Below are 230,686 nucleotides of genomic sequence, written 5' to 3' on the forward strand. Positions count from 1 at the left end.
CGATCGAAAGCAAATAGTAGTTTTTTATCCGTACGTTATTCTTAACAAATTCGTCGACAATGCGGTTGCCAAATAATGTCATGCCCAGATTTAATGCGTCTTGGTGTTCGTAATTGAGCTCTTTCTCTACTAAAGTTTTTACTTTTTCTTTTACGGCTATGTAAAACACCTCTTCCTTGGGATTCGTCAGAATCGCAGCAAGCATGATAGCGATAATAGCTAATGCAAATATTCTTGTTTTAGACATGGTACAAACTTAGATAAAATGCTTAGCATTCACGAACGTCTATTAGGAAAATACTATTCGTAATTTGCTCAGATGCAATTATAATCGCGTTGAATAAAAACGAAAATTTATTCATTCGAGCCACAAATTTTTTTCATTAACCAATTTTATTTCAACTCAAATACCACGTCTATATAACAGGTCAGTTTGATGGGGCGGATGTCGATATTAAGACCATTCCCACTGGATTCAAATGCCGAGTCATTAGCCGCTTTTGCATAAGACATCATGCGGGGCTGTGGAATTAAGTCATTGAAATTCATGCTGCTATTGTCGTTGATGACTAGGGCCTTTCCTACGCCTTGTTGATCCGCTTCTGCCAATATCTCAGCATTGCGACGTGCATCTTTTACTGCTTCCGTTTTTAATTCCTTTTCAATTTCTTTTTTCTGGGAGTGATCGTATCCACTAATTGATGTGCTTTCGATCCCAAAAGGATCTACTTTATCTAATATGACGTCTAAGTTATTGAGGTTAGATATTTTGAGACGATATTGGCGAGCCTGCAATAATTCGTTTCCTTTTTTCTTTGTATTGTAGTTGTAGCTATATACGTTTTGAATAGTAAAGTCCTCTTTTTTTACCCCATTTGCCATAGCAGCATCGTATAGTTGCTTTTCCAACGTTTCAATAGAAGCCTTTTTCTTGGTGTTTCCATCCATATAAAATTCTTTCAAATTAATGGATAGATAGATAATATCCGGAGTTACTTCGCGTTCGGCGAAACCTTTGGTTGCTACTTTACGACTGTTTTCTACATTTCCGGTTTGTGCTTGAGCCATTGTCATTGCGCCGATCAAAATAAGGACACTTAATAATTTTTTCATCTGTATGTAATCTATGTATATAAAAGTACTTCAAAAACTCTACCGTTTTTATGTATTGGATAGACACAAAACAACTATCAGCGTTTAAAGTTGTTTTCAAAAAAATTATATCTTTTCAAAAAAATTAATACCTTTAGAAAAAATAATACCTTAATACAATGCAAGAAGGAGTAGTAAAATTCTTTAATGAAACCAAAGGTTTCGGTTTCATCATTCCAAATTCTGGCGAGAGTGAGATTTTCGTTCACGTGTCAGGATTAATCGACAAAATTCGTGAGAACGACAACGTGTCTTATGATGTAGAGCAAGGCCGCAAAGGTCTTAACGCGGTAAATGTAAAAGTTATCTAATAGATTCTATATATATTTATTGTGAAAAGCCCGTATTCAAATTTTGAATACGGGCTTTTTTATGTTTGTGTCCCGTGTTTTAGACAGGTCTATTGCTGTCGAAAGGGTTATTGGGTGTATGCGGATTGGTATAGGTGATTATCAACACCAACAACGATGTTTAGTGAAATATTTCCTCTAGGATGTAAAGTGAATTAACCTCTCCAAAGTTTTCCGTATGGAGACGGTAAAAATCTATTATTTTTTGCAGGAGGTAAATCCTATCCACATGTTTCATGTGAAAGTGATGAGATGCTTCATAGCTGGCTGTGAGTATATTGTGGAAGATTGTCGTATGTGGCTCCTGCAATACATGTTGATGTGGCGGGAGGGAATCAGTAAACACGCCGTCCATTAGATCAAAGAACGGTTTCTGATCTTGGTTTACGGTAGGTAAGAAACCTAGAAACTTGCTGAGTTTCATCAGAAAACTAAGATGGAAATTAGCTAAAGGGCTTTCCGTTTCGTCCAGCCATAGTATAGATTGCTGGATGAACTGAAATAGTTGTGGATCAGGTTGCTGATGCTTCAATACCTTATATAGTACCTCATTAAGAAAAATAGCCAATGAACTTTTTACGATATCTAGCGGTATTTGGTGCAATGTAGGGTATTGTTGCGCCTCTTTGATTCGCTGTAGTGTATTATTATCTTTATGATATACCACCAGCTCTAGTAAGTGCAGTGGCTGGAGTATGTTGATGTGGATTTTAGCTTTGGGTTTTCGGGCACCGTTAATCAAATAGGATTGTAATCCCAGATCTTCTGTAAAGATTTGGGCTACTACACTGTTTTCCGAATAGTTGGTGACTTTGAGGGAAATTCCCTTGGTCTTCTGAAGCATATTTTTCTTACTACTTTTCTCTTCTTTTTTCCAAAATGGTGTTGCGGTCTATTTTGCGAAAAAAACTGTAGATGATATGGAGAAATCCCATTCCGAATAGAATCACACCAAGCGCCATAATAATTTTGTAGAGATTATTCTCGTTTTCCATAAGGATATCGCTGCTATATATAGCAGCAGCACCTGTTAGTAAGAGGAGAATTCCACGTAGTAGATATTTGTTCATTGTGAATTGTTGAAAACTATTTTGCCTTCTGTAGACAAATATAATATTATAAAAGATATACATTTGCGAGAAGGGCCCATTATTGAATTATTTTTTCAAATAATTCTCATATTACTGTTGTATATCACAAAAAAAATTTAGATATTTGCAAACTCTTTGCAGAGAGTGTAAAGGGACAATTATTGTAAATAGACAACATTAAAAATAAATATCATGTCAAGAATTTGTGATTTAACAGGCAAAACGGCATTAACAGGAAATAACGTATCTCACTCGAACGTTAAGACTAAACGTAAATTCTATCCGAATTTGCAAACTAAGCGTTTTTATATTCCTGAAGAAGATCGTTGGATAACTTTAAAAGTGTCTACATCTGCTATTAGAACAATTAACAAGAACGGAATTACTTCGGTTATCAATAAATTTATCAAAAAAGGATACGTTTAGTAGATAATCGCCTGTTAATTAAAAATATTCATGAACATTAGTCCTCCGGGATTTTAATAAAGTAAAACAATGGCTAAAAAAGGAAATAGAGTACAAGTAATCTTAGAATGTACTGAGCACAAAGAAAGTGGTCTTCCAGGGATGTCACGTTACATCACAACAAAAAACAAAAAGAATACTACAGAACGTTTAGAGTTGAAAAAATTCAACCCTGTTTTGAGAAAAGTTACTGTTCACAAAGAAATTAAGTAATCACGTTATTGGTGGTCTAGTACCATTATTTAAAAATATTATACCATGGCAAAGAAAGCAGTTGCATCGTTACAAAAAGGTGGCGGTAAAGAATTTACAAAAGTTATCATCACTACTAAATCTGCGAAAACGGGAGCTTATACTTTCAAAGAAAGTATGATCCACAACGACAACGTAAAAGAAGTTGTTGCTGCAGCGTCTAAATAAGCAGAAGATATTCCTTTTTTAAAGTTTTTCTTTAAAAATACGAAAAGCCGTTTTGGTATTGCACCAGAAGGGCTTTTTTAGTATGTTTGATTCCCCTAACCCCGAAGGGGAATATCGGATTTTGTGTTTCGCCATTGCGGCAAGGGGGATGACTTTACTTTTTTACGAATGGGATTATTTGATTTTTTTAAGAAAAAACAGGAAACTCCTGAAGCACAAGAGGCCTTAGATCGCGGATTGGAAAAGACCAAAGAAGGCTTTTTGTCCAAAATTACAAAAGCTGTTGTCGGTAAATCGACAGTGGATGATGATGTATTGGATAATCTGGAGGAGGTATTGGTCACTTCGGATGTGGGGGTGACGACTACGTTGAAAATAGTAGATCGTATTCAACAACGTGTCGCCCGCGACAAATATATAAGTACCGATGAGCTGAACGGACTTCTTAAAGAGGAAATACAAGATCTGTTGGCAGAAAATAACAGTGCGGATTTTGAAAACTTTGAATATGGAAATCATAAGCCCTATGTTATTATGGTGGTGGGTGTCAATGGAGTAGGCAAGACGACGACTATAGGTAAATTAGCACATCAGCTTAAATTAGCGGGAAATAAAGTAGTATTGGGAGCCGCGGATACGTTTAGAGCTGCTGCGGTAGATCAAATTCAACTTTGGGGTGAACGGGTAGGTGTACGTGTAGTGGCGCAAGCTATGGGTTCAGATCCGGCTTCGGTGGCATTCGATACGGTACAATCTGCCGTAGCTAATGGTGATGATGTCGCTATTATTGATACAGCAGGTCGTTTGCATAATAAAGTGGGGCTAATGAATGAGCTCGGTAAAATTAAAACGGTCATGCAGAAGGTTGTGCCGGGTGCCCCACATGAGATCTTATTGGTACTGGATGCTTCTACCGGACAGAATGCGATAGAACAATGTACGCAATTTACGCAAGCTACTGATGTTAATGCTTTGGCGTTGACAAAATTAGACGGTACAGCCAAGGGTGGTGTAGTAATTGGAATTTCCGATCAATTCAAGATTCCGGTAAAGTATATTGGAGTGGGAGAGAAAATCGGCGATCTGCAATTATTTAACAAGAAAGATTTCGTGGATTCACTATTTAAATAATTACACGAATTTATGGATTATACGGATTAAATTGATGGCGGATGCGATCTTATCGTTGAAAACGAAGTGATCGCCGCGCTTAAATCCATGTAATCATATACAAAAGAAGAATGAGAACAAAATATGCAAAGGTTGCTCCACCGGTGAGTAAACCTCGTGTGAATGTCGTAACACTAGGATGTTCAAAAAATATACACGATAGCGAGGTGTTGATGGGACAATTGAAGGGCAATCAAATCGAGGTCGTTCACGAGTCGGCGAATATTCAGGCCAACGATATCGTTGTAATCAACACATGTGGATTTATCGACAACGCAAAACAGGAATCGATAGATACCATTCTGCAGTATTCAGAGCTTAAAGATCAAGGTAAAATAAATAAAGTAATTGTAACGGGGTGTTTGTCTGAGCGATATAAACCCGAATTGCAGTCCGAAATTCCAAATGTAGACGCATATTTCGGAACCAATGATCTTCCAGACCTGCTATCCACTATAGGAGCAGACTATCGACATGAATTATTGGGCGAACGCCTATTGACTACACCATCTCACTTTTCGTATTTCAAAATTGCAGAAGGCTGTAATCGTCCATGCTCTTTTTGTGCTATCCCGCTTATGCGTGGAAAACATGTTTCTAAATCAATCGATGACCTGGTGAAAGAAGCTAAGTTTTTGGCTTCAAATGGCACCAAGGAGCTCATTCTAATTGCACAGGATCTAACGTATTATGGACTGGATATTTACGGTAAGCGTAATCTTTCCGATTTAATGCGGCACCTTTCTGATGTAGATGGAATAGAATGGATTCGCCTGCAGTATGCTTATCCTTCCGGATTTCCGATGGACATCCTGGATGCTATGAACGAAAGAAGTAATATTTGTAACTACTTAGACATGCCATTGCAGCACATTAGCGATAGTATGTTAACGTCGATGCGTCGTGGTACAAGTAAGCAAAAGCAAATTGACCTTGTCCACAAAATACGGGATAAAGTTCCGGATATCGCTTTGCGTACAACGCTGATCTGTGGATATCCGGGAGAGACGGAACAAGATTTTCAAGAGATGTTAGAATGGGTCGAGGAAACGCGTTTCGACCGTTTGGGTTGTTTTACGTATTCGCACGAAGAAAAAACACACGCACATACCTTAACGGATGATGTTCCGGAAGAGGTGAAACAAGAACGTGTAGAAGCTATCATGGAAGTACAGCAAGGCATTTCTTATGAGATCAACCAAGAGAAAATAGGGAAAACGTTCAAAGTTTTGATTGACAAAGTGGATGGGGATTATTTTGTGGGCCGTACCGAATATGACTCGCCGGAAGTAGACAATGAAGTACTTATTGACGCGAAGGACAATTATGTCCGTACCGGCGATTTCGTACCGGTAAATATTCATCGGGCCGAAGACTTCGATTTGTATGGTACTGTTGTGAAGTAACAAACTTAAAATGTGTCGTTAAATACAATAAAACAGTTGTAAAAAGACAGGAAGTTCGCTAAGTTTGTTATAGATTATTTTAACTATTTCACTACGGTCAATATGACAAAGAATTTATCCTTCCTGAGCCTCGTGTTGGGTTCGCTGCTTGTGGCCTGTAATCCCAATGATGTTGAACCTGAAGTAATTATTGATCCGGTTGAGGATATTGCGTCTATTTCGGTTATTAATGTCTCTAAACAAGCTTCTCTGCCCAATCAACTGCATATCGATGGACTACTCGGAGCGAGCACAGGAATCACGATTGCTGAATCATCAGGGCAGCCCGCTAAATATGAAGACATTCAGGCGGGTCTGCGTAAGTTTTCTATCGGAGACTACGAAGATACTGTCCGCATCAAACAACATCACTATTATACCTTGATGGTGTTTGATAAGGATAGTGTACAGCTTACGGTTGATGCACCTTATGATTCACAAAACAAATTTGATATCCTGCAATTAATACGCTGGAATCTTATCGGTGCCGATCCATCCGGGTATAAAGTCGATATGGAGGGAGATTCGGTGATCCGTAATATTGAACTAAATGCTTTCACCTATGTTCCTTCTGAATCGAAAAAGGTGGAGGTACAATTATATCGCAAGAGTAATCTGAAGACAGCGGTCGCTACACAGGAGATTGAAATCGATATGAATAAGAAGTTTACGGTGAATATCTCGTATGATGCCGTTAAGGAAGAATATGAGTTTAATACGATTGTTCAAGCTTCAAAGTAAGCGAGGTGTGCTATCCACAATTGTCAAATAAATGATATAATTTGTTGTGTGAACCTTCCTTTTTAGAAAAATATCTAAGTTTGTGCAAGATTTAAAAAGGTAGATGAAAGCAACCTATATCGACTATAAAGACACCAATAGTTTTTCCAAAACATTGCTCGCGTATTTGGCAGCAGATGAGGAGTTAGTAAATTTTTACGGCAATTCTCCTAATATCGCGGGTTTTGAGAAACAAATCGAACTAAAGTCTTCTTTTACTTTTGAAAGTCGAACAATTCTAGTCGATCAGCTAAAACGACAATACGGCTCCCTGTTAGCAGATTCCCCTCAAGTTGCTGCTAATATTGAGTTATTAACGGATCAAAATACCTTTACCGTTACCACAGGCCATCAACTAAATATTTTCACGGGGCCCTTGTATTTTATCTTCAAAATTGTCACCGCGATACGTCTAGCTTCTGATTTAAAGAAAAATTTTCCGGACAAGGAATTCGTGCCTGTTTACTGGATGGCGACAGAGGACCACGATTTTGAAGAAATCAACAATACGCGGGTATATGGTAAAAAGATAGTTTGGGATGTTCCGCGTGTTTCGGGTACCGGAAGGATGGATACAGGCAGTATGGAACAGGTGGTCCGTCAATACTGTTCGATGTTGGGTCTATCCGAAAATTCTACCAAACTTACAGCGATGGTGGAAGATGCCTATCGCAAAGACCGGTCATTGGCAGATGCAACCCGTGTTTTTGCCAATGCACTATTCAAGGAATATGGTCTGGTCATTGTGGATGCCGATAAGCCGGAGCTAAAAAGACTCTTCGCGCATATTATTGAAGACGATATCCTGCATGAGAAGAGCTTTTATGCCATTACGGAGACTTCCCAGCTGCTAGAAGAAAAAAGTTTCCAAGCGCAGGTACATGCTCGAGAATGTAACTTTTTTTATCTGACGGACGATTTCCGGGAGCGGATTGTCAGAAATTCCGATGGTAGATTTGAGATTTTACATCAGGAGATATATTTCACCGAAGCGGAAATACGAGCTGAAATTCAGTCTCATCCCGAGCGCTTTAGCCCAAATGTAGTTATGCGGCCATTATACGAAGAAGTGATTCTTCCTAATTTAGCCTATATCGGGGGTGGTGCTGAAATTGTTTATTGGCTTCAATTGAAAGCTAATTTCGACCAGTTTGGAGTGCCTTTTCCGATTCTGATACCTCGTAACTCGGCCATGATTACGGACGATAAAGTAGCCGGTAAAATCTTTCGATTAGATCTCACGTTTAAGAGCATTTTCAAACCCACACTCATCTTGCAGAATGATTATGTCAAACGGCATACTACCCATCGTCTTAATTTAAGGGATGAATGGATGGAAATCAATGCCATATTTGGGAAAATCAAGCTCCGTACACACAAAATTGATCCTAGTCTCACTCCGAGTGCCGAAGCCGTAAAGGCTCGTTTGAAAAAAGCCATGAACAATCTGGAAAAGAAACTTCTGAAAGCCGACAAAAGGAACCATGAAGAAGCCCTAATCCACATTGAACGAGTGAAAGAGCAGTTATTTCCTGGTGGTGGACTGCAGGAGCGTACAGAGAATTTCGCAACATTGTACATTAAATATGGCGACGATTTGGTCAACGAGCTGGTGAAACATTTTAATCCGTTAGATTTTAAGTTTACCATCCTGTATTAATAGAAGACTTCGGCCATCATACATCTCACACTTCCTCCTCCATATTGTTCGATGGTGGATATAGGGGCATGAATTATTTTTCCGAATTGTTCCAACAACCCTATTTGTTCCTCTGTATAGTTTTCGAATGCCTGTGTGCTCATGCAAATAAGAGGCTGACCGTCTCTGGAATGTACCTCTAAGATATTACCTGCGAAGTGATCTAGTTGATCTTTAGAGATGGCAATAATGGTCTTATTGGTTTCTTCAAAATACTTTTGAAGCATTTTCCGATACTCTGTACTAGGAATACTATCCCAACAAATGACACAAAAATTGGTTCCTACAGAGAGCATGACATTAGTATGATAGATGGGAAGCATTTTGCCATCCACATTATGCAGCGCTTCAAAAATTACGGGACGATATCCGATCTCTTCACAAAATAGCTCTACCAATTGAGAATGAGCTCTTTCTGATAAGGAGCAATAAGCGATTTTATGGACTCTATCTAATACCAGTACACCGGTGCCTTCCATATACCGTCCAATTTCTTCATAGATTGAATAGTCCTTTATTTTTTCGAAGCCGATACCCGCCTCGCGGAGTGCACCCAAATAATTTAGATTTCGTTCTTCCCTTCGATTTGGAGCAAACATAGGATATAGAATAGCAGTCTCTCCCTGATGAAATGAAATTACGTTATTAGGAAAAATACAATCAGGGGTATCCAGATTTGTATCATTTTCTACGACGATTGTACGAATTCCGTGTGTTTTTAATAAGTTGATAAAGTTGTTAAACTCTGCTAATGCGAGTTCTTGCACGTTCATCTGTTTTCCTTCTTGCTGAAAATGATTATTCACAGCCGTTTCTTCATTGCGCCTGAAGGCAGAGGGTCTTACCAGTAAAATGGTGTCAGTGGTTTGCATATCAATCTCGTGTTAAAGGTAGTGTGGAGCAACGGAGTAATCCTTCTTGTTTGCCAATTTCGTGGTATGGGATTTCCTCTACAATAAATGACTGTTGTCGAAGCCAAGAGTTAAGGCGTGTAAATCTCTTTTCAGAAACAATAATCTCCGGACTAATAGAGAACACATTTGAATACATTTGATACATTTCATCAGCTGTAATTTGGAATAAATTTTCGATCCCGAATAGATCTACAATCTTATTGTATTCGGTTTCTTCCCGGAACCCATCTTTGAAGATAATTGCATGATGTGTCCCGACTGGTTGAAAACAACAGTCCAAATGTAAAGCATTGGCTCTGGCATCGGTCATAGATTTGATCAGATTAAATTCGAGCACCTTTTTGTTAGGGAATAAATTTCTGATAAAATCTACACCATGTATATTCGTTCGTGCAGTATTGTATTGGGTGTAGTCTTTTCCTCTGTAGGTACCGATAAAAATGTAATCATTCCATAAGATTACATCCCCACCTTCAATATGGACTTCTTCCGGTGGAACAATGAATTTTTCCGAATCCATTTGACGGACAATATATTGAATCGCATTCCATTCTTCCGCCCGATCGGGAAGAATATTAGCTTTAATAAAGTAGTCATCTATTACAAAGCCGATATCACGTGTAAAGATTTGGTTCAGGTTTGGGATTAGCTCAGGGTGATAGACTTGGACTCCGTATCGTTGTAGTACTTCGGCGAAAGTTTCAAGCTCATATATCATATCGCTTTCGGTAGGGTAGGTGCCTGCACGGATGTGTTCTAATGATTTTGGATCATACGCCTCTTCCTCTTTAGGAACATGGCCATTACTTTTTGCTATTCCCAATACTACGGCTCTCAATCTACCGGTCTCGTTTTTCACATTTAGTTTTAGCATAAAAATACTATAAAAGGTCTTTTTGCGAAGTTAGGAAACATAATCTGAATCAAATAGGTCTCCGAAATTATTACGAATCTTTACGAAATAAATGATAAATATTGCAAGAATGTTTTCTTCAGCAGGCCTTATTTTATAAAAAAGCTAAGAATTCAGGGTAGATTTAGAAATTGTTTTAATTCGTGAAGCCGTAAAGTGTACGAATCTTCGACTTTACAGTTATTTTCTACAAGAATTTTTTGAAAATGGAATACAATATCTTCAGATCTTCCTCGTTTAGGTTGGCTGTTGTCGTATCTTTTTGAATATAGTGTGTTTTGAATGCTTTAATCGCGGCATCCAGGTTTTTGACATCGTAACCAATAATACGTAGTGCCAACCGGGGGTCGAAGCCGATAGGAGGAACTTCCAAATAGTCATCGTACCAAAAACCAAACCCCTTTTCGGCCAACGTTTTCCAGGGGAAACGTGAGGGGTCATTTTTGCGCGTAGGGGCATAATCCATGTGGCCTATAAAATTAGCTTGGGGGATCTTGTAAGCATCTTTTAAATAGGTTAATAATTGAACCAAAGCGTTGATCTGTATCTCTGGCCAGGGATCGGTGGTTCCGTTGTTGTCCAATTCTATACCGATTGATGAGGAATTCAAATCGGTATCGTTGCCCCATTTTCCCAATCCGGCATGGTGTCCACGGTAATAATCGTTAACCATTTGTACAATTTTTCCATCCCTTCCAATGACATAGTGCGAACTTACACCCGCTCTTTCACTGTGGAAGGTTTTTACCGTCTGTTCCAATGAATTTTGGGCAGTGTGGTGTATCATGACATAATTGGGTTTACGTACACCAAAATTAATAGATGCAATCCATTCTTTATCTGCGGCATTAATTTTTTCCAGTTGTCCTGTTACCGGACTTTCTTTATACGCTTCAGCAAATTGTTTTGCTTTCTTTTTATATACTTTCTCGGTAGCGGCATATTTTCCTCCTCCACATGAAGAAAAGATAAGTAATGCTGTGATGGCAGATAGAATGGAATGTGCTTTCATATCGCAAATATATTGAGTGTCAGGGATATTCTTGTTTGTTAATATAATATTTGTGTAAATCTATAGTGCGATAGGGAGATAATAGGACTGCTAATAAAATTTGCTGTATCTTTGTCACGTGGCAGAGAAAACTAAGTTAGTGGATATCAGAAGTCTTTCATTGGATCAATTGAAAGAAAAACTTACCGAAATGGGTGAGCAGGCATTTCGTGCAAAGCAAATTTATGAATGGATCTGGCAGAAATCAGCAACTGATTTTGATCAAATGAGTAATTTGAGTAAGTCGCTTCGCGAAAAGTTGAAAGCTGGTTTTACGATTAATTTTGTTGCTGTTAAAGCATCGCAGATTAGTGCAGACCGAACGATAAAAAGTAGCTTTTCACTTTATGATGGCAACATTATTGAGGGCGTGTTGATTCCGACTCCGGAGCGTATGACGGCATGTGTGAGTTCACAAGTGGGCTGTAGCCTTACCTGCAAATTTTGTGCTACAGGGTATATGGATCGTAAGCGTAACCTCAATGCCGACGAAATTTATGATCAGGTTGTCCTGATCAGTAAACAAGCCGAAGAAAAATACGGACTCCCGCTTACAAATATTGTATATATGGGAATGGGAGAGCCTCTCTTGAATTATTCAAACATGATGAAGTCCGTTGAGCGTATAACAGCGGAAGACGGTTTGAATATGGCAGCTAAACGTATAACGGTTTCTACTGCCGGTATTGCCAAGATGATTAAAAAGCTAGGTGATGATGAAGTGAGATTTAATCTAGCGCTTTCTTTACATGCTGCAAATGATGAAAAGCGCAATGAAATCATGCCCATCAACGAGCAAAATACGCTTCAATCACTTGCCGAAGCCCTTAAATATTACTACGCTAAAACTAAAAATCCGGTTACTTTCGAATATATCGTATTTCACAATTTTAACGACGAACTGCAAGATGCTAAAGAATTAGCTCGTTTTTGTAGACATGTACCTTGCAAAGTCAATATTATAGAATACAATCCAATCGCGCTTGCGGATTTTATCAACGCGGAAGCCGACAAAATCGAGCAGTTTGCAACTTATTTGCGTAGTCAGGGCATTATTACCAATGTACGTCGTAGTCGGGGTAAAGATATCGATGCCGCATGTGGTCAATTGGCGATAAAAGAAAAGCTTTCATGATTCCATTGAATCATCAACAGTTATGAAAGTTCTTGGTGGCGATTGGAGACAGATACTTTTAGAAAAAAGCAGCAACAGCATAATAATTTATTATTATCTTTAACCAACTAATCAGTTAAAGAGGTGATAATTCGTCAATATTTTCAGGATTTGGTACACTTGCTTTTCCCGAGTATATGTGTAGGATGTGAGGTTTCCCTTTTCTCACACGAAGAGTTGCTGTGTACAGAATGTTTATATCATCTTCCTTTTACTGATTTTCATCTGGACATTGACAATGCGACGGCCCGTCAGTTGTGGGGCAAACTAGACGTTCAATTTGCTATATCTATGTTATATCTATCTAAGTCTTCTCGTGTAGAAAAAATCTTGTATAATTTAAAATACGGAAGCCAACCGGAAGTAGGCTATTATTTAGGTAAAATGTATGCGCGGAAATTGTCGCAGGTTCCCGATATGGAACAGGTCGATTTAATTTTACCGGTTCCATTGCATCGCTCAAAATTGCGGAAAAGGGGGTATAATCAATCCAGCTATTTAGCAAAAGGTCTAGCCGAAGGACTGGAAAAAGAATGGTCAGATACATTGTTGTTACGATCAAAGGCAACAGTAAGTCAAACGAAAAAGAATCGATCGGATCGATACGATAATGTGGAGAATATATTTTACATCCGAGATCAGGGAATGGTTAAAGACAAACATATTTTGATTGTCGATGATGTATTGACTACAGGGGCCACCATTTCATCTCTAGGAAATGTGTTGATAGATGCAGGAGCGAAAGTAAGTGTGGCGACTATAGCCCGAGCTTAGCCCTATCTCCTTTTTCCGGTTGGGGACGGGCAATCACAGTCTTTTTTTAAAATGCCACAGGACTGCATGCTTGTTGTTATCAGCAAGGATGCGATCAGCCAGATAATGTATTTTTTTTGCATTATAATTCTCTTTTTTGATAGCACAAAATATACGCAAACGTCCCCATTCCTATACCTACCACATCCGCAAATATGTCCCACCAATCGGAAGTACGGCTTGGAGAAAAGTACAATTGAGCACCTTCGGTTATGAACGCAAATATAACTGTACTTATCAAGACTTTAAAAATAGTTATCCATTTGTAGGCTCTCCTTTTGGATTTAATGATAGACCCCCGGTATAACAGGACAGCCAAGACAAAGAATGTACCACAGTGTGCCAATTTGTCGAAACCTTCAAAAAGGGGTATTCCTACTTCATTGGAAGGCATTATCATAAGCACAAGCATAATAAGCGCCCAAAGTATAGCCCAAAAGTAATTTATAATATATCTCATGATGCTCTAAATGTCGTGTTAATCTTTGAATTACAGAAAGTAAATTTGAAAAATTATTTATCTAATTATCAGATGTTTGTGTTGTTTTATGTCAAAAATATAGTACTATGTATTGCAAAGTACTTGTTAAAGGATATATCTTTGTATTATTATGATAGCAGAAAATACACAAACCCAAATGCGAAAGGGGATACTGGAATACTGTATTCTTTCCATTATCTCTAGGGGTGAAATATACGCTTCGGATATTATTGGCGAGCTTAAAAAGGCGGAGCTTTTAGTAGTTGAAGGAACACTATATCCATTATTGACTCGCCTTAAGAACAATGGTCTGTTGAGTTACAGTTGGAAGGAGTCTACATCCGGCCCTCCCCGCAAGTACTATCAGATCACTGTTGAAGGTACCGACGTATTGAGAAAACTAGATATCACCTGGAAAGAATTAGTTTACGCAGTAGAGACAGCATTATCCGGACAAAAATAATACACATAAACAACCCAGCTATAACAATAAAAATCATGAATAAGACCATCATCATAAATATCAACAGCATTGTTTTTCACATCGAAGAAGATGCTTATGAGACCTTACGCGGCTATATGATCGATATTAAGAGGCATTTTAGCCAATCTGCAGATAGTGGAGAAATATTGCTTGACATTGAGAATCGGATTGCTGAAATGTTCAGTGAGCGTATTCAGTCGGGAAGAAAAGAAGTGATCAATAAAGACGATGTTTCCGAAGTTATTGCGCAGATGGGACGGGTGAGTGACTTTGAAGAAGCATCTGAAGAAGAAGAAATCGGGCAACAATCTTTTCATCAACAACAGGCTTCAAGCGGAGAAGAACATAAACCTTTCCAAGCGGGAAAGAAACTAATGCGTGATCCGGAAGATACGACAATCGGCGGTGTTTGTAGCGGTTTAGGGCATTATTTTGGTGTTCAGCCGAAGTGGATGCGCGCATTCTTTATTCTATTCGTTTTGATTGGCGGATCTGGAGTACTACTTTATATCGTATTGTGGGCAGTGATGCCGGTAGCTTCTACGCGTGCAGATAGAATGGCAATGCGGGGGGAAGCACCCAATTTGCAAAATTTCAAAAAGAATTTTGAAGAAGAGATGGATGGTATCCGGGAAAATTTTTCGGGTGCAAACGCGCATTTTAGTAGGGGGTTGCGCACAATCGGAACAGGTTTCGGAGAGATTTTCAAATTCATCGGAAAGGCACTTGCAGCGTGTATGCTTGTGTTCACCGGAGCTAGTATTTTTGGCTTATTTTTCTTTTTTGTCGCTTGTACATTAGCCATCATGGGCTATCAGGAAGCAATCTATTTTCCGCCATTGGAGATATTAGAACCGGGACAGGCGTTTTTTGCATTGTTAGCAGGTTCCCTCGCCATAGCACTACCTTTTATAGCGTTATTTTACATTTTAGTACGGATCTTATTTAAGATCAGACCCATGAATAATTACCTTTCTTTGGGTATGTGGGCGACTTGGATAGTATCTATTATCGTGGTGATATTCTATTGTGTCATAGGTGCGCGAGATTTTAGGGAAGATAGTATCATCAAAGTGGATAGGCCACTTAAGGCACAGCCTGTTTATTCGTTTTTGGAAAAAGATGTGCGGGTGATCGAAGCCTCTTCATCTGCAGATGGTAAAACCAAATACAATATTCAGGTAGATGGAGAAAGTTTGCACAATCTGTTGCGTTCGGATATTGAAATTCGTTTTGAGTCATTGGATTCTTTGGAAAAGCCCTTTATACAATATCATTATAAAGCGAAGGGGAAATCGTATCAATTGGCGGCCGAACGTGCCTCAAAAATAAATTATCAAGCCGAACAGGTAGATAATAAAGTAATCTTTAACAGTCATTTTGCACTGGGTGCCGATGATTTGTACAGGGGTCAGAGTGTGAGCGTGGTTGTATATCTACCTGTGGGATCTAAAGTAGATATTGACAGATCTTTGAAGGGTAAAATTAGAGAAATTGCTTATTACAATTGCTACGATAATTACGACGAAGAATTAAAAATAAAACAAACAGAATGGATAATGACAAAATCTGGTTTGATCTGTGCTATACCTGAAAAAGTAGAAGTAGAAAAAAAAGAAGAAGAGGATGCAATGGCATCGGAATAATTTGCGTCTAAGAGATAACATTCATATACATAATGAAACAAACGTTACTATTATTGCTGTTAAATATGCTTACTACTGTTCATTTTGCTTGGGCTTCCCGACAGGAAACCGATGTAAAAGGTAAGGTAGTAGATGAACAGCAAGAACCAATTGTCGGGGCTTCTGTTTATCTTTTGTCTTCCAGTACACAGGCTATTATCAAAACAAGTGTCACCAATGAATCGGGATACTATGAAATAAAAAATGCGCCCCAGGGTTCATTTGTAATAGAAGTTTTAGTAGTAGGATTGTCTAAATTCAAAAGTGAACCGTTTACTGTTGTTGATACGGGAATAGAAATGGCTGTCATAACGATGTTACCATTATCTACCGAAATAGAGGCAGTAGAAGTAAAAGGCGAATTACCGCTTATTCAAAGCTCAAATGGAAAACTGATCCTGAATGTCGAAAACTCTTCTATTTCAGCAGGGAATAATGCTTTGGAAGTTCTAAAAAGAGCGCCTGGTGTAAGTGTCGACAAGGATGATAATGTATTGTTGATGGGACAACAGGGTGTTAATGTTACTATCGATGGCCGTCAAACCTATATGACCGGAGATCAATTGGCAACATTTTTGAAGAGTACAGATGGCGCCCAGATAAAAAGTATTGAAGTTTCTACGACGCGTTCTGCTAAAGATGATGCAGAGGGTGCCGCAGGAGTCATTAATATTGTGATGAAAAAAAATAGAGCAGAAGGTTTTAATGGATCTTTTGTAGCCAGTGGCGGTATGGGAAAGCACTTCAGAGGGAATTCATCTATTAATCTGAATTACAAGAAGAACAATACAACATTGTTTGGTAACTATTCTTATACAGATAATACAAGAGAGAATGATTTGGATATTGAGCGGACGATTTCAAACAATAATGTGAATACCGTTTCGAATCAAAAATCTATTTTAATAGACAATGATCACACTCATAATTATAAAGTTGGCATAGAGCAGAAGACATCTGATAGGAATATTCTGACTCTTCAATTTAATGGAAACAATAACCTTGAAGAGCAGGATAACCATAGTATAACCAATTTTGGCCGTAATCTGGTAAGTATAGATTCCATTTTGAATTCTGTAACCATTAGCAACCAAACCTTTAATCGGTATTCATTCAATGCTAATAACGAGTTTAAAATAGATACAATTGGCACGAAGCTGACAGCTGATGTTGATTACAGTATGTTTCGTACCACAAACAATGTGGATTATGATTACCGTATGTTGAATCCGGATCGATCTCCGCTGTATGAACCCGAGGTCGAACGTAATATAATGCCTGTTGAGATCGATATTTTTGCTGCAAAATTGGATTTTTTAAAACCCTTAGGAAAAGGTCAATTGGAGGCTGGCGTTAAATATAGTAATGTAAAATCAGATAATAATACGCAGTACAATTTATTCCTTGGCAATAGCTGGCAAAATGATGCGAATCGTTCCAATTATTTCATTTACAAGGAGCAGATCGCCGCGGGATACATCGATTACAATACAACATTTGGGAAGTGGAACGCAAAAGTTGGATTGAGAGGTGAGTATACCATATCTGATGGACATTCTGTTACAAAAGATGAGCAGGTTAAACGGGATTATCTGGATTTATTTCCTTCTGGATCGTTGAGTTATAATGCACACGAGAATCATGTATTGGCACTAGGCTATGCACGTAAGATTTCACGTCCAAACTACCGATTCCTCAATCCTTTTGAGTTTTATATTGACAAGTTTACTTTCATGAAAGGCAATCCCTATTTGAATCCGCAGTATACCCATAATATTACGTTGAATTATAGTCTGTATAAAATGTTTAATATTGCATTAGGTACTGATTTAACAAGAGATGCGATAGTAGAGAGTATAGGTCAGGATTCTACCAAAAATACGACATGGGTTATCCGGGAGAATCTAGGTAGATCTTCTACCAGCTACGTAAATATCAGTGCACCATTTCGGATTGGTAAATTTTGGACAATGTATAATAACCTGACAGGCATTCATATGTTTTTCAAAGGTCCGATTGCTGGTTCATACGTAAGTCAAGGGTCGGTTTTCTTCCAAGGGTCGTCCATGAATACCTTTAAACTTTCAAAAGCATTCTCAGCCGAAATGTCTGTTAACTATGCGTCTCCATTCCTCTACAATGTATATCGTATTGAAACCAAGTGGAACATGGATTTGGGTGTTAGTTATAATTTTAAAGACGAGCGAAGCTCGCTCAAATTGGCAGCGACAGACGTGTTTAAAACCAATAGACAAGACCTTTCGACTAATTTTGCAGAGTTTAACTCTAAAATACGGCAGTATCATGATGCACAGTCAGTCCGACTGACATACACCTATAAATTTGGGAATCTAAAACAATCTATCCGCAAAAAAGACAGCGATAGCGAGGAGAAAAATAGGGCATTATAATGAAGTTATTTTGTTTTCATGTTTAGTTTAATCAAACCGTAAGCTTTTTGCTTGCGGTTTTTTAGTTATAATTGTAGTATGAAGGTAAATAGCATATCTATTTTTTGTGCATCAAGTCCTGGTTTTGACGAATCCTGGATGCAAGAAGCACGTCATGTGGGTGAATATTTAGCAGCGGAAAAGATTACATTGGTTTATGGAGGTGGACGGGTTGGACTTATGGGGGCCGTAGCTGATGGATCCTTAGCAAAACATGGAAAGGTAATCGGCGTAATTCCTAAGTTTTTAAACAGTAAAGAAATTGCGCATAGTGGGGTCACGGAACTAATATGTGTAGATACTATGCACGAACGTAAAACGCTCATGGACGAGATGTCTGAAGGTATTATTGCGTTGCCCGGCGGATTCGGAACATTGGAAGAGCTATTTGAGATGATAACTTGGGCCCAGCTTGGTCTGCATCAAAAACCCGTTGGGATATTAAATACAAACGGAATTTACGATCATCTCATAGCCTTTATTGGTCATCTTGTGCAGGTAGGTTTTTTAAAGAAGGAGAATCAGGAGATGCTATTAGTGGATGATACCATAGAAGGACTTATCCGTAAAATGGAATCGTATGTAGCACCCAATGTACCCAAATGGCTGAACCAAGATCGAATATAAAAGTTTTCGGCAGATTGATCGATGACTTTTTGTAAAGCAGGTCCCAGGGGGGATCGAATGGTTGACAACCGATTTATCGGCTAAGTGCATCTGCTCGCCTCCGTTTTTGAGTCGGTAGCTGGTCATTCGGTTTGTGACAGGGGGCCGGCAACTCCTGTGCATTTGAAATATTGAATGGTGCCTAAAGCAATATTGTTAAATACATCTTGATAACCGGGGATTATTGAAATTGAGACAATAGTCTTCGGACGATCGAATTTGCAAAAGGTTTATAACGTTACAAGTCAAGCAGGGGGGCCTGACTTGTAACTGTTGTTTTAAAATATAAACTTAGTGCTGACGAAATTGGAATTATTGCTTTCAATAATATCATTGAGCAGCTTCTTATTGTCATCTGTATATTTAGCCGCTACCAGTGATCGTATAGAAAACGACCGTATGGCATCGAATACCGAAAGTGTACCTTCCGCACTATCTTTTCGTCCGGTGAAAGGGAAGCTATCGGGGCCACGCTGACACTGGCAATTAATGTTCACCCGGCTTACCTGATTCACTAACGGATCGATCAATGATGAAATGATCGCTGCATTGCGACTGAATATACTTACCTGCTGACCATGTGGTGAGCTAATTAGATATTCGATGGGTTCCTCCAGATCATCAAAAGGCACGACAGGGATCAATGGTCCGAACTGCTCTTCCCGATACAGTTTCATCTTATCGTTTACAGGATATAAAATAGCAGGGTACACAAAGGACTCAAGTGTCTGCCCTCCGTTCTCGTTGATGACTTTTGCGCCATTTGCAACCGCATCGTTGATGCATTCCTGTAAATATGCAGGCTTATTAGGTTCTGGAAGAGGGGTAAGCGACACACCATTTTCCCACGGCATTCCGAATTTTAACTTGGAGACTTCTTCAGAGAGCTTTTTCAGGAATTCCTGTGCCAAGCTGCGGTGTACATATACAATTTTAATAGCCGTGCAACGTTGCCCATTGAACGACAAAGAACCAAGCACCGTTTCCTTTACCGCGAGGTCGAGGTCGACATCTTTTGTAATAATAGCAGCATTTTTGGCATCTAAACCTAATATAGCACGTAGTCTATTTACTTTTGGGTGGAGTTTTTTAAGCTCATTTGCAACCTTACTGCTCCCTATCAAAGTTAGTACGTTGATTTTGCCGGATTCCATTAGTGCCGGAATAATCTTATTACCTCTTCCGTAGATCGTGTTGATTACACCCTTTGGAAAACTAGATTGAAATGCCTCCAGTAATGGGTAATGTAATAATGTACCGTGCTTTGGTGGTTTGAATAACAGCGTGTTACCCATTATCAGGGCCGGAATCAACGTCGTGAATGTTTCATTCAATGGATAATTGAATGGTCCCATACACAATACAACCCCGAGCGGTGAACGGCGGATCTGAGCAATAATGCCCTGTTCTATTTCGAATCGGGAAGATTGTCTATCCAGATCTTTCAACGAATCGATCGTAGCATAAATATATTCTACCGTTCTATCAAATTCTTTAATCGAATCCGCATAAGATTTTCCGATTTCCCACATGATCAATTTGACAACAATGTTTTTTTTGTCGATCATTTTATTGGTGAAATCTTCCACACATTTAATGCGCTCAGCTACCGACATCGTAGGCCATTTCCCACGACCATTGTCGTAAGCTGCTACAGCAGCATTTAGTGCTTCCTCAGATTCTTTTTCAGTACATACCGGATAGCTGCCGATACGTTTACGAGCCAGTCCACTTTTTGTTTTTACACATACCGGCGAGAAAACTTCACTGACAGGGCCATTCCACGTTTTCATTTCTCCGTTTGACAGAAATGTACGCTGATCGATCTGTTCTTCCAAGAGATACTCCTTGGGGATGTCTTCTTCTTCCCTAAAGAGGTTTTCCAAATTTAAGCTCATATTAAGTTTCGTTGTTTAAGGATTATGTACTAAAGTGAACCAGAAGCTTGACCCTTGATAAGTCAAGCGCCCTGTTGTATTATTATTTGTAAAAATTAAAGTAGTTTCTCGCATTTTTATAGCAGATATCTTCCACTAGCTTTCCGATCCATTCCATATCGTTTGGCAATTCGCCATTCACGACATCTTCGGCAAAAAGATTACAAACTAATCGTCTAAAATATTCATGCCGAGGAAAGGAAAGAAAGCTTCTAGAGTCAGTGAGCATACCCACAAGCCGGCTTAATAAACCCATATTTGATAAGGTATTCATTTGTTTGATCATTCCGTCTTTTTGATCTAGAAACCACCAGGCCGATCCAAATTGAACTTTACCAGCGACAGATCCATCGTTAAAGTTTCCGATCATTGTAGCGATCAATTCATTGTCTGCCGGATTGAGATTATAAATAATAGTTTTCGTAAGTTTATCCTGTGTATCCAATCTGTTTAAGAATTTGGATAATGCTCTTGCCTGGCTAAAATCTCCAATCGAATCAAAACCAGTATCCGGACCTAATTTGGTCAACAGTCTGGTATTGTTATTGCGAAGTGCACCCAGATGATATTGTTGCACCCATCCTTTTTCGTGATCCCATTCTGCGAAATAGATTAACATAGCAGACTTGAACTTCAGGTTTTCCGAATAACTGATTTCCTGATTAGCACGGATTTTGTTGAAGATAGAAGCGATTTCGTCTTTCGTATAATCTTCGGCATAGATTTGTTCTAATCCATGATCAGATACCGAACAACCATTGGCAGCAAAGAAATCATGACGTTGCTTGAGGGCGGCCAAATATTCATCTAGTGAGCTTATTGAGGAGTTGGTAACTTGTTCCAATTTGGAGATATAGGTATTAAAATCTGCTATATTATCCGAGTTCATCGCTTTATCCGGTCGAAATGCAGGCAACATTTTTAGCATAGAATTTTCCTTAGCAAATTGCTGGTGATATTCGAGTGAGTCAATCGGATCATCTGTTGTACAGACTACTTCTACGTTCATCTTTTGCAATAGTCCACGTACGGCATATTCGGGTGTACGAAGTTTAGCCGAAGTTTCATCGTAGATTTCTTTAGCCGTATCTCCGTTTAAGAGGGTGTTAATCCCAAAATAACGTTGCAATTCCAAATGTGTCCAGTGATATAGGGGGTTGCGCATAGTATACGGTACGGTTTCAGCCCATTTTCGGAACTTTTCAAAATCAGAGGCATCGCCGGTGATGTATCGTTCATCTACCCCATTTGCCCGCATTGCCCGCCATTTATAATGATCACCATATAACCACACCTGTGTCAGATTTTCAAAATTGATATTATTCGCAATCTGATCAGGGATCAAATGGTTGTGGTAATCTATAATAGGTTGATTTTTGGCATAGTTGTGATATAATTCTTCCGCTACTTTGCTTTGTAATAAGAAGTTATCATCTAAAAAATTTTTCATGTCAAATAGGTTTTATAATTATAAACTCACCCCTCTTTTCCAAGGAATGTAATAATACTGCTTTTGGAGTGATCTCACCATTCGCTGTTTTTTGCAATACGCTAAGATACCCTCTCTCCTTGCTTCAAATCCCGAAGAACAGCCAATACGTTATCCTTAGGATGTACGCGTAATACTCGTGATTTCATCTTAAAGTATGGTTTTATTTTCTTTTTTAATGGCATTAACTCAACGAAATAGTCGGGCAACCCGCGCAGCAGTGCACCTGTTCCGAATGGTACTATTTTTTCCGGAAGATGAAGAACCTGTTCAGGTGGTTTTTCGACTGTAGCGTTTGTTATTGAAACTAGATGTTTATGATTTAAATACATAGAGACTTTTATATTGGATAGACAAGTCTAACCAATTTTATTAGAAAAGCGAAGGGATTTTTACGCAAACGATGTCGAAGAAAGTGTGTTATGTATAGAGAAGGTAAATTTGATGTTATGGTTTGATTTAGCTATTTTTATCCAAATAGCTTCATCACCGTTAAAAGAAAAATTAAATAGATGAAAAAATTAATCAATATAATATGTGCCGTGCTGTTCGTTCAAGGAGTTAATGCCCAGCAGAAGTCTCTGGATAAAATATGGGAATCAAAGGATCAATTGCCCGTTCCGGAATCTGTGCTGTTTGTTTCCGAAAGCAAAGAGTTATATGTATCTCTAATTGATGGTGAAGGAGCAGGAAAGGATGGCAAAGGGGGTATTGCTATCTTAAACCTTGACGGCTCGCTGAAGCAAGCCGATTGGATTACCGGACTGAATGCCCCCAAAGGTCTGGCCTTAAATCGTGATCTTTTGTATATCGCAGATATTAGTACCGTTGTGGTAGTGGATGTTATCAGCGGAAATATAGTAAACGAAATCGAGATAGCGGAGTCGACATTCTTAAATGATATAACTGTTGATGATAACGGTGTTGTATATGTTTCGGATACGAGGCAAAATAAGATATTTCAGATAAAGGGATCTAGATATACATTATATATGGAGAATGTCCCATCTGTAAATGGGTTGAAGTTTGTAAATAGTAATTTATATGCCTTGGCGGGGCCGGAGCTGTGGAAGATCGATGCCAATAAAAATAAGACCATAATTGCAACAGGATTTGAAAAAGGGGGCGATGGGTTGGAACCTGTAGGAAACGGCGACTTTCTAGTTACATGTTGGCCGGGAATTATTTATTATGTGCGGGCAGACGGATCTTTTGAGAAAGTACTCGATGTACAAGGCAGTATGAATACAGCAGATCTGGGATACAATCCAAAAGAGCAAACCCTGTATATTCCCACCTTCAATAGCAATAGCGTAATCGCATATAAACTCAAATAGCGATTCTAACATAAAAAGGAGCACTATTAAAAAATAATGCTCCTTTTTATGTTTACTTTTGTTTCATCAATTAACAGTCTATGCAGATCGATCAACTTTATGATATTTATAAAGCGTTTCCCAAAGTCACTACAGATACGCGTAATATAGCGGCAGATAGTATTTTCTTTGCTTTAAAAGGGGCTAACTTTAATGGTAATGAATTTGCCGATCAGGCATTAGCTGCGGGGGCAAAATATGTCGTGATAGATGAGCCTCAATATGGTAAAGGCGATCATTATATCGTCGTGGAGGATGTGCTCACTACATTGCAAAATCTCGCAAAATATCACCGATCACACTTAAACATTCCCATTATAGGTGTCACCGGAACAAATGGTAAGACGACAACGAAGGAGCTATTATATGCAGTGCTTTCCCAGAAGTATAAAACCTACTCTACTCAGGGCAATCTAAATAATCATATCGGGGTACCTTTGACCCTTCTTTCCATAGACAATAGTTACGAAGTCGCTATTGTGGAGATGGGGGCAAATCATATAGGAGAGATTGCGTTGTTAAGTAATATAGCAAGGCCTACACATGGTCTTATTACCAATGTAGGAAAGGCTCATTTGGAGGGGTTTGGCTCATTTGAAGGTGTTAAACAGGCGAAAGGAGAGTTATATGATTTTCTTCAGGAAAATGACGGTGTTCTTTTTTTGCAAAGCGACAATATCGAACTGCTAGAAATGGCAAACGCGAGAACCTTTAATAGACTTGTGCGATATGGTTTTTCCGATCAAAATGATGTAATCGGGAAGTTGTTACATGCTAATCCGTATCTTTCCTTTAGCTGGAAGATGAAGGATACTACCCCCATTTATGAGGTGTCTACCAGCCTCACAGGGGCGTATAATATCGAAAACTTCTTGGCCGCTATTGCAGTCGGATTACATTTTAAAGTGGCTCCTATTCCAATCAATAGGGGAATTGAAGAATATGTTCCCCAGAATAATCGTTCGCAGATTACAAAAACAGCAAAAAATACCATTATTGCGGATTTTTATAATGCGAATGCAAGCAGTATGTTAGCGGCTTTGGATAACATGAGGGTGTTGGATGCAGATCGGAAAGTGGTGATTTTGGGCGATATGTTTGAAATGGGTGAGGATGCCTATTCCGAACATAAAAAAATTATCGCGATGGCAAAGTCCTTACATTTAGATCGGTTAATCTTTGTAGGAGAAGAATTTTATGCACAGAAAGAATCCGGAGGCGAATACTATCGAACCACGGAGGAGGCTAAATCAGCAATTTCAACGATTTCGTATAGTTTTATCTTACTAAAGGCATCCCGGGGGATGGCATTTGAAAAGCTATTGGAACGACTTTAAGTATTTTTTTTTTCTGTAGGGTTGACTGTCGGCAATGATAAATTGAACTTAACAGACAGTATGCGAATCAGAAATACCAGTGCTGCACTTAAGAAGGCATTCGTGCCATTATCCACATGAAAGTTGTTTAAGACAACGAATAACATGGCCCCCGATAAACATGCTGTGGCATAAATCTCTTTCCGTAATATCAATGGGGTTACATTCATTAATACGTCACGTATTACCCCGCCCATGGCTGCAGAAAACATACCCAGCATGATTGCAGCAATATCGCTGCTACCATAAGATAATGATTTTTGAACACCTACCACGGTAAAGAATCCGATGCCGATCGCATCGAATAGGGATAGGGTACGCGCCCATTTGTCCAATTGCTTATTGGCGATAATTGAAATAAATACGCCTATGAATATAGCGATTAAGTAATTCCCATCTTCCACCCAAACCGGTCTAATATTTAGAAAGATATCACGCAACGATCCGCCGCCGATAGCTGTTACGAATCCGGTAAAAGTAGCTCCGAAAATATCAATGTTATTACGATTGGCTGCCATAGCTCCTGAGATGGCAAAAACCATTGTACCTAAAAGATCGCTATAATATATAAAATCCATTTGTTAACGACGTATGCTTAAACACAATAATACGTAAAAAACCTTCAATTAGATTTACTACAGAGGGACAGTTTTATTTTTTCTTCGTCTCCTCTAGTAATTTTTTCAGCTTTTCCACTATTTCAGGTTTTTTTTCTGCAAGGTTGTGCTGCTCCCCGATATCTTCTTTAAGATTATACAGTTGCGGCTCTGTGTCATTCCCCAACTCTATACTCACTAATTTGGCATATTTGACACCATTGTTTGGAGCTATGTATTTCCATTCACCTTCTGTTATCGTTAGTGCGATGTTATTTGAGTTCTTAATCAATGACGTTCTACCTGTGGATGATTTGCCGATTAGCGCGTTCCAGATATTTTTGCTATCAAGTTTATTTTCAACAGGAATTTCCTGTCGAAGCATGTCGGCAAATGAGGCAAGAAGATCAACCTGGCAAACCATAGCATTTGATGTTCCTGGCTTGATGGACATTGGCCAGCTGACAATAAATGGCACACGTGTTCCTCCCTCAAAAAGACTGTATTTACCGCCACGAAGAGTTCCGGCTGGCGTATGTCCGTTATTAAGCACCACGGCGCCATCTTGATAGCCATCATCCAGTACGGGGCCATTGTCGCTCGAAAATACAATCAGCGTTTTTTCGGCTAGGTTTAGTGATTCCAATTGATCCAATATTTGACCTACAGTCCAGTCCAATTGCATAATAGCATCTCCACGATATCCTAGATCACTTTTACCCTTAAAGATGGTGGCGGGCATTCTTGGCACATGAGGTTCGGTAAGTGCGAAGTAGAGAAAAAAAGGATTGTCTCTGTTTTGATGGATGAAGTTTTGAGATACACTTAGAAATGAGCTTGTAATTTCTTCGTCTACCCAGCGTGCTTTGGTTCCACCGCTCATGTAGCCGATGCGGCCTATGCCGTTTACAATGGTTTGATTGTGCCCATGATTGGGTGAAGCTTTCATTTTTAATAACTCCGGATTGGACAGGCCTGTGGGGTCATTACCAACGGGTTCTTTGTAGTTGACTGTGATGGGATCTTCTTTTTCCAGCCCAATGACACGATGGTTTTCCAGAAATACCGTAGGAACCCGATCGGCCGTGGCCGGAAAAATAAACGAATAATCAAACCCAACTTCATTAGGCCCGGGTTTAATCTCATTATTCCAATCCTTCTCAACTTGATCACCTAAGCCCAGGTGCCATTTACCAACTATTGCGGTTTGATAACCAGCTTGTTTAAATATTTTAGGCAATGTAATCTTATCCGTTGGCACGATCAGGGCGGCATCTCCAGGTAGTACACCTGTACCTGTTTTGCGCCAAGGATACAATCCCGTCATTAGCGCATAGCGGGAAGGTGTACAAGTCGACGAAGTTGCATGGGCGTTATTAAAGACGATGCCTTGTCGTGCCAATCGATCCAGATTTGGTGTTTGAATTTTAGTAGCACCATAGATGCCTAAATCGCCATATCCGAGATCATCGGCATATATAACAATGACATTTGGTCTTTCTTGCGCGCGTAGGCCTATCGATATCAAAACAAGACAGATTATTAAATAATATTGCTTCTTCATAATAACTTTTTAATCAACTTTTAATTCTAAATAGGGGGTGTTCTGATGTAGTATGCTGTTTGTCCATCAGATCTTCCATTTTTTTAACCTGATCCGGAAAATCATTGGCAAGATCTTTCGTTTCACCAATGTCTTTGTTCAAATCGTAAAGTTCGGTGCGTAGAATCTCTTTATCTTTGTAAAACCGTATCGCCTTCCAGTTACCCATACGTAAAGCTTGTTTAAACCCTCCTTCATTGAATTCCCAATAAAGTGTTTCATGCTCCTGTTGTTTCTTTTCACCAGTCAGATCGGCAGCAAATGATATTCCGTCGATATCAGCAGGAGCATTGCCCCCGGCGAGTGCTGTAAATGTGGGTACGATATCCCAGAACGCGCCAATATGATTGCTCGTTGTTCCGGCAGTTATTTCCTTCGGCCAACGGGCGATGAAAGGAATCCTGATTCCACCTTCGTATAGGTCACGTTTGATACCCCGTAACGGTCCACTACTGCGAAAGATATCTGTTGCATCCGCTAATGTACGTCCACCTTCCTGATGGGTACCATTATCGCTGGTAAAGATCACAAGTGTATTCTCAGCGATGCCTAATTCATCTAATTTGTTCAGAATCCAGCCCGTATAGTCGTCGAGGCTAGTTACCATCGCCGCGTAGGCTGCTTTTGGAAAAGACTGCGGACCATAATGTAATCCACTTGGTTGCGCTTTTTCCGGCAGGAAGATACTGTTTCCATTCACATCCAGATACTGATCCAGATAACGTTGTTGTACCGTTAGTTCAGCATGTGGCAGTGTAAAAGAAACATATAGAAAAAAAGGATTATCGCGGTTGGCATCCATAAAATTTAACGCCTGCCGGGCAAACCACTCATTGACATAGCCCTCTTTTTCCAGGGGTACTTTTGTGCTGCTCCCATTCAAGTATGTCCACACGGAATCCTTGCGTTGAAAATGTCCTTCAACATGGTGCAGAAAACCACTAAAAAAATCCCAACCTTTTTTTTCAGGAGCGCCGTCGGTACCCGCTAGTCCTAAGCCCCACTTGCCTACCATGCCAGTAGTATAGCCCGATTGTTTTAACAGTTCCGGTAGGATGACATCCTCTTTTCTCAACGCAACTTCACCGTTGCCTCTGATGTAGTTGTTGCCGGTATGTTTTCCGGTCATCAAGCTGGCTCTGGAGGGAGCACAGACGGTGCTGCCGGCATAAAATTGGGTGTATCGCCTTCCCTGGATTGCCAGTTCATCCAATACAGGAGTTTTTATTTTGATTTGACCAAATGATCCAATATCGCCATATCCGAGATCATCTGCCAGAATAAAGATAATATTGGGAGGCTGCTGCTGTGCTACGGAAATGAAGAAAGGAGTCAATAGGAATAAAGTCAGCAGCGATCGTCTCATAATCTTAGTGTATGTATTTGAACCTAAAGATATAAAACAAAAGAAAATCTTCACCAGCGGATTTGTAAACAAACGTTTGTTTAATTTCCACTTCATTCATTTATCTCAGTTATAAGCTGATTTTTGGGACAAATAAATACGTAATCGGTTTATACTGATTTATAACCGAGCCCCATTTTTTAAGGATAAAGTTGTCAGGTTATGATGTAGCAATGGCGGCAAATAAAAAAGGCGTTATCAAATTTGACAACACCTTTTTTCTGAATTCGGTCTCTTATTATTAATAATTTACATGATAGTCCTTCTTGAAAGGTTTACCGGACCAGGCCTTTTTTGAGGTCCATTCTGCAGGCGGGTTTGTCCAGAAGGGATCGTCTGCAGGTAAACCAAGAGGTAAAAAACCCAATGTCGCCATATACAAGCTACCCGTAGATGTATAACCATCAGCAATATGAGGTTGAGCACCACAGAATCCTAAGACCAACCAACCATTACTGTCGAAATTGTCTTGCTGGTCATACATACGGTGCATTACGGCAGAGAGTGCACACCGTACTTGAGCGGGGTCTATATATTCAGGCAGCTTATGCATAAGAGCTACCTGTCCCAAAGCCTGGAAGGCTGCGGTACGGTAGGTAATAGAACGGCCGAATGGGGGGTATGTCCCATCAGGAGCTATAAATCGTTCCAAAAATTCGGAATACCGTACCATACGTTTTACCGCAAGATCATAGTCTTCTTGTTTTACTTTTTTAGATTTTACCAGTACATCGAAAAAATCGACCAACATCGGGTGTATCACGTATGAGTTATAGTAATCAATGCTCATGCTCGGGCCATCACTATACCAGCCATCGCCCTGATACCATTCCAATATCTTTCTTTTTGCAAACTCAATACGTGCCGGATCGGGGCGTTCGCCTATGATTGATAGAAAAGCCTCGTTGATACCGGCAAAGAGGAGCCAGTTGTTATATGCACCGGTACGTGTCCGAAGGGCTTTAAATTCTTCCCGGATACGTTGTTTCGTAATATCATCCAAGGGATCCCAAAGCGCTTTTGGTGCGCGCAAAAATGCCTGTGCCATGTAAGCGGCATCAACTATGGGCTGACTTTCGGTTCTAAAATTGAGATAGTCGGGATGATTAGGATCTACAGCATTGCGAATGCCTATGAGTAGCGCTTCACGGAGTTTTTGACGTAGCGTAGACTCTTCGCTTCCATCATCCGGTAAAGCCAACCAAGGTGCTACACCTGCCATAGTGCGTCCTACAGCTTCCAGATAGGTTACTTTTTTGAAAAAATCAGGTTTACTACCTGGAGGTACCTCTACAGGCATATTTTGTTTTAAGGTGCCGTTTGCTAAGTTCAAAATAACAGGTGATGCTATCTTGTACAATAGGTTAGACCAATAATTACGATCCTGGGCGCCTGTTGGCACTACTTCTTTAGTAGCCACCGAAGCGTTCTTTTTTTGCGCTTGCGTGTTGCCTATATACATAAGTAGCAATAGACAGATGACAGTTAGCCTTTTTAGATTCATCATGGGTTATTTCTTTTTTATTTCAAAATATCTTTTTGTTCCGGGAGCTATATTTGCCTTGAAAGTATATTGCAAATTTCGTTCGCTTTCTTTTACAGTACAAGGAATAGTTTCGCCGGTTAATAAATCACGGATTACAACGTTTGAAGATAGACCTTTGTTTTTACGTTGTTCTATTACGACTTCCTTGTTTACGGTTTCAGAAGCAGGGTTATAAACTATACTGATGCTGTTGTTAGTTTCATGTTTAGCAACCATTTCCAGTACCTCAGCTCCAAAAAGTAAAAAAGCACCCACGCCAAAGACATCTGTACCATCGTATGTTACCTTGTCTGGAGCAGCTCCCTGAGGTTGTACATAGCCTAGTTTGCCATCGGCATGTACCGATGTGCGCATGGCCTCCCATGCTTTGGCTATCACCTTATGATAAGACTGATACGGAAGAATTCCCTCATTGATACCCCAGGCAAGGGCATAGCCGATAAAGCCTGTTCCGCTTGTTTCTTTAATGGGATAGCTTTCAGGGTCGAGTAGACTAGCATGCCAGCTACCATCCTTTTGTTGTATCGAGGCTATTTTTGCAGACATGTCGATAAATAGACTTTTGAGTTTAGCGTATTCGGGATGATTCTCCGGTGTAGTGGATAACAGTCTTGCCAGACCCGCCAATACCCAGCCATTACCCCGGCTCCAAAATACCTTAGTTCCGTTTAGCTCTCGTTTATCAAAGTAACGACTGTCCCGGTAGTAGAGTTGTTCCTCTTTATCATAAAGGTAGGCCGTAGACTTCCACCAAAGCTGTATAGATTTGTTTAGGTATTTAGGATCATTTAATGCTTCTGAAAGATAACCTAGTCCCGGAGGGCCCATAAACAGGGCATCACACCAAGCCCACTCCCGCAAATAAATTCTATTCTGCCATTCCAACGATTCAGTATGCGGGATATCCACCAGGGTATCCGCAAGGGATTTGAAATCCTGAATATATTTTGGGTCTTTGAAAATTTCATATAGTTGGGTGTATAGTTGTCCAACACAATAATCATCGGCAAAATGTCTATATTTTCCGATCTGCCACTTGTTGGTTTCTCCAACTTGTTTTAGCTTATCGTAATAAACGGGGGTATTAGCGTGTTGTGCCCAAGCAAACATTCCGGTGTACATGGCGGCACTTGTCCAATCCTTAGGATGGTTTTTCCAACCCTCGGTTTCTAGACTGTTCCATTGCCAATCTGCCACTTTTTTCATAATGGAGTAGGTAGAATCCATACGGATTTGCTGAGCCCATCCAGAAGAGATAGCTACGCATAATAATAGAGTCGCAAATAAAAGAGATTTCTTATACATAATTGATAAATTTATACCTTTGAACTAGTTTAAATCTTTTGATTGCCGTAAAATTGAGAATAAAGATTGAATTTTTAGGGCGACAATTTTATCAATAAAGGAGGAAATTCATTTTTTGAACCTTCTTTTATTAGGTTTGGACGCTATTTTTATATCCAATTTCAATTATATGGATAACATGAAAAGGGCGAAAGCAGCGCTGTTGTTAGTTATGATGATTGTTGTCCCGTTGTTTTGTTGTATCGGGCAACTCAGGCATTTTCATTCCATGAATGTGAAGGATGGTCTATCGCAAAGTGGTGTATTGGATATTGTACAGGATGACTATGGGTTTATGTGGTTCGCAACCCGTCACGGTTTGAATCGCTACGATGGACTTCGGTTCAAAATTTATAATCACGATAAAAAAAATCAGGGTAGCCTTGTAGACGATTACGTCAATGCGGTCTGCAAAGATAGTAGGGGGCGGCTCTGGGTAGCAACGTCCAAAGGGTTGGATTTGTACGACACGAAGCAAGATTGCTTTGTACATTTAGTATTTGAAGATTCATTACATGCAGGCGTCAAGCGAAATGTGCTACGCTTGTTAGAAGATCATAAAGGCAATCTTTGGATAGGTACTGATCAGGGGCTTTATATGCTGAAAAATGCAGATCCAGTTCAGCAAGCTGCCCATGTGCAGTCTATCGTAGACTCGGCTGAAGGTATCGGAAATGACATCTGGGTGCTTTATGAGGATACAAAACAACATCTTTGGGTCAGCTCGGATAAAGGTCTTACAAAAATGATTTCCACCGGACAGCAACTCAAACCGGTGCGCATTACAGCACTTGAGGGACATAAGCATAGTACCATACGTTCTATCGTTGAGGATGATTTTGGTAATATCTGGTTTGGTACAGAATCAGATGGTTTATATCGGCTTAATGTCATGAGCAATAGCGTAGCTAATTTTCGAAATAATACAGGGCAAGCGAATACATTAGTGCATAATTCCGTCCGCAAGATCTTGAAATGTAATAATGGGCAGTTGGCTATCGGTACCCAAGGAGGACTCAGTATACTAGATGTGAGCACCCTGTCTTTTTCTAATTCCGTCCACCTTCCTCAAGTAAAATACAGTCTAAGTCAGAATTCTATTTATTCCCTATATGAAGATGAGCAAGGCTCATTATGGGTGGGGACTTACTTTGGCGGGATCAACGTTTCTTATGCCGGATTTACTCCTTTTCATGACCTGTTTACAGAGAATCCGGCCGTAACCGAAAGACATCAAGTGATGCGGGCTATAACCAGCGATAGGAAAGGCAATATATGGATCGGTTCTGAGGGAGGGGGCGTAAGCAAATGGAATCCGAAGGACAATAGAATATCCCACTATAATATCAGCGCAAAGAAGCAAGAGTTAACCGGTAATCTAGTGAAGACAATATATATTGACAGGACGGGAAATATATGGATTGGAACAAGTGGAGGGGGATTAAAACTGTTGGAGGGAGAGACATCCGAACCACGGTTTTACAATCTCGGGTTGGATAGCTATAAGATAAAACGATCGGCTATATTATCTATCTACGAAGACAGAAGTGGACTTTTTTGGATCGGTGGACTAGGATACAACCGTATTTATAAAAAGCAAGGCGTGGATCTTATTGATGTGACCCCAAAGCATATCAGAGAAGCGTTTGATACAGAAACCATTCTGTCGATCTACGAAGGCAAAGAGGGCAATTTATGGCTGTTAACTGAACATAAGGTGTATCTATTTGATTTTCGGAATAATAGTCTTGAAAAAGTATTGGAGGATCAGTCGGACTTCACGAGTATAGTACAGGATCATGTAGGTGTGTTGTGGATAGGTAAGTACTATGGAGGTTTGATAGGATATGACCCGGTACAAAAGAAAGTGCGTTATCGGTTTGATCAAGAAACCGGGTTGACCAATAACAATGTGGTTGGACTTATTGAGGATAGCAGCGGAAAGCTTTGGATCGCGACACAGTCTGGATTGAACCAGTTGAATAGCGATCGGGAGAGGCTCCGTAGTTTTACGGGATTGGACGGTGTACAGAGCGAAGAGTTCAACTATAATGCTATCCATATAGTCGATGATCGCCTATATCTGGGTAGCCTGAATGGGTTGGCTTACTTTAATCTGGATGAGCTAGCCGAAAATTCAAGCCCTGCAAAGATTGTGTTTTCGGGACTACGCTTGTTCAACGGTGTACTTGAGCAACCCGACATCAAGAGCAAATTGCTGAAGCGAAATATAGTAGATAGACCAACGTTAACCTTCACGGCTCAACAGAATATTTTTACGATTGAATTTTCCCTTTTGAGTTATATCAAATCCGTTAAGAATCGTTATGCCTACAAGTTAGATGGTGTTGGTGATCAATGGACCTTTGTCGAAAATGGTGAAGCCACATTTACCAATCTGCCTGCGGGCGAATATACACTCCTGGTAAGGGGACAAAATAATGACGGAATATGGAGTTCAGTAAACTCGATCGATTTTAAAGTCCTTCCCCCTTTATGGAAAACCTGGTGGGCCTATTTATTTTATATAGTTGCAATAGGTACATTAGTTTTTATGGCAGTTCGCTATATGTATCTACAGGCATTACAGCAGAAAGAACAGCAGCTACATCAGTTCAAGATGAACTTTTTTTCAAATATCTCGCACGAGATACGTTCGCATCTTACCTTGATTATGGCACCTATCGAAAATGCGCTCTTCCTTTCAAGCGGTACCAAAGTTGTGGAGTCCAATCTTCAACAGGCCAAAGATAGTGTTACAAGATTGCTACGATTGGTCAATGAACTGATGGATTTTAGAAAAGCAGAATCGCAAAGTTTAGCATTGAAGAAGATAAATGTAGATATAGAAATATTTTTGGAAGAAATTGTTCGTCCATTTGAACAACTTGCCAAAGACCGCAATATTGTTTTTAATTATACCCATAGCATAAGCAGCATCGTAGTCGGATTAGATCCATTTCAATTTGAAAAGGTTCTGTTCAACTTATTGAGTAATGCATTGAAGTATACTTCTGAAAAAGGAATTATCGATTTTACCGCTGCAATAAAGGATAATCTGTTGACGTTAACGGTTCAAAACACCGGAAAAGGAATTCGTCCGGAGCATTTTGACAAGATCTTTGAAAATTACTTTCAGATTGAAAAGAAAGACCAGGAAACAGGATATGGGATTGGACTGGCGCTAAGTCGGCATATTGTACTGTTGCATGGTGGCAAGATATGGGTAGAGAGTCAAGCCGGCATAACAAGGTTTATCATCACCCTACCCTACTCGAAGGTAAGTAAAGAAGATGACACCCTTAAGGTTCCAACGCACCTATCCGACGGTATAGCGGTTGTTGATAAAAAGATAGAATACGCGGTAGATTTAGAGCATGCTACGCCCAAAGTGTTGCTTATTGAGGATAATCCCGAATTGCTGCATTTGGTGGTTGATCTACTAAGAGATAGGTATGAAGTGATAACGGCTGCAGATGGCGAAGAGGGGCTTGAACAGGCGCGAACAGTATTGCCTGAGCTCGTCATCAGTGATGTCATGATGCCTCGAAGAAATGGAATTGAGCTGTGTGAAGCATTAAAAAATGATCCATTAACCAGTCACATACCAGTGATACTACTCACGGCAATGACGGGCGAGAACGATCAGATAACAGGCTTGAATAGTCGGGCGGATGCTTATCTGACTAAACCCTATAATCGGGAGATCCTCTTATTGCATATACGTAACCTGTTGGAATCACGTTATCAGATACAACAGAAGTATCGGCAGGAATTTGTGATCGGTCCCCGCAATATTGTGATCAACACGATCGATGAAGAATTCCTTTCCAGATTTATTAGCGTAATAGAGACGGGGTTAGATGTGGGACAATTTGATGTCGAACATCTTGTTGACAAGATGGCTATGAGTCAGTCGGTACTTTATAAAAAGGTCAGGGCGTTGACGGGGATGACCATTAATGATTTTTCAAAGAGTATCCGATTGAAGAGGGCGGCAGCCTTATTGGAACAACGGGTTTATGCCGTGTCAGAGGTATCCATTATGGTTGGTTTTATGGATAGCAAGTACTTTGCCAAGGAGTTTAAGAAGTATTTTGGCATGTCACCATCGCAGTATATGTTGCGAGAGCAGGATGATAAATAGCGGAGACAGAGGATTTTCACCCTATATTCACAGATATTTCGCCCCTATATTTCGTACGGAATCACCAAATTTGAAACAGCAGTCTATAAGCAAGATATAACCGTTTTTTGCGAGTTGCTGTTTTAAACCTAGAAGTGTAAATACGAATGAAAATGCGAAAAATTTATTTTTGGATGATTTCTGTCTTCATTATTATAGGTTTGTGCACTATGTTTACAATAGAGTCGATAGCGCACTTGGCTAAAAGTGTATCCAATGAACAGATTGTAAAACAGTGGCCTTCACATCCTCGTTTGCTGTTTGCGAAAGAGGATGAAAAAGCAGTAAAAAAGCAAGTTGCTGACAATGCTTTAGCCAAGAAGTTGTATCAAAGATTATTGGAGGAGGCCGACTCTCTACTTGCGATGCCAGTACAGGAGTACGTGTTGCATCAAGGGTATATACAAGATATGCTAACTGTTAGTAGGGAGCAGGTGTATCGCACAATTACGTTATCGATGGCCTATCGTATGACCAATGATAAGCGTTATCTGAAAAAATGTGAAGTAGAACTGATCAATGTATGCAGATTTCCGAATTGGAATCCAGTACACTATCTAGATGTCGCCGAAATGACGACAGCCGTAGCCATAGGTTATGATTGGTTGTATGCAGATCTTGCCAAAGAAACACGTCAACTACTTGTTACTGCTATTAAAGAGAAAGCACTGAATTTAGCAGTTCAGGAGTATGAGAACGGAACATCGGGTTCATGGTCCAGGAGGGAGACCAACTGGAATGTCGTCTGTAATACGGGCATGGTGATGGGAGCCTTAGCCATAGCCGAATCTGAACCACAACTGGCACATCATATAGTGGAGAAGGCTGTAACATTTATTCCGAACTATTTAAAGCATTTTGCGCCAGATGGGGTGTGTTTTGAAGGCCCCGCTTATTGGGGATATTCCAATTCTTATTTATCAGTTTTACTTTCTGTCTTGCGATCCAATTTTGGGCAATATTTTGGATTGTCAGATTTGCCCGGAGTAAGACAAACGGTTACCTACTATTTGGATACCACTAGCCCTGCAGGTAAGATTTTTAATTTTGCTAATTCCAGTAGCACCTATCCTGAGATTAATCCAGTATATTTTTTCTTTAGTAAACAATTTAATCAGCCTGAAGCTGCGGTGGCTTATAGAAACATTTTGGATAATGTACTTAAAGAATCCGTTCTTCCGAGAAGACACTCCGTATTTTTCTTTTTAGCCTTAGCGTGGTTTGACAGTAGCATTCCGACATCATTACGGCCGGACAAAACTCTTAGGGTCTACAAAGGAATTAATGATATAGCTGTTTTTAAGACCGATTCTACTAAGCCTAATTCCATTTATTTAATCGCTAAAGGCGGAGATCCGGATGCAGCGCATCAGCAGATGGATGTAGGTACATTTATTGTCGAGTCAGACGGTGTGCGTTGGTCTGATGATCTTGGGTCAGATAGCTATGACTTGCCTGGTTTCTGGGACGGAAAACCGAATGGTAGAAGATGGAACTACTTTAAGAATTCGAATCTAAGTCACAATACATTGAGTATAGATGGTAAGATTCAATATGCAAAAGGTAACGGCAAGATTGTGGACTATAATGATCGATCCGATCAGCCTTACTTTGTTATCGATATGACTTCAGCCTACGAAGGGCAGGCCAGATCGGTGTTACGTACCTTCAAGCATTTGAATAATCAAAAAATAAGTATAAAGGATGAAATAGAGCTGGAAGAATCTTCTAGGCAAGTCATCTGGAATATGATCAGCAGCGCAGCTATAGCATGTAAAGGCGATGTAGCTATCTTGACCAAAAATGGAAAGCAATTACGTATTACCGCCAAAGGGCCTCAAGGTATAACATTCCAGATAAAGGAAATTCCGGCAGCAATTGATCTCAAGGAATATGCTATACAAGGGTATCAGTTGCTACAGGTTGTGGCAAGCGGGACGCAGAACATTGTTTTGGAAGTCGAATTAGAAAGTTTGCCCGTCACATCGTTTCGTTGACGAATCATAGTCTTGGAGATTGGGAACCATACGAATAAATTATAAACGATAAATTAGAATCAAAATGAACAAAACATTCCTATTATTATGCCTGCTGCCATTTTTTGCAGCATGTAACAAAAAAGAGATTCCGGTAGAAGAAGTTATCGAAACACCTACCCCTCCCCCTACGGAAGTTGAGGATACCGGCTATACAAGTGATCACGAGTATAATTTAAATGTTGTGTACTTTGTGCCCACGGATAATCCTGCCAAGTTAGACTATGAACGTAGACTAAGTGATATTATGTTATCAGCACAAACCTATTACGGCAATCAAATGAAGTTGAATGGATATGGCTTTAAAACCTTTGGATTGTTAACAAATAAGAGCAAAAAAAGGATAAAAATAATTACTATACAGGCGAAGTACACGCACGACAAATATACTACTGCTAACTTGAGTAATATACTTGCTGAAGTGGATGCATATTTTGTGAGCCACCCTGACGAAAAATCAGGAGTGCACAATCTTATCATCCTGCCTTCGCAGCCAAGCGGTGTCGGTAATCCCTATGTAGGTGTAGGAAGAAGCTGTTTTTGGCCTGACAGAGGGGAGGAAGTTAACAGTCCTACAGGGCTTGGTGGATTAATGCACGAATTGGGGCACGCCTTGAATTTGCCTCATAACAAAGAGCGAGAGTCAAGAGCAAAGTCTCCGAACTATGGAACTGCGCTAATGGGGAGTGGTAATGGTACGTACGGAAAATCCCCTACCTTTCTTACCGAAGCCGATTGCGCGATATTGAATACCAACCAGATTTTTCAAAAGACAACTTCTATCGAGTATTACGGTGTAGTAACGGCAAGTGTCAAATCTATTTACGCATCTTACTCAGCGGATAAACAAGCTATTATTGCGTCAGGAAAATTTACCAGCAGTGTTCCGGTTACCGCTGTTAATTATTACTTAGATCCTAATTATAATAATGAGGGAGTAGGCGTAGGTCACGACTATAATGCCGTCACCTGGAGTACGAAAGTAATAGGGACTGATAGTTTTTACGTGGAATTGCCGATGATTGAAATGAATGATATGTTTAAAGAGAATAATCCTGCAGAATTAAAAGTGAAGCTCATTCATGAAAACGGAAATATAACAAATGCTACTTATAATTTTAATTTTTTGAATAATATTCCAATGATTAATCTTCCATTAGCCGGATTTGATAAAAGCGAATGGAGCATAATTGATATTAGTTCGGAAGAAACCACAGCAGAGTTAAAACCAGCTAGTAATATGATAGATAATGACAATAGTACCTTTTGGTTTGCTAAGCATTCTGCGCCGGCCGCAGTCTTACCTCATCATGTTGCGATCGACCTGTCTCGTAATAATACTGCTGATGGTGTTACGATTCGCCAGCGGAATGATGTGTACCGAACAGTAAAAGATGTAGAGGTCCTGATCAGTTCGGATAATGTGAACTGGAGTTCTATTGGTAACTTTGTTGTACCACATGCTGCCGGTGACTTTAAAATTCCTTTTGGTTCTTCCAGAATATTCAGATATCTTAAGATAATTGTTAAGTCTAATCATGCTACTGCTACTGCGGACATAAACAAATCATGTATTGCCGAAATAGGATTGTATAGAGGCCAGTAGTTTATTATATCTATGTATTTTGCAATACCCCCATAAAGTTAAACACTTTATGGGGGTATTGCAGGTCTTATTTTTTCAAATAAGATACTTCTTTAACCGCTTTTACGACTTTAGTGATACTTGGTAATGAAGCTTCCACTAAGTTTGGCGCATACGCCAAAGGAACATCTGCAGATGTAACACGTGTTACAGGAGCATCTAAATAATCAAACGCATCTTTTTGTACACGGAAAGCAATCTCTGAAGAAATAGATGCCAAAGGCCATGCCTCTTCTACGACTACGAGTCGATTTGTTTTCTTAACAGAAGTGATGATTGCATCAAAATCAATTGGACGAACGGAACGTAAGTCGATTAATTCTACACTGATTCCTTCTTTGGCCAATTCTTCTACCGCAGGAATTGCTACACGAGGAACCATTTTGCCGAAAGAAACAACCGTAACATCGGTACCTTCTTTCACTACATTTGCTTTACCAATAGGTAGGTAGTATTCTTCTTCAGGCACTTCTCCTTTATCACCGTACATGACTTCGGATTCCATGAAGATTACAGGATCAGGATCAATGATAGAAGATTTTAATAAACCTTTTGCATCATAAGGATTGGAAGGGATAACTACTTTTAGACCAGGTGTATTTGCATACCAGTTTTCAAAGTTTTGTGAGTGTTGCGCGCCTAATTGTCCGGCATTACCTGTTGGTCCACGAAATACAATCGGACATGAAAATTGTCCGCCTGACATTTGGCGCAACTTCGCAGCAGCATTGATTACTTGGTCGATTGCTACTAGAGAGAAGTTGAATGTCATAAACTCAACGATTGGTTTCAAACCATTCATGGCAGCACCCACAGCGATACCTGCAAAACCTAATTCTGCAATTGGTGTATCAATTACACGTTTTGCTCCGAATTCATCCAGCATACCTTGGCTTACTTTATAAGCACCGTTATACTCTGCAACTTCTTCACCTAATAAAAATATAGTTTCATCTTTACGCATTTCTTCGTTCATAGCTTCACGAAGTGCTTCTCTGAATTGTATTTCTCTCATCAGTTTGTAAAATAGTGTCTTTTTTGTCGAATACGCAAAACTACTATTTAAAATTGATATTTCGTAATGAATACAGTGTTAAAAAGCATGATGTGTGTCATTTTTTGATGAGCGTTTGTGACTATCTAATAAATAGTTGTGTACTGGTTTTCGATAAACTTCTGTAGCCAAAGATTGAGGTTTTTGAGGGCTAATGGAATATCCCAAGTCTCCTTATTTCTTTTTTCTACGTAATTAGAAATGGCTCTGACTTGTATTGCGGCTATGTTTTCCTGCGAAGCGACATAATATACTGCAGCTCCTTCCATGCTTTCGATTTCTATTTGAGGCAGTCGGCTTCTAATTTTCAGGATACTTTTTTCGTTGCCGTGTGCGGTGTTGACACTTATCGCCTCCACCTGTGGTATATCCAGAATAATATTGGACGGAATAACACCTGTCCAGGAAGAAATTCCAAACCCCAATTCTTCCAAGGATAAAAACTGCTGATCGTCTTCGGCACCCAGTTCGGCAATGCTATCTTTACCGATATAAACCACATCTCCGATATTTTTACTGTTGCCGAAAGCTCCGGCTATACCAACGTTGAGAATAAGATCGTATTTATTTTTAATGAGCTCTTGTCCAAGATGGTAAGCTGTAGCCACCATTCCAACTCCTGTTATCAAATAGGGTATATTCCGGTTTTCCAATAGAGGAATACAAGGAAGAATTTCGTCTTTTGTAGCAGCTACTATTAATAGGGTCATATTATAGCGTAATGGATTTGAAGTGCTAAAATATAGTTTTTTAGGATTATCTTTGCATTATGGTATACATTACAAGACGAGAACGATTCAGTGCGGCGCATAAATTGCATCGTCAAGAATGGTCTTTGGAAAAGAATGAGGCAACATTTGGCAACTGTTCGAATCCCAATTGGCATGGACATAATTATGAATTATTTGTTACGGTAAAAGGCGAAATAAATCCCATTACCGGATTTTTGATCGACCTCAAGGTAATGAAAAAGATAATCAATTTGTATGTTATTGAGAAATTAGACCATAAAAATGTCAATTTGGATGTAGATTTCATGCAAGGGAAGATGGCCTCTACCGAAGTAATTGCCATGGAGATATTCCATGTTCTCAAACCATTATTTGAAGCAGAAAACGTCCAGTTACACTGTGTTAGATTACACGAAACAGAGAATAACGCTGTTGAATATTACGGCGAATAATCATAAAAATCAATTAGAAATGAGTAATCCTACGGATTTCAATGAAGAATTAGATGGCTATGTTAAGATAGACCAGTACAATACGCAGCACGTGGAACGTGTAGCAAATCATTATAAAGATATTTTAGAAGCACTAGGCGAAAACCCGAACCGGGAAGGCCTTCTAAAAACGCCGGAACGTGTAGCCAAAGCATTGCAGTTTTTGACACACGGTTATGACATTGATGCGGCAGAAGTCTTGAGAGGTGCGATGTTTGAAGAAGAATACAGCCAAATGGTAGTGGTTAAAGATATTGAGGTGTACTCGATGTGTGAACATCACATGTTGCCATTTTTTGGTAAAGCCCATATTGCATATATCCCCAACGGTCATATTGTTGGTTTAAGCAAGATTCCACGGGTGGTGGATATCTATGCACGTCGTTTACAGGTACAAGAGCGCCTGACGAATGAAATCCGCGATTGTATCCAACAGACATTGAATCCGGCGGGAGTAGCGGTAGTGATAGAATGTAAACACATGTGTATGGCCATGCGTGGTGTGCAGAAGCAAAATTCGGTGACGACAACTTCGGCTTTTACCGGTGCTTTTCAAAGTGATGTTACACGGTCGGAGTTTCTGAGACTGATTACTGCCTCGTTAGATTAGTTGGCTTACAAAATTAAACCCAACGCCTGTTGAATTGTCATCCCGAAATCATCAGAATATACACGATATAAAATAAGTTCAGTACATTTGCAGGTATGTTTCAAAATGAAGAGCAAATAAATTCTTATTTAGAGCAGACCTGCGATGATGAAAATGCGTTGTTGAGAAGGATAAATAGGGAGACTTATTTGAAAGAAACCATGCCCCACATGCTATCAGGGCATTATCAAGGACGGGTGCTTGCGATGCTGAGTAAACTGGTGTCGCCTAACCAAATTTTGGAAATAGGTACTTTTACCGGATATGCAACGTTATGTTTAGCGGAAGGGTTGCAGCAGGGAGGAGTATTACACACGATTGATATCAATGAAGAGCAGGAGGAACGTGTTTCCGGCTACTTTTTGGAATCGGAATATGCCATGAATATCAAATACCACATAGGAGACGCAGTGACGGTACTCCCTATGATTGAAGGCGATTTCGACTTGGTATTTATAGATGCGGATAAAAAGAGGAATTTAATTTATTTCAATATGCTGATTGACCGTGTACCCTCGGGTGGGTTAATCTTAATTGACAATGTGTTGTGGAAAGGCAAGGTTTTTGATGAAAAGCCGGATGTACAAACCCAACGGATTGTTGATTTAAATAGTACATTGGCAAAGGATCTACGGGTAGAAAAACTGATTTTGCCAATTAGAGATGGGCTTTTTGTGTTACGCAAAAAGTAATTGTTGAACTAAGAAAAGGATATGCAAAAATCGTTATGCAGCTGGATATTGCTGTTAATTGTATTGTGCTTGTCGTCTGTTACAATGACTTTTGGTCAGAAGAAATTTTCACCATCGAGTTATATTGATGAACACAAGGACGTTGCACAACAACTTATGCGTGAAACAGGTGTGCCAGCATCTGTGATTTTAGCGGTAGCTATTCATGAAAGTGCTTACGGGAATAGTAAAATCGCAAAACACTTAAACAATCACTTCGGAATCAAAGGAAAAAATAACAGTTCGGTGATTCGCTCGGCTTATAAAGGGTATGAATCTGCGTTATCTTCTTACCGTGATTTTGTAGCGTTATTACAAAGGAAAAAAGCTACTCAACCTTTATTCGAAAGTCGTTCTTCCACGGATTACCAATCTTGGATAGCGGGTATTGCCCGTTCCGGATATTCGGTAAGTGGAGATTGGAAAAGCAGGGTGTTGTCTATGGTCAATCGATATGATCTTGACCAGTATGACCTAAAAGTCGAGTAGAATCACATATCCCCGTATTGGATGAAATCATATCTATCTATATTAGTCTTTGCTCTTCTGTTGACTTCTTGTGCAAGTAAGCGAGGAGCTGTCTTGAGAAATCCGAATGACAGAGCCGACGGATATAAGGGAACAGTTAATACGAATAGAACTATAAAATCGACTTCTGTTTCCGGTTTAGCCTATATTGATCAGTACAAGGGTATCGCGATACGCGAAATGAATCAATACGGTATTCCTGCCAGTATCAAATTAGCCCAAGCCTTGTTGGAATCCGGCAATGGCAATAGTTACCTTGCCCGGGAGGCGAATAACCATTTCGGTATTAAATGTGGTGGAGTCTGGAATGGGAAAAGTATCACTAGAGATGATGACAATCCCAATGATTGTTTTAGGGTATATGGTAATCCTGAAGAATCTTTTAAAGATCATTCACAATTTCTACTTCGGAAACGATATGAAAAGCTCTTTACCCTAGATAAAGATGACTATAAAGGTTGGGCACGGGGATTGAAAGAGGCGGGGTACGCTACGAATCCACGTTACCCTGAGCTGTTGATTGATCTGATAGAACGCTATCAGTTACAACAATATGATCGTACCGAAACGTTTGTAGAAAAAGAAAAAAGAGAAGAGAAAGTGGTTGAAATGATTGAGGTTAAGACGGAAAGCGAACCGCCGATACAAACCGAAAAAATGAAATCGCCCGTTGCGATGGTTATTCACGAAGTAAGATCTTCTGAAACACTGTATTCTTTGAGTAAGCGCTATAATGTCTCCGTAGAACAAATTAAGCAGCTGAATGCAATGGGATCCGACAACCTTTCTGTGGGACAATTGTTGGTCATTTCCAAATAGCTTTAAAAGTTGTTAAATTGTTGACAAATAATTAATCAAAAATGTAGTTTTACATTTGTGATGTTAGGAGCGAAAATCAAACTTTTACTCGTGTTAATTCTTCTACCTTTTTGCGCGAGTTCGCAGGAAAGGGTGGAGGGGATCACTTTTGATGCAGATACCAAACAACGTATCGGTAAGGTTTTGATTATCAATGCTCGTACAGGAGAGAACGTGTTCAATAATTTGCGAGGCGAATTTGGTATTCATGTGAAAATGGGGGACCATTTAATTGCGAGCAAAGAAAATTATTATGGAGATACCTTAGTTTATGAAGGACATAAAGTGCTTTTGTTTTATCTGAAACGTGCGACTATTTACATTGACCCGGTAACGGTGACAGGTAAAAAGTCTCCGGAAGAGATCCTCGCTCAACGACGTAAAGACTATGATAAAGCTTATAAATTGGCCGATCCGGGTGATATTTTTTCCGTGGGCCAGAACGGAGCTGGCCTTAGTATAAATGCGGTATACAATTTGCTGAGTAAGGAAGGTAAAAGCGCGCGCAGATTGACAAATTTTTTTCAAAGGGAATATGAAGAAAATGTGATCGATCAGCGTTTTACCAAGGAAATTGTTACAAGCGTTACGGGGTTGGAAGGGACTTTATTAGATAATTTTATGCTGCGGTTTAGACCGTCCTACTTTTTTTCGAAAACAGCAGGGTACTACCAAATGACAGAATATATTAAAAGTAAGTATGAAATGTTTAAATTGAATCCAAATTACAGACCTTTACCAAAATTACCCATACATTTAATCGATGAAACGGAGATGTAAATATTATTTGACATACAGTTCAAATAGCATTACAACGAGCTCTCATCAGCATAAAGAAAGCCGAGCGTAAGCGAGCTTATTGAAACTTAAAAGCATAGAATTGTCAATAATTAAATCGATGAAAAATTAATATACTATTTATGAAGCATACATCTTTACTCCTGTTTTTTTTACTAAGCCTTTTTAGCTTCGAGTCGGTCGCTCAAGTGAATCTGAAAGACCTTCGGGAAAAACCGGATACCAATATTGCAGACCATGATACGACTAAGGGCTTAAAGATCAACCCGATTAATGTGCCTATTCCAAAGCTGAATTTGGAAGTAAACTATTGGAAGCATTGGAGCAAATTTGGTATAAATGTTAATCAGGCTTATTTCAATGAAGAGTGGAATGCGGGGGGAGTCAATTCCATTTCCTTAGGGGGCAATATATGGCATAAGTCGGATTATACTAGGGATAATTTTAATTTTGTTACAGAAGTCGACTTAAGATATGGAAAGATCAAGAACAAAGATCAATTGGCAAAAAAGAATAATGACCGGATTTTTTGGGATAATAAATTAGCCTATAAGTTGTCACAGAGTTGGGGGCTTTATTTTTCTTTCACCTTTGAATCACAGCTTGATGCAGGTTATAGATATACAAAGAGAAATGAGGGTGAAGAGGTTATTGAAGTTATCGATACGATTACCAGTAACTTCATGGCTCCGGGTTATTTTACGGAATCTTTTGGTTTGGAGTATAAGCCGGATAAGACTTTTTCGTTGCGTTTAGGTACGGGGACAGCCAGACAGACGTTAATTTTAGATAATCGATTAAAGCCTCTTGAAGGGCAAACGAGATTTGGTATTGAGGGTGGAAAACATTTTAAAAATGATCTGGCCTTCCAGCTTACAGCTAATTTGGATAGAAATTTAGCGAAAAACTTAAACTTGAAGTCGCGCTATAACATGTTTGCCGACTACAAGGATCTGAAGGATCCGGATCATCGGTTGGATGCAACACTAACGGCAAAAATAACGAGTTTAGTGAACGTATCGATTACCGGAATAATGGTGTATAATTCGGATGAAAAGCCCGGTGTGCAATTGAGTCAGGCATTAGCTATGGGCATTGTCTATTCATTACCGAGATAAAGGGATTAGATAAGAATGAAATTAAATTTACTTTGTTTATTGGTATTTGTTCTCTGTTTAGTGGGATGCGGGACAAAAAATAAGGTTTTACAGTCTGCATCGATTGTAAAGCCTGTGGATATATCTGGAACACCGGATACCATTGTTCCCGAGGTAAATTTAATAGTAGACTCACCAATCGTGGTCTTGAAATCTGCTGTAGATACGTTGTCATCAGATCAACGGTTTTCGGAACGAGTGTTAACTCCGGAAGAAAAGATACAAGAACAAAAAAGAACAGGAATCCACAAAGGGGCAGATTGGGCTAGCGCCATTCATTATGATTTGCGTAAGCCTAATTTTGTTATTATTCATCATACTGCTCAGAATAGTGTAGCACAAACTATTCGTACGTTTCAGGTGGAGCATTCGAAAGTCAGTGCGCATTATGTTATCGGTCGTGATGGACGAGTTATACAGATGCTCAACGACTATGATCGGGCATGGCATGCGGGGCGGTCTAAGTGGGGGCAAATCACGGACATGAATTCCATGTCTATAGGGATAGAACTGGATAATAATGGAAAAGAGCCCTTTCCTGATCCTCAGATCAATTCATTACTACTGCTACTTGATACCTTAAAGACAAAATATACCATTCCGCACACTAATTTCATCGGCCATGCAGATATTGCTCCCACTAGAAAGGACGATCCGAATGTGTTTTTTCCATGGAAATTATTGGCAGAAAGAGGATTTGGTGTTTGGTATGATGAAAGCTTTTTGATTCAACCTCCTTTTAACTTTAGCCCTATTGATGCGCTTAAGATAATAGGATACGATGTCAGTAATGAGGCGGCGGCTATCAAGGCTTTTAAACGCAAATTTATTATTAAAGAAGTGAACGAAATTCTGACGGCCTATGACCGAACCGTTTTATACAATATCTATAAGAGATATTATTGATCTGTTGCTGCTTTCTTGAAATTCCGGTCTTTCCAAATAGATTGCAGTATTAAGCCTATAACGATGACTGCAATACAACCGATTAAGTTGAGCCATAAAAAAGCGATCACATCTAATTTCCATATCGTGACAACCACCACCTCGGATAGCAGGGCTGCCCAAAAGACTGCCTGTCCTTTTATACGCTTGAAATAGAAAGCGACGAGAAATATGCCAAGAATAGTACCGTAGAAAAGAGAGCCCAGGATATTCACTGCTTCGAGAAGATTGCCTAGTTTGCTGGCATATAATGCGATGATTACGGTAAATATACCCCACAAAAGTGTAAATAGTCGTGACGCTCTTAAATAGTTTGTTTCAGACCCACTCTTACTAACGAAGCGTTTATATATATCTATTGTCGTGGTCGAAGCTAAGGAGTTGATGGCACTTGCAGTGGCTCCCATAGATGCCAGAAAAATAATAGCCATGAGAAGACCGATAAATCCTTTGGGAAATGTGGAGGTAATAAAAGATAAAAAGATATAATTGTTATCATTCGTATCAGCATTGGCATCGTTTTTCTTTATTAAAGTGATGACCTGCTCCCTTAATTGTGTTCCCGCTTCATTGAGCTGAGCGAGTTTTTTTCTGCTCGCATTTACTTGCTCGTCATCACCTTGATTGACGCTTTCGGTTAGCTTGTGAATAATCACTGTTTTTTCAGCGCTTAATTTCTGATGATCCTCCAATATCGTATTATACTCGTCTTTGTATTCGCTTTTGAGCAATTTATCAGTTTCCAGTCCATTGAAAAAAATAGGTGGGGTATGGTATTGATAATAGGCAAATACGAGAATTCCGATCAGTAGAATACAGAATTGCATAGGCACTTTTAGAAGCCCATTCATCAATAAACCTATCCTACTGTCGCGAATAGAAGAGCCTGTAAGGTATCGTCCTACTTGACTCTGATCGGTTCCAAAATAAGACAGTTGCAAGAAAAAACCGCCAATTAATCCGGTCCATACCGTATATTGATTGCTAAGGTCGAATGTAAAATCAATGGCATTCGTTTTACCCGATTTTCCGGCAATATGAAGAGCTTCTCTTAACCCAATATCAGTGGGTAATAAGTGTATAACCATAAATCCTGCCGCAAGCAAGCTACTAAATATGATAGCCATTTGCAGTAGCTGCGTATATGAGACCGCTTTTGTTCCCCCATAGACTGTATATAGCACCACCATGCTTCCAATAACCAAGGTGGTATAAGTTACATCAATATGTAAGATGGTGGACAATATAATGGAAGGTGCGAAGATGGTAATACCGGTAGATATGCCGCGTTGGATTAAGAACAATGTTGCTGTAAGGGATCTGGTTTTGATATCAAATCTTTTTTCTAGAAACTCGTATGCGGTATATACTTTAAGCCGATGAAATATGGGGACAAATGTGATACAGAGTACAATCATCGCCAGCGGTAAACCGAAATAGAATTGTACGAAACTCATCCCCGAAGAATAGGCTAAACCTGGTGCAGACAAAAATGTAATGGCACTGGCTTGAGTGGCCATCACGGAAAATCCGACATTATACCAAGGTAAAGAACGGTTACCAAGCAGGTAACCATCAATGTTTTTGATATTTCTGCTTTTGAATATCCCGAAAAGAATAATCAAAAGTAACGTAATAAAAAGTACTATCCAGTCAATAGTACTCATGAATAGTATAGGGTAAACAGATACATGAATAAGATACACACCACGAGCCAAGCCACAACTAGAAGGTAGAATTGTCGCCAGCTACGTATGAATGGTGGTAATCTCTTATCTGTCATGCGGTTTTTGTGGTAATATATACGAGTTGAATAAAATGGCAATAATCAATCCGACCACAGCGCCACCTATAATGCTTAAGAAAGTTTCATTTGCAGCGAAAGAGATTAAAGCACCAAATATTACCCCTATTAATAAGATTACACTTTTTACGTTTAATGATTTAGTTTCAGTTGCTTGATTTTCCATATTATAAACTTAGATATATTTTCATTTTTATTAAGTGCAAATATATCGATTTCTCCCCTGTCTTTGAGAATTTATTTATAGTGGAATATGACATATTACTCTTTAGTCAATAAATTTATAAATAATCTATAAGCTCCGGGGACTCCAGCCGGTAATTGTCTGAAAAAGGATAGCGAGGTATATACAAATTTACCTTTACCATAAGGGGCTATCAATAGTGCACCATTGTTCTGTTTTTCGTCTTTGTCATGCATCAGGAGTGGGGTCCGGTAATTCTTGTCTATTTTGTCGGCAAAATAGAGCCCTCTCTCCTGTACCCAGCCTGAGAAATCCGAATCTGATATCTCGTTTGGATAATTTAATGCAGGGTCTTTTGTGTCGAACTTTACTATGGCATCTTCTTCTGTGACCCGATCTCGTGATAAAGAAAATGGGAATGGTCCGATCTGGTCAATATAGAGCTTAGAATTGACATTATACTGTAGCAATACCACGCCTCCTTGATGGACATAATCCATTAGTACTTTTTTTACCGCTGGAGCTTGTGTATTGGTATTGAAATAACGGACGCCGACCACTATGGCATCATACTGATTCAATACCTGAATAGATAGGGGGCGACCGTTTAAGTTGGTTACCTCTATGTCGATTTCGTTTAGTGCCTGGGGGATCATGTCTCCGGCACCGGGGATATAGCCTATCGTCTTTACTGTATTAGTTAAAGTAATACGCTGCAAATCTACTGTTGCTTTCGGAAACCAGGTGACAAGAGGAATATGTTCATGGTTTATGGTCTTGATTGATTTAAGGATCTCCCCATTCCAGCTCAATTGTAGGATCGAACGCTGACTATCTGCCCCTGTCGGTTTGATGCGTACAGTACGCGTCACTACACGCTCATTCCCAAAATTGAGAGAGAGCTGTTGCGGCAAGATTTCCCAACCTTGTAGTCTTGATAAGTCGATTTGAAAATTGTCTTTGCTGTCGTCTTGACGTTCAAAGGTGATTTTCACCGTTTTTTCCTCTCCATTAATGGATAACATGATCGGTGAAGCAATATCTGCTGTTAATGTAGGCGTAATCGCAATTGGACTGTATATCTCTCCGCGAACCGGATCCACAGTCCGGTATTGGATATTTTGTGTCCTGCTTATTTCTTTCCCGTTTATCATGAAAGTAAACGTAACTGTAGGCCGTATTGGATTTGTCGGGTATCCTACATCCTCTGGTCTCACATCAAACTTGCCTAAAGAATGTTCCCTTTCTAACCAATACGGTTGAGTTATGTTGGGCGAAATATAACTGTGCTGTGCTTTCCAGGATACATTTGTTGTTAGTGTTTTGTCAACTTTTCCTAAAGTTGTTTTAATAAGCTGTACCTGTAGGTTTGGTCTTCTCGCTATTGCTTCTAGGGAGATCTCAAAGTTTTTATTTACCGCGTATTGCGGGGATGAGGTGAAGGCATCTGTCCATATACCTGCACAAGCTACAATGATCTCTTCTATTTCTTTTGTTTTCTGCTCTTTCCAATAGCTGTCTGCAATTTGTTGTACCCGTTCACGTAACTCAAAAAGGGCGGATATACTTTTCTCAGGTTGTGAGGGAATAAATTCGGTGATTATCTTGTTTACCAAAGACTGTATAGGTTGAGAATCAGGGATTCTGGCCCATGTGGTCTCTATATCATCCATAAGATCCTTTTCTGCGCTATCACCCGCCACATGCTCAAAATATTCTATACTACTGCCTCGGGTGCTGGCTGCTCCAAAGCCTTGACTCTTATGTTGTGACCTGCTACGTGCCGCGATCTCGCCATAAGACTCTCCAAGTAGTGGACTATATGCGCCGATATCTGCCTTTAGTTGATTTTCAGCGGTATTGTTCATCCCTCCGAAATTAGCGGTATTCCACAGTAATCTCTTGGCTTTCCACGGTACTACCTGTGTAAGTTGTTCGGTGAACCGAGCCGGATCAGCTGCGGCAATGAAGGCTTCGTGTGCTAACATGGCAGACGCTTGATGGTGTCCGTGTCCTCCACGTTTATCCGGAGGGAATCTGTTGATAATGATATCAGGCCGAAATTTACGGATAATCCATACGGCTTCGCGCAAAGCAGTCTCCTTGTCCCAAAAATCAAAGGTCTCGGTATGTGTTTTGGAAAAGCCAAAGTCATAAGCAGAACTGAAAAATTGTTCTCCTTTATCGGTAGCACGGGCAGCCAATAGTTCTTGTGTACGGATAAGTCCTAAATCAATGCCCTGTTCAGTCCCAATAAGGTTTTGACCACCGTCGCCTCGGGTTAAAGACAGGTAGCCTGTTCTATATTTCCGCTCTTGGGCAAGCCAAGCTATAAGACGTGTGTTTTCATCGTCTGGGTGGGCGGCAAAGTAGAGAACAGAACCCAGGGTATTAAGCTTTTGAAGCCTAATCATAATTTCGTTAACAGGAATATTGCCGTGTTGAGATTTCACCACAACATTAAACGAACCTATAAATAGGAATAAAAAGAGAATTTTTCTAAGCATTCATAAATATACAGGTTTAGCTTAAAGATTCTATTTTTGACAGAATTTAACAGTGTAATATTATTATTGTACTTGCAGTCTTTGAATAAAGGACACACGATATATTTCTGACATTTATTTCATAAGCTATGGCCAATGGATGCAGAGCATTAATTATTTTTTTTGCGTGAATTGCCATTAAACGGACAGGGCGGCAACTTATACGGATCGGGATTTGGTCGAACTCTTAAAAACGGATAGTCATCTGGCTTTCAAAGAGATTTATAGCCGATATTGGGTTATCCTGTATTTCCGGGCTATCTTTTGCCTCTAAGAGTTTGTTTATGGAGTAAAAATAATAAAAGGAACCAAAATTTATTTGATTCCTTTTACCAACAATTAAAAATCTTTTTGTCTTAAAACAGTGATGCGTCTAATGTAGTGGTATTAAATGCGTGTTCAGTTCAAACTCACCAGCTTTAAGGGAGTAACCTTTCAACTATAGTAAAAGTACTATAAAAAGAATAATATAACGGTATTTTTTGTTAAATAAATTTTCCACATAAACTGAGTTATGAACAAAATCTTACTTATCTATTGATCCTAATACCCGTTTCATGAAAGAATTCAATGCTTCTTTTTTAGGTGTACCTTCTTTGATCAGTTTATTTACCTCTACGGCTCCATACATATTCGATATCAATTCGCCAATAACGTTGAGCTCTTCGTCTTTTAAAGATGATACTTCTGTCAGAGTTTCTAAGGTCTCGATAGTTTCTAAAACGAAGTCTACATCGTTTTGCTCTATGAAATCAGTTAGGTGCTTAATTACTGGTAACTTCATTTAATAAATCAATTAATCCTTCAATTTTGTTTGTTTGTACTTGATTTACCAATTTACCATTTTTGAAGGCAGCGAAAGTAGGCAGATTATTTACGTTAGCTAATTTTCTTGACTCAGGAAACTTTTCAGCATCGACGATGATAAAAGAGATTTGCTCATTCTCCGTTGCTAGTTTCTTGAATTTTGGTTTCATAATGCGGCAATTACCACACCATGATGCAGAATATTGTACCATTACCGTATCGCTACTACTTACAGCCTCTTGTAATGAGTCGTTTTCTAATTCCTTTAACATGATAATATCTTTGATAAAGGGGAGATAGGATGACCCCCCCTCGATAGTGTGTTTAAATTAATTCATTGACAAGTATGAAGCTACTCCTTCACGGGTTGCATTCATCGCTTCTTTTCCTTCTTCCCAGTTTGCAGGACATACCTCACCATGTTGTTGTACATGCGTATACGCATCGATAAGACGGATATATTCTTTTACGTTACGTCCAAGAGGCATATCATTTACAGATTCGTGGAATACTTTGCCGGTTTCATCGATTAAGTACGTTGCACGGTAAGACACTGCATCGCCTTCAGCAATAGTGCCAAATTCCGGATGTTCTATTTCTTTCACATCTAAAATCCCTAAGATACTTGATAAGTTGCGGTTAGTGTCTGCAATGATAGGGTATTCAACACCTTCAATTCCACCATTGTCTTTGGCTGTGTTTAACCACGCAAAGTGTACCTCATTAGAGTCACAAGAAGCACCTATAACGATTGTATTACGTTTTTCAAATTCAGATGTAGCTTCTTGGAACGCGTGTAATTCTGTAGGGCATACAAACGTAAAATCTTTTGGATACCAGAATAATACTACTTTTTTGTTTTCTTGTTGAGCTTTCTCAAAAATGTTGATTGAAAGGTTGTCGCCTAGATAATCGATTGCACTTACTGTAATGTTTGGGAAATTTTTACCTGTAAAACTCATAGTTATTTTCTTTTTCTTAATTGTGTTACAAAGGTAATCATAAATATGTCAATTAGATATCAAAAATCTCGATATGATATTGTTGATATCTATATTTGTCAAGAGGTTGTAATAGATATAATTTATTAGTGTTATTTTTATTATATTTAAAAATAATTGTTGCTATTGGTCAGAATTTTTGAAATCTTTGTATGCAGAAAATGGCTCCGTAGTTCAACGGATACCTGCCTGCCGGCAGGCAGGGAATAGATGTTTATATCATAGTAAAATGAATTATTTTGTTTATGCTATAAAAAGTGAGAAAGATGGTCGAATTTATGTGGGACTTTCAGCGAATCCGTATAAGCGCTTGGACGAGCATAATTCTGGCAAAACAAAGTCTACTAAGGGTTTCATTCCGTGGACTTTGATCTATATAGAAGAGGTAGATAGCCGAATTGAGGCCAGAGAAAAAGAAAAATATTATAAATCTGGATTTGGTAAAGAATATTTAAAAGCATTAGATTTGACCCACGGCCCCGTAGTTCAACGGATACCTGCCTGCCGGCAGGCAGGGAATAGATGTTTATATCATTAAAATGAGTTATTTTGTTTATGCTATAAAAAGTGAGAAAGATGGTCGAATTTATGTGGGACTTTCAGCTAATCCGTATAAGCGCTTGGACGAGCATAATTCTGGCAAAACAAAGTCTACTAAGGGTTTCATTCCGTGGACTTTGATATACATAGAAGAGGTAGATAGTCGAATTGCGGCGAGAGTTAAAGAAAAATATTATAAATCAGGATTTGGTAAAGAATATTTAAAAGCATTAGATTTGACCCACGGCCCCGTAGTTCAACGGATAGAATAGATGTTTCCTAAACATTTGATAGCAGTTCGATTCTGCTCGGGGCTACAATTTTTAACGAAAATCGCCGAAATCTTTAAGATAACGGCGATTTTGATTTTTTTCCATACAAGATCCCATACAATTCTTTAAATATGATTCAAATAAATATTTGAATTAGAGATTTTTAGAACTTTTTTCAATGAGAAAGATTGTCAAGATTCTCTTCAACGCTCTCAGTGGATGAAACTCAAACAATGTAATGAGCCGCCAAACTGTGACAAAGCATCACAGTTAACCGTTTCAACCTTAAAGCCATTTTGTTCATAAATCTCTTTATTGACTTGGTTGTAGAAATCTGTTTCTCTTCTTGTTGGAAACGTATATTGGGGCAATATGACTGTATTATTTAGAATAATGTTATTGATATAAATCCCCTTTGATACAGTATAACAAATACTTCTATTCTTCTTTTTACATTGGCATTTAATGCTCTGATCTATAGGTCTGTCGTGTATCCTCACTGTTTTCAAATCAATATTATCAGCAATGCTGAGTATCTCATCCAAATAGATATTGTCTTCTTTTAAAAAAGGCAAATTGGGATAGAGACTAACAGCCAGTTTGCTGTCGTCAACAAATGAAGCAAATCCATCTATATGACCTATTACATCCTCCTTTTGACGAGGTATCACTATAGGTTTTATCCCTAAATATTCCTCTACCATGCGCTCTATATAGAATTTGGAGAATGAGGGATTGTCTTCTATTATCTTTGAAGTCATAAGCCCATACTGATGGTTGTTGATCAGATTGCCACCGTCCCATATCAATGGAATGTCGATCATTTCTTTACCGATAAAAGAAGCTATGACTTCTTTTGAAAGCTGATTGATTTTCTTAAAGTACTTCCATCTAAATCGGTAATCACAATACATTGGAAAATAAATAGGCTTTACCAATTTGCTGTCATTGATAAAACCGATACAGTCCCTAAGCCAAATTCCGTCCCAATCCTCTATGATAATTGGTTGAATTGCTCTTTCATTTCCTACTTTGTCAAACAACTCATCTAAATCTCTTGGAGAGGACAAGGTCATTTGGATATTGATGTCATTAGGTATCTTACCTACAAGTTCCTCAATTACATTTGAGGCCTTGTTGAAATTATTCTTGAAAGATTTAGGGTAAGCTAAGATGATGCTTCCCACCTTTTTATATTCGCAATTCATACAGTACAGTTTTTTCCTACGTTTGCAAACGTAAAAAGGGTCTTTTCGAAGCCAAAAAAGATTTTTAATCCTTTGAGAGCATCTTTTTAGCTATGTAACCAGTATAATTATCCTTTTCTATCTCAAACCAATCATCCACAATGCCAACGACTTTTATACGTATTCCTTTTGATAGGGATTCTATCTTTGAATATTTTGTACTGGGTCCAAACCTAACATTTACAGTTTTGACTGTTCTGTAATAATCAATTGCAGGTTTGTTTTTTGCCATTAGAGCTTCAGTTCTTTTAAACGTTTCAGCAATCCAACCTTTTCCCTCCAAAGTGTATTTGTCTATTATACTTAGAGATAATACTCCCAATTCACTTCCTGTATCTATATAAATATTGTCTTTTTCTATTTCAGCCTTTCCGCTCATCTGAATATCAAAGTATGTAAAATCACAATGCTTATCGTTTATCTCAAATTCACTGATAAGCCCCCCTAAATTCAAGCCTTTCTGTTCACTGCTCTTTATTTTAAAATATTTGTCCTCGATCATATTGGAAACAATACGCTGCTCGACATAATCACAGCTGGTCAACAAAAGAATTATTTGGTATATTACTAGTTTCTCATACTTACATCTTTTTTATTTTGGTAGAATTTGAAGCAGCTATCGCAGCCCATATAATACATATAAACCAATAAAATATAAAAAATATGACAGTACTAGACGTTAAGAGGATTCGTAATAATGCATCATCAGAATCAAGTGTTGATATAGTCCCCATAATCAGTAATACAGGTAGTATTATCATTATCAAGGCCCCATTGATAGTTGAATAGAACATCCCGAGCGGTCCAAAAAGAGCAGCCAATATTATTGCTCCTCCAACGCTTTTCGATCTATAGACAAAAGTTGTGTTCTGTGGCAAAGGATTTTGAGAATATTGTGGTATTTCGGTCTTTTTGTCTCTTCCATATATTGCATTTAAGATTAGCCCAAAAATTATCATGCCCACTATCAGGCCGATAATTCCGGCATAGCTTTCTTTACCATGAGGATTTTCTGTCTTGACCTTTGTTATCCCATCATTCCTTATGTATCCTTGGATTTTGCCCTCATCTATATAGGACCAATTTTCATCGTACTTTTCCAGACTTTTTATTCCATAACCTTTCGTCAGATATCCTATTTCGTCTTTTGTAATAGGTTTTAAATATATCTTTACTTGATCCTTGATTACCCTGTATTCTTCTGCAAAAAGCATATTTGAAATAAAGGCAACACATAATAGTGACAGTATTATTCTTTTCATTTGCTAAAATTAGTTTATGACAAATATAGGCACAAATGCCTATTTTGAATAATAAAAAATACCACAAAATTGTATGTGGCTAAAAACAGAACTAACATATCTATAGCTTTCGGAAATCGCTTAAGAGAACTACGACAACAACGAAATATGTCGCAAGAGGAACTAGCTAATAAAATCGATACTCCTATCTCTCAAATAAGTCGAATGGAAAGAGGAGAAGGCAATCCTACCCTTCATACCTTATTTGAAATATCCACAGCTCTAAAAGTAGACCTAAAAGAACTTATCGACTTTAATCACTCCATATAAAAATTGCACACACTTTTATGCGTACTGCGTACGGCAGAATTTTCTTCAAACGCAAAATATACGGAGTCGGAGAGAATTCTGCCGTATGTAGTCCTTATGAAATTGTCACTTGTGCTTTATTCATTTTTCTGTTCTCGCACCGTTCTCGCAATAGAAATAGACTATATTGTATAAACTAACAATAATTATCACTTATTGTTAGTTTATAGGAGATATCAGGACATCTTTTGATGTGCCGAGTGAAAGGGGATTGTAACCGAGATTATTGTAAAAGTCTTTTGATTTTGCGATAATCTATCGTACCTTTGAGCCTCCAAAAAGACTCCGTAGCTCAGTTGGTAGAGCAACTGACTCTTAATCAGTGGGTCGAGAGTTCGAGCCTCTCCGGGGTCACAGTCTAAAGCTTCACTGTAAAGTGGAGCTTTTTTGTTTTATGTGACTTTAAGAGCCTTTAAAGCTATTTTTTTCAATTTACGCTATACGAGAAGTTATTAAATCTGTTAGTTACTTCTAGATGTATATTAAGAGACTTTTTTTACCGTATGTGAGTGGAAATTGGCTGTGCTAACAAAGGTGAAGCTATAAATAGAATCCTAAAAAAGCCTTCGAAATTTTTCGAAGGCTTTTTTGTGAGCGAAAGACGAGATTCGAACTCGCGACCCCAACCTTGGCAAGGTTGTGCTCTACCAACTGAGCTACTTTCGCTGATTGTGCTGCAAAGTTACAATATCGTTTGCTATCTGTCAATAGGTATTTTAAAAATTAGATGGTCTTTACGCTTTCTCTTGACCAATACCCACCTAATTTATCTATTAATTGGTCTTATATATAGTAGTAGTAAGGGGTTTACACGGTTTTATAGGAATTTACTCCTGTTATCTCCCTTGTAAACACCCTATAAAATATAACTTACTCCAATCTTAGCTGGGGGCTGAATATACGCAATACTAGAAGGCTAAAGCTGTATCGCGTCCACGCAATTGATCCCATCAATAGCGGCAGATACAATGCCTCCGGCGTACCCTGCGCCTTCTGCACAGGGATATAAGCCGCGTACCTGTGGATGTTGTAGTGTGCCTTTATCCCGGGGAATACGAATAGGTGAAGATGTACGGGACTCTACACCGACTAAGATAGCTTCATTGGTGTAATATCCCCGCATTTTTTTGCCAAAAATTGGTAAAGCGCCTTTTAAGGCATTATGTACGAAGCTTGGGAGGACTTCTTTTAAGTCTGTGGATTGGGTGCCGGGCTTATATGAATTGGATGGCAAATCATTGGAGATTCTATTTTCTACAAAATCTACCATCCGCTGTCCCGGAGCGACTAACTTACCTCCTCCGAGTTGAAAAGCTTTTTGTTCTATCTGTCGTTGAAACTCCAATAAAGCAAACGGATTGTGGGCAGCATCAGGAATGTCTTCAATATTGATTTGGATAACCGTTCCGGAGTTAGCATGTGGATTGTTACGTTTGGAAGGAGACCATCCGTTTACAACGATCTCGCCATCGTTTGTTGCACAGGGGGCTATGATTCCACCGGGACACATACAAAACGAGAATACCCCTCTGTCGTTTACTTGTTCAACCAGGCTGTAGTAAGCAGGAGGGAGATTTTCATGGCGTGTATCGCAATGGTATTGTACATTGTCAATGATTTCCTGAGGGTGTTCAATGCGTACACCTAAGGCAAAAGACTTTGCTTCCAATATCCAATTTTTTTGACGAAATAGTTCGAATATGTCTCTCGCAGAATGTCCGGTTGCCACGACTACATGTTCGGCATTGATGGTTTGTCCCCTGTTTGTTTTTACACCCTGAACCCTACCAAAGGCTTCGTTTATATCAATTACCTTCGTATCAAAGTGTACTTCACCTCCCATTTCGATGATAAGTAAGCGCATATTTTCAATGATGTGAGGTAATTTATTTGTGCCGATGTGAGGACGTGCATCGACTAATATATCTGGTGTAGCCCCATGTTCGACAAAGATGGATAGTACCTTATGCACATCGCCACGTTTATTTGAACGTGTATATAGCTTGCCATCGGAATATGTCCCAGCTCCACCTTCACCAAAACAATAATTGGATTCTGGATTTACGAGCCCTTCTCGGTTTATTTTTGCCAAATCTCTCCGACGCTCTTGTACCGGTTTCCCCCGCTCTATTACAATAGGTTTTAATCCACGTTCTATACAACGATATGCAGCAAAAAGTCCCGCCGGACCCGCACCAATGATAATAACAGGTTTGGCATCTTTAACATTTTTCACGTTACTTTTGAATACATCTACTGTCACGTCTTCGTCAATAAAAAAAATGACACGTATACGGTAGACGACTTGGTGACTCCGTGCATCTATGGATCTTTTGCGGATATGAAGGCCGTGAATTCGCTTTTTGTCAACCTCTAATTTTCGGGCTCCTTGTTCTATAATATAAGTTTCATCGTTGATGAAATCAGGCACGATTGCTAATTCTATTTCTTTTTGCATGAGTAGCTATTGGGTATTTATCCCAAAACATACAAAGGTAGTAATTAAGTTAAAATTTAGAATAAACAGTGTTTGGCATTTGCATTGTCTTAACTTTTATTTGTATTTTTAGGGAAAAATAGTTTGAAAAATTAGACATGAAAAGATTATTAGTCGCATTAGCTGGGTTATTTACAGCCCTTTCTTTTAGTTCTTGTGGTTACAACACGATGGTTTCAAAAGATGAAAATGTAAAAGGAAAATGGGCTCAGGTCGAAAATGCATACCAACGTCGTGCAGATTTGATTCCTAATTTGGTAGCTACGGTAAAAGGGGCAGCTGAACACGAAGAAAATACGCTAACGGCGGTCGTAGAGGCACGTGCTAAAGCTACTTCGGTGACCGTCGACCCTTCTAATTTATCGGAAGAAGCGATTGCGAATTATCAACAAACTCAAGACGCATTATCTCAATCTATCGGTCGATTATTGGTGAGTGTGGAAGCTTATCCTGATTTGAAAGCAAATTCGAATTTCCAGGAACTGCAAGCACAGTTGGAGGGTACTGAAAACCGTATCTCTGTAGAACGCAGAGCTTATAATGAAGCGGTACAAGATTACAATACGACAGTTAGAAGCTTTCCGAACAACATCATGGCCGGTATTTTTGGCTTTAAGGCTAAAGGTACGTTTGCTGCTGCTGAAGGAGCTGATAAGGTACCGACAGTTTCATTCTAGGATAGCAAGATATATAGTTTGGAGAAGATAAAGCCGGGAAGAATCAAAATCAAAAAATGGCAGTATTAAGCGCAGAGGAACAAGAAAAGGTAGTTCATGCCATCAGTTTGGCTGAAAACAAAACATCTGGCGAAATCCGGATAGTGGTAGAGAATACAGTAGGTGATGTTGAGCCTATTACTAAGGCTCAACAGTATTTTGAGGAATTGGAAATGCATAAGACGATACTTCGGAATGGTGTACTTATCTATCTTGCTGTAGCAGATCATCAATTTGCGATCATAGGAGATGCGGGCATCGATCAAAATGTACAAGATGAGTTTTGGGAAAGTACCAAAGATAAAATGGTTTCTTTTTTTCGAAAAGGAGATTATGTAAATGGTCTCATTGAAGGTATTCACGAAGTGGGGGAGCAGCTAAAGCAGTTTTTCCCTCGAAAAGAAGATGATATTAACGAACTCCCTAACGATATATATTTTGGAAAGCACTAATTGTATAATGAGGATAACTTCTATAGCCGTTGCTTTTAGGTCTTTATTTACTATACTACTTATTATCGGAATAAATCTTACCTGTTTATTCGGTCAGGATTTACTGCCCGCACCAAATAGATTGGTAAGCGATTTTACCAATACATTGAGTAGTAGTGAGGTAAATGATTTAGAACGCCAGCTATTGGCTTTTGAAGATAGTACGTCTATTCAGATTGCGGTAGTTTTAATAAATTCTACCAATGGATACGATATCGCCGACTATGCGGTGCGGTTAGCTCAAAAATGGGGTGTAGGGCAATCAAAATATGATAACGGGGTGATGGTTCTGGCTGCGCTCGGGGATCGTACTGTTACTATTCAGACAGGATATGGTATTGAGGGCGCTCTGCCCGACGCAATTGCTTTCCGAATCATTGAAAATGATATTAAACCGAATTTTCGTCGCAATGCGTATTACGATGGTTTAAATTCAGCAACGAATTCGATAATAGCGTATACGAAAGGGGAGTACAAGGCTGATCCCAAAGCAAAAGGAGATTCAGGAAGAAAGGGTAGTGGTTTGCTGTTTGTTATTATTATCTTTGTTGTTATCGCATTTATCTCTAAAGGTGGTGGCGGTAAGAATAAAGGTGGTCGCATGATGAATGGGAAAGGATCTTCCGATCTATTCTGGTGGGCCTTATTAAGTGGATTATCTGGCGGCGGTGGTCGATCTAGTGGGTCAGGTGGTTTTGGTGGTGGTGGTTTCGGCAGTGGAAGCGGTGGTTTTGGAGGTTTCGGAGGAGGTGGCTTCGGTGGTGGCGGAGCGAGTGGTAGATGGTAACATAATAAATAGTGAAAATTACAGTTAAATAATATGAAGAATTTAATTTTATTAGGAGCGGCTTTAGTCCCGTCTCTGTTATTTGCTCAAGAAGACTATACGATAAAAGGTAAGATAGGATCTCTTAATTCTCCTGCTAAGGTATATATGCAATATGCTGATAAGGGACAACGGTTAATAGATTCGGCTAATGTTGTGGATGGTGAGTTTAAATTTACCGGAACAGTACAAGAACCTACGCAGGCTTATTTGATCCTTTCTCCAGAAGGACTTCCGCTTCGCGCGTTAAAAAATCCAGATGTTAATTCGTTGTATCTTTCTAAAGGCGTTATTAGCGTGGTCGGAGAAGACCTCAGAAATGCTGCGATTTCAGGTAATGCTCTTAATGAAGAATTGATGGTTTATAAAGGACAGCAGAAGCAGGCAGAAGAGAGTTTCGTAGCAATTAATGCCGAATATGAGGCCGCTTCACCAGAAAAAAAGAAAGATGAGGCATTCCTCACAGAATTGCGAGGTCGCATGCAAGAAGTTTATAAAAAGAAAAATTCAATAAACGAACAATTTATAAAGGATAATCCGAAAAGTTATATTGCGTTAAACCTAGTCGACGAAATGCTTACTCCTGCTACCATCACAAGCTTTGAACCCGCATTTCAAAATTTATCTTCGGAACTTAAAAATTCTGCTAAAGGAAAGTCGATCGCAGAAAAAATTGAAGGTATGCGTAAGTTAGCAGTAGGAGCTACAGCTCCTGATTTTACATTGCCTGATACAAGTGGGAATGATTTGTCCCTTTCATCCTTACGCGGAAAATATGTATTAGTTGATTTTTGGGCCAGTTGGTGTGGACCTTGTAGACATGAGAATCCGGTTGTAGTAGCAGCTTATAATAAATACAAAGATAAAGGTTTTACAATTTTAGGCGTATCGTTAGATAATCCGGGTAAAAAAGATACTTGGATGAAAGCCATTGCAGATGATGAATTAGCACAATGGCCACACGTTTCTGATCTTAAAGGCTGGCAATCCGATGTTGTAAAGTTGTATTCTATTCGTGGAATCCCGCAAAATTATCTGTTGGATCAAGATGGGAAAATTGTTGCTTCCAATTTAAGGGGGGCAGCTTTGGAAGAAAAATTAGCTGAATTACTAAATTAACTCATTGATATAAAAAACCGAAATGCCCTTAAAAATTTTAAGGGCATTTCGGTTTTATAGAGATAGGATATCCACTATCCGTGTGAGGTTCGTGTTTATTTTGTTGATGTGTTTTATAGCCTTATTAAAAGGGGTGAACTGTACATTGCCACATATTAACCCTGCCATCTCACCACGTCTACCTTCTAATAAACCTTCTACTGCCGCAACACCTAGACGACTTGCCAGCACACGGTCCATACATGTGGGTTTGCCTCCACGCTGAATATGTCCTAATATTGATACTCTCACATCGTAGTGCGGAAAGTTTGATTTGATTTTTTCTGCCACGACTAATCCTCCTTCTTTATCCCCTTCGGCAACGATGATGATGCGTGAAGATTTGTTTTTGCGTGATTTATCAAGACGTTTCATAGTAGCATCGTAATCTACTTCCAATTCCGGAATAAGAACAGCTTCCGCTCCTGTGCTAATGCCTGATCGTAAAGCAATTAAGCCAGAGTCACGCCCCATTACTTCCACAACAAACAGACGATCATGAGATTCTGCGGTATCTCTAATTTTGTCTACGGCATCTACTACTGTATTGATCGCTGTGTCGTAACCAATAGTGAAATCTGTACCTGCTAGATCATTATCGATCGTACCCGGCATGCCCATTATCGGAATATCAAATTCTTCTATGAATTTAGAAGCTCCTGTAAAAGTACCATCCCCGCCAATTACAACAAGGGCATCGATATCCAGTTTTTTAATATTTTCGTATGCTTGCTTGCGGCCTTCGTAAGTTCTGAATTCTTCACTTCTAGCTGTTTTCAATACAGTGCCACCACGTTGGATGATATTGGCAACAGATTTGGCGTCCATGGGAATTATTTCGCCGTTTACCAATCCATCGTACCCTCTCCTTATTCCAAAAATATTTAATCCGTGATATATTCCTGTTCTTACCACAGCACGGATGCCCGCATTCATACCCGGTGCATCTCCTCCTGATGTTAAAACTGCTATATTTTTTATGTTACTCATATCTTCAAACTTAGATAAAATGCTTTGCATTCACGAATCCCGAACGTAGTGAGTTCATTTATGCCATTAAAAACAAATATAAATGAATAATACCTAATAGAAAAAATACAACTCGTAATTTGCTTTTATCTGCGATATAATTGCAACAGGTTTATACAATTATTTCGTTGCTTTATAAGCATCAATTCCAGACTGTAGGTATTCTGCGTATTTCTCGATATCATAATTTGCTCCGCTGGAGGGAACAAGAAGCTCTCCTTCATTATTTACTATAGCATATAAAGGCTGTGAATTACTGTGAAATTGACTGATTTGAAAATCCGTATTCTTTTTTCCAACCGTATTTATTTTTTTTCCGGTTTGAGTCGACACATATTGTTCCGATTCCGGAAGTTTCAAGTCATGTTCATCTACATATAATTCCACCAAAATAAACTCTTTATTGATGAGGTCTTTTACTTTCTGATTTGACCATACGCCTGCTTCCATTTTACGACAATTAACACAGGTCCACCCTGTAAAATCGATCAACAAAGGTTTTTGCTGTTCTTGTGCCGCCGCTAAAGCTTCATCGTAGTCGTAATAGGGATCAAACCCTTTTATAGTAGCCCGACTGTGAAAATGAGTATAATGTTTTCTATTGGCAGCATCTGTATTGTGACTGGTGCCTGTTCCAACTCCTGCAGATACATCGAAATCCTGTGTGCCGATCGGAGGAAGGAAGGCGGCTATTGATTTCAAGGGTGCTCCCCATAGCCCGGGTACCATGTACACAACGAATGAGAATACAATAATAGTTAGCATAGTGCGCGGAACTGATAAATATTGCAAGGGACTATCATGTGCAAATTTGATTTTACCGATTAAATACAAGCCCAGTAAACCAAATATTACAATCCAAAGGGAGAGGAAAACTTCGCGGTCAAGCAGCTGCCAGTTGTAGGCTAGATCCACATTTGATAAGAATTTCAATGCCAATGCCAGCTCCAGGAATCCTAAAACAACTTTTACACTATTCAACCAGCCCCCTGATTTGGGCAACGATTTAAGCATGGAAGGAAACATTGCAAATAATACAAACGGAATAGCTAATGCTAATGAAAAGCCAAACATGCCAATTGCAGGGCCTAAACGCTCACCTTTTGTAGCAGCTTCAACCAACAGAGTACCTATGATAGGTCCTGTACAGGAGAATGATACGACGGCAAGACTGGCTGACATAAAGAATAGGCCTAATAGCCCTCCTTTGTCTGAATTGGAATCTATTTTATTAACAAATGCACTTGGTAACGTAATTTCGAAAGCACCAAAAAATGATGCTGCGAAAATGACAAGAAGTAGAAAGAACAGGAAATTGAATACACCATTCGTAGAAATCTGATTCATGGCCTCTGCACCAAAAGTTATGGTAATAAGCATGCCTAGGGCTACATAGATAACTATGATAAAGACGCCGTATAATAAGGCTTGTGTTACTGCCTGCGCTTTGCTGCCGGATTTTTTCGTAAAAAAACTTACGGTCAAAGGTACCATTGGAAAAATACAGGGCATTAAAAATGCTGCAAAACCTCCGATCAAGCCGGCTATAAAGATACCCCAAAGAGATTCGCCTTTTTCGTTTGTGTTTTGTTGTGAAACTGTTTCTGTCTCGTTAGGTGTAACATTTTGACTACCGGTATCTGTACCATCCGAAAAAACGATATCTTCCAGTGTATCAGCTAGGGAGATGTCCTCGGAAACGGTACCATCGGTAAATTCAATATCACCAAAAGACAGAAGCGTGTCCTCCTGGGCGAATGAAAGTGAAAATGAAGTAGCGAATACAGTAAACGCAAGTAATATAAGATGCTTGTAAATTTTCATGAGTGAAAAATAAAATTAGGTAAAATTAAAAAAAGGCAGTATTAAACTGCCTTTTTTTTAATCTATTAGAGTCATAATTATTTTATTGTGACTGTAAAATTATATTCATCAGGAGGAAGACATTGTGTTTTATCACAAGCCATAAACTCTACTGTTCCACTCACCGAAGTTGGTTTCGAAGTATTTAATTTTACTTTTTGCTGAAATACGACTTCTGTACTAAAATAAGGTACATTCATTTTGAATACGTCTTCGAATTTTGTTTTTGGCTGTGGTTCTATTGTCTTACCATTCAATGTAAAATCTTTAGAAGCTTTATACGTAAAGGAAGTAGGAAGAGGCCCACCTTCTTCTACAGTTTGAGAGTATATGTTCCAACCGTCTTGAATAGTTGCTTTAATAAATACCACGGCTTCTTTACTGTTCAGTTTTTTTGAAGCTACAGACCATTTTACCGGATTGTGGATTTGAGCGAATGCTCCAGTTATTGTTAACAAAACAGCAACGATAAGTAAGCTAAATTTTTTCATAATCATTTTTTTATTTTTTATTTAAATCTTAATTCTAAGACACTGTATAAACGTAAAAGTTTAATGCTAAATTACATTTAAGCATATTTATCAGCAAGTAATTTTTTTGTTATAGCTGATATGTTATATCTTTTAGGTCGTATTTTATTTTTTTCTGTTTGCATTCCACTTCCAATAATCCATCTTTCCCTACTTGTACTATCCGGGCTTTTATCGTATTTCCCTTTACCGTAAATAAAGCATCTAGGTCTCTTCGAAATAAAAGCTGATTGTAATGTGCTAATAATTCGTCGTATTGCTCTTTTAATAGCATCTCATTGTAATATTTTAGTTTAGTTTGAATCTCGGTCACTAGAGACAATATTGTCGTTTGCAATGATGGATTTTCTTTTAGGAGCGATGTCGTTTTAAATGAGATTTCTGAAGGAAATTGGGATTGAAATACATTCAATCCTATTCCTATGATGGCATGTTTGATCCGTGAATGTGAAATTTTATTTTCTATCAATATTCCTCCAACTTTTTTGTTGCCGATCATGATGTCATTTGGCCATTTGATGTTAGTTTGCCCAGAGGTGTGTGTAGCCACTATGTCATAAACAGCTAAACTTGATATGATTGTCAAATAGAATTGTTTTTGAGGGGTTAACTTCTGAGGGAATAAAATAAAGCTCGCTGTTAGACTTTCTCCCGGTTGATCAAGCCAAGTTGTACCACGTTGTCCTTTACCTGCCGTTTGTTTCATTGTCATAATGGCAGTGTATTCTTCTAGTGGCGTGAAATTTGACAATAATTGTTTCAAATAATCATTTGTAGAAGCGGTTTCAGCTAGAACAATTATGTTCTGAGCGTTAGAATGTCCGAAAAATGTGTTATTTTGCAAAAGAATAATGTTTAAATGAATTAATAAAGCTATAATAATTCTTAATGAGTAAAAAGAAAAATTCAGAATTGTCTGCAAAACTGGCGGAAATTGTAGTTCACGGGATGCAAGAAAAGAAGGGTAATGAGATTGTGAGATTGGATATGAGAGAAGTAAATGCAACAATTTCGGATTATTTTGTCATTTGTCACGCAGACTCTAATATACAAGTTAATGCAATTGCCAAAAGTGTGGAAGATGAGGTTTTTAAAACCTTAGGTCAGGATCCTTGGCATAAAGAAGGGCACGGAAATGGAGAATGGGTTTTATTGGACTTTGTGGATGTCGTAGTGCATATTTTCAAAACAGATAAACGGTCTCATTATCGCATTGAGGATTTGTGGGGAGACGCAGAAGCACAATCTTATCAGAGTGCTTAGTTAATTAATAAAATAAGAGACGGATAGATACATAATGAAGAAAATTCCAAATAAAAAAGTAACGCCTATTCCACCGAAGTTTAACATGATGTGGCTTTATATCGCAATGATATTAGGCTTTTTCGCACTTCAGTACGTATTCAGTGGTAGCAGTGCACAAGAAACCACGTACGAAAATTTTGAAAAAAACATGCTTTTGACAGGCGATGTTGAAAAGTTAGTCGCACTTAAAGGTAACGATCTATTAGAAGTGCAGGTTTACATCAAAAAAGACAGGTTAAAAGAAGATAAATATAAAGATGTCGCTCCATCGGAGAATAATTTAATGGTTTCTCAGTCTTCAGGACCTCAGTATATTTTTACACTGGGATCGGATCAGATCTTTGAATCAAAGCTAAATGTCTCTCAAGAAAACTTACCGGAAGGTGTAAATAAAGTGACGGTAGAATATGGAAGTAAGAATAGTCCTTGGAGTGGATTCTTCGTCTCTTTCATATTACCTTTGCTCATTATTGTAGCGCTTTGGATGTTCCTGATGCGTCGAATGAATGGAGGTGGAGGTGGTGCAGGTGGCCAAATTTTTAATATTGGTAAATCAAAAGCACAACTATTCGACAAAGAATCGCAAATAAATAGCACATTCAACGATGTCGCCGGACTGGAGGAAGCAAAACAGGAGGTAATGGAAATTGTCGATTTCCTGAAGAATCCAAAAAAATATACCGATTTAGGAGGTAAGATTCCCAAAGGAGCCTTACTGGTAGGCCCTCCGGGAACAGGTAAAACTTTATTAGCAAAAGCTGTAGCGGGCGAAGCTCAGGTACCCTTTTTCTCCTTATCCGGATCGGATTTTGTAGAAATGTTTGTGGGTGTAGGTGCTTCGCGTGTACGTGACTTATTCAAACAGGCTAAGGAGAAAGCTCCATGTATTATTTTTATCGATGAGATCGATGCAATTGGTCGAGCACGTGGTAAGAATTCAGTAATGGGGGGTAACGATGAGCGTGAAAATACATTAAACCAATTGTTGGTGGAGATGGATGGATTTGGAACAAATGTCGGTGTCATCATATTAGCAGCTACCAACCGTTTAGATGTGTTGGACTCCGCATTATTGCGTCCAGGTCGTTTTGATAGACAAATTTCGATAGATAAGCCTGATTTAATTGGGCGTGAGCAAATATTCAATGTTCACCTTAAACCATTAAAGTTAGCGGAAGAAGTAGATGCTAAAAAGCTTTCGGCACAAACTCCGGGTTTTGCGGGGGCGGAAATTGCCAATGTTTGTAATGAAGCTGCTTTGATCGCTGCCCGTAAGGGGAAATCGGCAATTGATATGCAGGATTTTCAAGATGCGGTGGATAGAGTAATTGGTGGTTTAGAAAAGAAGAATAAAATTATATCGCCAGAAGAGAAGAAAATTGTGGCTTATCACGAAGCGGGGCATGCTATTGCCGGGTGGTTCTTAGAGCATGCAGATCCTTTGGTGAAAGTTTCAATCGTTCCACGTGGTGTGGCTGCGTTGGGTTACGCACAATATTTGCCAAAAGAACAATTCCTCTATACTACGGAGCAGCTTTTGGATAGTATGAGTATGACGATGGGTGGTCGTGTGGCAGAAGACATCACCTTTGGCCGAATTAGTACCGGTGCTCAAAATGATTTAGAACGAATCACGAAGTTGGCTTATGCAATGACTGCCGTATATGGTATGAATTCAAAGGTCGGGAATGTTTCCTTTAGAGATAGCGGAGGTGAATCGCAATTCCAGAAGCCTTATTCGGATCAAACGGCTGAACTGATTGATGAAGAGGTACGCGTTTTAATTTCAAGTGTTTACGATCGTACCAAAGCGCTGTTGTTAGACAAGCAGGATGGTTTGATTAAAATCGCGGAAAAATTATTGGAAAAGGAAATTTTGTTCCAAGCAGATTTGGAAGAAATATTAGGAAAGCGTCCTTTTTCTAACCGTACTACGTATGATGAATTTGTAAATGGCGGTGCGGATGGAGGAGGTGTTCCTCCTACTGAGTTACCTCTGCCTCCAATACCTGAAGATGCCGTAAGTCCGGAGGTGCCAAAAATAAACGAAGAAAATAGTTAAATCAGGTGCGCCGAGGTAACGGTGCACCTATTCTTTAGTCATGAATATCAGAAATACGACCGCCAAAGAACGAATGCTGAAGCAGATAAGGCAAGCTTTGTTGCAGAAGCGAGACAATCCCTATCCTGACTTTGAAGATGCGCCGCTTTACAAAGACGAAGATGAACCCTTGGATGTCACTTTTGCGAAAGAGTTTACAGCAGTAGCCGGTAAATTTGTGTATTGTGACGGCGAGATTTCCATCATTGAAAATTTGATTGCTTTAGTGGAGCAGCTGAATATTACTAAAATTCATGTGTGGGAGCCTGAGATCCAAAAGTTGTTGGGACATTATGGCTTTCCAATGATAACCTCAGACAGCAATTTTGAAGAGGCCGAAGCAAGTGTCACGACTTGTGAATCTTTAATCGCACGAAATGGAAGTATTATGATCTCAAATGCCAACGCTGGAGGCCGCCGTTTGAGTATTTATCCGCCGGTCCATATTGTATTTGCTAATGCTTCTCAGTTGGTAATGGATCTTAAACATGCTTTTTTGCAGGTTAAAGAAAAATATGGCAACGAATTGCCGTCAATGATTACTACTATTACCGGGCCCAGTCGAACAGCAGATATTGAGAAAATGCTCGTACTTGGTGCACACGGCCCCAAAGAACTATATGTATTCCTAGTTGAAGACCGATTTTAATATATGATTTTAGAATATTTGTACGCTACACCTGTAGCCAGTATTATATTTGCTATTACTATAGCGACCAGTATTTATGTTTTTTCAAATCCGCAGATGTATGGAACGATGATGTTACATCCCTATAGCATACATCGTGATAAAACGAAGCTATATACCATATTTACCAGTGGGATAATTCACGCCGATTGGGGGCATTTATTGTTCAACATGTTTACGTTTTACTTTTTTGGATTTGCGTTAGAGCATTTCTTTGTATTAGCGAGCGGTTCTATTGGTCACCTCTATTTTGCTCTTTTGTATATTGTAAGTTTGGTATTAAGTGATATACCAACAATTGTTCAGCAAAAAAATAATGTAGGATATCATAGTTTAGGGGCTTCCGGTGCTATTTCGGCAATATTGTTCAGTTATATCTTATTTCAACCGAAAGCGATGCTGGGTATTTTCATGGTGATACCTATGCCTGCCTATGTATTTGCGGTTTTATATATAGTATATTGTATTTGGGCTTCCAAAAATTCGAACGATCGCATCAACCACGATGCACATTTATTTGGAGCCTTAGCAGGAGTTTTAATGACGATATTATTGTATCCATGGATAATACGGCATTTTGTCGAACAGTTTTAACCCATCCAATTTTCTCGGTCTAAACTTCTAAATTGGATAGCTTCGGCAATATGTGCAGGTTGGATTTTTTCTGAGCTTTCCATATCTGCTATCGTACGCGCGACTTTTAAAATACGGTCGTATGCCCTGGCCGAAAGATTAAGACGTTCCATTGCTGCTTGCAATAATTTTTTCCCCGTATCATCCAAAAGACAGATGTCACGTACAGCTTTGGAACTCATCTGCGCGTTACTGTGTACGTCTTTGTTGTTTTCAAAGCGTTTTTTCTGAATCTTTCTTGCTTCGATGACGCGTTGACGTATAACGTTACTATCCTCTGCCGATTGTCCATTTGATAGTTCTTTAAATTCGACGGGAGTAACCTCTACATGTAAATCAATACGATCAAGAAGGGGGCCGGAAATTTTACTGAGGTAACGTTGTACCACAGCACTGCCACAAATACATTCTCGCTCCGGATGATTGAAATATCCGCATGGACACGGATTCATCGCAGCAATTAACATAAAGCTCGCGGGATATTCCACCGTAAATTTAGCTCTGGAAATGCTAATGTTCCGGGATTCTAATGGTTGTCGCATGACTTCAAGAACTGTCCTTTTGAATTCAGGTAATTCATCTAAAAATAAAACTCCGTTATGAGCTAGAGAAATCTCGCCCGGTTGTGGATTTGTACCTCCTCCCACTAACGCGACATCTGAAATAGTATGATGCGGATAACGAAACGGGCGTATAGTCATCAATGCCTCTGAAGTAGAAAATTTTCCGGCTACAGAATGAATCTTAGTAGTATCGAGTGACTCTTCTATGGTGAGGGGCGGCAAAATGGTGGGCAATCGTTTAGCCAGCATCGTCTTTCCTGCCCCCGGAGGGCCTATCAAAATAACGTTATGTCCTCCGGATGCGGCAATTTCTAAAGCTCTCTTAATATTTTCCTGTCCTTTTACATCTGCGAAATCTACTTCGTAATTATTTATTTTATTGACAAATTCATCATCAATGTCAACGATTGTAGAGGGTATACTCACTTTTCCTTCAAAAAAGCCGACCACCTGATCCAGACGTTCAACACCTAGAACATCTAATTCTGAAACGATTGCCGCTTCTCTTGCGTTGGCAGTAGGTAAAATAATACCTTTAAAACCATCTGCCTTTGCTTGAATAGCAATAGGTAAAGCTCCTTTTATGGGTTGAATAGATCCATCGAGCGAAAGTTCTCCTAAGATAATGTAATTCGTTATTTCTGCGTTCAGAATTTGTCCGGATGCTGCTAGTATGCCGATCGCAATACTAAGATCATACGCGGAGCCTTCCTTGCGAATATCAGCCGGAGCTAAGTTGACTACTATTTTCTGCCGAGGCATTCGAAAGCCTATTGCCATAATAGCACTTTCTATACGTTGCCAACTTTCTTTGACAGCATTATCGGGCAAGCCTACTATATAATACTTCGTACCTGTAGAAATATTTACTTCTACATTGATCGTTGTCGCTTCAATTCCATAAACAGCGCTTCCAAAAGTTTTTACCAACATGCAACTAATAAATAAATAGGTTTCTTAAATGTAGTGAAAATATTTTACTCTAAATAATTTGTTAAAATAGTTTTTTTGGACTTATTTTTCGTGAAATTCAATAAAAGTCGTAACTTAAAGGAGTGATCCATGAAAATGGAAATAAATTAAACGATTTTGTATTTTAGTTGTTTAACTAATATTAGGAATAGATTAACAGAAATAAATTAAATAGTAATGAACGATAGCGGAAAAATTGTAACAGCTTTGCTAGCAGGACTTGCTGTAGGAGCTGTATTGGGTGTATTGTTTGCGCCTGAGAAGGGTACTGAGACAAGAGACAAAATCAACGAGTCCTTAGCCGACTTGGGCGAAGCTTTGAAGGAACGAGCGGAAGAGCAACTTGATCAATTGAATGATTTCAGAGAAAAAATTGTTTCTGCAGTGAAGACGAAGCTTTCGAAAGCCGATGTGATCTTAGAAGACGAAATAGAAGAACATGCTTAAATAAAACGACGAAAATCGTCGGGCGTGAATTTTAATCTAAAGAGCTGTGTAATAACATGGCTCTTTATAAAAAAACAAGTGCATGGAAGAGCAAAAGTTTTCTTTTTCCGGGAGTTTCCAAAAGATCAGAGAATATGTAGAGACTCGGATAGATCTGGTCAAACTAAAAGTCATCGCGAAGTCTTCGCGAATAATAGGCGCATTGGTAGTAGATCTAAGTAAATTAGTTTTATTATTGATGATCGTTTTTTTCTTTTCGTTGGCTTTAGGGTTTTATCTAGGCGAACGCTTGGGAACACATTCTTTGGGCTTTTTGGCGACCGGTGGCATCTTTTTAGTATTGTTACTGCTGATTAAGCTTTTCGAACCTAAACTGGAGGCAAAAATCATGGATATTACTATTCGAAAAGTTATGGGAAAGTGGAACGAGGATGATGAAGGTGTGGAGAGCGGGGACACAGACCAAGAATTGGCTGACCTGGCGGAAAAGATCGAAGAGGATGTTAAAGAAATTATCAAAAAGGATTTGAACCATGAACACGAAAATAAATAATGTTGATGAGTTGAAGATTGAGATTGCTCGTCTAAAAAGATTACAAAGTGAACAAGAGTTTTATTTAGGCGCTCAATATACGTTATTGCGTAAAAAGATAGAGATGCCTTCTCGTGTAATTGGTGCTATAACCAGTAGTATTCCGGGTTTTAATATGATGAGATGGTTAGTTTCTTCTGTATCCAGTACTAAAGGAGGACACGAAAAAAAAGAAAGTGGTTCTGATTGGTTAACCCGGACTCTTCAATTCGGATTACCTCTTGTCCTGAATACAACATTTCTTAAAAAGTCAGGTTGGTTGAAAAAATATTTAGTCTTATTGGCTTCAGAAACAGCCGCCGGACAGATCAATCAGAATAGTATCGCATCGGCTATATCTAAAGTAACCGAGTTTATAAAACCTAAAAAGAAGAGAAAAAAATATAAAGGTGTTCCTCCTTTAGAAGAAGAACAGGATACTGTTAATTTTGGTATTCCGCCAGATAGTGAGACCTATTAAAGTTCTTTTTCTTTAAAATCAATATATGCACGTTTAATCCCGTCTTCCAAAGAGGTTTTGTGCTTCCAGCCCAAGCTATGCAGTTTGGATACGTCCATTAGTTTGCGGGGTGTGCCATCCGGCTTGGAGGAATCGAAGATGATCTTACCGTTATATCCGATGATATCTTTTATAAGTAAAGCAAGATCTTTGATGCTAATATCGTTGCCAATACCAATATTTACGAATTGTTCATCGTCATAATTCTCCATCAAAAAGATACAGGCATCAGCCAGATCTTCAGAAAACATAAACTCACGAAGGGGGGAGCCTGTTCCCCAAATGGTAACCTGAGGAAGATTATTTTCTTTTGCTTCGTGAAAGCGGCGAATTAAAGCAGGTAAAACATGAGAATTTTGTGGATGGTAATTGTCATTTATGCCATATAAATTAGTTGGCATAACAGAAATAAAATTGCAGTTATATTGGGCACGGTAGGATTCACACATTTTTATGCCTGCTATTTTTGCGATTGCATAGGGTTCATTAGTAGACTCTAAAGTGCCTGTTAATAAATAGTCTTCTTTAAGAGGTTGGGGTGCTAATTTTGGATAGATACACGAAGAGCCTAAGAATAATAACTTTTGAACGTTGTTTAGGTATGATTGATGGATAACGTTATTCTGAATAGCTAGATTTTCGTAGATGAAATCAGCACGGTAAATGTTATTAGCCATAATACCACCTACTTTTGCAGCTGCTAAAAAAACGTATTGGGGTTTTTCCTGACTAAAAAAATAGGCAACTTTAGCTTGATTTCTAAGATCTAACTCCTTAGAAGTTCGGGTTAGGATGTTGGTATATCCTAACTCTATTAATCTGCGGTGAATAGCTGAACCTACCATTCCTCTATGCCCTGCAACAAATATTTTAGCTTCTTTTTCCACGATAAATTATTGATTCCTGCAAATATAAGGTTATTTTTGCGACTTAATATTTGGTATGGGTAAGGATAAATTAAGAAAATTTGCAGAAGTTGCGACCTTCAAGAATGTTGTTCAATTGGAAGAGGGGTTGGAATATAAAGGAAAATGGTCTTCGGAGTTCTTCGGAAATGACAAGCCCTTAGTTTTGGAATTGGCATGTGGCAAAGGGGAATATACCGTGAATTTGGCGAAACTGTTCCCGGACAGAAACTTTATCGGAATAGATTACAAAGGAAACCGTATTTGGAGAGGTGCAAAAACGGCTTTGGAGGAGGAAATTACTAACGTAGGGTTTTTGCGTATTCAAATTGAGAAAATCTTAGAATTCTTTACAGAAAATGAAATATCGGAAATATGGATTACATTCCCTGATCCGCAGCCGCAAGATAGTAGAGAAAAGAAAAGATTAACAAATCCTAAGTTTTTAGAGCGTTACAAGTTTGTTCTTAAAGAAGACGGAATTATGCATCTAAAGACGGACAACGATGGATTTTATGCCTATACATTGGAACAATTAGCGCTTTTGGAGGCCTCAAAAAATAAGGAGACAGCAGATTTGTACAAGTCGGATTTAGTAGATGAGGTATTGTCTATTAAAACATATTATGAACGAAAATATCTTGCTGTAGATAAGAATATAAATTACGTTCAGTGGACATTTAAGACATAATAAAAAAGCACCTGTGATTATCATAAGTGCTTTTCTAGTTGTTTTACGCTTGTTCTTTAGACGGGAATTTTTTATGCTTGCGTTTGCTTATTTTTTCAATATTTACCGGTTGAGGTACTTTTACATAATATCCTGTTCCGTCATATTCTCGTTTGTGGGGGATTGATTTACACTCGTCTGAGCAACATCCTTCCATTTCCCATCCACATTCATCACATTGTGTAAAGTGCTCATTGCATTCTGCGTTTGCACAGTTTATCATTTTGGGGGTTGTTGTGCCACAGTTTCTACAGGTAGAAACGACTACAGGATTTACGTTATTAACATCAACGGTCACTCGGTTATCAAAAACATAGCACTTTCCTTCAAAATCTTTGCCACCTGCCTCTTTGCCATATTTGATAATGCCACCATGCAACTGATATACTTCTTCAAATCCTTCTTGTAATAGGAGAGCGGAAGCTTTTTCACATTTGATCCCTCCCGTACAGTAGGTCAAAATCTTTTTGCCCTTATATTGTTCCAGTTCTTTAACTTTCTCTGGAAATTCCCTGAAATTTTCGATGTCTAGTGTTACTGCATTTTTAAAATGGCCTACGTTGTGCTCATAATTAGACCTCACATCCAACACGACTACATCATCACGGTCTTTCATCTCCATAAATTCGGTGGGTTCCAAATGTATGCCGGTCTGTTTGTTCGGGTCAATGATTTCGGGATTTCTAAGTCCGGAGTGTACGATCTCGGATTTGTAGCGGCAATGCATTTTAATGAAGGAGGGTTCCTCTACATCGTCAATTTTAAAATCTGTTTTTGAAAAGCGGGTATCCGCATGTATAGCATCCATGTAAGCTTGACAAGCTGTTGGCGTGCCGGACACTGTGCCATTTAATCCCTCATCGGCAACGATAATTCGACCGACTAAGCCCAGTGATTTACAAAACTCTAAATGATCTGCAGCAAACTGTTCTGCATGTTCGATAGGGCTGTAACAGTAGTACAGCAATGTTTGATATTGTGCCATATATTCATTGATACCGCTGCAAACGGCGTTTAATGTTAAAAATTTCTGCCAACAAAGGTAAGAAAAATAAAAAGTAAAAAATAGTCAAAGGTATGTAAATGCTTAAATTCCTGTTGCAATCTTATGATCTGTGGTTTTGATCTCTTAATCGGTAAATTTTCTCAATAATATCTACTACTTTTAAGCCTTCCAATGCATTGGTTGTTATAGCGGATCTACCTTTTAATACCTCAACTACATTTTCAATGATATAATGGTGGTTTGCCGCAGAACCTTTGTAGGCACCATAATCATTCCCCGGATTGGTGGGGGCTAACTTTGGCATTTCATAATCTTTAATATGGCAAATCTCTACGTTATCCATATATTGACCACCAATCTTCACAGAACCATTCTCCGCAATAATGGTCATAGAACTTTCTAAATTTTGATTCCAAACCGATGTAGAATAATTTAAAGATCCCATTCCTCCATTCACAAAATCAAAAGAGACAAAACCTGAGTCCTCAAAGTCAGTTAGGTTTTGGTGGTTATGATCTGCAAATTTTCCTTGAATATTGGTAATGTCTCCAAATAGCCAATACATAATGTCTATAAAATGAGAAAATTGAGTAAATAAAGTACCTCCATCTAAATCCTTCTTGCCGTGCCAACTGTCTGGCTTGTAATAGCGGTTATCTCGATTCCAATAGCAATTAAGTTGTACCATGTAAATATTTCCTAATTTGCCTGATTCGATAAGTTCTTTGATCCAAACTGAGGGTGGCGAATAACGATTCTGCATGACCGCAAAGACCTGCCTGTGTACGTGTAATGCCTTAAAAATAATCTTTTCTGCATCATGCATATTTAGGGCCATAGGTTTCTCCACAACGATGTGTTTTTTGGCTTCTAAGGCTTGTAAGGCCTGTTCGGCATGAAAGCCGTTCGGGGTGGCAATATTAATGACGTCAACGTCGATACCTGAATTTAAAAATGTTTTCAGATCATAAAAGAAGGGAACATTAAAATGGTCTAATCCTAATTCGTTTTGACTCTTTACATCGATAAGAGCGACCAGTTGAGCTTCTTCGTTCCTGCTCACCATTTCTGCATGGCGTTTGCCGATATGACCGCAGCCGATCACAGCAAATTTTATTTTGTTTTCTGACATAGTTAACTAACTCTTTTTACTGTATTGTTCTCTAGCTTATATTTCTGAGCAGTCTCGGGACACGTGGCAAAGCCGTTTTCATTAAAATTTAAACGGTGACCATATTCACTGACCCATCCAATCTGTTTTGCGGGATTTCCTACAACAAGAGAATATGCGGGAAGAGTTTTCGTAACGACTGCACCTGCTCCTACAAATGCATACGGACCTATATCATGCCCACAGACTATAGTTGCATTCGCACCTATCGATGCTCCTTTGCCCACATGTGTCCTTGCGTACTGTCCACGTCTATTTACCGCGCTTCTAGGATTGGTCACATTGGTAAAAACCATTGACGGGCCTAAAAATACATCATCATCACAGGTGACACCTTCATAGATAGACACGTTATTCTGGATCTTTACATTTTTGCCCAGTACTACACCTGGAGAAACGACCACATTTTGGCCGATATTACATTTTTCACCAATCGTACAGTTAGACATGATGTGCGAAAAGTGCCAGATTTTGACACCTTCTGCTATCTGCGCTCCCTCATCAACTACGGCTGTCTCGTGAACGAAATAATTATTTTCCATTTTCGAAAAAGTTATGGATGCACTGAATAATATAATCTTGAACCTCGTCTTTCATTTCGGTATGGATTGGAAAAGAGATGACGTCTTTGCACAATTGTTCAGCCACCGGAAAATCTCCTTCATTATATCCATAGACCTGATACGCCTTCTGTAGATGAACGGGGATTGGATAGTAAACCATCGTCGGCACCCCTTTCTCTTGTAAGTAAGCCTTCAACTCGTCCCTACGACTGTTTTTAACTTGGCAGGTGTATTGATTAAAGACATGTGTGGAATACGAAGCACGTTCAGGGAGAACTAGCCCCTCAATGTTTGCTAAGTTCTCATCGTATTTTGTAGCAACTTTTTGGCGGGCAGCACTGTACTCATTTAGATACTGTATTTTCACATTTAATATCGCTGCTTGTACTGTATCCAGACGAGAGTTAACGCCTATTGAATCGTGGTGATATTTTTTCTTTTGTCCATGGTTGGCAATCACATGTAATTTCTCACCCAATTCTTCATTTTGTGTCAATAATGCACCTCCGTCACCGAAACATCCTAGATTCTTCGAAGGAAAAAATGATGTTGTTCCTATATCACCTATTGTTCCTGCGAAAGCTTTAGAGCCATCTGCAAATATATATTCCGCACCCATTGCCTGAGCGGTATCTTCGATAACGGCGATGTTGTGCTTTTTAGCGATTTCAAGTATTGCTTCCATATTGGAGCATTGACCAAAAAGATGCACTGGAATAACGCCTACTGTTTTCTCCGAAATTAAGGATTCTAACTGCGTATGATCCAGTTCAAAGGTATTCGTTTTGACATCAATAAATTTAGGTATCAGTCCCAACAAAGCAATTACCTCTACCGTAGCGATATATGTAAATGCAGGAACAATTACTTCATCACCGGGTTTGAAATCAAGTCCCATCATTGCAATCTGAAGCGCATCGGTACCATTCGCACAGGTTACAGCCCTATTCACCTGATTAAATTCTTCTAATTTCTTTGCAAAAGTTTTTACATCAGGACCATTAATATAAGCCCCGGCATCAACTGCGGCTAATAATGCAGTATCCACTTCTTCTTTGATCTTCTTGTATTGACTTTTTAGGTCAACCATCTGTATTACTTCGTTCATATTAATTATACATAGGGTTATATTTTCTCGCTGATTAGTTTACCGATTGATAAGCAGGATGTTGCTGCGGGTGACGGCGCGTTTCTAACGTGTATAATATTGTTCCCTTCGGTCATGTTGAAATCATCTATGAGGTTCCCGTTTCGGTCACAAGCCTGTGCCCTTACTCCGGCTCCGCCATCTATCAAATCTTTCTCCTGAACTTCAGGAATTAATTTTTGAAGGGATTTTGTAAACGAGGATTTAGATAACGAGCGGTACATCTCCATCATTCCTGTCTTGCCATATTTCATTACAATTTTCCAAAATCCCGGCCAGGTCAGCGTTTGGGACAAATCGGTCAGGTTGATATCAGAGAACTTATATCCTTCTCTTTTAAAAGCTAATACGGCATTTGGTCCGGCCTCTACTCCCCCGTTTATCATCCTTGTGAAGTGTACACCTAAAAAAGGAAACTCAGGATTGGGTACCGGATAAATAAGGTTATTCACAAGGTATTCCTTTTCAGGTCTGAGCTTGTAATATTCTCCACGAAATGGAATAATCTGTAGATCATTATTATCACCGGTAAGGTTAGCAACCCGATCAGATTGTAATCCGGCGCAGGTAACAATCTTTTCCGTTAGATAGGCTTCTTTAGAAGTCGTAACCGCATATTGCTTCTGCGTGGTTTTAATCGATCTAACCTCTTCGCTAAATCTAATATCACCTCCAAGTTCTTCCGTAATTAGGATTTGAAGTTGTTTAGCCATCGCCGGATAATCAATTATTCCCGTTTGAGGAGCATGTAGCCCCGCTACACCTGCTACATGTGGTTCATATTCGCCTAATTGTTCTTGATTTAATTTACGGATTGTAGTCAGCCCATTTTGAACACCACGCGAATAAATGTTTTCCAAAGCAGTTAATTCACTACTGTCAGATGCGACAATTATTTTACCGCAGATATCATAGGGTATATCATATTGGTCAGCAAAAGCAATAAGTGAATGATATCCGTTTATACAGTTTTGAGCCTTTAAACTTCCAGGTCTATAGTAAATCCCGCTATGGATCACACCGCTATTATTCCCAGACTGATGCTTTGAAACCTGATTTTCCTTTTCGAGAACGAGTAACGATTTGTCAGGATATTTCAGTTTAAGATGATAGGCTGTAGAAAGACCTACTAATCCAGCTCCAACAACGATAATATCATAGAACTTAGTCATCATTACAATCTTCGATCTAGCGTCTTTTTGTAGACATTTTCAGTTGTTAAAGATAGTAAGAAAAGCATATAAACCCGATAAAACGTTAAAGGAATAAAACAATAAATTTTTCAGTGTAAGTTGCTTTTTAGTACCGTGGTAAGAGCGATTATTTCTTAATTAACGGTATTAACAGGTATTCGAGGCCATTTAGTTTGATTTCATACAGCGTAGCGAGTTGAATTCCTAGTTTTCCAGATGGAAATCCTTTTTTATGAAACCAAACTAGATAAGGCTCCGGTAAACGACAGAGTAACCATCCCTGATATTTGCCAAATGGCATTTTCGAATTGGCTAACTCTGTCAATAATTCAGGATTAAAAAAATCATTCTCTTGTTTTGCCATGTATGATGCGGTGTTTGAGTAGACGAAATGCAATGATCCCGTGATTTATGATGTTCGGAATTGTTCCGTAGTGTTTTTTAAGAATTTCGTAACGTTCTTTGAGACTTTGTTGATGTCTCTTTTGAGACATACCACCTACCAAATACTTCGCTACGTATTGATGAATATTTACTGTAGTTCTAGCCTTTTTCGCAGCGCGTATTACCCAATCGATATCTGCACTCAATTGGTATTGCTGGTCATAGGGTTCGGCAATCGTCCGTTTTACATAGATCGCTTGGTGGCACACATTCATGCCATAACGAAATGATTTCCAATCAAACGTTTTGGGAGCTGCATGTCTGCGATTACCAACAATATGACGTTGTTCATCGATGAGTTTAGTCTCGCCATAAATGATATCCGCGTTATCCCCTTTTTCTACAATTTGTTCGATCGTATTTAAATCAAATAGCTCGTCTCCTGAATTCAAAAACATAACATAGTCGCCCGTGGCAATTTGTAATCCCTTGTTCATGGCATCATAAATGCCCGTATCCTTTTCAGAAATGATTTTAGATACCTGATCTTCGTATTGTTTGATGATCTCTATTGTGCCATCTGTAGATTCACCATCTACAATAATATATTCAATATTTTTATAAGTCTGCCCGAGTACAGATCGTATTGTATATTCAATATCTCGAACATTGTTATAAACAATGGTAATAATTGATATTTTTGTATTTTCCATCACGGCGTAAAAATAGAGAGTAAAAAAGAGATTTAAGACGTGTAAGAGAAAATAATTTTAATAAGGAGTTATGAAAATATTAATGATATGTGATTTCTATGGTATCGGACAGCAATATCAAGATAATATGATGGCAAAATATTATCATTTGTCAGGTCATGAAGTTCATATTGTTTCCAGTACATTTGGTAATATTTTTGATTATATAAATGATAACTACGATGGGGCAGTGAAGTCGTATATAGAAACCGATTTATATGCCACAATTTATCGGACGCGATACGTCGTAAAGTACAAAGATATATTGAAAGTATTTGAAAATATAAAGGGAAGAATAGAAAATATACTGCCTGATTTAATTTATTTTCATGGCGTTTCTTTTAATATGCATCAGGCTATTCCTTATTTGAAACGTAACTCTTCGGCTCGTATGATTATGGACTATCATGCAGATTACTCCAATATTGGGCAATCATGGAAATCTGTCCATTTACTTCACGGTGTTTTTCGTAAATACTATTTAAAAAAATATCTATCTTATTTATCAAAGATATATCCGATTGTGCCGAATAGTGCAAAATTTTTGAATGAAATTTATGGCATACCTATGGAGCGGATGAAGGTGTTGCCTTTAGGGTACGATGAGGTGGAAGCAGAGCGTATTAAAGAGGCAGTAAGCCGGTCGGAAATTCGTGAAAAATTGGGCGTTCGGAGCAATGATTTTCTTATTGTGAGCGGAGGAAAATTTACGCGAGAAAAGAGGACAGAGCTTTTGTTGAAGGCTGTAAACTCGTTGAATGATCCACGTATTCATTTGGTATTATTCGGCAAATCTTCTTCAGAAGATGATCAATATGAGAAGGAATTGCAGGCTATCGCTAATGACAACACTCATTTTTTAGGATGGCTAAATAGTGAAAAGACATTGACTTACATGTATGCGGCTGATATGGCTGTGTTTCCAGCCAGCCAGTCTGTCATGTGGCAACAGTGTATAGGAATGGATTTGCCGCTCATTGTTGGTAACAGTGGTGAACAAGATCCCAGCTATTTGAATCAGTATGATAATATGGTGATCCTGGATAAAGACGACATTGATGCCGATGAAATAGCGAGACAATTAAAAAAGATCTTAGATGAACCTGCAGTATATGCCAAGATGAAACTAGGGGCAACGAAAATGGCTCAGGAGTACTTGAAATACAGTGCGATATGTATGACGACGATTAAGGATGTTTTTGGTTAATCTTTTTTGTTTTTAATAGTTCCAACCCCTCTTTTAGCGCATCGGCTTTTAATAGATACATTATTCCGACGTACATACTACCTGCGATGAGAATTTTGGCGGTAAAACGAAGATATAGCAGGTCGATATTTAAGGTGATAAAGTGAGTCGCTAATATAGTGCCGGCCATTATTAAGCTGTACTTTCCGACAATGTTGAATAGAAGGAAATATGGAATTGAAGTGATTTTGCAAACATAGTATTGCCAAATCAATAACCAAATTATATTGAGGACAGCGTAGCCCGTGATCATTGTCAATATGCCATAAGGGTAAATTACCAATTGGAGAGCGATCTGTAATAAACAAAGAGAAATGGTTATTGTTCGGTAAATGGCCGAGTTTCCGCTGCTTAATATTAGCTGTGTGTATAAGATCGATACGATTAGAAAAGGAGATACCAAGGTAAGGAATTGTAAAAATGCGGCACTTTCAATCCATTTCTCGGTAATCAAAATTACAATAAAATCCTGGGCACAGAGTGATAATATAAACATGCAGGGAAAGGCGATGAAACAGGTGAAATCCACTAACTTGATAAATATCCGATTATGCCGCTCTTTGGATTCTTTGACCTCGGATAATAGAACCTGCGTTATGTTTTGGAGCATTCCCGAGATCACGGACTGGCTTGTTGTCGACCATTTATTTCCCTGTGTGTAGTTCCCTACATCGATGGTGTTATAAAACTTTCCCAATAAGGGGGCAAAAATATTATTGCTGATCTGGCTTACGATGTTAGTGGCTAATATATTCAAGCTGAACGGTGCCATTTCTTTGATGGGTGCTAAACTGAATGTGAAGGTGGGCCTAAAGGGGGAATAGTACCAAAATAACAGCATGACGATAAATTGGTACACGACGTTGATACTTGCGAACGCCCAATAACTGTAGCCGAGCAGCGCCAGTGTAATCCCGGCAGCATTGGATATAACGGATCCGACTACTGCAGCGATCGCACGATGCTTTATTTGTTGATTTTTGAGTAAATATGCATTTTGAGCAACCGAGAAGCTGGAAAATAGGATGGTAGTAAAACAGTATCGCGCTAAGGAGACGAGTCTCGGCTCATCAAAAAAAACGGCGATAGTAGGCGCAAGGAAATAAAGCGAAAGATAAAGGAATGTGCCAAAAGAAATATTGAACCAAAATATGGAATTGTAATCTTTTTCGTCAATTGCTTTCCGATTGATTAATGCGGTCAAAAATCCGGATTCTTGAATTGAGGTGGCAACTAATGTGAAAATAGTCAACATCCCTACAATTCCGTACTCTGTTGGAGAAAGAATCCGAGATAAGAAGACCCCGAAAGCTAAAGTTAGAATCTGAAGGACTAAATTGCTTGAGCCACTCCAAAAAAAATTTTTTAGCGTCTTTTTCTTTAGCGAATATTCTTTTTCCTTCACGGTCTAAATAATAAACTCTCCATTAGAAAATTCTGTTGCTATATAACGGACAAGTACTTTTCAAATTCTTTCAATGACTTATCAGAAGATGGTAAATCAGTAACTAAATAGCTTATATCTTTAAGAGATGCTACGCGCATCTTTTGATTGGAATTCAATTTTTCTGCAATACTTAAAATTGCAACATATTTAGAACATTTGATCATCGCACGTTTGATTTGTGCAACTTCCCAATCTGAATCTGTAATGCCTTCTTCTACAGAAAGACTGTTCGTTCCTAATAAACAGAGATCAACACGTATGTCTGCCAGTTCGTTTATCACTTGCGAACCGGTGACGATATTCGTATTTCTAGACAACTTACCACCAATTAGAATGACTTCAATGTTCTCTTTTTCCGCCAATTCTAGTGCTACTAGCGGACTGATTGTAAAGAACGTGCATTGGATGTCATTCGGGATAAGACGGGCTAATTCTATCATTGTTGTACCACCTCCAACTAAAACAGTCATGCCATTTGTTATCAGCGACAGTGCTTTGCTTGCAATTTCTTTCCTTCCTTCTTTTGCATACACATTTCCCTCCTGGAACGGGAATTGAAAAGATTTTGACAGCGCTCCTCCATATACTTTGATGACTTGTCCGTTTTCTGCCAATTCATTCAGATCTCTTCGAATAGTATCTTCAGAGACATTTAGTTGGACACTTAGATCTGATGAGAGCACTTTATTGTGCAGATTTATCTGATGAAGGATATAAGCTTGTCTTTCTTCTTTAAGCATGAGAATGTGTTTATTATCGATTGTTTTTTTTTGTATCGGTGGTATCCGATTTAGTTATGGCTGCTTTGAACCGGGGCTTGAAACCTGCAGGTTTACTTGCGGCAGGAGTTTCTTCGGTAGCCTTATCTTCAGGTTTTTGTTCCCTATTCTCCTCGGTGGTATCCGATTTAGTTGTGCCTGCTTTGAACCGGGGCTTGAAACCCGTCGGCTTTTTAACTTTTTGTTCCTCGTTAATCGGCTCCGTTGCAGAAGCTAATGTTTTAGATGCAGGGGTGGTAGTTTTAGGCACTAATACAGGGCTTTCACCTCCCTTTTTCATATCAGGTTGCATTGCAGATGTAGGAGGGGTGTTTATTAGCTTAGCACTTTCTACTTCTTGTAATCTATAGCTTTTTCTGAGTTTGTTGAACCAAAATTTCTTGCTATGATCAAAACTTTTTTCGCCCATAGCATTATAATGGCTTTTGAATTCTTCATAAAGCGGTAAATTAGATTGCTTTAAAGCATTCAAATCAATTTTTTTCTTAACAAAAAAATCTTCAAAGGTCAGCATTCACAAATGTAACGAATTGAAAAGACAATTAAAACTCACATGATTAATGTTCGGCAGCAACGATTAAAATTGATTGAGGGGTCTTTTGGGCTATTGAGGAATATGTAAAAAAGAAAAAGAGGGTCTAAAAATCCCTCTTTTTCTTTTTTACGCTGACTAGGATCAAATTTTTAATCCATATTATGATATACCGCCTGCACATCATCATCATCTTCAATCTTATCGATCAGTTTTAGTACATCTGCGGCTTGTTCTTCTGTCAGGGAGGAATGAGTTAGGGAAACTCGCTCCAATTTTGCAGAACTTACTTCTATTCCTTTTTCTTCCAGCAATTTTTGCATATTGCCGAAGTCTTCGAAAGAAGTTTGTACAACGACTACATCGTTTCCTTCTTCATCAGATTCCACATATAGTTCTTCTAATCCGGCATCAATCAACTCCAATTCTAATTCTTCTACATCTAATTCATCAGCTGCAGGAAAGCGAAACATGGATTTGCGTTGAAAGATGAAATCCAAAGATCCTGTTTTGCCTAGGGATCCTCCCGCCTTGGTGAAATAGCTTCGGATATTAGCAACCGTACGATTGGTGTTATCGGTTGCAGTTTCGATTAATACGGGTACTCCATGAGGGCCGTATCCTTCATAAACAAATTCTTCGTAGCCTTTTGAATCCTTTTCAGAAGCTCTTTTTATCGCGGCTTCAACGCGATCTTTAGGCATGTTTACTGCTTTGGCATTTTGAATAGCGGTACGTAGACGGGAATTATTTTCTGCATGTGGCCCACCTTCTTTCACCGCAATTGCAATCTCTTTACCTAGACGTGTGAACTGAACTGCCATTTTAGCCCAGCGTTTAAATTTTCTTTCTTTTCTAAATTCAAAGGCTCTACCCATTTTGTTATCCGTTTGTTTTAAGATTATCGATCATGTCTTTTGCCATAGATGCCAAATCAAATTCTAGTTCCCAATTCCAATCTTTACGTGCATAATCGTCTTCGATACTTTGGGGCCATGAATTGGCAATTGCTTGGCGAGGGTCTCCCTCTTTATAAGACATTTCAAAATTAGGAAGAATTTTTTTAATTTCTTCCGCAATCTCACGAGGGGTGAAACTTACACCGGCCAGATTATAACTGGAGCGGATTGTTAAATTCTCTGCCGGAGCATCCATGAGCTGTATAGTGGCACGTACTGCATCTTCCATATACATCATCGGTAATGCGGTGTCTTCTGACAAGAAGCATTCATATTTTCCAGTTCGTAGCGCTTCAAAGAATATATGAACCGCATAATCGGTGGTTCCGCCTCCAGGTTGAGTTTTCCATGAAATAATACCTGGATAGCGAATGCTGCGTATATCTAAGCCATGTTTGTTGTGGTAATATTCGCTAAGTCGTTCACCAGCCAATTTAGAAATACCATAAATACTGTTGGGATCCATGACACAATACTGGGGTGTATCTTTTTTAGGAGAGTGAGGCCCAAAAACCGCTATTGAACTCGGCCAAAAAATCTTTTTTATACCCAATTCAACTGCCAGATCTAATATGTTCAGCAATCCATTCATATTAAGGTCCCAGGCTTTTTGAGGGTATTGTTCGCCTGTCGCCGACAGCATCGCGGCTAGTAAATAGATTTGAGTAGGCTTATATTTCAGAAAAAGTGACTGGAGTCCTTCTTTGTCGAGAACGTTAGCAGACTCGAAGATTTCATTTTCGCCTAAAGTTTGCGGCTCACGTATATCTGAAGTAATAACCTGTTGGCTCCCAAATTTTTTTCTTAAAGCTACTGCTAATTCCGTCCCAATTTGGCCGTTAGCACCAAGAATAATAATTGTTTCTTTCATCTAAATAAATACTTTTTAAAAATGATGAAGCTTGCATGCGCTGTTTTATTTATTCACTGCTTGTTTGCTCCCAATGGCGTTCAAGAGTTTGTTTCGTTCAGTTTCTTTTTTGAGCAGCAGCTGTATGCAGGTTTCATTGCAGCAAAGATATGTCTTTTATTGCGTTTTTGTTAATAGCTGAGTGATTTGTGAGTTAGCACAAAACCTCCACGGTACACTTCGTAGTTCCCTTTTGTGTCGTATGTTTCTACGTGGTAAATATAGAATCCCGAAGGAGCAACCTGTCCGTTTTCGGATGTTCCGTCCCATTGTATTTTTCCGGAATTACTTGTACTTTGGTGACGAATCAATCGGTTGATTTGCCGTCCTTGATCGTCAAATATGGTGACATTAAGCATCATGTTTGAAGTTAATAATTCATATCTTATTTCCAGATAATCTTCAAAATTGTCGTTATCAGGAGATATGGTTTTCGTGGTTAAATACACATGGTTTTTTTGGAAAAAGTTATCCACATTTGTTGAATTAGCGTAGCCAGGCGTTGCTCCACCGACCAGTGTCGATGCGGATACAAAGTTTTGAGGACTATTTGTAGGTACATAAAAGGATTGTCTTTCAAGCGATATACCTTTTACGTTCGTTAAGAATGATTGATGCATATTAGAGGAATAGTATAGTGAATCTACTAAAATACGGTCAGAAAAAAGTGTGACGTTTCCCTGCTCATTGGGATAAGGGGGGAGGCTTGTTGTCTCTACAATATTTTCAGATAGAGCGGATGGATAATTTTTGAGAATGTTGTTTTTATCGGTTGTAAGGACCAGATACTGCTGTGGATTGAACAATAGACGGTTTGTCGTTATGGTACGGTTTCCCAGTTTCCAGTTTTGAAGATTTATAATATTATTGGATTGATTATATATCTCTACGAAATCTACTCCGTTGTTTTTGGGGTTAAAAAGGATTTCATTAATAATAACATCATTAAAAGCAATATCTCCTTGTATAAATAAATATTGTTTTTTTTCAGAGGAATAATTATTTCCACACCAACTAAAAGGGGATAAGGTAAGTGTATAATCAAAAGATTCGGCAAAAGCAGACTGGAAAATTAGTAATAGACTGTCTGTGTCGTTTTTCCATTCTATTTTTGTGGGTGTTCCGATGTTATTATCCACCATAAATAGATCTTTTTCTAAATTTTCCAGATAATTTTTTGGAATATTGAAGGTTAATGTGATCGTATTGCTTTCTATTTTTGATGATATAATTTCAATCTCGGGAACATAAGATCGGTCGGCTACGGAGTTAGGTTTACATGGGGTGCCACCAGCAGGAGCTTCAGATGCTTTCCAGCTTAAGGCAAAGTTGCAGGGGAAATTGGTATTAATGCGTTCGAGACTCCATCCGCCATTTTTTTTGGTAGTATTTTTATACCAACTGTCTGTATAATTCACTTGATCTATATTGTTTTCTCCTGCTAAGGTAACGCTGGTTCCGCTATTGGCGAGGGCCGGCCATTTGCTTATAGCCAAACTATTCCCAAACTTTTCATAAAATGGTTGGGCGGCTTGGTTGCACAATAGTACGTATTGATTAGGGGATAAAAGATATTCCGGTAGTGCTATTGTTGTATTTGATATTGATAATGTGTAATGGAGAAGATTTATGGTCTTGTTCCCGATGTTAAGCAGCTCGATATATTCGTAATTAGGAAGTTCGCTAGTTGAGGGGTTGGCCATTATTTCGTTTATAATTAGCGTGTTGGATTGAGATTTTATGTCAGTCCTGTAAAACAGTGCAAGCAGTATTAACATCCATTTTAAACGAAGAAAAAAAATATTCTCTAAAAATATCATTTATGATTCAATCTTATAATTGGTTAGCCATAGAGATAATGTAAATATACCTAATCGTTCTTGGTTTGCCAAATGATGGATGAAATTGGTGTTTCTCAAATTAGTAGTCGGGTTGTGATTTTTCGTAAATTAAGTTGTGTTTTTTTGTGATTTTTTTAAAATAATGAGGATTTAGTGTAAAAATTTTAAGGATTGTATAAAATGCTCGTCATTATTTACTATGTTTGACAACTAAAGTTTAGAGGGGCGGTTAATCAAGCAAAATTTTAATATATTATAAGTAAATTAAGTACTATGAAAGTAGCTGTAGTGGGCGCGACAGGGCTTGTCGGGTCAGAAATGTTAGCAGTATTAGCGGAACGTAATTTCCCGGTAACAGAATTAATTCCAGTAGCATCAGAGCGGAGTAAGGGAAAGGAAATTGAATTTAAGGGGAAGAAGTATAAGGTAGTAACACCAGCAGAAGCTATTGCATTAAAACCGGACGTTGCATTATTCTCTGCGGGCGGTGGTACTTCTACAGAATATGCTCCATTATTTGCAGCAGCAGGAATTACGGTAATTGATAATTCTTCAGCTTGGCGTATGGATCCTTCCAAAAAATTAATTGTTCCGGAAGTGAATGGAGATATATTGACTGCTACAGACAAAATTATTGCCAATCCAAATTGTTCAACAATACAGATGGTGGTTGTACTTAAGCCTTTGCACGATAGATATAAAATTAAGCGTGTAGTAGTGTCTACTTATCAATCTGTAACAGGTACGGGTGTAAAAGCGGTACAACAATTGAATGATGAACGTGCAGGGATCGAAGGAGAAAAAGCATACCCGTATCAAATCGACATGAACGTCATTCCTCAGATTGATGTATTCCAAGAGAATGGGTATACAAAAGAGGAAATGAAGATGATCAAAGAGACAAACAAGATTATGCAAGACGACTCCATTAAGGTAACGGCTACCACAGTGCGGATACCTGTAGTAGGAGGTCATTCGGAATCTGTAAATATTGAATTTGACAACGAATTTGATTTAGATGAATTGCGCAGCGTTATTGCCGCACAAGACGGTGTTCTTATTGTAGATAATCCAGCAAATTTGGAGTATCCTATGCCGAGAGACGCACATGGCAGGGACGAAGTTTTTGTGGGACGTATTCGTCGCGATGAATCACAACCTAAAACGGTTAATCTTTGGATCGTAGCAGATAACCTTAGAAAAGGAGCTGCAACGAATGCTGTTCAAGTGGCGGAGTTATTGGTGAAGAAAAGTTTAATCGGATAAAGATTTAAATTACTTGAATAAAAAAAAGCTAGTGCAAATTATTTGCACTAGCTTTTTTTATAAGTATTAGGTTTACTTCTTTTACCTTGCTGAAATAAATTCCCAAGTGTCATCAAACCTGGAGCTATTGCTGCTACTTGTGCCACCTGTGGTGATATAACCTTTACCGTTAATAGAGAAACCAACCGCTGATTCTCTAGCTGAGGCGCCGGCAGAGGTAAGTGCTTGATGCTTGTCTGTCCATGAATCTGACGAAGGATCGTATTTCCATACATTGCCCAATACCGAACCTTTTTGACCACCTACAACATAACCGTAGTTTCCGATAACAAATGTAGCCGCATTCTGACGTGTCAGGTCATACGTATGCTGACTATCATCTCTTCGGATAGGGTTAAGTGTAGCCCAATCTGATCCGTCATAGGAATGGAATTCTTCAGGATACTGGTTGTTGCTGATACCACCCCCAACGTAAGCTTTATTTCCAATAACAAATGCAAAAGCATGGGATTTTTTATACGTAAAAGGAACTTTTATCGATGTCCAAGAATCGTTACTTGGGTCATATCTGTAAAAATCACTGAACGTTTTATCTGTAGGAGTCATCCCTAAGCCAACATACGCGTAATTACCCAATGCGAAAGCTACTGCACCGAAACGAGCTTCTCCCGGGAAGTCGGCTACCTGTTCCCAAGTTTTAGTCACTGGATCATATCTGTGAAAGTCTTTTAATGCCGCCGTACCATTATATCCTAGTCCTACATATCCTTTTCCATCTACAGCAAAACCCACTGCGCTACGACGAGCGTCTCCAGAGAAGTTAGTTGCTATTTCTTCCCATTCTGATCCGTTAAACGACCAGGTGTCACTTAATATGGTGTTGGTTCTTAAAAGACCGCCTACTACGAATGCCTGATCATTGATTGTAAATGTTGCGGCTTGATTTCTTGGATCACCTCCAAAAACAGCTGATCTTTTCCATTCAGTAGGGCCATTATCCGTAGAATCTGTGTCGTCACTTTTCTTGCAAGAATTCAAAGATGTGAAAGCAATAGTACAGGCTAAAAATAAGAATAGCCAATTTTTCTTGTTCATAAATTATTTAAATTTAGTATATACAATGTTTAATTTAATTTTTGGTGAATTATTTTCTGTGGCTATCAATGCCATATTTGTTGTGCTAAACAGATTTGGCGTAGATGAAGTCAGAAATAAAGAGGTATTGGAGCTCTCCACGCTATTAACCGTGTTGATGTATTCAATTAAATCAAATACATACCTTGCATTTCTCCCTATAGAATTTCCATTCAGGTAGGGAACTTGTTGAATGGTGGGGGAGAAAGGAGTACGTACAAAAGCGAAAGGAATACCATTGTCATTCGCGATTAAAAGCATCACTGATGACGGGTTTGGAAAGGGATTAAAAATAATCTCTCCAGTCGTTTCTACAATGAGTTGAGCTTTATTAATTGAAATATTGGGTTCGTTCATGAATTCTTTTAACGCAGGAATGTCTAGTTTTGCTACAACACCTGTGCCCGCTTGAAGAAATACCTGTCCGTTAGTTTGGCTACTTTTTATTTCTTTGTTGGAGGCATTTAGGGCCGCAAACGGTGTATTCGTACGATCGTATTCAATATTGTTGAACTGGAATGTTCTGTCTCCTGTAGTGATCCTTTTTATACCATGTTTGTTAAATCCGTCATTCCCGATATATGAATAGTTAATATTAACAGCTACTGTATCACTAAATCCCAAAATAACAGTGTTCTGGTCATCTGGTACAAGCACAAGCCCTTTAAGATATTGCTGAAAAGCTTCGTTTGAAGCTACATTCAGATCATTGGATACGATCATATTGAAGATTTCACTTCCCAAGGCATTATTTAGTTTAATGCTTAAGGTATCCATAGATCTTATAGAAGGAGTGAAAGTTAATGATCCAAGTGGTGAAGGGGCATAATCGAATTTTTGATCCGAGAAGATTGTCGCTCCGGTTACAAAAATTGGAGTGATATTTCCGTTAACAGTTGAATTGATATTTTTTGTTTCTAATGCTTCTGTAAGCCGGTGTACTGTTATTTTTTGTGCAACGGTAGTGTCGCCATAAAAGTATCTATTTGTTTTCGGCTTAATTACAAGATTAATAGAATCAAACACCGCATTGGTAGGGATATCGTTTGTGAAATTTGTAAAAGCAAGTTTAAAGTACGATGTTGATTTTGTTGATCCCGTTTCTTCTTGTGAAGCTTTTCCTACCAGTATAGTACCTGTTGTAGCTGAAGGCAGATTACTCATCTGAAAAGTTGAAGCATTTACGGTGATAGAATCTACAACTGTAATTCCGAAATCTTCATTCGTATTACCCAGAGAAACACTCATGTCTTTGTCACAACTCCCCAGTGTAATAATTATAAGCGATGAAAAAGTGAAATATATATATTTAAAAAGTAATAATTGCCTCATATTTATTTATTGACATGCAAATGTAAAGATTACCAACTGTTAATATGTGTTATAATATGTTAAATGTGGTAATTATCATGCGTGATGCAAATCTAACAATTTAAATTTGTTTTAATAATGTTAAATAAGTATAAAATACTAATGCTGATGATAGTCCTCACATTGGTAGGAATTATCGTGGTATTGTCGATCTGGTTATTCGGGAGCTACAAAAGCAGGCAAGAGCTTGTCGTGTCTGATATTGAGAGGAGTTTGTTTAATGTTATTCAGACGTATTATGATGACCATGAAGAAGGTTTTCGCGAAATGCGCGTACGCAATAATAAACAGCATGAAAATCGCTTCATCACTCGCATTGTTGAATTATACCCTGAACTGAATAAAGAGAAGCTATCTGCCGTTTTGGATTCTTTGGGAAGGGAGAGACGCAAAACTTTTGAGCGTAAGCGCGTCCGTACCGCTGATCGGGAAGAGCCGTCCCAAATTTTCCCTTCTTTTATGTTGCAGAATATCGAGTTTAATGATACCACATTGCGACAAATGAATGTATTGATGGACGAGGTTCTAAAATCGAAGAATATATCCGTTCCGGTAAACATCGAGCTGGAAATATTGGACTCCTTACCTCGGCATTCTGTACATGCGCAGATCCGTACAGATGAATCCGGGAATTTAACTACTCGGCCTATATTGATTAATTCTCATAATAATGAGTTTTTAATTGCTAAAATTGACGATCCAAATGCCTATATTCTTGTAAAGATGGGCTGGCAGTTAATGCTCTCTATGGTATTGGTATTAGCATTGTTCGGAAGTTTTATCTATTTGCTGTGGACGATTAATAGACAGAATAAGTTAGCACTTATGCATAAGACATTTGTCAATAATATGACACATGAACTAAAGACACCTGTTGCCACTGTGATGGCAGCAATAGAGGCGGTACAGCGTTACGGTGCTAAAGATGATAGTGTACGAATGGAGAAATACCTTGATCTCTCACGAAGAGAATTGGATCACCTTTCACAAATGATAGAACGTGTATTGCATTTTGATATGAACGGTGACAATGGGGTTAAGCTGGAATTTGCCAATTTTGATGTCATTAAATTGATAAATTCTTGTATAGAAACTGCGAAGATCGGTTTGCAGAAGGATGTACAATTTAGCCTAACGTCAACATCTCCGCTGGTATTGATTGATGCCGATGAAGCTCATATTAAAAATGTAATCACGAATTTAATTGACAATGCGGTTAAATATTCGGCTGAGCATGTGGATATAACTATTTCAATCGTTGAGCAGTCCAAGAATATTGAAATTAGAATTAAAGATAATGGGTTGGGAATTGCACCAATTTACCATAAGAATATATTCGATCGGTTTTTTAGAGTTCCTGTCGGGAATCTGTATTCTGTTAAGGGATTTGGATTAGGGTTGGCCTATGTGAAACAAGTGATTGATCAGCATCACGGTTTTATAGAAGTAGAAAGTGCTTTAGAAAAAGGTACAACGTTTATAATCATTTTAACTAAATCAAACGCATGATAGATGTTTTGTATGTAGAGGACGAACAAAGTTTAGCTATGATCGTTACGGATAGTTTAGAAGATCAGGGATTCTCTGTTCGTCATCGTGAGAATGGTCAAGAAGCACTGTCGGCTTTTAAGAAAGTAAAGCCGGATATTGTGGTGTTGGATATCATGATGCCGCTGATGGATGGTTTTACCGTTGCCACGGAGATCAGAAAGCTTGATCCTCAAATTCCTATCCTTTTTTTATCTGCGATGACCCAGGTAGAGGATGTTGTACAGGGCTTTAAGCATGGTGCAAATGATTATGTCCGAAAGCCCTTTAAGATAGAAGAGCTGATTGTACGTATAGAATCTTTGGTGAGAAGACGGAAAATCGGTGTTCATCAAGTATATATAATTGGCGATTATGTGCTAGATACAACCAAGAATTTGCTATCCTACGGTCAAGAAAAGGAAAAGTTGTCTTTTCGGGAGTGCGAATTGTTAAGACGACTTTTCGAACATAAAGATACGGTGGTGCCCCGTGATGAAATTATTAAAGCGTACTGGAATGATGATACGTACTTTACAGGTAGAAGTCTGGATGTTTTTATTAGCCGCATACGAAAATATTTGTCCAAAGATGAACGAATTAAAATATCGAATGTGAGAGGAATAGGATATATGTTAAATATTGGGTAGTTTATCTTCTGCCCCCAAAGTGTCTCAGGTTATACGTAAAAGACAATAAGAAATACCTGTTTAGGGTATTCGACGTTACGTTGGAGATAGAAGTCGTGCTTACGTTACGATTTATGTTTTGCGCATTATTCAGTAAATCAAAACCCTTGATCGCTAGTTCACCATTCTGTTTTTTAAATAATTTGTAACCCAATGAAGCATTCCATATACTGGTAACTATCCCCTCGGAGCCTAAAATACCACTGTTGTACAGGTACATTAGGTTTGATGCTACAACCCATTTTTTGAATAACTCGACAGTAGTGCTTCCATTCACCCGATGTACATATACATTATATGTGCCTCTTTCCGTCATCGGATTGTTGTTATACGTGGCATTGATGTTGTAATTTAAACGAAAGATATACAATTTACTGAAGTTTGTATTAAACCCGACCTCCTGACTAAACCCATATCTGGTGCTGTTAAGGAGCTCATCATTTATAATGGCGTAGTCATTGTTGTAGAATAAATTGGTATTGAGGTTAAGGTTAAGCTTGAGTTTCTTTATCGGCAGGCCATAACTGTTGCGTAGGCGGAATGTGTATGCACCGTCTATATTTTCGGGAGCGGTATACTGTCCGCCAGCCTCTAATATAATATCATCCTCCAGCCCTCCTCCCGGGAAAAGAACGATCATACTATCTGTCATTAACCTGGATTCTATGATTTTATTGTTGGTGTAATTCAATTCAACATTAGTCGTCAGGCTCCGCCCCGATTCTCTGTTTACATCCTTGTACTGTAAACGTAATCTATGGTTGTATTCCTGCTCCAAATTTGGATTACCATTTGTAATCCGCAGCTCGTTTTGATTGTTCACAAAATCCTGCAGCTGGTTGATGGATGGTGTATTGGTAGCGGTGTTATAGTTGAATTCCAGACTTTTGGCCTTTGTGAAATTGTAAACCGCTGTGAATTCCGGTAAGAAGCTGCCAAAGTTTGCCTCTGTCTGCAAATTAATGGGAACAGTTCGTTCATTTATCCGTATTCCGTGTTGATAATTAAGACCCGCCTGGATGCGTAGAGAATCCCTCCTATTATAAGAGTAGGATAATCCTGCGCTATGGTATTGGAAGTCGTTTCTGAATTCGTTCGACAGTCTGTCGCGTAATTCACCTAATTGGGCAGTTTCGGTTAAGAATTCGAATGTTTCCCTATCCGAGTAATTCGAGGTGTTTCTAAAATTGTAGTTTATCTGCAGACGGCTCCGCATAGAAATATTCTCGGTGTAAGATATCCTGTTATTGAATCCGGAACCGTATCCATTGGTGATGCTTTTATTGTTATTCGTGTCGATGCGACTTAATAGTGCATCCCGATAATATTCGGTGGTTGCAAGGTTCAATCCTGCTGCATCATTCGTATTGGCGTTTCCGTTTAGGTTCAACGAAATGGATCTTCCGTTTTTTTTGAACCGATGCATAAGGGTAAGATTAGCGCCTATCGAAAAATTGCTGTTTTCATTGTCACCCAAACGGTCAGACTGATTGATTAAGTCATCTTTATTCCGTGTCGTAAGACTATAAGAGTCGTTGATACGATTTGATTTCGTGAAGGAGAGGGTAGGTGAAAAGTCAATTCTGTTTGTGGAATCAATTTCCCAGCGGATTCTGGAATTCGCTTTGTGTTCTGTATTTCTTTGATCTGAATATTGATTTTGCTCCCTGAATTGATTGGCCCTTGAGTCAGATAGGTATTCGGTGTTTGAGAATGTATTGGTTTCGGTTGCTATTGATTCGATTTTATAATCAGCACTGATCTCCAATTTCTTTTCCAGGTAGATATTGTTGAAGTTAATCGCTGCAGCATAGGTATCTGATAGCCCTCTTTCGGTGTTGTTATTCCCTCGGCGTCCGCCTCCGCGGCCTTGTTCGGAAAAGTTGGTCTCATTGATGTTGTTAGCCATCACATTTATGGCAATTTTATTATCACCATTAAAGCTGTTCAGGTTCGTTGAAATGCCAAATTTATTACCATCGCCTTTCCCTCCATTTGCTTTTCCAAAGTATCCGTGACGTCGATCGGGTTTAGTGACAATGTTGATGACTTTATTTCTGCTTCCATCGTCAAAACCGGAAAATCGTGCCTGTTCTGATTTTTCGTCTATTATTTGAATCTTTGAAATGATTTCTGCAGGAAGGGTTTTTAACGCTATCCGGGGATCCGTAGAAAAGAATTCTTTTCCGTCTACTATTATTTTTGTCACTTGTTCTCCATGTGCGGTGACATTACCCTCTTCATCCATCTGTACCCCCGGGATTTGGGCTACCAGTTCATCTGCATCTGCAAATTCGCGTGTGGCATAGTTTCTCGCATCGAATTCCATGGTGTCTCCCTTGAGTACTACAGCCTGTGGAACAGTTATCTCTACTTCTTCTATTTCAATCTCTGCCGGTTCTAATCGAAACCATAAATATTGAGGTTTTGCTTCGACTATCGCTGTTCTTCTCTCGGTTTTAAAGCCTATAAAATTGGTCTCTACAAGATAATTTCCCTTTTTTACATTTGCAATCGTAAAAATACCACTTTTATTTGTGGTAGCAAAAATCGTAGACGAATCCTGTGTATTGATGACTCGGATCGTTACGCCTTCAAGTGGTACAGATGTTGTTTTGTCGATAATATTGCCAGAAATATTTTGCTGTGCCGAAGCAGTTACATTGCAAAATAACAACAGCACAAAAATCAACCTTTTTACATTTAGTTTAACTGTATTCACAGGTTAGTAATTTGTGAATGTAATTATAGCTAAATCTTTGTTAGTTAGTCTCATTATCATGAAAATGATACAATTCTCCACTTTAATACCTATCGATAATACCTCATCGTTGGATTGGATCGATAGTTTTTGTTGTGAAAAAACGGTAAGTTATCTAAGTTTGTAAGAATAAGCGTATTTTGTAAAATGAAGGAATCGATGTTGAGTCGTAAAGAAAAGATTATGGTGAAGGCGTTAGGTCTATTTGCAGAGAAGGGTTATGTAGACACGTCGACAAAAGAGATTTCTGCGGCGGCCGGTGTTTCTGAAGCACTAATCTTTAAGCATTTCGGTAATAAAGATGCGCTTTTGGCTCACTTAATAAAATCGGGGTATCGACGCGTATTGCAATACCACAAAGGTATGATGACGTATAAAAGTGCAAAAGATTTTCTGAAAAATATGATTTTTTTGCCGAGTAAATTGGTTGCCGAAGAACCACTATTTTGGAAACTGCAGGAACGATTATCGCACATTCCATTCTCTAAGCAGCAGCACGATCAGTTTATGAAGCCTGTCCAACCGATTATTCACCGTGCTTTTGTGGAATTGGGGTACGAAAATCCAGCATTGGAAACCCAATATTTATTGTTGATTATTGATATGCTTTGGAAGAAAGAAGCCTGTGGAGAAATCGATAATTCTTTAGTTATTGCCAAATTATTGGAAAAAAAATATAATCTCCTTTAATGGTTTTACGTTTTTGTGCGTTGTGTATAAAAAATGGCGCACAAAAATTTATAAAATGCAATTATAATGTGTTTCTTCGTCTCATAAACTATTGACTATATGTTTAAAATAATTTTAACACACGTATTTACGTTGCTGTTTCTCATGAACGTCAATGCGCAGAAGAAGCCTGATTTTGTTCCGTTTATTAATCAACACCACCAATGGGTAGATTCCGTTTTTAATACATTGTCTCCGAAAGAACGGATTGCGCAACTGTTTTTAGTGAGGGCACATACTAATCTGGGACAGAAATATATTGATTCTGTGGCACAGGTAATCCAAAAAGAGCAGCTGGGAGGGCTAGTTGTGTTCCAAGGTGGACCGGTACGTCACGCTAACATGTATAACACCTATCAAAAGCTTGCGAAGGTTCCTTTGTTGATTACATTTGATGGTGAATGGGGGGTAGGAATGCGTTTACCGGATTCCACACTTTCGTTTCCGTATCAGATGACATTGGGCGCTATGCAGCATGATAATCTTTTATATGAAATGGGACGTGAGGTGGCCAAAGACTTTTTACGAATCGGAATGCATTTTAATTTTGCGCCTGTAGTGGATATCAATAATAATCCCAACAATCCGGTCATTGGTTTCCGTTCCTTCGGTGACAACAAGCACAACGTAGCGCGTAAAGCGAAAGCATATATGGACGGTATGGTCGATGGGGGTATTATTGCGTCGATTAAACACTTTCCGGGGCATGGCGATACCGATGTCGATTCGCACTATGACCTTCCCCAATTGAATTTTTCGAAAACACGTTTGGATACCTTAGAAATGTTCCCGTTCCGCGAATTGATACAGAGTGGAGCTCCGGCTGTTATGGTTGCGCACATGCATATTCCTGCTATGGATGCGACACCCAATATCCCTTCCTCCATTTCTAAAAAAGTTGTTACCGGTGTTCTTCGTAACGAACTGGGCTTTAACGGCCTTACGGTTACAGATGCTATGGATATGAAAGGAGTCAAGAAATTCTTTCCGAATGGTGAAGCGGATGTAATGGCGATCGAAGCAGGGCATGATCTGTTGGAAATATCTGAAAATAGCGCACGGGCTATCGACTTAGTAGAACAAGCAATCAAAAGCGGACGCATCAGACAGTCTGATATTGATGCGAGAGTCAAAAAAGTCTTGGCTTCAAAATATTGGCTGGGATTGAATAATTACCGGCCTGTAAATACAAACGGTCTGGTAAGTGATTTGAACAGAGCTTCTACCCAATCGCTTATTCAGCGTATGGCCGATGCTTCCGTTACGTTATTGAAGTCTAATAAACGCATTCAGTCGTTTGATACTAAAAAAAGTACTGCGGTAGTGAGTGTTGGAATTAAGTCTGCGCAAGAATTTGAGAAGGGACTGGGCTTTCAACTTTCCGATGTGACCAATTACTATATTACAGGGGAAGAATCTGATGAGCAACTCAAGCGATTGATTAAAGATATAAGGCGGCATACACAAATTGTAGTAGCGATTCATGATGATCGTTTACGGCCTAGAAATGAACTGCCTATCACCGAACCGATAAAGAAATTTGTCGATAGAATAGCAGGTAGACGTACGATTACCGTTATGTTTACCAATCCTTATGCGCTAAACGCTGTAAAGATAGATAGAAGCAGTGCAATTTTGCTTGCCTACCAAAATGAAGGTTTTATGCAGCGAGCAGCATTGAAAGTCATTTTGCAACAGTTAAAACCTAGCGGTAAGTTGCCTGTGACTGTCAATAAAGCATTTTCGTACGGAAAGGGCTTATAAAAGAATGTGTGTGTATATTGGATCAAAGGGTTGGCTCGTGGAGCTGACTTTTTTTGTGTGATGTTTCCCGATGGGGTCATCGAGAACCTCCGCATCAGTTTTCTATGATAGCAGATACCACTGCTAAATTATAAAGGTTTTTTCAAGAACAATTATTTGTTTGGTTTATTCTCATTAGTTTTGTGAAACTTAAAAACGAGAATGGCTAAAGAACAAATTTCCATATTTGACATGTTCAAAATCGGTATCGGACCTTCCAGTTCACACACGTTAGGACCTTGGCGGGCGGCACAGCGATTTATAAAGGTTTTGAAAGACAAAAACATGTTAGAGAATGTAGAGCAAGTGAATGTCTTGCTTTACGGATCCTTGGCGAAAACAGGTGTGGGTCACGGAACAGATATTGCGGTGCTACTTGGTCTTAGTGGAGATGATCCGGTTACATTTGAGGTGTCTCAGGTGATGCCTAAAATCGAGCAGATCAGGTCCAGCAAGACACTGTTATTAGCAGGGGAGCACCAAATTGACTTTTCCTATGTCGATCATCTCTTGTTTCTATATCATGAAAGTCTGCCATTTCATCCTAATGCACTGACCTTTCAGGCATTTTTGAAAGATGGTAAAGCGATTTCCGAAACCTATTATTCCATAGGCGGGGGCTTCGTTATCCAAGAAAATGACTCTCAGAGCGTGTTATCGGAGATAGATTTACCTTTTCCGGTAGATACGGCACAAGAGCTCATGGTGTGGTGCATGAAGACCGGATTGAAAATATCGGAGCTCGTTCTCGAAAACGAATTAGCATGGAGACCCGAGGAAGATACACGGGCAGGTGTTTTGCAGATTTTTAATACGATAAAAGAGTGTATTTATAAAGGATGTCATAGTTCGGGGATCCTCCCGGGCGGCTTGAACGTGGAACGTCGGGCGGCTAAACTGAGTAAGCGGATTACAAAAGACAGACCTTACGACAGCTATGATACCTGGATGAAAGCCATCCGTGAAGGAGGCAAGGATTTTGGTTATATATTGGATTGCGTTAGTTGTTTTGCTCTGGCGGTGAATGAAGAGAATGCGTCTTTTGGAAGGGTAGTTACTGCGCCTACTAATGGGGCTGCCGGTGTAATCCCTGCTGTCTTACAATATTATATTACATTTTATGATGCGTATGACGAGAATAAAATTATACAATTCATTGCAACAGCTTCAGAGATAGGCTCTATTTTCAAGAAGGGCGCTACGATTTCTGCAGCGATGGGAGGCTGTCAAGCCGAGATCGGAGTTTCTTCGGCCATGGCAGCAGGTGCGCTGACAGAATGTTTGGGTGGTTCACAACGGCAAGTGCTGATGGCGGCGGAGATCGCAATGGAACACCACCTGGGTTTAACCTGTGACCCTATTGGTGGTTTAGTACAGATACCTTGCATTGAGCGTAACACGATGGGGGCCATAAAAGCGATTACAGCGGCTCAGTTGGCGTTGCAGTCCAATCCTGATAAGGCAAAGGTAAGTTTAGATGCAGTCGTAAGCACCATGTGGGATACGGCGCAAGATATGAATGTAAAGTACAAAGAAACGGCTGATGGTGGATTGGCTATTAAGGTTCCGTTGAGTTTGCCGGAATGTTAGTGGGGTAAATAATATACATATATGAAATATTGTGCAATCGCTTCCGGAAGTAATGGAAATTGTTATTATGTGGCAAAGGGAGAAGATGCGGTATTGATTGATGTAGGGATTAATACCAAACATATCGAATTGCGAATGGGTAATTTGGGAATAGATCCCTCACGGATCAAAGCTATTTTTATTACACATGAGCATTCCGATCACATACGGGGGCTGTCCGTTTTTTGCAAGCGCTATCAGATTCCGGTATACTGGACTGCGGGTACTTGTGATGGTTCCCGGCTTCATCTGCCGGCTCATCTCGTGCGTATTATCGCTGCTAATGCACGAATTAACATTGGTGAAATCTCCGTGCTGGGAATCCCAAAGTTTCACGATGCAAAAGAACCCTGTAGCTTCGTCGTAACGGATGGATCGACGAATGTAAGTATTATGACGGATTTAGGTCGAGGCTGTGATAATGTAAAGCACGTTATTCAACATTCCGATGTGTTATTATTAGAGAGTAACTACGACGAAGATATGCTGGAGGGAGGACGTTATTCTTATTATCTTAAAAATCGCATCCGTAGCGGATGGGGCCATATTTCAAATAAAGCTTCGTTGGAACTGTTTTTACAGCATCGATCGTCTCGGTTAAAACATCTTATTTTAGGACACCTTTCAGAACAGAATAACACCGTAGAACTTGTGGAGCAAACTTTTCTGCCACATTGTGAAGGCATCAGGCTCTCCGTTGCCACGCGCTATCAGGAAACGGATATGTTTTATTTGGAAGACATCTTACAACTTCGGCAGATTGGTGCGTAGGGGAGCAAAAAGTACAACATCCTCGTCATTTCCTGCCTGCGGTAGGCAGGCGATGAGGAATGAGGAATGAGGAAAAGCCCGAAGGCTGCCTCTGCTTCAACCCTTGCCTGCACACAGTTCGATTAATTTGTAAAAAAACTTTTACGCAGATACGAATAGATATTACCTAATTATCCCTTTTCAAATCTTCTAGCGTGAGATCGCCGATTAGTTTGCCCGGATTGAAAAAGGAAACATAGTTATCAAAAAGTTTTATCTGAAGGTCTATTGGACTTAGCAAACCATGTAAAATTGCCATTTCCCCGTACAGGTTTGTCAACCCGTTGTACAAAAAGTTGACAGATCTGTACAGGTTTGTGATAAATCTGTACAGAACTTTTAAAACTTTGTACAGGAAGTTTGAGAGTTTGTACAAGATGTTCAACTCTTCGTACAGAAGTTTCTACTTTTTGTACAAAGACAGTGATATTTTGTACAGCATGTTCAACATGCTGTACAAGTTGCTAAACATACTGTACAGGTTGCTGAATATTTTGTACACAATGTTGTTAGAGTTGTACGAGTTTCTGAACATTCTGTACGGCGAACTCAACAACTTGTACAGGGAAATGGCGATTTGTTGAGGGTGTAAAAAAGATTGTGGGAGGGCTGAAAAAACAGAATCCCTATCATTTAGTCGCAACATCCGCTATATTATTAATTAACGTGAGTTCGATATAAAACCTACTCATCATGCTATAAACATTAAAATCCTACGGATTTTTTTATACTATCATAAGGATCAGATATATTTGAGGGAAAACTAAGGTTCTCCGAATGGGCAAAAATAGCTAAATGTATCATCCGATACGGCGTTAAGAGATATAAAAGACTTGATGGAAAAAGGTATATCGAGACAAGGGGAACAAGGAGGTTGTAGTACAAATTATGAGTTGGCAGAACTATCAATCTAAGGAAAATAGAGGAGGTAAAAAAGTAATCTAAAGAACAAGCAGCCATTCGAAGGAATGGCTGCTTGTTCTTTAGATTTTTTAATTTAATGCGTTAATCAATGCGACTAGCTGAGACTGCGATGCGGTGTTGAGCTCGCTTTCGTTGATATGGATTATCGAGTTGTTCGCGATTGTTACTTCTTTGATCGCATAGGCGATAGAGCCATTGCTTTCTGATGTGAAAATAACATGTAGTTTGATGCCAACAGGGACAAAACCGTAGTGTTCAGAAAAGAATTTCTCCGCCTGACTGTATGTATCCAACTGAGCAAGTAGATTGGGTTGGTCTTCGTACGCCAGGTATACGGCAGAATTTTCATTATTATAAGCATTTGGCACAACGACTTTAATCTGTGTTTTTGGCCCGGTATGACTGTAAAAGCGATCTACGTTAGTCCAGCCAAATTGTCCGTTCCAAATGTTGTACGAGTTTGTTTTTTCATCTGCTCTTAGCCCTTGTTCCTGACCTCCGGCCTTATCTTTGTTGTCCCATTCCAGGTTGCCATCTGCATTAATATTACCTTCCCATAAAATCATACCGTAATCTAAGTCTCCGGTCAGATTAGCAGGAACTGTTACGTCGTAGTTGCATCTCGGCTTTAAGACTTTGTTGCCTTGCGTAATTCGAATATCAAATTCTCCACCTGTTACCAAGGGTAATAAATCGCCATCTTGATTCCGTCCCATTACCGGCTTATTGGTGATAACCATATTTCCTTTATCGTAGATTTCGACGAAAGAAAGTTGTACTTCTCCGGTGATTGGGTTGCCGTCCGAATCTTCCAGACAACTCGCGTGGATGGTTACAGTTGTTCCTTTGGTAGATGTAAAGACTATTCCATCCTCGGCATTAAACGTTTTGTTTTGTGTGAGATCATGTAATGCTTTATTACGCAGACTTTTAAAATTGGCTGCATTGGGTGCGGCAAATCGTCTGGTTTCGTGTTCTTTTTTACAAGAAATATTAATGAATAGCAAACTTGCTACTGCTAATAATTTGATTGTAGATAATGTTTTCATGATAATCAATTTTAATGTTTACAAATTGTTTATTATGTATCATCACAATCTAATGTTTGTTACCCCCTCGCTTTCAAAAAAAGAAAATTAAGCTAATTCCATCTTAAACAGGGTGGCTATATGGTCTTTTAATATTTCTTTCACTTTTTCCATATCCGGTTTATATCCCAGTTCTCTTTCCATGGAGGTCACATCTTTATCGTCTATTCCACAAGGCACAATATTTCTGAAGTAACCCAGGTCAGTGTTCACGTTAAAGGCAAAACCATGCATGGTGACCCATCTGGACGCACGGACACCCATTGCACAAATTTTGCGGGCCTTATCGTTATCGGGGTCAAGCCATACACCTGTATATCCGGGATAGCGGCCTGCTGCTATGCCATAATCTGCCAACGTCAAAATAATGGCTTCTTCAAGGGTCCGCAGGTATAAATGTATATCCGTAAAAAAATTATCCAAATCCAATATAGGATACCCTACAATTTGTCCGGGACCATGATAGGTAATGTCACCGCCGCGATTTATTTTATAATATGTAGCCTGTTTCTCCGCTAAGCCTATCTCATCCAGCAGTAAATTTTCGGGCTTCCCTGATTTGCCTAATGTGTATACATGCGGATGTTCTGTAAAAATCAAATAATTAGGTGTAGGAGTCTGTGTATCGTTTACCCTATTATCATGTTTTATAGCAAGCGACTTTGCAAATATATCCTCTTGCATAGTCCATCCTTGTTGGTAATCTACCAATCCCCAATCAATAAACTGTACTTTTTTATTCATTTTAAAGTTGTAGGTCTTAAACTGTAAGCTATACGTCTTTTGTTTTTTGACTCCATAGTAAACATGGTTCTTCTGGATACGATCTACCTCACTTGTTAATGCCATCTATCCACCGACAACATTAATACAATAAATTGTTATATGGATAACGCTCATTATGCATTTTCACAATGATATCGTATAACTTTGTTTTGAATTCTTCAATATTTGTTTTGTCTGTGGCCGAAATAAATATAGCAGGGTCTGAATTCTTAGCCATCCAGGAGTTTTTGAAATCTTCTAAGGTAACCTTAATTTCTTCTCCGTCTTCATCGATTTCAACAGGAGGTTTGTATGCGTCAATTTTATTAAATACGGTAATCATTGGTTTATCTAACGCATTGAGATCTTTCAAGGTTTCATTCACTGCGTGGATATGATCTTCAAAATGCGAATGCGATATATCTGCTACATGTATTAAGATATCTGCTTCACGCACTTCGTCCAAGGTGGATTTGAAACATTCGACGAGGTGATGGGGCAATTTGCGGATAAAACCGACGGTATCAGACAGTAAAAAAGGTAGATTGTCAATCACGACTTTACGGACGGTCGTATCAAGTGTTGCAAACAGCTTGTTCTCAATCAAGACTTCCGATTTTGAAATCATGTTCATAATGGTTGATTTACCCACATTTGTATATCCTACCAATGCTACACGAATCATTTCTCCGCGATTTTTACGCTGCGTCTCGTTTTGTTTGTCGATTTGTTTGAGCCGTTCTTTAAATAAGGAAATCTTATTCAGGATCATCCGCCTGTCACTTTCAATCTGACTTTCTCCGGGGCCGCGCATACCAATACCGCCTCGTTGGCGTTCCAAGTGGGTCCAGAGTCTCGTCAAGCGAGGTAATAAGTATTGTAGTTGCGCCAGTTCTACCTGTGTTTTCGCTTGTGCAGTTTGGGCATGTTTTGCGAAAATATCCAGAATCAGGTTTGAGCGATCGAGCACTTTTATGTTGAAAGATTTCTCAATATTACGTAACTGAGATGGAGACAATTCATCATCAAATACGACGATATCTATTTCTTCAGCATCTATAAAATTTTTAATCTCTTCTAGTTTTCCGCTTCCCACAAAAGTGGCGCGATCCGGATAAGCTAGTTTTTGGGTGAAAATACCTTTCGTTTCGCCTCCGGCGGTCTCCACTAAAAAAGCGAGTTCTTCTAAGTATTCTTTTGCTGTATCTTCGGATACATGTGGTGTTATTACAGAGACCAAAACTGCCGTTTCAGGCTTTATTGCGGTGTCGTATATTTTCGGTTTTGCCATTTAATGCTATTCTCTCTCTAAATTAACAATACTGCAAAGGTAATTGTTTTTTAAGAGATTTTATCCCAATTGAAAAGAGGAGAGCGTTGGTTGAGGTAATTAACCAGCAGCCTGTTTTTTTCGGAAGAAAGAGACGGATCTTCTTTGAATATCGCTATTGCCGTTGCGCGGGCTTCTGCCAGAATGGCTTGGTCGCTGGCTAGGTTTGCGATTTTCATATCCAGTACGCCGGATTGTTGTGTCCCGGAAATATCACCGGGCCCGCGCAATTGAAGATCGACTTCTGCGATCTCAAATCCATCATTGGTACGCACCATTGTTTCTAAGCGTTGACGGCCATCTTTACTTAATTTATTTCCCGACATGAGGATGCAATACGATTGCTCCGCACCACGGCCTACGCGACCTCGCAGCTGATGCAATTGCGAAAGACCAAACCGTTCGGAATTTTCAATGACCATGACCGAAGCATTCGGAACATTAACACCTACCTCTATAACCGTAGTCGCCACCATAATTTGGGTTTCGCCTTTGACAAATCGTTGCATTTCGAAGTCTTTGTCTTTTACGGGCATCTTTCCGTGTACGATGCTGATTTTGTATTGAGGCAATGGAAACTCACGCTGTAGATTTTCTAATCCGGCTTCCAGATACAGCAGGTCTAATTTTTCGCTCTCCTTGATCAATGGAAATACGACATAAACTTGCCTTCCTTTAGCGATTTCATCACGCATAAAGCCGAACATACGCAAACGTGAACTTTCAAAGAAATGAACCGTTTTTATGGGCTTCCGTCCCGCAGGCAGTTCATCGATAATCGAAATATCCAGGTCGCCGTATAATGTCATTGCCAATGTACGGGGGATAGGTGTTGCGGTCATCACGAGCATATGTGGTGGAATGGCGTTTTTGCGCCAAAGCTTGGCACGCTGCTCTACTCCAAATCGGTGCTGCTCATCGATTACTACGAAACCTATATTTTTGAATTTTACTTTGTCTTCTATTAATGCGTGTGTCCCGATTAGTATGTCTAGCGTACCTTCTTCCAGTTCTTGATGTAGTATGCGGCGTTCTTTTGCTGACGTGGATCCCGTTAATAATTTGATCGTACAAATGCCCTCACCGAGCAGTTCTTTCAGTCCCGTGTAATGCTGGGTCGCTAATATTTCGGTAGGTGCCATCATACAGGCCTGGTAACTGTTGTCTACGGCAAGCAGCATCGACATCAAAGCAACAACTGTTTTACCGGATCCTACATCCCCCTGTACCAGCCGATTCATCTGTGCTCCGGTGTTGGTATCCAACCGGATCTCTTTTACAACGCGCTTTTGTGCATTCGTGAGTGGGAAAGGTAATCGTTTGGTAAAAAAGGTATTGAACTTATCTCCCACTTGATCGAACCGATGGCCCTTATATTTCTGTGTATTGAGTTGTTTGTTGCGCAACAAACGCAGTTGAATGAAAAATAGTTCTTCGAACTTAAGTCGTTGGGTAGCTGCATTCAAGTCATTCACATGCTGTGGAAAATGGATAGCGACCAATGCCTGTGGATAGGGAATAAGCTGATGGCGCTCTAAGATATAGCTTGGCAGACTTTCCTGAAGTGTGTGAAAAACGGTTTCTAAAGCAGTTTGTTGCAGGCGCTGAAGGCCTTTCGTATCAAGGCTGAATTTTTTAAGCTTTTCAGTAGAAGAATACACAGGTTGCATGCTCATATTGCCTACTTTCTTCTCCTGGGAATTGTACAGATCCATCTCAGGATGTGTAATGGATAGCTGTCCGTTAAATTCTGTTGGTTTGCCGTAGATAATGTACGCAGAACCAATTTTTAGATTTTTCTTTAGCCAGGTGATGCTTTGAAACCACACCAATTCTATCATACCGGTATCATCCCTAAGCTGGCCGACTAATCTGCGTGATCGTTTCTCACCCAGCTCCTGAAGACTGATTAATCTCCCTAATACCTGTGCCCCCACTAAATCGGGATGAAGCTGTTTTATTTTATAAAATTTTGTCCGGTCAATATAGCGGAAAGGATAATATTGCAATAAATCGCCAATAGTGAATACCTGCAGCTCTTTTTTGAGTACATCTGCCTTTTGGGGGCCTACACCTTTGAGATATTCTACAGGGGTAATTAAACTTAAATTAGCCATTCTATTGAATGGCTAATTTACATATTTTATACTTATTTTCGTATAATCTTCTATATTGCTAGCCTGTATTTTGCACCGATTGCAAACCATCTTCTGGGCATAGGTACCGCAGCTGTTTCGATGTACGATTGATTGAAAAGATTGGTAATGTCGGTATAGAACGCGAGTTTAGACACGTCATAGCCAATGCGTAAATCTGTTATCAAATAAGCAGCCCGCTGTTCTCTCTTCAACAGCCTGTTATTGAAACTTACACTCAGTTGATTTTGTGTATATGTGGTTCTGAGCAGCAATTGATGCTTTAGGCTTTCGAGGCTGTATTTAGAATCCATCCCCTCAGATTTCATTGTATTTACCGGAGTCAGATAATTATAGCTTAAGGCGTATTGGAAACGCGATTTTGAATGAATCGGTACCACTTGACTGACCCTGAAATTAAATCCCTGCATCTTATTATTCCCGAAGTTGAATGGTTGGTAAGGCTCGTCTGTAGATTCTCTTATTCGATCTATAAACCCGGAAATATCCCTGTAAAAATATCCCGTTTGCAAGTCAAGATTAGATTTCTTGTAATGCAGGGCAAATTCATATTGCCAGGCATTTTCAGATTCCAGATCAGGGTTTCCGATATTGCCAGGCCGTTGATTGAGATATAGATCGGTAAAGGATGGGATGCGTTGACTTGATCCGATATTGAAAGCTAGTTTCCATCCCGGATGGAATAGATATCCGACATCTACGCCCGGGAAAACCTGCCACCCGTATTGGGTATTGTAATTCAGGTAACTTCCAATATTCCAGATCATGTTTTTAATGTGTTCGGTTTTAAACTCTGCATATACGCCATGATTGTACCGGTGATGATCGCCGATGTTGGTACTGCTGATCTCTTCTGAACGGCTCTCGACACCAAATCCAATATCGCCAATAGTCGTATTCCAAGCCGAATTTATCTCTGCTGACAGCACATCCGTATGGTGTAGAGACCGTGCTATGTTTAAATCGTGTCTAAAATAGCGGTAGTCATCCGCATTATAGCGATAGCTCACGCGGGGGCGCAGACTAAACCTGTCACTGATTTGATGATTCGATGAGACACCAACTAATTTTGTTTCTACGATTTCATAGGATTCCCTGTCGCCCGGAGCGGCGTAAAAGCCGTTGGCACCAAACTCATTGTATAGGTACCCCGCGGTTAGGTCTAATGTATTTCGCTCATCAAGCTGCATCCTACCTTGATAGAATACCTTAGTGTTTTCTGTGCTGCTGTTGTAACGTTGTCCGTTATATTTATCTTTGCTAATAGAGACTACGTGCTGATGCGTATTGAAGGCAAGATTTCCGCCTACCTGTAAGCCGCCTCCCCAATATAATCCTTCGCCATCGTTTTCTTCCTTCTTCTCAAAAGATGAACCTGCATAAGTATGGGCCGAAATAGTGGATTGTTCGGGTTTTGACGTTACTATATTTATAGCCCCTGTGAGTGCATTGATGCCGTATATCCGTGCAGCGGGTCCTTTTAGAATTTCGATTCGTTCGATGTTTTCTATGGATACGGGTATATTCATAGAATGGTGTGCTGTTTGCGGATCGGAAACTTTTATTCCATTAACCAGTACCAAGACCTGTTCGAACGAACCTCCATCTATACTGATGTCAGCCTGTGCTCCAAATGGACCGCGTTGTCGTATATCTACCCCGCCAATAAAACTAAGTACTTCATTAATGGATTTTACGGGCAGCTGTTCAATCTCCTGTTTCGTAATGATTTGTATGTTCCGGACATTTTTGTTGAACGGTGTTTGTAACCTGTTCTCAGATATGATGACTTCATGTAAAATCGTGGAATCACTCGTAGCTTCCTGTCCCATAGAAATCAAAGGGCTGATAAGGGAACAAAATAGTATTGACTTTTTTAACATTGTAGGGATTGTATTTTAAGTTGTTTATATAGAACTTTATCGTGTTCTTATTTTAGTTTTGGCAAAAGTCGTATCTTTCCGGCTAATTCAAGTGTGCCAGTTTTTATAATATGAGTAGTCCGGTTGATTTACCTTTTTTGAGTTTTATTCAGTTAGACAGGAATGTATCGAGCCCGGTTTATATACAGGCGGCCCAGCAGATCATCAATGCTATTCAACGAGGTCATTTGTTGATCGGTTCTAAGCTTCCGGGTACGCGGAGCCTGAGCGATGTCCTGCAGGTTCACCGCAAGACGGTGACAGCAATATATGCAGAATTAGAAGCGCAGGGTTGGGTCGAAGTTCGTCCCAATAAAGGTACTTTTGTGATTAATCCCGAAGAGGGTGGATTAGCCGCGAAAACCTCAGATATGCCTGTATCGTTGGCAAAATATCCCGAAAAAACGGGGTATTTTTTCATTAAATCAAATATACTGGACAGTCCTTTTGAGTATTCGCACTGTAGCTACGGATTTAACGATGGTGTTCCGGATATCCGACTGATGCAGATGCATAATCTATCCCGTATTTATAGTGCAACGATGAAACGCAAAAGTAATCGTAAAAAATTAGGAATGTACAATCAAGAGGGAAGCGAGTATTTCAAAGCACAGTTGAGCACTTATCTGAATCTTTCAAGGGGATTGCACATCACACAGGAAAATGTGTTAATTACCCGAAGTACAGAAATGAGTTTATATATTATCTCCCAACTGTTGATTACTACCGGTGATTTGGTACTTGTAGGCGAGTTGAGTTTCTTTTCTGCCAATATGGTGTTTCAGAAATCTGGAGCCCGTATACAGACTATACCCATAGATGATCAGGGGATCCAGGTAGACTATATCAGGGAGAATTTTGAACCGGGTGCCATTCGGTTGATTTACATTACCCCGCATCATCATTACCCCACTACGGTTACATTAAGTGCGCAGCGTAGAATAGCTTTATTACAATTGGCGAGTGAATATGGGTTTGTGATTATAGAAGACGATCATGACTACGATTTTCAATATGAACAATCTGTTGTAATGCCCCTGGCGAGTGCAGATACACAGGGGATGGTTATCTATATCGGGACCTTTGGCAAATCATTGGCTCCCGGTTTTAGAACAGGTTTTGTGGTGGCTCCGTATAATTTAATGTGTGAGATGAGGAAATATCTCGGGATTATAGACCGGCAAGGAGATATTATTATGGAGCAGGCTTTAGGTGAAATGATTGAAGAAGGAGATATCAATCGTCACTTGAAGAAATCACTTAAAGTCTATCGTGAAAGGCGTGATCTATTCTGTGCATTATTAGGCGATTTCCTTCCTGACGTTGTTTCCTTTAAGAAACCCACAGGTGGGTTGGCCCTGTGGACAGAATGGAACGTTCCGTTCTCGTTGTTAAAGTTTGCCAATAGCTGTATCCGGGATGATCTTTTTATTCCTAAAACCTTACTGTATCAAAACGCTAAAGTGACGGCTATGCGTTTGGGATTCGGACATTTAAATGATTCCGAAATGGAACAGTCGGTCGCTATTCTTAAATCAAGGCATGACAAAATGAGGTGCTAACTTTTTTGCAAATCTCGAAAGTCAAACTATTTTTTAGATAACCGCTTTATGGTTTTCCAATTGAAAAGTATGATAGCAAGCGCAATAATGATATAGGCGATATATTTATGAGGGTCTACGGTTTCTTTAAAATAAACCACGGCTAAGGTAAATGCGATCAATGGATTAATATAAAGAAGTACGCCTGTAGTGGTCGAAGAAATCTTTGTTAACGCATACATGCTCAAATAAAGTGGGATGATCGTAAATAGCACGGCAATGACGAGGATGGTAGTCCAGAAAGTAGCGGAATCGGGAATGCTGTGCTGATTGAAGATCAACTTTGGAATGACGAATACAGCACAGACGAATAGCTGAACGGCGAGTACATTGAGCTTGTCAAACCCTTGTGCTACGCGTTGAATAATCAAATATAGTGCATACAGCAAACCTACTGAAATAGACCATATTACTTCGGTTATCGAACCAGAGGCAAGCATTCCTACACTGATCATAGCTAATAATAAGGCTGCTTTTTTGACGGTTGATAGTTGTTCTTTAAGAATTATATAGGCCAAAACGGCTGTTAGCAAGGGACAAATCAAATAGGCAAAAGCCGCGGATTGTATGCTGACATGATTAATGGCGTAGATATATGCAAACCAGTTTCCAAATATCAGGACAGACGCAAGTAAGGTCAGTGAGATGATTTTTTTCTTTTCCGCGGGGCGTAACGATCGATAGTGGACGATATCCGTATGCAATACGGATCTACGGAAAATCAAGATAAAACTCCAAAGGATAACCAATGCCGTGAGGATCCGGTAGTAAAGTATGTCTTCAGCGGGATAATCTTTTACCCATCGAATGGCGATAGACATAAACCCCCAAATTAGGGGTGCTAAAAAAGCCGCTAAGAAGTACTTTCCGCGGCTTTCCGATTGTTGTATTTCTTTTCTCACTACGCTTTCCAGGCAATCACCGATATTTCTACGTTTACGTTTTTGGGGAGTGTTTTTACTGCTACACATTCGCGTGCCGGCTGTGCGGTATTAAAGTATTGGGCATACACCTCGTTAACCGTAGTGAAATCACCCATGTCGCTCAGAAAAATTGAAGCTTTCACCACATCTTCAAAGCCATATCCTGCGTTTTTCAGGATCGCTTCTACATTCTTCAATACCTGATGTGTTTCGTCTGCCACACCTGATGTTACCAATGCCATCGTTTCCGGAATCAACGGAATCTGACCGGAGACATATAAAGTTTTGTCGGCTTTGATCGCCTGATTGTAAGGGCCGATAGCAGCAGGAGCTTTTTCGGTATTTAAAATCTCTTTTTGTGACATGATCTATTTTATTTTGAAAAGAATATTTTATAAACAATAGCCAAGATGAATACCAAAATAGCAATCATGTTCATTATTCGCATGGCACGAATATTAAATTTCGATGATCCCGATACTTCTGCCTTTTGACCTTGGTTCATAGTGCTAAGGTACGATGGTAGCGCGTAAAGCCCAAATAATTGCTGCATATTTTATTATATTGCTGCTTAACTTTACATCAATGGGATCATTTATAATAGAAGCTGTCGAAAACGGTGTGAATTATACCGGTATTTCGCTGGATGAAGCTGACCTACAGAGGGAGTGAACATTGAAAATTAAATGGTTAAATATTGTAAAAAAATCATGGTAATGGCATGGTTTTAATTATGAAGCAAATCTTATTGTGTTTTTTAACGTAGCTTTGTAGACTATGAAGATTCAAGTTATCAAGTTTTTGACCCTATTGGGGATTGTTGCAGGTCTATTTTTTGGATGCTCATCTAAGCGCAATAAGACTCCGATAGGTAATCCTGTCGAAAGTGCGGTTACATCTGTAAAATTGGATACATTAAAGAAAGAGCAAGCTCCTGAGAAGGCCAAAGATACGTTGCGCGCGCCAAGTTATACGCAAGCGGTAAGTCCGAAAGAGGAAGAGACTTCTATCAAAGTAACGTTGCCTAGAGTTCAACGCGAATTTCGTGCGGCTTGGGTAGCTACGGTTGCTAATATCAATTGGCCGTCCAGAAATAATCTATCTACAGATCAGCAAAAAGCAGAAGCCGTTCATCTACTGGATATGTTAAAAGAAAATAACTTCAATGCTGTTATTTTTCAAGTCAGACCATCTGCTGATGCGTTGTACCAGAGTCAATATGAGCCTTGGTCATATTTTCTGACTGGCGAAATTGGCAAAAAGCCTTACCCTTTTTATGATCCACTGGAATTCTGGATTGAAGAGGCACATAAAAGAGGTTTAGAGTTACATGTTTGGCTTAATCCCTATCGTGCCCATCACACCAATGGCGGATCAGTAACTGGGCAATCAATGGTAAATCGCGCATCCGACCATATCGTGCGGTTAAAAAACGGAATGTATTGGTTTGATCCTGCGGATCAACGTACGCAAGATCACGCTGCTGCGGTTGTAAAGGATATTGTGAAACGCTATGATATTGATGGCGTTCATTTCGATGATTATTTCTACCCTTACGCATCTTATAATGGGGGAGCAGACTTTCCGGATAACAAAACATGGAATGCCTACCGCAGTGCAGGTGGACACTTATCGCGTGCAGACTGGCGTCGATATAATGTAAATAAATTTATTGAACGCGTATATGCAGATATTAAAGCCGAAAAGAACTATGTCAAATTCGGACTTAGTCCATTTGGTATTTGGAAACCGGGCTATCCAGCCGGAGTGACAGGCTCTTCGCAATACGATGAATTGTATGCAGATGCCAAGTTGTGGTTGAATAAAGGGTGGATTGATTATTTTACCCCCCAGTTGTACTGGCCTATTAACCCTTCGAAACAAAGCTTTACCGCACTCTTGAAATGGTGGCAATCTGAAAATACGCATAATCGTCATCTATGGCCAGGACTGAATACGGTGGGTGTGAGTGTGTCTGACAAACCTACAGAAATTGTGAACCAAATTGAAGCGACACGAGAAATCATACCAAATAGCGTAGGTGCGGTTCATTGGAGTATAGCTGGGCTGACAAAGAGTCCAACAATGTTAAACAAGATTAGTAATGGGCCATACAGGCAAAAATCACTTATTCCTAAAAGTCCTTGGTTATCTGCGAATCCTCTTTTACAACCCACTTTATTGCTGACGATTGAAAAAGGAAATATTTTTGCTAAATGGTTACATAAGCAACCTGATCAAGTTTTTCACTGGGTACTTTATAGTCGCTATGGCGATACATGGGAGACAGAGATTTTGGATGCTAATATCACAGCGATGGAATTTGGAAAGTCCAAAAACGGTAAGAATTTGAATGCTGTTGCTGTTCAAGCAATAGACCGCTTAGGCAATGAGAGCGAGTATATAGCGAAAAGTGTTAAATTAGATATATAATATACTTGTTGGTGATCTCTGTTTTTGGTTTTTTATCCCAAAAACAGAGGAGAGACTGCTTATCTATAAATGTCTTATGTACTGAAGCGTCACGGAGTGCACACCGATACCGCATTGGTCATCCCATAGTTCCGGACGAAATAGTCCTGTTTGTGAATTCAAAGCATTTTATCTAAGTTTATTGGAGAATTTTAGAGGAGCATGTTAGATAAGTATCTGCCGAAAATAAGTGCCAATCAAAAACAATGGATTGGGGTAAGTATAGTTGCCTTACTCGTGGTAGTAGGTGTGGGAATAGTTGTAGGTTTATCCAAAAGAGATGCTTCTCTCCGGGAAGCGGTTGATAAGGCTCAGCGTAAACTTAAGGGCGTACACAAAGTAGACCTTCAAATCCAGAAATATCAGTTTGAAGGACTTAATACGGTTGTGCTGGAAGATGTTGTTGTTATTCCCGAAGATAGGGATACTTTGTCGATGATCCAAAAATTGAAGGTCTCTATCCGGCTTTTACCATTGCTGTTTGGTCATGTTAAAATTGCGGATCTCCATTTGTACAATGGAAAGGTTGCCTTTGTCAAGAAAGATTCGGTGAGTAACTATGACTTTTTATTTCGGAAAAAAGAAAAGGATACAACTGTCATTGAAGAGCCGACAGAACGTAATTTTGCGGAGTTCGTTGAAAAAATTGCAAAGCAGGTGTTTTCAAAAGTCCCCAATGATATGCAAATGGTGCACTTTGAAGTCTCTTATAAGGATGAGAATATATCGCAAAAGATTCGTATTCCAGAAGCAATCATTGATGACGGAGATTTTGAAACCAGTATGTTCTTAAACGAGCATGATGCCGAATGGATACTGAAAGGACACGTTGACGGAGATGCACAGCAGCTCAAGGTGGCGATTTCTGCAAAAGATAAAAATACCGAAGTTCCTTTCTTGAAGAGCAAATATGGGTTGAAAGTAAGTTTCGATAAGCTGGTTTTCGATCTCAACCGGATTAAGAAAGAAAGTAAGAACCTGTTGTTTATCGAAGGAGGGTGGGAGTACGAAAATCTTGTGGTTAATCATGATAGATTGTCCGATCAGGACATTGTTCTTCCTCATGGTATAGCCGAGGGGGGAATTCAGGTTGCATTTGATTATATTGCATTAAGTGAGGATACACGTGTTACCGTGGAAGATTTTACCGTAAGTCCGATATTGAAATATACATTAAAGCCTCAGCGGAAACTTGAACTGGCAATACATACCGGAAGGTTCAACGTCCAGCGTTTTTTTGACGCCATCCCGCAGGGTCTGTTTGAGAGTTTGGAAGGTGTAAAAGTAGAAGGTGATGTGAAATATGATTTGGATTTTTCGGTCGTATTGGATGACCCCGATAATCTGATGTTTAAGTCGCGCATCGATGATGCAGATTTAAAAATTGTGAAATGGGGGAAGGCAGATATCAATAGATTGAATTCCAGCTTTGTGTATGAAGCATACGATGATACTACGATGTTGCGGACCTTCGTTGTCGGTCCGGAAAATCCGAAATACGTTTCTTTAAATAACATATCTGAAGTTCTAAAAACAACAGTCCGGAACACGGAAGACCCCTTTTTTTTTAAGCACAAAGGGTTTGAAGAAGAAGCGTTCAAACTGTCCATAGCGACAAATATTAAAGAGAAGAAATTTAAAAGGGGGGCCAGTACGATCTCCATGCAGCTGGTGAAGAATGTATTTCTGAACAGGAAAAAAACGATGAACAGGAAACTGGAAGAAATCCTGCTGGTATGGCTCATGGAATCTTCCGGACAGGTGAGCAAGAATCGGTTATTTGAGGTCTATTTGAATGTGATCGAATGGGGAAAGAATATATATGGAATTTCAGAAGCCGCTAACTATTATTTTTTAAAGCAGCCGGCCGACCTGAATATCGGCGAAAGCCTCTTTCTGTCCAGTATTATTCCTCGCCCAAAAACGGGATTGAACTCATTCGATTATACCGGTCAGCTCAAATCATGGGTACAACGGCATTTTAATACTTATGGCGATATCATGCACAAAACGGGTGAACTGAAAAATGTTTCTATCCCTGATAATTATGGGTTCTATGAAGTCGTTTTACAGCCCCAGTTAAGACCTGCGGCACCGGTAATGAGGGATACGGCTACTTTTGATTCGGATGTAATTGATGCGCATGAGCAAATCATGCGTGATATAGAGATGGAAGAAAAAACAAAAAAATCTATTTTGGATAAACTATTTCCGTTATAAATAAATGCAAAACATTTTATCTAAGTTTGATTAAGAAAGAAATTAAGCATGAAGGCTATAGAAATAGATGATCTTTATTTTGAACCGTTTATTGAATACGATCAGATCAAGAAACGTATTCGCTTAATAGGTATTGATCTCAACGTAAAGTATGAAGATAAGCACCCCGTATTTGTAGGCGTGCTCAATGGGTGTTTTATGTTTATGGCCGACTTGATGAAGCAGGTGCATGTGCCTTGTGAAATGTCTTTTGTTAAACTTGCGTCCTATAATGGAATCAATCAAGGAGAAATAAGTGAATTGATCGGTGTGGGCATGGATTTACGTGGAAGAGATGTTATCCTTGTCGAGGATATAGTGGATACCGGTAAATCCTTAAAGCATACAATGGATGCTTTGGAAGGGTTGGGGGTGAATAGTGTTGCGGTATGCACGTTACTTTTAAAACCTTCCTGCTTAGCCTATCAATTTGATAATATCATGTATGTGGGGTTTGAGATTGATAAAGAATTTGTCGTCGGTTATGGTCTTGATTACAATGGTCAATGTCGTAATCTTCCGGATATTTACCGTCAGGTGATTAAATAATGCAGACGATAAGAAGAAGATGTACATGAGCACGCTTCGGTGGGTTTGTGAATACAAAGCATTTTATCTAAGTTTGGATGCAATGAATACGCTAGGCAGGAAACGGCAACGTATAAAAAAATGGTATTATGTGGTGACTATATTTTTATGGTTCATCGCTATCCCCTTTGGTTACTCTCAACATCAAGATACCCTATTTCAAGATGAGGGTACAGCAGTTCGGTTGGATGCCGGATTTAAGCAAGGCGTAGATTCTTCCTATGTAGACCTGCTTTTTATTAATCCCGATCGAGCACATTATTTTGTGGATAAATATCGAGATGATCTTATTGTAAAAGGTAATGATTTTATAGGATGGATTACATTTTCGAACCGGTTAATCAAAGAAAAGCAGATTGATATTATTCCAGCATTCCATAAAGTCCAACGGCCCGATTGGATAATTGGCGTATTGATATTGTTGTTTCTTGGTATTGGGTTGATTCGGTTTTTCTTTCCTGTAGACTTTCAGCGTATCATTGAATCATATTATAACGAGCGGGAGCTTCAACAAATTAGTAAAGAAGATAATATAATGACCTCTTGGCCTTATATTTTTTTGTATCTGATTTTTAGTTTGTCTTTAGGACTGTTTTTATTGATTTATCAATCGCGATTTGATGATATAAATGCTCTTAATCCGGTGAATTTTCTTAAAATTTCGGGCATCGTTGCCTTACTTTTTGGACTTAAAATATTAATTATTCGTATCATCGCTTTCATCTTTGAAATTGAACGAATGGTGCGGGAATACATTACTATACTTTATTTAGTGTATTTTAATAGTATGCTTTTTTTGATGCCCGTATTGCTGTTTGTTACGTTTTTACCGAAGTCCTACTTTAATTTTTTGTTAATTTTGTTTTCGATAATTGTATCTATTCTGTTTCTATATAGGTTTTTACGAACGGCCTGGGGATTATTAGGTAATCATAAGTTTTCAATCTTTTATTTAATTCTTTATCTTTGCAGTCTCGAAATCACGCCGATTTTAATATTAGTGAAAGCACTAAGTAATTAAAGAAAAGAATTTTATGCAGATTGATGTAGCAAGAGCCAAAAAAGTAAAGAGCATTTTAGTAACTTTATCCAAACCCGAAAATGACAAATCTCCATACTTTACTTTAGCAGAAAAGTATAATTTGAAATTAGATTTCCGTGGATTTATACATGTTGAAGGTGTATCAGCAAAGGATGTTCGTAAAGATCGGATCAATTTTGCAGATTATACCGCTGTAATATTTACAAGTAAAAATGCGGTAGATCATTTCTTTCGTGTATGTGAAGAAATGCGTTTTGAAGTTTCTGCAGAGATGAAATATTTCTGTATATCCGAAGCTATCGCGCTATACTTGCAAAAGTATATTCAGTATAGAAAGCGCAAGATTTTCTTCGGTAAGCAAACTGCACAGGATCTGGAAGAAGTGTTGAAAAAACATAGTAAGGAAAAGTTTTTGTTCCCGTGTTCTGACGTTGCGAATGAAGAAACGCAAAAGTGGTTGCAGGAAAACGGTTACAATTTTACGCCGGCGGTATTATTCCGTACAGTGATAACGGATATTACAGATCTGAAGGATGTTTTCTATGATGTGATCGTCTTTTTTAGTCCTTCGAGTGTACAATCCTTATATGAAAACTTCCCCGACTTTGTTCAGAATAATACTCGTATAGCTGCTTTTGGAGCGAGCACACAACAGGCTCTTTTGGAGCGTGGTTTGATCCTTGATATTCCAGCGCCGACACCAGCGGCACCGAGTATGACCATGGCAGTCGAACAATATATCAAGCAGGTAAATAAATAAAACTTGCATGATTAGGAGCAATATAAGTAAAGAAAAAAGTTCCTTGAAAGTTCTTGAAGACGTTTTAAAGTATATTCTTTTAGAAAAAAAGTAGTGAAGTCACTACTTTTTTTTATATTCAAGAGTTTTTAAGTTAAAAGATGTTAAATGTAGTGTTAGATTCACATTTTTTTGTTTTTTTTTGTGAGTGCTTTGTTGTAAGCAATTAACCTGTAGTTGTACATGCTTTTTGAGAACGGATTATGGTACATTAAGCTTAGAATTGAATTTTTATGAATTACAAACAGTATAAAATTATATTTGGTCTTTTATTCGTATTTACCTCTATGGTTAATATCAGTTGTAAAGGGCCAGGTAATTCTGGCGAACTAGTGGGGGTTAAGCTTGAAAAATTAAAGGCTAACAGGACTCCTTATGGAATGGTGTTGGTTCCGGGTGGTACATTTATCATGGGGCAGTCTGATGAAGATATTACGTTCTCCCAAACCGCTCAAAATCGTCAGGTTACGATCGCACCTTTTTATATGGACGATACGGAGATTTCCAATAGCGAATACCGACAGTTTGTGTATTGGGTTCGTGATTCAATTCTTATCCACAATTTTTTGGGTGATGATACATACTTTATACAGGGGGCCAATGGCGAACGTTATATCGATTGGGGTAAAGTGTATAAAAAATCACCTTGGAATACCAAAGATCAGAGCCAGAAAGAAAGATTTTCGAGTATGTACTATCAGGGTGAAGACCGTATCTTTGGAAAGAATGAATTGGATGTACGCCTATTGAAATATCATTATGAATGGTACGATTTGCGTGCGGCAGTAGACGGTAAAAGAGACCCTAATAAAACGCGGTCCGATTTTATCATGCGGGATACGATGTTAGTGTATCCGGATACTACGGTTTGGCTGGCGGATTTTAGTTACGCGGCTAATGAACCGATGGTAAATGGTTATTTCTCTCATCCTTCATTTGACGATTATCCGGTTGTCGGTGTAACTTGGAGGCAGGCACAAGCTTTTAACTCTTGGAGAACCCAGCTGTTTAACAATGTCGCAGCCAAGTATAAAGAAAATCCGAGATTTGATTATCAACTACCATCAGAGGCTGAATGGGAATATGCTGCCAGAGGTGGCAAGATTGGAATGCAATATCCTTGGGGTGGTCCGACGGCACGTAATGCAAGGGGGTGTTTGATGGCCAATTTCAAACCCGGAAGAGGAAATTATATTGATGATGGTATGGCTTATACCGCTCCGGTTTACGCATATTTTCCAAATGATTTTGGATTATACAATATGGCTGGTAATGTGGCAGAATGGACGCAATCAAGTTATAATGAGTCTGCATACTCTTTTGTGCACGATATGAACCCAACTTATACCTATCATGCGAAACCAACAGACCATGAGACCATGAAGCGTAAAGTAGTACGAGGGGGGTCCTGGAAAGATGTAGGATATTTCTTGCAGAATTCGGCGCGGCAATACGAGTATCAAGATACTGCAAAATCATATATTGGTTTTAGATCTGTAACAAAATATGCGGGAGTAGCTTACTAACATTATTTAGAATTATAAACTTTATTAACGAAGAAAATGGCAAAGAAAAAGAAATTCGGTTTTAGTATCAATACATTGATCAATTGGGGTGCGACAGTAGTTATTATCGGTTTAATGTTTAAAATATTGAATTTCAAAGGTGGGGAGTGGATGATCGGTGTCGGTTTAGCGGTAGAAGCCCTTTTATTCTTTATTATGGGATTCATGTCTGCCGAGAAAGATGTGGATTGGACGCGCGTTTATCCGGAGTTGGATGAGGATTTTGGCGGTGAGCTGCCAGCTAGAAGCACGTCTTCAAATACAGCGCAGCCTGTCGCGATGGGTAATACTATTGCGTTGGATAGACTGTTGCAGGATGCTAAGATCGATGAGAACTTGATCGGTAATCTAGGAGATGGCCTGCGTACATTTGGGGATAAAGTAGCTTCTATTTCTAAAGTAGCTGATACAGCTGTGGCTACCAATCAATTTACGGATAAATTAAATGCCGCTTCAATAGGAGCTTCGCAATTGAGTCACGCTTTTGAGCGTGCGGCTGCGGATTTACAGACCTTTAATGAGTCTTCTGCGGATATGTTACAATTCAAGGAACAAGTGGGAACCTTCAATAAAAATTTAGCCTCATTAAATGCGATATATGGCAATATGTTGTCTGCCATGAATGTTAATCGTTCATAAAGTAGTAGTTTAATTTAGAAAGCGAATAAGGGAAATTACACATTATGGCAGGACAAAAAGAGACACCAAGGCAACGGATGATCAGTATCCTATATTTAGTGTTGCTAGGCTTAGTGGCATTAAATGTAAGTGATTCGATATTGGATGCGTTTAGAAATCTTGGTAATAGTTTAAATACCTCTACACAAAATACGCAATCAGGTATTGATAATATGTTTCTCGCTTTTCGGGAAACCAAAATGAAAGAGAATCCTGAGCGTGCGCAACCTCTTTTGACGAAAGCCGAACAAGCACAGGCTTTGGTTGGTAAATTGACCAACAAACTTAAAGAGTATAGCCAGTTATTAACCACTGAAGGGGGAGATATAAATGAGGAAACAGGCGATGTGAAGTTCAGAAGCAGTACTTCTATTTCACCAAGATTAATGATTAATCAAGGGCGTGGAAAAGAGCTTAAAAATATGATCAATTCTACTGCTGCAGAATTGAAAAAATTGACAAATGATGAGGTAAGCTTTACTTTATCTGCGGAAAATCCTGCACCTCGTGGAGGCGTTAAAAAATCGTGGGAACAAGCTAATTTCGGAGATGGTATTCCATTGACAGCAGCTATCACAGCCTTAGAGAAAATAAATGCAGATGCAAAGAACGCAGAATCTGCAGTCGTAAAGCATATTTTTGGGAAGATGGATCAGGCGGTCGTAAACTTGGATAAATTTGCTGCGGTAGCTGTTGCGCCTACATCGTATTTAATACAGGGGCAGCCTTATACTGCGAAAGTCTTTCTGACAGCTTATGATTCCAAGTCTTCGCCTCAGATTTCTGTGGGTGGAAGCACTTTACCTGTTACAGAAGGACAAGGAATATACAGCGTTAATACCTCTACTGAGGGTGTGTTTAACTGGAAAGGTACTATTCGTGTTCAGCAAACGGATGGAACGGTAAAGACGTACGAAACGGAACCGATGAGTTATCAGGTTGCGCGTCCTTCGGCTGTCGTCTCTCCGGATGCGATGAACGTATTGTATATTGGTGTAAATAACCCGATTTCGGTATCGGCACCAGGTATTCCAAAAGAGAATTTGCTGGTTTCAGGTTCTTCGAATGTTTCGATCTCTGGGTCGGGGGGTAAATATACTGCGCGTGTATCTTCTACAGGTGAGGCTACTATTGATGTTTCTGCGAAAATAGGCGATAAGACACAACAATTAGGTAGCACAAAGTTTCGTGTGAAACGTATTCCTAAACCGACAGCACGTCTAGCGGGCAAAACAGGTGGACGTATATCTGCCGCGCAATTGAGGGGACAAAATGTGGTTTCAGCTTCGTTAGATAATTTTGAGTTTGATGCTAAATTTAGTATCACGAAGTTTAATATGTATATTGCTAAACCTCGGGTAGACCCAATAGGGCCTTATCAGTCTTCCGGATCTTCATTCTCCGAAGCAATGAAAACTGCGTTAGGTGGGGTTACATCGGGTTCTGTTGTGATGATTTACGATATTGTAGGTGTTGGCCCCGATGGGGTAGCACAAAACCTGGATGCGATTACATTTCAGGTAACGAATTAATACGAAACAAAAGAGCTATTATGAAGAAGATATTATTATCAGTAGCTGTCTTAGGATTTTCGTTGAGTATATATGCTCAACAAGGGAATTTATCGAATAGCACGAAACCGGTTCAAGTATCAGACGATCCTCCTGTGGATGGATATGTCGTGAAAACTGATATCGAAAATCGTAAGGTTGTTCCTTATGCTGCCATCAGACAGACGGATGTAGCTTTTAGTAAGCGGGTCTGGCGGGAAATTGATCTGAGAGAGAAGTTGAATCAGGCTTTTGCTTCACCAAAATCTAGACTCATGGATATTATTGTGAAAGCGATACAAGCTGGTGAATTAACAGCTTATGATCCGACACCCACTGAAAATGACCCCAATGGAGATAGTTTTAGGAACATATTACCTGCAGATCAGGTAATGGCTAGGTTGGGTGGAGATAGTGTACTGGTAGAAGAGTATAATGAAAATAATGAAGTGATTAGTTCACACTACGAAAGCAGGGCATTTAGCGGCGAGAACGTGATAAAGTTTCGTATTAAAGAGGATTGGATTTTTGATAAGCAACGGTCTGTTTTTGAACCGAGAATTATCGGTATCGCTCCGCTAATCACACCAAATATCCCGGGTATGGACTCGAATGTAGGCTTGCCGGTAAATAGTGATGGAGCTGTAGGGGCAGGGTATGATCCATTTGATCCTTTTGCTGTTCCGCCAGCAAATGAAGGAGCTCAAACAGCAGAAGTTCTGTCTAGTGAAGTCCCTTTTCCTGTCGATAACGGTTCATTAGCGATGACCGTTGATCCAACACCTGCATTTTGGATTTATTTTCCAGATGCCCGCCATGTATTCGTGAATAAGGAAGTGATGAATAGACGTAACGATGCAACGGGATTAAGCTATGATGATGTGTTTGTTAAAAGGTTATTCTCTAGTTATATCGTGAAGCAATCAAATACAGAAGACCTACGGATTAAAGATTATATCCGTGATGATATCGACAGATTGTTTGAATCCGAACGTATCAAAAAGACGCTGATGGATTACGAACAAGATTTATGGTCTTATTAATTATAATGGTGATTAAGTGATATCAGTCACTTAAAGTTTTAAAATATTTCTACATATTGTCAGCCGAAAATATGTACGGCGAATCTTAAAGAGATTTCTTTAAGGACAATAAGATGCAGAAATATTTTTTTATGTTTGTATAAGTACTAAAAGGGAATATTTTGAAATTAAAACCAGTTAATAGTATCTCAGGAATGGCTCCAAAGGACTTTGTGAGAGATTATCTTAATAAAGGCCAACCGGTTATCATCAAGGATTTCATTAGCAAAGATAGTCCTTGTTGGGCAAAGTGGAGTTATGACTATTTCAAGGAAATAGCGGGCAATGAACAAATAGATGTATATGGACGAGAGGAAGAATCTCAGAATCATGCCGCGAGTCCACCGATAGGCCGAATGAGTTTTGGGGAATATTTGGATACGATAGGTAGGGAACCAACCGAATTACGTCTTTTCTTGTTCAATCTGATGAAAATCAGACCTGAACTCAAAAAGGATATTATATATAATGATGTTACAGGAGGTAAAGTGTTGCAATGGCTTCCTTATATGTTTTTTGGAGGAGAAGGATCCGCTACGCGTAATCATTTTGATATTGATATGTCGCATGTATTTATCTCACAATTTCAGGGAGCAAAACGTATCTGGTTATTTCCAAATGAGCAGTCTGATCTGATGTATAAATTGCCGTACAATTTTCACAGTATTGCTAATCCAAAGAAGAGCAGTGAGCAAGATTATCCAGGGTTACGGTATTTGGATGGTTATGAGGCTGTCATTTACCCGGGAGATACACTTTATATGCCGGCTGGATGGTGGCATTATATTCAGTACGAAACAGAAGGGTATTCTATTTCTGTGAGGGCATTAGCGAATTCGGTGAGTGAGAAATTGAAAGGTGCACGTAACTTGTTCATCACACGTCATTTTGATGATACTATGCGTAAGATATTTAAAAATAAATGGCTTGATTATAAGATTGAGATGGCTAAAAAAAGAGCCAGTCGTGCTATTTCCAAGCACACAAAAGGATAATGGGGTAGCTTAGCTACCCTATTTCATTACCTTCTGCTTGTGGTGTCACGGCATTGCGATAAAATAGTGTATAAGGATCGCTGTCGTAGATATGCACATCAGGATTATGTCGAAAAGGAATTTCAGCATTGAAGATCTCTTCCAGGGTTGCTTTTAGAAAATCCACGAAATTTTTCTTTTGCTCTATTAAATACTCGCCTTCCATTACGCCGAATTTCCCACTAAATAGTGTTCCGTCTTCCCGCATTTTCCGTGCAACGTACAGATGTGGTTCTAAATTTGTCCGGCCTGTTACTTGTTCAAATATGTAGGAATAAAATAGGGTCTGTACGAGGGCTTTATTTTCCGTGTTTGCAGCGAATACCTTGTCTATTTCTTTGAAAATAATGCTATCTCCTCCTGTTTTATAATCAACAATTCGGGTTTTGATTTGGTCATCGTGTGTTATTACTTCATCCACACGGTCGATGATGCCGTATAGATTTACCGTTTCTACTTTCCCCTGTATGTTTATCGGGAAATCTAAGGTATAATCTTTGTCGTTTTCTAATTCAATAATCCGAAAAGCTTTATAGTTTTCAATATCATATTGCAGATACATTTTCACGTATTCGCTCGCTATTTTGTGCATGATGCGTTGCAAGCTATTTAAATCGTCCAAATCTTTGAATTCGGATAAATATTGATTTCCGATTTCGCGCACAATTAATGCATCCACATCCGCTAGATTGTCTTTCAATCTCTGGGTAGGGATAAATTCGTTTAAGTCTTTAAAAGGTAAGAATATTTTTTCCATCACCTCGTGAATAACCGTCCCCAGTTTGTTCATTTCAAATTCTTGGCTAATGGAGGGAGGCTCTTTAATTTCGGCGACATGTTTTAAGAAAAATTGTAACGGAGATTGCAGATACGTTGTTAATGCCGTTGCAGATATTCTGCGACCTCTTTCAATAAAGGTATGATACATTTTATCCCATACCTTCCCCTTTTTTTCTATTGTTACTTCTGTCGGAGGTGACGGAAAGAAAATAGATTGCTGTTGTGTTTTCTTGATAAAATTGAACTTACTTTCAAACTCCAATTGTTTAATAAACCGGCTTTCTTCTCCGGTACTGTTCTCATCGACTATACTGTTATAAAAAACATGGATATGATCGCTGTATTGAAAATGGCGGTAAAACAAGTAGGCGGATAACGCATCCTGGTTTTCTAAAATCGGTAAACCATAAGCTCTCCGCAGCGCATTAGGGAGAAAAGTAGGCGAATTAGACGTTTTCGGCAATATTCCTTCATTTGCCCCAAGAATATAGACATTGTCAAAATTCAGACAGCGGCTTTCCAATAATCCCATAATCTGTAGTCCTTGAAGAGGATTACCTTCTATCGCCGAATTAACCGGTGCTATCGCTTTCTTAATCAATCCGATTTGAAAGGAAATGCTGAGCGGTTCAATTTTATCAAATCCCAATTTGAGTTGATATAAGGTTTTTTTAGTTTCCACCAAAAGGTTGCTTTCAATTTGACGGATGCGATCCTGCTCTGCAATGGAGGCAAGCAGACGATCTACCAAATCAATCAAGGTGGGTATTACCTCATCACTTTTTGTAATCGGTTTAAAGAAATTAGGGAGTACGGATGATTTGATCGTCAAATCATCTACCCCAACCTCATAAAGCTGTTTGTCGGCAATGTATTGCTGCAGCTGTAGTTTTTCCTTCCTGGACACCTTGGTAAGAGGATGATTGATAAACGTTTCGACTGCCTGAAAAGGAATTTTGTCCTTTTTGAGGTGAGAAATGTCTTTATGTACATCCATCCAAAGATCCAATATGCCGAATAGGGGAGATTGTACTAACGGGTAACCTGTCGTGATGTTGGGTGTGGCATCGGGCAAACTTTGCAATAGTGGAACCAGAAGACTTTCGTCGGCTAATAATATAGCCGAGGTTTTGTCGGTACTTTCCGTTTGTTTCAAAATCTCGTGTAAGAGTTTGGTTTGGCTTACTTTTCCGGTGGAAGCATATAAGTGTACGTCGGAAGTTCTGCTGCCAAGAATGTGAGGACTCTCTCCTAACGCATTAATCAGACCGGTTTGATAGATATTCCTGCGGATGAATAGCCCCGCTTCCTGTTGTTTGTCTTCCAGGTAATAAGCATCTGCATCAAAGTAAAATAAGGCCTTTCCTGCTTCTTGCCACTGCTTGAACAAGAGGGCTTCGGCGTTATTAAGCGCATTGAACCCCACAAATAGCACCTGTTTAAAACCTTGGATAACGTGTGGATTTTCGGCTCTTCCTTCTGCGAGATCGCGATAGATCGTCGGGTAATTGGATTGCTTTTCTTGCTGTAATTTCTCTTTGAAGGCTTTGTACAGAAGAGGTAACCTTTTCCACAGTTTTAAAAAGCGCTGTTGGATGCCGGTATGCCCGGCAATGGAAAACGACTGCCAAAACTGACGGATAAAATGCTGCTGTTCGACCGTGAAATGCTGGAACTCCAGATCGATTTTGGTCGTATCATAGAGCTCCATATAAATGTGGTCGATATTAACCAGATCATAATCTAGTTGGCTGAAATCACTGAGGATAATCTCTGCAATAGGATAAAATTCTTCCAATGTTTCCATTTCATGCCCTTCACGCTGCAATAGCTCGTTATGCAGCTGGTACAGATAAAAAAACTGACTCAATGACGATGCTTCAGTCGTCGAAGTCGAAAGGCTGAAAAATTCTTGTATGGTAAAGAACTGCGGAGACCAAATGGCTTGTCCGTAGACATCCGCAAGATGCTTTTTGAGATACGTGATCGGTCTTTTATTATTGAAGACGATGGCGATCTCCGGTAAATCATTTCCAAAACGATTCTTGATATCCTCGGCTACTAGTCGTAAAAATGGTTTGTTCATAATTAGATTACTTCAACTAATTGATTGGACTTGGCATAATACAAATATCCTTTTACATTTTTATAACCGAGGTCATGTAATGTCTTGGTGTATTTGTCGACTTGGGATTTATGTCCGATATAATCGCCCTGTGTAAATTTAAAATCGAGTACAATCGTTTCTTCGGTACTCGTAAATACCTTGTCAGGGCGTATTGTCTCCCCGTCTGCCGTGATGATACTTGCTTCATTCCATATTTTATAATTGCCCACTAACCATTTGTTGATTTCGGGATGATGCCATATCTGCTGTATCTCGTTCAGAAGAAATGGGCGCTCTTCTATGGATAAGACTCCTTCTTCAATATACTTATCGACCAATGTATCTACATCATTTTCGGTTGCCACTTCAGACATAATCTCATGCGCCAAGATACCATATTGAGACGCTTTTTCAAGCATTAGGATATTGTTAATGGTGCGCTTCGATGATTTCTCCAAGGCTTTTTCCAGCTCCTTTGAAACAGGGTAGTGATCTAAGGCAATGAAATCAGAAGAGATAGTTTCCTCCCTCTCCTGTGGAATAGGGTGTTGCACGTGGATTTCTCCGTTTTCCACTCGGAAAGGTGCTTCGATATGATCCAATACTTGATATACTAAGTCGCTGATGTACTCATTTTTGATTTCGAAACCCATAATTTCTCCTGTTTTCTTGTCTACCGTCTCTTTGAATAAGGGAGCGGAGATATAGAGATGCTCGACAGCCCGCGTAGTTGCCACATACAAGGTGTTCAATGCGTCCATATAATTGAAGAGCATCTCTTCAAAGTACTGTTTGTAAAAGATGGAACCTCCGACTTGTCCATTGTACTTAATGGGTACCTTCCCTAGTTGCGCAAAAGGTGTGTCGTGGGTCTGTATCCAGAAGTCACCATTTGTCATTCCGTCCAGATCCCATGAACAAAAAGGGAGCATGACCACATCGTAAGCTAGTCCTTTAGATTTATGTATGGTAGTAACCTCGATCGCATTTACTTTTCCATTGGAAGGAAGAACGGCACGGTTGCCATCTTCTTCCCAAAAGTCTAAAAATTGGATAATACCACGCTCCCCGTTGATGGAAAAGGAGGTGACAATGTCTTTAAAGGCCAAGATATAAGGGAGGTGGATGTTTCCGCTGCCCGTTAAATCGTAAATCTCAATGAGTTTCTCGACTAAGTGTACCAGCGGTAGCTTTTGCCAGTTTTCCCAGTTGTTAATCAGTTCGTCTGGTAAAACCGTGTTCAGGTCCCGGATATCATTGGATTTAAAATCGAGCCAGATCGCATCGTTAAAGCTTTCGTTGTGTTGCATGACGTGATACAGGTAGGCTATTTTTGCACGATGTATAATATGCTTGTCTGAATTGTACACTAAGGCTTTGAGCGTTTCAATCAACAATAATATGGCGTCATTGGAGATCAGTGCAAGTGCATCTCCGGAGATGACCTCGAAGTCTATCGCATGTGTGTTCTTGAAATCCATCAAATGCTGAATCACTAGCCGGGCCTGTGCATTGCTACGTACCAGTATGCCGATTTGATTGGCTTTATATCGCTTATTTCCGATCCATTCGCCTACTTGCTTACACAATGTTTCGATTGAAGTCTCTTCCACCTGGTTTCTTCTCCATGCACCAGAAGTCACCGGAAAATAGACAATGTCTATAGATCCCGGTTTTGAGGTGTCGGCTAGTTTGCTTTCAGGAATGCGCTGCTGACTGTTTTCATAGGCATTGATAAGCATATTGTCATTGCCCGATTCCCGCCACCATTCTTTGCCTTCTGCAGTTAGGTTATCGAGTACCTTTTCGTTCAGTATAGCTTGTAGTTTATGCGGAATCGTTTTGAAAAGGTAGTTATTTAGCCGGATGATATTGGGCAGACTTCTAAAATTCGTTTCTAAAGCTCCATTTTCAATAAAGCTGTTTCGATGATCGGGCATGAGGTGGAACGTATCCGCTACCTGTTGTTCGGCTTGATGGAGCAGGATCCGCCAATCACCATTTCTCCATCGGTAAATGCTTTGTTTCACATCGCCTACAATGAGGTGTTCGCTTAGTTCTCCAGTTGCATTTCCGAGTGCATTGATCAGGAGCGGACTATAATTTTTCCATTGGATACGTGAGGTGTCCTGAAATTCGTCAAAAAGGAAATAATTGTACCGATTTCCTATTTTTTCCCAGATGAAAGTCGGATCGTTATGCTCATCTAGTCCCAGCTTACTCAATAATATTTGTGAGTCGGAAATTAATTGTGACCCGTTTTCCTTTCTCCATTGACCCAATAGGTCACTCATTTCTTTGAGTAGTCTTAAATAGTACAGATTATTCTGTACGGCTTGATAAGCGAGGTAATTGGGAAAATAGCGATACAGATCTGCGATGCTATTTAGTACGGGGGTAAGCTGTTGGATGATATCATACCGCACATCCTTGTTTTGGTCTGTAAAGGCATCTTCATTGTCTATCAGCCCCAAGAATTTATCAAATATTTTTTGTAATTCTGTAGGTGATAATTTCGAAATATTGGGATTCGTCTTACTTGCAGAGAAGAGTTTATTTCGGGATTTTCCTTTCAGCTCATCCGCTCCGAGACCGGAATTTTTAAATATCGTATTAAAAGTTGTTATTGCTTGGCTGAATGCTTCGAGGAAGGTCTTCGTTGTTGCATCTACTTCTTTGTTGAGCAAATTAAAAACTTCTTTGGCATCAGCAATATTCAAATAACCATCGAATTCCTGAAAATTCTCCGAGAAAATCAAACCGGCAAGTTTCATGAGCTGTTGGCGGTAGTTCCAATTCTCATTATTGGCGATTTTCTTTTCGGCGTATGCGATAATCCAGTCCAACAAGTCTGGTCGCTCATCCAATAATTGATTGAGCATGACGGTCAGGTCTTGTTTTACCTTGTTTGTATTCATTTCGATTTTGTAACCCGCATCTAGATTGAGTTCATAGGTGAAACTGCGGATTACTTTTTGGGAGAAGCCATCAATCGTACTAATGGTGAAATGACTGTAGTCGTGTAATATCTTTCTGTAGACCTGATATGCTTTTCCCTGTAAAGTTTCCTGATCACATGCTGGGAATTGCGCTAGCAATAGCTTGCGGTAATCGTTGATTTTTTTGCTGTCATCTCCCATAGCCAACGCTTGAAGCACACCCAAGATGCGCTCTTTCATTTCAGCGGTAGCCTTGTTGGTGAAGGTGACGGCTAATATTTCACGATAGCTGTTTTCTTTGGATAGCAACAAGGTCAGGTAATGAACCGTAAGGCTGAACGTTTTACCTGAGCCTGCAGAAGCTTTTAATATTTTTAGAGGAGCTATTTTAGCCATTATTCACTATTGTTTAGAGTGTTGAAAATACATCTATTAAAGGACTAAGACAAGAAATGCCGAAACTCTTTTTAACAGGTTAATTTAGATCGTTTGATTTAGGCCTAAATTTGTTGGATGAATAAATTTAAGACTAATGAATAATCTGAAGTCAAAGTATATTTCCGTTATTGATAAACGCTCAAAAGTAAGGGAAAAGTTCGAAGAACGACCTAAATACACAAATCGGCTATATTGGCTAATGTTTATATTAAATTAGGCGTATTTTTAAGATATGCGAGGCAAACTGTAGATTATCAGTATAATAATACTCAGAGCCATTTGTACCCTCTTTTTAAAAAATTGGGTTTTCTGCCCAAGGGTTTGGGATATATTGTGTCAAAGAATAATCCGACTAGTTCTGTAACGATGTCTTTTGCGGTTGAGAATTTGCCACCTACTCCACCAAATATCAAAACGATCCACGTGCTCAGGTCTAAATTTAGCTATTCGTATACCTCCGCCGGCTTTCCAAGTTTCATAAGAACGGAACGTGAGATTGATACTGGAAATGGATTTGCCCAAACAGGGCCTTATTTCTTAAATGTATATTATTAAAAAATAATTACTATCTTTGCGTCCCCTCTTATATACTGTACGGGGGATATGTTGAATACATAAATTAAAATTAAAACATGGCAACTAAAATCAGATTGCAAAGACATGGTAAAAAAGGACGTCCTTTTTACCACGTAGTAGTAGCAGATGCACGTGCTCCACGTGATGGTAAATTCATTGATCGTTTAGGATCTTACAATCCAAACACAAATCCAGCGACTATCGTTTTGGATTTCGAAAAAGCGTTGGATTGGTTGAATAAAGGTGCACAGCCTACTGACACAGCTCGTACTATCCTTTCGGATAAAGGCGTTCTTTACAAAAAACACTTACAAGGCGGTGTGAAAAAAGGTGCTTTCGACGAAGCTGCTGCTGAAGCAAAATTTACTGCTTGGACAGAAGCTAACGAAGCTAAAATCGCCGGTAAAAAATCAGGCTTAGCGCAAACTAAAGAGGAAGCTAAAAAAGCTGCTCTAGCTGCTGAAGCTAAGAAAAAAGAAGAAAAAGCAGCTGCTATCGCAGCTAAAAATGCTCCTGTAGCGGAAGAAGTTCCTGCTGAAGAAGAAGTAGCTCCAGAAGCAACTGAAGGTGCAGAGAACACAGAAGAAACTGAAGGTTAATCTTTCACAAAGTATTCAGGAAAGCCGGATCTTAGGAACCGGCTTTTTTTATATGACAATATGACACTAGATCAAAGTTTTTATATCGGTTATATCTCTAAGACCAGAGGTCTAAAGGGTGAAGTTCAGATCTTTTTTGAGTTTGAAGACTATATGGATTTGGAATTTGATGTGCTCTTTGTGGAGGAGAACAAGAAACTTATCCCGTACTTCGTGGATGAATTGAAATTACAAAAAAATAGTACCGCCTACGCTACGTTTGAAGATATCGATCATATCGACAAGGCCCAACCGCTATTGCGTAAGAAAGTCTACCTGCCAAATGAAAAGATGCCGGTACGTGATCCGGATGATTTTCGGTACACCGATCTGATAGGCTATTTAGTCATAGATGAGCATCATGGTGAATTGGGCGAGATTACCGCTGTACAGGAAATGCCGCAACAGTTTATCGCTACCGTAAATATGGATGGCAAAGAATTGATGTTTCCGCTTTCCGATGATCTGATCCTGGGAATAGATGCAGAAGAGGAAGTCATCGAGGTAGAATTACCGGAAGGACTGGTGGATTTGTATAGGGAGTAAAATAATTTTGACTTTTTACTTCTTATTGTCGATATTAGCAACGCTTATAGAGAAAGGCAGAGGGAATAGACCCACTGAAGCCTTAGCAACCTGACACTTGGTCAAGGTGCTGCATTCTACTCGTCTTCGGTCGGGAAAGATAAGCTGAAGAAACATGTATCCGTGCGTTTTCTCTGAGCCTAAAACAATAGAAATCAAATGAAGATAGTAGACCATATAAAAAATGCGAAAGGAAAAACATTGTTTTCTTTTGAATTGTTGCCTCCTGCAAAGGGGCAGGGTATTCAAAGTATCTTCAAGACAATGGATGAACTTATGGAGTTCAACCCCCCTTTTATTGATGTTACCTATCACCGCGAGGATTACCTGTATAAACAACATGATAATGGGTTGCTCGAGCGAGTTGCGTACCGCAAGCGTCCGGGTACTGTAGCTATCTGTGCAGCGATCATGAGTAAATATAAGGTTGACGCTGTTCCGCATCTGATATGTGGAGGATTTACGAAAGAGGAAACGGAAAATGCACTTATTGATCTTAATTTCTTAGGAATAGACAATGTATTGGTGCTTCGTGGTGATGCACGTAAAGGGGATTCGGATTTTATTCCTACGCCAGGTGGACACGCGTATGCTACCGACTTATTAGAGCAGGTGGCGGATATGAACCGTGGTCAATACCTGCACGAAGATATTGAGCTTTCTGAAAAGACAAACTTTTGTATCGGCGTTGCAGGCTACCCTGAAAAACATTTTGAAGCACCCAATTTCAATACGGATTTCAAATGGTTGAAGAAGAAAGTAGACATGGGTGCGGAATTTATTGTTACCCAAATGTTTTATAATGTCGAGAAGTACATAGAGTTTGTAACTAAATGTCGTGAGAATGGTATTCATGTTCCTATTATACCGGGACTTAAACCATTGACGACCAAAAAGCAGTTGATTACGCTACCAAAGGTATTTCATTTGGATATTCCGGAAGAGCTAAGTGACGCGGTGTCCGAATGTAAGACTAATGCGGATGTAAGGCAAGTAGGTGAGGAGTGGATGGTGGAACAATGTAAAGAGCTGATTAAATTTGGTGCGCCTGTATTACATTTCTATACCATGAGTAATCCTGGACCAACAAAAAAAATAGTAGAGAAATTATTCTAACCAAAACAGTAGGGAACGCAACGAATGCCGTTATCTTGAACGAAGGATTTTTTGGTAGGTTAAAGGTGTCTATTTTATCATCCTTTCTACTGTCAGGATGATAAAATAGACATTAGTTTTTTAACTATTAGCCTTTTTTGATTTCTTTCGCCCAGGAATCTTTTAGTGTTACCGTACGGTTAAAAACTAAATGATCTGCAGAAGATTTAGTGTCTAGTGTAAAGTATCCTAAACGGATAAATTGATATCCTTTACCTGCCTGTGCTATAGCTAAATCAGGTTCAATATAAGCTTTGCTAATGATTTGTAAGCTGTCTGGATTAATAGAAGATTTGAAATCTTCCGCGGCAGCCGGGTTCTCATCATGGAATAAGCGATCATAAAGACGTACCTCAGCCTCCCTTGCATGGGGTACCGATATCCAATGAATGGTTCCTTTTACTTTTAGTCCTGAGGTATCCTCCCCCGATTTGGAATTGGGGATGTAGTTACAATGTACTTCGGTAACTTTTCCATTAGCATCTTTCACAAAATCATGACACGCTACGATATAGGCATGTTTTAACCTGACGGATAAACCTACTCCCAGACGGAAGAATTTCTTTGGCGGTTCTTCCATGAAATCATCACGCTCAATCCATAATTCTTTCGTGAAAGGAATACAACGAGATCCTTCGCCTCCTTCAACTTCTGGATTGTTTTCACCGGTTAATTCTTCTACCTGACCTTCCGGATAATTTGTAATCACCAATTTGATGGGATCCAGTACAGCCATGCGACGCCATGCCGTTTTGTTTAGATCTTCGCGAATGCAAAATTCCAGCAGACTGACATCGATCATGTTTTCACGTTTCTGAACACCGATTTTATCACAGAAATTACGAATACTTGCTGCAGTGTACCCTCTTCGGCGTAACCCTGAGATTGTAGGCATGCGAGGGTCATCCCAGCTTTCAACAAATTTTTCGTTTACCAATTGCAGCAATTTACGCTTGCTCATAACCGTGTATGTCATGTTTAAACGGGCAAACTCATATTGTTTAGATGGGAAAATTTCTAACTTCTCAATACACCAATCATATAAGGGGCGATGTGGAATAAATTCCAGCGTACATATAGAATGTGTAATTTTTTCTATCGAATCCGATTGTCCGTGTGCAAAGTCATACATTGGATAAATACACCATTTATCTCCGGTACGGTGATGACGCACGTGTCTGATACGGTATAATAAAGGGTCGCGAAGGTGCATGTTGGGGTTGGCCAGATCTATTTTTGCACGTAATACTTTTTCTCCATCCTTATATTTACCTTCTCGCATCTGTTGAAAGAGCATTAAGTTTTCTTCAACGGAACGACTACGGTATGGGGTTGGGATACCCGGTTCCGTAGGAGTGCCTTTGGAAGCTGCGATTTCCTCCGCCGTACTGTCATCCACATAGGCTAATCCTTTTTTGATTAAGTCTACGGCATATTGGTACAATGTTTCGAAATAATCGGACGTATATAGTTCTTGTGCCCATTGGAATCCAAGCCATTGGATATCACGTTTAATACTTTCGACATATTCGGCATCCTCTGTAACAGGATTAGTGTCGTCAAAACGTAAGTTAGTCAATCCATTATATTTTTGCCCTAAACCAAAATTTAAGCAAATTGATTTGGCATGTCCAATATGAAGATAACCATTAGGTTCGGGAGGGAAACGTGTCAGAACTCGTCCATCGTAGGTTCCCTTACGAAGATCCTCTTCAATAATTTCTTCGATAAAATTTAATGATTTTTCTTCTTCTATCATGTAGCAAACTTAGATAACTTTCCTTTTTTTCACAAGTAATAGTTTTCATCTCTTTGTTTTTCTCAGATTCGACCTGATGAGTATGCTCTTATTTATGGTTGTATCAATTAATTTTATGTATTTTCGGAATAAATACTGTGCAAATGAAATTTCGTCTTTATATTTTTATATGCCTTATTAGTCCTGTACTATTAATGGCGCAAAAAAATGATAAACCAATCTTACTGGTGTATGGCTCGGATATTGAGGCCTTTACGGCTGCTGTGCAAAGTGCACAATCCAGCGTTCCCACACTTTGGGTATTGGAGCAGGAACAAATGGTGCCGTCACTTACTACAGCAGCTACTAGCATTTTATCTAATGCTAATTTAGACGGGGGTGTTTGGATGGATGTGTTAATGAAAATAGCGATGAGTAAAGAGGTTAACGATTCTATAGCACAAATGGTAAAACGTGATATCAATCCACGACTAGCAATGAATGCGTTGGAAAAGATTGTTTCTACGCAGCCTAATCTCACCGTAGTGAAAGCGTTGTCGGTACAATCCGTGTTACGGAACAAAAAAGATTGGGAAGTCATCTTATCAAACAAGCAGAAATATACTATACGTGCTATCATTGATGCCACGGAAGAAGGAAAATTAAAGTCGTTGGTGAAAGGTGTGGAGGACTATTATAAGCCGGGAAGAATATCCCATGCAGATGCTCATTCGCGGGATCTATCACGTACTACTGTTGCCGTAGGTGAGGTGGATAGTGTTGTATATTCCTATACTTTGAATAATATACTGAGCCAGGCAAATCAAAATCTGTTTTCGACACAATATCTGATTCCGGTTACCCGGAATGCGGAAAGTATTCCCCTGCGTGCGCAACTTGGTCAGGCTGTGGGTGCAATAGCGGCATATTGTGCATTTTTTAAAACTACAGCAGATAAGATCGATACACGCAAGTTGCAAACCGAGTTGATTACTTATGATGCTAGACTGTTGCCTCTTCAGGACGTTCCGACTTCCCATGTCCATTATCGCGCTATTGAAAAAATGTATCTCGCAGGACTATTGACAGGAAAGAAAAAAGAAAATAATTACGTGTTTGACTCCAAAGATAGTGTGAAGTTTGAAGAAATTAAACCCATATTCAATCAATTGCATTCCAGAAGTCAGTTGTGGTTCATGGATAATGAAGGTGTGTATCTGACTTGGAAAGATCTTTTAAGTTTGGTCAGATTCGTGAGTTTCAGAGGAATGGAGATGGATGCACAAATTCAAAAAGACTGGTCTAGCAAGTTAAAGTTTGAGGGTGAATTTGATGAAAATAGGACCGTAAGCCGGGAGGAATTTGCTGTGATCGTTGGTAAATATGCCGATCCTTATGTCAAGGGTGTTACTGTGCAGGGAACTATTTTAAGATAGCATCAAAGCAAAAAAACTCCGACAAACTTTTGTCGGAGTTTTTTTTGTCCTATTTGTAAGCGAAGACATCACCTAAATCGTCATTACTTGTAAATGTATAATCCAAATTAATTAGCTCACCAGTACCGATATTGACGACCATACCATGTACAGCCAGATCTTCCCGATCTTTCCATGCGTTCTGTACGATCGAAGTGGTACATAGGTTGAACACTTGTTCCTTTACATTTAACTCCACCAACCTATCGGTTTTCTTATCCGGATCTTCGATGGCATCGATCTCCGCGGCGTGCAGTCTATATACATCTTTGATGTGGCATAACCAGTTATCGATGATACCATATTGTTTGCGGCTTAAAGACGCTGCAACTCCACCACAGCCATAATGACCAGCGACGATTACATGTTTTACTTTCAATACATTAACGGCGTAATCCAAAACGGATAACATACTCATATCCGAGTGTACGCACATATTTGCGATATTACGGTGTACGAATACTTCCCCTGGTTTATTTCCTGTTAATTCGTTGGCAGGTACGCGGCTGTCCGCACATCCAATCCATAGGATTTCTGGGCTTTGACCTTTTGCTAGTTGTTGAAAACGGCCGGACTGATCTTTTGAAACAAAGTTCACCCAGTTTTTATTCCCATCTAATATTTTTTTAAAACCTAATTCTAATTCGTTATTTCCCATATTTTTAAATTTAGAATAGCATAAGGTAAATGCTATCCAAGATACAGCATTTATTTTTTTAAATTACCTTTTGAAGGTTTTGTTTCTTTCGGTATGCTTTTTTTTTATAATTTACGTCATTTAGTTCGATTTCGAGCCCTTTACTCAAGGCATTTTGTTCAAAATCTTTGATTACTTCAATAACATCTTTGTCTATAAATTTACTGTTTTGTCCATCAATTACCACGCGGTCTATAGATTTTGGAAGACTGTATAACTTTTGTTGGATAGGCACTTTGTTAAGGAATGATACTTCCTCTGCTAATGTCAATGTCGCCTGGTTTTTGTGGTCACTTTCTTCAATGTTGAATTTGTATGCGTTTTGCATATTGGCACGTAGGATATAGAATGTTGCAACGATAATTCCTATTCCCACTCCCATTAGCAAATCTGTAGCAACAATTGCAAGTACGGTAACCGCAAACGGGATAAACTGGTCTAAACCTTTGCTAAACATTTGTTTGAAAAGAGCAGGCTTAGCTAACTTATATCCGGTGTGCAATAGAATTGCTGCTAAACAAGATAATGGGATTAAATTGATAAGGGAGGGAATAGCAACTAATGCCGCCAGTAGCCATATACCATGAAAAATAGCAGATTGACGGGTTCTGCCTCCGGCGTTAGCGTTAGCCGATGAACGTACGATTACGGAAGTCATCGGTAAGCCTCCCAATAGACCGCTTGTCATGTTTCCGATACCTTGTGCTAACAATTCCCTATTAGTTGGAGAATTGCGTTTGAAAGGGTCAATTTTATCTACCGCTTCTATACTTAGGAGTGTTTCTAAGCTTGCGATAATAGCAATTGTGAAGGCTATTACCCAAACATCTTTATTTAAAATCTGTGTAAAATCAGGAAAAATAAACAATCCTGTAAATTCTGTAAATGAAGAGACTACCGGGATAGATACGAAATGATTTGGATTCAATCCCCAAGAGCTTCCTTGAAATGCTACACTCAGACCTATACCTAAGAGTACAACAATCAAAGGTGCCGGAACCTTGTTTAACGTTTTTATCGTTGGCCAATATATCAGAATAGCTAATGACAATAAACAGATCGTAGCAGCACCCCAATTGACTACTGAAAAAATGGTGTCAGAGAAAGCGGCTATTCCACCTCCGTTTTCTACTTCAAAAGCATGAGATTCGGACAAACCTACTGCTAAGGGTAATTGTTTTAGTATAATGGTGATACCAATTGCCGCTAGCATCCCTAATATTACAGCTGAGGGAAAATAATTTCCTATCATTCCGGCTTTAACAATACCTAATACCAGCTGAATAGCTCCGGCAATCATTACGGCCAATAGGAAAGTTTCATAAGCGCCTAGATCCTGGATAGCACCTAATACGATAACAGTTAATCCAGCGGCAGGTCCGCTGACACTAAGCGGGGAACCTGAGATAGATGCTACTACAATTCCCCCAATAACTCCTGTTAATACTCCGGCAAATAATGGCGCGCCGGATGCCATTGCAATACCCAAACAAAGAGGTAGGGCTACCAAAAATACTACAATACTCGCTGGCAAGTCATATTTTAAGTCTCTTTTCGATAATTTTAGAAAAGCAGACATACGAGTTCCTAACATAATTTTTATAAAATTATTTTTTAAAATTTACTAAATAAATTACAACAGACTACAGTTCACTACATGAATTAGTAAACGAATCTTAAATACGAAGCATGAATTTAGCAGTCAGGAGGCGGTGTGGGGACAGCAGGATGATAAGAGATAATACTCCTTTCGTTACGGAGATATGTCTTACTCTTGCTATGGCTTTCGATGGTAGGATTGAAAGCCAAGAAATCTATTGCATCTGGTTTGAATACTTTCAGGCCATTTTCATGAAGGTCTTCATTATTAGAATTGCTGTTGCTCTTTGCATTTTCAATTTCTAATTGCATGACTACCTGAAGAATAGTGCCTTTGTCAACATTGTCAATAAAAATAGGTGTGGCAGAAATCAGCATCTTCGTAAAGAAGATAAAGAAGCAAATCTTTGCTGATATTATTCTATATGCCTTATTATACATCTAATTTAAGCGTTTGACCTTTGGCAAAAATAAAATTATTTCGCAGAAAGACAAGCTTTTTTTTAATTATATGGTATAAATATTACAAAACTTCTTATAAAATCTATATAAATTAATAATTTGTTAATGCAGAAAACCTTGCTTTGTTAAATATTGCAATAATCTCTTTAAATATTTATAAATTCGATAGCTGAAACTTTTGTTTATTGCGAAATTATATGTTGAAGTTTATATAGCTGTTTTTTTTGAAAAAGACTTGAAATTTTATTAATTGCATTATGAGTCAGATATTTATCGATAGAATTAATGCCTCTTATAGTCCTAGGGGATCTTTTATACAACTTGGGTCAGGGGTGCTAAATAGAGAAGTCATTACTGAGGCCAAAGTGAATTTAGCGTTAAAGATGATGAACCGTCATGGACTTATTGCCGGAGCTACAGGTACAGGCAAGCCGGACACTTGCCCGAGAAGGTGCCAAGTTGCTGGGGAAAATTGCTAATGGGATATTAAATTCAATATTTAAAAAGAAATAGCCTCAAAATCTTATCTTTGTAGGATAAATAAAAAGAATTAACACGATAAATTTAAAATGAGTAAACCCACTTTATTGGTACTTGCTGCAGGAATGGCAAGCAGATACGGTTCTTTAAAACAAGTTGATAGTTTTGGCCCTCATGGTGAGACTATTATTGATTATTCTATCTATGATGCTATAAATGCAGGGTTTGGCAAAGTAGTCTTTATCATCCGTAAGGAATTCGAAGCAATAATGCGCGAAAAATTTGACGAAAAGCTAAAGGGGAAAATAGAGGTGGATTATGCATTTCAAGATTTTGATCTGCGTAAATTCGGTGTAGACCGAGATATTGTGCGTGAAAAACCTTGGGGTACTGCTCATGCGGTGATGAGCGCGAAAGATATTATTCATGAGCCTTTTTGTGTGATTAATGCCGATGACTTTTATGGTACGGATGCATTTCAAAAAATGGGTCAGTTCCTCACTACCGAAGTTTCCGATACACACATGTCACTAATGGGCTTTAAAGTGGGTAATACGATGTCAGATTACGGTTACGTATCGCGCGGTGTATGCGAAGTAACTTCTGACGGTAATATGGCCTCTGTGACAGAAAGAACAAATATTTATTATGTAGATGATGAAACAGCAGGTCATAAAAAAATTGTCTACGAAGAGGATGGTGTACAGTATGACCTGGATGCAGATGCACGTGTGTCTATGAATTTCTGGGGATTTACGCCTAAGGTATTTGACGTGGCACTGGATATGTTTCCGAAGTTTGTGGAAGAAAATAGTGAAAATTTGAAAGCCGAATTCTTTATCCCTTCTGTTCCGGATTATATGGTAAGACAGGGCTTAGCAGACTTCAAAGTGATACCTACATCTGCCAAATGGTTTGGTGTGACATATAAGGAAGATAAGCCTATTGTACAGGAGTCGATTTCAACATTAATAGAAAACGGAACTTATCCGGAGAAATTATTTTAGGATACAGTTTGTTATAAAAAGGAAAGAAGCACGGGTTTTTAACGAGGTCACTGAAAAAGTGTCCTTTTAGAAAAAGTGAAGAAAAGGAGTAGAGAGCAATAGTTTTCTGCTCCTTTTTTCGTATCTTAAAGTCGGCTTTAACGGACTTCAGGATGCTTTCTACTCAACAAAAAATACAATTCAGTTCCTATTTAGGATTGTACGATATCATTGTTCCAAAAGACAACCTGCTTCGAAAAATCAACGATCTTATCGATTTCAGTTTTATCTATGACGAGCTTTTGGAGAAGTATTGCAGCACTAATGGTCGTACTGCGGAGAGCCCCATCAAGATGTTCAAGTACCTTCTGTTAAAGACCATCTATACCGTTTCGGATGTAGATGTTGTTGAGCGTTCCAGATATGATATGTCGTTTAAATACTTTCTTGAAATGCCCCCCGAGGAGGATGTGATCAATTCCAGTTCCCTCACCAAGTTCCGCAAGCTAAGGTTAAAGGACATGGATCTTTTGAACCTGTTGATCAACAAGACCGTATCAATTGCTTTGGAGAAAGGAATTATTAAATCAAAGTCCATCATCGTAGATGCCACCCATACCCATTCCAGATCGAACCCCTATACAGCATTGGAAGTTCTTAAGGAACGTTCCAAGCTATTAAGAAAAGTGATCTATCAGATTGATGGGGAATACAGGGAGAATCTGCCCCAAAAGAACGAATCCCACGATCTCGATCAAGAGCTTACCTATTGCAAGGAATTACAGAGGGTCCTTGAGCAGGATCAGGCTATCAGTGAAATACCGGCTGTAAAAGAAAAGCTGAACCTTTTAAAGGAAACCCTTGAGGACACGAAAGAATACTACCTGGTTTCCAAAGATGATGAGGCCAGGCTTGGCTATAAATCCGTAGACAGTAGTTTCTTTGGCTACAAAACACATCTGGCGATGACCGAGGAGCGCATTATCACGGCAGCGGTCGTTACGACGGGCGAAAAAGGCGACGGTCCGGAGCTGCCGCGTTTATTGGAGATCAGCCAACAGAATGGAATGGAAGTGGACACGATCATAGGCGATGCTGCATATTCTGGAAAAGACAACCTTCAGTTGGCAAAAGAGCAGAATATTGATATCGTAGCTAAATTGAATCCGGCAGTCAGCCAAGGATGCAGGAAAGAAGGAAATCGGTTTCACTATAATAAAGACGCAGGGATGTTTGTCTGTCCAGCAGGACATTTGGCAATCAGGAAAGCTCGTCAAGGGAAAAAGGGCCAAGCTACAAATCAAACTGAGACGTATTACTTTGATGTTGAGAAATGTAAGGGATGCCCACTAAGAGAAGGCTGTTACAAGCCAGGTTCTAAAACCAAGAGCTATTCGGTCTCCATAAAATCTGAACTTCACAAAGAACAGATGGCTTTCCAAGAATCAGAATATTATCGAAACAAATCTAAGGAAAGATATAAAATTGAAGCAAAGAATAGTGAGCTCAAAAATGTTCATGGTTATGGAAGAGCAGACTCATACGGCATCCAGAATATGGAAATGCAAGGTGCAATGGCAATCTTTACTGTAAACTTAAAAAGAATCCTGAAATTGATCTAAAAAGGAGGACTATTACCTCGAAAATAACCACGATTGGACACTAAAAACCCAAATAGTCGCTATTGGTCACTTAAAATTCTATCAGGGACATTAAAAAAACGAACTTCTGAAAATACTTAAAATAAAAATGACCGAGATAGGTTAGACCCATACTCAGTCATTTCTTTAAGACTCATTAAAATGTTAAGGCTTTTTCAGTGACCTCGTTTTTAACTCGTGCTTTTTTGTTGGGGTGTCATTTTTTTTGACAAGTATATTTTATATTTAGTAAAATATACTTGTCAATATGTAATGTTTGTTTTACATTTATGCTATCGTAAACAAAATGAAATTTAACGTTATGAAAAAGATTCTGCTATTACCCCGCTATTTCCGTTGGATAGGTTTCGGATTAGTGCTATTGTCTATTTTGGTGAATATCCATACTCGATTTTCCGCAGAAGGGTTTGATTTTTATTTTATAAAAACTTTTGCTTTTATAATGGACTACCCTATGAGTGGAAGAGTTGATTACTTCTCGATTACGGAACCGTATGATATGGGACTGACTATACAGTTGTTTTTATCATTGCTTGGATTGGCATGCATTGCCTTTACTAAGTATAAGGTAGAGGATGAGATGATAAATTCCATTCGCTTGTATGCCTGGTCCTGGTCTATTATTTTAATGATCGCATATACTCTAGCAATAACCTTGTTCGTGTATGGTTTGGTATTTATCTCCTTTTATTATTTTCTTCCTCATTTATTGATCATAGCCTATTTAACTATTTTCTATGTAAACCTTTTAAAATTAAACAGACGGAGACGCTATGAAGAATAATATTAAGATTAATCGTGTCATTAAAGGGTATTCCCAAGAGGAGTTGGCCAATCTAGTCAATGTAAGCCGGCAAACCATCAATGCATTGGAGGCAGGTAAATATGTTCCTTCTACCGTATTATCCCTTAAAATATCTAGAATTTTGGAAAAATCTATAGAGGAATTATTTGAACTGGAAGATAGCGACTTATAAATCTGTATCTGTTTCCGCTTTGTAACAAATATTTTAAAAACTATATGGTTGATAATTAATGATTTTGATTTAATTTTATATACTATAAACTTCTAAAATCTACAACCATGTGCTATATCAATTTTTTGCTTAGAACCTTTCGGCGAATAGGAACTGTTGTTTTCCTCGCTTGGGTGATAGTCGTACTAGATCAGGAGTTTTTTGGTAACGAATTATTGAATTTTTACAATGATTTTAGTTCCATTGTTTTTATAGACAATCATGGCGAGGAACTAAGTTTCAAAGCTATTGTAATGTATGCGCAAAGTGACTCTACAGCTATATCTTTAAACTTCTTGTTTACGATTTAGTAGGTAATAGTTATACAAAAAGAAAGCCCGAAGATTTTCTCTTCGGGCTTTCTTTTTGTATGGAGAAGAAGTGAATTACTTCACTTCTTCGAAATCTACATCTTGCACATCATCTGTTCCAGCTTGATTGACTTCATCACCAGTGTTAGCTTCATCACCTTGCGGTTGTGATCCTCCTTGAGAAGCAGCATACATTTCTTCTGAAGCTGCATTCCATGCATTTTGCAATTCAGCCGAAGCTGTATCAATGTCAGCGAAGTTTCTAGCGGCATAAGCTGTTTTTAATTTCTCTAAACCTGCATCGATAGGCGCTTTTTTATCAGCAGAAATTTTGTCGCCGTACTCTTTCAACTGTTTCTCTGTCGAGAAGATTAAAGCATCGGCAGCATTGATTTTATCTGCTTCTTCTTTGATTTTTTTATCTGCCTCTGCGTTAGCTTCCGCCTCTTGTTTCATTTTTTGGATATCTTCTTCGGATAAGCCAGAAGATGCTTCAATACGGATATTCTGTTCTTTTCCTGTTGCTTTATCTTTAGCAGATACTTTGATAATACCGTTGGCGTCAATATCGAAAATAACTTCAATTTGTGGGATACCACGAGGAGCCGGAGGGATATCTGTTAATTGAAAACGTCCCAATGTACGGTTCTGAGAAGCCATAGGGCGTTCACCTTGCAATACGTGAATTTCTACTGATGGTTGATTGTCAGATGCCGTAGAGAATGTTTCCGATTTTTTAGTTGGAATAGTGGTATTCGCTTCGATCAATTTTGTCATTACACCACCCATAGTCTCAATACCCAATGAAAGAGGAGTGACATCTAATAGCAATACGTCTTTTACTTCACCTGTCAATACACCACCTTGGATGGCTGCACCCAAAGCAACGACTTCATCAGGGTTAACGCCTTTTGAAGGCTCTTTTCCGAAGAAAGCCTTAACCGCATCTACGATTGCAGGAATACGGGTAGATCCACCTACCAAAATGATTTCGTCGATATCTGAAGTGCTGTAGCCTGCATTTTTCAATGCTGTACGGCAAGGGTCGATCGTGCGTTTGATTAAATCTGCTGCTAAGTTTTCAAATTTAGCACGTGATAATGTACGTACTAAATGTTTAGGACCAGTAGCATCAGCGGTAATATATGGCAGATTTATTTCCGTAGAAGATGTGCTTGATAACTCAATTTTTGCTTTCTCAGCAGCTTCTTTCAAACGTTGTAAAGCCATTGCATCTTTTTTCAAATCGAAACCATTGTTTTCGTTTGAAAATTCTTCAGCTAACCAGTTGATGATTACATTGTCAAAATCATCACCACCTAAGTGCGTATCACCATCAGTTGACTTTACTTCGAACACACCGTCGCCCAATTCTAGTACGGATACATCGTGTGTACCACCACCACAGTCAAATACGACAATTTTCATGTCTTTGTTTGCCTTATCAAGACCATAAGCTAAGGCCGCTGCCGTAGGCTCATTGATAATACGTTCTACTTTAAGACCAGCAATTTCGCCTGCTTCTTTAGTCGCTTGACGTTGTGCATCATTGAAGTATGCCGGTACTGTGATTACCGCACGGCTTACCTCCTGACCTAAATAATCCTCCGCAGTTTTTTTCATTTTCTGAAGTATCATTGCAGATATTTCTTGCGGTGTATATTTCCGGTCATCGATTTCTACGCGGGGAGTATTGTTGTCACCTTTAACAACATTATATGGAATATGAGAAATTTCTTTTTGTGCTTCGTTAAAAGAAGTTCCCATGAAACGTTTGATGGAATATATAGTCTTGTGTGGGTTTGTAATAGCTTGACGCTTAGCTGGATCGCCAACTTTTCGCTCGCCACCATCTACAAACGCAACAATAGAAGGTGTAGTGCGTTTACCTTCGTTGTTGGCAATAACTACCGGTTCGTTACCTTCCATTACAGCAACACATGAATTGGTAGTACCTAAGTCGATTCCTATAATTTTTGACATATCTTGTATTTTGTTTTTTACTTAATTTAAATAGTTGTTTCGTATATAACAACCCTTATGCCAAGAAGTAAAAAACGCTTTATACACGAAAATAGGATCCATATTGTCGGAAGTGTGACATGTTTTTGTGACAAACTGTCATTTCTTTAGCCTGGAATCCGGTTAATATATGAGCTGTTCTAATATCAATCTTTTGTTGGATGTATTGTTATCTTCTCTTCCACGTGAAAAAAAACGCCCGAAGCTATCTGAAAACTCGGGTAAAGTCATACTTTTTATTTTCTTCTCCTTCCAGTTTGTCGGCACGGGGTCGTTAGAATAGGTTATTTTCGTTGCCCAATAATGAATGTGCATTTCAGGGATTACTAATCCCATAATCATCCCCGGAAGACCATGACTTAGAGCCGGGCCGGCGGATACCGGAATTTGATCTGTATAATAAGCGATGAGATACAAGGAATCTGGAGTCGCACCATTCACCCGTCGACATTCGTAGCCCGCAATGGTACGGTATTCATCCGTAAAGCGCCAGGTAATGGGCGACAGCGAATCGCTAAGGATATACTTTTCATCAATTTCAACCTGTATCTCAGCTGTCTGATCTTTCAAGTTTTGATAGAGGACTTTATTATTTCCTCCTGCCCGTCGCATGGTCATGGTCATCCTGTTGTTCCCTTGTCCGCGATTGCCTCCTGGTGATCTCCCACCAGAAAAGCCCGTCGTCACTCTTCCTGACGGTCCGCCTCCGGTTTGGGTACTGTTATCTTCGACTGGCATCATCAAGCTTTGCTTTTCATCAAAGGTAAGTTCAAAGTATTGTGTAGAAGACTCTGGTATATTATCAAGATTTCCGCCCATGCGCATGCCTCCTACGCCTTGCCTTCTTCCTGTATTGTCGGTATCCATGTTTGCCATTAGATCCCGCATCCGTGCTCTGGTATACGTAATCTTTTCAAACGATATTTTGCCTTGCGTAGCGAAGTATGCGTACTGTGCCTGTGTATCATCATGGATAATGAATAAGGCCAATAGTATGAATAATATCCTAGTCATTTTTTTTACCTAAATTTTTGTTAAAATCCCATTTCAATCCAAACAGCACATATTGTGTCAATACAAGTTGAGAAGATTCAGAGTAGGAGTTCTCTGATACTGATCTGTTTACATTGTTGAATGTGTTAAACACGTCAAATACCTTTACACTAGCTACAAGACTTTCGTTCTTTAATAATGTCTTGCCCAATTCAATATTCGTATAGAATTGATGAATATCTCTAGTATATAATTTGGTTGGGCCGGTATACGAATAGGTTGCATTTACCAAGATGTTGAATTTTTTCGGAAGGAAATATTTGATATGACCACTACTTCCTCCTGTAAAATTGGTATAGTTGTATTCGCGGCGGATAGAATTGTTTTGATTATTTAAACCTACGCGGAAGTCGATATTGAAATCAAACCCTTTTGAATTTTGTTCGTTTAACCCCAGTCCAATATTACCATTTGTGCTTTGTGAATTATTCAACTCGTTATTAATGTAGCTGTAGCCATTACTGTAACTAATCCCTGCAAATTGGTTAAACTGTAGCTGTTTTTGGAAGAGAGGACTGTTGTAGTTTGCATTTAAGTTTGCATTCCAATTTGATTTATTGTCAATATTGACAAAGGTGTTTGTTGATTTTGTTGTTTCTTCGTTTACAATACGTTGATTAACAATGGGGTTTGTTATGAAAGATACATTTCCATTAAGATTCATACTTGTGCCTTTCATTAGGCTTATTTGATTGTAGTTTGCCCGGATTGAATTATTAATGGATTTTTTTAGATCAGGATTTCCCAGTTGTACATCATATTGATTGTCTTGTGGCTGCAAAGGTTGTAGTTGTCCGAAGCTTGGTATAATATTTGAATTTTGGTAGGATAACCTTATGTTTTTGGCGTTAGAGATCTTATAATTCAAATCCATATTCAAATTGTTATCCCAAAAATTTCTATTCAGATCGATATTGCGGTAGCTGTCTTCTAATTTTTGATCTTTATAGAATGTTTTATTCGTCACGTTGATATGTAGGTTATTAAAATTGTAATTAAGGTTGAGATTTAAACCTTGGTTTGTATAGGCATCGGTCTGATTTTGAGAATAGGTGGAGTCCAATTGTTCGAATGTGTTTAAATCATCACTGTTGTATGCGTTTAATAAATTCTTGCCGTACGAATTCGCGAAATTGTATCCTATTGAATAATTGAGTTGATCAGATAATCTATTGTTGAAATTCAATTCAGCCGAGAAGTTATTGGAGGTATTATCTCCAAAGCGATTTTGATTGAGGATAGCCGTGCTATCTTTAGCGTAAAAGTGAGAGTGATTAGCTACTTTATTTTCTGTGTCGGATTGATTGTGGCTGTTATTCAGGTGTAAATTAAGGGATTGCCCTTTCTTGTTCAATCTTTTGCGGTAGTTGATCCGAATGTCGTTTGAACTGGAAGTACTATTTGATTCGTTTCTGTTGTCATCATATCTGGCAAGGGAGAGATCTTCATTGGATACTTCATTTGTTTGCGAATTCTGACTCTCTCGTTTTGATAGGTTGGCGTTAAGATATACGTCAAGGCTTTGAGAAGAATCAATTCGGAATTTAAACTGTGAACGCAGGCCATTGGACTGATTGTCGGATTTGGAAGCGGATCTACTTACTGTTTCAAGAACATTGCCCGTGACCAGCTCTTTGCGGTAATTTTCGGATTCATTTCTATTACCGTTGTTATTCAAGTTGTAATTGGCATTTACGTGTAATCTTTTTTTGAATAACCTGTTTTCGTAATTCGTGCCGAATGAGGTAGAATATGGGGCGCCTGTAATTTGACTATTCATCCGAATAGAGCCCTCGCGTCCTGAAGATCCCATGTTATTGATGTTGCCTGTTATTCCTATTCGCTCTGTTTGATTGAATTTTGCTGCAAATAGGTTTGCTGTATAGAGGTCACGCGTGCCATATAGTCCCTCTATATTTCCAAATATCCCGTTTCTGGCTTCTTCTTTCAGTACTACATTTACCGTTTGCAATCGTACACCATCGTCAACACCTGTAAGTTCGGCCTGTTCTGATTTGCGCTCATAGACCTGTACTTTGTCCACGGCATCTGCTCTGATGTTTCTAATAGCGATCTTAGGGTCATATCCAAAGAATTCTTCTCCATCAATCAAGACTTTAGAAACAGACTTACCTTGTGCTGTAATGGCACCATCTCCAGATACGGTGAGCCCAGGTAACCTTCGTAGTAAATCTTCTAGCTTGGCGTTTTTTTCTGTCTCAAAACTCCCAGCATCGTATTCAATAGTATCGCCTTTGATGGTGATAGGTAATTTCTGTTTAATGATTACCTCTTCAATAAGGTTGATTTGAGAGTTTATCTTGATGCTCTCCAGATTAAGATCTTTATTTTCTACCTCTATTTTTTGAGAATAGACTTCAAATTTAGGATAAGAGACCAGGAGCAAATACGATCCGGGTGCTACGGTCTTTATTTGGAACTTTCCGTTTTCATCTGCCCGTACGAAGTACTTCATGATTGAGTCCTGATCTAACAGCACGACTGAAGCATTGGTTAAAGGACCATTGTCAGCTTGATCGGCGATCATTCCTGACATAGACACTTGACTTATGGCAAAGTGCCCTAAGAACAGAAATATGGAAAATACTAAAATTCTTTTCATTAAATTGATTGAATATCTTTCCAAAGATAGAAGGAGAAGTATTAAATAGTGTTAAATGAATTGCAACATTTTCATGATTTTTACTTCGGGGGGATTCTCTATTTTTCATCTCAATAAATTGTCCTTTAAAGGTGATGAAGCTTTAGGTTTTTCACCAGTGTTTGTTTTATATGTGTTCAAGAGTTCGCAAGCTCGGTTTATTTATTCTCTTGTGTGATTTGAATAAAACCATGATGGTTTCCTCTATAAATAAGTTTTCAACGGATGAGGAGACCTGCCTGCCGGTAGGCAGGGATCGAAAATTTGCCTTTATAGCGAAACGCGATTAATTGTACCGAACGGCAAATTACGAATTATGTGTTTTCTATTGGGTATTATTCATTTATATTTATTTTTAATGGCATGAATGAACTCACTATGTTCGGTTCGTGAATGCTAAGCATTTTATCTAAGTTTGTGTCAAAATTGAGATAATGACATTTGAAGAATACCTTACTTACTTTGAGGCTATATTGACAAAATCGACGGATCATCCTATCTATGCAGATTCTGAATACTTAAGCTATACGAAGTTGAACTGGTCAAGAATGAACCGTTGGTTGAAAAAATTTGAGGCAAATGCACATACGCAATCTATTATTCATGCTATTCAACGGCCACAGCACTGGATTTTGATTACAGAGCCCTGGTGCGGTGATGCCGCGCATTCTGTTCCTCAGATTTATAACATGGTAAAGGATAATCCACATATACAGTTGAATCTCCAACTGCGGGATTCTCCACCATTATTGATTGATGATTATTTGACAAATGGAGGTAAGTCTATTCCAAAGCTTGTGATCCGAAATGCGGCAAACGAAGATTTAGCCATTTGGGGCCCGAGACCCCAAAAAGCGAATGTGCTTTTTCAGTCGATGAAATCTGAAGGGAAATCTTTCGATGAAAAAAAAGAAGCCTTACAGCGATGGTATAACGAAGATAAAGGACTGGAGATCCAGAATGAACTTGCCGCTTTATTGGTAACGAGTAACTAGTGATTGGTGATTTGTTTTTTGTCGCATTTTATTGCTAAATTGGTGGTATATTAGATCAAGTACTATGCACATAGAAGAGCTTTATCAATATTGTCTAGAAAAAAAAGGAGTGACCGAAGAGTTGCCCTTTGGACCAGATACGCTAGTATTCAAAGTTGTAGGAAAAGTGTTTTTATTGGTAGGGCTTGATCAAACCGATCACTTGTCTTTTAATGTCAAATGTGATCCCGGATATGCTATTGAACTGCGGCAGCAATATGGGCAGACTGTTGTGCCGGGGTTTCATATGAATAAAAAGCATTGGAATACAGTATATGCGAACCGCGAACTAGAGGATAAATTCTTGAAAAAATTGATTGATCACAGTTACGATTTGGTTGTAAAAGCACTGTCTAAAAAATTAAAAGCAGAAGTTGAAAACTTTAATTAAGTTTAAGGATGAAACGAGAAGTAACTAACGTCCAAGGTAAAAGAACATTATATCGCGATGTGCTGATAAATTGGACGGTAGTGCATGTCTTTAGCATGCGCTAGGGGTGTTATTCTATCCGGTCGATTAATCCTGTAATCGTGTTAAGAACACGTGTTCTGTCGGCTTCGTTGTTTATATCAATTCCACAGAATGTGCTTCCATTTATAGATGAATGTATAGTGAGGTAATAAATCCCACTTACAATCAATGCTAATAGTGGAGGGATATCTGTTTTGAAATTCTGTTGGTTGATAAAATCATCGATCATTTTGTTTTCGATGTCTTCCCGGTTCCGCGCATTTTTTTCCAACGTTTCATTACCTTTACTTAATTCCCAGATTAATAGCTGTTTTAATAGATCGCTGTCATAAATAGATGAGAATTGTTGAGTCAAGATATCTTTGACCGTTTCCTTGTTCATCTCTTTCTGAACTTCTGTTTTTGATAACCAAAAATCGTTGCTTCGGAGGAATTCGGTGAGCAATCCTTCTAGATCTCCAAAATGGAAGTAGATTAATTTTTTATCTACATTTGAAGCTTCACATATCGGAAGTACCTTTAACTCTGTAAAGCCTTTTTCTGTAAGTACTTTTTCTACTGCGTTTAGTAGCTTTGATTTAGTGATTAAAGATTTTTTCGTTTTTTTGTTCTCAATCATGTAATAAAGATATATTAAATTTCTGTTTTAGTATATCAAAACTGTTAAGAGTTTTGTTCAATTGTTTTTTGATAAGGGGAGCCAATACGCTCATCCGGATATGTCAATCTTTCATGAAGCTCCTAATAATTTAAGAATTGTTGGTGGCAAGTGCACTCTTCCGTGAAAACTCGCATCTTGCATGTTTTCAGAGGTCTTGAAGGCGTGTTCTTTAAGGGGCATGTTCATAATGTATGTGGTTATTGAGATTAAGCTCTAAAATAAGATATTTTATTTAAATTTCAAATAGGGTTGAAGATAAAATATAAATAGCAGCGCGAAAGTTCGTAACCCCAGACTTAGATGTGTATTACTTGTTCGTGATTAGCTGTATTAATTATTCCAATGGAAAAAAAGTAGAACGGTAGCTATATAATCGAATTCGGTTCCAGTCATATTCATCTAATTCATCGCGGTGTGCTAGTATAATCTCCTCTGGTATCTCATAATCCATGCCTTCTGTGTAAGCGATGTATCGGAAAGCGTGGTGTTTCCAGGCTTGAAAAAGTATTCCGGCGGTTAGGTTTGCATAGAAATGGCAATAGAGTGTTTGCTCCAGCATTTCGCGGTCGTCTGTTTTTATTAAAGGAATCGCTATTTGTTCAAGATATGTGCAAAATTGTATAAATTTTGCTTCTTCCAACTGTTTGTCAAAATAATGAATTACGGTATCTATAAAACTTCTCTCGGGTCTGTCGTTGAAAAGTTGCAGGGTTCCGTGTTTGAGAAGACAATAATATTCTTCATCGTGTTGAGAAACGTTAGTCCCTTTTACTGCTTTAATATCGACCATCGTGTTTTGGTCTAATAAGGTCATTAAAATCCCAAAGTCTGCCGATGCTTCTAAAAGTTTGCATCCTGCTGCCCGTGATTCCCCCTGGTCTGTTGTAGTCTTTTTTTTAAAGGCAACGATTTGCTTTCTTTTGAGTTCGCCTACGGGTCTTCGGTAGAAACTATTGATATGTAAAAAAACCGTTCCAGAGCAGGCTGTTTGTATCGTGCCGAAGCCTTTTTCATTATTAAACCAATTTATAGCTCCGAGTATCATCTTTTGTTTTCTGTTTTAATTAAGTGTTTTCGTTGAGAGTGTCTTGAAAGTAATCCAACATAACACTGTTTTGTGGGGCTTTCTGTCGGATGCAGGCGCAACCCATTTACTTGTCAAGGTTCTAAATAGTTCAATAATCAGATCAGCAGTTGTTTTTTGATCTTGATCCATTTCGAAATCTGAAAACCTCAGTTTTGTGATAAAAGCACGATACCTAGGGTTTGTTGTCCCTACCAAGGTAGTTTGCATTAGTGTTGTCCGAGGGTTCATTTCTAATAATTGCGGATTATCCGTCTGTTAATAATTGCAGGCTAATTTATCTGCTAGCCTTTGATTTTAAGGAAATTTTGAGTCAAGGTACTGAAAATTTCCGTTTTCACCAATTATTTTCTATGTAGGAGATTATTTAGGAATAATTACTCTAGTTTTGAACTGGCCTGCTAAACAAAAGTCCCTTATTTTTTTGGGGACTTTTGTTCTGTTCAGAGTATATTTATTTTTTCAGTGCTTCTTCATATCTTTTGCTTACTTCCTTCCAGTTAATTACTGTCCATATTGTACTTAAGTAATCCGGTCTTTTGTTTTGGTATTTTAGGTAATAAGCATGTTCCCATACATCTATACCTAGGATTGGTGTTCCCTTATTTTCGACTATATCCATTAGTGGATTGTCTTGGTTTGGCGTAGATGAAACGAACAGCTTGCCGTCGTTGCTTACAGATAACCAAGCCCACCCCGAACCAAATCTGTCTGCTCCAGCTTTACTTATTTGTTCCTTCAAGGCATCCAACGAACCGAATGTTTCAGTAATCGCTTTAGCTAAATGTTTGGATGGCTGTGTGTTCTTTTCTGGAGTTAGTATTGTCCAAAAAAGCTCGTGGTTATAATGACCGCCGGCATTATTTCTTACTGCTGGACTGCTCGTAGAAATCTTGGATAAAATAGCCGTTAGGCTTTCTTTTTCCAAAGGTGTGCCCGTTATTGCTTTATTGAGATTAGCGGTATAAGCTGCACCGTGTTTTGAATAGTGGATTTCCATGGTCTGTGCGTCTATGGCGCCCTCTAATGCGTTGTATGAATAAGCTAATGGCGCTTGCTTAAATTGTGCCATAGCTACTTGCCCAGAAATTAGGGCAGCAAAGAAAATTGTGGTTTTAAATAATTTCATGATTTCGACATATTTTTATAATAAGTTATAAAGATAGCAATCCTTAAGCCAAAAATTCAAGTACATTGTGCCTAACTTCTAATACAGCAGGATTCTTCAACGGCAAAGTCAACTCATCGTCTATTATACATATATTTACTCCAACAATCGTTGATTATTTGTTTTATTTTAGATTATTCTTAACCAGGTATTTAAAGGCGTTCCCCTTTATTTATTTAATAGAATAAGCTTAATATATATCAGAAATTATGAATACAAGTATTTCTATATTATTACTGTTAGGTTTTGTGATCTTTGTTTCCTGTGAGGGTAGACGACAGTCTAAAGGTGCTTTCGGTACGGTTTCCCAAAAAGATACGAGTGCGGTTCAGAAAAGTATTGTTCCAGCGGCGGATCAACTTTCTATTTATTTACCGTTGCTAACGGGGAAGAAAGTTGGGCTTATGGGCAATCAGACATCTATTGTAGGGACAGAAAAGCAGCACTTGGTTGATGTGTTATTGAGCGAAAAGGTGGATTTGAGATTTGGTTTTGCTCCTGAACATGGCTTTAGAGGTGATGTAGAGCGGGGGGAAAAAGTCAGTAACGACGTGGACTCGAAAACCGGACTTCCATTGTATACCTTATATGGAGGAAATGAAAAGCAGGACTCTATTGTCCAGTCAATCGATGTGATGATATTTGATCTGCAGGATGTAGGCGCTCGCTTTTATACCTATATCACTTCCATGCACCGTGTAATGGAGCTATGTGTAAGGCACAATAAAGAGTTGATCGTATTGGATAGGCCTAATCCCTGTGGCGATCAGGTAGAAGGACCGGTGCGTAAAGATGATAAATTTAAATCCAATGTTTCCTTTCATAAAATTGCTATGGTACATGGTCTGACAGTAGGCGAACTGGCGAAGATGATTAATGGTGAAAAATGGCTAGAGGACGGGCAACAATGCAAATTGACAGTCATTCCGATCGAAAACTATACACATGCTTCCCTATATGAACTGCCTGTTATCCCGTCGCCAAGTCTGCCTAACCATTTGTCTGTGCGGTTGTATGCGTCACTTTGCTTGTTTGAAGGAACTGATATATCTATAGGAAGAGGAACGGACTGGCCTTTTCAGGTGGTAGGGCATACTGATCCGGTTTATGGTGACTTCGCCTATACGCCCGGAGAAAAGGTTGGAATGGCAAAGCATGTGGAAGGGAAAGGGAAAAAATTATATGGCTTGGATCTAAGAGGTTTGGATGCAGATAGTCAGCAATTCACGTTAAAGTACGTGCTTGATTTCTATAATAAGATGCCTGATAAGTCGAAATTCTTCACACGAGCAGAATTCTTTGATAAATTGGCTGGTACAGATGAATTGCGTAAGCAGATTCTGGCAGGAAAATCCGAAGCGGAAATTAAGGCCTCGTGGAAACCGGAATTAGATATCTATAAGCAAATGCGTAAAAAATACCTCCTATATCCAGATTTTGAATAGGCAACAAAGGTAGAGTGGTCTAAGTGATGCAATCCCGTTATGTAGCGACGGAGGTGATTATTAATCGAATATATGCCTTAGAGGCTCAAAAAGGATTAAACGGAAGCATTATTCTTATTCACTTCGGTGCCGCTCGGAGAAGAAAAGATAAGCTATATAAGCATCTTGACGAATTAATATGTGAATTAAGGTAAAAAATTATAATTTCGTACTATTGGAAAAGTTGTAGAATGGTTTCGCGTGTTTTTACGTGTTTTATAATTATTTTGCATATTTACGAAATGTTACCTACTACGGTAATCAGAATCTCTAATAACATGATAGATACGACAGAGAAAGATTCGAACTACCAAGATTTGGACAAGATGTCTGTTCTTGAGTTATTGACGAATATAAATCAGGAGGACAAAACGGTTCCGTTGGTGGTTGAAAAGTCGATTCCTCAGATAGAGCCTTTGGTAAACCTTGTGGTTGAGAAAATGAAATCGGGAGGAAGGTTGTTTTATATAGGTGCAGGTACGAGCGGCCGATTAGGGATATTGGATGCATCGGAGTGTCCTCCGACATACGGAGTGCCATTTGATTGGGTGATCGGACTGATAGCAGGTGGAGATGTTGCAATCCGTAAAGCAGTTGAATTTGCTGAAGATGATATGGAACGTGCATGGAAAGATCTGGAAGAGTTTGCGATTAATTCAAATGATGTAGTGATTGGTATTGCAGCGTCGGGTACGACGCCTTATGTACTAGGAGGACTTCGGAAAGCGAATGAAAGTGGAGTGGCAACGGGTTGTATTGTTTGTAATAGTAATTCTTCTATAGCCAAAGAGGCACAATTTCCTGTGGAAGTAATTGTAGGACCTGAATTTGTAACGGGATCTACACGAATGAAAGCTGGTACAGCGCAAAAATTGGTTTTAAATATGATCAGCACATCTGTAATGATACAATTAGGTCGTGTAAAAGGTAATAAAATGGTGGATATGCAACTGTCTAATCATAAATTGGTAGGCCGTGGTGTACGGATGGTGATGGATGAAACAGGAGTGGATGAAGAAACTGCAACGGCTTTGATTGAGGAATTTGGAAATGTACGTAAGGCAATAGAAAACCATCAACATCTCACGAAGCATTAATTTAACATGCTAACAATCTAACTTTAATTATAACAACATGTCTCCTATAACTCTTCTCGTATTCCTGGTGGTTTACTTTGGCGTACTATTAAGCGTATCTCATTTTACAGCTAAGAAATCATCTGATAACTCGACTTTTTTCGTTGCAAACAAGAATTCCAAATGGTACATGGTTGCATTTGGAATGATAGGAACAGCATTATCAGGGGTAACCTTTATCTCTGTACCGGGAGCGGTTGGTCTCTCCAATTTTAGTTACTTTCAATTTGTCTTGGGAAATGTACTGGGCTTTTTGGTCATTGCATATCTCCTGCTTCCACTGTATTACCGTATGAACCTGACTTCTATATATACCTACCTAGAGGAAAGACTTGGGCACAGGAGCTATAAAACAGGTGCAATGATTTTTTTGATTTCTCGTACGATCGGATCCGCATTTCGTTTATACCTGGTTGCGATCATCCTTCAAAGGTTTATTTTTGATGCGTGGAATGTTCCTTTCGCTATGACCGTAGCGGTTTGCCTTTTATTAATATGGCTTTATACGAATAAGGGTGGGTTAAAGACGATTATTATTACCGATATGTTGCAGACATTCTGCTTATTGCTCGCTGTGCTGCTTTCGATCTTTTTCATGGCAGATGGTTTAGGGATTTCGGTATTCGAAGCTTTTGAAAAAGTAAAAGATAGTACCTACTCACAAATTTTCATTTGGGAAAACCTTTTGGGTGATAAAAACCACTTTTGGAAACATATCATCGGCGGAGCCTTTGTTACCATTGCGATGACAGGACTGGATCAGGATTTGATGCAGAAAAATTTGAGTATGAAAACGATTGGTGAAGCACAAAAAAACATGTTGACATTTACCAGTATTTTTGTAGTCATTAACTTGTTTTTCTTGGCGGTGGGTGCATTGCTGTACATCTATGTCGGCGAGAAAGGAATTGATATCAGTGCTTTGCGTACACCTGACTATTTATATCCGGAGATAGCGCTGAATAATTTGACGGTGGTAGCTGGTATTGTATTTATGATGGGCTTGACGGCAGCAACTTTTGCGACAACAGATTCTGCGCTTACTGCTTTGACAACCTCGTTCTGCATAGATTTCCTCAATTTCAATAAAAAAGAGAATCCTGACGATCCAGCACTGGTGCGTTCAAGAAATATGGTGCATTTTGTGTTTTCAATTATCATGCTGTTTGTCATACTTGTGTTTAGGTTAATAAACAATGATTCGGTAGTTACGGCCATATTTACAGCTGCAAGTTATACCTATGGTCCGCTTCTTGGATTGTTTGCTTTTGGTATTTTGACCAAAATGCAGGTGAACGATAAGTTGGTGCCTTATTTTTGTGTGCTCTCTCCTGTTTTATTGTTTGTGCTGAATACCTATTATATTGTGCCTTATACAGCGTATCGTATCGGATTCGAATTGATCGTGTATAATGGTTTAATAACATTTTTTTTACTGTTGGTGACGTCTCCGGGACAGATGTCTCAAGAAAAACAAGCTTCTCTTCGATAGCGAAGCTTAACGTTTCTTCTAAAAGAGAGATATTATTAGGTGAGAAACGAAGATTTATTTTAATCAAAATTTCTTTCGTCGCTTGGACCGCGACAGGTTCATACTTTTGTCTTGCCAAAAGTGTACAAACCTGCCTGCCGACAGGCAGGAGCGTGTCGCTGTACCCATTTGCCACATTGGTTAGTGCCTCCTCCTGCAATTGGCAAATGGCTAAGGCGACATTTTTCGAATTTGTAAGGATAGTGCTTTATTCTTAAATATTATTTTATACCTCAGCAGAATTTAAAAGGACGGCCTTAGCGGATTTGGACGAGCAGGCCGTAGATGATGTGTTGCAGAAACGTATACTTAGCACTTAACCAAGCAGATATCAGCCTTTGCTTTGGGACGGAGCAGTGGAGGCCTAAGAGCTGCGCACTGCATCATCGCGTAGCCGAAACGACAAATACGGTACAGCCTTGATTATCTTCGATGAACTCGCAAGCTCGGTTTGTTTGCTTCTTTATTCATCAAAGGAATAAAGAAGGCCTTGTCGTGGCAACGACGGACAGGTGGAGCGAGGGACAAAAAAAATGTCTAAAATAAATCTTCCTTTTTATTATTCACTTTTTTACTCAAAAATGAAAGTTGAGCTCAAAGATGAAAAAGGTTAACGCAAATATAGTTGTATACGTACGTAACTTTATCTAAGTTTGAATCTAAGTTTTTTTTATACATGTATCATTTAATAAACGAAACAATATCTGCTATCCGTCGTAAAATCGACGATTTTATACCCGAATTTGGAATTATATTAGGCACCGGCTTGGGTAAGCTAGTCAATGAAATTGAAATAGAGCATCAACTCATGTATGCTAATATTCCTAATTTCCCGATTTCTACGGTTGAATTTCATTCCGGTAAACTTATTTTCGGCAAGTTGAATGGTCGGAATGTGGTGGCTATGCAAGGCCGTCTTCATTATTATGAAGGATACGACATGCAGGAAATTACTTTCCCGGTACGGATTATGAAAGCTCTTGGTGTGCAGAAGCTGTTTGTGTCGAATGCGTCGGGATCTTTAAATCCGGCCATCCAAAAGGGACATGTCGGGATTATTGACGATCATATTAATCTTTTGCCGGATAATCCGCTCCGTGGGTCTAACGATGACGATTTTGGACCTCGGTTTCCGGATATGAGTACACCATATGATAAGAGGATGCTGCAGCAGGGCTTAGAGATAGCTAAAAAACTGAACGTCACGGCGCATAAAGTGGTGTATGTCGCTGCTCCGGGACCTAATTTAGAAACAAGAGCTGAATATCGGTACATGCGGATTATAGGTGGTGATATTGTCGGCATGAGTACGGTGCCTGAGGTAATTGTAGCGAATCACATGGGACTTCCCGTTTTTGCTATATCCGTGGTTACGGATGAAGGATATCATACCGATTTAAAACCTGTGTCATTGACAGAAATTGTTGCGGTAGCGGCCGAGGCTGAGCCAAAGCTTACAGCGATATTGAAGGAATTAATCGCATTGCAATAGTGTTTAATATCACTCTTCTAACTTGCATATAAACGGCAAGTTATCTAAGTTTGCTGGATAATAAATAGATTACATGAAGTATTTGATACGCATTCTTTTTAGTGTTGTGGTGTTGGCGGGCGTAACTTCGAAAGGTTATGCTCAGGTAGATGAGGAATTTAGTAGTGCGTTGGACTCGGCTCGTGCGTTGGAAGATAACAAAAAGGATTCAGTGGTCTTTAGTGCAAAATATGTGCGGTACGCTACGCTAAATATGTTGAAAAACGCATCGTATACTAAGCAGATAGATACCACACACTACAATTTTCAATATTACAATCCCCAGAATCATCCATGGAATCCTAGTATACATTTAGGATCTTATGGACTAGCAACGAGGGATCTGCTTTTTAATCCGAATAAATCTATTGGATTTCAGCCTGGTTTTCACGCATTGGAAAGGTATTTGCTGACATCTGATTCGGTAATCTATTATAGGGCCAGAGCGAGGTATTCTGAACTTTACGTAGTAGGATTTCTTTTTGATGATCAGGTGTTTAAAGCGAAATTGGCGCAAAATATAAATCCAAACTGGAATGTTGGGGTTCGGTATGACGCTACAAATACAGATGGGTATTTTTCAAACCAGACTTATGCCGATCGTAAAGGGGCTGTGTTCTCTTGGTACGAATCGCCCAATCGACGTTATAATATGCTGGTTAATGCGGCATTTAATAAAATCGATGCAACGGAGAATGGTTCGGTCATTAACGATAGTGTTTTTAGGGATAAGAATCTTTCATCGTTGCACGGTGTTCCTACTCGTTTAAGTGGGCAACAGGCTGGCCGGCCATATAATAAATGGCTGGATAACGGACTGTTTCTGCGTCAGTCATTTTATATCGGAAGGTTGGATACCTTAAATGCGGGTTTGCCTGAAATGGAAATTCACCCCACCAATGCGTTTGCACATAATTCATCTATCAGGCAGCGAAAGTATATTTTCTTTAAAAATGAAGAAGACCTGTATGGAGCTTTCCCCTTTGGGAATGCGGGCTTGGTGCAAGATACAACCAAGATTACTACGATATCTAATGAGTTTACCTATTCTTTTTATTTACGGAATAAATCGTTGTTAAAAAATGAGGCGAAACTGAATCTTGGTTTTCAAAATGACTTAATCTGGTATGAAGATAGTCTGTTAAATGATTTTTTTCAAAATAGTGCCGTTAAAGGAGATCTTAGTTACCAATTCAGTAATAAAGTAAATTTGAAATTGGCTGTAAACCAAGTTGTACTGGGAAGAAATGTGGGCGATTTTTTATATGAAGCAAATGCTGATGTATTTGTAGGGGATAAAATAGGTCGAGTTTCTATTGGGGCCTATTCGCAAAATAAATCGCCCGAAATGACGTTTTCCCGAATGAACTACACATACCACACCTGGTCGAGTAGTCTGGACAAGGAAAAGACGCAAAATCTATCGTTCAAGTACCAGAATGATAAAATCGGATTCTCCGGGAAAGCGGAATATTTTTTAATTAGTAATTACCTCTATTTTAAAGAAATGGCAAATCCGAATGACGATGAACGTTTGGAGAAGTTAATTGAACCGGCTCAATATGATAACCTTAATTTGTTGAAATTAAGTGTAGGGCAAAACTTTAGATTTGGCAATTTCCATTTGGATAATTTGGTGGTGTATCAGAAATCGGACGCGATGGATGTATTAGCAACTCCTGAACTATATACCTGGCATAGTCTTTATTACGGTGATGTCGCCTACAAAGTTCTGGATTTTAGAATAGGAGTGGATGGAAAATTTAATACACCATTTAAAACACCTTCCTATGCGATCAATGCGGGACAGTTTTATAATGATAATGTGGGGTTGGAATTTTCTACTTATCCTATTGTGGATGTATGGGCTACGGCAAATCTTAAGCGTGTAAATTTGTTTATCAGTTATAATTTTGTCAACCAACATATCTATCCCAAAGGGTATTATTCTGTGCGAAGATATCCAATGAATCCTGCAAACCTGCGTTTCGGCGTTTCTTGGAAGTTTTATGACTAAAATTTATGTAATTGTTTTTTAGTTGATTGCGTAAGGGCTGTTAAAAAATGTTTGTAAAATATTTTGAAACTAAAAATTAAGACCTATATTTGCACACGCAATTAGCAAAAGGAGAATTAGCTCAGCTGGTTCAGAGCACCTGCCTTACAAGCAGGGGGTCACTGGTTCGAACCCAGTATTCTCCACAAACAGCATCGGGAGATTAGCTCAGCTGGTTCAGAGCACCTGCCTTACAAGCAGGGGGTCACTGGTTCGAACCCAGTATCTCCCACACTAAGCATCCATTTGGATGCTTTTGTTATATATAAAATGGGGGTTTAGCTCAGCTGGTTTAGAGCACTACCTCGACAAGGTAGGGGTCACTGGTTCGAACCCAGTAATCCCCACATAAAAAGAGTTTCCGTAAGGAAGCTCTTTTTCTTTTATGGAGCTATTCAAAAACTTGATAATTTTTTAACTATCTGAAAATGATGAGTTAACAGTTGTTTTGTTTTTTTGTATACATGAAGAGAGAAGTCGATTTAGTAATACTTTCTGATGTACATCTCGGAACCTATGGATGTCGGGCACAAGAATTACTCCACTATTTGTATTCCATCAAACCTGCAAAACTGGTATTGAATGGCGATATCATGGATATCTGGCAGTTTAAAAAAAGCTATTTTCCTGATCAGCATCTGAAAGTGATTAAGTATCTGTTTGATATGGCATATCAAGGTTGTGAAGTAATCTATATTACAGGTAATCACGATGAGATGTTGCGCAAATTCACTAACATACATTTTGGTAATATCCAATTGGTGGATAAGCTGGTGCTGCATTTGGGTAATAAACGAGCGTGGATATTTCACGGGGATGTATTCGATGCTTCTATTCAACATTCCAAGTGGTTGGCAAAGTTAGGTGGGTGGGGGTACGATCGGCTTATTGGATTGAATAATTTGATGAACTGGATTCTTGTCCGATTAGGGAAGGAGAAGTACTCGCTCTCTAAAAGGATCAAAAACTCGGTAAAAAAGGCCGTTAAATTTATTTCAGATTTCGAACAGACCGCTTCGGAGCTAGCTATTGAAAGTGAATACGACTATGTGATATGCGGACATATCCATCAGCCACAAATCAGAACAGTGGTCACGAAAAAAGGTTCGTGTATATATATGAATTCGGGCGACTGGATTGAAAATCTTTCTGCATTAGAGTATCATAATGGTGAATGGGATATGTTTGGTTATGAAGAAAAAAAGGGTACACTCGGAAGATATCCGATACATGATATGCTGCTTAATTATTCATTGGAGAATATATTGGAGCGTGTGCGTGTACAAAGTCTTTAAAACCGAATGATTTCCTCAATCTGTTCGTCAATGAATTCGATTGTAATGTTGTCAGTGAATTCATTGTTATTGTTGAGTTCGTTCTGGATATGCGGAATATGAATTTTAAGAGGAAGAACATGCATCCGCATATAGTTGCAGACACCTGTAAAATGGTCAACACCTCGAATGTTGCCGTATTTTCCAGTTGCTACTCCTACTAGGATTGCTTTTTTGTGATAAAATGAAGCGGGGAATGTGCAGGCATCAATGAATACCTTCAGTACGCCCGGATAGCTGCCATTGTATTCCGGAATGATGAAAATAAATTTACGGGCGACAGAAATCTTCTCCTGTATGTGCGCAAAATCTTTACTTCTTTTGCCGTACAGGTCTGAGAAAATGATGTCGTGGGGAAGGTTACTTAACGAAAATATTTCCCATTCTTCACCGCGCCGTTGCAGTTGTTCTTGATAATATCTGGCGACCTTTAAGGAGTTGCTTCCCAATCTATTTGTTCCCGAAATAATTAAATTCATTGTGCTTTTGTAATTTATGTCTCTCAATGAATGACGATGTAAATGGTAAATCTATTTTTCGTATCTTAGCACGCTGAGTTATAAGCTCAGAAATGTTCTCAAAAATAGCAATTTTAACATCATTTAAGCATTTGGTAAGTTATTGAAATGTAAATTTGGTGCGAGAACAGCAAGTGCACATTTAATAGGTAAAGGTTCAGTATCTTATGGGAAAAATAATATCCATTGCAAATCAAAAAGGTGGTGTAGGTAAAACAACGACTTCTATTAATTTAGCGGCTAGTTTAGCGGTTTTGGAGTATAAGACATTGTTGGTAGATGCAGATCCTCAGGCAAACTCGACTTCAGGTATTGGGTTTGATCCAAGAGCTATTAAAGCGAGTGTATATGAATGTTTGGTGAATGATTTAGATCCGAAAGAAGCTATTCAAAATACAGATACTCCTAATTTAGATTTATTGCCTGCAGATATTGACTTGGTAGGTGCCGAGATTGAAATGATTAATCTGAATGAACGTGAGTATAAAATGAAAAAAATGCTCCTACAGATTAAAGACGATTATGATTTTATCATTATCGACTGTTCACCTTCATTGGGATTGATCACGATTAATGCCTTGACTGCATCGGACTCTGTCATTATTCCGGTTCAATGTGAATATTTTGCATTAGAGGGATTGGGTAAATTATTAAATACGATAAAAATTGTCCAAAACCGTCTAAATACAGATTTAGCAATAGAAGGTATTCTACTAACCATGTACGATGTTCGTCTTCGTTTGTCTAATCAGGTGGTAGAGGAGGTGCGTACACATTTCCACGACTTGGTATTTGAAACAATTATACAGCGTAATACCAGATTAAGTGAAGCTCCTAGTTTTGGGATTTCCGTAATCATGCACGATGCATCCTGTAAAGGCGCCATCAATTACCTGAATCTCGCGCGTGAGATTTTGCAAAAGAATGGTTTAGTAGAAGAAAATAAAGAACAAGCGATAGTATAGTATGGCTGCATTACAACGAAAAACAGGTTTAGGAAAAGGATTAGGAGCATTATTGCAGGATGATGTCGTGATAAATCCGAAATCTGATCAAAAGGAAGCAACAGATACAAAAACTGGGGTTCCAGCAGCAGGCAGTATCAATTTTATTAAGGTTGAACAAATCGCTGTAAACCCTTTTCAGCCGAGAACCGATTTTGATCAGGAGGCGTTACAGGAATTAGCAGACTCTATTAAGTTACAGGGGCTTATTCAGCCTATCACAGTACGGCAGGTCAGCAAAAACCAATATCAACTTATCAGTGGTGAGCGGAGACTGCGTGCTTCTAAACTTGCGGATATCACCGAAGTGCCTGCTTACGTTCGCACGGCCAACGACCAACAGATGTTGGAGATGGCACTCATCGAAAATATCCAGCGTGAAAACCTGAATGCCATCGAAGTGGCGTTGAGCTTTCAGCGTATGATTGAGGAGTGTAACCTGAAGCAGGAGGAGCTAGGTGACCGTGTAAGTAAAAATAGGTCAACAGTGACAAACTATTTACGCCTGTTGAAATTACCCCCTGCTATACAAGCTGGTATACGTGACGGTCAGATTTCCATGGGACACGCACGTGCTTTAATCAACGTAGGGGAAGTGGATAAGCAATTATTCGTTTTCCAACAGATCATTGATAAGGGGCTATCTGTTCGGATGACCGAAATATTGGTGCGTAATATTCAGCAACAGACAAAACCCAAAAAGAATCAAAATGTTGGGAAGCAATTGGACTTTCAATATCAAAAGATTGAAGACGACTTAGCTTCCAAATTTTCAACACGTGTACGTTTGAATTTGAAAAATACCAGAGGAAAAGGTGCGATAGAAATTCCATTTGATTCGGAGGATGATTTAAGCCGCATCTTAGAATTGTTAGATTGGTAATGTATAGAATCTGTCTCTTCTTTTTTGTATTCGGTTGTGCCTGTTTTTCAGCAATGGCACAAAGTGTGGATTCAACAGCACTAAAAGTGGATTCAGTGATAGTGGCTGTGGATTCTGTTATGCAGGATATAAAAAAAGAGACTAGACAGGAGCGAAGGACGAGAGAAAAGGAAGAAAAGGAGCGCGCTAAATTTTATTATAAAGATATTCTTAAAGATTCTACCCGATTAGCGATCGAACATGTGTCACGGGTAGCTTGGAAACGTTCATTGATATTACCCGGTTGGGGGCAATACACCAATGGTGGTCTCTGGTGGATCAAGGTTCCTATTATCTATGGAGGCTTTGCTGGCGCATATTTTACATTCGATTATTGGCAATGGTATTATCGAAAATTTTTGGATGAGGCGCAGTATCGGATAGACAATAATAACGCAGTCAATGACCCGGATCTAATTGGATTGTCGTTAGATGGTATTATTCGGATTAAAGACAATACACGCCGTAACCGAGATCTGACTATTCTCGCTACAGCAGGGCTTTGGGGGTTAAATGTAGTGGAAGCCTATGTGACATCTATGTTAAAAAATAGATATGATATGGGAGACGATTTAAGTTTAAAGGTGTCGCCAACCTTTATGCCTTCAGGTTATTTAGGGTATCAATCTCCACTTAAAAGCCAGTTTGTGCCAGGTATAAAATTAACCTTTAACATTCGATAGTTAGTTGGTAGAATATATTAAGGATTAGTATATTAGCGGTATAAAAATAAAGGGGTACAAAAATAAATGAACCAACACACACACTCTACCATAAAAAACACACAAGAAAGATGAAGATAGTCTTATTAGGATATGGCAAAATGGGGCAACTGATTGAAAAGTTTGCCGTGAAGAGAGGACACGAAGTTGTGCTTATTGTGGATGAAAATAATCGATCATCTATTGGTATTGAAGATTTGGAAGGGGCGGATGTAGCGATTGATTTCAGCACACCTCACGCAGCTTTGGAGAATATAGGTCTATGTTTTGAGGCTGATTTGCCACTTGTTGTAGGTACAACAGGATGGTACGATCATTTGCAAGAGGTAAAGGAAGCTTGTCTCGAATCTAAACAGTCATTGCTATACGGGTCTAATTTTAGTATAGGTGTAAATATCTTTTTCCATATCAATAAACTATTGGCCCGAGCCATTGACCCTTATAAGCAATACGATGTGCAGGTAGAAGAAATACACCATATTCACAAATTGGATGCTCCTAGTGGTACAGCGATTACGATAGCGGAGGGGATATTAGAAAATAGTTCTGTTAAGAATACGTGGGTGAATGATGTGGTTGGTGAAGGTGAAGAGGTTATTGCGAAGTCGGATGAACTGTTGATTGAAAGTCTTAGAATAGAAGAGGTTCCGGGTACACATACGGTTTTATATAGCTCGGAAGTTGATCAGATCGAATTTAAACATACGGCACATAATCGAGATGGCTTTGCATTGGGAGCAGTTATTGCTGCTGAATGGCTGCAAGGAAAGACGGGATTCTATCAGGTAACTGAAATTTTTGACTTTAATCAGGTGTTAGGAGATAGGAGTTAGTGACTGGTAATTGGTGACTGGGGTTAGTGATTAGGGGTTGGTAGTAATAATATTTTAATAAGCTCGCCTACGCTGCGGGAGGCAGGCAAGCTTAGTTTTGACTTTTGAATTTTTAATTATATGTGGTATATTATTTTTGGGGTATTAACAATAGTTGCTTTTTACGGGTTATGGTTGCTTTTCAAGAAGGCAGGTAAACAAGGGTGGGAGGCTATTGTGCCTTTATATAGAGAATATATCATGGCTCAGTTGGTTGCGAGACCAACTTGGTGGGTGATATTATTACTCATTCCGATTGTTAATATCTTCATTTTTTATGGATTATATTTAGATTTTATCAAAGCTTTTGGTAAAAGACGTTTTTGGGAAAATGCAGCCGCTGTATTAATTCCTTTTATTGTCTTACCAATGTGGGGAAGGGATCCAAATGTCAAATATTTGGGACAATCCAATACGGAAGAATTTAAGAAAAAATACCCATATAAGAAATCTGTTACGCGCGAATGGGCAGATGCGATTATTTTTGCTACAGTAGCGGCTTCTTTGATAAGAGGATTTTTGATCGAAGCCTATATGATTCCTACAGGATCTATGGAGCGATCGTTGTTAGTAGGAGATTTCCTTTTCGTGAGTAAGCTGAACTATGGACCACGTGTCCCTAATACTCCACTTGCTTTTCCTTTTGCTCATCATACTATGCCCATTATCGGAGGTAAGGCTTATTCGGAATTAGTTCATGTCCCGTACAAACGTCTGCCGGGTTTTGAGGTAATTGAGCGTAATGATGTTGTTGTTTTCAATTATCCAATGGAAGCTGATGCGCCATTTAACCGACCTGTAGATAAACGAGAGAATTATATTAAACGCGCTGTAGCTGTTTCAGGAGATGTTATAGAAATGAAGAAAGGGAAATTGATTGTAAATGGTACACCCGGATTCGGGTCTTCTGATATACAATCGGCTTATTTGATCTATACAGATGGGACGGGTCTTAACCCTCAGCGTCTTATTGATAAAAGATACGAGTTTGAGCATAGTATGGCTGAGCCCTATGTTTTATATGTGACGGATGAGGAAATAAAAGATGTAAAATCGTGGACGAATGTAGAACAGGTTATCCCGTTTGAAAATACGGCATCATCTTTCCCTCATGTAGAAGATTATGGTTGGAATTTTCACAATTTTGGACCGTTAACGATTCCTAAAAAAGGAGATGTAATTCAACTAAATACACATACCTTGCCTTTGTATAATCGGCTGATTACGGTATATGAAGGGAATACTTTAGAGCAAAGAGCAGACGGTACTTACCTTAATGGAACCAAAGCAGATAGCTATACGGTACAAATGGATTATTATTGGATGATGGGCGATAATAGGGATAATTCATCGGATTCAAGAGAATTTGGGTTTGTTCCAGAAGATCACGTTGTAGGTAAAGCCTTGTTTACTTGGTTAAGCTGGGACAAAGACGGAACTTTCTTGTCTAAAATCCGTTGGAATAGAATTTTTAGAGGTATTAAATAGGGATGTGAGTGGTGCGTATTGAGATGCGAGATTTGGCATTCAAATGCTTTATAAAACTTGCAAAGTATTCTACGCACTACCCAATACTAAGCTTTTAGCGCTGCTAAATATCGTTTGATGGTCTCCTCCAGGCCGAGGTATAACGCATCCGATATGAGAGCATGTCCTATACTTACCTCTAATAAATCGGGTATGTGTTGATTAAAATACGCCAGATTATTTAAATCCAGGTCGTGCCCCGCATTTAATCCCAAACCTACTTCACGCGCCTTTAACGCGGCTTTAAAATATGGGCTAATTGCTTTTTCCTTGTCAAATCCGTATTCCGCAGCATATGCTTCGGTATACAATTCAATACGATCAGTTCCGGTTTCGGCTGCTGACTCTACCATTTTTTCATCGGGATCTACAAAGATCGACACCCGAATGCCTTGATCTTGAAAGCGTTTTACCATATCGGTAAGGTACGCTTGATTTCTGATAGTATCCCAGCCATGGTTTGACGTAAGCTGACCTAATGCATCGGGTACCAACGTAACCTGTGTCGGTTTATTAGCGAGTACAAGGTCTACAAATTTCTGTTCTTGACAGTTACCTTCAATATTAAATTCTGTAGTGATATTAGCTTTGAGATCGTATACATCCTGATATCGTATATGCCTTTCGTCAGGTCTAGGATGTATAGTGATGCCTTCTGCTCCGAATCGTTCGCATGCTAAAGCCGTAGTCAATACGTTTGGCGTGTTTCCACCCCGAGAATTGCGAAGAGTGGCTATTTTATTGATGTTAACAGATAATTTCGTCATGATTCCTATTTCTAACTACAAACTTAGATATTTTTGTAGTTATTGTGGTAGCTCGATAACGAGAATCTTGTAAGAATTTTATAAATTGCATAGGAATATGGATGGATTAGACTTTAATTTATTAGAGGGTTTTCGGCTGTTGGATATTATAGACATCCTTTTGGTTGCTGTGATTATTTATTATATCTACAGCTTGATCAAAGGCACTATTGCTGTTAATATCCTATTGGGAGTAGGTCTTTTTTATGGTATTTATCTCGTTGTGAAACAATTGGAAATGCGGTTGTTGACCGAGATTTTCGGAGGTTTTATCTCTGTTGGTTCTATTGCACTAATTGTGGTTTTCCAACAGGAAATCCGAAGATTTTTGCTGCATATTGGTAAGAATATATCCTTAAGAAGAAAGAAATTCTTTTGGAGCTTCTTGGGGAGTAGAAGGACAACCCAGCAAGACCGTTCGGAAGAAATCAAACCCATTATAGAAGCGTGTAAAAGTATGTCAAAGTCACGGACGGGAGCTTTACTCGTGTTTTCTAAATATTTTGACGAAGAGTATTACCAAACAAGTGGCGAATATGTCGATGCTCCTGTGTCTAAAAGATTGTTAGAAAGTATATTCTTTAAGAACAGCCCCTTACATGATGGTGCTGTTGTCATAGTAGATTTTAGAGTGATGACTGCAAGTTCAGTGTTGCCCCTGTCGGACAGCGAGGATCTTCCTCCTCAATTTGGATTAAGACACCGTGCTGCGATTGGTGTTACGGAAGTCTCGGAAGCTGTCGCGGTGATTGTTTCCGAAGAAACCGGAGAAATTTCGGTCGCAAAAGACGGAAATATCAATATGAATCTTACTCCCGAAGAACTGGAAAAAATTCTACGGGAAGAGTTGTAATGTTTTACTGTTGGTTGATTATTTAGAATAAATTTTGGTGGTCACTTGTTTTTTTGAATAGAATTCATTTTTTCTTGTTTTGTAATGTGAATAAGAAAGCTATTTCTTAGATTTACATTAGATATGAACTTAATTTTGTCCTATGCATTTCGATGAAAATAATCCCTTAGATATTGTCTTGAATGACCTGTTTGAGCATTATCGCCAGAATGTCGCTGATGTCGACAACATAACCAAAGGCTTATTAGATAAGGGTGTTATTACATCTCAAGACGATATTGTTAATGATCATATTGCTTTTAGAACATTAGGTATTCCTCATTTGGGTATTCAGTCTTTTGAAAAGCTATTCTTAAAATACGGATATACTAAAAGAGACTATTACTATTTCGAGGGTAAGAAGTTGGACGCATATTGGTACTCGCCCCCAGCAGCATATTATCCGCGTATTTTCGTGTCCGAATTGAGGGTAGCGGATTTATCAGGAACTGCACAGGCTATCATTTCCCGATATACAAAAGGCATTACATCTGATCCCGTAGATGGGTTGGACTTGAAAAAGGGGAACGCAGTGGCTGATTTTTTGCAGACACCGTTGTGGGATTTGCCTACTTCGGAAGATTATCAGGCTTTACTTGCGGAAAGCGAATATGCCGCATGGGTAATATATAACCGTTATTACCTTAATCATTATACGATTAGTATTCATGAATTGAAAGATGGGTACAATACGCTGGAAGAATTCAATAGTTTTTTGACTGGTATCGGAGTGAAGCTCAATACTTCAGGGGGAGTTATTAAAACAAGTGATGATGGGTTATTACGTCAAAGTAGCACTGTCTCGGCACTCTATAAAGCGGAATTTGCGGATGGCAGGTCGTTGGAAATTGCGGGCAGCTACGTTGAATTTGCCGAACGCAGTGTCTTACCTGAGTATAAAGATATACCGAAAGAACAGATTCAACCGCATCATCGCAGGGATGGTTTTGAAACAAATAATGCGGATAAAATTTTTGAAAGTACGTATACCACGCAGATCAAAGGTTCCTAAATTGACGAATTTTGGAAGAGCTTTTATTACATCTTAAGGAATCACTTCAGGGAGATCTCTTTACGGATCAGACTATGCGTATTCTGTATGCGACGGATGCCTCTGCGTATCGGGAAATGCCTTTGGCCGTGGCTATCCCACAGACAGCCGAAGATATACAAAAGCTTATATTTTTTGCGCGAGAAAATAAAATTTCACTCATACCGCGTACCGCCGGGACTTCTCTTGCCGGACAGGTGGTGGGCTCAGGCATCATAGTGGATGTGTCTAGGCACTTTACGAAAATATTGGAAATCAATGAAGCTGAAAAATGGGTAAGGGTACAGCCGGGAGTCATTCGGGATGAACTGAATTTGTTTTTGAAACCGTATGGTCTTTTTTTTGGACCGGAAACCTCTACGGCTAACCGGGCCATGATCGGGGGAATGGTAGGAAACAATTCCTGTGGTTCAAATTCACTGATCTATAAAAGTACCCGGGAGCATGTATTGGAAATCGAAGCTTTTTTGAGCGACGGCTCTAAAGTACTGTTTAAAGATTTAAGCTTCGAAGAATTTACTGAAAAATGTAAGCATACGACACTTGAAGGAAGTTTATATGCTCAGATTCGGAGTATGCTAAGTGATTATCAAAATCAGGAACGGATTAAATCCGAATTTCCAAAGCCGTCCATTGATCGAAGAAATACAGGATATGCGATTGATATTTTAGTCGATACCGATCCTTTCACAGCAGGAGGAGATCGGTTTAATTTTTCGAAATTGATCTGCGGATCGGAAGGCACGTTAGCATTTATTACCTCGGTTAAATTGCACCTAAATGAGATTTCGCGGTACCCTTCTGGATTATTATGTGTGCATTTCTATAGTATTGAAGAAGCGTTACGCGCAAACTTGGTTGCTCTTCAGCATGGGCCACTTGTTAGCGAGCTTATGGATAATTATATTTTGTCGTGTACCAAGAGTAATATCGAGCAAGCTCAAAACCGATTTTTCGTACAGGGAGATCCTGCGGCAATCCTTATTGTGGAATATGACGGGAGGGATGAGCAAGAGATTCGACACAAAGCCGCTGAAGTGGAAACGTATATGAGGCGGGAAGGGCTAGGGTATTATTTTCCTTTGATCCTCGGTGCGGACAAGAAGAAGGTGTGGGATTTACGAAAGGCCGGACTTGGACTTTTGAGCAATACACCCGGAGACGAAAAACCAGTAGCTGTGATTGAAGATACCGCTGTTGATGTACAGGATTTGCCCGATTATATCGCTGAATTTAATCAGATTTTATCGCGATATAATTTGTATTCAGTTCACTATGCGCATGCTGCGACCGGAGAGCTACATTTAAGACCGTTGTTGAATCTGAAAACTAAAAAGGGCAATCAATTATTTAAGGAGATCGCTTTCGAGATTGCAAAACTTGTAAAAAAATACAGAGGCTCATTGAGTGGAGAGCATGGTGACGGCAGACTTAGAGGCGAATTTATTGCTTATATGGTTGGAGAGCAGAACTATCAATTACTGAAACAAATTAAACATACCTGGGATCCCTACGGCGTGTTTAATCCGGGGAAGATAGTGGATACTCCGGCAATGAACTCTTTTCTACGCTATGCTCCTGATCAACCGAACAGAACGATAAAAACTGTTTTTCGTTATGGGAGACAACATGTTCTTCAGCATGCGGAGCAATGTAATGGATCGGGGGATTGTCGCAAGTCTCATTTGTCTGGAGGAACCATGTGTCCGTCGTATATGGCTACGCGAGATGAAAAAGATACAACCCGTGCGCGGGCTAATATTTTACGGGAGTTTCTAACGCATTCGCCGAAAGAGAATCCCTTTGACCATCCTGAAATCAAAGAGGTGATGGATCTATGTCTAAGTTGTAAAGGCTGTAAGACGGAATGTCCGTCGAGTGTGGATATGGCTAAACTTAAAGCAGAATTCTTACAGGCTTATCACGATGCTAATGGTCTTCCGATACGTACACGCTTAGTGGGGTGGGTAGATAGGATAACACAGATGGCTTCTTATATGCCTGCGGTGTACAACTGGTCTGTTCAAAACCGACTGGTCGGAAAGTTTATTAAGCGTATAGTTGGTTTTTCGGAAAAGCGGAATCTTCCTTTGGTAGGCGTTATATCTTTGCGAAAATGGTTCGAGCGCCATGATAAACCTGTATATGATGGTTCACAGATAAAAAGAACTGTTTATTTCTTTTGTGATGAATTCACAAATTATAACGATGTAGAAATTGGTAAAAAAGCCATCTTGTTGTTAGAGGAATTGGGGTATGAAGTTTTAATAATAGATCACGCATTTAGTGGACGTGCGCTGATTTCAAAAGGTATGCTCCGTGCGGCAAAAAAACTAGCCAATACGAACGTGAAGGTCTTTGCTTCCCGGATTAATAGTGAAACACCGCTTGTTGGTGTCGAACCGTCTACTATTTTGTCATTTCGCGACGAATATGTTGATCTGGTGGATGAACACCTCTTGGAAGAAGCGGGAAAAATCGCACCACATGCGATGATGATAGAAGAGTTTCTTTGGAAGGAATTCGAGAAAGGGAATATATCATCTGCAGACTTCAATAAATCTCAAAAGGTCATGCTTGTACACGCGCATTGTCAGCAGAAGGCCTGGAAGCTGCAAGACTTTACGGAAAAAGTACTTTCTATACCTGAGCACTATCATGCGACATCAATCGCTTCGGGTTGTTGTGGAATGGCGGGTTCTTTTGGATACGAGAAGGAACATTTTGATGTTTCCATGCAAATAGGCGGATTGGTGCTCTTTCCTGCAATCGAAAAAAAGGAAAATGGGCAGGTGATTGTAGCGCCCGGAGCAAGTTGTAGGCATCAGATTAAGGATGGTACTTCGGAGAGGGCATACCACCCTGTGGAGATTTTATATGATGCATTAAAAAAAGAAGAAGGGACTAAAAGTATTAAGTAGGCTTCTTTTCTGTCATCCTGACTTTGGAGGGATCTAAATACTATAGATAATCAAAGCTTTAGATCCTTCACTACGTTCAGGATGACAACAAAAAAGACAAATACATTTAGCCCCCCTTTTGGAGGTATAAGGCAACCAATTACTTAGTCGCCTCGCTCAACACGCGATTATTCAATTTGATATATTCGCCATTATTGGCTTTTTCGGCAATTGTAATTCCTTCTTTCGCAGCTTGTGTTGCGCCTGCTTTATCGCCCGATTTTAAAAGAATTCTAGCTTTCCAGTATTTAATGTGTGGCGCTTTATCGTTCCCTTTATCGGCTTCATTGATCCAGTCTGCGGCTTTTTTGATGTCAAGTCCGTTATTGTAATAATATTGCGCTGCCTGGAAATATGGTTTTTTCTCCCCTTGCATAGCTTGCTCCAATGAAGCGATAATTTCAGTAGATTGATCTACTTTAATGTTAAATGCAGCTTGCGTGTTTTCCCAATTTAATGTTACGGTCGTGGAATTAGGAGTCACATCGCCGAAATTGATCGTAAATGTTTCCACTTTTTGAGATGTAACTTGTGGTTTTACATTAAAACGTACGAAATCTTCCTCTTGTTTATATTGATATGCTCCCCATTGTTGGGCATTTTTACTCAAAATGATCGTCCAATTGCTTTGATTCGGGATAGTAAATAAACCGTACGTGCCAGCAGGGACTTTATGACCTTCAATGCTTACTTCCTCTTCAAAGGTAATGACCGGAATATTATTCGCTCCTGTGCGCCATACTTCTCCATAAGGTACTAACTCTCCAAATACAACACGATTGTTGATATTTGGACGTTGATAAGTTAATGAAATCTTCTTGATCCCTACTCCTTGTGTAATAGTCTGTGTACTACTTGCTGGAGGTAGTTTTACTTGTGCATCCGCAGTTTGTAGCATGAAAAATAGTGCTGAAGCGGCGAATATGTTTAATAATGTTCTGCTCATTGTGTGTAGTTTTACAGTGAATTTAATATTTCATATAATTATTATTTTATACTATGCTTTTTTGCCGACTTTATGGCCTATAATGGCATAATACAAAATAAATAAATAGCAAGGTAGCGCAATCCAATAAGCGTGGTGCGATCCTACATAATGTGCTATTTGGCCGTACAATAAAGGGATTACAGCTCCGCCGGCAATTCCCATTACCAATAGACCCGAGGCTGCACTTGTAAATTTACCCACACCTTTCAATGCTAATGGCCATACCGCGGGCCAGATTAATGAATTAGCAAGGCCTAATAACGCAACGAAATAAAGAGAGGTCATTCCATGAGTGAAAACGATACCTATTGTGAAGGCAATCCCCAGTATTCCACATAACTTTAACGCAGTTTCTTGTTTAATATATTTTGGAATAGTAATGATACCCACAATATATCCAACAACCATTGCGACCATTGTAAATCCGGTGAAGAATTTTGCATCATCTAATGCAATACCTTGTGATACGCCATATGCAATAATGGTGTCTCCGGCTAAAACCTCAACACCAACATATAGGAATAAGGTAATCATGCCCAATACGACATGTGGAAATTGCCAAATACTAGTTTTACCGTCTGAGGCATGGTGATGGTCTACCGTTTCTTCCTCATTGCCTTCCACTTCGGGAAGATTTGCTCTGGATATCCAAATGGATAGTATAATTAAGACAGCCACAATCCCGATATAGGGGTTTACCACCGCTAAGGCAACTTTGTCCAATGCTGTGGAATATTCTTCAGCTGAAAGGGAATTTACTTGTTGTGTAAGCTTATCTGCTTCGCCTAAATTTAGAAATAAGCCTAAGATTATGGGAGCAACAGCTCCGGCAAACTTATTACAAATACCCATTATACTTATTCGCCGTGCTGCGGTTTCAACTGGGCCAAGAATCGTAATGTATGGATTGGAAGCTGTTTGCAATATCGCTAAACCTCCACCCATTATAAATAAGCCGATCAAAAAGATAAGATACGTTCTGGAATATGCGGCAGGAATAAATAACAATGCACCTACAGCCATAATAGCTAAAGAAATAGACATCCCTTTTTTGAAACCATATTTATTCAATACCCATGTAGAAACGGGAGCCATGACTAAATAGGCGATGTAAAAAGCAAACGTTACAAGATACGATTGTACTTCGGTAAGTTCACATGCAATTCTTAAGTAGGGAATTAGCAAGGAATTCAACCATGTGACAAAGCCAAAAATAAAGAAGAGTGATCCGATAATAATCATAGGACCGACTGTTGACTGTCCCGGTTTTTGATAAGATTTTCTAGAATCCATAGGGAGTTTTAAGATTTAATATAATTATCATAATTTTATAACACAAGACTAACAAAATAAATTGAGAATAGAAATAAAATAAAGTAATCAATCGTTTGCATACGTTTATAGAAATAGGGAGACATCGATGGGCGAAGTCTCCCTAAACCTAAACCGTATCATAAAACCAATGAATGGTTTCTATATTAGTAGTACAATGTTGCTTTAAAAATGTTTTCAAAAAATATTATTTTTTTTCTACTATCGCTACCGTAAGTCTTGAGATACATAGTAAAGCATGTTGATCATTATGGATTTTAATATCCCAAACATGTGTAGATTTTCCGATATGCACTGCCGTACAGGTTGCTGTAACAAACCCCGCTATTCCCGATTTTATATGATTGGCGTTTACCTCCAATCCTACACCCACATATTTTGTGGTGTCGATGATAAGATTCGATGCTACACTTCCGATCGATTCGGCTAATACCACAGAAGCTCCGCCATGAAGGATGCCGAAAGGCTGTTTTACCTTATCTGTAATAGGCATTGTGGCAATAATAGTATTATCTAAAATAGCCGTTGCTTTAATTTCAAGCAGTTGGGTCATGTATTTATCAAAAATACGGTTGACTTCTTCCAGGGAATAATTTTTAAGCCAGATCATTTGATTTTTTTAGATAGCGTTCTTGAAGAATGATGCGATGATGATTCAAATGGCCGGCGATAACATGAATAAATGCGCGCACGCTGATTAAGCGGTCTGACGCCATTCCTTTACGGTTGAGTTCGGTTTCGTTCAACGTGTTAAAGAAAATCAAATTCGCTTTTCTCAAATGGATGAATTCTTCGATGATACTATCAAAAGAACGTTCGTTATGACGTCCGTTTGCTACAAATTCGTCTTGTTCGAAAGCTGCCAAAGCAGTCATATCGTTTCGTGCAAACCGCAATGCTCTATAGGCCATCACACGCTCGGTATCCAATATATGACATAATACTTCTTTCACAGTCCATTTGTCTTCTGCATAGGTATATTCTCCCAATTCTTTGGGGATGCTGCGGATAAATTCGGGAAAAGATTCAACTTGAAGGACAAGCTCTTCCTTTATATCGTAGACTATGGTTTCAATATAATCACTGTATATAGCTGGATATTCATCAGACTTGAGTTGGTTCATAGCGTAAGTTGCTTTTTAATATTATCCTAAATGTAGTTCCTCTACCGATTTCAGATTCCTTTACAAAGATTTGTCCTTTGTGGTAGCTCACCATTCGTTTGGTAAGACTTAAGCCAAGGCCCCATCCTCGTTTGCGTGTGGTAAATCCTGGTTGAAAGATGTTTTCGAAATTTGTACGAGCAATTCCCTTACCATTATCGCTAATGTCTATAAAAATTTCCTCTTTTGCAATGTTTTCAGAAATGGTTACGATAATTTTTCCCTCAGTTTCGATTGCGTTGACGGCGTTCTTCAGTAAATTTTCAATAATCCAGTCAAATAATTGGATATTTAACATCGCTTCTACATGCTTATCGCCTTCCATAGCAAATGTAATCTTATCACTGGTACGCACACGAAAATAATTGATATAATCGTTGATAACGCGATACACATTATGATTGGTGAGAGAGGGGATAGAGCCAATTTTGGAAAATCGATCGGCCACTACTTCCAGTCGTTGTACATCGCGTTCCATCTCATTTAGGACACTGTCGTCTTCGGTTTCGTATTTTATGCGGATCAGTTCCAACCATCCCATCAGTGAAGAAATAGGCGTGCCCAATTGATGAGCCGCTTCTTTCGCCATACCCACCCATACGAGGTTTTGTTCGGATCTTTTAATGGAGTTGAAGACAGTATAGCCAATAATAAGAAATACTGCGATAAGTGATATTTGCACGTAAGGATATATACGCAGTTGCCGTAGTGCATCCGAATCGTGATAATAGACATACCACTTTTCTCCAGTGTCTAAATCAATGACAATGGGAGAATGCATACTTTTCATGCCATTCAGCTGTTTTTCAAAATAGGTTGGATCGTATTCTAAATGTGCTTGGGCAATGTCTTCTGTGCGAATATTTGTCTTGGTTGCATCTAGATCCCGCCAGAAGATAATGTTTCCCTTTTGATCGGTAATGATGGCAGGCAGGGTAAGACTATCTCTTACGGCATAGATAAAGCTGATAAATTGATCATCTACATCGGGCATGGTGACGATGCTTCTTGTACTCATGGCCCATACCTCAGCTTTTGTGCGCTCTGATTTGGATAAACTTTTCACGAGATAGTTTGTGTACACGAGCGATGCCACTCCTATTATTACTGCGAATAACAATAGTAGGAATTTCCAAAGTTGTTTATTGTACCTGTATGGATTCATGATATATATCGTACCGCAAAATAAAAATTTTATCGCATAGAAACTATTCTATTGTAGCGATTATTAAAGTAAATCCACGATAAATATGTAATTTTGCTGTATGAGTTCACAAAAGAAAGTTAGGGTGCGTTTCGCACCTAGCCCTACAGGGGGATTGCACTTAGGGGGAGTACGCACGGCTTTGTTCAATTATCTATTTGCTCGTCACCACCAAGGTGAATTTATTTTACGTATTGAGGATACAGATCAGACACGTTTTGTGGCTGGTGCAGAAGAATATATTACAGAGTGCCTCGCTTGGTGTGGCATCGAGCCGGACGAGAGTCCGAATAAACCCGGATCCTTTGGCCCCTATAGACAAAGTGAACGGAAACCTTCTTACCGTCAATACGCGGAACAGCTAATAAAGGATGGGTACGCATACTATGCGTTCGATACAGCAGAAGAATTGGAAGAACAGCGTAAAATTCATCCGAATTTCAGATACAGCCACGAAAATAGAGCTGAACTACGAAATTCATTAAGTCTTTCGGATGAAGAAGTTCAAAAGTTGCTTGGAGCGGGAGTTCCTTATACGGTACGTATCAAAATGCCTGAAAATGAAGTGCTATCTTTTGAAGATATGATTCGCGGGCGGGTTTCTTTCGAAACAAAACTAATCGATGATAAAGTCCTGCTAAAGGCGGACGGGATGCCTACGTATCACTTAGCGGTCGTAGTGGACGATAAGGCAATGGAGATATCACATATCTTTCGAGGCGAAGAATGGTTGCCATCTGCTCCTGTACATATTTTGCTATGGGAATACCTGGGATGGAAACAGGAAATGCCAGAGTGGGCACATTTACCCCTGATCTTAAAGCCTGATGGCAACGGAAAATTGAGCAAACGCGATGGCGATCGATTAGGCTTTCCGGTATATGCAATGAATTGGGCTGATCCTAAATCAGGTGACTTGACAAAAGGATTCCGGGAACTGGGTTTTCTGCCTGAGGCGTTTCTCAATATGCTTGCATTGCTGGGGTGGAACGATGGAACAGAGCAGGAAATCTTTACCAAAGAAGAATTGATTGAAAAATTTGCGGTGGAGCGTATCAGTAAGAGTGGTGCCAAATTTGATTTCGAAAAAGCAAAATGGTTCAACCACGAATGGATTAAACAAACCGATAATATTGCGTTAATTGTGCAAATGAGAAATGTATTGGTTGAACATGGAATAGAAGAGGTAGATCCTGCTTTTTTGGATAAGGTGTTGTCTGCTGTAAAAGAGCGTATGACGTATATTTCAGATTTTTGGGGGCAAACTTCATTTTTCTTTCAACAACCTGATTCCTACGATGCGGACGCAATCAAACCGAAATGGAATGCGCAGAAGACTGCTTTTTTTGAAGAGCTTATAAGCGAATTAAAGAGTCAAACGATTTGGGAAGCACCTGTGCTGGAATCTTTTTTCAAAGAAAAGGTAGCCTCATCCGGATTGAAAGTTGGTGAATTGATGATGCCTTTCCGTATTATGTTGGTGGGAGGGAAATTTGGCCCCGATGTTTTTAAAATAGCAGAGTTGTTAGGACAACAGGAAGTTGTTGAGCGTATCGAAAAAGCACTACCCCATTTTTCATAAATAACGACGAATAAAAAAACGTTAAGAAATTCCTGTTTCTTAACGTTTTTTTTTACTTTAGAAGTTTTAAAAAACTTAAATCCTAATCATGATAAAATCAACCTTTCTAAACCTGTTGATTGTATGGTGTCTTGCCATCTCGGCATCGTGCTCTTCTACTAAAAATCTTTCCTATGTAAATCCAGAGGAAAAACTAGGATGGAAATTAGGTTCGCAGGCTTATACATTCAGGCTTTTTACGTTTGCAGAAGCTTTGGACAAAATTGATAGTTGCGACTTACGCCATGTAGAAGCTTTTCCGGGTCAAATAATTGGTGCAGGAAGTACCGAACAAATGGGATATGGACTTTCGGAATCAGGAAGAAAATTGGTAAAGGATTTATTAAAGAAAAAGAATATTACCTTACACGCTTTCGGGGTAGTAGGTGCTAACAATGAGGAAGAGTGGGAGAAGGTTTTTCAGTTTGCTAAAGACATGGATATAAAAGTGTTAAATGTTGAGCCTTCAGACGAGCATTTGGATGTTATTTCCAGGTTGTGTGATAAATACGATATTAAAGCCGCGCTTCATAACCACCCTGAACCTTCAAAATATTGGACACCGGATGTTGTACTTGCTTCACTGAACGGTAGAAGTAGTCGTATGGGAGCGGCTGCTGATGTTGGTCATTGGATGCGTTCGGGGTTAGACCCGGTAGCATGTTTAAAACAACTGGAAGGTCGTGTTTTTCATTTACATTTTAAGGATTTGAATACTTTTGGAGATAAAAAAGCACACGATGTGCATTGGGGGACAGGAAAACTTCCGCTTCAGGAGGTAGTTAACGAATTAAAACGTCAAAAGTTTTCGGGAATGCTCTCCGCAGAGTACGAATATAACTGGGAGAATAATAAAGGCGATGTAAAACAAAGCGCAGCAAATTTACGAGCGATATTGTAAATAGTATAATACATAAAAAAAGCAGATATTTATTATCTGCTTTTTTATGTATTACTTATTCACCGATTACCTCTTTGAAGGCAGCAGGGTTGTTTTTTAGAAGATAAGCCATACTTCGGATCACCCTATCATGTTTTTTGACGAACGGATTTTCTTCGTTCCAGACATATCCAGCAAGTACAGCACATATTTTCTCCTTCACGTCTTGATTTTCAGGTCGATGAAAAAACAAGGTTTGTAGGTTTCCGGTATACCATTCCTTTACGTAGGTTGTGAATACATCTATCCCCCGTTGCATATAGGCTGCAAAGTCTTGCTCCCAATTAACGTTCTCCCCATTGATTTGCTTCCAAGCTAATTTGGCCGATAAAATCCCTGACTCCGTAGCGAAACAAACTCCTGAAGAAAATACCGGATCCAAAAATTCTGAACTGTTACCGGTTAGTGCAAATCCTTCACCGTACATCTTAGTTACCGCAGCCGAATAATTTTTCAGATGAACAGGATCGAGTAAAAATGTGGTATTTGCAAAACGTTGCACGTAAAAATCGGATAGTTGGATCGCCTTGCGCAATGCTTCGGCCGTATCACCATTAGTAGATAGTTTATCAATGAAATCTGTGTTTGCTACAATCCCCAGGCTTGTGTTGCCATTAGAAAAGGGAATAACCCATAACCACACTTCGGTGTCTAGAACATCGAATGAGATCTGTGTGCCTTCTGTACCTTCTGGTCTGTTGATATCCTTAACATGCGAGAAAATAGCGGAATGTGGGTTGAGTTGAGAAGGTTTGTCTAAGTGTAGTAGCCGCGGCAATACGCGACCGTATCCACTGGAGTCAATGACAAATTTGGCTTTGATTTGAGACGAATTTCCTTCTTTATCAACGATGGTTGTTATGGAATCCGTTCCCCGAAACGTGATATCGGTGACCGTAGTTTCAAATGCGATGTCTACTCCCTTTTTTATAAGTGAATTTGCCATTACCTGGTCAAAGTCTGCTCGTGGAATTTGCCATGTCCAGTCCCAACCGTCACCAAATTTCTTGCTGAAATCAAAAATACTGATCACATCCCCCTTAATAAAACGTGCTCCGGGTTTTGGTTGAAAGTTTTGCATATTCAGATCGTCAAACAATCCTGCTTCATCAAAATGATCCATCACACGGGGAATTAGGCTTTCGCCGACAACCAAGCGGGGAAATTTTGTTTTTTCAACTACTTTTATTTTTGCTCCCTGCTTTTGTAGATACCCTGCGGCAACACATCCGGAGGGGCCGGCGCCAATGATTAAAATATCAACATCACTTATACTCATTCCTAAAGAATTAAATTTAAATATGTTACTTTTGCGATGCAAAGCGAGAGCAAAAGTAACATATTATCTTAACCGAAAAGAAGATAATCTTAAGTTTGAAAAGTTATAATAATCACTATTAATGATTGCCATCAATAAAGAATTGACTCTGGAAGGGTTCTCAAATATTTTACTGGGTCAACAAGAAGTTACTATTTCTGAAGAAACACGCGAAGTCGTGAAAAAAAGTCACGATTTTTTAAAATCATTCATCGAAAATAAAATAATCTATGGTATAAATACCGGATTTGGCCCCATGGCTCAATACCGGATCCAAGATGCTGACCGCATTCAATTACAATATAATTTGATCCGCAGCCATTCTGCGGGTACCGGGGAATTGTTGCCGCCGGATGTGGTGAAAGCCGCAATGTTAACTCGTCTAAGCAATATTTCAAAAGGTAAATCGGGTATTCATATCAGTGTTGTTGAACGGCTACAGGATTTTATTAACCTAGACATCACACCGGTGATCTTTGCACATGGAGGCGTAGGAGCAAGCGGCGATTTAGTTCAACTTGCTCATTTGGCACTTACCCTGATTGGTGAAGGAGAAGTGATCTACAAAGATCAAAGAAGACCTACGGCAGAAGTGTTTGCTGAATTGGGCTTAGCGCCAATTCAGGTTGTCATCCGTGAAGGTATTTCGTTGATTAACGGAACTTCCGTGATGACCGGTGCAGGATTGGTCAACTATTTTCATGCAAAGAAGTTGTTAAAATGGTCAGTGGAGATGTCGTCTATTATGAATGAATTGGCAAAGGCACATGATGATCATTATTCAACTACGCTCAATGAAGTTAAAAAACATCAAGGCCAACAAGACATTGCGCGGATGATGCGCGAACATCTCAGTGACAGTCAGCTGATCCGAAAGCGTGAAGATGATTTATACTCAGGCAATAATCTTGAAGAGATTTTTAAAGATAAGGTACAGGAATATTATTCACTTCGCTGTGTGCCGCAGATTTTGGGGCCTATTTTGGAAACAATCAGTGGTGTAGGCAGTGTGTTGGAAAATGAAGTTAATTCAGTAAGTGATAACCCCATAATTTCAGTAGAAGATAAAAATGTATATCATGGAGGTAATTTTCATGGAGACTATATTTCCCTTGAAATGGATAAATTAAAGCTGGCCATTACACGTCTCACCATGCTGTCCGAACGTCAACTTAATTACTTGATGAATTCGAAAATAAACGAGATCCTTCCTCCGTTCGTGAATATGGGGAAACTGGGTTTTAATTTCGGAATGCAAGGGGCACAATTTACAGCTACATCGACAACAGCCGAAAACCAAACCTTATCCAATTCGATGTATGTGCACAGTATTCCGAATAACAACGATAATCAGGATATTGTAAGTATGGGTACAAATGCCGCCATGATCACCCATAAAGTCATTATCAATGCATATGAGGTTTTGGCGATTCAAATGATATCTTTGGCACAAGCTGTTGACATTTTATCTTATCAAAATTTAGTATCTTCAAGAACGAAAAAGATATATGAGGATATTCGTCAGATTATTCCGGTTTTTTCAGATGACAAACCGCTTTACCCGGCTATTAAAGCGGTAAAGGAATATTTAATGAAGTAAATTTATCAGTATGATCTGTGCATTAGTAACGGGAGGTTCTAGGGGAATCGGACGTGCAATTTGTGAAAAATTAGCCTCAGATTCTGACTATTATATCTTGATTAATTATCAAGGTAACGAAGAAGCAGCAAAGCAATGCCTATCGCTAGTTGAAGGAGCTGGTGGCAAAGGAGAGATACTAAAATTTGACGTTTCGGATTCCGAAGCGGTAGAGGAGGCGTTACAATCTTGGCTTGATAGAAACCCGGAAGCTGTTGTTGAGGTCATCGTTAACAATGCAGGTATAGCACGAGATGGTTTATTCATGTGGATGAAAAAGGCCGACTGGCAATCGGTACTCGATATTTCGCTCAATGGATTTTTTCATGTTACAAATTTCTTTATCCAAAAAATGCTGCGTAACCGTTATGGACGCATCATTAATATCGTGTCGGTGTCTGGGGTGAAGGGTACGGCCGGACAAACGAACTATTCGGCAGCGAAAGCCGGAATTATTGGGGCTACGAAGGCACTTGCGCAAGAAGTTGCTAAGCGAAATATCACAGTCAATGCGGTGGCCCCCGGATTTATACGTACTGACATGACCGCCGATATGGACGAAAAGGAACTCGTGAAGATGATTCCGGCGAATCGTTTTGGAGAAGCTGAAGAGGTAGCAGACCTAGTTTCTTTTTTGGCTTCAAAAAAATCTAGCTATATTACAGGTGAAGTTATTAATATTAACGGAGGTATTTATTCTTAAGTAATTATGGATAAACGGGTCGTGATTACAGGAATGGGCATCTATTCATGTATTGGAACTAATTTAGCAGAGGTAACAAAATCACTTTTTGAAGGTAAATCCGGTATCGTGGTAGACCCGGAGCGGATTTCTTTTGGATATAAATCACCGCTTACAGGGATGGTTCCAGCTCCCGACCTGAAAAAGCTATTAAGTCGTCGTCAGCGCATCAGCATGGGTGAGGAGTCCGAATATGCGTACATGGCTACGACGGAGGCCTTACAAAATTCCGGTATTGATATGGCTTATTTTGAGCATAACGAAGTCGGAATTCTATTTGGGAATGATAGTGTTTCGAAGGCTGTCATAGAAGCAACGGACATTGCCCGCGAAAAGAAGGATACCCAACTGATTGGTTCGGGTGCTATCTTCAAATCCATGAACTCCACTGTAACCATGAATTTAGCGACCATTCTAGGTTTAAAAGGTATTAATATGAGTATCAGTGCCGCTTGTGCAAGTGGTTCTCACGCTATAGGACTAGGATATATGTTTATTAAGCAGGGGCTTCAGGATATGATTATCTGCGGTGGTGCACAAGAAATAAACCCCTATGCGATGGCGAGCTTCGACGGGTTAGGTGTGTTTGCAACGGATATTGCGCATCCTCAAAAAGCCTCCCGTCCCTTTGATGCGAACCGCACAGGATTAGTTCCGAGCGGGGGGGCGGCAACAATCATTTTAGAAAGTTATGAATCTGCGGTAAGGCGCGGAGCTCCTATTATTGCGGAAGTACTAGGTTACGGTTTTTCATCCAATGGGGGGCATATTTCCACGCCGAATGTTGAAGGTCCGTCTATTGCTATGCGCCGAGCCCTTGAACAGGCAGGCATACAACCCGAACAAGTGGAGTATATCAACGCACATGCTACCTCCACGCCACTTGGGGATGCCAATGAAGCAAAAGCCATTTTGGAGGTTTTTGGCAAAAAACCTTATGTGAGTTCTACCAAATCAATGACGGGACATGAATGCTGGATGGCAGGGGCGAGTGAGATCGTATATTCTACATTGATGCTTCAAAATGGTTTCATAGCGCCCAATATTAATCTGGAATCGCCAGATGATGATGTTAAAGAATTAAATTTAGTTTCTACAACAATTAAAAAAGAATTTGACATATATTTGTCTAATTCTTTTGGATTCGGTGGTACCAATTCAGCGATAGTAGTTAAGAGATTCAAGTAAATGAGTAACACAGATATTAAGCAGAAAATAAACGACATATTGATTGAAGAATTTGAGGTGGATGAAGAGGTGATTCAGCCGGGTGCCCCATTAAAGGAATCATTGGATTTGGATAGTTTAGACTATGTGGATTTAGTCGTTTTGATCGAATCAAATTTTGGCGTTAAATTGGGAGAGGCTGACTTTTCGGGAATGACTACCTTCCAGGATTTTTATAATGTGATTGAACACAAGATCGCAGCGAAATAATTGAATATATGAGCCAATGGGACGGAAAGTCTAAAGGAACACTCCTTGGCTATAAAATATTTGTTTTCTTGATCAGAAAACTTGGCGTCCGTACTGCTTACGGACTTCTTGTTTTTGTAGCATTTTATTATTTCATTTTCTATCCGGCTAACTTTAAAGAAATATTCTACTATCTCCATGAACGTCAAGGGTTTTCAAAATGGACGTCTTTTTGGAAAGTTTACCAGACTTACTTCGTATTCGGACAGACTATTATAGACAAAGTAGCTATCTCTTCAGGATTGAGGAACCGTTTTACATACGAATTTGACGGTATTGAGCACTTACAACGTGCTTTAGAAGAGAAAAGGGGAGGTATTTTAATTAGTGCGCATGTAGGTAATTTTGAAATATCCGAACGTTTTTTTTCTGAACTTAATGTAGATTTTCAAATCAATCAGGTTACGGTAGACCAGGAAGTGTCGATTATCAAAGAATATCTGCAAAGCATTGCCGATAAATCCACGATTAAATATATCTTTATTAAAGACGACATGTCGCATGTATTTGATATAAATGATGCGCTATCGAATAATGAATTGATATGTTTTACGGGCGACCGCTATTTCGAAGGATCTAAAGTGCTGGAAGGAGAGCTTTTAGGTAAGAGTGCTATTTTTCCGGCAGGACCATTTCATTTGGCGTCTCGACTTGGGGTGCCTGTGATCTTTGTATATGTGATGAGGGAATCTAATCTCCATTATCATCTGTATGCGCGTGTAGCGGAAGGTGTCAAACGTAGAGATGCACAATCGGTATTGAAAGCATATACCGCGAGTGTAGAAAAAATCGTAAGGGAGTATCCCTTACAATGGTTTAATTTCTTTGATTTTTGGAAGAGAAAACAGTAACAGCGGATGAAGAACGTTTTAGTAATCTATTTTAGTCAATCTGGACAACTGCAGGAAATTGCACAATCGATCTGTGGCCCAATGCTAGCCGATCCGGAGATCAACGTAGATTTTTATGAGATAAAAATGGTGCATTCCTTTCCTTTTCCATGGACAGGAAGTGCATTTTTCGATACTTTTCCAGAGACATTTCAGCAGATTCCCGAAGAAATTCACCCCCCTTCTCCAATCATACTGGAAAAAGAATACGATTTGGTGTTGTTTCACTATCAGGTATGGTATCTGAGTCCTTCCATTCCCATCAATTCTTTTTTGAAAAGTAGATATGCTACGCCTTTGCTTAAGGGAAGACCGATCATTACTGTAAGTGGAACCCGTAATATGTGGGCAAAAGCGCAGGATAAGGTGAAAAAGCTAATTATATCTAATGGAGGTATGTTGGTCGGGAATATTGCGCTAACGGATCGGCATCCCAATTTAATCTCTGTCATTACTATTGTAGACTGGTTATTTTCAGGAGTGAAAAAGAATGCTTTTGGGATTTTTCCGATGCCTGGAGTTTCCGAGGAAGAAATTAAAAATTCAGCAAAATTTGGTGGAATAATTATTCCCTATTTAAAAAATGGTAATTTTGAACAGCTGCAACATGAATTGGTAGAGAATGGGGCGGTAAAATTTAGGTTCTTCTTGGTTTCAATGGATCAAAAAGGCAACCGCATGTTTGATATCTGGTCCAAATTGATTTTAAGGAATCCTAAAAGGAGAAAAACATTGGTAACGATGTTTAAATATTATGTGATATTGGCATTGTATGTGTTGTCACCGATTGTATTTGTTGTCGAATTAATATTATATCCGCTGCTATATTTTATAAAAATTAGAAAAGACCGAGCACATTATCTAGGAGTTTAAATGAACGAAGTATATATTAATAGAATCAGTAAATTTTTGCCTAATGATCCTATTTCTAATGACGAAATGGAGGATTATTTAGGAAAGATTAACGACCGTGAATCGAAAGCAAGACGGATTGTATTGCGAAATAATGGTATAGAGACCCGATATTACGCACTCACTAAAGAGGGGAAACCTACTCATACCAATGTAGAGCTTACTGCTAATGCAATTCGTAATCTATTGGATGATGAATTTTCCGGCGATCAAATCGAGTTGATTTCCTGTGGCACATCTTCTCCGGATTATTTGATGCCTTCTCATGCGGTAATGGTTCATGGTGAATTGAAAAATGGTCAGTCTGAAGTCAATTCAGCCTCCGGAAATTGCTGCGCAGGTATGAATGCATTGAAATTTGGCTATCTTTCTGTGAAGTCCGGGAATACGACCAATGCGGTGTGTACGGGGTCGGAGCGGATGTCTTCCTGGATGTTGGCCGATCATTTTAATAAGGAGGTTGAAAATCTTAAGGAATTGGAGGAGCAACCTATTATCGCATTCAACAAAGACTTTTTGCGTTGGATGCTTTCCGATGGTGCTGGTGCGTTCTTATTACAAAACAAACCAAAGGGTGAATTGCCGTTAAAAATTGAATGGATAGAAGGATATTCGTATGCACATGAACTGGAAGTATGTATGTATGCAGGGTCGGAAAAACAAGAAGATGGTTCCTTAAAATCGTTCAGTGATTATCCTGCTGAAGAGTGGTTAAATCAATCTATTTTTGCGGTGAAGCAGGACACCAAGTTATTGGACAAATATATCCTGGATAAAGGGGTAGAAAGCACCAAGCATGCGTTGGCAAAACATCATATTACGCCAGATGATATAGATTATATTTTGCCGCACGTCTCCTCGCACTATTTTGTAGATGGACTTTACGAACGATTAGTGAAAGCGGGTCTCGAGTTTACTCGGGAAAAATGGTTTTTGAATTTGAAGACCATAGGAAATGTAGGTGCAGGATCGGTGTATCTTATGTTAGAAGAACTCGTAAATTCGGGCAAACTAAAAAAAGGGCAGCACATCTATCTGTGTGTTCCTGAAAGTGCACGATTTACGTATTCATATGCTTATTTAACCGTTTGTTAATCCAGATATGAACTTGCCCATCCATGACGATCAAATTTTGAAGTTAATCCCGCAGAGGCATCCTATCGTTATGGTAGATACGCTATATACCTATGCGGAAGACTACCTTTTGTCTGGTCTTCATGTTCGTGCCGATACGTTGTTTGTTGATACAGAAATGCTTCAAGAATGTGGATTGTTAGAGCACATGGCGCAATCGGTAGCTTTGCACACCGGTTTTGATTATTTCCGGAGAAATGAAGAAGCTCCTACAGGCTATATCGGATCTATGCAAGCTGTAGAATTGATGGCCTTGCCTAAAGTAGGTGATGAAGTGCAGACCGAAGTACAGATTATTCAGGAATTTATGGGTGTCACCTTAGTGAATATCACCTCCAAAGTAAGGGGTGAGGTGATTGGAAAGGCACAAATGAAAACGGTTATAGCTTCGAGTTAATATGTCGTCGACAGATAATATCATCGAGATACAGGCATTTTTGCCACATCGTAAGCCCATGCTTATGGTAGATCATATCGCGGAAATATCTCCCGACCATGTAATATGCCATTTTTTGATTCGGGGAGACAATGTTTTATTAGCTGATGATCTTTTCCAAGAAAGTGGGTTAGTAGAGAATATGGCTCAGGTATGTTCTTCGATCGTCGGACAAACCTATTATGAGAAGGACTATAACGCGGAAGTCGACGAGCGGGCAATTGGATTTATTTCGGGCATAAAAAGTTTGCGTATTTTAGCACTTCCACAGGTAGGGGATCTCTTGATCACAGATGCAACATTGACATCGCAGTTTGATGGGCATGATTACAGTATCTGTACGATGCAGGTATCCAGCAGGGTCGGAGAAAAACGTTGTGCAGAGGCGGAGATCAATTTATTTTTAAAAAAGAGGAATAAATGAAGAAATCTGAAGTTCCACAGGATGATGGAAGAGTAGTCCAAAAAGGATCGCGGGAGTTGTATTATGCGCTGGATGAAAATGGCGAATATACAACGGCATTGAGTACGGGTTGGGAAGCCAAAAATATTGTACAAGACCATACGATGGAAGTTTTGCAGCAAGAAATAAATCAGGTCGGGGCAGATGTTAAATCAGGACTGAGTAGTCCGATTCAATACTTTATGTTACTCAACCGAATGGATTGGGGTTTACTTGCTGAATATACGGGATATTGGAAATGGCGCGTGAAGCGACATAATAAACCCGAGGTGTTCAGAAAATTATCAGATAAACAATTGCAGAAATATGCGGACGTGTTCGAAATTACTGTGGAGGAGTTAAAAAATTACAAAGGAGATTAATGCAATTAGATTTTACACATCACCAAACGGCACATTGTGAAAATGGTGTTGCGTCAAATTTATTGCGCAACAAGGGCTTAAATATTAGCGAGCCGATGGTTTTTGGTTTAGGATCAGGATTGTTTTATGTATATCTTCCCTTTTTAAGGGTCAGCAATGCACCCGGATTAAGCTACAGGCCTATGCCGGGATGGATATTCGGACGAATGGCTCGTCGGTTAGGTATTAAAATAAAACGTCAGAAGTTTTCGAGTAAAGAGCGGGCACAACAGCAACTCGATGATAACTTAAAAAATAATATTCCTTCGGGATTACAGGTAGGCGTATATCATCTGCCTTATTTTCCGGACGATTACCGTTTCCATTTCAATGCACACAATATTGTCGTATATGGAAAAGAGCAGCATGAATATCTGATCAGTGATCCAACCATGGAGGGTGTAAATCGCTTGACAGATAAGGAATTGGAAAAAGTTCGCTTCTCGAAGGGTGTACTAGCACCAAAGGGACATATCTATTATCCAACATATATCCCACAGGAAGAAACGATAGATTGGGAGAGAGCAATCCTCAAATCCATTAAAAAAACCTGTAATGATATGTTGGCACCTGTGCCTATCATTGGGGTTAGGGGAATGCGGATGGTAGCCCGTGCGATATTAAAATGGCCAAAGAAACATGGCGTTGCCAAAGCAAATTATTACTTAGCCCAAATGGTACGTATGCAAGAGGAAATTGGTACGGGCGGAGGAGGTTTTCGCTATATTTATTCAGCTTTTTTGCAGGAAGCGAGTAAAAAGATCGATAACCCCCATTTGCTTCAGCTTTCGGTAGAAATGACTGAAATTGGTGACTTATGGCGTGATTTTGCTGTTGCGGCCTCCCGTGTTTATAAAAAACGCAGTAACCAAGAAAATGTGTATGCGGCCTTATCTGCCGATTTAATGAAATTAGCTGATTTAGAAGAAGCATTTTTTAAGAAACTTAAAAAAGCAGTTTGATGGACTTACAGGCTATTATCCATGTCGAAAACCTTTCTAAACAATATAAGAATAGTGATTTCTTGGCTGTAGATAATCTATCCTTGGATATCCAAAAAGGCGAAATTTTCGGTCTCTTAGGGCCAAATGGAGCTGGTAAAACGACATTGATTTCCATGCTCTGCGGTTTGATAAAGCCGACTTCAGGACATTTTTTCATCGATCAGAAGACCTATAAGGAAAATGGTTTAGCGATTCGTGAATCTATTGGTGTAGTCCCACAGGAGTATGCGCTTTACCCTACCTTGACTGCTGATGAAAATCTAAGTTATTTTGGTGCTATGCATGGGCTGAAAGGAAAACGTCTGAAGGAGTTGATCAATGGTTCGCTAGAGAAGATGGGACTGATGCGTTTTGCGAATAAACAGGTAGGGACATTCTCGGGCGGTATGAAAAGGAGGGTAAATTTACTGGCGGGTGTGCTGCACCGTCCTAAAGTACTTTTTCTGGATGAACCTACGGTTGGGGTCGATGTACAGTCTAAAAACGCAATTATTGATTTTTTAAAAGAACTTAACGAGCACGGTACGACCATTGTTTATACATCTCATCACTTAATCGAAGCACAAGAACTATGTAATCGGATTGCTATTATCGAGGGGGGCAAAATCATCGCTCAAGGTACACCAAAGGCATTGATTAAGTCGGTTGTAGATGCACGAAATTTAGAAGATGTTTTCATTGCAATGACAGGAAGGGGGCTTAGAGATGGTATATAAACTGGGAATGGCGGTCAAAAAAGAATTGCTATTGCAAATACGGGATATCGGCGGGCTCATCATCCTCTTTGTGATGCCGTTGCTGCTTCTTATCACGATTACCGTCGTGCAAAAGGGATCCTTCGATTCGTTGCTCGGGACCAAAATACCCGTGTTGCTGGTAGACAACGATCAGGACTCTATCTCGCATGCTATCCAAAGGGAGTTAGGATCAATCGGAAACTTTACATTAGTCAATCAAATAGATGGTATACCGCTTATAGAAGAGGAAGCGAAGCAGGCCGTATTTAAGGGTGATTTCCAACTCGCGATTGTATTACCTGCCAACATGACGTCGGATTTGAACAGGCAGGTGCAACAGAATGTGGATCGTATTATGAGCGAATTCAGTTATGCCGAGGAAGATACCATAGCCGTTGAAAATCTACCGGTAGCCGGCAAAGAGATTAGATTATATTTTGACCCCGCGACTCAACCTTCGTTCAAAACCGCAGTAAAAAGCTCTATTGATAAACTAGTTGCCACGATCGAAACGGAACGCATTTATACTAAATTTCAGGAGCAGCTCAGCGACGAGGTAGACGATACGTTCGAACAGAAAGCATTCATCTCTTTTAAAGAAATCGGTCCTGAGAGAGAAGGCGAAGAAATAAAACCCGATGCCGGACAGCATAACGTGCCAGCATGGACACTATTTGCGATATTCTTTATCATCGTTCCGTTATCTATTAATATTGTAAAGGAAAAATCGCAGGGTACGATGATCCGCTTAATTACAAATCCTGTTCCCTATTATGTGTTTATTTTGGGTAAAACGATTAGCTATCTTTTTATTAGTCTGATACAGTTTTATCTGATGTTAGCCGTTGGTGTCTACTTATTTCCACTAATGGGGATTCCGGCTTTTGAAATAGACAATAACTTCTTGAAACTTTCGGTTTTAGCGATATTTTCTGGGTTGGCTGCGATTGGAACAGGTATAGCGGTAGGGACGATTGCGACTACACAAGAGCAGTCGGCACCCTTTGGTGCGACTTTCGTAGTGATATTGGCGGCAATTGGAGGGGTGTGGGTTCCCGTATTTATTATGCCCAAGGTCATGCAAGTTATTTCTAAGATTTCACCGATGAATTGGGCGTTGAACGGATTTTATGATGTATTGCTTCGGAATGGATCATGGATAGACATCATGCCTGAGATTATTTTGTTATTTTTGTTTTTCGGGCTTACTATAGCCATAGCCCTTATATATGATAAAAAGAAAAGAACTATATAACGAAATTCTTCACCTCAGCGTTTCGAAAGAATTGAACATCCGCTTTAATGAGGTAGATTCGTTGGGTATAGTATGGCATGGTCACTACATTTCTTATTTCGAAGATGGAAGAGAAGCTTTTGGCCTGTTGCATGGAATAGATTATCTAACGGTACAACGGGAAGGTTATACTACACCGATTGTAAAATCAATCTGTGAGCACAAATTGCCACTTCGGTACGGTGATGTATGCCGTATTGAGACCACCTTTGTGGATACACCTACGGCCAAATTGATCTTTCGGTATCGTATTTTTAATGCGCATGATCAGTTGGCCTGCACGGGAGAAACTGTTCAGGTTTTTTTAGATGCAGCGAACAATCTGGTGTTAAATACACCGGCTTTTATCATTGATTGGAAGAAAAAAATGGGTTTATTATAACGTGTTTTCTCCTGTATACATATCGAACATGAATTGTGTAACTCCTTTGGGTTTGGATTTACAGTGCAATTGGACGGCCTTATTGAAAGAGCATACCGGTATTGATGTGCATACGGTCGGAAGCTTTAAAAATATCTATACCGCGAAAATAAAAAACCTTCCTACTGTCCACGAGGATTTGACGTATTTGGAAACCATGCTCTATTTGGCAATAGAACCGCTGATAAGATCAAAAACTATACACGCGAAAACAGGATTTATTCTGTCAACAACGAAAGGAAATATAGATTTTTTATCGGAAGGAAAATCAGAAGAGGCACAGTTGAATAAGCTGGCTGTTAAAATAGCGGGTCTTTTTGGATTTATTACAGCGCCTATCGTCGTCTCACACGCATGTGTGTCAGGACTTTTAGCCGTTTCGGTTGCCAAAAGGCTAATCCAAATGGGACAATTTGATGAAGTTTTCGTACTGGCGGGGGATAAGGTAAGCGAGTTCGTCCTGTCTGGATTTAATGCTTTTCAGGCGATGAGCGCTAGCCCCTGCAAACCATTTGATGCAGAACGGGATGGTGTAACACTAGGCGAAGCTGCAGGCGCTATTTTGGTGACCAAATCTAGGGAAGGCGCATTAGTAGAAATTGTAGGTGAAGGCGCGATTAACGATGCCAATCATATTTCGGGCCCGTCGAGAACGGGAGAAGGATTATATCGAAGTATTTCTTCGGCGCTGAACGAAGCAGGTATCGACGCTACTGCGATTGATTTTATATCAGCCCATGGAACAGCTACATCCTATAATGATGAAATGGAAGCGATCGCTTTTGACCGTTTGGGCATGCACGAAATTCCGGTCAATAGTTTGAAAGGATATTATGGTCATACATTAGGTGCGTCTGGGCTGTTGGAATTAATTATTTCTATTTTATCTCTGCAGCATAACAAATTGATTCCCACCAAAGGATTTGTCAATAGGGGTACATCGAAGGATATCAATATCATTACCCAAAAGATGGATATTCCGTTAACTTATATTTTGAAAACGGCTTCGGGCTTTGGCGGAAGTAATGCCGCAGTAATTTTAAAAAGAGTTAATGGATAGCCCATTATACATATCGCATTATTGTAAAATAGAAAAAGGGCTTATTTCTGTTGATGGAAATGTTGTTTTTCATGCAGACGAAGCTCCATTTTCTGATTTTATCAAGCAGGCCTTTAAGCATCAACAGCTAGATTATCCCAAATTTTACAAAATGGATAATCTAAGCAAACTGGCTTTTTTAGCTGCCGAAGTGTTGTTAAGAGATGAGGAGGATAAAGAAGATATTGCGTTGGTTTTAGTCAATAAATCGGGAAGTTTGGACACCGATGTAAAGCATCAGGAGAGTATTCAAGATGCAGCTAATTTTTATCCGAGTCCGGCTGTTTTTGTATATACATTGGCCAATATATGCGGAGGCGAAATTAGTATCCGCCATGGGATGAAATCCGAGCAGGTCTTTTTCGTGAGTGATGCATTCGATGCCACCACGATTTTCAACTATGCGACGTATCTACTAGCAAGCCAGAAGGCAAAAAAAGTATTATGTGGCTGGGTTGAACTTTTCGAAGAAAATTATAAAGCAGTTTTGTGTCTTGTTGAACGTGCGGGAACTAAGCTACATACAATAAATAATATTAATCAATTAGTTAAAAATTAAAAATGGAAGAGTTAAAAGAGGAACTAAAGGGTAAAATCATTGAAGTATTAAACTTGGAGGATGTTGCGGTAGCTGATATCGATGATTCTGACGCTTTATTTGGTGATGGATTAGGTCTGGATTCTATTGATGCATTGGAGCTTATTGTACTTTTAGATAAAGAATATGGTATTAAATTGAGTGATCCTAAACAAGGTAAATCCATCTTCGAATCTGTAAATACCATGGCAGATTATATCGCTAAAAACCGAACGAAATAAGGATGCAGAACCGTGTTGCTATTACAGGTATGGGAATCGTATCGGCTATCGGATTATCGGTAGCTGAGAATCTCAATTCCTTGCGCAATGCACAGGAAGGGATTACGCAGGTAGACAATTTCGAGACTTCTTTGCGGAATAGGGTACGGGTAGGGGAGATAAAACTATCCAATGAGCAGTTGAGCGAAAAATTGCAGCTTCCGATTGATAATAGTATGACACGTACGGGTATGTTGGGGGCTTTGGCCGCTCAACAGGCTGTAGCGAGTGCTCAAATCGATGTGACATCGCCAAATTATCGGACGGGGTTGGTTTCTTCAACCAGCGTCGGAGGTATGGATATTACCGAGAAGCATTTTTATGCATATGAAAACAATCCCGAGCTTCATCGTTACATTGCCAGTCATGATGCCGGTGTATCTTCTCAACATATAGCCGACTACTTAGGCCTGAAGGGTTTCGTGACGACAATAAGTACGGCCTGTTCATCTGCTGCGAATGCTATTATGTTGGGTGCTCAACTGATTAAATCCGGTAGACTGGACCGCGTGATTGTGGGAGGTACGGATGCACTGAGCAAGTTTACGCTGAATGGATTTAATACGCTCATGATTCTGTCGGATACCTATTGTAAACCCTTTGATCAAAATCGGAAAGGTTTGAATCTGGGTGAAGCTGCGGCGTATTTGATCTTGGAATCGGATGAAATCGTCCAAAAGGAAAATAAAAAAGTGCTTGCTTATCTTTCGGGATATGGCAATGCCAACGATGCTTTTCACCAAACAGCCTCGTCCGAAAATGGTGAAGGAGCGTATCTTGCCATGCAAAAAGCATTTAGAATAGCCGGGTTAAGTCCGCAGGATATTGATTACATCAATGCACATGGTACGGCTACACCAAATAATGATTTGTCGGAAGGCCGTGCGCTGATTCGGGTATTTGGCGAGCAGGTGCCGGCATTTAGTTCGACCAAGGCCTATACGGGGCATACATTGGCTGCTGCGGCAGGAATAGAAGCCGTATATAGTATATTGGCCTTGCAAAATGACCTCATATTTCCGAATCTCAACTTCGAAACACCCATGGAAGAATTTCAATTGTTGCCACAAACGGGATTACTTCACCAACCCGTACATCATGTGTTGTCCAATTCCTTCGGGTTTGGAGGAAATTGTTCCACTTTAATATTCTCAAAAGCCTAATGAAGAATCCGTGTTATATTAATGGAGTAGGAGCGGTCAATGCACAAGGTACTTGGAGCGATGATCCTTTTACGCATATAACGGAGATCAGCAATCCGTTGACGATGGCGATCCAGCCTTCTTATAAAGAACTGATACCGCCTGCAATGATTCGGCGGATGTCAAAAGGCATTAAAATGGGAATATTTGCTTCGCAACAGGCTTTAGATGATGCGGCGATGGATCAGGTGGATGCGATTATTACGGGTACGGGTTTGGGATGTTTGGAGGATTCTGAAAAATTTCTGAGGAATGTATTGGATAATGATGAACAGTTTTTGACGCCTACTTCATTTATTCAGTCTACACACAATACCGTAGGTGCACAGATTGCGCTAAGATTGGGATGTAAATCGTACAATTTTACCTATGTAAACGGAGCGACATCGTTTGAATCTGCTTTATTGGATGCACTTATACAAATGGAATCGGAAGAGGCAAATCAGGTTTTGGTGGGCGGGATAGACGAAATCGCAGGGCAGACTTTTGTTCTTAAACAGTTAGTCCAAGAGGTGAAGGCGAATGGAACAGCAGAAAAACTTAGGGAATCAGAATCTCCAGGAGTCAATTTCGGAGAGAGTGGAACCTTCTTTGCGTTGAGTACCGCAAGAAAAGAAAATACGTACGCTCACATTGTAGACGTATCTATCCATAATAAGTTAGCAACAGAGGAGCTCACAGACTTCGTCACGTCTTTTTTAACCCGAAATCAGATTCGGTTGGCAGATATATCCGCTGTTGTCATAGGTAATAATGGCGATTTGGTGTACGACGGATATTATACCTCCTTTTGCGCTTTATTTGCGGATAAACCACAAGTTTTCTACAAGCATCTTGTTGGGCAATCGGATGTAGCATCTGCATTTGGACTAGCTACGGCTGCCTTTGTAGTAAAGAATCAGGTCATTCCAAAAACTATTCAATGGAATGCCGTCAAACATTCTAAGTTGAAGTATGTTTTACTATATAACCAATACTTAGGGAAAGATCATAGTCTCACTTTATTGCACCATGTGGAAACATAAAAACATAATCCCCATTTTACTTGTGTTCGGAATTATAAGCGCGTTGCTCGCTTTATTTGCCGTTAGCTCATGGTGGTGGGTGTTGTTAGTTGTGTTCGTATGGTTGGGCATTACGACTTGGGGTTCTTTTGATATCCGACAAGGCTATTTTACAGATGTATTTTATAAAAAGCAACGTGAAAGCCGTCGAAGAATTGCGCTTACTTTTGACGATGGACCTACCCCGATTACACTTGAAATTTTAGCATTACTAAAACAGCATCAAGCTAAAGCCACTTTTTTCTGTATTGGAAAACAGATCAACAAACATCCGGATATCTTCAGAAAAATTATAGAAGAAGGGCATACGATCGGCAACCATACGATGAATCACAATAAAGGATTTGGTTTTTTGAATGCACATCAAGTGGAACAGGAAATTGACAGTTGTGATGCATCTATTAATGATATTGTACCGCATAAGCCGCGTTTTTTTAGACCACCGTTTGGTGTAACTAATCCTTCTGTCGCTAAAGCAGTCCAAGAGACTAAACATCATGTGATCGGTTGGAGTAATCGTTCGTTGGATACCCTAATTGCGGATGAAAATAAAATATTTGATCGTGTATCCAGACGTTTGGTGCCGGGAGATATTGTTTTGTTTCACGACACATCGAATAAGACGCTTCGTGTTGTAGCCCGTCTCTTGGAATACATGCAGCGTGAAAACTTCGAATCGGTAACGGTCGATGAATTGTTAAATTTGCAAGCGTATGAACATTAAGATAGTTGTATTTACTTTTTGTTGTTGTTGGATGTCGATAGGTTTTGCCCAAGAGCAAACAATGTCGGCTTCGGATATCGCAAATTTCCAAAGTGCTATGCGTAAGTCCGTTGAGTTGAAAACGTTGACGGCCGACTTTACACAGTATAAGAAAGTAAGTTATGTCAAGAATGAGCTGGTTTCCTCAGGCAAGTTTTACGTGAAGAATCCAGATAGATTAGCGTGGATTTACCGTAATCCCGTATCTTCTGCCTTAATTTTTAAAGATAAAAAAATCACGATAGAAGAAAAGGGTGTTAAAAAAACGATGGATATCTCGCGCAGCAAGCAGTTTGAGAAGATTAGTCAGGCTATCCAATCCAATATGAATGGTGAAATTTATCAGGGAACGGAGTTTTTACTCTCCTATTTCCATACCAATAAGCAGTATATTCTGAAGTTAGACCCCCTGGCAAAAGATGTGAAAAAGGCGATGAAACAGCTCGTCCTTTATTTTGATAAGTCCAGCTACCAGGTTTCTGAAGTAAAGGTATTGGATAACTCCAATGGATTTACCCGATTTGTCTTTAGTAATCATAAGGTGAATGAGGCTATTGCTGATGTCGTTTTTGAGCTGTAAAATTTATCTTATACGCTCAATCTATGTGATATAATTGAATCTCAAAGCAAATTACAAATTGTGTTTTTTTTATTTGGTATCGTGAATGCAAAGCATTTTATATAAGTTTGAAAGCTAAAGAGGATATATGCTTTTACAAGACTTTTATACGTTGCGAGCGTTGGAGCAGATCGATAATCAAAAATATATCGCGTGCATTACGCTGAATAAAGACCATGATATTTTCAAAGGACACTTTCCAAATCATCCAGTTACTCCGGGTGTATGCATGATTCAGATTATTAAAGAGCTCACCGAAAGTATAGTCGAAAAACCGCTCTTTATGCACAAAGCATCTAACGTTAAATTCATGGCGTTGATTAATCCAGAAATTAACCCTGATCTAAAATTAGAACTTGACATTTCGGGATCCGGAGAGTCAGAATATAAAGTGAAAAATATCAGCTACTTTGACGACACCGTAGCGTTGAAGTTGGTAAGTACGTATAGATTGAAGTAATATGAAGATTTTAGTAGCTCTAGTTGTTTCCTTTTTCTGGATGTCCTCAATCGATCTGGGCAGTATTCGTGCCGATTTTGAGAAAGCAGAAAATTCGAAAGCAAATACCGAACACTTGTATAATCTACTGAAAGATTATGATAAAGGTGACCCTGTTATCCAGGCGTATAAAGGAGCAGCATATAGTTTACAGGCGCGATATACTACGGATAAAAAAGATAAGAAAGAATTATTTGTAGCTGGTGTCAAAGATATAGAAGCGGCCATAAAGAGTGCCCCGAATAATGTGGAAATTAGATTAATACGTCTGATTATTCAAGAGAATACGCCTAAGATGCTAAAATATAAGATGGAGATTGACACCGATAAGCAAATGATCTTGACGAATTTCTCTGCTCAACATACTGCTGTAAAAGGTCTTATAAGACGATATGCGACAAAACGTTCTACAGTTTTCACCGCTTCAGAAATGGACAAGTTATCAAAATAAATGCGCTAGAGATGCATGAGCCGATCCATATACAAATGAGCCGATTAGGTATAGCGGTTATTGTACCGACCTATAATAACCACAAAACCCTACAACGTGTTTTGGATGGGATGTTAGCATATACCGATCAGATCATTGTTGTGAATGATGGTTCTACAGATGGCACCTCACAAATTCTAACGGCATATCCGCAATTGCATCACATCACTTTCCCGGAGAATAAAGGTAAAGGGATGGCTTTGCGCTCGGGGCTAAAAAAAGCAAAAGACTTGGGTTTCAAATACGCCATAACAATCGATTCTGACGGACAGCATTATGCCAGCGATTTGCCCATTTTTGTGGAGGAAATAAGTGATGCGACACAGCCCCTGCTGTTGATAGGTAGTCGGAATATGGCGCATGAGTCCGTTCCCAAAAAAAGTAGTTTTGGAAATAAATTTTCCAACTTTTGGTTTTGGTTTGAGACTGGAATCAAGTTGAGCGACACCCAATCCGGATATCGCGCCTATCCCTTGGAAGTAATTCCAGCTCGTTTTTACACGCGCAAATTTGAATTTGAGATAGAGATCATCGTAAGATCAGCCTGGAATGGTGTCGCGGTAAAAAATGTGCCTATCCGGGTATTATATGATCCGGAGGAACGGATATCACACTTTAGACCATTCAGGGATTTTACGCGAATCAGTATGTTGAATACGGTATTGGTGTTTTTAACCTTTTTCTATATTATTCCGCGTAATTTTATCCGTTCTTTCAAAAAAAAAAGTCTAACTGATTTTGTGAAAGAAAATATTTTTGGAAGTGAAGATTCTCCTGAAAAAATGGCTGCTTCCATTGGTTTAGGAGTATTCATGGGTATAGCACCTGTGTGGGGTTTTCAGACAGCTATAGTGATTATTTTATCTGTGTTTCTGCGTTTAAATAAAATTTTGGCTTTTACCTTTTCAAATATTAGCCTCCCCCCTTTTATCCCCATAATTATATACGGCTCCTTAGCGGTCGGGAGTCTGTTGATACCTTCTGTAAACCAGCAAAGTTTATTTCTTCCCGATGAGATTAGTTTTGCAACTATTCAATCCCATTTAACTCAATATTTAGTAGGGAGTCTTATCTTAGCTACAGCAATGGCATTACTTATCGGTTTTGGTAGTTATGTATTGATCAAATTAAGAAATAAAAAGACTGTATCTGCTGATTAATGCACAACGTATTTTACCATATCTATTGTTGGGTACAACGGAATCGCTTTTTTTCGTGTTGTGTTGCAGCGTTATTTCTTGTCATCTTTGGATATTTGGCCTCCAAGATCCGTTTTGAAGAGGATATCACACAGATTATTCCTAAAAGTGAGAGATCTAACTTAACGACCAAAGCAATCCAACAAATTAACTTTTCGGATAAAATCACTGTTCTTTTGGAGAAGGGAGATGAAGGCAATGTCGACGATGTCATTTCCTTAGCCCAGGAAATTGCAGATACGCTATCACAGGATACGTTGTATATTTCTGAAATCATAGGACAAATAAACGATGAAGATCTCGCGGAAACGTATGATTTCGTTTTCCAAAATCTGCCGATTTTTTTAACATCAACAGATTATGACAGCATTGCAAAAAAAATTGCCCCCGCAGCAATAAAGGCAAAAGCTGCCGCCAATTATCACGCGTTGATCTCGCCTACGGGATTTGTGGCCGCCGATTTCATTCAAAAGGATCCGTTAGGATTGGCTTTTCTGGGATTGGCGAAATTGCAGGAGATAAATATAGGCGAGCATTTTATGCTGTACAATGGATTTGTTACTTCCAGGGATTCCAGTGCGGTGCTTCTGTTTCTAACACCTAAATATGCCGGTGTTGAAACGGAACATAATAAAGCCTTTGCCGATGAATTACATGCTATACAGCAGAGGTTGAATGTAAAATATCAAAATAAAGCTAATGTTTCTTATTTCGGTTCAGCTTTAGTTGCAGTAGCTAATGCTGATCAAATCAAATCAGACATTGCAAAGACGGTGCTGATTTCAATGAGTATTTTGATGATTCTTCTGGTTGTTTTTTACCGTAGGATCTATATTCCGTTACTCGTGTTTGTCCCCACGATTTTCGCAGGCGTGTTCGCTTTAGGTTGTATATATGTATATAAGCCTGTGATATCAGCCATTTCGATCAGTATAGGAGCGGTTTTAATCGGAATTACGATAGATTATGCACTGCATGTGCTGACACATTATAAAAAGAATACGGACGTTAAAATATTGTATAAGGAATTGACGAAACCTCTTATCATGAGTGGAGCGACTACTTCAGTAGCCTTTTTATGTTTGTTGTTTGTGCATTCTGAAGCACTGATAGATCTCGGTATTTTCGCAGCTATCACTGTCTTCTCTTCCGCGGTATTCACGTTATTGATCATCCCTCATCTTTATCGTGCAAAGAGGGAACTGATACATAATAGTTTTATAGATAAAATTGCGGCATTTCCGTTTGAACGCAGTAAACCCCTGATCGGAGTCTGTCTGCTATTGATTTTTGTTAGCTTTTTTACGAGCCGCAATGTCACTTTTAATGATGATTTGTCGGCTTTGAATTATGTTCCAGCAGATTTGAAAGAGGTGGAGCAAAAGCTTGATAAGTTAACGAACTCATCTGCTAAGTCTTTGTATGCTGTGGCTACCGGAAATACGCTAGACACAGCATTAGACCGCAATGCAGAAGTTGCCAATGTACTGTTGGCCGCGAAAGCGCGCGGGGAGATCATAAGTTTCTCCAATAGCAATACGCTGCTGCGGTCTGCACGGGATCAGCGCCAACAGATCGCGGAGTGGAATTCTTTTTGGCAGTATCACAACAAAAAAACGTTGGAAAGACAGCTACAACGAGAAGGAGCAGCTTACGGTTTTACGGCTGATGCGCATCAGGAATTTTATAACCTTTTGGCGAAGGATTTTACACCATTGACCTATAGCGATTTTCAGGATGTTCCGAATATGGGGTTAAAAGACTTCGTTGCAAGTAAAGGACATTTTTTTACCGTATCGAGTTTGGTAAAATTGGAGGAAGTGCACCGAAAGGAAGTTATCAGGTCCTTGGAATTGTTGGAAGGTGTGGTCGTGGTTGATAGGAAGCAATTAAATGAAACATATTTAGGAAAACTTCGGGACGATTTTAATTCGCTTGTCGGTTATTCATTTGTGGCAGTTTTGCTGATACTTTGGTTCTTTTTTAAACGGATAGAATTGGTTTTACTGGCTTCTATCCCGATCGGACTGACGGGGCTAGTTACTGCCGGCTTAATGGGGGTTTTCGGGCTTGAATTCAATATTTTCAGTGCCATTGTTTGTACGTTAATATTTGGACATGGAGTTGATTTTAGTATCTTCATGACAACGGCGCTTCAAAAACAATACGCCACAGGAAAGGACGAATTACAAATCTACCGTACATCAATCTTATTGGCCGTTTTGACGACTGTTTTGGCGATCGGTGCACTCATATTCGCCAAACATCCGGCATTGATTTCTATTTCTTCTGTGTCATTGATCGGCGTGTTTGCTGCGGTTATCATCACCTTCGTTTTCTATCCGATATTATTCCGATTTTTTATTTCTGATCGCGCAAAAAAAGGAAAATCTCCTTTTACGTTAACCATCTTAATCTTTTCTATTTTGCTTTTTGCCTACTATGGTCTGGGATGTTTGATCATGTCGGGTGTAGGGAGATTTATTTTTCCACTTCTTCCGATAGGCAGAGAGCGGCAGAAAAGCTTGTTCCGCAGCATGACAGGGACGTTCATGAAGTCGGTGTTGTATTTCCATCCGTTAACACGCAAGAAGACCCTTAACCTGTATCAGGAAAATTTTAAAAAACCAGCTGTTATTATTGCTAATCATAGCTCTTTTTTAGATACACTTACAATGGGCATGCTGATCCCGAAAATGATAGTGTTGGTAAACGACTGGGTTTGGAGATCCCCGATTTTTGGAAAAGCTGTTCAAGCTTTGGGATTTTATCCGATAAGTAAGGGAGTAGAAGAAAGTTTGGATTTTATTCGGCAAAAAGTTGAAAGTGGTTTTTCGATTGTTGTTTTTCCAGAAGGAACACGCTCTTATGATAATAGGATCGGACGTTTTCACAAAGGCGCATTTTATTTGGCGGAACAACTTAAAATGGATATCCTTCCTGTTTACATACACGGAAATGGAGATGTATTGCCAAAAGGTGATTTCATGATATTTGATGGGAAACTGACTTACGTTATCGGTAAGCGAATAGCAATTGACGATTTTACTTTTGGAGTCTCCTATTCGGATCGAACGAAAATCATATCAGCCTATTTCCGGCAGGAATACACGATATGGAGGGGAAAATTGGAAGATGAGCATTATTTTATATCCAAAATAAATATTGCCTACCTATATAAAGATCAGGAGATAATGCAGTCTGTGCGGGTAAGTTTGGAAACGAATAAAATGCTTTTTTATAATCTGAATGCACATATATCTGGACAATATAATATCGTAGTGCATATTTCTGATACCTATGGCGAATTGGATTATTTACTGTCCTTGCAGGATGGGGCTAGAAAATTAGTGGGCGTCATAGCTGATCAAGAAAAACGGGAAGTGGCTGACAGTATTTATTGGAAGCAGCACCGACGCATTCGATTCGAAGGGAAAATGGAAAAGGGCGATATGTTGTTGATATCATGTCGTTTAGGGATTAATGAAATAACAACGATTGATTTTGCTGGTTTTTCAAAAATAATCAATGTGAACACGTTGAATGATTTGGATTTCCTGATCCAACAAGGATTCGAAAAAATCTGTGTTGGACACAAAATTGAACTTTACAAGAAAGTAATATGAACCGTGAAGAGTTTGATGTCATAATAGTGGGTAGTGGGTTAGGGGGGCTGGTGTCTGCTGTTGTGATGGCCAAGCACGGTTATCGCGTTTGTGTTCTTGAAAAAAACAATCAGTTTGGAGGTAATTTGCAAACTTTCTCGCGAAATAAGAAGATATTCGACACGGGAGTGCACTATCTGGGCGGGTTGGATGAAGGACAAAATTTATTTCAATATTTCGCTTATCTTGGCATAATGTCGTCGTTGAAGTTGGAGCGTATGCCAACAGTTTTTGATGAAATTTTATTTAGCGGCGATGAAAATAGATATCCCATTGCGCAGGGATATGACAGGTTTGTAAATGAACTGCTGACTTATTTTCCAGACGAAGAGGATGCTTTGCGAAGGTATGTAACGGATTTACAGGATACGTGTAAGGCATTCCCGTTATATAACCTGGAAGATAAGGGGGGCTATTCGCAGAAGGTGTTAGATTTAAGCGTGAAGAAGTATTTTGACGATCTCACGGCTAATAAAAAGCTGAAAGCGGTATTGGTGGGTGCTAATTTTTTGTATGCGGGAGAGGAGTCGAAAACACCATTCTATGTGCACGCGCTTTCTGTCAATTCATATATATTAAGTGCTTTTCGCTGTGTAGATGGAGGAAGTCAGATTAGCAAGCTCTTGATTCGGGAACTCAGGAAACTTGGGGGTAAAGCTTACAAACGCCAAAAAGTCACAACGTATCATTTAAAGGAAGGGAAAATTTCCGCTGTCGAAACAACGGAGGGTAACCGGTATGCAGCTGATTTATTTATTTCAAATACAGATCCGAAATTAACACTGTATCAAATAGGACAGAATCATTTCCGTAAGGCTTATTTTGAGCGTATTACGGCGCTGCCTGCTACAGTGTCTTCTTTTAGTGTGCATTTGGTACTTATGGAAAAAAAAGTACCGTATAGCGCATCTAACCTTTTTTATCATCAGAATTCGGACTCGGTGTGGTCAGCTTCTGGATATGCAGCAACAGCCTGGCCTGCCATGTATATGCTTTCGATGACGGAAGACAAACAAAATGCAGGTTATGCGGATACGATGACCATTCTCACCTATATGCGGTTTGATGAAGTCGCGGAGTGGACGGATACGTCCAATACCGTGGTAGAAATCGGGGTTCGGGGAGCGTCGTATGAAAGATTTAAGCAACAGAAAATAGATCAAATGGTGGCCGAGGTAGAAAAGGAAATTCCTCATCTTCGTGAAGTTATTAAAGCAAGGTATGCCTCTACACCGTTATCTTATCGTGATTATATCGGCAATTTTGAGGGTAGTTTATACGGGCCTTTAAAGGATTATAATGATCCGCTGAGAACAATTATTTCTCCGAAATCAAAAATTCCAAATCTTTATTTTACAGGGCAAGGGGTAAATATGCACGGAATTTTGGGGGTCACTATAGGTGGGATAGCTACTTGTGCCGAAATTTTAGGACATGCTTATTTAATTCGTCATATCCGGGAATCATTATCTTCTTGATATCCGGTTTAATAATTGGCTTTAGTTTGTTTGTAGTTTATTATCTTCGGATAATTTTAACAATAAATATAGGAGATGGGTAAAAGTACGATAGCCTACCGTTCGTTGGAGGAGATTAAATACTTTCAAGAGCAGTTACTAAAACTTCAATTGCAATATCTGGATGATCATTCTCCATTCTATAAACAGTTGTTTTCTACCCACGGGATCGAGGTGAACTCTATTGAAACGATAGAAGACCTGAAAAGATTACCCCTCACCTCCAAGAATGATTTACAATTGTACAATGATGATTTTTTTTGTGTTCCTCAACATAAAATTGTCGATTACTGTACGACCTCCGGTACCTTAGGATCACCGGTGACTTTTGGTTTAACGGATGAGGATCTGGATCGATTGGCAAAAAATGAAATGCAATCTTTTCAAATTGCAGGTGTTCGGAAAGGTGATGTGGTACAGCTGATGACTACGATCGACCGTAGATTTATGGCTGGATTAGCCTATTTTTTGGGTCTCCGAAAATTAGGCGCGGGGATCATTCGCGTTGGATCAGGCATTCCTCAGATGCAATGGGATTCTATTCTTAAATACAACCCGCGTTATTTAGTTTCTGTTCCTTCTTTTCTTTTAAAATTGATAGAATTTGCGGAGCAGCATGGTATTGACTATAAAAAATCAAGTGTGAAGGGCGTGATTTGTATCGGTGAAGCGCTTCGTGATAAGGAATTGAACAACACCGTGCTAACGCAGCGGATCTTGGACAAATGGGATATAAAATTGTATTCCACTTATGCTTCAACTGAGATGGGTGCCGCTTTTACGGAATGTGAATATTTTCAGGGAGGCCATGTTCAGCCAGAGTTGATTATTACAGAAATATTGGATGATGAAGATAAGCCTGTTACAGATGGCGAGAGCGGAGAATTAGTTGTCACCACATTGGGTGTACAGGGTCTACCCCTGTTGCGGTTCAAAACTGGCGATATTGTACGTAAGTATACGGCGCCCTGCAAATGTGGACGTAATACGTATCGAATAGGAGCTGTGGAAGGTCGAAAACAACATATGGTGAAGTATAAGGGAACAACTTTATATCCACCGGCAATGCATGATCTATTAGCTGGTTTTCCCCAGATTTTGCTTCATCAAATTGAAATTTCACATAATGAAATTGGTACCGATGAGATCATTATTCGTGTATCCTCTTCCGATATATCAGAAGAATTTTTGAATGAAGTGAAGGATCATTTCCGTGCTAAGTTGCGCGTTGCGCCAAAGATCGAGTTTGTCGCTTTTGAAGAACTGCAACGATCGGTTTTCAATCCGTTAAGCCGGAAACCAATTACTTTTGTCGATAACAGAGAAGCATAAAATACGTATTTTCTGTTATCTTAATAATTCCTTTAAATCATCGGGAGATAATGATTTGACAAAACTTTCTTCTGTTGTAATCAACGCCGTAGCAATTGACTTTTTGCGGTTTTGTAAAGCCACTATCTTTTCTTCAACGGTATCTTTACTGATGAATTTGTAGATAAAAACATTCTGTGTTTGTCCGATGCGATGTGTTCGGTCAATAGCCTGCTGTTCCACGGCCGGATTCCACCACGGATCGAGTATAAAGACATAATCGGCTTCTGTTAAATTTAAACCGACGCCTCCGGCTTTGATGGATATCAGGAATACTTTGGTGTCTTTGTTTTCCTTGAAGTTTTGTACGGCATCCGCCCGGTCTTTTGTTGCACCGTCCAAATAAGCATATTTGATTTTATGTTTGTCAAAATGTGCCTTGAAAAGCTGGAGGTGTTTTACAAATTGAGAGAAAATTAAGACTTTGTTCTGTTCCGAAGAAATAGACTCTAGCATTTCTAAAACTGCTTGGAATTTACCTGAATTTTCGTCAAAATTTTCATCAACCATTTTTGGATGATTAGCCAGTTGCCGCAATCTCGTTAATCCCTGTAATAGCGTGATCTGCGACGTTTTTCCATTTTGTTGTACGATTCCATCTAATAAGGCATTGCGGTACTCTGACTTCGTGGTTTCGTACATGTCGCCTTGTTTTTCGGTCATTTCACAATAAATGATCTGCTCTGTTTTCGGAGGTAGTTCCGTGGCGACTTGGTTCTTCGTACGGCGGAGAACAAAAGGTTTTATAATGGCTTGAAGCCTTTGCGCTTTTTCCTCATCTTTTTTCTTTTCAATGGGTACAACAAATTCCTTTTGAAAGAATGCGTAGCTTCCCAAAAGACCTGGATTCGTAAAGTGCATTTGCGACCAGATATCGGAAACGGAATTTTCAACCGGTGTTCCGCTCAATGCTAATTTGTTTTTGCTTTTGAGTGTTTTTATTGACTTGAACGATTTTGAAGTTGGGTTTTTAATATTTTGACTTTCGTCTAAAATAATGTAATTAAAAAAAAACTTTCCTAAAATAGCTTCGTCGGATCGTACGATGCCGTAAGTGGTGATGACCAGATCGAAATGTGAGAATGCGAAGGGGTCTTTGAATCGATTGGATCCGGTATGTAATAAAATACGCAATTTAGGAGCGAATCTATCTGCTTCCTTCTGCCAGTTGTATACCAGGGAAGTGGGTAGAATGAGTAAAGAGGTTTTGGCATGATCGGTGCTTTTTAGATCTTCTTTCTGCTTCTGTAAGAATGCTAATGTTTGTACGGTTTTTCCAAGTCCCATGTCGTCGGCTAATACACCTCCGAACTTGAATTCCTGCAGAAAATGAAACCAGTTGTAACCCGCTTGTTGGTAAGGTCTTAGCTGTCCATTGAAATGAAGAGGGGGATCAATAGGTGAGATTTTTTCAAAATTAGAAAGATGTTGAAGTTTGCGGCTCATAGTAAGTGCCGTATGTTCGCTAATTTCATGCAGCAGACCAATATGTGCCTTATTAAATTGCAGCATGTCTTTCTTTACGGAAAAATGGAAAAGGTGTTCATATTGTGCAAACCATTCTTCCGGAAGAATGGCAATCTCTCCGTTTGGTAATTCAAATTCTTGAATGCGATTTAGAATATGATCCCTAAGCTGGATAAAAGGTATTTTATAGGGACCAAAATTGGCAAAGGCGCGTACATCAAACCAATCGTTATCTTCGTTAACTTCTATATCCAATGAAGTTTTTCCGATAAAAAAGTTTTTGTCACCCGTTTCCTGTTGAATTGCAAAACCTTTCTCAAGAAGATCGCTCTGGTTTTCATTTAGCCAGCTAAAAATCGATTTTCCTTGATCGGTGACGTAGCTTCCAAATAAAGCGTCTAATTTTTTTAAACCGAGTTCATGGAGGATTTCTCGTTGTTTTTCTTCCCAAATAATTGATCTTTTGATGCGGATGAAGGTATACAGGTCTTTTTCCGGCTCGTATCGCATACGGACAGAGATCTTATGCTCTCCTCCGGCGGAAAAGGAGTAATCTCCATAGGTAAAAGAAAGTTTGAGATGCGACTCCCCATCTTCTACATAATTTAACGTTAAAACCGGGATAGCATCTTCTTTAATGGTTTTAATGTCGAATCCTTCGGCATATACATTGTGCTTTTCAATTAATCCGGTTACAAAAGTTTCGAAATATTTTCGTTCCGTGGTACGGCCCACAGTAATATATCTTTTGTTTAGGAAGGGGCTGAGCTTTTTACCTTCCAAAGGTTGGTCAAAATGATATAATGTGTTTTCCAATAACAGCCAGGCTTGTTGATTGATAATCACTTCCGCATTCTTGAACATAAATTCCATGCGGTGTCCGTTATATTTTAGTGTAGGAAAGTAACGGGTTTCTTCTTCACTGCGTCTAAAGTGGAAGAGAATGGAAGTGGGTTGATCGGCAATTTTAAGTACTTGATCCGCGGGGTATCCATCTTTTTTACTCATCAGAAATAAAGGCTTGTAGCCAATGAGTTCCAAGACCTTCAACATTTTTTGGTCAAGTTTAGGGCGAATATAACCGTACAGCTTTTGGTCAAAAACGTTAGAAAAGTAGTCCATTGGACGGATTGCTTTCTTATGAAATCGCTTGATCACATGTGTTTGCTCAATTTCATCCAAAAGCTTGATTATTTTATAATCATCTTCGTCCAAAGCCGATTTAAATTCATCTACCGTATTGGTAAAAACCCGCTTGTATGATAAGGAGTCTGAGCCATTGGAGTTCAGCTGAACGATATGAGGCTCAATTAAATAGCCTAAATAAGGATGTTCTCCTAATGAATATATTAAACGGTACGGTACGGAATTATCTATCTTTTGCATCAAAACCAATTTCCCCTTAAAAAAGGCTTCTAATATACAGATAAATTCACGTTTAAGGGCGGAAGTCTCAAATAAAACAGACTAAATTTCGCCGTCGAAAACAAAAGTAGCGGGTCCCTTAAGGAATACATTCGTGAATGTGTTGCCTTCTCTGTGAAAAGAAATGTACAACTGTCCTCCTATTACACGTATAGGAAATTCTATATCACCTTCTCTATTTTCGTGGATTGCCATAGCCATGGCCGCAGCCGTAGCGCCAGTGCCGCAGGCATAGGTTTCGTCTTCCACGCCTCTTTCGAAGGTTCGTAGAAAGTAGCCTTCTCCTTCTTTTTCAACAAAATTTACATTGATACCGTCTGCGCTATAGGTGTCATTATTTCGAATTGCATATCCTGCATCATAAACAGGGAAGTTTTTTAAATCTTCGACTATTTTGACATAATGTGGAGAACCGGTATCGAGCACATATGCGTCTGAATCGCGAGTAACTTGAGCAACATCGATCATCCCCAAATTTACCTGTGTGCCGTAAATATCTGCTATATGTTCACCGTCTACTGCCAAAAAGGCAGTTTTGTTCTGAATAAGACCGAGATCTCTGGCAAAAGCGACGATACATCGACCGCCATTACCACACATGGTACCCTCACGCCCGTCTGCGTTGTAATAGACCATTTCAAAATCATAATTTTTCGTATCTTGAAGTAGCATCAACCCGTCTGCACCGATTCCAAATCTTCTTTCGCATAAATCACTGACTAATGTTTCGTTTTCACGGTCAAAAAAGCCTTTTCTATTGTCAATCAAGATGAAGTCATTTCCTGCTCCCTGGTATTTAAAAAATTTTATTTTTTTGTGCATAATTTGAAAAGTCACTATAAAATTAATATTCTTGTTACAATTCTTTCGAAGTATGTTAAATCTTGTTAAATTGAAGCGTGAAGCCGGTTTGTTAACAATTTTTAACTGACAAAACTTGCATGAAGACTGCCAATGGTATTACATTTGAACATACACAAATGAATAATAAGTAACAGACTAAATTTTAACAAAGTTAAGATTATTACAGCAAATAAAATATGAAGAAAATAGGAATCACTTTATTAACAGCTGTCTTAGGGGGAGCTGTAGCAGTAGGAGGTTACAAACTGTTTGAAAATAAGCAAATGGATAACATGTCTTTTGAAGAAAGACAAAAGGTCTACTACGCAAATAATCCGATGGAAGATATGGTCTCTTCAACAGGGAATTTAGATTTTACACAAGCAGCAGCAGCGGTATCTCCGGGAGTCGTGCATATTAAAGTTACGATGGCAAGTCGTGGATCCCAGCGTGGTGGTGGTGGTTCTCCTTTTGATATGTTTGAAGAGTTTTTCGGTATGCCACAGCAAAGACGTGGGCAACCACGCCAACCACAGCAAGCTTCCGGATCGGGTGTGATTATTTCGCCTGATGGCTATATCGTAACGAATAATCACGTGGTGGATGATGCTGATAAAATTGAGGTGCAACTTACTGACAAACGTACATTTGAAGCGAAAGTAATTGGTAAAGATCCTAATACCGACTTAGCGCTTCTCAAAGTGAACAGTACGGGTCTGCCAATAGTAAAATTGGGCAACTCGGATAACGTGCAGATTGGTGAATGGGTGTTAGCAGTGGGGTATCCGTTGAGTTTGCAGTCTACGGTAACAGCAGGTATTGTGAGTGCGAAGGGTCGTCAGATAGGAATATTAGGCGAGGCACAGCAGCCTAGAGGCTATGGTCAGAGACAAGAAGAACCTAGTGCAAATGCAGCTATAGAATCGTTTATTCAAACGGATGCGGTAATTAATAAAGGAAATAGTGGTGGAGCGTTAGTAAATGCAAAGGGAGAGTTGATCGGTATTAACTCGGCTATCGCTTCTCCGACTGGAGTATATGCAGGCTATGGGTTTGCTATTCCCGTCAATCTGGCGAAAAAGATCTTAGACGATTTTAAAGAATTCGGGGGTGTGAAACGTGGGTATGTAGGTATCAATTTTAGGGATGTATCGGATCTTAGCACAGAACAGAAAAAGGAGTTTGGTGTAACAGATATCTTGGGTCTTTATGTTTTTGATGCTGTAAAAGGTGGTGGAGCAGAAGCTGCTGGGATAAAAAAAGGTGATATTATTACTAAAATTGATGGTAATACCATTTATTCTTCATCTGATCTGCAGGAACGTGTAGCTAGATTACGTCCCGGCGATAAAGTGAAAATTTCATACAAACGTGAGGGTAAGGAAAATGAAGTTACTATCACGTTGAAAGGTGAAGAAGCGAAGGCTAAAACAGAGGAAGAAGGCAGCAGTGCTAGCGCGACAGAAATTTACAATAAGTTAGGTGCTAGTTTTATTCCGGCTACAGATGCTCGCAAGAAGGAACTAGGAATTAGTTCGGGTGTAGTGGTAACACAGGTACATCGCGGAGGTGTCTTCGAATATTTTGGAGTAGAAAAAGGATTGGTCATTACAGAAATTAATGGCAAACCTGTAAATAATGTAGACGATGTAGAGACTGCATTAGGAAATACGAAGCGTAACATTGTACGTGTAACGGGTGTTCCAGAAAGAGGCAGTCGAGTAGAATTTAATGTGCCGATTGAATATTAATTTTCATAGATAGTTTATATTGTTAGTATGTGGCTTTCTTCGGGAAGCCACATTTTTTATTTACAGCTTTGTATATACCGTTATGTTATTACATTCGGTTCGTGAATTCAAAGCATTTTTTCTAAGTTTAGGACATGAAAATTTTAATGGTTTGTTTGGGTAATATCTGTCGCTCACCCCTAGCGCACGGAATAATGGCACACTTAGTTAGATCGGAGAATTTGGAATGGGAAATTGATTCAGCAGGTACGGGTGATTGGCACGTCGGGCATGCCCCCGACCATCGTTCGGTAGCTATTGCAAAAAAATATGGAGTAGATATCTCGCAGCAACGGGCACAACATTTTACGGCGCAGTTATTTGATAAGTATGATCTGATCTTTGTCATGGACAGACAGAACTTACAAGATGTGTTAGCGCAAGCAAAAAATGATCAGGACAAAGCAAAAGTCAAATTGTTTGTAGATAATGATATTGTACCGGATCCTTATTTTGACGATGCATTATTTCTACCCGTATATGAAATGATTGAAAAAAGATGTGTAGAATTGATTAAGTCTATTGCAAAATCTTAATTTTTATTCGGTCAATTCGGTATTTTGTTTAAGTGTTGTTAATTAGTTTTATGGTTTCGATTTTTTAACCCTGTATTTTGCCATGTTCATCAAAGATAATTTTTACTTTTGGCTTATCATATGAAGATTGCAGAAGTAAATAGAAAGTGGGAAGAGTTGCGCGGTGTTATCGCCGAAAACTTTGATATGGAACTGCCCGACATGAAAGTGATGCTTTTTCTGATTGGCGTGCAAGAATTGGGACAAGGCCCTAAAAAGTTTTCAAAGCGCGAGAAAGAAGAGCTTATGCATATCGCGACATGTCGATTATTTAGTGCTATGGGGTTTTATGACCTTAAAGGACTGGACGAGGATGGCTGGCCGCATTGGGAATTGGTAAAACCTGTTCCAAATTATACTTTATTAGAACAGGAAATGATTATGAAGTCGTTGATTATAGATTATTTTCAGGAATTAGAAATTATTTAATAGATGAAGAGATTACTCACTTTCCTTTTGTTATTGGTTTGCATCGTAGCGCATGCGCAGCAGCCTACGCATTATTATGTTAACATTTCGACGAGTCAAGGGAATGCTGTTTTGAAGTTATATAATGAAACGCCCAAGCATCGTGACAACTTCGTAAAGTTGGCGAAGGAAGGGTTTTATGACTCTTTGTTGTTTCATCGTGTTATCCGTAATTTTATGATACAAGGTGGAGATCCAGACTCTAGGTATGCTGCAGATCGCGTACAATTAGGTAATGGCGGACTCGATTATAAAATCCCAGCTGAAATTCAATCGGATTTAATCCATAAAAAAGGAACCATTGGTGCTGCACGGGATAATAATCCTGCTAAGCAATCTTCTGCTTCACAGTTCTATTTCGTTCAAGGGCGTAAATATTCGCAGGCAGGATTAGATTCTTTGGAACAATTTCGAATGCAGGGTAATAAGCTGTCGGCTATGCAGCGGAAAGCGTATTCAACAGTAGGAGGAACCCCTCATCTGGATGGAAATTATACCGTTTTTGGAGAGCTTTTGACCGGACTTGAAATTGTGGATAAGATTGCTGCAGTCGCAACAGATCCTTTTGATCGCCCATTAAAAAATGAACGAATGGCAATGCGGATATTGACGCGAAGAGAGGCTATTAATTTGGAGCGTGAAAATAGCGGATTGCCGCCCCAGAATGGGTTTTTTACGAAATTGTTCGACTCTTTGAAATCAAAATATTATACTGTTCAGTAACGGAACCAAGCTCATTGATACATTAAAGAAGCTTAAACAATAATTTAGATGAAAATCGTAACCTATAATGTCAATGGAATCCGGGCTGCCCTTAAAAAGGATTGGTTAGGCTGGCTGAAAGCAGTAAATCCGGATGTCGTATGTTTGCAAGAGATAAAAGCAACTGCAGATCAGGTTCCTGAAATACTTTACCTCGAACAAATGGGCTATGAGCATTATTGGTATCCTGCTCAAAAAAAGGGATATAGCGGAACAGCGATATTCACAAAAATAACGCCTAACCATATTGAGTATGGTTGCGGTCACGAAGATTATGATTTTGAAGGAAGAATAATCCGGGCTGACTTTGACGATATTTCTGTGATGAGCACGTATTTTCCTTCTGGTACTACGGGAGATGTTCGTCAGGAATTCAAATACCGTTTTTTGGATGATTTTAAAGCATATACAGATAAACTAATTGTCGAAAAGCCTAAATTGGTTATTTCAGGTGATTTCAATATCTGTCATCGTGCCATCGACATCCATAATCCTAAATCTAATGCAAACACGTCTGGATTTTTGCCTGCAGAGCGTGAGTGGATGGAGAACTTTATTCAATCGGGATTCATCGACACTTTCAGACATGTTAATCCTGACCCACATCATTATACTTGGTGGAGCTATCGTGCAGGTTCTAGAGCTAAGAATTTAGGCTGGCGCATAGATTATAATATGGCTTCTCCGGCTTTGTTGAATCATATTTCATACGCAGGTATTTTACCTGATGCGGTACATTCGGATCATTGTCCTGTTATTTTGGAGGTAACATAACGAGTTTATGTATTCTTAACGGTTCGTGGCTTGGCGTAGTGGGGGCTTTTCAGCACTACACTTTAAACGAAGCCGAAAAGTTCAAATTTAGCACAAATGTTCATACGAAGCACGTCCGCCCCCAATGCGCCAAACCGCTGTTACCAGCTGGGCTTTTGTCGGGTCAATGTTCGTATTTCTTAATCAGTTCTCTGATTGTTCGTTTGATTTCGTCGATAGGCATGTCGTCCAACGGATTTACTTCCAAAGTTGTTACGCTGTCTTTTGTTCGCTGAAAACTCTTTTTGTCTTCAATGAAACCGACAATAATTTTCTTTCTGTGTACTCACAAAAAACCAAGATTAAAACCGTTGTAAGTGAAAAAAGGTATTCGGTATTTCCGCAAATGAACAATATCGCTGTTAATGGATAAAACATAGATTTTAAAGCCAACAAACATTCTCTTGTTGCTATGTCCTGCTTTTCATAGTAATGTTCTAATGCAGTTAAATTGTCGCTTATCGTTTTTATTTCTTTTGCCACATTGGTTTTTGTTTCAGGATTTGTTTGTGAACAGGACAATTTTCATCGTGTGCCCCACGCAAATAACCAATGCTCATTAAAAACTCGTTCACGATTTCACCACCTGTAAAACGGAATGTTTTCTTAAACAACTTAACCCATTCTTCTTTTGTTTTCGGGTGATGATGTTCCAACCATTTTTCAAAAGAGCCAAATTCTTTTTGCAACGCAAGAATTGTTTTTGCGTTTTCTATTGCTGCATTTACTTTTAGTTTGTTGCGGATAATTCCTGCGTCTGCTAAAAGTCGTTCTCTGTCTGCTTCCGTATAAGTTGCAACTTTTTTGATGTTGAAATTGCTGTATGCTTTGCGAAACGAAGTTTCTTTTTTCAAAATCGTTTCCCAACTCAAACCTGCTTGGTTAATTTCTAAAATCAAACGTCCAAACAATTCGTTGTCATCGTGAATTGGAAAGCCGTAATGATAATCGTGATAATTTTTGTGCAATGCCTTTTTCTCTTCGGATTGCATTGTTTCTATGGCTGTGCAATAGGACATACTTTTCTTTTAATCTGTTATGTTCAATGACTGTATTAGTCCGCCTTTTAATTCAAAATGATAATTCAAAACAACGGGACTGCCGTCAAATGTTCCTGAAATTTCCGCCGATAAAATACTTGTCTTTTCTTCTGTGATAAAGTTAATAGGTTTCATTATGGTTTTGAATTGTTTGTTTGCATTTTCAATCCAATTTTCAATTTCTTTTCGTCCGTTGTGTGTTTTGCCTTCGTCAAAAACTCCGGCTGTTTCTGAAAAACAGTTTGCATAAGCAACACTATCAAAGTTGTCTTGTGCTTTAACTAAATCTGCTATTACTTTCGGTAAGTTCATTATTCTTGTTTTTAGATTATTTAAATGGTTGGAATTGTGCCACCGTCAATTACAAACTCTGTTCCTGTCAAATAGTTAGCTCTTGGCGAAGCCAAGAAACCAACTAATTCAGCAACTTCTTCGGGTTGTGCAGGTCTGCCGTAAGGAATACCTCCCAAACTTTTCATTACTTGTTGTATGGCTTCTTCAACTGTAATGCCCGTTCTTTCGGCAATTTCATTCATCATTCCTGTTGCACCGTCCGTTTTAATCCAGCCCGGTGAAACAGTTAAAACACGAACACCTTTTGGCGAAACTTCGTTTGATAAACTTTTGCTGTAATTGATAAGTCCCGCTTTGGCTGCTGCATACGGTAATGTGCTGTCATACAAAGGTAACTTGCCTTGAATAGAAGCAATATGAATGATAACGCCATTTTTACGTTCTATCATTTGCGGTAAAAATTCTTTGTCTAAACGAACAGGGGCAAGTAAATTGGTTTGAATGGAGTGTTCCCAATCTTCATCACTCAAAACAGCAAAGCCACCGCCTTTGGTTTCTGAACCGCCTAAGTTGTTTACTAAAATGTCTAATCTGCCAAACTTTTGTAATACTTCATTCGCTACTTTTTGCGTTCCTGCGGATTTGCTCAAATCTGCCGAAATAAAATGCAGTTGTTCATTTGGTTGTTCGGGTTTATTTCTTGCCGTGATGATTACGGTTGCACCTGCGTTTAATAATCTTTCGGCAATGGCTTTTCCTGTGCCTTTTGTTCCGCCTGTTACCAAAGCAATTTTGCCTGATAATTCATTGTTGAAATTAAATTCCTGTTCCACTTATTAAATTTTGATGCAAAGTTGAGAAGTATAACCGTTTCTGACAATTAGGGAAAACCGAATTGCATAGTGATAAATTATTCCCCTATTGTGCAGTTTGGAACATTGGGCTAACTTTGTCTTATGTATGAGAGAAAGATACCGTTGAACCTGAATTGCGGTTTGGATTTGATTGGCGAAGTGCTTTATGGCAAATGGAAAATCCGTCTGCTTTGGTTTATCAATGAGGGACACAAACGCCCAAGCGAACTACAACGCAAAATTCCCGATGCTTCACGCAGGGTTTTGAATATTCAGTTAAAAGAGTTGGAAGAACACGAACTAATTACAAAAATCATTTATCCTGTCGTTCCGCCAAAAGTTGAATACAGTCTTACCGATTTCGGAAAGTCGTTAATTCCTGTCATTTCTGCGTTGGGAAATTGGGGCGATGAAAACGAAGAACGCTTACGAAATGTGATTTTGAAACGGTCGGAAAACTAAAACGGTTGTCAGAAAGTCTGAACGGTTGTCTGTCGGGATAATTTTTTCTAAAAGTCAGCGAAGGACTGTCCAACTGCAAAAGTTGATAGAAGAACTACCGTTGAAGTGTCGCACAAAGTCCGATTTAAGTTCGTCAGCGGACAGTCCACCGATGAGTTTTTCAAACGTCGGGCTGTGCGGTCGTTTAGCCTTGCTGGTAACTGATACTATAACTCGCTGAGCATTTGCTGGTCTCTTCTACTTTACAGGAAACTAATTTTGCAGGCGTATCGGCTAATTGTTTGGGACCTATCACTTCTACCAAATATTTAGCGATATTCTCTGCTGTGGGATTAAACGGTACGATTACCAGACTTTCTTCTTGGACTTCAAGAAGCTGCTGCAATAATTCGTCCTTTTCCCATATTAAAAATTTATGATCGAAATGATGTTCTAGCCACTCACATAGATGGCTCTTTATTACGGAAAAATCCAGTACACGTCCAACGGTGTCTAATTCAGACGCGGTAATCGTAAAATGAATACGGTAGTTATGGCCGTGTAAAAATCGACATTTCCCTTCATGGCCGACCACACGATGGCCACAGGAGATATCGTGATATCTGTCTGCTGTTATCATAGAAGCAAAGATAAGAACCTAATGATGCATTTGCGTGTATTACTTTATTAATCTTGTTGGTAACTGTTCTATATTTTCCAGGGATAATTGCTGCATAACCTGATAAAGCTGTGCTTTGAAAAGGTTGATGGTGTTTTCCCCGCCTTCATCACCCAAAGCTCCCACACCGTACATGAATGGCCGGCCCATAAAATTAAAATCTGATCCAACGGCATGTGCTCTGGCTAAATCTACACCCGAACGGATTCCGCCATCAAGCATAATTTTTATCTTTTCTTTATACATTGGGTTACTTGCCAATTTAATCAGTGAATGAATAGAAGATTCTCCGGCATCAATCTGGCGACCACCATGATTAGAAACAATTACACCGTCTGCTCCAACCGCAATTGCGGCTTGCATATCTTCGTCGGTGGTGATGCCTTTAAGTACGAGAGGCCCTGTCCAGATATCGCGAATAGCCTTTACTTTTTCGACATTTACCTTTCCTGTAAAAGTCCTATTCATGAATTGCCCCAATTGGGCTAAGTCCAATCCTTTTTCCATGTATGGTTTTAGTGTGGCAAAAGAGGGAATGCCGTGTTGCAAGGTCTTAATTCCCCAAGTCGGGCAAACCATCGCCTGTAAAATATTAGAGATATTCATTTTTGGAGGCATGGACAGACCGCTTTTTATTTCACGGTACCGTAAACCGAAAGAAGGCACGTCAACTAATACCACTAAAACAGGGCATTCGACATCCTTTAACCTTTTTAATATATCATCCCGCAGTCTATTTTCCGTTGGGTGATACAGTTGGAACCACGCTTTACCGTCTGATACTTCAGCAATACGCTCTATACTACTCGTTGATACGGTGCTTAATATATAAGGGATGTCGTGTTTTGCTGCGGCTTTTGCTAATATTTCTGGAGCATTCGGCCACATCAAACCTTGAAGCCCGACAGGGGATATACCAAATGGAGCACTATAGCGTCTGCCAAATAGTTCTACAGACATATCAATATCGTCTGCTACATGTAGATATTGAGGCTTTAACAGGATATCGTCAAAATCACTTTCATTTCGAGCTAAATTCAACTCTTCATTGCATCCGCCTTCAAGATAATCAAAAGCGAATTTTGGTATTCTTTTTTTTGCTTTCTTTTTCAGGTCAGCTATAGACGGGTACTGTGATTTATAAGGAAAATATATCTTTTTTGACATGATTATAACATGATAGGGTTTAACATGCAAATATTATAATATTTATGCTAAACTCTGTCATGTACGGTGAAGGAATTTATATTTAATGTCGATTTGAACCGGAGCTGGTGTTATTTATTTCTGCCACCTGTTATTTTTGCAATTAGCCAGATAATCAGTGCAATTACCAATACGACAACAATTATACCTGTCCACACACCGGCTTTGAAGATACCTTCAATAACAGAACAGCCGGTAAGTAAAGTGGAAGTCAGTGCTACGAGCGAAATTGGGATTATATTGTGATACTTTTTCATGTTCTTTATTTTTTATATTTAATAACATCAAAAGGGAATTTTTGTTTCTGTTTTCGCCTAGGTAAGACTTGTTTTTAGTGGATTAAAAAAGCGAAATACGAGTTATTAGATTAAAAAGTTTGTATTGTGATAACGTTGAAATACGGGATTATTTGTAGGTTTGGGTAAACAATACCTAAAACTATGAAGCGTCAGCTAAACTTATGGGATGCGGTGATGATCGTGATGGGATCGATGATCGGAAGTGGAATTTTTATTGTGTCATCGGATATGATGCGACAACTCGGATCTGGATATTGGGTTATTGTAGTTTGGTTGTTAACTGCTTTGGCAACAGTAGCCGCGGCAATTTGCTATGGTGAGCTTTCTTCAATGTACCCTAAAGCTGGAGGGCAATACGCCTATCTAACGGAAATATTCGGTAAAATGACGGGTTTCCTTTATGGATGGAGCTTGTTCACTGTCATCCAAACGGGTACTATTGCTGCCGTGGCCGTAGCGTTTGGAAAGTTTACAGGGTATATTATTCCAGCGCTGAATGATGCATCTCCTATCTTTCAATACGGAACATTTATGATTACGTGGATGCAAATCGTAGCAATAGGTGTTATCTTATTGTTGACGTTGGTGAATACAAGGGGAATTGAAAGTGGGAAGATCGTACAATCAATTTTTACGTCTTCTAAGATTATTGCATTAGTTGTATTGATATTAGGTGGGCTGTACCTGATGAAAAGCAACTTATTTGCGGAAAATATAAGTTTTGGTTGGTCATCTTTTCAAAACCTAAGTGGGGGTGGATGGCAAAGTATTTCAGGAGGAGTGTTGATGGGAGGTATTGCTGCTGCGATGGTTGGATCCATTTTTAGTAGTGTAGCCTGGGAGAATGTAACTTTTGTGTCTGGCGAAATTCGTGACCCTAAGCGAAATGTGGTACGTGCCATGGTGATTGGGACATCCCTGGTGATGGTACTGTATCTGCTGTGCAACTATATTTATTTAGCCGCATTGAGCAGGGATGAAATTGCATTTGCAGCGAATGACCGTGTCGCTATTGCTGCTGCCGAAAAATTATTGGGTCATACGGGGACTATTGTCATGGCCATATTGGTGATGATATCTACTTTTGGCTGTGTGAATGGAATTGTGCTTTCTGGGGCTCGCGTATTTCAAACTATGGCTAAAGATGGTTTGTTTCTTAAACAAGCTGTCCCCAACAATAAGCGGGACGTGCCAGAACGTTCTCTTTGGTTGCAAGGCATTTGGGCCTCGGTATTATGCCTTAGTGGTCAATATGGTAATTTGTTGGATATGGTTTCGTTTGTGATTGTCATTTTCTACATGATCACCGTATTGGGAGTTATGTATCAGCGCTGGAAACGCCCTGATTTGGAACGTCCCTATAAAGCATTTCTTTATCCGCTTTCTCCACTGATTTATCTTGTGATTGGAACGCTATTTTGTGTGTTGTTGATTATCTACAAGCCTCAATACACCTGGCCAGGATTTATTTTAGTTTTATTGGGCGTACCGGTATATTATTGGATCAATAAGAAAAAATCAAAGGTGGCTTGAGAAGGATAAAAAAACATCCCGAAGTTTAGAAGCTTCGGGATGTGATATTTAATATTACTAAGTCTAAAATTTATTCTGCTCTTAAGATTTTTGCAGCCTCAACCATAGATTCTAGTGCCGCTTTGGTTTCAGGCCAAGCACGCGTTTTCAATCCACAATCAGGATTTACCCAAAGTTGTTCTGCAGGAACTACAGCTTTTGCTTTGCGTAATAATTCGACCATCTCTTCTGTACTAGGTACACGTGGTGAGTGGATATCATATACTCCAGGACCGATATCGTTAGGATATTTGAAATCAGCCGCGAAAGCATCTAATAATTCCATTTGCGAACGTGAAGTTTCGATCGTGATAACGTCTGCATCCATTGCTGCGATATCTTCGATAATGTCGTTAAACTCCGAATAACACATGTGTGTGTGAATCTGTGTGTCGTCATCTACATTAGAAGAAGAAACACGGAACGCACGGACAGCCCAATTTAAATAATCTTTTTGATCCGCTTTGCGTAATGGAAGACCTTCACGAATGGCCGGTTCGTCGATTTGGATAATTTTAATTCCTGCTTTTTCTAACGCTTGTACTTCATCTAAGATTGCTAAAGCAATTTGGTAAGTCGTTGTAGAACGAGGTTGGTCGTTACGTACGAAAGACCATTGCAAAATCGTAACCGGACCGGTTAACATTCCTTTTACCGGGCGCTCAGTCAATGTTTGCGCATAGGAAGACCAACGTACAGTCATGTCTGCCGGACGGTATACATCTCCATAAATCACGGGTGGTTTTACACAGCGGGATCCGTAAGATTGAACCCATCCGTTTTTCGTGAATGCGTAACCTGCTAATTGTTCACCAAAATATTCTACCATGTCATTACGTTCGAATTCTCCATGTACTAGTACATCGATGTCCAATTGTTCTTGCAAACGGATTGTTCTTTCAGTCTCTTCTGCAATCTCTTTGTCATACTGTTCCTGAGAGATAGCTCCTTTTTTCAAGTCAGCTCTCCATTTCCGTACATCTTTCGTTTGTGGGAAAGAACCGATCGTTGTTGTAGCAAATGCAGGCAGGTTAAATTTCGCTTGTTGAGCAGCTTTACGGGCAGGGAAAGGTGATGTGCGTTTTGCATCATCATCTGTGATATTCGCGGTACGTTCTTTTACTTCAGGTTTGTGAATCAAAGGAGAGGTACGACGGCTTTCAGCAGCAGCTTTGTTTGCTTCAAAACGTTCGGCTGTTTTAGCATCAACTTCACCATCAGCCAAGATTGCAAGATCTTTGACCTCTGCTAGTTTTTGTTTGGCAAATGCCAACCAGTTTTTAACTTCTTTTGGAAGCGATTCTTCGTTGTCTTCATTATCCAAGTCGAAAGGAACGTGTAATAGTGAAGAGGAAGGTGCAATCCATACGCGGTCTTTTCCTAATGTATCTACCGCTTGATTGATTAATGCTAAAGATTTTTCGTAATCATTTTTCCAAATGTTACGTCCTTCTACAACGCCTAATGAAAGTGTTAGTGTAGCAGGCACTTTAGCTAATATTGTGTCTAATTGTTTCTCGCCACGAACCAGGTCTAAGTGAAGTGCATGAACGGGTAAATTCAAGGCCGTTTCTTCGTTGTCGGCTAATGCTTCAAAATAGGTAGCTACAACTAACTTGATACCTTGGGCAGCAGCAGCTAATTTTTCGAACACTTTGCCATACAATGCGCGTGTTGCGTCATCAATATCCAATGCTAAGAAGGGCTCATCGATTTGAACATATTGCGCACCAGCTTCCGCCAATTTTGATAAAATCTCTTCGTAAACAGGTACTAATTTATCGATCAAATCTATACGATTAAAATCAGTTTCTTTTTCTTTACCAACTAAAAGGTAAGTGATAGGGCCGATCAGTACAGGTTTTGTTTCAATCCCCAACGATTTAGCCTCATTGTATTCATTTAAGAATTTTTCAGAAGTTAATTTGAATTCTTGGTCTTTAGTGAATTCAGGGACAATATAATGGTAGTTTGTATCAAACCACTTCGTCATCTCCATTGCTGTTACGTCAACGCCTTCCTCTTGGAAACCGCGCGCCATTGCAAAGTATAGATCTAAATTATATTTACGGTCGATCTTGTTCAACAGCGAATTGTAACGTGTTGGGATAGCACCTACAGTCAATGACAAGTCAAGAACTTGATCGTAGAAAGAAAAGTCATTCGAGGGAATTAAATCAATTCCGGCATCTTTTTGAGTTTTCCAGTTGTTTTCGCGAATAGATTTAGCCGCTTGTAATAATTCTTCCGCAGAAATTTTTTTAGCCCAATATGCTTCATTGGCTTTTTTCAATTCGCGGAATGGTCCCACTCTTGGGTAACCTAAGTTGTTGGTAATTAACATACTCTTATCCCTATTTAATTTTTTACTTGTAAAAATTTTGCCGTAAGAGAAAGAGACTCGGATCAGTTTCTTTAGCTTATCTTTCCCCTTTCGGAGTAGAATGTAGCACCTTGTCAAGAGACAGGTTGCTAAGGCTTCAACGGGTCTAGTCCCTCTGCCTTTCTCTATAAGCGATGCTAAGTTCGCAAAATAAAGTTAAAAATAAAAATTTAAAAAATAAAATGTTTTAATACTAACTTAACTACCATTGAAGAAATAGTGTTTAAATGAGTCTCCAATAGTTATTTGCTGTTTTTTGACCAAAAATTAGCTTACTAAAAGTTTATAACCTTTACCATGGACATTAACAATTTCTACGTTAGGGTCTTCTTTTAAGTATTTTCTTAGCTTACTCAAGAAAACGTCCATACTTCTGCCTGTGAAATAATTGTCGTCATGCCATATTTTCACCAAAGCTTCTTCTCGTGTTAATACGTCATTTTTCTTTAAACATAGGAGTCGTAATAGCTCCGCTTCTTTCGTGGAAAGCTTTTGTTGTTGGCCTTTGTAAGTGACCACTTGACTTGTATAATCGAAGAAGTAATTTCCGATTTCAAATTTATCCGCTAGTTCTTCTTCCTTATCCTTACTGACACGTTTTAATAATGCTTGTATACGCAGCAATAATTCTTCTACACGAAATGGTTTCGTGATGTAATCGTCTCCTCCCAATTCAAAAGCTTGGGTTTTATCCTCCATCATGCCCTTCGCTGTGGCAAATATTATTGGTATGGTTTGATCCATCTTACGTACATCCTTGCCTAACGAAAACCCATCTTTCTTAGGCATCATCACGTCAAAGATACATAGGTTAAAACGTTCTTTTCGGAATTGTTCCAAAGCTTGATCCCCATCTTGACACAGTACAACGTCATATTTACCTTTCAATTCTAAGTAATCTTTTAATAATTCACCCAGATTAGGATCATCTTCAGCTAATAATATCTTTTGCATAACAAGTATTTTTAAGTTTTTAACCTCCATTAATTGGATTTCAGAGGAAGGGTGACCTCGAATTGTGTTCCCTTATCTTTCTCACTTCTCACTTCTATGCGTCCGTCTAATCGCTTGATTATATCGTTCACATAGCTCAATCCTAATCCAAATCCTTTGACATTGTGAATATTTCCGGTTGGAATTCTATAGAATTGATCAAATATTTTTTCTTGTTGCTCTTTAGTCATACCCATGCCTTTATCTGTTACAGTTAATATAATATTACCTTTTGAGTTATATGTTTTGACCGTAATTTCAGGAGCCTCAAGGCTATATTTTATTGCATTATCAACTAAGTTAAACATTACATTAGAAAGATGCAATTCATCGCCAATTACCGTGTCTTTTTCAGCAGATAGATCGATGTTTATTTTGCCGTTTGCTTTTTGCAGTTGCAGCTGCATACTATCTAATACGCTTGATATTAAATCATTTACTGCAACATCAACACGTTCTATTTTTAGATTCTCCTTTTCCAAGCGTGCAATATTTAACACCCGTTCAAT

General features: G+C 39.2%; 214 protein-coding genes, 6 tRNA genes and 2 riboswitches (2 of these 222 cut by a window edge). Of the genes, 128 read left to right on the forward strand and 92 right to left on the reverse strand.

The window, feature by feature from the left end; genetic code table 11:
- Both E4F24_RS02515 and E4F24_RS02520 read right to left on the reverse strand, forming a co-directional pair.
- Positions 1-247 carry the 5' portion of a hypothetical protein gene (locus tag E4F24_RS02515; protein WP_140937023.1) on the reverse strand. Its footprint begins 122 nt before the window's first position, so 247 of the gene's 369 nt are visible here — the first part of the coding sequence; the start codon lies at positions 245-247; the stop codon falls past the left edge of the window.
- A 146-nt stretch (positions 248-393) separates the two neighbouring features.
- A complete protein-coding gene (locus E4F24_RS02520) occupies positions 394-1,113 on the reverse strand; it encodes an SIMPL domain-containing protein (RefSeq protein WP_140937024.1) in 720 nt (239 codons plus the stop codon).
- A gap of 158 nt (positions 1,114-1,271) precedes the next feature.
- Here E4F24_RS02520 and E4F24_RS02525 point away from each other — a divergent pair, with 158 nt between their 5' ends.
- Positions 1,272-1,463 carry a cold-shock protein gene (locus E4F24_RS02525; protein WP_136900624.1) on the forward strand — a complete coding sequence of 64 codons (192 nt, stop codon included), beginning with the start codon at positions 1,272-1,274 and terminating at the stop codon, positions 1,461-1,463.
- 160 nt (positions 1,464-1,623) lie between these two features.
- On the opposite strand, the gene recO is transcribed toward E4F24_RS02525, so the two are convergent.
- Positions 1,624-2,346: a DNA repair protein RecO gene (gene recO / locus E4F24_RS02530; protein WP_140937025.1), complete on the reverse strand. Its 723-nt coding sequence runs from the start codon at positions 2,344-2,346 to the stop codon at positions 1,624-1,626.
- A 10-nt stretch (positions 2,347-2,356) separates the two neighbouring features.
- The gene (locus tag E4F24_RS02535) at positions 2,357-2,572 is read right to left on the reverse strand and encodes a signal peptidase (RefSeq protein ID WP_140937026.1); all 216 of its coding nucleotides are present in this window, start codon (positions 2,570-2,572) and stop codon (positions 2,357-2,359) included.
- Between the two features lie 213 nt (positions 2,573-2,785).
- Here E4F24_RS02535 and rpmB point away from each other — a divergent pair, with 213 nt between their 5' ends.
- From rpmB to bshC, 7 genes are all read left to right on the forward strand, one after another.
- Positions 2,786-3,019 carry a 50S ribosomal protein L28 gene (gene rpmB / locus E4F24_RS02540; RefSeq protein ID WP_140937027.1) on the forward strand — a complete coding sequence of 78 codons (234 nt, stop codon included), beginning with the start codon at positions 2,786-2,788 and terminating at the stop codon, positions 3,017-3,019.
- 69 nt (positions 3,020-3,088) lie between these two features.
- The gene (gene rpmG, locus E4F24_RS02545) at positions 3,089-3,271 is read left to right on the forward strand and encodes a 50S ribosomal protein L33 (RefSeq protein WP_002998409.1); all 183 of its coding nucleotides are present in this window, start codon (positions 3,089-3,091) and stop codon (positions 3,269-3,271) included.
- A gap of 45 nt (positions 3,272-3,316) precedes the next feature.
- Positions 3,317-3,478, forward strand: coding sequence for a DUF4295 domain-containing protein (locus tag E4F24_RS02550; RefSeq protein ID WP_140937028.1), 162 nt, complete (start codon positions 3,317-3,319; stop codon positions 3,476-3,478).
- A 168-nt stretch (positions 3,479-3,646) separates the two neighbouring features.
- Positions 3,647-4,609, forward strand: coding sequence for a signal recognition particle-docking protein FtsY (gene ftsY / locus E4F24_RS02555; RefSeq protein WP_140937029.1), 963 nt, complete (start codon positions 3,647-3,649; stop codon positions 4,607-4,609).
- Positions 4,610-4,719: 110 nt separating this feature from the next.
- On the forward strand, positions 4,720-6,054 hold the full coding sequence (gene rimO, locus E4F24_RS02560) for a 30S ribosomal protein S12 methylthiotransferase RimO (protein WP_140937030.1): 1,335 nt from the start codon (positions 4,720-4,722) through the stop codon (positions 6,052-6,054).
- Positions 6,055-6,156: 102 nt separating this feature from the next.
- Positions 6,157-6,834 carry a hypothetical protein gene (locus tag E4F24_RS02565; protein ID WP_140937031.1) on the forward strand — a complete coding sequence of 226 codons (678 nt, stop codon included), beginning with the start codon at positions 6,157-6,159 and terminating at the stop codon, positions 6,832-6,834.
- Between the two features lie 103 nt (positions 6,835-6,937).
- Positions 6,938-8,533 carry a bacillithiol biosynthesis cysteine-adding enzyme BshC gene (gene bshC, locus E4F24_RS02570; protein ID WP_140937032.1) on the forward strand — a complete coding sequence of 532 codons (1,596 nt, stop codon included), beginning with the start codon at positions 6,938-6,940 and terminating at the stop codon, positions 8,531-8,533.
- Here bshC and ctlX read toward each other — a convergent pair.
- The 3 genes from ctlX to E4F24_RS02585 form a co-directional block, all read right to left on the reverse strand.
- Entirely contained in the window at positions 8,530-9,444 is a 915-nt protein-coding gene (ctlX, locus tag E4F24_RS02575) for a citrulline utilization hydrolase CtlX (protein ID WP_140937033.1), read from the reverse strand. The two genes, bshC and ctlX, sit on opposite strands and share 4 nt — an antisense overlap.
- Before the next feature lies 1 nt (position 9,445).
- Positions 9,446-10,360 (reverse strand): dimethylarginine dimethylaminohydrolase family protein, encoded by a 915-nt coding sequence (locus tag E4F24_RS02580; RefSeq protein ID WP_140937034.1) that lies wholly within the window; start codon positions 10,358-10,360, stop codon positions 9,446-9,448.
- A 226-nt stretch (positions 10,361-10,586) separates the two neighbouring features.
- Positions 10,587-11,411 carry an N-acetylmuramoyl-L-alanine amidase gene (locus tag E4F24_RS02585; RefSeq protein WP_140937035.1) on the reverse strand — a complete coding sequence of 275 codons (825 nt, stop codon included), beginning with the start codon at positions 11,409-11,411 and terminating at the stop codon, positions 10,587-10,589.
- A gap of 118 nt (positions 11,412-11,529) precedes the next feature.
- Here E4F24_RS02585 and rlmN point away from each other — a divergent pair, with 118 nt between their 5' ends.
- Together rlmN and E4F24_RS02595 are read left to right on the forward strand one after the other, a co-directional pair.
- A complete protein-coding gene (gene rlmN, locus E4F24_RS02590) occupies positions 11,530-12,585 on the forward strand; it encodes a dual-specificity RNA methyltransferase RlmN (RefSeq protein WP_140937036.1) in 1,056 nt (351 codons plus the stop codon).
- A 123-nt stretch (positions 12,586-12,708) separates the two neighbouring features.
- Entirely contained in the window at positions 12,709-13,398 is a 690-nt protein-coding gene (locus E4F24_RS02595) for a ComF family protein (protein WP_235891139.1), read from the forward strand.
- A 121-nt stretch (positions 13,399-13,519) separates the two neighbouring features.
- Here E4F24_RS02595 and E4F24_RS02600 read toward each other — a convergent pair whose 3' ends face one another.
- A complete protein-coding gene (locus tag E4F24_RS02600; protein ID WP_140937037.1) occupies positions 13,520-13,897 on the reverse strand; it encodes a VanZ family protein in 378 nt (125 codons plus the stop codon).
- A 151-nt stretch (positions 13,898-14,048) separates the two neighbouring features.
- Between E4F24_RS02600 and E4F24_RS02605 the strand changes: the two genes are divergently transcribed.
- The 4 genes from E4F24_RS02605 to E4F24_RS02620 all read left to right on the forward strand — a co-directional run bounded on the left by E4F24_RS02605 (position 14,049) and on the right by E4F24_RS02620 (position 19,164).
- Positions 14,049-14,381 (forward strand): PadR family transcriptional regulator, encoded by a 333-nt coding sequence (locus E4F24_RS02605; protein WP_140937038.1) that lies wholly within the window; start codon positions 14,049-14,051, stop codon positions 14,379-14,381.
- Between the two features lie 35 nt (positions 14,382-14,416).
- Positions 14,417-16,048 (forward strand): PspC domain-containing protein, encoded by a 1,632-nt coding sequence (locus E4F24_RS02610; RefSeq protein ID WP_140937039.1) that lies wholly within the window; start codon positions 14,417-14,419, stop codon positions 16,046-16,048.
- Positions 16,049-16,080: 32 nt separating this feature from the next.
- Entirely contained in the window at positions 16,081-18,498 is a 2,418-nt protein-coding gene (locus E4F24_RS02615; protein ID WP_140937040.1) for a TonB-dependent receptor domain-containing protein, read from the forward strand.
- A 78-nt stretch (positions 18,499-18,576) separates the two neighbouring features.
- The gene (locus tag E4F24_RS02620; RefSeq protein WP_140937041.1) at positions 18,577-19,164 is read left to right on the forward strand and encodes an LOG family protein; all 588 of its coding nucleotides are present in this window, start codon (positions 18,577-18,579) and stop codon (positions 19,162-19,164) included.
- A gap of 317 nt (positions 19,165-19,481) precedes the next feature.
- Here the strand turns inward: E4F24_RS02620 and E4F24_RS02625 are convergent, their stop codons facing one another.
- The 3 genes from E4F24_RS02625 to E4F24_RS02635 all read right to left on the reverse strand — a co-directional run bounded on the left by E4F24_RS02625 (position 19,482) and on the right by E4F24_RS02635 (position 22,961).
- Positions 19,482-21,101: an NADP-dependent glyceraldehyde-3-phosphate dehydrogenase gene (locus E4F24_RS02625; protein ID WP_140937042.1), complete on the reverse strand. Its 1,620-nt coding sequence runs from the start codon at positions 21,099-21,101 to the stop codon at positions 19,482-19,484.
- Positions 21,102-21,183: 82 nt separating this feature from the next.
- Positions 21,184-22,590, reverse strand: a complete 1,407-nt coding sequence (uxaC, locus tag E4F24_RS02630) for a glucuronate isomerase (protein ID WP_140937043.1) — start codon at positions 22,588-22,590, stop codon at positions 21,184-21,186.
- 101 nt (positions 22,591-22,691) lie between these two features.
- On the reverse strand, positions 22,692-22,961 hold the full coding sequence (locus tag E4F24_RS02635) for a hypothetical protein (protein ID WP_140937044.1): 270 nt from the start codon (positions 22,959-22,961) through the stop codon (positions 22,692-22,694).
- A 180-nt stretch (positions 22,962-23,141) separates the two neighbouring features.
- Here E4F24_RS02635 and E4F24_RS02640 point away from each other — a divergent pair, with 180 nt between their 5' ends.
- Both E4F24_RS02640 and E4F24_RS02645 read left to right on the forward strand, forming a co-directional pair.
- The gene (locus tag E4F24_RS02640; protein ID WP_140937045.1) at positions 23,142-23,966 is read left to right on the forward strand and encodes an SMP-30/gluconolactonase/LRE family protein; all 825 of its coding nucleotides are present in this window, start codon (positions 23,142-23,144) and stop codon (positions 23,964-23,966) included.
- A gap of 80 nt (positions 23,967-24,046) precedes the next feature.
- Positions 24,047-25,342: a UDP-N-acetylmuramoyl-tripeptide--D-alanyl-D-alanine ligase gene (locus E4F24_RS02645; RefSeq protein ID WP_140937046.1), complete on the forward strand. Its 1,296-nt coding sequence runs from the start codon at positions 24,047-24,049 to the stop codon at positions 25,340-25,342.
- Here the strand turns inward: E4F24_RS02645 and E4F24_RS02650 are convergent.
- From E4F24_RS02650 to E4F24_RS02670, 5 genes are all read right to left on the reverse strand, one after another.
- The gene (locus tag E4F24_RS02650; RefSeq protein WP_140937047.1) at positions 25,339-25,959 is read right to left on the reverse strand and encodes a trimeric intracellular cation channel family protein; all 621 of its coding nucleotides are present in this window, start codon (positions 25,957-25,959) and stop codon (positions 25,339-25,341) included. The two genes, E4F24_RS02645 and E4F24_RS02650, sit on opposite strands and share 4 nt — an antisense overlap.
- 73 nt (positions 25,960-26,032) lie before the next feature.
- A complete protein-coding gene (locus tag E4F24_RS02655) occupies positions 26,033-27,541 on the reverse strand; it encodes a sulfatase family protein (RefSeq protein WP_140937048.1) in 1,509 nt (502 codons plus the stop codon).
- A 13-nt stretch (positions 27,542-27,554) separates the two neighbouring features.
- Positions 27,555-28,946 (reverse strand): arylsulfatase, encoded by a 1,392-nt coding sequence (locus tag E4F24_RS02660; protein ID WP_140937049.1) that lies wholly within the window; start codon positions 28,944-28,946, stop codon positions 27,555-27,557.
- 280 nt (positions 28,947-29,226) lie between these two features.
- A complete protein-coding gene (locus tag E4F24_RS02665; RefSeq protein WP_235891140.1) occupies positions 29,227-30,492 on the reverse strand; it encodes a DUF2264 domain-containing protein in 1,266 nt (421 codons plus the stop codon).
- 3 nt (positions 30,493-30,495) lie between these two features.
- Entirely contained in the window at positions 30,496-31,836 is a 1,341-nt protein-coding gene (locus E4F24_RS02670; protein WP_140937050.1) for a glycoside hydrolase family 88/105 protein, read from the reverse strand.
- 169 nt (positions 31,837-32,005) lie between these two features.
- On the opposite strand from E4F24_RS02670, the gene E4F24_RS02675 reads away from it, so the two are divergent.
- The 3 genes from E4F24_RS02675 (at position 32,006) to E4F24_RS02685 (ending at position 39,703) form a co-directional block, all read left to right on the forward strand.
- Positions 32,006-36,022 carry a hybrid sensor histidine kinase/response regulator transcription factor gene (locus tag E4F24_RS02675; protein ID WP_140937051.1) on the forward strand — a complete coding sequence of 1,339 codons (4,017 nt, stop codon included), beginning with the start codon at positions 32,006-32,008 and terminating at the stop codon, positions 36,020-36,022.
- A gap of 209 nt (positions 36,023-36,231) precedes the next feature.
- On the forward strand, positions 36,232-38,058 hold the full coding sequence (locus E4F24_RS02680; protein ID WP_181182341.1) for a heparinase II/III domain-containing protein: 1,827 nt from the start codon (positions 36,232-36,234) through the stop codon (positions 38,056-38,058).
- Positions 38,059-38,122: 64 nt separating this feature from the next.
- Positions 38,123-39,703, forward strand: a complete 1,581-nt coding sequence (locus E4F24_RS02685; RefSeq protein ID WP_140937053.1) for a discoidin domain-containing protein — start codon at positions 38,123-38,125, stop codon at positions 39,701-39,703.
- Between the two features lie 67 nt (positions 39,704-39,770).
- Here the strand turns inward: E4F24_RS02685 and E4F24_RS02690 are convergent, their stop codons facing one another.
- Complete coding sequence (locus E4F24_RS02690; protein WP_140937054.1) at positions 39,771-40,757, reverse strand: pyruvate dehydrogenase complex E1 component subunit beta; 987 nt, start codon at positions 40,755-40,757, stop codon at positions 39,771-39,773.
- Between the two features lie 125 nt (positions 40,758-40,882).
- On the reverse strand, positions 40,883-41,506 hold the full coding sequence (gene mqnB / locus E4F24_RS02695; RefSeq protein ID WP_140937055.1) for a futalosine hydrolase: 624 nt from the start codon (positions 41,504-41,506) through the stop codon (positions 40,883-40,885).
- Positions 41,507-41,565: 59 nt separating this feature from the next.
- Between mqnB and E4F24_RS02700 the strand changes: the two genes are divergently transcribed.
- From E4F24_RS02700 to E4F24_RS02735, 8 genes are all read left to right on the forward strand, one after another.
- Complete coding sequence (locus E4F24_RS02700) at positions 41,566-41,979, forward strand: 6-pyruvoyl trahydropterin synthase family protein (RefSeq protein WP_140937056.1); 414 nt, start codon at positions 41,566-41,568, stop codon at positions 41,977-41,979.
- Between the two features lie 19 nt (positions 41,980-41,998).
- On the forward strand, positions 41,999-42,628 hold the full coding sequence (gene folE / locus E4F24_RS02705) for a GTP cyclohydrolase I FolE (RefSeq protein WP_140937057.1): 630 nt from the start codon (positions 41,999-42,001) through the stop codon (positions 42,626-42,628).
- Between the two features lie 95 nt (positions 42,629-42,723).
- Positions 42,724-43,359: an O-methyltransferase gene (locus E4F24_RS02710; protein ID WP_140937058.1), complete on the forward strand. Its 636-nt coding sequence runs from the start codon at positions 42,724-42,726 to the stop codon at positions 43,357-43,359.
- 21 nt (positions 43,360-43,380) lie between these two features.
- Complete coding sequence (locus tag E4F24_RS02715) at positions 43,381-43,887, forward strand: glucosaminidase domain-containing protein (protein ID WP_140937059.1); 507 nt, start codon at positions 43,381-43,383, stop codon at positions 43,885-43,887.
- Positions 43,888-43,908: 21 nt separating this feature from the next.
- Positions 43,909-44,745, forward strand: a complete 837-nt coding sequence (locus tag E4F24_RS02720) for a glucosaminidase domain-containing protein (protein WP_140937060.1) — start codon at positions 43,909-43,911, stop codon at positions 44,743-44,745.
- 60 nt (positions 44,746-44,805) lie between these two features.
- Positions 44,806-45,564 carry a hypothetical protein gene (locus tag E4F24_RS02725; protein WP_140937061.1) on the forward strand — a complete coding sequence of 253 codons (759 nt, stop codon included), beginning with the start codon at positions 44,806-44,808 and terminating at the stop codon, positions 45,562-45,564.
- Between the two features lie 140 nt (positions 45,565-45,704).
- Entirely contained in the window at positions 45,705-46,700 is a 996-nt protein-coding gene (locus tag E4F24_RS02730; protein ID WP_140937062.1) for a DUF3078 domain-containing protein, read from the forward strand.
- A gap of 15 nt (positions 46,701-46,715) precedes the next feature.
- On the forward strand, positions 46,716-47,645 hold the full coding sequence (locus E4F24_RS02735) for an N-acetylmuramoyl-L-alanine amidase (protein ID WP_140937063.1): 930 nt from the start codon (positions 46,716-46,718) through the stop codon (positions 47,643-47,645).
- Here E4F24_RS02735 and E4F24_RS02740 read toward each other — a convergent pair.
- From E4F24_RS02740 to E4F24_RS02765, 6 genes are all read right to left on the reverse strand, one after another.
- Positions 47,639-49,351, reverse strand: a complete 1,713-nt coding sequence (locus E4F24_RS02740) for a sodium:solute symporter family protein (protein WP_140937064.1) — start codon at positions 49,349-49,351, stop codon at positions 47,639-47,641. The genes E4F24_RS02735 and E4F24_RS02740 overlap by 7 nt on opposite strands.
- Before the next feature lie 105 nt (positions 49,352-49,456).
- A complete protein-coding gene (locus E4F24_RS02745) occupies positions 49,457-49,654 on the reverse strand; it encodes a hypothetical protein (protein ID WP_140937065.1) in 198 nt (65 codons plus the stop codon).
- Between the two features lie 95 nt (positions 49,655-49,749).
- Positions 49,750-52,179: a PIG-L family deacetylase gene (locus E4F24_RS02750; protein WP_140937066.1), complete on the reverse strand. Its 2,430-nt coding sequence runs from the start codon at positions 52,177-52,179 to the stop codon at positions 49,750-49,752.
- Positions 52,180-52,744: 565 nt separating this feature from the next.
- Entirely contained in the window at positions 52,745-53,002 is a 258-nt protein-coding gene (locus tag E4F24_RS02755; RefSeq protein ID WP_140937067.1) for a DUF6952 family protein, read from the reverse strand.
- Positions 52,983-53,297, reverse strand: a complete 315-nt coding sequence (locus E4F24_RS02760; protein WP_140937068.1) for a thioredoxin family protein — start codon at positions 53,295-53,297, stop codon at positions 52,983-52,985. The genes E4F24_RS02755 and E4F24_RS02760 overlap by 20 nt, the downstream gene beginning before the upstream one ends.
- Positions 53,298-53,354: 57 nt before the next feature.
- Positions 53,355-53,987 carry a peroxiredoxin gene (locus E4F24_RS02765; protein WP_140937069.1) on the reverse strand — a complete coding sequence of 211 codons (633 nt, stop codon included), beginning with the start codon at positions 53,985-53,987 and terminating at the stop codon, positions 53,355-53,357.
- 268 nt (positions 53,988-54,255) lie between these two features.
- Here E4F24_RS02765 and E4F24_RS02770 point away from each other — a divergent pair, with 268 nt between their 5' ends.
- From E4F24_RS02770 to E4F24_RS02780, 3 genes are all read left to right on the forward strand, one after another.
- A complete protein-coding gene (locus E4F24_RS02770) occupies positions 54,256-54,564 on the forward strand; it encodes a GIY-YIG nuclease family protein (protein ID WP_140937070.1) in 309 nt (102 codons plus the stop codon).
- A gap of 1 nt (position 54,565) precedes the next feature.
- Positions 54,566-54,838: a GIY-YIG nuclease family protein gene (locus E4F24_RS02775; RefSeq protein WP_140937071.1), complete on the forward strand. Its 273-nt coding sequence runs from the start codon at positions 54,566-54,568 to the stop codon at positions 54,836-54,838.
- A tRNA-Arg gene (locus E4F24_RS02780) sits at positions 54,812-54,883 on the forward strand. Before E4F24_RS02775 ends, E4F24_RS02780 begins: the two co-directional genes overlap by 27 nt.
- 167 nt (positions 54,884-55,050) lie before the next feature.
- Here the strand turns inward: E4F24_RS02780 and E4F24_RS02785 are convergent.
- The 3 genes from E4F24_RS02785 to E4F24_RS13910 form a co-directional block, all read right to left on the reverse strand.
- Positions 55,051-56,046 carry an agmatine deiminase family protein gene (locus E4F24_RS02785; protein WP_140937072.1) on the reverse strand — a complete coding sequence of 332 codons (996 nt, stop codon included), beginning with the start codon at positions 56,044-56,046 and terminating at the stop codon, positions 55,051-55,053.
- Positions 56,047-56,110: 64 nt separating this feature from the next.
- On the reverse strand, positions 56,111-56,587 hold the full coding sequence (locus E4F24_RS02790) for an SH3 domain-containing protein (protein ID WP_140937073.1): 477 nt from the start codon (positions 56,585-56,587) through the stop codon (positions 56,111-56,113).
- Positions 56,588-56,666: 79 nt separating this feature from the next.
- Positions 56,667-57,347, reverse strand: a complete 681-nt coding sequence (locus tag E4F24_RS13910; protein WP_216629121.1) for a hypothetical protein — start codon at positions 57,345-57,347, stop codon at positions 56,667-56,669.
- A gap of 75 nt (positions 57,348-57,422) precedes the next feature.
- On the opposite strand from E4F24_RS13910, the gene E4F24_RS02800 reads away from it, so the two are divergent.
- Complete coding sequence (locus tag E4F24_RS02800; RefSeq protein ID WP_140937074.1) at positions 57,423-57,656, forward strand: helix-turn-helix domain-containing protein; 234 nt, start codon at positions 57,423-57,425, stop codon at positions 57,654-57,656.
- A 320-nt stretch (positions 57,657-57,976) separates the two neighbouring features.
- A tRNA-Lys gene (locus E4F24_RS02805) sits at positions 57,977-58,049 on the forward strand.
- 239 nt (positions 58,050-58,288) lie between these two features.
- On the opposite strand, the gene E4F24_RS02810 is transcribed toward E4F24_RS02805, so the two are convergent.
- A tRNA-Gly gene (locus E4F24_RS02810) sits at positions 58,289-58,361 on the reverse strand.
- Between the two features lie 250 nt (positions 58,362-58,611).
- Complete coding sequence (locus tag E4F24_RS02815; RefSeq protein WP_140937075.1) at positions 58,612-60,153, reverse strand: NAD(P)/FAD-dependent oxidoreductase; 1,542 nt, start codon at positions 60,151-60,153, stop codon at positions 58,612-58,614.
- Positions 60,154-60,290: 137 nt separating this feature from the next.
- Between E4F24_RS02815 and E4F24_RS02820 the strand changes: the two genes are divergently transcribed.
- From E4F24_RS02820 to E4F24_RS02835, 4 genes are read left to right on the forward strand one after another with little or no spacing between them, the layout of a single operon-like run.
- Positions 60,291-60,869 carry a LemA family protein gene (locus E4F24_RS02820; RefSeq protein ID WP_140937076.1) on the forward strand — a complete coding sequence of 193 codons (579 nt, stop codon included), beginning with the start codon at positions 60,291-60,293 and terminating at the stop codon, positions 60,867-60,869.
- A gap of 56 nt (positions 60,870-60,925) precedes the next feature.
- Entirely contained in the window at positions 60,926-61,360 is a 435-nt protein-coding gene (locus E4F24_RS02825) for a TPM domain-containing protein (protein WP_140937077.1), read from the forward strand.
- A gap of 7 nt (positions 61,361-61,367) precedes the next feature.
- Positions 61,368-62,186, forward strand: a complete 819-nt coding sequence (locus tag E4F24_RS02830; RefSeq protein ID WP_140937078.1) for a TPM domain-containing protein — start codon at positions 61,368-61,370, stop codon at positions 62,184-62,186.
- A 33-nt stretch (positions 62,187-62,219) separates the two neighbouring features.
- Positions 62,220-63,344, forward strand: coding sequence for a TlpA disulfide reductase family protein (locus E4F24_RS02835; RefSeq protein WP_140937079.1), 1,125 nt, complete (start codon positions 62,220-62,222; stop codon positions 63,342-63,344).
- A 54-nt stretch (positions 63,345-63,398) separates the two neighbouring features.
- On the opposite strand, the gene pfkA is transcribed toward E4F24_RS02835, so the two are convergent.
- The 4 genes from pfkA to E4F24_RS02855 form a co-directional block, all read right to left on the reverse strand.
- Positions 63,399-64,373 carry a 6-phosphofructokinase gene (gene pfkA / locus E4F24_RS02840; RefSeq protein WP_140937080.1) on the reverse strand — a complete coding sequence of 325 codons (975 nt, stop codon included), beginning with the start codon at positions 64,371-64,373 and terminating at the stop codon, positions 63,399-63,401.
- Positions 64,374-64,532: 159 nt separating this feature from the next.
- Positions 64,533-66,236, reverse strand: a complete 1,704-nt coding sequence (locus E4F24_RS02845; protein WP_140937081.1) for a protein-disulfide reductase DsbD family protein — start codon at positions 66,234-66,236, stop codon at positions 64,533-64,535.
- Between the two features lie 77 nt (positions 66,237-66,313).
- On the reverse strand, positions 66,314-66,766 hold the full coding sequence (locus E4F24_RS02850; protein WP_181182342.1) for a protein-disulfide reductase DsbD domain-containing protein: 453 nt from the start codon (positions 66,764-66,766) through the stop codon (positions 66,314-66,316).
- A 109-nt stretch (positions 66,767-66,875) separates the two neighbouring features.
- Positions 66,876-67,811, reverse strand: coding sequence for a biotin--[acetyl-CoA-carboxylase] ligase (locus E4F24_RS02855; protein ID WP_317130733.1), 936 nt, complete (start codon positions 67,809-67,811; stop codon positions 66,876-66,878).
- Between E4F24_RS02855 and rsfS the strand changes: the two genes are divergently transcribed.
- The 4 genes from rsfS to E4F24_RS02875 are packed head-to-tail and all read left to right on the forward strand — an operon-like array spanning position 67,694 to position 71,493.
- Positions 67,694-68,068, forward strand: coding sequence for a ribosome silencing factor (rsfS, locus tag E4F24_RS02860; RefSeq protein WP_140937084.1), 375 nt, complete (start codon positions 67,694-67,696; stop codon positions 68,066-68,068). The genes E4F24_RS02855 and rsfS overlap by 118 nt on opposite strands.
- Before the next feature lie 34 nt (positions 68,069-68,102).
- The gene (ftsH, locus tag E4F24_RS02865; RefSeq protein WP_140937085.1) at positions 68,103-70,172 is read left to right on the forward strand and encodes an ATP-dependent zinc metalloprotease FtsH; all 2,070 of its coding nucleotides are present in this window, start codon (positions 68,103-68,105) and stop codon (positions 70,170-70,172) included.
- 40 nt (positions 70,173-70,212) lie between these two features.
- Complete coding sequence (locus E4F24_RS02870) at positions 70,213-70,860, forward strand: LutC/YkgG family protein (RefSeq protein ID WP_140937086.1); 648 nt, start codon at positions 70,213-70,215, stop codon at positions 70,858-70,860.
- 3 nt (positions 70,861-70,863) lie between these two features.
- Positions 70,864-71,493 (forward strand): rhomboid family intramembrane serine protease, encoded by a 630-nt coding sequence (locus E4F24_RS02875; RefSeq protein ID WP_140937087.1) that lies wholly within the window; start codon positions 70,864-70,866, stop codon positions 71,491-71,493.
- Here the strand turns inward: E4F24_RS02875 and E4F24_RS02880 are convergent.
- A complete protein-coding gene (locus tag E4F24_RS02880) occupies positions 71,490-73,028 on the reverse strand; it encodes a YifB family Mg chelatase-like AAA ATPase (protein ID WP_140937088.1) in 1,539 nt (512 codons plus the stop codon). The two genes, E4F24_RS02875 and E4F24_RS02880, sit on opposite strands and share 4 nt — an antisense overlap.
- Before the next feature lie 216 nt (positions 73,029-73,244).
- On the opposite strand from E4F24_RS02880, the gene E4F24_RS02885 reads away from it, so the two are divergent.
- The 3 genes from E4F24_RS02885 to E4F24_RS02895 all read left to right on the forward strand — a co-directional run bounded on the left by E4F24_RS02885 (position 73,245) and on the right by E4F24_RS02895 (position 74,566).
- Positions 73,245-73,514 (forward strand): YtxH domain-containing protein, encoded by a 270-nt coding sequence (locus E4F24_RS02885; RefSeq protein ID WP_140937089.1) that lies wholly within the window; start codon positions 73,245-73,247, stop codon positions 73,512-73,514.
- 82 nt (positions 73,515-73,596) lie between these two features.
- Positions 73,597-74,067: a hypothetical protein gene (locus E4F24_RS02890; protein ID WP_181182344.1), complete on the forward strand. Its 471-nt coding sequence runs from the start codon at positions 73,597-73,599 to the stop codon at positions 74,065-74,067.
- A complete protein-coding gene (locus E4F24_RS02895; protein ID WP_140937090.1) occupies positions 74,048-74,566 on the forward strand; it encodes a hypothetical protein in 519 nt (172 codons plus the stop codon). The genes E4F24_RS02890 and E4F24_RS02895 overlap by 20 nt, the downstream gene beginning before the upstream one ends.
- On the opposite strand, the gene E4F24_RS02900 is transcribed toward E4F24_RS02895, so the two are convergent.
- Positions 74,563-75,492, reverse strand: a complete 930-nt coding sequence (locus E4F24_RS02900) for a GDP-L-fucose synthase family protein (protein ID WP_140937091.1) — start codon at positions 75,490-75,492, stop codon at positions 74,563-74,565. The genes E4F24_RS02895 and E4F24_RS02900 overlap by 4 nt on opposite strands.
- Before the next feature lie 55 nt (positions 75,493-75,547).
- Between E4F24_RS02900 and trmB the strand changes: the two genes are divergently transcribed.
- Positions 75,548-76,201, forward strand: coding sequence for a tRNA (guanosine(46)-N7)-methyltransferase TrmB (trmB, locus tag E4F24_RS02905; RefSeq protein ID WP_140937092.1), 654 nt, complete (start codon positions 75,548-75,550; stop codon positions 76,199-76,201).
- A gap of 43 nt (positions 76,202-76,244) precedes the next feature.
- On the opposite strand, the gene trhO is transcribed toward trmB, so the two are convergent.
- The 7 genes from trhO to E4F24_RS02940 form a co-directional block, all read right to left on the reverse strand.
- Positions 76,245-77,225, reverse strand: a complete 981-nt coding sequence (gene trhO / locus E4F24_RS02910) for an oxygen-dependent tRNA uridine(34) hydroxylase TrhO (RefSeq protein WP_140937093.1) — start codon at positions 77,223-77,225, stop codon at positions 76,245-76,247.
- 121 nt (positions 77,226-77,346) lie between these two features.
- The gene (locus tag E4F24_RS02915; RefSeq protein ID WP_140937094.1) at positions 77,347-78,378 is read right to left on the reverse strand and encodes a Gfo/Idh/MocA family protein; all 1,032 of its coding nucleotides are present in this window, start codon (positions 78,376-78,378) and stop codon (positions 77,347-77,349) included.
- Between the two features lie 2 nt (positions 78,379-78,380).
- Complete coding sequence (locus tag E4F24_RS02920) at positions 78,381-78,959, reverse strand: acyltransferase (protein ID WP_140937095.1); 579 nt, start codon at positions 78,957-78,959, stop codon at positions 78,381-78,383.
- Positions 78,949-80,088 carry a DegT/DnrJ/EryC1/StrS family aminotransferase gene (locus E4F24_RS02925; RefSeq protein ID WP_216629123.1) on the reverse strand — a complete coding sequence of 380 codons (1,140 nt, stop codon included), beginning with the start codon at positions 80,086-80,088 and terminating at the stop codon, positions 78,949-78,951. The genes E4F24_RS02920 and E4F24_RS02925 overlap by 11 nt, the downstream gene beginning before the upstream one ends.
- A gap of 17 nt (positions 80,089-80,105) precedes the next feature.
- A complete protein-coding gene (lhgO, locus tag E4F24_RS02930; protein WP_216629124.1) occupies positions 80,106-81,302 on the reverse strand; it encodes an L-2-hydroxyglutarate oxidase in 1,197 nt (398 codons plus the stop codon).
- Between the two features lie 145 nt (positions 81,303-81,447).
- Positions 81,448-81,684: a DUF3820 family protein gene (locus E4F24_RS02935; RefSeq protein WP_140937096.1), complete on the reverse strand. Its 237-nt coding sequence runs from the start codon at positions 81,682-81,684 to the stop codon at positions 81,448-81,450.
- Complete coding sequence (locus E4F24_RS02940; protein WP_140937097.1) at positions 81,665-82,417, reverse strand: glycosyltransferase family 2 protein; 753 nt, start codon at positions 82,415-82,417, stop codon at positions 81,665-81,667. The genes E4F24_RS02935 and E4F24_RS02940 overlap by 20 nt, the downstream gene beginning before the upstream one ends.
- 70 nt (positions 82,418-82,487) lie before the next feature.
- On the opposite strand from E4F24_RS02940, the gene E4F24_RS02945 reads away from it, so the two are divergent.
- A complete protein-coding gene (locus E4F24_RS02945; protein WP_140937098.1) occupies positions 82,488-83,663 on the forward strand; it encodes a glycosyltransferase family 4 protein in 1,176 nt (391 codons plus the stop codon).
- On the opposite strand, the gene E4F24_RS02950 is transcribed toward E4F24_RS02945, so the two are convergent.
- The 6 genes from E4F24_RS02950 to E4F24_RS02975 all read right to left on the reverse strand — a co-directional run bounded on the left by E4F24_RS02950 (position 83,644) and on the right by E4F24_RS02975 (position 90,149).
- Positions 83,644-85,107, reverse strand: coding sequence for a lipopolysaccharide biosynthesis protein (locus E4F24_RS02950; RefSeq protein ID WP_140937099.1), 1,464 nt, complete (start codon positions 85,105-85,107; stop codon positions 83,644-83,646). The two genes, E4F24_RS02945 and E4F24_RS02950, sit on opposite strands and share 20 nt — an antisense overlap.
- A 38-nt stretch (positions 85,108-85,145) precedes the next feature.
- A complete protein-coding gene (locus E4F24_RS02955) occupies positions 85,146-85,889 on the reverse strand; it encodes a DeoR/GlpR family DNA-binding transcription regulator (protein WP_140937100.1) in 744 nt (247 codons plus the stop codon).
- A gap of 13 nt (positions 85,890-85,902) precedes the next feature.
- Positions 85,903-86,442 (reverse strand): hypothetical protein, encoded by a 540-nt coding sequence (locus E4F24_RS02960; protein ID WP_140937101.1) that lies wholly within the window; start codon positions 86,440-86,442, stop codon positions 85,903-85,905.
- A 170-nt stretch (positions 86,443-86,612) separates the two neighbouring features.
- A complete protein-coding gene (locus E4F24_RS02965) occupies positions 86,613-87,338 on the reverse strand; it encodes a YebC/PmpR family DNA-binding transcriptional regulator (protein ID WP_140937102.1) in 726 nt (241 codons plus the stop codon).
- Positions 87,339-87,342: 4 nt separating this feature from the next.
- Positions 87,343-88,290 (reverse strand): NAD-dependent epimerase/dehydratase family protein, encoded by a 948-nt coding sequence (locus tag E4F24_RS02970; protein WP_140937103.1) that lies wholly within the window; start codon positions 88,288-88,290, stop codon positions 87,343-87,345.
- A 170-nt stretch (positions 88,291-88,460) separates the two neighbouring features.
- Positions 88,461-90,149, reverse strand: a complete 1,689-nt coding sequence (locus tag E4F24_RS02975) for a lamin tail domain-containing protein (protein WP_140937104.1) — start codon at positions 90,147-90,149, stop codon at positions 88,461-88,463.
- Positions 90,150-90,443: 294 nt separating this feature from the next.
- Here E4F24_RS02975 and E4F24_RS02980 point away from each other — a divergent pair, with 294 nt between their 5' ends.
- Complete coding sequence (locus tag E4F24_RS02980) at positions 90,444-91,436, forward strand: aspartate-semialdehyde dehydrogenase (RefSeq protein WP_140937105.1); 993 nt, start codon at positions 90,444-90,446, stop codon at positions 91,434-91,436.
- A gap of 81 nt (positions 91,437-91,517) precedes the next feature.
- Here the strand turns inward: E4F24_RS02980 and E4F24_RS02985 are convergent, their stop codons facing one another.
- Together E4F24_RS02985 and E4F24_RS02990 are read right to left on the reverse strand one after the other, a co-directional pair.
- Positions 91,518-92,531: a Kelch repeat-containing protein gene (locus E4F24_RS02985; protein WP_140937106.1), complete on the reverse strand. Its 1,014-nt coding sequence runs from the start codon at positions 92,529-92,531 to the stop codon at positions 91,518-91,520.
- 3 nt (positions 92,532-92,534) lie between these two features.
- The gene (locus E4F24_RS02990; protein ID WP_181182346.1) at positions 92,535-93,818 is read right to left on the reverse strand and encodes a DUF4270 family protein; all 1,284 of its coding nucleotides are present in this window, start codon (positions 93,816-93,818) and stop codon (positions 92,535-92,537) included.
- 231 nt (positions 93,819-94,049) lie between these two features.
- Here E4F24_RS02990 and E4F24_RS02995 point away from each other — a divergent pair, with 231 nt between their 5' ends.
- Together E4F24_RS02995 and E4F24_RS03000 are read left to right on the forward strand one after the other, a co-directional pair.
- A complete protein-coding gene (locus tag E4F24_RS02995) occupies positions 94,050-95,450 on the forward strand; it encodes a sensor histidine kinase (RefSeq protein WP_181182347.1) in 1,401 nt (466 codons plus the stop codon).
- The gene (locus E4F24_RS03000) at positions 95,447-96,118 is read left to right on the forward strand and encodes a response regulator transcription factor (protein ID WP_140937109.1); all 672 of its coding nucleotides are present in this window, start codon (positions 95,447-95,449) and stop codon (positions 96,116-96,118) included. Before E4F24_RS02995 ends, E4F24_RS03000 begins: the two co-directional genes overlap by 4 nt.
- Position 96,119: 1 nt before the next feature.
- Here the strand turns inward: E4F24_RS03000 and E4F24_RS03005 are convergent, their stop codons facing one another.
- The gene (locus E4F24_RS03005; RefSeq protein WP_140937110.1) at positions 96,120-98,879 is read right to left on the reverse strand and encodes a TonB-dependent receptor; all 2,760 of its coding nucleotides are present in this window, start codon (positions 98,877-98,879) and stop codon (positions 96,120-96,122) included.
- Positions 98,880-99,077: 198 nt separating this feature from the next.
- On the opposite strand from E4F24_RS03005, the gene E4F24_RS03010 reads away from it, so the two are divergent.
- The 4 genes from E4F24_RS03010 (at position 99,078) to E4F24_RS03025 (ending at position 103,850) form a co-directional block, all read left to right on the forward strand.
- A complete protein-coding gene (locus E4F24_RS03010; RefSeq protein ID WP_235891141.1) occupies positions 99,078-99,608 on the forward strand; it encodes a TetR/AcrR family transcriptional regulator in 531 nt (176 codons plus the stop codon).
- Positions 99,609-99,707: 99 nt separating this feature from the next.
- Complete coding sequence (locus E4F24_RS03015; RefSeq protein WP_140937112.1) at positions 99,708-101,411, forward strand: glycoside hydrolase family 3 protein; 1,704 nt, start codon at positions 99,708-99,710, stop codon at positions 101,409-101,411.
- A 201-nt stretch (positions 101,412-101,612) separates the two neighbouring features.
- Positions 101,613-103,040 carry an L-serine ammonia-lyase gene (locus E4F24_RS03020; RefSeq protein ID WP_140937113.1) on the forward strand — a complete coding sequence of 476 codons (1,428 nt, stop codon included), beginning with the start codon at positions 101,613-101,615 and terminating at the stop codon, positions 103,038-103,040.
- A 21-nt stretch (positions 103,041-103,061) separates the two neighbouring features.
- Positions 103,062-103,850: an MBL fold metallo-hydrolase gene (locus tag E4F24_RS03025; RefSeq protein ID WP_140937114.1), complete on the forward strand. Its 789-nt coding sequence runs from the start codon at positions 103,062-103,064 to the stop codon at positions 103,848-103,850.
- Positions 103,851-104,016: 166 nt separating this feature from the next.
- Here E4F24_RS03025 and E4F24_RS14055 read toward each other — a convergent pair whose 3' ends face one another.
- The 6 genes from E4F24_RS14055 to E4F24_RS03050 all read right to left on the reverse strand — a co-directional run bounded on the left by E4F24_RS14055 (position 104,017) and on the right by E4F24_RS03050 (position 111,984).
- Complete coding sequence (locus E4F24_RS14055) at positions 104,017-104,148, reverse strand: hypothetical protein (RefSeq protein ID WP_262708989.1); 132 nt, start codon at positions 104,146-104,148, stop codon at positions 104,017-104,019.
- 733 nt (positions 104,149-104,881) lie between these two features.
- Positions 104,882-105,862, reverse strand: a complete 981-nt coding sequence (locus E4F24_RS03030; protein WP_140937115.1) for a hypothetical protein — start codon at positions 105,860-105,862, stop codon at positions 104,882-104,884.
- 87 nt (positions 105,863-105,949) lie between these two features.
- Positions 105,950-106,645 (reverse strand): lipoyl(octanoyl) transferase LipB, encoded by a 696-nt coding sequence (lipB, locus tag E4F24_RS03035; protein WP_140937612.1) that lies wholly within the window; start codon positions 106,643-106,645, stop codon positions 105,950-105,952.
- Between the two features lie 121 nt (positions 106,646-106,766).
- On the reverse strand, positions 106,767-107,957 hold the full coding sequence (gene hflX, locus E4F24_RS03040) for a GTPase HflX (protein WP_140937116.1): 1,191 nt from the start codon (positions 107,955-107,957) through the stop codon (positions 106,767-106,769).
- Between the two features lie 50 nt (positions 107,958-108,007).
- Positions 108,008-110,113: an ATP-dependent DNA helicase RecG gene (gene recG / locus E4F24_RS03045; RefSeq protein WP_140937117.1), complete on the reverse strand. Its 2,106-nt coding sequence runs from the start codon at positions 110,111-110,113 to the stop codon at positions 108,008-108,010.
- Positions 110,114-110,163: 50 nt separating this feature from the next.
- On the reverse strand, positions 110,164-111,984 hold the full coding sequence (locus E4F24_RS03050; RefSeq protein WP_181182348.1) for a TonB-dependent receptor plug domain-containing protein: 1,821 nt from the start codon (positions 111,982-111,984) through the stop codon (positions 110,164-110,166).
- Positions 111,985-112,145: 161 nt separating this feature from the next.
- Between E4F24_RS03050 and E4F24_RS03055 the strand changes: the two genes are divergently transcribed.
- Positions 112,146-113,636, forward strand: coding sequence for an aminotransferase-like domain-containing protein (locus E4F24_RS03055; RefSeq protein ID WP_140937119.1), 1,491 nt, complete (start codon positions 112,146-112,148; stop codon positions 113,634-113,636).
- Positions 113,637-113,662: 26 nt separating this feature from the next.
- On the opposite strand, the gene E4F24_RS03060 is transcribed toward E4F24_RS03055, so the two are convergent.
- The 3 genes from E4F24_RS03060 to E4F24_RS03070 are packed head-to-tail and all read right to left on the reverse strand — an operon-like array spanning position 113,663 to position 115,151.
- A complete protein-coding gene (locus tag E4F24_RS03060; RefSeq protein ID WP_140937120.1) occupies positions 113,663-114,577 on the reverse strand; it encodes an EamA family transporter in 915 nt (304 codons plus the stop codon).
- Positions 114,577-114,963 (reverse strand): RidA family protein, encoded by a 387-nt coding sequence (locus E4F24_RS03065; protein ID WP_140937121.1) that lies wholly within the window; start codon positions 114,961-114,963, stop codon positions 114,577-114,579. The genes E4F24_RS03060 and E4F24_RS03065 overlap by 1 nt, the downstream gene beginning before the upstream one ends.
- A gap of 8 nt (positions 114,964-114,971) precedes the next feature.
- Positions 114,972-115,151 carry a DUF6728 family protein gene (locus E4F24_RS03070; RefSeq protein WP_140937122.1) on the reverse strand — a complete coding sequence of 60 codons (180 nt, stop codon included), beginning with the start codon at positions 115,149-115,151 and terminating at the stop codon, positions 114,972-114,974.
- 224 nt (positions 115,152-115,375) lie between these two features.
- On the opposite strand from E4F24_RS03070, the gene E4F24_RS03075 reads away from it, so the two are divergent.
- The 10 genes from E4F24_RS03075 (at position 115,376) to E4F24_RS03120 (ending at position 127,628) form a co-directional block, all read left to right on the forward strand.
- Positions 115,376-117,031 (forward strand): glycoside hydrolase family 10-like protein, encoded by a 1,656-nt coding sequence (locus tag E4F24_RS03075; RefSeq protein ID WP_140937123.1) that lies wholly within the window; start codon positions 115,376-115,378, stop codon positions 117,029-117,031.
- A gap of 201 nt (positions 117,032-117,232) precedes the next feature.
- Entirely contained in the window at positions 117,233-119,290 is a 2,058-nt protein-coding gene (locus E4F24_RS03080) for a transglycosylase domain-containing protein (protein WP_140937124.1), read from the forward strand.
- 48 nt (positions 119,291-119,338) lie between these two features.
- Complete coding sequence (locus E4F24_RS03085; RefSeq protein WP_140937125.1) at positions 119,339-119,878, forward strand: phosphoribosyltransferase; 540 nt, start codon at positions 119,339-119,341, stop codon at positions 119,876-119,878.
- A 25-nt stretch (positions 119,879-119,903) separates the two neighbouring features.
- On the forward strand, positions 119,904-120,938 hold the full coding sequence (locus E4F24_RS03090; protein ID WP_181182349.1) for a DUF4271 domain-containing protein: 1,035 nt from the start codon (positions 119,904-119,906) through the stop codon (positions 120,936-120,938).
- A gap of 13 nt (positions 120,939-120,951) precedes the next feature.
- Positions 120,952-121,719, forward strand: coding sequence for a uroporphyrinogen-III synthase (locus tag E4F24_RS03095; protein WP_140937127.1), 768 nt, complete (start codon positions 120,952-120,954; stop codon positions 121,717-121,719).
- 272 nt (positions 121,720-121,991) lie between these two features.
- A complete protein-coding gene (gene porK / locus E4F24_RS03100; RefSeq protein ID WP_140937128.1) occupies positions 121,992-123,284 on the forward strand; it encodes a T9SS ring complex lipoprotein PorK/GldK in 1,293 nt (430 codons plus the stop codon).
- A gap of 36 nt (positions 123,285-123,320) precedes the next feature.
- A complete protein-coding gene (gene porL, locus E4F24_RS03105; protein ID WP_140937130.1) occupies positions 123,321-123,962 on the forward strand; it encodes a type IX secretion system motor protein PorL/GldL in 642 nt (213 codons plus the stop codon).
- A gap of 44 nt (positions 123,963-124,006) precedes the next feature.
- Positions 124,007-125,533 carry a type IX secretion system motor protein PorM/GldM gene (gene porM / locus E4F24_RS03110; RefSeq protein WP_140937132.1) on the forward strand — a complete coding sequence of 509 codons (1,527 nt, stop codon included), beginning with the start codon at positions 124,007-124,009 and terminating at the stop codon, positions 125,531-125,533.
- 20 nt (positions 125,534-125,553) lie between these two features.
- Positions 125,554-126,594 (forward strand): type IX secretion system ring subunit PorN/GldN, encoded by a 1,041-nt coding sequence (gene porN, locus E4F24_RS03115; protein ID WP_140937134.1) that lies wholly within the window; start codon positions 125,554-125,556, stop codon positions 126,592-126,594.
- 161 nt (positions 126,595-126,755) lie between these two features.
- On the forward strand, positions 126,756-127,628 hold the full coding sequence (locus E4F24_RS03120) for a cupin-like domain-containing protein (RefSeq protein ID WP_140937136.1): 873 nt from the start codon (positions 126,756-126,758) through the stop codon (positions 127,626-127,628).
- Between the two features lie 13 nt (positions 127,629-127,641).
- On the opposite strand, the gene E4F24_RS03125 is transcribed toward E4F24_RS03120, so the two are convergent.
- Complete coding sequence (locus tag E4F24_RS03125) at positions 127,642-130,533, reverse strand: PD-(D/E)XK nuclease family protein (protein ID WP_140937138.1); 2,892 nt, start codon at positions 130,531-130,533, stop codon at positions 127,642-127,644.
- Between the two features lie 2 nt (positions 130,534-130,535).
- Positions 130,536-133,889 (reverse strand): UvrD-helicase domain-containing protein, encoded by a 3,354-nt coding sequence (locus E4F24_RS03130; RefSeq protein WP_140937140.1) that lies wholly within the window; start codon positions 133,887-133,889, stop codon positions 130,536-130,538.
- 674 nt (positions 133,890-134,563) lie between these two features.
- On the opposite strand from E4F24_RS03130, the gene E4F24_RS03135 reads away from it, so the two are divergent.
- The 3 genes from E4F24_RS03135 (at position 134,564) to metF (ending at position 136,846) form a co-directional block, all read left to right on the forward strand.
- Entirely contained in the window at positions 134,564-135,106 is a 543-nt protein-coding gene (locus E4F24_RS03135) for a 30S ribosomal protein S16 (protein ID WP_140937142.1), read from the forward strand.
- A gap of 60 nt (positions 135,107-135,166) precedes the next feature.
- Positions 135,167-135,691, forward strand: a complete 525-nt coding sequence (gene rimM, locus E4F24_RS03140) for a ribosome maturation factor RimM (RefSeq protein ID WP_140937145.1) — start codon at positions 135,167-135,169, stop codon at positions 135,689-135,691.
- Between the two features lie 41 nt (positions 135,692-135,732).
- A riboswitch (SAM riboswitch) is annotated at positions 135,733-135,837 on the forward strand.
- Between the two features lie 52 nt (positions 135,838-135,889).
- Positions 135,890-136,846 (forward strand): methylenetetrahydrofolate reductase [NAD(P)H], encoded by a 957-nt coding sequence (metF, locus tag E4F24_RS03145; RefSeq protein ID WP_140937147.1) that lies wholly within the window; start codon positions 135,890-135,892, stop codon positions 136,844-136,846.
- Between the two features lie 127 nt (positions 136,847-136,973).
- On the opposite strand, the gene E4F24_RS03150 is transcribed toward metF, so the two are convergent.
- The gene (locus E4F24_RS03150; protein WP_140937148.1) at positions 136,974-138,644 is read right to left on the reverse strand and encodes a glutamine--tRNA ligase/YqeY domain fusion protein; all 1,671 of its coding nucleotides are present in this window, start codon (positions 138,642-138,644) and stop codon (positions 136,974-136,976) included.
- Between the two features lie 194 nt (positions 138,645-138,838).
- Here E4F24_RS03150 and E4F24_RS03155 point away from each other — a divergent pair, with 194 nt between their 5' ends.
- A complete protein-coding gene (locus tag E4F24_RS03155) occupies positions 138,839-140,059 on the forward strand; it encodes an FAD-dependent oxidoreductase (protein WP_181182350.1) in 1,221 nt (406 codons plus the stop codon).
- Between the two features lie 49 nt (positions 140,060-140,108).
- On the opposite strand, the gene E4F24_RS03160 is transcribed toward E4F24_RS03155, so the two are convergent.
- The 3 genes from E4F24_RS03160 to E4F24_RS03170 all read right to left on the reverse strand — a co-directional run bounded on the left by E4F24_RS03160 (position 140,109) and on the right by E4F24_RS03170 (position 142,772).
- Positions 140,109-140,756, reverse strand: a complete 648-nt coding sequence (locus E4F24_RS03160) for a carbonic anhydrase (protein WP_140937152.1) — start codon at positions 140,754-140,756, stop codon at positions 140,109-140,111.
- Positions 140,757-140,814: 58 nt separating this feature from the next.
- Positions 140,815-142,389, reverse strand: coding sequence for a SulP family inorganic anion transporter (locus E4F24_RS03165; protein ID WP_140937154.1), 1,575 nt, complete (start codon positions 142,387-142,389; stop codon positions 140,815-140,817).
- Positions 142,390-142,490: 101 nt separating this feature from the next.
- On the reverse strand, positions 142,491-142,772 hold the full coding sequence (locus tag E4F24_RS03170) for a hypothetical protein (RefSeq protein ID WP_140937156.1): 282 nt from the start codon (positions 142,770-142,772) through the stop codon (positions 142,491-142,493).
- A gap of 341 nt (positions 142,773-143,113) precedes the next feature.
- Between E4F24_RS03170 and E4F24_RS03175 the strand changes: the two genes are divergently transcribed.
- From E4F24_RS03175 to E4F24_RS13720, 6 genes are all read left to right on the forward strand, one after another.
- Complete coding sequence (locus E4F24_RS03175) at positions 143,114-143,335, forward strand: helicase HerA-like domain-containing protein (RefSeq protein ID WP_140937158.1); 222 nt, start codon at positions 143,114-143,116, stop codon at positions 143,333-143,335.
- A gap of 90 nt (positions 143,336-143,425) precedes the next feature.
- Positions 143,426-144,343, forward strand: a complete 918-nt coding sequence (locus E4F24_RS03180; protein ID WP_140937160.1) for a sugar phosphate nucleotidyltransferase — start codon at positions 143,426-143,428, stop codon at positions 144,341-144,343.
- A gap of 152 nt (positions 144,344-144,495) precedes the next feature.
- Entirely contained in the window at positions 144,496-145,944 is a 1,449-nt protein-coding gene (locus tag E4F24_RS03185) for an IS1182 family transposase (protein ID WP_140937162.1), read from the forward strand.
- A gap of 340 nt (positions 145,945-146,284) precedes the next feature.
- The gene (locus E4F24_RS03190) at positions 146,285-146,767 is read left to right on the forward strand and encodes a hypothetical protein (RefSeq protein ID WP_140937164.1); all 483 of its coding nucleotides are present in this window, start codon (positions 146,285-146,287) and stop codon (positions 146,765-146,767) included.
- On the forward strand, positions 146,757-146,960 hold the full coding sequence (locus E4F24_RS03195) for a helix-turn-helix transcriptional regulator (protein WP_140937166.1): 204 nt from the start codon (positions 146,757-146,759) through the stop codon (positions 146,958-146,960). The genes E4F24_RS03190 and E4F24_RS03195 overlap by 11 nt, the downstream gene beginning before the upstream one ends.
- Positions 146,961-147,133: 173 nt before the next feature.
- Entirely contained in the window at positions 147,134-147,310 is a 177-nt protein-coding gene (locus E4F24_RS13720; protein WP_181182351.1) for a hypothetical protein, read from the forward strand.
- A 75-nt stretch (positions 147,311-147,385) separates the two neighbouring features.
- Here the strand turns inward: E4F24_RS13720 and dnaK are convergent, their stop codons facing one another.
- The 3 genes from dnaK to E4F24_RS03210 form a co-directional block, all read right to left on the reverse strand.
- Entirely contained in the window at positions 147,386-149,293 is a 1,908-nt protein-coding gene (dnaK, locus tag E4F24_RS03200; RefSeq protein ID WP_140937168.1) for a molecular chaperone DnaK, read from the reverse strand.
- Between the two features lie 162 nt (positions 149,294-149,455).
- The gene (locus E4F24_RS03205; protein WP_140937170.1) at positions 149,456-150,346 is read right to left on the reverse strand and encodes a GLPGLI family protein; all 891 of its coding nucleotides are present in this window, start codon (positions 150,344-150,346) and stop codon (positions 149,456-149,458) included.
- Positions 150,339-153,008 carry a TonB-dependent receptor gene (locus tag E4F24_RS03210; RefSeq protein ID WP_140937172.1) on the reverse strand — a complete coding sequence of 890 codons (2,670 nt, stop codon included), beginning with the start codon at positions 153,006-153,008 and terminating at the stop codon, positions 150,339-150,341. The genes E4F24_RS03205 and E4F24_RS03210 overlap by 8 nt, the downstream gene beginning before the upstream one ends.
- A gap of 473 nt (positions 153,009-153,481) precedes the next feature.
- Here E4F24_RS03210 and E4F24_RS03215 point away from each other — a divergent pair, with 473 nt between their 5' ends.
- Positions 153,482-154,042 carry a thioredoxin family protein gene (locus tag E4F24_RS03215; RefSeq protein ID WP_140937174.1) on the forward strand — a complete coding sequence of 187 codons (561 nt, stop codon included), beginning with the start codon at positions 153,482-153,484 and terminating at the stop codon, positions 154,040-154,042.
- A gap of 64 nt (positions 154,043-154,106) precedes the next feature.
- Positions 154,107-154,472, forward strand: coding sequence for an MmcQ/YjbR family DNA-binding protein (locus E4F24_RS03220; protein ID WP_140937176.1), 366 nt, complete (start codon positions 154,107-154,109; stop codon positions 154,470-154,472).
- A gap of 109 nt (positions 154,473-154,581) precedes the next feature.
- Here the strand turns inward: E4F24_RS03220 and E4F24_RS03225 are convergent, their stop codons facing one another.
- The 3 genes from E4F24_RS03225 to E4F24_RS03235 all read right to left on the reverse strand — a co-directional run bounded on the left by E4F24_RS03225 (position 154,582) and on the right by E4F24_RS03235 (position 157,370).
- Positions 154,582-155,172 (reverse strand): TetR/AcrR family transcriptional regulator, encoded by a 591-nt coding sequence (locus tag E4F24_RS03225; RefSeq protein ID WP_140937178.1) that lies wholly within the window; start codon positions 155,170-155,172, stop codon positions 154,582-154,584.
- Positions 155,173-155,548: 376 nt separating this feature from the next.
- Positions 155,549-156,259, reverse strand: coding sequence for a cold-shock protein (locus tag E4F24_RS03230; protein WP_140937179.1), 711 nt, complete (start codon positions 156,257-156,259; stop codon positions 155,549-155,551).
- A gap of 493 nt (positions 156,260-156,752) precedes the next feature.
- Entirely contained in the window at positions 156,753-157,370 is a 618-nt protein-coding gene (locus E4F24_RS03235) for a superoxide dismutase (protein ID WP_181182372.1), read from the reverse strand.
- 305 nt (positions 157,371-157,675) lie between these two features.
- Here E4F24_RS03235 and E4F24_RS03240 point away from each other — a divergent pair, with 305 nt between their 5' ends.
- From E4F24_RS03240 to E4F24_RS03280, 9 genes are all read left to right on the forward strand, one after another.
- Positions 157,676-158,911, forward strand: a complete 1,236-nt coding sequence (locus tag E4F24_RS03240; protein WP_140937184.1) for an exo-beta-N-acetylmuramidase NamZ family protein — start codon at positions 157,676-157,678, stop codon at positions 158,909-158,911.
- Positions 158,912-159,228: 317 nt separating this feature from the next.
- Entirely contained in the window at positions 159,229-160,047 is an 819-nt protein-coding gene (murQ, locus tag E4F24_RS03245; protein WP_140937186.1) for an N-acetylmuramic acid 6-phosphate etherase, read from the forward strand.
- Between the two features lie 37 nt (positions 160,048-160,084).
- Positions 160,085-161,578 (forward strand): sodium:solute symporter, encoded by a 1,494-nt coding sequence (locus tag E4F24_RS03250; protein WP_140937189.1) that lies wholly within the window; start codon positions 160,085-160,087, stop codon positions 161,576-161,578.
- Positions 161,579-162,293: 715 nt separating this feature from the next.
- Positions 162,294-163,109, forward strand: a complete 816-nt coding sequence (locus E4F24_RS03255) for a purine-nucleoside phosphorylase (RefSeq protein ID WP_140937191.1) — start codon at positions 162,294-162,296, stop codon at positions 163,107-163,109.
- A 73-nt stretch (positions 163,110-163,182) separates the two neighbouring features.
- Positions 163,183-165,165, forward strand: coding sequence for a putative porin (locus tag E4F24_RS03260; RefSeq protein ID WP_140937193.1), 1,983 nt, complete (start codon positions 163,183-163,185; stop codon positions 165,163-165,165).
- Positions 165,166-165,275: 110 nt separating this feature from the next.
- A tRNA-Val gene (locus tag E4F24_RS03265) sits at positions 165,276-165,350 on the forward strand.
- 11 nt (positions 165,351-165,361) lie between these two features.
- A tRNA-Val gene (locus E4F24_RS03270) sits at positions 165,362-165,436 on the forward strand.
- A gap of 40 nt (positions 165,437-165,476) precedes the next feature.
- Positions 165,477-165,551, forward strand: a tRNA-Val gene (locus tag E4F24_RS03275).
- Positions 165,552-165,668: 117 nt separating this feature from the next.
- Complete coding sequence (locus E4F24_RS03280; RefSeq protein ID WP_140937195.1) at positions 165,669-166,499, forward strand: UDP-2,3-diacylglucosamine diphosphatase; 831 nt, start codon at positions 165,669-165,671, stop codon at positions 166,497-166,499.
- Here the strand turns inward: E4F24_RS03280 and E4F24_RS03285 are convergent.
- Entirely contained in the window at positions 166,496-167,017 is a 522-nt protein-coding gene (locus E4F24_RS03285; RefSeq protein WP_140937197.1) for an NADPH-dependent FMN reductase, read from the reverse strand. The two genes, E4F24_RS03280 and E4F24_RS03285, sit on opposite strands and share 4 nt — an antisense overlap.
- 206 nt (positions 167,018-167,223) lie before the next feature.
- On the opposite strand from E4F24_RS03285, the gene E4F24_RS03290 reads away from it, so the two are divergent.
- From E4F24_RS03290 to lepB, 5 genes are all read left to right on the forward strand, one after another.
- On the forward strand, positions 167,224-168,021 hold the full coding sequence (locus tag E4F24_RS03290) for a ParA family protein (RefSeq protein WP_140937199.1): 798 nt from the start codon (positions 167,224-167,226) through the stop codon (positions 168,019-168,021).
- Between the two features lies 1 nt (position 168,022).
- Positions 168,023-168,943, forward strand: coding sequence for a ParB/RepB/Spo0J family partition protein (locus tag E4F24_RS03295; RefSeq protein WP_140937200.1), 921 nt, complete (start codon positions 168,023-168,025; stop codon positions 168,941-168,943).
- On the forward strand, positions 168,943-169,665 hold the full coding sequence (locus E4F24_RS03300) for a DUF5683 domain-containing protein (RefSeq protein WP_140937202.1): 723 nt from the start codon (positions 168,943-168,945) through the stop codon (positions 169,663-169,665). The genes E4F24_RS03295 and E4F24_RS03300 overlap by 1 nt, the downstream gene beginning before the upstream one ends.
- Positions 169,666-169,775: 110 nt before the next feature.
- A complete protein-coding gene (dapB, locus tag E4F24_RS03305; RefSeq protein WP_140937204.1) occupies positions 169,776-170,537 on the forward strand; it encodes a 4-hydroxy-tetrahydrodipicolinate reductase in 762 nt (253 codons plus the stop codon).
- A 120-nt stretch (positions 170,538-170,657) separates the two neighbouring features.
- The gene (gene lepB / locus E4F24_RS03310) at positions 170,658-172,064 is read left to right on the forward strand and encodes a signal peptidase I (protein ID WP_140937206.1); all 1,407 of its coding nucleotides are present in this window, start codon (positions 170,658-170,660) and stop codon (positions 172,062-172,064) included.
- Positions 172,065-172,150: 86 nt separating this feature from the next.
- On the opposite strand, the gene E4F24_RS03315 is transcribed toward lepB, so the two are convergent.
- On the reverse strand, positions 172,151-172,870 hold the full coding sequence (locus E4F24_RS03315) for a pyridoxine 5'-phosphate synthase (protein WP_140937208.1): 720 nt from the start codon (positions 172,868-172,870) through the stop codon (positions 172,151-172,153).
- Positions 172,871-172,967: 97 nt separating this feature from the next.
- Between E4F24_RS03315 and cdaA the strand changes: the two genes are divergently transcribed.
- From cdaA to E4F24_RS03330, 3 genes are all read left to right on the forward strand, one after another.
- Entirely contained in the window at positions 172,968-173,762 is a 795-nt protein-coding gene (gene cdaA / locus E4F24_RS03320) for a diadenylate cyclase CdaA (RefSeq protein WP_140937210.1), read from the forward strand.
- A 142-nt stretch (positions 173,763-173,904) separates the two neighbouring features.
- Positions 173,905-174,813 (forward strand): DUF1338 domain-containing protein, encoded by a 909-nt coding sequence (locus tag E4F24_RS03325; RefSeq protein WP_140937212.1) that lies wholly within the window; start codon positions 173,905-173,907, stop codon positions 174,811-174,813.
- An 11-nt stretch (positions 174,814-174,824) separates the two neighbouring features.
- Positions 174,825-177,773: an FAD-binding and (Fe-S)-binding domain-containing protein gene (locus E4F24_RS03330; RefSeq protein ID WP_140937214.1), complete on the forward strand. Its 2,949-nt coding sequence runs from the start codon at positions 174,825-174,827 to the stop codon at positions 177,771-177,773.
- Positions 177,774-177,912: 139 nt separating this feature from the next.
- On the opposite strand, the gene E4F24_RS03335 is transcribed toward E4F24_RS03330, so the two are convergent.
- The 5 genes from E4F24_RS03335 to E4F24_RS03355 all read right to left on the reverse strand — a co-directional run bounded on the left by E4F24_RS03335 (position 177,913) and on the right by E4F24_RS03355 (position 182,460).
- On the reverse strand, positions 177,913-178,758 hold the full coding sequence (locus E4F24_RS03335; protein WP_140937216.1) for a DUF2911 domain-containing protein: 846 nt from the start codon (positions 178,756-178,758) through the stop codon (positions 177,913-177,915).
- A 51-nt stretch (positions 178,759-178,809) separates the two neighbouring features.
- Entirely contained in the window at positions 178,810-180,093 is a 1,284-nt protein-coding gene (locus E4F24_RS03340; RefSeq protein WP_140937218.1) for a sugar MFS transporter, read from the reverse strand.
- A gap of 226 nt (positions 180,094-180,319) precedes the next feature.
- Positions 180,320-180,742 carry a hotdog fold thioesterase gene (locus E4F24_RS03345; RefSeq protein ID WP_140937220.1) on the reverse strand — a complete coding sequence of 141 codons (423 nt, stop codon included), beginning with the start codon at positions 180,740-180,742 and terminating at the stop codon, positions 180,320-180,322.
- A complete protein-coding gene (locus E4F24_RS03350; RefSeq protein WP_140937222.1) occupies positions 180,729-181,256 on the reverse strand; it encodes a DinB family protein in 528 nt (175 codons plus the stop codon). The genes E4F24_RS03345 and E4F24_RS03350 overlap by 14 nt, the downstream gene beginning before the upstream one ends.
- Positions 181,237-182,460: a sensor histidine kinase gene (locus E4F24_RS03355; protein WP_140937224.1), complete on the reverse strand. Its 1,224-nt coding sequence runs from the start codon at positions 182,458-182,460 to the stop codon at positions 181,237-181,239. The genes E4F24_RS03350 and E4F24_RS03355 overlap by 20 nt, the downstream gene beginning before the upstream one ends.
- Before the next feature lie 100 nt (positions 182,461-182,560).
- Here E4F24_RS03355 and gltX point away from each other — a divergent pair, with 100 nt between their 5' ends.
- Together gltX and E4F24_RS03365 are read left to right on the forward strand one after the other, a co-directional pair.
- Positions 182,561-184,081 (forward strand): glutamate--tRNA ligase, encoded by a 1,521-nt coding sequence (gltX, locus tag E4F24_RS03360; RefSeq protein WP_140937226.1) that lies wholly within the window; start codon positions 182,561-182,563, stop codon positions 184,079-184,081.
- Positions 184,082-184,169: 88 nt separating this feature from the next.
- A complete protein-coding gene (locus tag E4F24_RS03365) occupies positions 184,170-185,021 on the forward strand; it encodes a sugar phosphate isomerase/epimerase family protein (protein ID WP_140937228.1) in 852 nt (283 codons plus the stop codon).
- A gap of 55 nt (positions 185,022-185,076) precedes the next feature.
- On the opposite strand, the gene E4F24_RS03370 is transcribed toward E4F24_RS03365, so the two are convergent.
- Entirely contained in the window at positions 185,077-186,339 is a 1,263-nt protein-coding gene (locus E4F24_RS03370; RefSeq protein WP_140937230.1) for an NAD(P)/FAD-dependent oxidoreductase, read from the reverse strand.
- 121 nt (positions 186,340-186,460) lie between these two features.
- On the opposite strand from E4F24_RS03370, the gene E4F24_RS03375 reads away from it, so the two are divergent.
- The 27 genes from E4F24_RS03375 (at position 186,461) to E4F24_RS03505 (ending at position 212,234) form a co-directional block, all read left to right on the forward strand.
- Positions 186,461-187,978 carry a flexirubin biosynthesis tyrosine ammonia-lyase FlxA gene (locus tag E4F24_RS03375; RefSeq protein ID WP_140937232.1) on the forward strand — a complete coding sequence of 506 codons (1,518 nt, stop codon included), beginning with the start codon at positions 186,461-186,463 and terminating at the stop codon, positions 187,976-187,978.
- 10 nt (positions 187,979-187,988) lie between these two features.
- The gene (gene fabG, locus E4F24_RS03380; protein ID WP_140937234.1) at positions 187,989-188,720 is read left to right on the forward strand and encodes a flexirubin biosynthesis SDR family reductase FlxB; all 732 of its coding nucleotides are present in this window, start codon (positions 187,989-187,991) and stop codon (positions 188,718-188,720) included.
- A gap of 6 nt (positions 188,721-188,726) precedes the next feature.
- Entirely contained in the window at positions 188,727-189,947 is a 1,221-nt protein-coding gene (locus E4F24_RS03385; protein WP_140937237.1) for a beta-ketoacyl-[acyl-carrier-protein] synthase family protein, read from the forward strand.
- The gene (locus E4F24_RS03390) at positions 189,948-190,196 is read left to right on the forward strand and encodes an acyl carrier protein (RefSeq protein WP_140937239.1); all 249 of its coding nucleotides are present in this window, start codon (positions 189,948-189,950) and stop codon (positions 190,194-190,196) included.
- Between the two features lie 8 nt (positions 190,197-190,204).
- Positions 190,205-191,086, forward strand: coding sequence for a lysophospholipid acyltransferase family protein (locus tag E4F24_RS03395; protein ID WP_140937241.1), 882 nt, complete (start codon positions 190,205-190,207; stop codon positions 191,084-191,086).
- 6 nt (positions 191,087-191,092) lie between these two features.
- Positions 191,093-191,998 (forward strand): dialkylrecorsinol condensing enzyme DarA, encoded by a 906-nt coding sequence (locus E4F24_RS03400; RefSeq protein ID WP_140937243.1) that lies wholly within the window; start codon positions 191,093-191,095, stop codon positions 191,996-191,998.
- The gene (locus tag E4F24_RS03405; RefSeq protein ID WP_140937245.1) at positions 191,999-193,132 is read left to right on the forward strand and encodes a dialkylresorcinol biosynthesis protein DarB; all 1,134 of its coding nucleotides are present in this window, start codon (positions 191,999-192,001) and stop codon (positions 193,130-193,132) included.
- Positions 193,133-193,139: 7 nt separating this feature from the next.
- The gene (locus tag E4F24_RS03410) at positions 193,140-193,568 is read left to right on the forward strand and encodes a hotdog family protein (protein ID WP_140937247.1); all 429 of its coding nucleotides are present in this window, start codon (positions 193,140-193,142) and stop codon (positions 193,566-193,568) included.
- 1 nt (position 193,569) lies between these two features.
- Positions 193,570-194,031 carry a hotdog family protein gene (locus E4F24_RS03415; RefSeq protein ID WP_140937250.1) on the forward strand — a complete coding sequence of 154 codons (462 nt, stop codon included), beginning with the start codon at positions 193,570-193,572 and terminating at the stop codon, positions 194,029-194,031.
- Positions 194,028-194,432, forward strand: coding sequence for a flexirubin biosynthesis protein DarG (locus tag E4F24_RS03420; protein WP_140937252.1), 405 nt, complete (start codon positions 194,028-194,030; stop codon positions 194,430-194,432). Before E4F24_RS03415 ends, E4F24_RS03420 begins: the two co-directional genes overlap by 4 nt.
- A complete protein-coding gene (locus E4F24_RS03425; RefSeq protein WP_140937254.1) occupies positions 194,432-195,433 on the forward strand; it encodes a BtrH-related acyltransferase DarH in 1,002 nt (333 codons plus the stop codon). Before E4F24_RS03420 ends, E4F24_RS03425 begins: the two co-directional genes overlap by 1 nt.
- A complete protein-coding gene (locus tag E4F24_RS03430; protein ID WP_140937256.1) occupies positions 195,433-196,191 on the forward strand; it encodes an ABC transporter ATP-binding protein in 759 nt (252 codons plus the stop codon). The genes E4F24_RS03425 and E4F24_RS03430 overlap by 1 nt, the downstream gene beginning before the upstream one ends.
- A gap of 7 nt (positions 196,192-196,198) precedes the next feature.
- A complete protein-coding gene (locus E4F24_RS03435) occupies positions 196,199-197,467 on the forward strand; it encodes an ABC transporter permease (protein ID WP_140937258.1) in 1,269 nt (422 codons plus the stop codon).
- On the forward strand, positions 197,442-197,888 hold the full coding sequence (locus E4F24_RS03440; RefSeq protein WP_140937260.1) for an acyl-CoA thioesterase: 447 nt from the start codon (positions 197,442-197,444) through the stop codon (positions 197,886-197,888). The genes E4F24_RS03435 and E4F24_RS03440 overlap by 26 nt, the downstream gene beginning before the upstream one ends.
- 28 nt (positions 197,889-197,916) lie before the next feature.
- Entirely contained in the window at positions 197,917-198,987 is a 1,071-nt protein-coding gene (locus E4F24_RS03445; protein ID WP_140937263.1) for a beta-ketoacyl-[acyl-carrier-protein] synthase family protein, read from the forward strand.
- A complete protein-coding gene (locus E4F24_RS03450; protein WP_140937265.1) occupies positions 198,980-199,585 on the forward strand; it encodes a beta-ketoacyl-[acyl-carrier-protein] synthase family protein in 606 nt (201 codons plus the stop codon). Before E4F24_RS03445 ends, E4F24_RS03450 begins: the two co-directional genes overlap by 8 nt.
- A gap of 2 nt (positions 199,586-199,587) precedes the next feature.
- Positions 199,588-199,845 carry a phosphopantetheine-binding protein gene (locus E4F24_RS03455; RefSeq protein WP_140937267.1) on the forward strand — a complete coding sequence of 86 codons (258 nt, stop codon included), beginning with the start codon at positions 199,588-199,590 and terminating at the stop codon, positions 199,843-199,845.
- A 2-nt stretch (positions 199,846-199,847) separates the two neighbouring features.
- On the forward strand, positions 199,848-201,047 hold the full coding sequence (locus tag E4F24_RS03460) for a beta-ketoacyl-[acyl-carrier-protein] synthase family protein (protein WP_140937268.1): 1,200 nt from the start codon (positions 199,848-199,850) through the stop codon (positions 201,045-201,047).
- Positions 201,047-202,111: a beta-ketoacyl synthase chain length factor gene (locus E4F24_RS03465; protein ID WP_140937270.1), complete on the forward strand. Its 1,065-nt coding sequence runs from the start codon at positions 201,047-201,049 to the stop codon at positions 202,109-202,111. Before E4F24_RS03460 ends, E4F24_RS03465 begins: the two co-directional genes overlap by 1 nt.
- The gene (locus E4F24_RS03470) at positions 202,098-202,874 is read left to right on the forward strand and encodes a polysaccharide deacetylase family protein (RefSeq protein WP_140937272.1); all 777 of its coding nucleotides are present in this window, start codon (positions 202,098-202,100) and stop codon (positions 202,872-202,874) included. Before E4F24_RS03465 ends, E4F24_RS03470 begins: the two co-directional genes overlap by 14 nt.
- A complete protein-coding gene (locus E4F24_RS03475; RefSeq protein WP_140937274.1) occupies positions 202,864-203,493 on the forward strand; it encodes a flexirubin biosynthesis/transport protein LolA2 in 630 nt (209 codons plus the stop codon). Before E4F24_RS03470 ends, E4F24_RS03475 begins: the two co-directional genes overlap by 11 nt.
- 127 nt (positions 203,494-203,620) lie before the next feature.
- Positions 203,621-203,992: an ApeI family dehydratase gene (locus tag E4F24_RS03480; RefSeq protein ID WP_140937276.1), complete on the forward strand. Its 372-nt coding sequence runs from the start codon at positions 203,621-203,623 to the stop codon at positions 203,990-203,992.
- A gap of 1 nt (position 203,993) precedes the next feature.
- Entirely contained in the window at positions 203,994-204,482 is a 489-nt protein-coding gene (locus E4F24_RS03485; RefSeq protein ID WP_140937289.1) for a hypothetical protein, read from the forward strand.
- A 35-nt stretch (positions 204,483-204,517) separates the two neighbouring features.
- Positions 204,518-205,681, forward strand: a complete 1,164-nt coding sequence (locus E4F24_RS03490; protein WP_181182373.1) for a DUF2062 domain-containing protein — start codon at positions 204,518-204,520, stop codon at positions 205,679-205,681.
- Positions 205,681-209,346, forward strand: coding sequence for an MMPL family transporter (locus tag E4F24_RS03495; RefSeq protein ID WP_140937292.1), 3,666 nt, complete (start codon positions 205,681-205,683; stop codon positions 209,344-209,346). Before E4F24_RS03490 ends, E4F24_RS03495 begins: the two co-directional genes overlap by 1 nt.
- Positions 209,343-210,863, forward strand: a complete 1,521-nt coding sequence (locus tag E4F24_RS03500; RefSeq protein WP_140937293.1) for a phytoene desaturase family protein — start codon at positions 209,343-209,345, stop codon at positions 210,861-210,863. The genes E4F24_RS03495 and E4F24_RS03500 overlap by 4 nt, the downstream gene beginning before the upstream one ends.
- A gap of 75 nt (positions 210,864-210,938) precedes the next feature.
- The gene (locus E4F24_RS03505; RefSeq protein ID WP_140937294.1) at positions 210,939-212,234 is read left to right on the forward strand and encodes a flexirubin biosynthesis putative acyl-CoA ligase FlxY; all 1,296 of its coding nucleotides are present in this window, start codon (positions 210,939-210,941) and stop codon (positions 212,232-212,234) included.
- Positions 212,235-212,249: 15 nt separating this feature from the next.
- Here E4F24_RS03505 and E4F24_RS03510 read toward each other — a convergent pair whose 3' ends face one another.
- Both E4F24_RS03510 and dapF read right to left on the reverse strand, forming a co-directional pair.
- Positions 212,250-215,126 carry a DEAD/DEAH box helicase gene (locus E4F24_RS03510; RefSeq protein WP_140937295.1) on the reverse strand — a complete coding sequence of 959 codons (2,877 nt, stop codon included), beginning with the start codon at positions 215,124-215,126 and terminating at the stop codon, positions 212,250-212,252.
- A gap of 81 nt (positions 215,127-215,207) precedes the next feature.
- Entirely contained in the window at positions 215,208-215,987 is a 780-nt protein-coding gene (gene dapF, locus E4F24_RS03515) for a diaminopimelate epimerase (RefSeq protein WP_140937296.1), read from the reverse strand.
- A 218-nt stretch (positions 215,988-216,205) separates the two neighbouring features.
- Here dapF and E4F24_RS03520 point away from each other — a divergent pair, with 218 nt between their 5' ends.
- The 5 genes from E4F24_RS03520 to E4F24_RS03540 all read left to right on the forward strand — a co-directional run bounded on the left by E4F24_RS03520 (position 216,206) and on the right by E4F24_RS03540 (position 220,377).
- A complete protein-coding gene (locus E4F24_RS03520) occupies positions 216,206-217,759 on the forward strand; it encodes a Do family serine endopeptidase (RefSeq protein WP_140937297.1) in 1,554 nt (517 codons plus the stop codon).
- Positions 217,760-217,893: 134 nt separating this feature from the next.
- Positions 217,894-218,334 carry a low molecular weight protein-tyrosine-phosphatase gene (locus E4F24_RS03525; protein ID WP_140937298.1) on the forward strand — a complete coding sequence of 147 codons (441 nt, stop codon included), beginning with the start codon at positions 217,894-217,896 and terminating at the stop codon, positions 218,332-218,334.
- Between the two features lie 120 nt (positions 218,335-218,454).
- A complete protein-coding gene (locus E4F24_RS03530) occupies positions 218,455-218,802 on the forward strand; it encodes a hypothetical protein (RefSeq protein ID WP_136900249.1) in 348 nt (115 codons plus the stop codon).
- Between the two features lie 3 nt (positions 218,803-218,805).
- A complete protein-coding gene (locus E4F24_RS03535; RefSeq protein ID WP_140937299.1) occupies positions 218,806-219,564 on the forward strand; it encodes a peptidylprolyl isomerase in 759 nt (252 codons plus the stop codon).
- Between the two features lie 48 nt (positions 219,565-219,612).
- Positions 219,613-220,377, forward strand: coding sequence for an exodeoxyribonuclease III (locus tag E4F24_RS03540; protein ID WP_140937300.1), 765 nt, complete (start codon positions 219,613-219,615; stop codon positions 220,375-220,377).
- 252 nt (positions 220,378-220,629) lie between these two features.
- Here E4F24_RS03540 and E4F24_RS13915 read toward each other — a convergent pair whose 3' ends face one another.
- The 4 genes from E4F24_RS13915 to E4F24_RS03555 are packed head-to-tail and all read right to left on the reverse strand — an operon-like array spanning position 220,630 to position 222,583.
- Complete coding sequence (locus E4F24_RS13915; RefSeq protein ID WP_216629134.1) at positions 220,630-220,899, reverse strand: hypothetical protein; 270 nt, start codon at positions 220,897-220,899, stop codon at positions 220,630-220,632.
- Positions 220,884-221,435, reverse strand: coding sequence for a DNA-3-methyladenine glycosylase I (locus E4F24_RS03545; RefSeq protein ID WP_140937301.1), 552 nt, complete (start codon positions 221,433-221,435; stop codon positions 220,884-220,886). The genes E4F24_RS13915 and E4F24_RS03545 overlap by 16 nt, the downstream gene beginning before the upstream one ends.
- Before the next feature lie 9 nt (positions 221,436-221,444).
- Positions 221,445-221,768, reverse strand: a complete 324-nt coding sequence (locus E4F24_RS03550) for a nuclear transport factor 2 family protein (protein WP_140937302.1) — start codon at positions 221,766-221,768, stop codon at positions 221,445-221,447.
- 20 nt (positions 221,769-221,788) lie between these two features.
- The gene (locus E4F24_RS03555) at positions 221,789-222,583 is read right to left on the reverse strand and encodes an SDR family oxidoreductase (RefSeq protein ID WP_140937303.1); all 795 of its coding nucleotides are present in this window, start codon (positions 222,581-222,583) and stop codon (positions 221,789-221,791) included.
- Between the two features lie 123 nt (positions 222,584-222,706).
- Between E4F24_RS03555 and E4F24_RS03560 the strand changes: the two genes are divergently transcribed.
- Complete coding sequence (locus E4F24_RS03560; protein ID WP_140937304.1) at positions 222,707-223,066, forward strand: winged helix-turn-helix transcriptional regulator; 360 nt, start codon at positions 222,707-222,709, stop codon at positions 223,064-223,066.
- Positions 223,067-223,250: 184 nt separating this feature from the next.
- Here E4F24_RS03560 and E4F24_RS03565 read toward each other — a convergent pair whose 3' ends face one another.
- The 3 genes from E4F24_RS03565 to E4F24_RS03575 form a co-directional block, all read right to left on the reverse strand.
- Positions 223,251-223,685, reverse strand: a complete 435-nt coding sequence (locus E4F24_RS03565) for a 6-pyruvoyl trahydropterin synthase family protein (RefSeq protein WP_140937305.1) — start codon at positions 223,683-223,685, stop codon at positions 223,251-223,253.
- 39 nt (positions 223,686-223,724) lie between these two features.
- Positions 223,725-224,891, reverse strand: coding sequence for an alpha-hydroxy acid oxidase (locus E4F24_RS03570; protein WP_140937306.1), 1,167 nt, complete (start codon positions 224,889-224,891; stop codon positions 223,725-223,727).
- Between the two features lie 110 nt (positions 224,892-225,001).
- Positions 225,002-225,187: a hypothetical protein gene (locus E4F24_RS03575; RefSeq protein ID WP_140937307.1), complete on the reverse strand. Its 186-nt coding sequence runs from the start codon at positions 225,185-225,187 to the stop codon at positions 225,002-225,004.
- 183 nt (positions 225,188-225,370) lie between these two features.
- Between E4F24_RS03575 and E4F24_RS03580 the strand changes: the two genes are divergently transcribed.
- A complete protein-coding gene (locus E4F24_RS03580; RefSeq protein ID WP_140937308.1) occupies positions 225,371-226,762 on the forward strand; it encodes an APC family permease in 1,392 nt (463 codons plus the stop codon).
- Between the two features lie 70 nt (positions 226,763-226,832).
- Here E4F24_RS03580 and metE read toward each other — a convergent pair whose 3' ends face one another.
- The 3 genes from metE to E4F24_RS03595 all read right to left on the reverse strand — a co-directional run.
- Complete coding sequence (gene metE, locus E4F24_RS03585) at positions 226,833-229,145, reverse strand: 5-methyltetrahydropteroyltriglutamate--homocysteine S-methyltransferase (RefSeq protein ID WP_140937309.1); 2,313 nt, start codon at positions 229,143-229,145, stop codon at positions 226,833-226,835.
- A 73-nt stretch (positions 229,146-229,218) separates the two neighbouring features.
- Positions 229,219-229,318: riboswitch (SAM riboswitch) on the reverse strand.
- Positions 229,319-229,451: 133 nt separating this feature from the next.
- Entirely contained in the window at positions 229,452-230,138 is a 687-nt protein-coding gene (locus E4F24_RS03590; protein ID WP_181182354.1) for a response regulator transcription factor, read from the reverse strand.
- A gap of 29 nt (positions 230,139-230,167) precedes the next feature.
- Positions 230,168-230,686: the end of a sensor histidine kinase gene (locus E4F24_RS03595; protein WP_140937310.1), read on the reverse strand. Its footprint extends 1,335 nt past the window's final position; only the last 519 of its 1,854 coding nucleotides appear in the window; its start codon lies beyond the right edge, outside the window — the gene reads right to left on this strand; the stop codon is at positions 230,168-230,170.

The organism is Sphingobacterium lumbrici, assembly GCF_006476045.1.
Taxonomy (GTDB): domain Bacteria; phylum Bacteroidota; class Bacteroidia; order Sphingobacteriales; family Sphingobacteriaceae; genus Sphingobacterium; species Sphingobacterium lumbrici.

Coding starts and splice junctions, on each gene's coding strand:
- E4F24_RS02760 (WP_140937068.1), bottom strand. CDS start 53,297: ATGTTAAAGGAATTAGAAAACGACTCATTACAAGAGGCTGTAAGTAGT.
- folE (WP_140937057.1), top strand. CDS start 41,999: ATGAGTAATCCTACGGATTTCAATGAAGAATTAGATGGCTATGTTAAG.
- E4F24_RS03090 (WP_181182349.1), top strand. CDS start 119,904: ATGAGCACGCTTCGGTGGGTTTGTGAATACAAAGCATTTTATCTAAGT.
- E4F24_RS03025 (WP_140937114.1), top strand. CDS start 103,062: ATGAAATATTGTGCAATCGCTTCCGGAAGTAATGGAAATTGTTATTAT.
- E4F24_RS03395 (WP_140937241.1), top strand. CDS start 190,205: ATGAGCCAATGGGACGGAAAGTCTAAAGGAACACTCCTTGGCTATAAA.
- E4F24_RS02640 (WP_140937045.1), top strand. CDS start 23,142: ATGAAAAAATTAATCAATATAATATGTGCCGTGCTGTTCGTTCAAGGA.
- E4F24_RS02625 (WP_140937042.1), bottom strand. CDS start 21,101: ATGAGCTTAAATTTGGAAAACCTCTTTAGGGAAGAAGAAGACATCCCC.
- E4F24_RS03095 (WP_140937127.1), top strand. CDS start 120,952: ATGCAGATTGATGTAGCAAGAGCCAAAAAAGTAAAGAGCATTTTAGTA.
- E4F24_RS03230 (WP_140937179.1), bottom strand. CDS start 156,259: ATGATACTCGGAGCTATAAATTGGTTTAATAATGAAAAAGGCTTCGGC.
- E4F24_RS02745 (WP_140937065.1), bottom strand. CDS start 49,654: ATGGAAAATCAAGCAACTGAAACTAAATCATTAAACGTAAAAAGTGTA.
- E4F24_RS03570 (WP_140937306.1), bottom strand. CDS start 224,891: ATGTCAAAAAAGATATATTTTCCTTATAAATCACAGTACCCGTCTATA.
- E4F24_RS03500 (WP_140937293.1), top strand. CDS start 209,343: ATGAACCGTGAAGAGTTTGATGTCATAATAGTGGGTAGTGGGTTAGGG.
- E4F24_RS03350 (WP_140937222.1), bottom strand. CDS start 181,256: ATGAACCAACTCAAGTCTGATGAATATCCAGCTATATACAGTGATTAT.
- E4F24_RS02735 (WP_140937063.1), top strand. CDS start 46,716: ATGAAATTAAATTTACTTTGTTTATTGGTATTTGTTCTCTGTTTAGTG.
- E4F24_RS03345 (WP_140937220.1), bottom strand. CDS start 180,742: ATGATCTGGCTTAAAAATTATTCCCTGGAAGAAGTCAACCGTATTTTT.
- E4F24_RS03365 (WP_140937228.1), top strand. CDS start 184,170: ATGATAAAATCAACCTTTCTAAACCTGTTGATTGTATGGTGTCTTGCC.
- rsfS (WP_140937084.1), top strand. CDS start 67,694: ATGAGTAAAAAGAAAAATTCAGAATTGTCTGCAAAACTGGCGGAAATT.
- E4F24_RS03455 (WP_140937267.1), top strand. CDS start 199,588: ATGGAAGAGTTAAAAGAGGAACTAAAGGGTAAAATCATTGAAGTATTA.
- E4F24_RS02755 (WP_140937067.1), bottom strand. CDS start 53,002: ATGAAGTTACCAGTAATTAAGCACCTAACTGATTTCATAGAGCAAAAC.
- E4F24_RS03440 (WP_140937260.1), top strand. CDS start 197,442: ATGATAAAAAGAAAAGAACTATATAACGAAATTCTTCACCTCAGCGTT.
- E4F24_RS03475 (WP_140937274.1), top strand. CDS start 202,864: ATGAACATTAAGATAGTTGTATTTACTTTTTGTTGTTGTTGGATGTCG.
- bshC (WP_140937032.1), top strand. CDS start 6,938: ATGAAAGCAACCTATATCGACTATAAAGACACCAATAGTTTTTCCAAA.
- cdaA (WP_140937210.1), top strand. CDS start 172,968: ATGGATGGATTAGACTTTAATTTATTAGAGGGTTTTCGGCTGTTGGAT.
- E4F24_RS03285 (WP_140937197.1), bottom strand. CDS start 167,017: ATGAATTTAATTATTTCGGGAACAAATAGATTGGGAAGCAACTCCTTA.
- E4F24_RS03435 (WP_140937258.1), top strand. CDS start 196,199: ATGGCGGTCAAAAAAGAATTGCTATTGCAAATACGGGATATCGGCGGG.
- E4F24_RS02955 (WP_140937100.1), bottom strand. CDS start 85,889: ATGCTTAAAGAAGAAAGACAAGCTTATATCCTTCATCAGATAAATCTG.
- E4F24_RS02715 (WP_140937059.1), top strand. CDS start 43,381: ATGCAAAAATCGTTATGCAGCTGGATATTGCTGTTAATTGTATTGTGC.
- E4F24_RS02915 (WP_140937094.1), bottom strand. CDS start 78,378: ATGTCAGAAAACAAAATAAAATTTGCTGTGATCGGCTGCGGTCATATC.
- E4F24_RS02605 (WP_140937038.1), top strand. CDS start 14,049: ATGATAGCAGAAAATACACAAACCCAAATGCGAAAGGGGATACTGGAA.
- E4F24_RS03490 (WP_181182373.1), top strand. CDS start 204,518: ATGAGCCGATTAGGTATAGCGGTTATTGTACCGACCTATAATAACCAC.
- E4F24_RS03150 (WP_140937148.1), bottom strand. CDS start 138,644: ATGATAGAAGAAGAAAAATCATTAAATTTTATCGAAGAAATTATTGAA.
- uxaC (WP_140937043.1), bottom strand. CDS start 22,590: ATGAAAAATTTTTTAGATGATAACTTCTTATTACAAAGCAAAGTAGCG.
- dapB (WP_140937204.1), top strand. CDS start 169,776: ATGAAGATAGTCTTATTAGGATATGGCAAAATGGGGCAACTGATTGAA.
- E4F24_RS03075 (WP_140937123.1), top strand. CDS start 115,376: ATGAAGATTCAAGTTATCAAGTTTTTGACCCTATTGGGGATTGTTGCA.
- E4F24_RS03325 (WP_140937212.1), top strand. CDS start 173,905: ATGCATTTCGATGAAAATAATCCCTTAGATATTGTCTTGAATGACCTG.
- E4F24_RS03225 (WP_140937178.1), bottom strand. CDS start 155,172: ATGATTGAGAACAAAAAAACGAAAAAATCTTTAATCACTAAATCAAAG.
- E4F24_RS03250 (WP_140937189.1), top strand. CDS start 160,085: ATGTCTCCTATAACTCTTCTCGTATTCCTGGTGGTTTACTTTGGCGTA.
- E4F24_RS03220 (WP_140937176.1), top strand. CDS start 154,107: ATGCACATAGAAGAGCTTTATCAATATTGTCTAGAAAAAAAAGGAGTG.
- E4F24_RS03460 (WP_140937268.1), top strand. CDS start 199,848: ATGCAGAACCGTGTTGCTATTACAGGTATGGGAATCGTATCGGCTATC.
- E4F24_RS03020 (WP_140937113.1), top strand. CDS start 101,613: ATGGCTAAAGAACAAATTTCCATATTTGACATGTTCAAAATCGGTATC.
- E4F24_RS02675 (WP_140937051.1), top strand. CDS start 32,006: ATGGATAACATGAAAAGGGCGAAAGCAGCGCTGTTGTTAGTTATGATG.
- E4F24_RS03445 (WP_140937263.1), top strand. CDS start 197,917: ATGAATTGTGTAACTCCTTTGGGTTTGGATTTACAGTGCAATTGGACG.
- E4F24_RS03410 (WP_140937247.1), top strand. CDS start 193,140: ATGAACTTGCCCATCCATGACGATCAAATTTTGAAGTTAATCCCGCAG.
- rpmB (WP_140937027.1), top strand. CDS start 2,786: ATGTCAAGAATTTGTGATTTAACAGGCAAAACGGCATTAACAGGAAAT.
- E4F24_RS02835 (WP_140937079.1), top strand. CDS start 62,220: ATGAAGAATTTAATTTTATTAGGAGCGGCTTTAGTCCCGTCTCTGTTA.
- E4F24_RS03505 (WP_140937294.1), top strand. CDS start 210,939: ATGGGTAAAAGTACGATAGCCTACCGTTCGTTGGAGGAGATTAAATAC.
- E4F24_RS03400 (WP_140937243.1), top strand. CDS start 191,093: ATGAAGAACGTTTTAGTAATCTATTTTAGTCAATCTGGACAACTGCAG.
- E4F24_RS02960 (WP_140937101.1), bottom strand. CDS start 86,442: ATGCTGACCTTTGAAGATTTTTTTGTTAAGAAAAAAATTGATTTGAAT.
- rpmG (WP_002998409.1), top strand. CDS start 3,089: ATGGCTAAAAAAGGAAATAGAGTACAAGTAATCTTAGAATGTACTGAG.
- E4F24_RS03130 (WP_140937140.1), bottom strand. CDS start 133,889: ATGGCTAAAATAGCTCCTCTAAAAATATTAAAAGCTTCTGCAGGCTCA.
- E4F24_RS03370 (WP_140937230.1), bottom strand. CDS start 186,339: ATGAGTATAAGTGATGTTGATATTTTAATCATTGGCGCCGGCCCCTCC.
- E4F24_RS03495 (WP_140937292.1), top strand. CDS start 205,681: ATGCACAACGTATTTTACCATATCTATTGTTGGGTACAACGGAATCGC.
- pfkA (WP_140937080.1), bottom strand. CDS start 64,373: ATGAGTAACATAAAAAATATAGCAGTTTTAACATCAGGAGGAGATGCA.
- E4F24_RS02740 (WP_140937064.1), bottom strand. CDS start 49,351: ATGAGTACTATTGACTGGATAGTACTTTTTATTACGTTACTTTTGATT.
- lepB (WP_140937206.1), top strand. CDS start 170,658: ATGTGGTATATTATTTTTGGGGTATTAACAATAGTTGCTTTTTACGGG.
- rimO (WP_140937030.1), top strand. CDS start 4,720: ATGAGAACAAAATATGCAAAGGTTGCTCCACCGGTGAGTAAACCTCGT.
- E4F24_RS03195 (WP_140937166.1), top strand. CDS start 146,757: ATGAAGAATAATATTAAGATTAATCGTGTCATTAAAGGGTATTCCCAA.
- porN (WP_140937134.1), top strand. CDS start 125,554: ATGAAGAAGATATTATTATCAGTAGCTGTCTTAGGATTTTCGTTGAGT.
- E4F24_RS02845 (WP_140937081.1), bottom strand. CDS start 66,236: ATGAAAATTTACAAGCATCTTATATTACTTGCGTTTACTGTATTCGCT.
- E4F24_RS02970 (WP_140937103.1), bottom strand. CDS start 88,290: ATGAAAGAAACAATTATTATTCTTGGTGCTAACGGCCAAATTGGGACG.
- trmB (WP_140937092.1), top strand. CDS start 75,548: ATGGGTAAGGATAAATTAAGAAAATTTGCAGAAGTTGCGACCTTCAAG.
- E4F24_RS02550 (WP_140937028.1), top strand. CDS start 3,317: ATGGCAAAGAAAGCAGTTGCATCGTTACAAAAAGGTGGCGGTAAAGAA.
- E4F24_RS03525 (WP_140937298.1), top strand. CDS start 217,894: ATGAAAATTTTAATGGTTTGTTTGGGTAATATCTGTCGCTCACCCCTA.
- E4F24_RS02985 (WP_140937106.1), bottom strand. CDS start 92,531: ATGAACAAGAAAAATTGGCTATTCTTATTTTTAGCCTGTACTATTGCT.
- E4F24_RS03590 (WP_181182354.1), bottom strand. CDS start 230,138: ATGCAAAAGATATTATTAGCTGAAGATGATCCTAATCTGGGTGAATTA.
- E4F24_RS02600 (WP_140937037.1), bottom strand. CDS start 13,897: ATGAGATATATTATAAATTACTTTTGGGCTATACTTTGGGCGCTTATT.
- E4F24_RS03510 (WP_140937295.1), bottom strand. CDS start 215,126: ATGCAAAAGATAGATAATTCCGTACCGTACCGTTTAATATATTCATTA.
- E4F24_RS03070 (WP_140937122.1), bottom strand. CDS start 115,151: ATGCAGCAATTATTTGGGCTTTACGCGCTACCATCGTACCTTAGCACT.
- metF (WP_140937147.1), top strand. CDS start 135,890: ATGAAGATAGTAGACCATATAAAAAATGCGAAAGGAAAAACATTGTTT.
- metE (WP_140937309.1), bottom strand. CDS start 229,145: ATGTTAATTACCAACAACTTAGGTTACCCAAGAGTGGGACCATTCCGC.
- recO (WP_140937025.1), bottom strand. CDS start 2,346: ATGCTTCAGAAGACCAAGGGAATTTCCCTCAAAGTCACCAACTATTCG.
- E4F24_RS03065 (WP_140937121.1), bottom strand. CDS start 114,963: ATGTCACAAAAAGAGATTTTAAATACCGAAAAAGCTCCTGCTGCTATC.
- E4F24_RS03465 (WP_140937270.1), top strand. CDS start 201,047: ATGAAGAATCCGTGTTATATTAATGGAGTAGGAGCGGTCAATGCACAA.
- E4F24_RS02610 (WP_140937039.1), top strand. CDS start 14,417: ATGAATAAGACCATCATCATAAATATCAACAGCATTGTTTTTCACATC.
- E4F24_RS03235 (WP_181182372.1), bottom strand. CDS start 157,370: ATGGCACAATTTAAGCAAGCGCCATTAGCTTATTCATACAACGCATTA.
- E4F24_RS03560 (WP_140937304.1), top strand. CDS start 222,707: ATGTATGAGAGAAAGATACCGTTGAACCTGAATTGCGGTTTGGATTTG.
- E4F24_RS03240 (WP_140937184.1), top strand. CDS start 157,676: ATGAATACAAGTATTTCTATATTATTACTGTTAGGTTTTGTGATCTTT.
- E4F24_RS03125 (WP_140937138.1), bottom strand. CDS start 130,533: ATGAACAAACCATTTTTACGACTAGTAGCCGAGGATATCAAGAATCGT.
- E4F24_RS02830 (WP_140937078.1), top strand. CDS start 61,368: ATGAGGATAACTTCTATAGCCGTTGCTTTTAGGTCTTTATTTACTATA.
- E4F24_RS03430 (WP_140937256.1), top strand. CDS start 195,433: ATGGACTTACAGGCTATTATCCATGTCGAAAACCTTTCTAAACAATAT.
- E4F24_RS03355 (WP_140937224.1), bottom strand. CDS start 182,460: ATGAATCCATACAGGTACAATAAACAACTTTGGAAATTCCTACTATTG.
- E4F24_RS03315 (WP_140937208.1), bottom strand. CDS start 172,870: ATGACGAAATTATCTGTTAACATCAATAAAATAGCCACTCTTCGCAAT.
- E4F24_RS03470 (WP_140937272.1), top strand. CDS start 202,098: ATGTGGAAACATAAAAACATAATCCCCATTTTACTTGTGTTCGGAATT.
- E4F24_RS03390 (WP_140937239.1), top strand. CDS start 189,948: ATGAGTAACACAGATATTAAGCAGAAAATAAACGACATATTGATTGAA.
- E4F24_RS03385 (WP_140937237.1), top strand. CDS start 188,727: ATGGATAAACGGGTCGTGATTACAGGAATGGGCATCTATTCATGTATT.
- E4F24_RS03550 (WP_140937302.1), bottom strand. CDS start 221,768: ATGAACTTACCGAAAGTAATAGCAGATTTAGTTAAAGCACAAGACAAC.
- E4F24_RS03030 (WP_140937115.1), bottom strand. CDS start 105,862: ATGAAAACATTATCTACAATCAAATTATTAGCAGTAGCAAGTTTGCTA.
- E4F24_RS03155 (WP_181182350.1), top strand. CDS start 138,839: ATGGCGCAAAAAAATGATAAACCAATCTTACTGGTGTATGGCTCGGAT.
- E4F24_RS02635 (WP_140937044.1), bottom strand. CDS start 22,961: ATGTATTTAAATCATAAACATCTAGTTTCAATAACAAACGCTACAGTC.
- E4F24_RS03300 (WP_140937202.1), top strand. CDS start 168,943: ATGTATAGAATCTGTCTCTTCTTTTTTGTATTCGGTTGTGCCTGTTTT.
- E4F24_RS03165 (WP_140937154.1), bottom strand. CDS start 142,389: ATGTTAGGAACTCGTATGTCTGCTTTTCTAAAATTATCGAAAAGAGAC.
- E4F24_RS03135 (WP_140937142.1), top strand. CDS start 134,564: ATGGCAACTAAAATCAGATTGCAAAGACATGGTAAAAAAGGACGTCCT.
- E4F24_RS02700 (WP_140937056.1), top strand. CDS start 41,566: ATGGTATACATTACAAGACGAGAACGATTCAGTGCGGCGCATAAATTG.
- E4F24_RS02790 (WP_140937073.1), bottom strand. CDS start 56,587: ATGATCGAGGACAAATATTTTAAAATAAAGAGCAGTGAACAGAAAGGC.
- E4F24_RS03545 (WP_140937301.1), bottom strand. CDS start 221,435: ATGTCCTATTGCACAGCCATAGAAACAATGCAATCCGAAGAGAAAAAG.
- E4F24_RS02580 (WP_140937034.1), bottom strand. CDS start 10,360: ATGCTAAAACTAAATGTGAAAAACGAGACCGGTAGATTGAGAGCCGTA.
- E4F24_RS02750 (WP_140937066.1), bottom strand. CDS start 52,179: ATGCTTAGAAAAATTCTCTTTTTATTCCTATTTATAGGTTCGTTTAAT.
- mqnB (WP_140937055.1), bottom strand. CDS start 41,506: ATGACCCTATTAATAGTAGCTGCTACAAAAGACGAAATTCTTCCTTGT.
- E4F24_RS02825 (WP_140937077.1), top strand. CDS start 60,926: ATGGCAGTATTAAGCGCAGAGGAACAAGAAAAGGTAGTTCATGCCATC.
- E4F24_RS03540 (WP_140937300.1), top strand. CDS start 219,613: ATGAAAATCGTAACCTATAATGTCAATGGAATCCGGGCTGCCCTTAAA.
- E4F24_RS02785 (WP_140937072.1), bottom strand. CDS start 56,046: ATGAATTGCGAATATAAAAAGGTGGGAAGCATCATCTTAGCTTACCCT.
- E4F24_RS03050 (WP_181182348.1), bottom strand. CDS start 111,984: ATGGGACAGGAAGCTACGAGTGATTCCACGATTTTACATGAAGTCATC.
- E4F24_RS03260 (WP_140937193.1), top strand. CDS start 163,183: ATGAAGTATTTGATACGCATTCTTTTTAGTGTTGTGGTGTTGGCGGGC.
- E4F24_RS02655 (WP_140937048.1), bottom strand. CDS start 27,541: ATGAAGAAGCAATATTATTTAATAATCTGTCTTGTTTTGATATCGATA.
- porK (WP_140937128.1), top strand. CDS start 121,992: ATGAATTACAAACAGTATAAAATTATATTTGGTCTTTTATTCGTATTT.
- ctlX (WP_140937033.1), bottom strand. CDS start 9,444: ATGCAAACCACTGACACCATTTTACTGGTAAGACCCTCTGCCTTCAGG.
- E4F24_RS02660 (WP_140937049.1), bottom strand. CDS start 28,946: ATGAGACGATCGCTGCTGACTTTATTCCTATTGACTCCTTTCTTCATT.
- E4F24_RS02650 (WP_140937047.1), bottom strand. CDS start 25,959: ATGGATTTTATATATTATAGCGATCTTTTAGGTACAATGGTTTTTGCC.
- E4F24_RS03565 (WP_140937305.1), bottom strand. CDS start 223,685: ATGATAACAGCAGACAGATATCACGATATCTCCTGTGGCCATCGTGTG.
- E4F24_RS03085 (WP_140937125.1), top strand. CDS start 119,339: ATGAAGGCTATAGAAATAGATGATCTTTATTTTGAACCGTTTATTGAA.
- E4F24_RS03580 (WP_140937308.1), top strand. CDS start 225,371: ATGAAGCGTCAGCTAAACTTATGGGATGCGGTGATGATCGTGATGGGA.
- E4F24_RS02720 (WP_140937060.1), top strand. CDS start 43,909: ATGAAATCATATCTATCTATATTAGTCTTTGCTCTTCTGTTGACTTCT.
- ftsY (WP_140937029.1), top strand. CDS start 3,647: ATGGGATTATTTGATTTTTTTAAGAAAAAACAGGAAACTCCTGAAGCA.
- E4F24_RS03425 (WP_140937254.1), top strand. CDS start 194,432: ATGCAATTAGATTTTACACATCACCAAACGGCACATTGTGAAAATGGT.
- dnaK (WP_140937168.1), bottom strand. CDS start 149,293: ATGTCAAAAATTATAGGAATCGACTTAGGTACTACCAATTCATGTGTT.
- porM (WP_140937132.1), top strand. CDS start 124,007: ATGGCAGGACAAAAAGAGACACCAAGGCAACGGATGATCAGTATCCTA.
- E4F24_RS02710 (WP_140937058.1), top strand. CDS start 42,724: ATGTTTCAAAATGAAGAGCAAATAAATTCTTATTTAGAGCAGACCTGC.
- E4F24_RS02615 (WP_140937040.1), top strand. CDS start 16,081: ATGAAACAAACGTTACTATTATTGCTGTTAAATATGCTTACTACTGTT.
- E4F24_RS03190 (WP_140937164.1), top strand. CDS start 146,285: ATGAAAAAGATTCTGCTATTACCCCGCTATTTCCGTTGGATAGGTTTC.
- porL (WP_140937130.1), top strand. CDS start 123,321: ATGGCAAAGAAAAAGAAATTCGGTTTTAGTATCAATACATTGATCAAT.
- lipB (WP_140937612.1), bottom strand. CDS start 106,645: ATGAATAAAAAAGTACAGTTTATTGATTGGGGATTGGTAGATTACCAA.
- trhO (WP_140937093.1), bottom strand. CDS start 77,225: ATGGCACAATATCAAACATTGCTGTACTACTGTTACAGCCCTATCGAA.
- E4F24_RS03415 (WP_140937250.1), top strand. CDS start 193,570: ATGTCGTCGACAGATAATATCATCGAGATACAGGCATTTTTGCCACAT.
- E4F24_RS02770 (WP_140937070.1), top strand. CDS start 54,256: ATGAATTATTTTGTTTATGCTATAAAAAGTGAGAAAGATGGTCGAATT.
- E4F24_RS02685 (WP_140937053.1), top strand. CDS start 38,123: ATGAACAAAACATTCCTATTATTATGCCTGCTGCCATTTTTTGCAGCA.
- E4F24_RS03340 (WP_140937218.1), bottom strand. CDS start 180,093: ATGGATTCTAGAAAATCTTATCAAAAACCGGGACAGTCAACAGTCGGT.
- E4F24_RS02690 (WP_140937054.1), bottom strand. CDS start 40,757: ATGAGAGAAATACAATTCAGAGAAGCACTTCGTGAAGCTATGAACGAA.
- E4F24_RS02990 (WP_181182346.1), bottom strand. CDS start 93,818: ATGAGTGTTTCTCTGGGTAATACGAATGAAGATTTCGGAATTACAGTT.
- E4F24_RS03055 (WP_140937119.1), top strand. CDS start 112,146: ATGAGTAGTCCGGTTGATTTACCTTTTTTGAGTTTTATTCAGTTAGAC.
- E4F24_RS02565 (WP_140937031.1), top strand. CDS start 6,157: ATGACAAAGAATTTATCCTTCCTGAGCCTCGTGTTGGGTTCGCTGCTT.
- E4F24_RS03255 (WP_140937191.1), top strand. CDS start 162,294: ATGTATCATTTAATAAACGAAACAATATCTGCTATCCGTCGTAAAATC.
- E4F24_RS03530 (WP_136900249.1), top strand. CDS start 218,455: ATGAAGATTGCAGAAGTAAATAGAAAGTGGGAAGAGTTGCGCGGTGTT.
- E4F24_RS02995 (WP_181182347.1), top strand. CDS start 94,050: ATGATAGTCCTCACATTGGTAGGAATTATCGTGGTATTGTCGATCTGG.
- E4F24_RS02620 (WP_140937041.1), top strand. CDS start 18,577: ATGAAGGTAAATAGCATATCTATTTTTTGTGCATCAAGTCCTGGTTTT.
- recG (WP_140937117.1), bottom strand. CDS start 110,113: ATGGCTAATTTAAGTTTAATTACCCCTGTAGAATATCTCAAAGGTGTA.
- E4F24_RS02890 (WP_181182344.1), top strand. CDS start 73,597: ATGGAAGAGCAAAAGTTTTCTTTTTCCGGGAGTTTCCAAAAGATCAGA.
- rimM (WP_140937145.1), top strand. CDS start 135,167: ATGACACTAGATCAAAGTTTTTATATCGGTTATATCTCTAAGACCAGA.
- E4F24_RS02520 (WP_140937024.1), bottom strand. CDS start 1,113: ATGAAAAAATTATTAAGTGTCCTTATTTTGATCGGCGCAATGACAATG.
- E4F24_RS02665 (WP_235891140.1), bottom strand. CDS start 30,492: ATGATGAATCTAAAAAGGCTAACTGTCATCTGTCTATTGCTACTTATG.
- E4F24_RS02980 (WP_140937105.1), top strand. CDS start 90,444: ATGAAAGTAGCTGTAGTGGGCGCGACAGGGCTTGTCGGGTCAGAAATG.
- E4F24_RS03335 (WP_140937216.1), bottom strand. CDS start 178,758: ATGAGCAGAACATTATTAAACATATTCGCCGCTTCAGCACTATTTTTC.
- E4F24_RS02975 (WP_140937104.1), bottom strand. CDS start 90,149: ATGATATTTTTAGAGAATATTTTTTTTCTTCGTTTAAAATGGATGTTA.
- E4F24_RS02815 (WP_140937075.1), bottom strand. CDS start 60,153: ATGCAAAAAGAAATAGAATTAGCAATCGTGCCTGATTTCATCAACGAT.
- E4F24_RS13910 (WP_216629121.1), bottom strand. CDS start 57,347: ATGAAAAGAATAATACTGTCACTATTATGTGTTGCCTTTATTTCAAAT.
- E4F24_RS02875 (WP_140937087.1), top strand. CDS start 70,864: ATGATTTTAGAATATTTGTACGCTACACCTGTAGCCAGTATTATATTT.
- E4F24_RS02585 (WP_140937035.1), bottom strand. CDS start 11,411: ATGAAAGCACATTCCATTCTATCTGCCATCACAGCATTACTTATCTTT.
- E4F24_RS02895 (WP_140937090.1), top strand. CDS start 74,048: ATGAACACGAAAATAAATAATGTTGATGAGTTGAAGATTGAGATTGCT.
- E4F24_RS03375 (WP_140937232.1), top strand. CDS start 186,461: ATGATTGCCATCAATAAAGAATTGACTCTGGAAGGGTTCTCAAATATT.
- murQ (WP_140937186.1), top strand. CDS start 159,229: ATGATAGATACGACAGAGAAAGATTCGAACTACCAAGATTTGGACAAG.
- E4F24_RS03290 (WP_140937199.1), top strand. CDS start 167,224: ATGGGAAAAATAATATCCATTGCAAATCAAAAAGGTGGTGTAGGTAAA.
- E4F24_RS02870 (WP_140937086.1), top strand. CDS start 70,213: ATGAATATCAGAAATACGACCGCCAAAGAACGAATGCTGAAGCAGATA.
- E4F24_RS02880 (WP_140937088.1), bottom strand. CDS start 73,028: ATGTTGGTAAAAACTTTTGGAAGCGCTGTTTATGGAATTGAAGCGACA.
- E4F24_RS03180 (WP_140937160.1), top strand. CDS start 143,426: ATGAGTAAACCCACTTTATTGGTACTTGCTGCAGGAATGGCAAGCAGA.
- E4F24_RS03295 (WP_140937200.1), top strand. CDS start 168,023: ATGGCTGCATTACAACGAAAAACAGGTTTAGGAAAAGGATTAGGAGCA.
- lhgO (WP_216629124.1), bottom strand. CDS start 81,302: ATGATGACTAAGTTCTATGATATTATCGTTGTTGGAGCTGGATTAGTA.
- E4F24_RS02820 (WP_140937076.1), top strand. CDS start 60,291: ATGAAAAGATTATTAGTCGCATTAGCTGGGTTATTTACAGCCCTTTCT.
- E4F24_RS03000 (WP_140937109.1), top strand. CDS start 95,447: ATGATAGATGTTTTGTATGTAGAGGACGAACAAAGTTTAGCTATGATC.
- E4F24_RS02765 (WP_140937069.1), bottom strand. CDS start 53,987: ATGAGTTTTACAGGTAAAAATTTCCCAAACATTACAGTAAGTGCAATC.
- E4F24_RS02850 (WP_181182342.1), bottom strand. CDS start 66,766: ATGAAAAAATTTAGCTTACTTATCGTTGCTGTTTTGTTAACAATAACT.
- E4F24_RS03080 (WP_140937124.1), top strand. CDS start 117,233: ATGTTAGATAAGTATCTGCCGAAAATAAGTGCCAATCAAAAACAATGG.
- E4F24_RS02920 (WP_140937095.1), bottom strand. CDS start 78,959: ATGGAAAATAATTATTTCGTTCACGAGACAGCCGTAGTTGATGAGGGA.
- E4F24_RS03520 (WP_140937297.1), top strand. CDS start 216,206: ATGAAGAAAATAGGAATCACTTTATTAACAGCTGTCTTAGGGGGAGCT.
- E4F24_RS02670 (WP_140937050.1), bottom strand. CDS start 31,836: ATGTATAAGAAATCTCTTTTATTTGCGACTCTATTATTATGCGTAGCT.
- E4F24_RS03535 (WP_140937299.1), top strand. CDS start 218,806: ATGAAGAGATTACTCACTTTCCTTTTGTTATTGGTTTGCATCGTAGCG.
- E4F24_RS03160 (WP_140937152.1), bottom strand. CDS start 140,756: ATGGGAAATAACGAATTAGAATTAGGTTTTAAAAAAATATTAGATGGG.
- hflX (WP_140937116.1), bottom strand. CDS start 107,957: ATGGCAAAACCGAAAATATACGACACCGCAATAAAGCCTGAAACGGCA.
- E4F24_RS02925 (WP_216629123.1), bottom strand. CDS start 80,088: ATGAACGAAGTAATACAGATGGTTGACCTAAAAAGTCAATACAAGAAG.
- E4F24_RS03450 (WP_140937265.1), top strand. CDS start 198,980: ATGGATAGCCCATTATACATATCGCATTATTGTAAAATAGAAAAAGGG.
- E4F24_RS03405 (WP_140937245.1), top strand. CDS start 191,999: ATGAACGAAGTATATATTAATAGAATCAGTAAATTTTTGCCTAATGAT.
- E4F24_RS03480 (WP_140937276.1), top strand. CDS start 203,621: ATGCTTTTACAAGACTTTTATACGTTGCGAGCGTTGGAGCAGATCGAT.
- dapF (WP_140937296.1), bottom strand. CDS start 215,987: ATGCACAAAAAAATAAAATTTTTTAAATACCAGGGAGCAGGAAATGAC.
- E4F24_RS03280 (WP_140937195.1), top strand. CDS start 165,669: ATGAAGAGAGAAGTCGATTTAGTAATACTTTCTGATGTACATCTCGGA.
- E4F24_RS02525 (WP_136900624.1), top strand. CDS start 1,272: ATGCAAGAAGGAGTAGTAAAATTCTTTAATGAAACCAAAGGTTTCGGT.
- E4F24_RS02680 (WP_181182341.1), top strand. CDS start 36,232: ATGTTTACAATAGAGTCGATAGCGCACTTGGCTAAAAGTGTATCCAAT.
- E4F24_RS03215 (WP_140937174.1), top strand. CDS start 153,482: ATGACATTTGAAGAATACCTTACTTACTTTGAGGCTATATTGACAAAA.
- E4F24_RS02730 (WP_140937062.1), top strand. CDS start 45,705: ATGAAGCATACATCTTTACTCCTGTTTTTTTTACTAAGCCTTTTTAGC.
- ftsH (WP_140937085.1), top strand. CDS start 68,103: ATGAAGAAAATTCCAAATAAAAAAGTAACGCCTATTCCACCGAAGTTT.
- E4F24_RS03015 (WP_140937112.1), top strand. CDS start 99,708: ATGTTTAAAATAATTTTAACACACGTATTTACGTTGCTGTTTCTCATG.
- E4F24_RS03485 (WP_140937289.1), top strand. CDS start 203,994: ATGAAGATTTTAGTAGCTCTAGTTGTTTCCTTTTTCTGGATGTCCTCA.
- E4F24_RS03575 (WP_140937307.1), bottom strand. CDS start 225,187: ATGAAAAAGTATCACAATATAATCCCAATTTCGCTCGTAGCACTGACT.
- fabG (WP_140937234.1), top strand. CDS start 187,989: ATGATCTGTGCATTAGTAACGGGAGGTTCTAGGGGAATCGGACGTGCA.
- E4F24_RS02725 (WP_140937061.1), top strand. CDS start 44,806: ATGTTAGGAGCGAAAATCAAACTTTTACTCGTGTTAATTCTTCTACCT.
- E4F24_RS02935 (WP_140937096.1), bottom strand. CDS start 81,684: ATGGCAAAACAAGAGAATGATTTTTTTAATCCTGAATTATTGACAGAG.
- E4F24_RS14055 (WP_262708989.1), bottom strand. CDS start 104,148: ATGGCAATTTTACATGGTTTGCTAAGTCCAATAGACCTTCAGATAAAA.
- E4F24_RS02535 (WP_140937026.1), bottom strand. CDS start 2,572: ATGAACAAATATCTACTACGTGGAATTCTCCTCTTACTAACAGGTGCT.
- E4F24_RS03170 (WP_140937156.1), bottom strand. CDS start 142,772: ATGCTGATTTCTGCCACACCTATTTTTATTGACAATGTTGACAAAGGC.
- E4F24_RS03175 (WP_140937158.1), top strand. CDS start 143,114: ATGAGTCAGATATTTATCGATAGAATTAATGCCTCTTATAGTCCTAGG.
- E4F24_RS02885 (WP_140937089.1), top strand. CDS start 73,245: ATGAACGATAGCGGAAAAATTGTAACAGCTTTGCTAGCAGGACTTGCT.
- E4F24_RS03210 (WP_140937172.1), bottom strand. CDS start 153,008: ATGAAAAGAATTTTAGTATTTTCCATATTTCTGTTCTTAGGGCACTTT.
- E4F24_RS02645 (WP_140937046.1), top strand. CDS start 24,047: ATGCAGATCGATCAACTTTATGATATTTATAAAGCGTTTCCCAAAGTC.
- E4F24_RS02965 (WP_140937102.1), bottom strand. CDS start 87,338: ATGGGTAGAGCCTTTGAATTTAGAAAAGAAAGAAAATTTAAACGCTGG.
- E4F24_RS03205 (WP_140937170.1), bottom strand. CDS start 150,346: ATGACTAGGATATTATTCATACTATTGGCCTTATTCATTATCCATGAT.
- E4F24_RS02945 (WP_140937098.1), top strand. CDS start 82,488: ATGAAAATATTAATGATATGTGATTTCTATGGTATCGGACAGCAATAT.
- E4F24_RS03010 (WP_235891141.1), top strand. CDS start 99,078: ATGTTGAGTCGTAAAGAAAAGATTATGGTGAAGGCGTTAGGTCTATTT.
- E4F24_RS02940 (WP_140937097.1), bottom strand. CDS start 82,417: ATGGAAAATACAAAAATATCAATTATTACCATTGTTTATAACAATGTT.
- E4F24_RS02775 (WP_140937071.1), top strand. CDS start 54,566: ATGAGTTATTTTGTTTATGCTATAAAAAGTGAGAAAGATGGTCGAATT.
- E4F24_RS03185 (WP_140937162.1), top strand. CDS start 144,496: ATGCTTTCTACTCAACAAAAAATACAATTCAGTTCCTATTTAGGATTG.
- gltX (WP_140937226.1), top strand. CDS start 182,561: ATGAGTTCACAAAAGAAAGTTAGGGTGCGTTTCGCACCTAGCCCTACA.
- E4F24_RS03420 (WP_140937252.1), top strand. CDS start 194,028: ATGAAGAAATCTGAAGTTCCACAGGATGATGGAAGAGTAGTCCAAAAA.